Below are 226571 nucleotides of genomic sequence, written 5' to 3' on the forward strand. Positions count from 1 at the left end.
GCAGGCCGAAGCGCTGGGCGATGCCCTCGAACTCGGCCTCGGTGGGCTCGTGCAGGCCGATCCAGCTGAACGGTCCGGCATCCGTCTCGCGGGCAGCGCGGACCCGGCGGGCGGCCTCCCGGGGGCTGCACCGCTCGCCGTGCCGCTTGCCGTCCTGGTACACCGCGCAGTCCACCACGGCGGACGGGGTCTGGCTCTCGTGCGCCGGGTCGAAGCCGTTCAGCTCCGCCCGGCGGGGACGTGGACGGACGGCGGCACGCAGGTTGTTGATCATCGACATGACGGGACTCCTCGGGCAGGAGGCGTCGCAGGGCGGCACGTGACAGACGGACCGTGGTGCGACGGCGGGGCGGCACGTTCAAGGCCGGCGTGGCCGGTTGTTCCGGAGCCGTGCAGAAAAGTCCAGGTGCCTTGCTGGGGCGCGGTTTGGACGATGCGACTCCGGGGAATGTGCTCTCCCGGCCGGACGTGACGCTGCCTCAGGAACTCCGTCGAGGAGTGGGGCCGCCGCTCAGACGAGGGCGGGGTGAAGGCGACGCGGCCGGGCAGAGCTGCCGGTACTGCATGGTCGGCTGGTATCCACCGCGAACCACCTCCTTCACTTCGTGGCCGTGTGGCGGAGATTCTCCAGTGGCCAGCTCCATACCCTAACAGTTGACAGGGCGCCAGCGCTGGGGTCTGCACGGGCCGGACGTCAGCGGGGCGTTAGGGTCTGGCCATGGCGCACGACTTCCACGACCCCGCCGAGCTCTCCCGCGCGTCCGTGCTGGCCGCGGTCGAGGCCCGCCTGCTGGCAACTTTCGGCGAACCGAGCGGCCGGGCCGCCGTCACCTTCCTCGGCGCGGACCGGATCGAGGTGCTCCGCTTCGGGCCGGACTCCGACGGCCTGGTGAGGTATGTCACGCTCGGGATGTCCGCCGCACCGATGGCCGACCCCACCTCGGTGGTGGCCGACCCGGTCCGCGGGCCCCGGGCCGAGCTGGTGCTGACGGTCCGTGGGGGCCACGACGACGTGCTCCGGACGCTGGCCACCTTCGCCGCCACCCCGCAGGTCGAGGGCCTGGTGCTGGCGCCGGGGGGTTCGCTCGACCTTGGTGCGCCGCTCTGGGCGGGCGCCCCGTTCACCTCGGTGCTGGCCGCCGAACCCGGCGGCCTGGTCCCGGACCTGGAGCTGGCCGAGCCCGCCGAGCCGGTCCGCTTCCTGCCGCTGCTGCCGATGACCCCGAACGAGGCCGGCTACAAGCGGGTGCACGGCGCGGCCGTGCTGGAGGAGCGCTGGCTCCGGTACGGCAGCGACCTGCGCGACCCGCTGCGCCGGGGCGTCCCGCTGGACTGACGTCCGGTCAGGCCCCGGGTCACGGCTGGTAGTCCTTGATGAAGCCGTAGACGCCGCTGGCCACCAGCTGGACCGCGATCGCCGAGAGCAGCAGCCCGGAGAGCCGGGTGATCAGCACCACGCCGCCCTCCTTGATCAGCCGGATGATCACCAGCGAGAACCGCATGGTCAGCCACATCACCACGTGCATGGCCAGGATCGCGGTCCACACCGCCAGGTCCTGGGCCGCCCCGTGGGCGCCCTGGACCGCCAGGATCACCGCGACGATCGCGCCGGGCCCGGCCAGCAGCGGGGTGCCGAGCGGGACCAGGGCGACGTTCACGTCCTTGGTCTGGGTCGGCTCCTCGATCTTGCCGGTCAGCAGGTCGAGCGCGATCAGCAGCAGCAGGATGCCGCCGGAGACCTGGAGCGCCGGGATCGAGACGTGCAGGTAGTCCAGGATCTGACGGCCGAACAGGCCGAAGCAGGTGATCACCCCGAGTGCGACGGCGGCGGCCTGCCAGGCCATCCGGCGCTGCACCTTGGCCGCCCGGCCGGAGGTGAGCGCCAGGAAGATCGGGATGGTGCCCGGTGGATCCATGATCACGAAGAGGGTGACGAAGAGCGACCCGAAGGTCGTGACGTCGAAGAAGCTCATGGGAGCGGATCGTTCTGGGGGATGGCACGGCTCATGTGACGAATTGTCCGATCCGCCTACCGCTGACGCGCGCTCAGCGCGCCGGGCTTCACCCGGCGATCGGCTGCACTCCGGTCGCCTGTGCCACCAGCGCCTCGTACACGGCGGGGTCGGTGGTGTACTCGCCGAGCCGGACGGTCTTGCGGTGGCCGTGGTAGTCGCTCGACCCGGTGGCCAGCAGCCCCAGGTCGGCCGCCAGCCCGCGCAGCCGGGCCCGGGTCTCCTCGTCGTGGTCCAGGTGGTCCACCTCCAGGCCGCCCAGACCGGCCGCCGCCAGGTCGGCGATCACCTGGTCGGACACGGTCCGGCCGCGCTTCACCGCGCCCGGGTGGGCGAACACCGGCACCCCGCCCGCCGCCCGGACCAGCCGGACGGCCGTCGCCGGGTCGGTCTCGTGCTTGGGCACGTCGGCCCGGCCGCCGTTCGCCAGCCAGTCGTGGGTGAAGGCGTCCGAGACGGTCGCCACCACGCCCGCCTCGACCAGCGCGCTGGCGATGTGCGGACGGCCCACCGAACCGGCGCCGGCGATCCGCTCGACCTGCTCCCAGCTGATCGGCGCCCCCAGCTCCCGGCAGCGCTCCACCACGGCCCGCCCCCGGCGGAACCGGTCGGTGCGGACCAGCTCCCGCTCGGCGGCGAAGGCCGGCTCGGCCGGGTCGAAGAGGTACGCCAGCAGGTGCAGGCTGACGCCGCCGACCCGGCAGGACAGCTCGGCCCCCGGCACCAGGGTCAGCCCGGTGCCCCGGACCGCCTCGGCCGCCTCGGCGTGGCCCGCCACCGTGTCGTGGTCGGTCAGCGCGACCACGTCCAGACCGGCGGCCACCGCGTTCGCGACCAGCTCGGCGGGCGAGTCGGTGCCGTCCGAGGCGTTGCTGTGGGCGTGCAGGTCGATGCGCACGGGTGACGGCTCCTCAGGGATCGGGGAGCCCCAATCTACGCGCCCGGCGCCCCGCTCAGCCGAGCAGCCGAGGGGACAGCGCCCCGCAGGGCAGCAGCCCGAGCTCGGCCCCCGCGTCCCGCAGGTCGGTGAGCACCAGCTCGTCGTACATCATCAACGCGGACTGCTCGGGCCAGGCGATCGCCCAGAGCCAGAGCCCGCGCGCTTCGCCGACGTAGACCGCCCGGTCGTCCGGCGCCTCGGGGACGTGCCACATCGGGGTCGGCCGGCCGGCGGCGGTCACCTTGGCGTCGGCCGGCTTGTAGAGCGAGACGCTGGGGCCGGGATCGGGGCCGGGCAGGCCCGCGTACCGGGCGCCGAGGCCGACGCCGAGCTCCTCGGCGACCAGCACCAGCTCGCCGAAACCGCCCAGCGGCCCGGGGCCCGAGCAGGCCACGGCGGTGGCGCGGGCGCCGGAGACGTCGTCTCCCGCGTGGGCGATGCCGGTGAACAGCCAGCCGACCGGCAGCGGCCACGGCAGCCAGACCGGCACCTGGGACCGGGCGACGGCGACCCCGAGCGCCTCGACGCTCGGTGGCAGCACCGGCTGCATCGGGTGCACGGCGCCGTGCTGGTCACACTGCCAGGTGTCGGAGAAGAGACCGGGCGCGCGGACCCGGCCGGCGCACCTCGGGCAGCTTGGCTCGCCCCTCATAACGGACAACGCTCCTCCCTCCGGAGCGCCGCGTCAAGGACGATCACCCGGATGGAGTGCGGTTCCGTCCGGGCCGGTGGCAGCCCCGTTGGGGGATGTCCCGTGGCGGGCGGCGGCAAACGTCGGGCAGCTCGGAGCGGGTCGCGCGGCGGAAGCACTGACGCCCCGTCACCGGTGTTGCCGGTGACGGGGCGTCAGTGCTGATCGGGGTCGCGGAACCGGCCGGAGCCGGCCCGGCACCCGTCACACCGTCTTGAACGGGCGGATGTACAGGCGCTCGCCGGTGCGGGCGGCCCGCTCCACGAACTCGCGGACGGTGTCCGCGTCGGCGATCAGGGTGTCGGTGGCGGTGCCCTGGACGTCGTCCAGGCGGAGGATCTCGAAACGCATGGGTCTCTCCCTTCCCTGCCTCACTGCATGACTGAGGCTTCAACTGACAGCTCGGTCTTCGTCGTCCGGGGTGCTGCTGTCGTACTGCTTCACCAAACGGCACCGGGCGGAAGCCGATCGAGCCTCATCACCACGGTGTCGTACTGCTGCTTCGGGGTGGTTGCCCACCCGTAAAGTCCCGGTTTCGGCGCACGGGTGCGCCGTTGTTCCCAACAGCGCTCGGAGCGCGATGATTCCCGGACAGAATCAAATATTACCCGAACTAACGAGTTTCTGTCGGTGAAAACCCCGGCAGGGCGCTGACCTGCGGTTACTCCGCGCTGTTCCAGAACCCGGCGAGCACGGCGGCGGTCGCGGCGGGCTGCTCGGCGTTCGGCGAGTGCAGCGCCCCGGGCACCGTGGTGTGCCGGACCCCCAGCCGGTCGGCCATCGCGATCTGCTCCGGGACCGGCCAGGCGTAGTCCTGCTCGCCGGAGACCACCTGCTTGGGCAGCTCGACCGCGGCCAGCTCGGCCACCAGGTCGGGCGCGGAGATCAGGTGCCCGCCCATCACGACCAGCGCCTCGGGACGGTTGGCCACCCAGCGGCGGTGCAGGAACTCGCCGATCTCGGGGCGGGGCCTGGGCTTGTCCTGCTCCAGCTGCTGGAGCAGCTGCCAGATCTCCTCCAGGCTCATCCCGCCCAGCGCGTCGATCAGCAGCTTGGTGCGGGCGGCCTCGTTCGGGTCGATCGCGGCCGGGCCGGTGGAGAGCAGGGTGAGCGACCGCCACGGCAGCGGCCCGCCCCGGCGGTCCGCCGTCAGCACCGCCTGCCGGCTGACCTGACCGCCGAAGGAGTGCCCCAGCAGGTGCAGCGGAGTGGTGGTGCCGAGCGCCGCCGTCAGCGCCAGCAGGTCGAGCGCCAGCTCCTCGATCGCGTACGCGGCGGGGTCGGTGTCGCCGCCGGTCTCGTACTGGCCGCGCTGGTCGACCGCCACCGTGCGGTAGCCCTGCTCGGCGAGCGGCTCCAGGAGGGCGATGAAGTCCTCCTTGCTGCCGGTGAACCCGGGCACCAGCAGCGCCGTCCCGCGCACCGGCCCGGCCGGCTCGGCGACGAACGACGCGAAACTCCCCCGCGAGGTCGCCAGCCGGACGGCACTGGCACAGACGGGCAGCTTCAGAAACGGCGGAGTACTCACACCGCCGAGCCTAGTGGGCCCGTTCCCGGTATCCGGTCGGCTTCGCCGCGTGGGCGACGCCCGCCTTTTGGCAGGTGCTTCGGAAGCGTCAGGGGCTCGGGGAACTGCGACGCCGGCCTCGGACGAGGTCACGCGTACGTAGGCGGTCAGGCACGGTGCGGTGTGACCCGCGCGTCAGACCTCCTCGCAGTTCCCCGAGCCCCTGGTGGTGCTGCCTCGGGTCCTGAAGAAATCAGCTCTCGTCGGTGGTGGTCCGACGGGTGCGGGTCCGGCGGCGCGGCGCCTCGGCGGTCTCGACCGCGGGGGCCGGAGCCGCCGCCGTCTCGGTGCCGGCGGCAGCCGAGCGCGGGCGACGCCGACGACGACGCGGTGCGTCGTCCTCGACCGCTGCGGCACCGTCGACCTGCGCGGCCTCGGTGACCACGGCCGCGGCCTCCGCGACGACCGCACCGTCGGCGGTGCTGCCGCCCCGGGTGCGACGCCGCTCGCGCGGGGCGCGGGCCGGCCGCTCGGCGGCCGGTGCCTCGACGGCCTCGGTACGGCGACCGCGGCCGGCGCCGGCCGCGCTGCGCGAACCACGCCCGCCGGTCTCGCCGAGGTCCTCGATCTCCTCCGCCTTCAGACCCGCCCGGGTCCGCTCGGAGCGCGGCAGGACACCGGTGGTGCCGGGCGCGATCTTGAGCAGCTCGTACAGGTGCGGCGAGGTGGAGTAGGTCTCCTCCGGGTCCGGGAACTTCAGGTCCAGCGCCTTGTTGATCAGCTGCCAGCGCGGGATGTCGTCCCAGTCGACCAGGGTGACGGCGGTGCCGAAGGCGCCGGCCCGGCCGGTGCGGCCGATCCGGTGCAGGTAGGTCTTCTCGTCCTCGGTGCACTGGTAGTTGATGACGTGCGTGACGCCCTCGACGTCGATGCCCCGGGCCGCGACGTCGGTGCAGACCAGCACGTCGACCTTGCCGGCCCGGAAGGCCCGCAGGGCCTGCTCGCGCGCGCCCTGGCCGAGGTCGCCGTGCACGGCGCCGGCCGCGAAGCCGCGCTGGGTCAGCTGGTCGGCCACGTCGGCGGCGGTGCGCTTGGTCCGGCAGAAGATCATCGCCAGGCCGCGGCCGTCGGCCTGCAGGATCCGCGCGACCATCTCTACCTTGTCGAGCGAGTGCGCCCGGAAGATGTGCTGGGTGGTGTTGGCCACGGTGTGGCCGGTGTCGTCCGGCGCGGCCGCCCGGATGTGGGTCGGCTGGCTCATGTACCGGCGGGCCAGCGAGATGACCTGGCCGGGCATGGTGGCCGAGAAGAGCAGGGTCTGCCGCTTGGCGGGCAGCATGGTGATGATCTTCTCGACGTCCGGCAGGAAGCCCAGGTCGAGCATCTCGTCGGCCTCGTCGAGCACCAGCGCCTTGACCTTGGAGAGGTCCAGCTTGCGCTGGCCGGCCAGGTCGAGCAGGCGGCCCGGGGTGCCGACGATGATGTCGACGCCCTTCTTGAGCGCCTCGACCTGCGGCTCGTACGCCCGGCCGCCGTAGATCGCGAGGACCCGGACGTCGCGGACCTTGCCCGCGGTCTGCAGGTCGTTGGTGACCTGGGTGCAGAGCTCACGGGTGGGCACCACGATGAGCGCCTGCGGGCCGTCGGAGAGCTGCTCCTCGGTGGCCCGGCCGGCGTCCACGTCGGCGCGGACCACGACGCGCTCGATCAGCGGGAGGCCGAAGCCGAGGGTCTTGCCGGTGCCGGTCTTGGCCTGGCCGATCACGTCGTGGCCGGTCAGGGCGACCGGCAGGGTCATCTCCTGGATCGGGAACGGGTGGAGAATGCCGACGGCCTCCAGGGCCTCGGCGGTCTCCGGGAGGATCCCGAGCTCCCGGAAGGTGGTCTTGGTGGGTTCAGCGGTGGTGGACAGGGTGCTGCCTCTTCCATGTGGTGGGGCCGAGAGCGAGAGGGCGGGCGGGCAGCCTCGTGAACGGCAACGGGCCGCAGAACAGCCCGACTCGTCGGATACGAGGTCGCACAACCGCGCCGGCCCCCGCGGCCTGCCGACTCGACCGGCCCGGTGACGGGCGCGTCGATCGGCGGCGTAAGGGAGGATTCCCGTGAGGGGCCAGGCGCGGGACCTGCGCCAGGGCGGCGTGGTCCGCGGCGGCCCTCGCTCGGCCACTGATGCGGTGCCAGGGCCCGAGGTCCGGGCCATGGTCGGAGCCGATCGGGTCTCCGACCGGGCATCCGCGTACGTGAACGCCCGGTGTCCGTACGCGGCACCAACACGTGCCACCGGGATACATCGAGCTTCCCTACCACCATACAGTCAGGCGACGACTCGAACACGTGACGTGCCCTACTCCGTACCGGGAGGCCCGCCGCGCGGGCGATAGGGTGACCGCAATGAGCACTCAGGCAGCCGACGACGGCACCCCGCTGGACGCATCCGTCACCTCCGTCGCTTCCGACCCGCCCGCCTCGATCGGCGGCTGGGCCGTCCGCTCGGCCGACCCGGACTACCGGGCCGCCGTGCTGGACCTGCTCGGCGCCCTGGCGTACGGCGAACTGAGCGCCTTCGAGCGGCTCGCCGAGGACGCCAAGTTCGCGCCCGGGCTGGTCGACAAGGCGATGCTGGCCAGGATGGCCTCCCACGAGTACCAGCACTACCAGCTGCTGCACGACCGGCTGGTGGAGGTCGGTGCCGACCCGACCGGCGTGATGACCCCGTTCGTCGAGCCGCTGGAGGCGTTCCACCGGATGACGGCGCCCGCCGACTGGCTGGAGGGCCTGGTCAAGGCGTACGTCGGGGACGCGATCGCGACCGACTTCTACCGTGAGGTGGCCGCCCGGCTGGACGACGACACCCGGGACCTGGTGCTCCGGGTCTCCGGTGACACCGGGCACGCCCAGTTCGCGGTGGACCGGATCAGGCAGGCGATCGAGGACGACCCCCGGGTCGGCGGCCGGCTGGCGCTCTGGGGCCGGCGGCTGATGGGCGAGGCGCTCAGCCAGTCCCAGCGGGTGGTGGCCGAACGGGACGCGCTCTCCAACCTGCTGGTCGGCGGCGCCGAGGTGCAGGGCTTCGACCTGGTCGAGGTCGGCAAGATGTTCAACCGGATCACCGAGGCGCACACCCGGCGGATGGCCGCCCTCGGGCTCGCCTCCTAGCGGTGACCTAGGCGTGCCGGTGCCGCCCCGTCCCGGGCAGCAGGTCGGGGCGGGCGAGCACCGAGACCAGCAGCACCGAGGTGACCGCCGAGAAGAGCAGCGCCAGTGCGGGCAGCTGGTCGCCCAGCGCGTAGTGGGAGATGACGCCGCCGAGCAGGGCGGCGACCACCGCGGTCGCCACGGTCAGCGATCTGGCGGCGGGGAAGTACTCGGGCAGCAGCATCAGCGCAGCGAAGCCGACGGCCAGGCCGATGAGCGCGAAGGCGATCGTTTCGAGGACCACGGGTTGCCTCCCAGGGGGTTCCCCATCGGATACCCCGCCGCCCCGGTCGGTACGCCCACCCAAGCCGAACGGCCGCCCCCTGTCCGGGGACGGCCGTTCGGGTACTGCCGGACTGCGTCAGCTGCCGAAGCCGACCTTGCGGACGCTCGGCTCGCCGATCTCCACGTACGCCAGGCGCTCGGCCGGGACGATCACGCGGCGGCCCTGCTCGTCGGTCAGCGTGAAGAGCTTCGAGGTGCCCTCCAGCGCCTTGGTGACCGCGCTCTCGACCTCATCGGCAGTCTGCGAGCTCTCGAGAACGATCTCTCGGGGCGCGTTCTGCACGCCGATCTTGACCTCCACGGCTTCCGTCCCTCCGGGTTGCAGCCATCCACACGCTCGAACCGCTGTTCGCGGGCTTCGCGCCGTACGGCTTCACCTTAGACCAGCCACCCCGCCGAACGGCGAAGGTCCGCTGATCGCCTATTCGGCGGAAGCGTCCGAGGACTCCTGGCCCGGGTGCATCGGGAAGCCCTTGAGGCCGCGCCAGGCGAGGCTGGCGACCAGCTTGACGGCCGCGTCGCGGGGGATCTCCAGGTCCTGCGAGAGCCAGTACCTGGCGGTGATCTGGGCCAGGCCGCAGACGCCCACGGCGAGCAGCTTGGACTCCGCCTCGGGCAGGTCGGTGTCCTCCGCGATGACCTGGCTGACCAGCGTCGCGCTGGCGTCGGCGGCCCGCTCGACCCGCTCGCGCACGGCGGGCTCGTTGGTCAGGTCGGACTCGAAGACCAGCCGGAAGGCGCCGGACTCGCTGGAGACGTAGTTGAAGTACGCCTCCATGGTCGCGGCCACCCGCAGCTTGTTGTCGGTGGTGGTGGTGAGCGCCTCGCGGGTGGACTCCACCAGGGCGTCGCAGTGCTTGTCGAGCAGGGCGAGGTAGAGCTCGAGCTTGCCGGGGAAGTGTTGGTAGAGCACCGGCTTGCTGACCCCGGCGCGGTCGGCGATGTCGTCCATGGCCGCGGCGTGGTAGCCCTGGGCGACGAACACCTCCTGCGCGGCACCGAGCAGTTGTTCACGGCGGGCGCTGCGCGGCAGGCGGGCACCACGCGGGCGCTCCTGCGCCTCCTGGACGGCCGTCACGGGCGCTCCTCACTTCACGGTCTGCGGCAGCGCCCACTGGGACGGGTGTGCCGGGCATTGCTGGCAAGGTGACTGATTCTACTTTTGGGTAACCCGATCCGCGCCGGGCGAGCGCGAGAAATGCACCCGGACCCCCTTGTCGGAAGCACACAATACGGGGCTCACCTGCGCTGTCCAGAGCTTGAGACGTCGTGGAGGCTGGGCCGACGCGGTCGGGCTCACTACGATCGTGCCTCATGAGCACTGAACAGCAGGTGGCGGCCGGGGACGCGGGGCCGGAGCGGACCGTCCGGGTCCCCGGGGCGGTCCTCGCGGTACGCGGTCCCGGGCCGGGCACCGAGGGCCTGCCGCCCGCACTCTTCGTGCACGGGCTCGGCGGCTCCGGGGACAACTGGACCGAGCTGATCGCCGAGCTCGGTGGTGAACTCGCGGCCGAGACGGTGGACCTGCCCGGGTTCGGCTGGTCGGCGCCGCCGCAGGACGGCAACCTGTCGGTCTCCGGGCACGTCCGGGCGGTGATCGGGTACCTGGAGGCGGCCGGCCGCGGCCCGGTGCACCTGTTCGGCAACTCGCTCGGCGGCGCGGTCGCGGTCCGGCTGGCCGCGCTCCGGCCCGACCTGGTGCGCAGCCTCACGCTGATCTCGCCCGCGCTGCCCGAGCTGCCGCCGCAGCGCACCGCCTGGCCGACCGGCCTGCTGGCGGTGCCCGGCGTCCCGGCGCTGCTGGGCCGGACCCGCAGCCCCGGCGGCGACGTCGAGCAGGCCACCCGGGAGCTGCTCGCGCTGGTCTACGGCGACCCGGCGGCGGTGCCGTCCGCCCAGTGGGACCGGGCGGTGGCGGAGTACCGGCGCCGGGCCGGGCTGCCGTACGCGCTGTCGGCGCTGGCCGGGTCGGCGCGCGGGATCGTCGCGGCGTACACCGAGCGCGGCGAGCAGTCGCTCTGGCGGCAGGCGGCGCAGGTGAAGGCGCCGGTGCTGCTGGTGTACGGGCTGCGCGACAAGCTGGTCTCGTACCGGTCCGCCCGGCGGGCCTGCGCGGAGTTCGCGGACGCCCGGCTGCTGGTGCTGCCGGACTCGGGGCACGTGGCGATGCTGGAGCACCCCGAGCTGGTGGCGCGCTCGGTGCGGGAGCTGCTGGCCGAGAGCTGACGGCCCGGAGCCGACGGGGCGGCGGACGGCCGGAGAACGGCGGACCCCGGCCGAGGTCACGCGGTTTCACTCGTTCAGGTGGCAGCCGGGTCGGTGGCCGATGGCCTGTCCGCGTTTCGTTCTACCTTCGTGCTGTCGGACCGAACAGGTGTGGGGGAGCAGCAGGCGTCCGCGGCTGCGCAGGGTGTCGAGCGGTGCGGCGCAGCCCGCCGGAGCCCGTTCCGAGTTACCGGTACGCCGGCTGAGGCCGCGGCGGTACCGCACCCGGTCAAGGGAACCGCTCTGCTCTGGAGGTCGTCGTGCGCATTGCTCTGCTCACCGAGGGTGCCAGCTCGTACGCACAGCGTGTCGACAGTTGGTGCGGGCGGCTGATCGAGGGCCTGCCGGAGCACGAGTTCCGGCTCTACCTGCTGGGTGGTGGCGGCGGGCCGGTCGAGGGGCCGGTGCCGGTCGCCGAGCTGTCGCTCTGGGGGCGGCGGCCGAAGGGGCGCGGGCCCGCGCTGCACCGGCGGCGGTCCTACCAGCAGGCGTACCGGACGCTGATCCGCTCGCTGGTGATACCCGGCGAGCGGGAGTCCTTCGGCCCCGCGCTGCACCGGCTGGCCGCGCTCGGCCGGGAGGACGGCGCGCTGCCGGCCTTCCTGGCCTCGGGCCCGGCCCAGCGGGTGCTGGAGCAGGTCTGGCGCTCGCCCGGTGCCGAGACGGCGGCGGGCCAGCCGCAGGTCAGAGACGTGCTGGTGGCGGCGGACCTGCTGGAGCAGTGCCTCCGGCCGCTCTCCGCACCCTGGTACGGCACCGGCCCCGGGGGGCTCGGCTCGGCCGACCTGTGCCACGTGGTGGGCGGCGGCCCGGCCGCGCTCCCCGCGCTGGTCGCCAAGGAGCTGCACGGGGTCCCGTTCGTGATCACCGAGCACGGGCTGCACCTGCGCGAGCAGTACCGCAGCTACCGCACCGCGCCGTACCGCTGGCCGGTCCGCGCGCTGCTGATCGCCTTCTTCCGGCTGCTGACCGAGGAGACCTACCAGCAGGCCGCGGTGCTCACCCCGGGCAGCGGTTACGACCGGCACTGGCAGGAGCGCTGCGGGGCCGACCCGGCCCGGATCAGGGTGGTGCACGAGGGCACCCCGGCGGTGGCCCGGGCGGCGGCCGGGCCGGAGCCGGAAGGCCCGGTGCTGGTCTGGGCCGGGGCGCTGGAGCCGGGCCGCGACCCGGCGCTGATGCTGCACGCCTTCGCCCGGATCAGGGCCGAGCTGCCCGCCGCCCGGCTGCGGATGTACGGCGAGGAGGGGGCACCGGGCTTCCTGGCGCACTGCCGGGGGATAGCCGAGCGGCTCGGGGTGGACGCGGCGGTCTCGTTCGAGGGCAGGCCCGAGGGCGGCCCGGCCGAGGTCTGGGCGGCGGGCAGCCTGGTGGTGTTCTCGGCGCTGGCCCAGCGCAGCCCGCGCCTGTTGGCGGACGCGATGCTGAGCGGCCGCGCGGTGGTGGCCACCGAGGTCGGGGTGGCCCGTGAGGTGGTCGGGCCGACCGGTCTGCTGGTCCCGCCGCGTGACCCCGCCGCGCTGGCCACCGCCTGCCTGGCCCTGCTCGGCGACGAGGAGCGGCGGGCCAGGCTCGGGCTGGCCGGGCGGCTGCGGGCGCAGGAGCGGTTCGCGGTGGAGCCGGTGGTGACCGCCTTCCGGGAGGTCTACCTGGAGCTGGTGTCCCGCTGGCCCGCCTTCCCGGCGGCGGCGAAGACGGCCGCCCGCCCGTTCGCCCGGCCCGCCGAGTACTGGGTGGCGGGGCCGGCCGACGCCGTGGCCGAGGCCGTCTGATGACCGGGCGGGAGGTGGATCCGGTGCGGGAGCTGATGGAGCGTCACCGCACCTCGTGCGAGCAGGCCGTGGACGCGCTGGAGATCGCCGCCGCCCTGGAGGACGCCGGGTTCGGCCCGGCCGAGGCGGCCCGCTGCCGGCACGCCGACGTGTTCTCGCTGGCCGAGGAGCTGTACGCCCGGGTCCCGCGCCGCCTGCCGACCGCCCCCGTGCCGGTGCCGCCGGTGCGCCGCGGGCAGCGGTCCTGGCAGGCGCTGCGCAGCGCCGTCCGGCACGGGCTGCCGGCGGCGGTGCTGGCCGGGGGTGCCGCACTGCTGCCGTCGGTGGCCCGGGGGCCGCTGGCCGTGCTCTGCGGCGGCTGGCTGGCCTGGGCGGCGGCCCGCCCGCCCGCGCGCTCCGACCACCCGTCGGCTGACGCCGGATCAGGCGGAACGGTCCTGCACCGGGCCGGCCACGGCGTCGGGGTGGCCCTGCTGGTGGTGCTGCCGGTGACGGCCGGCGGGCCGGCCGGGGCGGTGCTCGGCGTGGCCGCCGCGACCGCCGCCGGTGCGGTGGAGTGGGCCACCGGGTGGCTCCGGCAGGTGGCCTGGAGCCACCTCGGCGCGGCCCGCACGATGGCCGAATTCCGGGCCCGGATGTGGCCCGCGCTGCCGGTGGCCGCCGGCCTGCAACTGCTGGCGACGGCCGGGCTCGGCCTGGCCGGCCTGCTGCTGCTCGACGTGGTCGACCCGGGCCCGGGTGGCGGCCTGCTGTACCAGGCCGTGCAGCGGGCCGACGGTCCGCAGTGGGCCGGCCAGGCCGCGCTCGGCCTGCTGCTGCTCCCGGCCACGGTGCTGCTGCGCTGCGGCCGGGGCACCCCGGCGGTGGCCGCCCTGCTGGCGGCCGGCTCGGCCGGTCTGCTGCTGACGACGGTCGCCCGGTGGCGGCCGGAGACCGCCCAACTGTTCACCTGCGGCTCGGCCGCCGCCCTGCTGCTGCCGTACGCCTGGCTGGTGCTGGGCCGGCCGGGCGCGCACCGCCGCTCCCCAACCCCTGTCCGTATCTCGTGGAAGGACACCCCCTGATGAGGGTGCTGCTGCTGGGCGCCGACGGCTTCATCGGCCGTCGGGTCGCCGAACGACTGCTGGTCGAACCGGACCTCCAGGTCACCGTGCTCGGCCGACGCGATTCGGCCGACATCCGCTTCGACCTGACGGCGGGCAGTCCCGGCGCGCTGGCCCGGTTCCTGGACGCGGTGGCCCCGCAGGCGGTGATCAACTGCGCCGGGGCGACGTACGGCAGCTCACGGTCGCTGATCCGGTCCAACACGCTCGCGGTGGCCACCGTCTGCGAGGCGATCCGGCGCAGCCGGGAGCCGGCCAGGCTGGTGCACGTCGGCTCCGCCGCCGAGTACGGGCCGATGCCCAGCGGGGTGCCGGTCCCGGAGAGCGCGGAGCCCCGGCCGTCCGGCCCGTACGGGGTCTCCAAGCTGGCGGGGACGGAGCTGGTGCTGGCCTCCGGGTTGGACGCGGCGGTGCTCCGGGTCTTCGACGTGGTCGGCCCCGGGTCGCCCGCGGCCTCGCTGTTCGGACGGCTGGCGGAGGGGCTGCGCCGGGCGCTGGAGCAGGAGGAGCACCAGGTCCGAATGCCCGACCTGTCCGGATACCGGGATTTCGTCGACGTCCGGGACGTCGCCCGGGCGATCCAGTCGGCCGCCGTCTCGGCCGCCACCGGGGTGATCAACATCGGCAGCGGCCACGCCGTCCGGGCCCGGGACGCGGCGCAGCTGCTGGTGCGGGCGGCCGGCTTCGAGGGCTCGATCAGCGAGGACGCCCGGGTGGCGGTGCTGCCGGGGCAGCTCGGGGTGGGAGCACTCGGGACGGGGCACGACCACCCGCCGCACCGCCCGGGCGGTGAGCCGGTGCAGTGGCGGCAGGCCGACGTCCGGACCGCCAGGGACCGTCTCGGCTGGCGGACACAGGTGCCGCTGGAGGAGTCGCTCGGCGACATCTGGCTGGAGACGGCCTGCCGGGTCTGACCGCCGCCCACCAGGGGAGTTGGGCGTTCGGGGGGTGGTCCCAGCATCCGGCGCCGACCGTCTCACCCATCGGACCTGCTGTCTCGGAATACCCCGGCCGAGTGACACTGTTGGCGTAGCTGAGTCACCGGATGGTGCCTCCTGCCCAGCCCGAACTGACGACCATCGGAGTCCCCGTGTCGCTGCCACCCCTGGTCGAACCGGCCGCCGAGCTCACCGTTGACGAGGTCCGCCGGTACTCCCGCCACCTGATCATCCCGGATGTCGGGATGGCCGGGCAGAAGCGGCTGAAGAACGCCAAGGTGCTCTGTGTCGGCGCCGGCGGTCTCGGCTCGCCCGCCCTGATGTACCTGGCGGCGGCCGGTGTCGGCACGCTCGGCATCGTCGAGTTCGACGTCGTCGACGAGTCGAACCTGCAGCGGCAGATCATCCACGGCCAGTCCGACATCGGCCGCTCCAAGGGCGAGTCGGCGCGGGAGTCGGTCCAGGAGATCAACCCCTACGTCAACGTGATCCTGCACGAGGAGCGCCTCGACAACGACAACGTGATGGAGATCTTCTCCGGCTACGACCTGATCGTCGACGGCACCGACAACTTCGCCACCCGGTACCTGGTGAACGACGCCGCGGTGCTGCTCGGCAAGCCGTACGTGTGGGGCTCGATCTACCGCTTCGACGGCCAGGCCAGCGTGTTCTGGGCCGAGCACGGCCCCTGCTACCGCTGCCTCTACCCCGAGGCCCCGCCGGCCGGCATGGTGCCGTCCTGCGCCGAGGGCGGCGTGCTCGGCGTGCTCTGCGCCTCGATCGGCTCGATCCAGGTCACCGAGGCGATCAAGCTGCTGGCCGGGATCGGCGAGCCGCTGGTGGGCCGTCTGATGATCTACGACGCGCTGGAGATGAACTACCGTCAGGTCAAGATCCGCAAGGACCCGGACTGCGCGCTCTGCGGTGAGAACCCGACGGTCACCGAGCTGATCGACTACGAGGCCTTCTGCGGCGTCGTCTCGGAGGAGGCCCAGGCCGCGGCCGCGGGCTCGACCATCACCTCCAAGCAGCTCAAGGCCTGGCAGGACGAGGACGAGGACATCTTCCTGGTCGACGTCCGCGAGCCCGGCGAGTACGAGATCGTCAGCATCCCGGGCGCCGTGCTGATCCCGAAGAACGAGTTCCTGATGGGGAACGCGCTGGAGACGCTGCCGCAGGACAAGAAGATCGTGCTGCACTGCAAGTCGGGCGTCCGCTCGGCCGAGGTGCTGGCCGTCCTCAAGTCGGCGGGCTTCTCGGACGCGGTCCACCTCGGTGGCGGTGTGCTCGGCTGGGTGAACCAGATCGAGCCGCACAAGCCGGTCTACTAGACCTCGGGTACGACGAGGGGCGCGGGGCCACTGGCCCCGCGCCCCTTTCGGCGTGCTACAGCGCGCCCCGGCGTTGCAGGACGTTGTAGCAGAACCAGCCGGGGATCACCGGCAGCCAGAAGGTCAGCGCCCGGTACAGGAAGACCGCCGAGGTGGCGATCGGCGCGGCCACCCCGCTCAGGGTGAGCGCGGTGATCATGGCGAACTCGACCGCGCCGATGCCGCCCGGGGTGGGGATGGCCGAGCCGGCCGCGTTGGCGGTCAGGAAGACCACCGCGACGGCGGAGAAGCTCATCGAGTACCCGAAGGCCCGGATCGAGGCGTCCAGGCAGGCGGTGAAGCTCAGGGTGAGCAGCACGATGCCGCCGAACCCGGTGAGCAGCTTGGTCGGGCTCTGCATCAGGTCGAGCATCCGGGGCACCACGCCGAAGAACAGCGAGCGCACCCTGGTCACCACGAACCGCCGCAGCGGGCCGACCGCCGCGATCACCAGGGCCAGCACGGCCGCGGTCAGGATCGCGATGATCACGGCCTTGTCGGCGCCCTCGTTGCCCTGCTTCTGACTGCCCGTCACCAGGCCGAAGACGAACAGCAGCAGCAGGTGCCCGCCCAGCCCGGCCAGCTGGGAGGCACCGACGCTGGCCACCGCGGGGCCGGAACGGATGCCGGACTTCTGCAGGTACCTGGTGTTCAGCGCGATGCCGCCGACCGCGGCGGGCGCGACCAGCTTCACGAACGAGCCGGCCACCTGGGCCGCCACGGTCCGCTTGAACGGCAGCCGCTCGGGCACGAAACCGGTCAGGCTCATCGAGGCGGCCACGTAGGTCAGCGCGGCCGCCGCCAGGGCGGCGGCCGCCCAGGCCCAGTTCATCCGGTCCAGGTTGAACTGCTCGGGCTTGATGGTGGTCAGCGCGAAGTAGGCCGCGAAGGCCAGCGCCACCACGGTGATCACGGTCTTCGGCTTGAGCCGCTCGATCTTCTCCGGTGCCAGCGGGGCCTCCGGGACGACCTGGAGGATCTGACCGCGGAGCAGGCTGAGCAGGTCCTCGCTCGCCGCCGCGATGTCCTCCTCGGCCTGCTGCTGGGTCCGCTCGCCCGCCGTGACCTGCGCCAGCGCCAGTGCCTGGGCGGCGGACTTGCGTTCCTTGTTCAGCCGGGACAGGTCGATCCGGGTGGAGCGGCTCAGCCCGACCGGCTGGAGCAGCGGCAGCGCCGCGGCCACCCGGTCGGCGCCGAGCACCCCGTTGGCGACCGCCACCGAGCGCTCCGGGCCGATCCGCAGCGCGAAGGTGGTGAGCAGCTGGGCGACGTCGATCCGCAGGGTCAGGTCGCCGGCCGCGATGTCGCCGCCGGACAGGTTGACCAGGTAGCCGGTCTTCTCGTCCACCACCAGCAGCGATTCGCCGGTCAGCCGGCGGTGGGCGATCCGGCGCTCGTGCAGCGCGTCCACCGCCTCCCAGAGCGAGGCCATCACCTGGTCGGTGATCTCCTCGTCGGAGAGCTCGTCCAGCAGTCGGCCGGACAGCTTCTCGTACACCAGGATGGCGGCGTCCGGGCCGAGCTCGGAGGTGGCCACCAGCTGTGGGGCGCGGGCGCCGGAGGCGGTGGCCGCGTACGCGATCAGCGCCTCCTGCTCCAGCGCCTGGCGCAGCGACTGCGGGCTGCGGCGGACCGCGACCGAGCGCAGCCGCAGCCGCCGCCAGGCCCGGTAGAAGAAGCCGGAGGCCTGCTGCTCGCGGTCGATGATGTGCACGTCCAGCGGTGGCCCGGAGTGCTGTTCGACGTAGTACCGCCGGGTGCCGCCCGGGGCGTCCGGGGCACGGTGCGCACCGACGGGGGCGAAGCCGACCTTGCGCAGGCCGATCATCAGGTGCTGCCCGGTCGGACGGATGTTGGGCGAGCCGATCGCGTACAGCGTGGCGTAGGCGACCGACCAGCCGATCAGCACGGTCAGCATCAGCGAGAGCACCGTGGTGTACCCGCTGATCAGTTCGGTCAGCCCGCTGAGCACCACCACGGACCAGAGCGCCACCCGCCAGCGCGGGCGGCTCGACATGCCGACCGCCGTCATGTAGGCGATCACCGGGGCGAGGTAGCCGTGCACGGGGTCGGTCAGCACCGGCTCGCCGCCCGGGGGCAGTTGGGTGAGCGCGGTGCGGACGGTCTCCGGGGCGCCGGCGGCGACCCACCAGTCCACCCCGAGCGAGGTCCCGTACGCCAGCACCGAGGCGAGCACGCCGTCGGCCACCCGCAGGCCGTCCCGCTTGATCAGCCGCTCGACCGCGAAGGAGAGCGGGACGGCCAGCACCGCGATGCTGGACACCAGGCCCGCGACCGTGGTCAGCCAGCTGGGGATGCGGACCGCGTTGATCGCGATGTCGTGTTCCAGGCCGGAGGTGGTGGAGACCGCGAAGCGGGCCACCAGGAAGAGCGCCACTATGCCGATGAGCCCGGCCAGGAAGCGGATCAGGTCGGACGGGCGGTGCGCCCGGGCGGCGAGCAGCGGCTCGTCCACGGCGAGGTGGTCGCCGTTCGGTGGCTCCTCGGCCACTCCTTCGTCCCCCTTGGTCAACGACGGTGGGTGCGGGCCGGGAGATGCGGTGGCGGACCCGTCCGGGCCCTCGTCCACGTCCACTTCTACCGTCCCGGTCATCTGGTCTTGTCCTCGTATCACCACTCACCGCCCCGAAGATGGTGGCACGCCGGGTCGCCCCTTGCCGGACAGGGGCCACATCGGGCGCGCCGAATCCCTCCCTGGGAGTGCCCGGATCGACCGGATGGTGCCGGAACCGGTCCGGTTTTGGCAGGATGCCGGAGGTGACCAACCTTGAGCCGGCCGACGAGCTGCCGCCGTACGCCGAGTCGGTGCTCGACCTGACCGAACGCATCCCGCCCGGCCTGGTGATGACCTACGGGGACGTCGCCGAGTACCTCGGCCGGGGCGGTCCCCGGCAGGTCGGCCGGGTGATGGCGCTGTACGGCTCGGGCGTCCCCTGGTGGCGGGTGGTCCGGGCGGACGGCCGCCCGCTGCCCGGGCACGAGCACCGGGCGCTGCCCGAGTACCGGACCGAGGGCACCCCGCTCCGGCTGGTCGGCGGCGAGCCCCGGGTGGATCTCCGGGTGGCCCGCTGGGACGGGCGCTAGCCTCCGGAGCGCGGCGGTAGGCTCGTCCGGGTGTCCTCCCCGTTCCGTCTGGTCCGCAGTCCGCTCGCGCAGCCGGCCCCGCCCGTGCTGGACGAGTACCAGCGGGCCGTGGCCGAGCACACCGACGGGCCGCTGCTGGTGCTCGCGGGGCCGGGGACTGGCAAGACCACCACGCTGGTGGAGTCGGTGGTCCGGCGGATCGAACGCGGCACCGACCCGGAACGCATCCTGGTGCTCACCTTCAGCCGCAAGGCCGCGATGGAGCTGCGGGACCGGACCACCACCCGGCTCGGCACCGGCTCGGCCACCCCGCAGGCCACCACCTTCCACTCGTTCTGCTACGCCCTGCTGCGGGCCCACCAGGAGCCCGCCGCGTACGCCGAGCCGCTCCGGCTGCTGTCCGGCCCCGAGCAGGACGTGATGGTCCGTGAGCTGCTGGCCGGTCACGCCGAGGACGTCCGGCTGGGGGAGGGCGGCATCGCCTGGCCACTGGACCTGCGGGCCTGCCTGACCACCCGGGGGTTCGCCGACGAGGTCCGGGCGGTGCTCGCCCGCAGCCGGGAGCTGGGCCTCGGCGAGGCCGAGCTGAGCCGGTTCGCGGCCGGCGTGCAGCGCCCCGACTGGGCCGCCGCCGCGCACTTCCTGGCCGACTACCTGGACGTGCTCGACCTGCGCGGGGTGCTCGACTACGCCGAACTGGTGCACCGGGCCGTGCTGCTGGCCGAACGGCCGGAGGTGGGCGACGCGCTGCGGGCCCGGTACGACGTGGTCTTCGTGGACGAGTACCAGGACACCGACCCGTCCCAGGTCCGGCTGCTGCGCCAACTCGCGGGCGGCGGGAGGGACCTGGTCGCGGTCGGCGACCCGGACCAGTCGGTCTACGCCTTCCGGGGCGCCGACATCAACGGCATCCTCGACTTCCCCGACACCTTCCCGAAGGCCGACGGCAGCCCCGGCGACGTCAAGGTGCTCCGGGTCTCCCGCCGCTCCGGCGCGGTCCTGCTGGCCGCCGCCCGGGAGCTCACCCGGCGGATGCCGATGGGCCGGCTGCCCGCCGAGAAGCTGGCGGCGCACCGCGCCCTGCTGCCCTCCCGCGAGGGCGGCCGGGTCGAGGTGTACACCTACCCGACCCCCGGTGCCGAGCTGGACTCGGTGGCCGACCTGCTGCGCCGGGCGCACCTGGAGGACGGCGTGCCGTGGGGCGAGATGGCGGTGCTGGTCCGGGCCGGCGGCCGGTCCATCCCCGGCGTCCGGCGGGCGCTCGGCGCGGCCGGGGTGCCGCTGGAGATCGACGGCGACGACCTGCCGCTCCGGGAGGAACCCGCCGTCACCCCGCTGCTGACGGCCCTTCGGGTCTGCGCCCACCCCGCCGCGCAGTGCACCGCCGAGCAGGCGCACACCCTGCTGACCGGCCCGCTCGGCGGGCTGGACGGCTCCGACCTGCGGCGGCTCGGCCGGGCCCTGCGCGAGGAGGAACGGCAGGCGCTGCGGGACACCGAGGCGCCCGCCGTGGTCCGCCCGGCCGAGGAGCTGATCCGGGAGGCGCTGGCCGAGCCGGACCGGCTGGTCGCGATGGAGCCCGGCTACGCCCGCCGGGCCCGCGAACTCGGCGTGCTGCTGCGCAAGGTCCGCGAACAGCTCGCGGGCGGCGGCGGGGCCGAGGCCGCGCTCTGGGAGCTCTGGGACGGCAGCCGCCGCTGGCGCGAACGGCTGGAGCGGGCCGCGCTGCGCGGCGGCGCGGCCGGCCGCAACGCCGACCGGGACCTGGACGCGCTGTGCGCGCTGTTCGAGACCGCCGCCCGCGCCGAGGAGCAGGTGGCCGGGCACCGGGGCGCCCAGGAACTGCTGGCCGAGCTGGAGGCGCAGGACATCGCCGCCGACACCCTGGCCGTACGGACCGTCAGGCCGGAGGCGGTGCGGCTGATGACCGCGCACCGGTCCAAGGGGCTGGAGTGGCGGGTGGTCGTGGTGGCCGGCGTGCAGGACGGCCTCTGGCCCGACCTGCGCCGCCGCGGCTCGCTGCTGGAGGCCGACCGGATCGGCCGGGACGGCCTGGCCGAGCCGCTCTCCCCGGCCGCGCTGCTGGGGGAGGAGCGCCGCCTCTTCTACACCGCCGTCACCCGGGCCAAGGACCGGCTGATCGTCACGGCGGTGAAGGCCCCCGCCGAGGACGGCGACGAGCCGTCCCGGTTCCTGCGCGAGCTGTACCGCGAGGAGCTCGACCCCAGGACCGGCCGGGTGCTGCGGCGCACCCCGCAGGTGACGGTCGAGGACGTGACGCACCGTCCGAAGCGGCCGCTGGCGGTCTCCGCCCTGGTCGCCGAGCTGCGGGCGGTGACGGTGGACCCGGCGCGTCCGCCCGAGCTGCGCCGGGCCGCCGCCGAGCGGCTGGCCGTGCTGGCGGCGGCCACCGACGAGGACGGCGCCCCGCTGGTGCCGGTCGCCCACCCCGACCGCTGGTGGGGCCTGGTGGACCGGACCGAGTCGGCCGAACCGCTGCGGGACGCCGAGCTGCCGGTGCGGCTCTCCGGCAGCGGCCTGGAGCAGCTGGAGAGCTGCTCGCTGCAGTGGTTCCTGGAGAAGGACGTCAAGGCAGGCAGCACCACCACCGCCGCCCAGGGCTTCGGCAACGTGGTGCACGCGCTGGCCGACGAGGTCGGTTCCGGGCGGACCCCGGCCGACCTGGCGGTGCTGATGGAGCGGCTCGACACGGTCTGGGACGCGCTGGCCTTCGACGCGCCCTGGAAGTCCCAGCAGGAGAAGGAGCAGGCCCGGGCGGCGCTGGAGCGGTTCCTGCACTGGCACGTGCTGGAACGCGGCCGGAGCACCGTCGCCACCGAGCACGACTTCGACCTCACCCTGCCGGTCGGCGAGGTCAGCGTCCGGATCCGCGGCTCGATGGACCGGGTCGAACAGGACGAGGCCGGCCGGGCGTACGTGGTCGACTTCAAGACCGGCAAGCAGCTGCCGACCGACAAGTCGCTGCCCGAGCACAAGCAGCTGGCGGTCTACCAGCTCGCCGCCCGGGCCGGGGCACTGGACGAGTTCTTCGAGCAGCGCCCCGAGGTCGGCGGCGCCGAACTGGTCCACCTCCGGGCGGAAACCTCCAAGGCGGAGCCGGAAGCCCCGAAGGTCCAGCACCAGGGCCCGCCGGAGGAACCGTGGATCGAGAACCTGCTCGCCGACACGGCCGGCCGGGTCTTGGCGGAACGGTTCGTCCCCCGGACCAGCGAGTCCTGCGCCCGCTGCAACTTCCGCGGCAGCTGCACCGCCCAGCGGGACGGGCGCCAACTGCTCGACTGACACCTCCCGGCAGCCGCTCAGCCCGCTACGGTCAGCGGCTCGGGGCTCTGCTGTCGGCAGGTGCTCAGCCCGCTACGGAGTCAGGGGCTCGGGGAACGGCGACGCCGACCGCGTTCAAGGTGATCGTCGCGTAAATGGTCAGGCACTTTCGCAGTGACCCGAACGCCAGATCTCCTCGCAGTTCCCCGAGCCCCTGGACAGTCGACCGCTGAGCGCCTGCCTACAGTGCAGCCGCGAGCCCTTGACCGCAGATGCCCGAGCGCCTGCGAAAGCGCAGCTCCGGCTCGTGGGTGCCCGCCGTTAGGGTTGGTGGATGCGATCCCTGCTCAGTGACCCGGTCCAGCTCAAGGAGCTGTTGGGGGTCCCGTTCAACCGGGAGCAGATGGCGGCGATCGGGGCGCCGCTGGAGCCCGCGGTGATCGTGGCGGGGGCCGGGTCGGGGAAGACCACGGTGATGGCCGCCCGGGTGGTGTGGCTGGTCGGGTCGGGGGCGGTGCGGCCGGAGCAGGTGCTCGGGCTGACGTTCACCAACAAGGCGGCGGGCGAGCTGGCCGAGCGGGTCAGGACGGCGTTGCTGCGGGCCGGTGTGCTGGACGCGGACGAGGACTCGCTCGGCGAACCGGAGATCTCCACCTACCACGCGTTCGCCGGCCGGCTGCTGAAGGAGCACGGCCTGCGGCTGGGCATCGAGCCGGACGTCCGGCTGCTCGCCGACGCCACCCGGTTCCAGCTGGCCGCGCGGGTGCTGCGGCACTCGCGCGGCCCGTACCCGGCGCTGACCGGTGCGTTCTCCGGCCTGGTCGCCGAGCTGATCGCGCTGGACTCGGAGCTGGCCGAGCACCTGGTGGAGCCCGCCCGGCTGCGGGACTTCGACCGGGAGCTGCTGGACCACGCGGCCACCGTGAAGCTGGGCAACGACGACCTGCGGGCGATCCCGGTGACGTCCCGGGCCCGGCTGGAGCTGCTGGAGCTGGTGGAGGAGTACCGGCGTCGCAAGCAGTCCGCCAACCTGATGGACTTCGGCGACCAGATCGCCGCCTCGGCCCGGCTGGCCCAGCAGCGTCCCGAGGTCGGGGTGTTGCTGCGGGAGCAGTTCCAGGTGGTGCTGCTGGACGAGTACCAGGACACCTCGGTGGCCCAACGTCTCATGCTGGCAGGGCTGTTCGGGTCGGGCAGCGGGCACCCGGTGACGGCGGTCGGTGACCCGTGCCAGGCGATCTACGGCTGGCGGGGTGCCTCGGTGGCCAACCTGGACGACTTCCCGCGGCACTTCCCGCGCCGCAACACCACGCCCGCGCACCGCTACTCGCTCAGTGAGAACCGTCGCAGCGGCGGCCGTCTGCTCGCCTTCGCCAACCAACTGGCCGTCCCGCTGCGGGAGATGCACGCGGGCGTGGAGGCGCTCCGGCCCGCGCCGGGCGCCGAGCTGGACGGCTTCGTGCGCTGTGCGCTGCTGCCCACCCACGCCGAGGAGGTGGAGTGGCTGGCCGACCGGATCGCCCACCTGACCGCCACCGGCACCGCGCCGGGCCGGATCGCGGTGCTCTGCCGCGGCGGTTCGGCGTTCCCGGACATCCACGCCGCGCTGGTCGCCCGGGAGGTGCCGGTCGAGGTGGTCGGGCTCGGCGGGTTGCTCCAACTGCCCGAGGTGGCCGACCTGGTGGCGGTCTGCGAGGTGCTGCAGGACCCGACCGCGAACGCCTCGCTGGTCCGGCTGCTGATCGGCCCGCGCTGGCGGATCGGTCCGCGCGACCTGGCGCTGCTCGGCCGCCGGGCCGCCGCGCTGGTGCGGACCGGGGTGGCCGGCGGTGCCGATCCGCTGGCGGCCGCGGTGGCGGAGACCGATCCGACCGAAGTGGTCTCGCTGGCCGACGCGTTGGAGAGCTTCCTGGACAAGGAGCAGCCCGACGAACTGCCGTTCTCGCCGGAGGCCCGGGTCCGGTTCGCCCATCTGGCCCGGGAGACCAGGGAGTTGCGCCGCTCGCTGGCCGAGCCGCTGATGGACGTGCTGCACCGGGTGCTGGCGGTCACCGGCCTGGAGGTCGAACTCTCCGCCTCCCCGACCGCGTTGGCCGCCCGCCGCCGGGAGACCCTGCACTCCTTCCTGGACGTGGCCGCCGGTTTCGCCGACCTGGACGGCGACCCGGGCCTGTCCGCCTTCCTGGCGTTCCTGCGGGCGGCACAGGAGTACGAGCGCGGCCTGGACAGCAGCCTGCCCGGCGGCGAGGACACCGTGAAGGTGCTCACCGCGCACAAGTCCAAGGGCCTGGAGTGGGACGTGGTGGCCGTGCCCGGGCTGGTCCGGGAGGCGTTCCCGAGCGCCAAGGGCCGGGAGCGCTGGACCAGTACCAAGAAGGTGCTCCCGCACGAGCTGCGCGGGGACGCCGCCACCCTGCCGGTGCTCGGCGACCTGACGCCCAAGGAGATGAAGCTCTTCAAGGCCGAGATGGCCGGGCACTCGGCCACCGAGGAGCTCCGGCTCGGCTACGTCGCCTTCACCCGCCCCCGGGAGCTGCTGCTCGCCTCCGGCCACTGGTGGGGCCCGAGCCAGAAGCGGCGGCGCGGCCCGTCGGCCTTCCTCACCGCGCTGTCCGAGCACGCCGCGCAGCCCGGCAACGGCGAGGTCGAGGTCTGGGCCGAGCCGCCACTGCCGGACGCCGTGAACCCGGCGCTGGACACCTCGGTGGAGACCCCCTGGCCGCTGCCGCTCGACCCCGCCGCCCAGCTGGCCCGGCGCCGGGTGGCCGAGGTGGTGCACCGCCGGCTGGCCGGCGAACCCGCGCCCGGTCCCGAGCGGATGAGCCCGGAGTCGGAGCGGCAGGTCGCCTCCTGGGACCGCGACCTGACGGCCCTGCTCGGTGAGCTGGAACGTTCCCGCCGGGCAGTGCGGGAGGTGCCGCTGCCCGCCTCGCTCTCCGCCACCCAGCTGCTCCGGCTCTCCGCCGACCCGGACGGCTTCGCCCGGGAGCTGGCCCGCCCGATGCCACGCCCGCCGCAGGCCGCCGCCCGCCGGGGCACCCGCTTCCACGCCTGGGTGCAGGCCCGGATCGAACCGCTGCTGCTGGTCGATCCGGACGCGCTCCCCGGCGTGGACGACGACGGCATCGAGGACGAGCACGACCTGGACCGGCTGAAGGAGGCGTTCCTGCGCAGCCCGTACGCGAACCGGCGGCCGTACCGGGTGGAGGCGCCGTTCCAGCTGGTGCTGGGCGGGCGGGTGGTGCGCGGCCGGATCGACGCGGTCTACCAGGAGAGTGACGGTGGCTCAGGGTCACCAGCAGCCCCCCGCTGGGAGGTGGTGGACTGGAAGACCCAGCGGGAGGAGACCGCCGACCCGCTCCAGCTGGCGATCTACCGGCTGGCCTGGGCCGAGCTGACGGGCGTCGAGCCGGAGCAGGTCACCGCCTCGTTCCTCTACGTCCGCAGCGGCCGGATCGAAAGACCGGCCGAACTTCCCAGCCGAAAAGAGTTGACCCGGCTCCTGATCGGGAATGACACAAGTTGAGTCACGCAGCGCATCCATTTCGTCACAGCATCGTGCGAAACCTGTGCGCTGTGCACTATTCGCGCCTATTGTGGGGTCGGTAACCGGTCACCCCCGAACTCCGGCCATCGGTCAGGGCTCCACGACCTGACCCTCTGTCATCACCGCAGGTGTCCCAGGCACCGGCCACCTTCTGCTGGAGAGACCGAAGTTGAGCGCGACCGGATGGATCAGAGACCGGCTCGCGGGGCCGACCCCGGGGGCTGTCCCGGGCACGGTCACCGGGACCTGGCCGAAAACTTCGATGGCACTGCCGTTCATCGGCATGCTGCTGGTGATCGCACTCGACTGGTTCAGCAACTCCGCGGTCACCGTCGAGCCCGCCCTCACCGCCGTCCCCGCGCTGGCCGCGGTGGTCAGCCGACGCACCTGGTACCCCCTGCTGATCGGACTGTTCACCGAGATCGCCGCCTTCGCGCTGGCCGGCTACCACGACGTGCTCGGCCAGTCCGTGCACAGCGCCACCGTGTTCGCGATCGCGCTGGTCGCCGGGATCGGCTGGGTCAGCGCCACCCTGCGGGTCCGCCAGGAGCAGGCCCTCGCCGACGCCCAACTGGTCGCCGAGGTCGCCCGCCGGGTCCTGCTGCGCTCCGTCCCGGACCGGGTCGGCAGCGTCCGGGCCGCCGTGCACTACGCCGCCGCCGCCGAGCACGCCTCGATCGGCGGCGACCTGTACGAGGTGGTGAACACCCGGCACGGCGTCCGCGCGGTGATCGGCGACGTCCGGGGCAAGGGCCTGGCCGCCGTCGAGACCGCCGCCGCCGTGCTCGGCGCGTTCCGCGAGGCCGCCCACCAGGAGCCCGCCCTGGACCGGGTGGCGGCTTGGCTGGCCGTCAGCCTGGACCGGGCCCTGCACGAGAACGACCACCCCGGCGTGGAGGAGGAGTTCGTCACCCTCCTGCTGATCAGCGTCTGCGCCGACGGCACCGCCGAGATCGTCAACTGCGGCCACCCCGCCCCGCTGCTGCTCCGCCCCGGCCAGGCCCCGCAGCCGCTCGAACTGCCCGAGACGGTGCCGCCGCTCGGTGTGCTCGACCCGGCGGACGTCCGGCCGCCGGTCCAACGCGTCCCGGTCCGCCCGGGCGACCGGGTCCTGCTCTTCACCGACGGCGTCATCGAGGCCCGCGACCACCGGGGCGTCTTCTACCCCCTCGCCGAACGCCTCCCCTACTGCGCGGTCGGCGGCCCGGTCGAGGTCCTCCGCCGCCTCCACGACGACGTGGTCCGCCACGTCGGGCGCAAGCTCGGGGACGACGCCGCGATGCTCCTCCTCCAGTACGAGCCGATCCTGCCCCAACTCCCGCACCAGAGCGCCCAGGCCAACCGGGCAGCACCGTCGGGGGCCCGGGGCTCCGCCGACCTTTAGGCAGGTGCTCAGCCGTCTACGGCGCCAGGGGCTCGGGGAACTGCGACGCCGGCCTCGTTCACGGTGATCCGTTCAGGGGGGTCAGGCACTTTCGCAGTGACCCGAGCGCCAGATCTCCTCGCAGTTCCCCGAGCCCCTGGGTAGTAGACGGCTGAGCGCCTGCCTACAGCGCAGTCCCCGAGCCCCTGGGTAGTAGACGGCTGAGCGCCTGCCTACGGCGCAGTCCCCGAGCCCCTGGGTAGTCGACCGCTGAGCGCCTGCCTGCGGCGCAGCCCCGAGCCCCTGACCGTAGATGCCCGAGCGCCTGCCGAAGGCGCAGCTCCCGAGCCCCTGGGTGATAGCACCGGAGTGCCTGCCAGGCGCTGTCCCGGGCTCTGGCTGGTTACAGGTCCACCTCGACCAGGAGCGGGCGGTGGTCGGAGATCCCGGTCCGGGGTGCGGCGGTGGTGCCGACGGCGGAGCGGGGGACGCCGGTGGCGAGTACGTGGTCGAACTGGACCGCCGGCCGGTGGGACGGGTAGGTCGGGGTCTTGGCGAGGTCGTGCCAGCCCTGGAGACGGGGGCGGGGCCCCCGGCCACTGCGGCGGCGGGGCAGTTGCCGCTGCGGCCGGCGGCCTAGTGCGGTGGCGCCGCCCAGCACCGTCCGGGGCACCGCCCCGATCAGGTTGAAGTCACCGAGCACCAGGTGCGGCTTCGGCAGGTCCGCGATCCAGCGCCGGATCGCCGCGAGCTGGGCCATGTTCCAGCCGGGTACGAAGGACAGGTGGGTGGCGACCACGGTGAACTCGCCCCGCTCGCCCTGGAGCACGGCGGCCAGCGCGGCCCGCGGTTCGTCCGGCACGGGGGTGAGCCCGCGCCGGCCGGCCACCCGGAGCGGCAGGCCGAACGGCGCCGGGGCGAACCGCCGGGCCCGCCACTGGCTGACGGGCAGTCGGGTGAGCAGGGCGGTGCCGTAGGACGGGGCGGCGGAGTCGCCGACCTCGTCGGGGCCGTAGACCTGGAGGCCCGGTACGGCGGGGTCGAGGATCCAGCCGGTGGACGCCGCCGGGCGGCCGTGCAGGGCGGCGGCGAACCGCCAGTCCGTCGCGCCCATCGCCTTGGCGGCCACCGCGGTCTGGTCGGCGAAGCCGGAGCGTTCCTGGTGGCGGTCCACCTCCTGGAGCGCGAGCACGTCCGGGGCCAGCCCGGCGACCGCGTCGGCCAGGGGGTCACCCGGGTCGGTGGGGTAGGGCAGCGGACTGCCGTCGGCGGCCAGCGGCTGGCCGTGCAACAGGTTGAAGGTGGCGATGCGCAGCGGGCTCACACCACGTGACGGTACCGGGAGAGCTTGAGGCCGTGGACCATACCGGGTATACATACTCGGTATGTCCATCCGTCACGGTCTGCTCGCCCTGCTCGATCAGGGCCCGCGCTACGGCTACCAGCTGAGAACCGAGTTCGAGGCTCGTACCGGTGCCACCTGGCCGCTCAACGTCGGTCAGGTCTACACCACGCTCGGCCGACTGGAGCGGGACGGCCTGGTCGCCCCGCACGGTGAGGACGCCGAGGGGCACGTCTACTACGCCGCCACCGACCAGGGACGCGAGGAACTGCGGCACTGGTTCGACACCCCGGTGCCCCGGACCAACCCGCCCCGGGACGAGCTGGCGATAAAGCTGGCGATGGCGGTCACCGTACCCGGGGTGGACGTCGAGGCGGTGGTCCAGGGTCAGCGCCGGCACAGCATGAAGGCGCTGCAGGACTACACCCGGCTCAAGGGCCAGGCGTTGACGGCCGAGGGGGAAGGCCGCTCCGACCTGGCCTGGCTGCTGGTGCTGGAGCAGCTGATCTTCCAGACCGAGGCCGAGATCCGCTGGCTGGACCACTGCGAGGTCCGGATCGCGCAGTACCGGCCGACACCCGAACCGGCCCCGCCACCTGCCCCGCCGGCCCCGGCCGCTCCGGCCGCAGAGACGCCCCGCGCCCGTAGGCGCGTCCGTTTCTGACCCACCCTCATCCGATCGAACGTCACAGCAGGGGGAGAGTTGACCACTCAGCAAGCCCGGTCCGGTACCGAAGCGGTGCTGCACCTGGAGAACGTCACCCGAGTCCACGGCCACGGCGCGGCCGAGGTGCACGCCCTGCGCGGCGTCGACCTCAAGGTGCACCCCGGCGAACTGGTCGCCGTGATGGGCCCGTCCGGCTCCGGCAAGTCCACCCTGCTGACCCTGGCCGGCGGGCTGGACACCCCGACCACCGGCCGGGTGCTGGTCGAGGGGCAGAGCCTCGGCGACCTCTCCCGCAAGCAGCAGGCGCAGACCCGGCGCCGGGCGATCGGCTACGTGTTCCAGGACTACAACCTGATACCCGCGCTGACCGCCGCCGAGAACATCGCGCTGCCCCGGGAGCTGGACGGCGTGTCGACCCGGGCCGCCCGGCGCGAGGCGCTCGCGGCCCTCGCCGAGCTGGGCATCGAGGAGCTGGCCGACCGTTTCCCCGACGACATGTCGGGCGGCCAGCAGCAGCGGGTGGCGATCGCCCGGGCACTGATCGGCGAACGCCGTCTGGTGCTCGCCGACGAACCGACCGGTGCGCTGGACTCCACCACGGGCGAGGCGGTGCTCGCCGTCCTGCGGGCCCGCTGCGACGCCGGAGCGGCGGCCATGCTGGTGACCCACGAGGCCCGGCACGCCGCCTGGGCGGACCGGGTGGTGTTCATCCGGGACGGCCGGGTGGTGGACGAGAGCGTCAGCCGGGACGCCGCCAGCCTGCTGGTGTCGGCCGCCACCAACAGCAACGGGCCGGGGGCGGAGTGAAGCTCGGCGCGTGGCGGGTGGCCCTGCGGATCGCCCGCCGGGACGCCCTGCAGGCCAAGGGCCGCAGCGCGCTGGTGATCGCGATGATCGCCCTTCCGGTGCTCGGGGTGGCCGGTGCCGACGTGGTTTTCCGCAGTGCCCAGCTCGAGCCGGAGCAGAAGATCGCCCGGATCATGGGCGAGGCCGACGCGATGGTGTCCGCGTACGGGCAGGGCATGATCGTGGTCCAGTCGCCGACACCGGGCGAGGGCATGTCGACGGACGGCCTGAGGGAGGGTCAGAAGCCCACCCCCGAGCAGCAGAGGAGCCTGGACGTCGAGCCGGGGGCGCTGGCCAAGGAGCTGCTGCCGGCCGGGGCCGAGCTGATCCGGGTGGTCCGGAGCGAGGGCACCACGGCGACCACCAAGGCCGGCCAGCTGAGGGTCGGGACCAGCGAGGCGGACCTCACGGACCCGATCTGGCGCGGCCGGATCGACCTGATCGACGGCCGGGCGCCGACCGCCGCCCAGGAGCTGGCTGTCACCGGTGAGTTCCTGAAGCTGTCCGGTCTCAAGATCGGTGACAGCACCACGCTGCGCGGCGTGGACCGGCCCTTCACCATCACCGCCGCGGTGGAGTTCCCCGGCGAGCTGGGCGAGAGCCAACTGATCGGCCGCCCGGACGTGCTGACCCGGGCACTGGCCAAGGCCAACGGGGCCAACGGGAGCAGGGGCGGCCCGTCCGGGTCCGGCGAGTGGCTGGTCCGACTGCCCGCCGGGCAGCAGCTGGGCTGGCCCAAGGTGCTGGAGCTGAACAAGTACGGCTTCCAGGTCACCTCGCGCGCCGTGCTGCTCGACCCGCCGCCGCGCTCCGAGGTCCCGTACTACAACCAGCAGAACCAGTACGGCGGCGATCTGATCGACAAGACCGCGCTGGCGGTGCTCGCCACGGTGGCCGGGATGGCGTTGCTGGAGATCGTGCTGCTGGCCGGCCCGGCCTTCGCCGTCGGTGCGCGTCGGTCCCGGCGCCAGCTCGGCCTGCTGGCCGCCGGCGGCGGTGACCGTTCGCACGTCCGCTCGGTGGTGCTCGGCGGCGGCATGGTGCTCGGGCTGACCGGCTCGGTGGTCGGGGTGGCGCTCGCGGCGGTCACCGTCGCGGTGGCCAGGCCGTGGCTGGAGGAGCTGGCCGGTCGCCGGTTCGGCAGCTTCGACCTGGTCCCGCTGGACCTGCTCGGCGTCGCCCTGATCGGGCTGGCCACCGGCCTGCTCGCGGCGGTCGTCCCGGCCGTCCAGGCGTCCCGGCAGGACGTGGTGGAGGCGCTCACCGGTCGGGGGTCGGTCAAGCCGCCCAGCCGCAAGCTGGCGCTGCTCGGCCTGCTGATGCTCGGTGGCGGCGCGGCGATCGCGCTGCTCGGCCCGCAGGTGGGCGACCGGGCGCTGGCGGTGCTCGGCGGATCGGTGATCGCCGAGCTCGGCATGGTGGCCTGTACGCCGATGCTGGTCGGCCTGTTCGGGAAGCTCGGCCGCTGGCTGCCGCTCAGCCCCCGGCTCGCGCTGCGCGACTCGGTCCGGCACCGGGGGCGGACCGCTCCGGCGGTGGCGGCCGTGATGGCGGCGGTGGCCGGTGCGGTCGCGGTCGGCATCTACGCCACCAGCTCCGACCAGGAGCAGCGGCAGGACTACCGGGCCACGCTGCCCAGCGGCGCGGTGAAGATCAGCCTGGGCTACGGCCCGGACGCCGAGCCCGGCCTGCTGGCGGCCGAGCGCGCCGCCCTGGAGCAGCAGATGTCCGGGCTGGGCCCGCGCGGCGACATCTTCGAGGCCGGGGTCGGTTCCACCCGGCGTCCCGGCAGCGGCTACCTCGAACTGAAGGTCCCGAAGGAGATCCGCTGCCCGCTGTACGACGACAACGGCCCGCTCCCCGACGAGGAGTACCAGCGGCTCCGCAAGGACCCGCGCTGCGTCCACCCGGTCGGGAACTACGCCTCGGTCTTCAACAGTCCCGTGCTGGCCGGTGACGCCACCGCGCTGGCCAACCTGACCGGGGTCCGCGACCCGGCGGCCGCGCAGGCGCTGGCCCAGGGCAAGGTGGTGGTCCTCGACCCGGACTTCGTCAAGGACGGCAGCATCACGCTGACCCTGGTGGAGCCGCTGCCCGAGGGGCAGAACAGCACCACGGGCCTGGTCCCCGGCAGCGACGGCAAGCTGACCAGGGCCGAGCCGAAGCGGCACGAGGTCAAGGCGGAGGCGGTGGTGTTCCCGTCGGCGCTGCACAACCTCGGCGCCTTCGCCAGCCCGGAGACCGCCCGCAGGCTGGGTCTGACGGTCACGGAGGGCGGCTCGGTCTGGCAGCCGGCCGAGATGCCGGGCAGTGCCGACGAGCAGAAGGCGGAGGCCGCACTGGCCAAGGTCGTGAGCGATGCCCAGTTCACCGTCGAGCGTGGCTACCAGGGCAGGAACGACCTGGTCCTGCTCGCGCTGACCGGCTTCGCCTCGATCGTCGCGCTGGGCGCGGCGGGGATCGCCACCGGGCTGGCCTCGGCCGACTCGCAGGGCGACCTCACCACCTTGGCGGCGGTCGGCGCGACCGGCGGGATCCGGCGCCGGCTGTCCGGCTTCCAGTGCGGGGTGATCGCCGCGATGGGCGCGCTGCTCGGCACCGTCAGCGGTGTGGTGCCCGCCGTCGCCCTGCGCAAGATCCAGGCCATTCCGATGGACCCGGACGGACCGGTCAAGGAAGCCGTGATCGCCTTCCCGTGGCTGAACATCGGGCTGACCCTGCTGGTGCTGCCCGCCGTGGCGGTGTTGCTGGCGATGCTGTTCACCCGGTCGAGGCTGACGCTGCTGCGCCGCTCGGCCTGAGGCTCCGTCACCTGCGTCACCTCCGACCCGGGGGTGACGCAGGTAACGAGTCCACACCTCGGGAGCACGGCGCATCGGGTCCGGGCGGCGAACTAAAGTCGTCCGTATGACGAAAACCCCGGACAGCGTCGTCCGCTCCTTCATCGACCTGCACCAGGACGAGTTCCTGCGCGATCTCGCCGACTGGCTGCGTATCCCCTCCGTCTCCGCCGACCCGGCCCGGGCCGGCGAGGTCCGCCGGTCCGCCGAGTGGCTGGCGGAGCAGCTGCGGGCCACCGGCTTCCCGGTGGTCGAGGTCTGGGAGACGGACGGGCTGCCCGCGGTGTTCGCCGAGTGGCCGTCCGGGGACCCGGCCGCGCCCACCGCGCTGGTCTACGGGCACCACGACGTGCAGCCCGCCGCGAAGGAGGACGGCTGGGCGACCGAGCCGTTCGAGCCGACCGTGGTCGGCCGCCGGCTGTACGCCCGGGGCGCGGCCGACGACAAGGGGCAGGTCTTCTTCCACACCCTGGGCCTGCGGGCCCACCTGGCCGCGACCGGCCGGACGGCGCCCGCGGTCAACCTCAAGCTGCTGGTGGAGGGCGAGGAGGAGTCCGGCTCGCCGAACTTCGAGGCGCTGATCCGCCGGGAGGCTGACCGGCTGGCCGCCGACGTGGTCTTCGTCTCCGACACCGGGATGTGGTCCGAGACCACCCCGACCGTCTGCACCGGCATGCGTGGCCTGGCCGACGCGCAGCTCGACCTGTACGGCCCGGACACCGACATCCACTCCGGTTCCTTCGGCGGCGCGGTACCCAACCCCGCCGAGGTGGCCGCCGAGCTGGTCGCCGGGCTGCACGACGCGGACCGCCGGGTCGCCGTGCCGGGCTTCTACGACGGCGTGGTGGAGCTGACGGACCGTGAGCGCGAACTGTTCGCCGCGCTGCCCTTCGACGAGGCGCAGTGGCTGCGGGTCGCCAAGTCGTCCGGCACCCGGGGCGAGGCCGGCTACTCCACCCTGGAGCGGGTCTGGGCCCGGCCGACCGCCGAGGTGAACGGCATCTGGGGCGGCTACACCGGCCCGGGCGGCAAGACCATCGTGCCCGCCGAGGCGCACCTCAAGCTGTCCTTCCGGCTGGTCGCCGGGCAGGAGATCGAGAAGGTCAGGGGGGCCGTCCGCAGTTGGGTGGCCGAGCAGGTGCCCGAGGGCATCCGGTACGAGCTGACCTTCCCCGGGGCCACCCGCCCCTGCCTGACCCCGCTGGACCACCCGGCGCTGAAGGCCACCGTCCGGGCGATGGGCCGGGCCTTCGAGCAGGAGATCCTGTTCACCCGCGAGGGCGGCTCGGGCCCGGCCGCCGACCTGCAGGACGTGCTCGGCGCCCCGGTGCTCTTCCTGGGGATCTCGGTGCCCTCGGACGGCTGGCACTCGGTGAACGAGAAGGTCGAGCTGGACCTGCTCGCCAAGGGCGTGGAGGCCGCCGCCCACCTGTGGAGCGAGCTGGCCGAGAGCTGGCCGCAGGCATGAACCTCCTGACAGCCACCGACCGTACGTCCGAACGAACGTCCGACCGAACGGAGAGGGACCGAGTTGAGCACCGCGCCTGACACCAAGCCGCTCGCGCTGGCCAGGGTCGGCGTCGACCGGGCCGCCCAGCACCGCTTCGACGAGCCGTGGCTGGCCGCGGCCTGGAGCCACCCGACCACCAAGGTGCTGCCGATCGCGGGCGGCGAGGTCTTCGTGGTCGACACCGAGCAGGGCACCGAGCTGGTGCTGCTGCCCTCGTTCGAGGCGCCGCAGACCGGTGACCGCTACTTCCTCGGCACCGACGAGGACGGCACCTCGTACTTCGCGATGGCGGGTTCCAGCCTGCCGGGGCGGCTGGACGGCGACGCCCGTCCGGCCGGGCTGCGCGAGGTCGGCGCGCTGCTCTCGGACCGGGACGCCGGGCTGCTGGTGCACGCCGTCGCGCTGGAGCACTGGCACCGGCTGCACAGCTTCTGCTCGCGCTGCGGCCAGCCGACCGAGAAGGCCGGGGCCGGGCACGTCCGGCGCTGCACCTCGTGCGCGGCCGAGCACTACCCGCGGACCGACCCGGCGGTGATCATGCTGATCACCGACGAGCACGACCGCTGCCTGCTGGGCCGGCAGGCGATCTGGCCGGAGGGCCGCTGGTCCACGCTGGCCGGGTTCGTCGAGCCGGGGGAGTCGATCGAGCAGGCGGTGGCCCGCGAGGTGCTGGAGGAGGCCGGGGTCAAGGTCGCCGAGGTCGGCTACGTGGCCAGCCAGCCCTGGCCGTTCCCGTCCAGCCTGATGCTCGGCTTCCTGGGCAAGGCCGACCCGGGCGGCACCGCGATCACGGTGGACGGCGAGGAGCTGGCGGAGGCGCGCTGGTTCTCCCGGGACGAGCTGCGGGCCGGGATGGAGGCGGGGGAGATCCTGCCGCCGTCGGGTATTTCGATCGCCCGTCATCTGGTCGAACTCTGGTACGGGGAACCGCTGCCGAGTGCGGCGCGCTGGTAGTCCGTCAGTAGGAGTGGAAAGGGGCGTGCGGCTGATTGCCGTACGCCCCTTTCAGTCATCGTGATTCCGTTGTCCGGCTATTTTCGACCGAATTCGAAATTACCTGCTCAGTCGTTCTTCCGGTCGACATCAAGCCAGCAGCTGACGGTCTTCCCGGTCAGCCGGGTGGTGACCGTCCAGTCGCTGCACAGCGCCCCGACGATGGCCAGCCCGCGGCCGTGGGCGTCCTCGTCGGCCGCCTCCCTGGCCTCCGGCAGGCTGCGGCCGAAGTCGGCCACCGAGATCTGCAGCGTGCGGTCGGTCAGCGCCAGCGTGATCGAGACCGCGCCCCGGCCGTGCCGCAGCGCGTTGGTGACCAGCTCGGACATCAGCAGCTCGGCGCTGTCGGTGAGTTCGGCGGCACCCCAGGCGGCCAGTGCCGTCCGGGTCAGCTGCCGGGCCCTGGCCACGTTGTGCGGCTGCGGCGGGAAGCTCGCGGTGGCGGACCAGGCGCCCCGGTCGGCCGCCTCCAGGGCCCGCCCCGGGCGATGGTCGGCACCGGCGGCCCCGGTGTGTGGAAGATTGATCGGCCGCGCCTTGAAGTGGCGCGCGGTACTGGTCACGGGCATGGCTCCGCCCCCGGGTGTACGTGGCTGGATGCGACCCTTCCGGGCAGACTTTCGTCAGAACCGGAGAGCCGCCGGGCGACTGCGAACGACCTGGTCGGGGTCAATACCGAGTTCCCCGATCTCGGCCAATATTGGCCGGTTTCGCTGAAATGGCGCAAGCCGGATCGCTACATTCACTCGGGTGACAATCCCACGGGGCAGTACCCAATCACCGAAGTACCAACGACTCGCCGCCGACCTGCGTCGCCGGATCGCCGCCGGGGAGTGGCGGGGCGACGCGCCACTGCCGGTCGAGACCGAGCTCGAGCAGCAGTACGGCGTCGCCCGGAACACCGTCCGGCTCGCGGTCGACGTGCTGGTCAACGAGGGCCGGCTGGTCCGGCTGCAGGGCAAGGGCACCTATCTGAAGGAGCATCCGGTGCTGGACCACCGGGTGTACGGCCCGGCCCTGCTGCCGGGCCAGCTGCCCGGGCAGCGGGACTGCCTGGCCGCGCCGACCGAGGTCTACGCCCGGGAGGCCAGGGCGGCCGGGCGCCGGCTCACGGTCGACTTCGAGATGCTGATCGTGCGGGCCCGGGTGGACATCGCCGAGCGGCTCGGGCTGCGGCCCGGCGAGGCGGTGGTGGTGCGCCGGCAGCTCCGGCTGCTGGACCGCGAGCCCTACTCGATCGAGGAGAGCCACTACCGGGCGGGCCTGGCGGCCGGCACCCCGCTGATGGAGCCGGACCCGGTGCCCGGCGGCGACGAGGCGGTGCTCGCCGCGCTCGGCCGGACCGAGATCGGTGCGGTGGACCACCTGGTCTCCCGGATGCCGGGCCCGGAGGAGGCGGCCTGGTTCCAGGGCGGCCCGGGCGCCCCGCTGCTGGTGCAGACCCGGGTCGGCTACGACGCGCGCGGCCCGGTCCGGGTGATCGAGACCAGGTACTCGGCGGACCGCTGCCGACTGGTCTACGGGCTCGGCGAGCTGAGTGCCAGGCCGGTGCCGGAGACACCGGTGGCCCCGCCCCGGGAGGAGCGGAGCCACGGGTTCTGACGCGCCGTCGGCGCGCTCGTGAGGCTCGGTCAGCCGGCCAGCGCGGCCTGCACCTGACGGAGGCTCGGGTTGGTCATCACGACCTGCTCGCCGCCGTTGACCGGCTTGACGATCACGGTCGGCACCACCTGGTTGCCGTTGTTGACCGACTCGACGTAGGAGGCCGAGGCCGGGTCCTCCTCGATGTTGATCACGTCGTAGCCGATGCCCTCGCGGTCCAGCTGGCTCTTCAGCCGGTTGCAGTACCCGCACCAGGTCGTGCTGTACATCGTGACGCTGCCGGACATGGCGGTGAACTCCTTCGGGAGGGGGCGTGCGGACAAGGCCGACAACGTCCGGCGGACGACGGAACATTCCGTGCGCCCGGCCGGTGTGCGGCGTACCACGCGCGCCGGTCGGCGAGCTGATTATCCGTTGAGCGGGCGGGGCCTGTGGACAACCCGGGCGGGAACGTCGGTCCGCCCTGCGAGGATGGACGGCATGCAGGAAGAGCTCTCAGGTCTCCCCGGCCGGTACGACACCCCCTACGGCACCGCCTACGGCGACCCGGCGCCCAGCGGCGCCGACGCGGTGCTGGCCGGGCTCGACCCGGAGCAGCGGGCCGTCGCGACGGCCCTGCACGGCCCGGTGTGCGTGCTCGCGGGCGCCGGCACCGGCAAGACCAGGGCGATCACCCACCGGATCGCGTACGGCGTGCGCAGCGGCGTCTACCAGCCGCAGCAGGTGCTCGCGGTGACCTTCACCGCCCGCGCCGCCGGGGAGATGCGCGGCCGGCTGCGCCAGCTCGGCGCCGAGGGCGTGCAGGCGCGGACGTTCCACTCCGCCGCGCTCCGTCAGCTCCAGTACTTCTGGCCGCGCGCGATCGGCGGCGAGGTCCCCCGGCTGCTGGAGCGCAAGGTCCAGCTGGTCGCCGAGGCGGCCGGGCGCAGCGGCCTGCGGGTCCAGCGCACCGAGCTGCGCGACCTGACCAGCGAGATCGAATGGGCCAAGGTCACCCAGATCGTGCCCGACGACTACCCGGCCGCCGTGCTCAAGACCGGCCGCGAGGCCCCGCGCGACCCGGCCGAGATCGCCCGGGTCTACGCCACCTACGAGCAGTCCAAGCGCGACCGCGGCGTGATCGACTTCGAGGACGTGCTGCTGCTCACCGCCGCGATCCTGGAGGACCGGCCGGAGATCGCCGGCCAGGTCCGGGCCCAGTACCGGCACTTCACGGTGGACGAGTACCAGGACGTCTCCCCGCTCCAGCAGCGCCTGCTGGACCAGTGGACGGGCGGCGGCGCCAGCCTCTGCGTGGTCGGCGACGCCAGTCAGACGATCTACTCGTTCACCGGCGCCACCCCCGACTACCTGCTCAACTTCCGGGCCCGGCACCCCGAGGCCACCGTGGTCAAGCTGGTCCGGGACTACCGCTCCACCCCCCAGGTGGTGCACCTGGCCAACGGCCTGCTGGCGAAGGCGAGCGGCCAGGCCGCCCAGCACCGGCTGGAGCTGATCTCGCAGCGCGAGGCGGGCCCGGAGCCGGTCTACGCCGAGTACGTCGACGAGCCGACCGAGGCCGAGACCACCGCCCGGGAGATCAAGGCGCTGCTCGCCAAGGGCGTCCGGGCCAGCGAGATCGCGGTGCTGTTCCGGATCAACAGCCAGTCCGAGGTCTACGAGCAGGCCCTCGCCGACCTCGGCATCTCGTACCAGCTCAAGGGCGCCGAGCGGTTCTTCGAGCGCCCCGAGGTGCGGGACGCGGTGATGCTGCTGCGCGGCGCGGCCCGGGCCGGCTCCGACCCGCTGACCGCCGACGCGCCGGACTTGGCGGGCCAGGTCCGCGCGGTGCTGGCGAGCCGGGGCTTCACCCCCGCGCCGCCCGCCGGTTCGGGCACCGTGCGGGAGCGCTGGGAGTCGCTGTCCGCGCTGGTCCGGCTCGCCGAGGAGTTCGAGGCGGCCCGGCTGACGGCCGGTCAGATCGCTGACCTGGGGGCGTACGTGGGCGAACTCGACGCGCGCGCGGCCGCCCAGCACGCCCCCGCGGTGGAGGGCGTCACGCTCGCCTCGCTGCACGCCGCCAAGGGCCTGGAGTGGGACGCGGTCTTCCTGGTCGGCCTGACCGAGGGCACCCTGCCGATCATCTACGCGAAGACCGACGAGCAGGTCGAGGAGGAGCGCCGGCTGCTCTACGTCGGCGTCACCCGGGCCCGGCTGCACCTGTCGCTGTCCTGGGCGCTGTCCCGCTCTCCGGGCGGCCGGGCCAGCCGCAAGCCCACCCGCTTTCTGGACGGCCTGCGGCCGGGCTCCAGCGCCTCCGGGCCGCGTGGCAAGGGCGGCCGCGGCGGGGTCGAGTTCGGTGCCGAGCGGTCCGCCGCCCGCAAGGTGCGCGGCCCGGTCAAGTGCCGGGTCTGCGACCGCACGCTGACCGACGCGGTCGAGCGCAAGCTCCGCCGCTGCGAGAGCTGCCCGTCGAACATGGACGAGGCGCTGTACGAGCGGCTGCGCGAGTGGCGCTCGGTGCAGGCCAAGAAGCAGGGCGCCCCGGCCTACGTGGTCTTCACCGACGCGACCCTGATGGCGATCGCCGAGGACGTCCCGGCCGGCGAGCGCGAGCTGGCCGTGATCTCGGGCGTGGGTGCGATGAAGCTGGACAAATACGGGGCCGCCGTGTTGTCGTTGTGTGCCGGGGAGGAGCCCGTGGACGAGTCCACGGACGAACCCCTCGACGAGACTCAGGGGGAGTCTGAGGAGTCGGCCTGAGCCGCTCCCGAGAGCCGCCCGGGGCGCTCTTCGAAACTCGCCGGAAAAATAGTTTGCGCGCCGTACATGCGGCGCAATAGCCTGCCGGAGCGGTCAAGGGGACGAGATCGCGAGGCCGTGAGGGTCTCGCTTTCGCGCGCCTGCCGGTACTACCGCACCATCTGCACGACCCGCACCACCCGCATCACCAGCACGACCGACCATCATCCGAATATCGGGGCCCGGGAGACCAGGCACCGCGAGCGCCGAGAGGAGGCGAAGACAGTGGAAACCAAGACGATCACCAACCTGACTGGCCAGACCGTCATCGCCATGCCTTCGTGCGCCCTCTCGCAGGTCGGCATGCTGAGCGGTCCGGGTCTCAACGGCACCGGTGTCTCCGGCGTTGTCAGTGGTCTCGGCCTTAATGGCCTGGGCAACGGCAGCTTCGGCACCTCCGTCGAGACGGGTCTGTCCCTCACCGGGGCGACGTTCGGCGGCGGTCGCGGCATTCCCAGCGTCCGACCGCTCATGGCATCGAAGGCAGCAGCTGCGGCCGCCAAGCATGGCGACTATGCGCAGCAGGCCGACGGTGCCGGAGCCGCCGATCAGCAGGACGAGAAGCAGAAGAAGGCCATGGCCGCCCTGGTGGCTGCCGAGGCCGTCCGGATGTGGGCCTTCCGCGGCCCTGAACCCTGGAGAGATCAAACCTGAGTCAGCCTCAGGTCGAGCCTCCAGGGCCGCGGAACCCGTCTACACCGGGATTCGCGGCCCTCTTGTTTTGTCCGGTACGTCAGATCCACCCAGGTCCTCCGGGACCTCCGGCCAGCCCCACCAGTCAGCTGGCCGGATCCACAGCAGAAGACGAGGAAGACGCCAGTGTCCACGGTCATCACACCGCCACTCCCGTCCGTACCGACAGACATCACCAAGGCCGACCAGGCCGATCCACCGGAGGTTTCTCTCATGCAGCTCACCCCGCTTGACCAGGCCGAGGTCAACGGCCAGCCCATCCCGTGTCGCGCCTTCGACCCGGAGGTCTTCTTCGCCGAGACCCCGGCGGACGTCGAGTACGCGAAGTCGCTGTGCGGCACCTGCCCGGTCAAGGACGCGTGCCTGACCGGTGCGCTGGAGCGGCGTGAGCCGTGGGGCGTCTGGGGTGGCGAGCTCTTCGTGCAGGGCGTCGTGGTGGCCCGGAAGCGGCCGCGTGGCCGTCCGCGCAAGACCGAGGTCGTGGCGTGACCGCCGCGTCCGGTGCGGTGACCGTCCGTCGGGGTGAGCAGCCCCCGCTGGACAGTGCACTGCGCAACTCGGTCCGCATCGCGGCCGCCAAGGCCGATGCCGCCCACTCCCGTCCGTTCCCGAGCACGCACCACGAGCAGGACCACCACATGACCGCCACCGCCGCCAAGCAGACCGTCCGCCTCGAGCAGACCAACGAACTTCTGATCCAGAACAGGACCCGCGAGATGCAACTCATGCAAGAAACCCTGGCCCGCGCCCATATGCAAGAACGCCTCCAGGAGGCGGAGCACCAACGGGTGGGCGAGCGAGTCGCCCGGGCCGCCCGACTGGTGCGGCGGGCCGAACGTGCTTCGCTGCGAGCCCGCAAGGCGCTCGCCGTCGCCCTGATGTGAGACCTGACGGAGTAACAGCTCGACCCCCGTGACGACGATGGCCGCCCCACCGCAGTGGGGCGGCCATCGTCGCGTCGTCGCGGGGTCTGCCGGGGCGTCAGCTGCCGGTGGGCTCGTCCACCGGGTGGGCGAAGCCGGGCAGCCACTCCAGCATCTCGGCCCGGAACGGCGCGTTGGCGCCGAGCTGGCAGAGCACGCCGATGGTGCTCAGGGTGACCCGGTGGATCAGCAGGTAGGCCGGCGGCAGGTTGAGCTGCTTGCCGAGGTTGTACGCGGGGGACCGCGGGTCGGCGATCCGGGCCGCCTGGGCCCGCATCCAGGCCCGGGTGAAGTGGAAGGTCTCCACGGTGGCCGGCTCGATGATCGGCAGCAGGTAGTCGAGCACGGCGGCCGGGTCGAGCTGGATCGCGGGCTTGACGAAGCCCTCCTCGCGGAGCATGTCCAGCACGCCGTCGGCGTCGCCGGCCAGTGCCATCCGGAGCGAGTCGCCGATCGGCGCGGGCAGGCCCTCGGGCAGCCGGTCGACGGTGCCGAAGTCCAGCACGCCGAGCCGCCAGCCCTCGACCGGGCCCTCGTCCTTGATCAGCCGGAAGTTGCCCGGGTGCGGGTCGGCGTGCAGCAGGCCCGTCCGGGACGGCCCGGCGAACAGGAAGCGGGCGAGCAGCTGCCCGGCCCGGTCGCGCTCCTGCTGGGTGCCGCCGGTGATCACCTCGGACAGCGGCGTGCCGTCCAGCCACTCGCTGATCAGGATCTGGTCGGCCTGGGCCACCACGCCGGGCACGGTGATGTCCGGGTCGTCGGCGAACTCCTCGGCGTGCCGCTGCTGGGCCGCCGCCTCCAGGGCGTAGTCCAGCTCCTCGGCCACCCGCGAGCGCAGCTCGGTGATCAGCGGCTTGATGTCGAGGCCCGGGATCAGCGGGCCGAGCAGCCAGGCCACCCGGCTGAGCTGGGCCAGGTCGGAGAGCAGCGCGTCACCCGCTCCCGGGTACTGGAGCTTGACGGCGACCACCCGGCCGTCGTGCCAGACCGCGCGGTGCACCTGCCCGATCGAGGCGGCGGCAGCCGGGCGGTTCTCGAAGCTGCGGAACTTCTTCCGCCAGTTCGGGCCGAGCCGCTCGGCCAGCAGCGAGTGCACCTTGCCGGCGGGCATCGGCGGGGCCGCGTCCTGAAGCTTCGTCAGGGCGGCCCGGTAGGGGCCGGCCACCTCCTCGGGCAGCGCGGCCTCGAAGACCGACAGCACCTGCCCGAACTTCATCGCCCCGCCCTTGAGCTTCCCCAGGGTGGCGAAGAGCTGGTCGGCGGTCTGCTGCTGCAGCTCCGCCGTGACCTCGTCGGCCGGCCGGCCGCCGAGGCGTTTGCCCAGGCCGAGCGTCGCCCGGCCGGCGAAGCTCAGCGGGAGCGCGGCGAGCCGGGCGGTGCGGGAGACGGCCTTGCGCGGAATCTCAGACATGAGCTGCCCCCCGAGCGGTCCGGTCGGTGTTTCCGCCGCCCGGAGCCCGTGTCGTGGTTTGAGTAGCGGTGGCCTGCTGGTGCAACGCCGTGGGCGGTCCCGTCCGGGCGGCCGCCTGACGCGGAAGATCGCTCACCTCAGGGCCTCCCAGCTCCGAGTCCCACCGCGGGACGTGTCACTGGCCATTGTGCCCGCTCCCCGATCCGGCTCCGCCGGGGTTGCCCGGACCTTGGCACCGGCTACACCTCCGGCCGCTGCTCGGGCGGCCCGGAGGGCCAGGTGCAGCCGCAGGCCGGGTGGGTGGGCAGGCGCAGACGGCGGGTCATCCCGTCGGCGGCGGAGATCTCGCACCAGCCGTCCACGCTCGGTGGCCGGACACCGTCCAGGTAGAGCTCGACGTGCAGGGCGGCCAGCCCGGCGACGGCGGTGGCCAGGGCGCTGTCGCAGGCGGGGGTGCGCGGTCGGCCGGGGCCGTCGGCGCCGAGCTGGGCGAGCAGCCGGGGCCAGGCCTCGTCCTCGTCGCGGCGGGTCAGGGTGGCGCAGGAGCCGCAGGCCGAGGCGCCGGGCAGCACCAGGGGCCCGACGATGCCCAGGTGCTCCAGCACGCCGACGTACAGGTGCGGCACCCCGGCCCGCATCAGCCGGTGGGTCTCGGCGGCGATCCCGGTGAAGGCACCGGCGCCGTCCCGGGGCGCGAGCACCACCAGGGCGGGCGGTGCGGCCTCCTCGGGCCGGCGGGGGCGCTGCCGCTCGCCGACGGCGCCGGAGGCGCGGTGCACCACCTCCCGGGCCGCGGTGGCCCGGAGCCGCCCGATGTCGGTCGGTGGATAGCCGGCGGGGGAGCAGTCCCGGGCGGTCACCCGGCCCTGGTCGGCCAGGGTGACGCCGCCGACGCCCCCGGCGGCCAGCACCGCCCCGAGGGCGGCGCCGACCCGCCCGGCGCCGTGGATCTCCACCCGGGCGGTGGCCCGGCCGCGGAGCACGGCCGGGGCCTCGCCGGGATCCGGATGCACCAGGGAGAGTGACGCCAGGTCAGGCCCGAGCAGCTCCTGCCGGGCCTTCGGGAGGCTGTCCAGCAGCGCCCGGCCGGCCTCGGCGTCGTCCAGCAGGCCGCCCTCGGCCAGCGAACCGAGCAGCTGCTCGGTGACCTCCCGGCCGAGCCCGAGCCGCTCGCCCGCCTCCAGCAGGGCGGGCCGCTCCCGGCTCCCGTCCAGCAGCTCCAGGAAGGCGGCGACCGGTTGACTGACCTGTTCCACCACCCGGGCGTGCTGGCGGACGGTGCCGAACTGCAGGGTGTCGTGGTCGCGCCACAGACGCGAGAGAGCGGGCTTCACCATCGGGCGCACGACGGCCTCCGGTCGGAGCGGGTACGGCGGGCTGGTGGAAGCATGCCCGATCCGGGCACCACCGCGCTGGGCGCTGTCCACAGGCGGGGAGTGCTTGTCGGACGATCGTTCTGCACAGCCTGTGGACAACTTTCCGGACCCGAGGGCCGGGACGGCTGTCAGGGGCAGCGGGTAACGTCACCTGCCATGGCGGCCGATCGGGATTCCCTTCCTCCGGCGTCGCCGCGCCGTGCCCGGGCAGCGTCCGGGCCGGGAGCCGCGACGCCCACCACGCGTACCCGGGCGGACGGGGCGGCCGAGCTGCCGGCCGTGCCGGCGCCGGGCGGGGGCGCGGTCGAGGTCCGGCGCAGCGCGCGCCGCAGCCGGACGGTCTCCGCCTACCGCGAGGGCGATCGGACGGTGGTGCTGATCCCGGCCCGGATGTCGGGGGCCGACGAGCAACGCTGGGTGGCCCGGATGCTCGACCGGCTGGCCGCCCAGGAGAGCCGCAAGGTGCTCGGCGACGACGCGCTGGCCCGGCGCGCCGCCGAGCTGTCGGCCGAGTACCTCGGCGGCCGGGCCCGGCCCGAGGTGGTCCGCTGGGTGACCAACCAGAACTCCCGCTGGGGCTCCTGCACCCCGGCCGAGCGCAGCATCCGGCTCTCCCACCGCCTGCAGGGCATGCCCGAGTACGTGGTCGACTACGTGCTGCTGCACGAGCTGGCGCACCTGCTGGAGGCGAGCCACGGCCCGCGGTTCTGGGCGCTGCTGGCGGCCTACCCGCGCACCGAGCGGGCCCGCGGCTACCTGGAGGGCGTGGCCGCCGCAGCGCAGCTGCCGCACGCCCGGGGCGCCGGCTGAGCACTCCGGCGGTGGCCGGGGCTCGCGACGGCCGCCGCCGGGGTCACCGACCCTCGGTCAGTTTCCGGGCCAGCGCGACGAGTTCGCGCACCGACCCGTCGGTCAGCTCCGGCAGCTGGTCGTAGTCGAACCAGCGCAGGTCGAGCGACTCCTCGCTGATCAGCTCCCGCGCCCCGGCCGGGGCCAGCGCGACGTACTGGACGTCCAGGTGGGTGTTCTCCGGCCGGTCCTTGCCGGTGCAGCGGACCTGGTGCCGGTCCAGCTTCACCGGGACGGCCGCGCCGTCGAGGGTGAGCAGCTCCAGGCCGGTGATGCCGGACTCCTCGGTGGCCTCGCGCAGGGCGGCGGCGGCCAGCGTGGCGTCGCCGGGCTCGCAGTGGCCGCCCATCTGCAGCCAGCGGCCGACCTTCGGATGGAGCGTCAGCAGCACCCGGTCGGCCGACGGGTCCACCACCACCGCGCTGGCGGTGATGTGGGCGGGCAGGCAGGCCCGCCACATCCCGTCCGGGCGGTCGGCCAGGTGGTCGAGGTAGTCGAGCCGGAGCCGGTCCTGCCCCGGGTCGGACCCCGACCAGGAGCGCAGCGTCCGGACGGCGTCGGCGTGCAGCTCGGTCACTTGCCGGGCTCCTCGTCCTTGCCCGGGGTGCCCTCGGCGCCGGGAGCGGTGCCCGGCTCGGGGTCCTTGGTGCCCTTGGCGGCCTCGCCGAGCAGCTTGTCCAGCTCGGTGAAGTCGATGCCGCCCTCGGCACCGTCGCCGGAGCCGCGGTGCACGAAGCCGTCCGGGTCGTCCAGGTCGGCGGCGGTGGGCAGCATGTCGGGGTGCTCCCAGAGCGCGTCCCGGCCGTCGACGCCCCGGGCGTCGGCCAGTGAGGCCCAGAGCCGGGAGGCGTCCCGCAGCCGGCGCGGGCGGAGCTCCAGGCCGACCAGGGTGGCGAAGGTCTGCTCGGCCGGTCCACCGGCCGCCCGGCGGCGGCGGACCGTCTCGCGGAGCGCACCGGCCTGCGGCAGGTGCGGTTCGGCGGCGGCGTGCACGACCGCGTCGACCCAGCCCTCGACCAGCGCGAGCGCGGTCTCCAGGCGGGCCAGCGCGGCCTTCTGGGCGGGGGTGTCCTCGGGCTGGAGCAGGCCGTTCGCCAGGGCCTCCTGGAGCGCCTCGGGGTTGCTCGGGTCGAGCTGGCCGACCAGCTCCTCCATCCGGGTGGTGTCCACCTTGATGCCCCGCGCGTACGCCTCGACGGCGCCGAACAGGTGCGCCCGCAGCCACGGCACGTGGGCGAACAGCCGCTGGTGGGCCGCCTCGCGCAGAGCCAGGTAGAGCCGGACCTCGTCGACCGGGATGCTCAGGCCCTCGCCGAACTCGGCGACGTTCTGCGGCAGCAGGGCGGCCTTGCCGGCCGGGGCGAGCGGCAGGCCGACGTCGGTGGAGCCGACCACCTCGGCGGCCAGCGCGCCCAGCGCCTGGCCGATCTGGGTGCCGAACATCGCGCCGCCCATCGAGCGCATCATGCCCATCAGCGGGCCGGCCATCGCCTGCATCTCCTCGGGCAGCACGCCGCCCATGGCGTTGCCGACCCGCTCGGCGACCGGGTCGACCAGGTCCTTCCAGACCGGCAGGGTGGCCTCGATCCACTCCGCCCGGCTCCACGCCACGGCGGTGCCCGCACCGGACGGGAACTCGGTGGCGGAGTCCAGCCAGAGGTCGGCCAGCCGGACCGCCTCGGCCACGGCCGAGCGCTCGGTGGCGCTCACCGAGCGGTCCTTGGTCTTCCCCTCGGGCTGCTCGGCGACCACGGTCTGCCGGGCGATGTCGCGGGCGAGGTCCCAGTTGACCGGGCCGCCGTCGAACGAGAGCATCTGGCCGAGCTGCTGGAACGCCGCGCCGAGGTCGTTGGGATTCAGACCGCCCAGCATCGCCCCGAACGGATTGTCGCCCGAGGCCCCGCCGGGAGCGCCGGGACCGCCCATCCCGAACAGCGCGCCGAACGGGTTGGCCCCGCCGAAACCGAACGGCTGCGGCGGCGTGGGCTCCGCGCTCTCGTCCTTGTTCTCCTTGTCGCGCTTGGCCTTGCCGTCCTCGGGCTCCTCGGGAGGAACGCCGAATCCGAAGGGGAGGTCGCTCACGGGGTCCTCGATCTGATCGGCCGTCACGCGCGTGGTGTGGCGGGGGTCTGCGCGCCCGGGAAGGGCGTCGGCCGCGCGGCCCGATCGCGCCGGGTGCACCGCCGGGGCCGCGCCTCGGGCAGGATGGTCGGTACGTGACACTCGTACGTACGCACATAAGCTAACCGTGGAGGATGGCCGGTGAGTTCCCCGCCTTCGGACGTTCGCTCTGGGCTGACCGGAGGTGAGGACGCCCCAGCTGCCGCGGGTTCGCCGTCTCCAGCCTACGGCGGCAAGCCGCTCACCGTGGCCGTCACGGGCGCCGCGGGGGTGCTCGGTGAACGGGTCGCCGCGCGCCTGGTCGGCTCCCCCGGAGTGCGCAAGGTGCTCGCGCTGGACGACCGGCGCGGTGACGTGCCCGGGGTGCAGTGGCGGGTGCTGGACATCCGCGATCCGGCCGTGGCCGAACGGCTGACCGGCGTGGACGTGGTGGTGCACCTGGCGATGGACCTCGGGATGGAGACCGACGCCCGGGCGCGCAGCGCGTACAACGTGCGGGGGGCGCAGACCGTGCTGACGGCCGCCGCGGCGGCCGGGGTGGGCCGGGTGGTGCTGTGCACCTCGGCGATGGTCTACGGCGCGCTGGCGGACAACGAGGTGCCGCTGGCCGAGTCGGCCGAGCTGCGGGCCACCGAGGAGGCCTCGCTGGTCGGCGACCTGCTGGAGATCGAGCGGCTGGCCCGCCGCGCGCCCCGGGCGCACCCGGGGTTGCAGGTCACCGTGCTGCGCCCGGCCGTGGTGGTGGGTCCCGGCATCGACACCGTGCTGACGAGGCACTTCGAGGCGCCCCGGCTGCTGGTGGTGGCGGGCTCCAGGCCGTGCTGGCAGTTCTGCCACGTGGACGACCTGGCGGCGGCGTTGGAGTACGCGACGCTCGGCCTGGTCGAGGGCGAGGTGACGGTCGGCTGCGACGGCTGGCTGGAGCAGGAGGACGTCGAGCAGCTGTCCGGCATCCGCCGGATGGAGCTGCCGGCCGCGCTGGCGCTCGGTACGGCGGCCCGGCTGCACCGGCTCGGCCTGACCCCGGCCCCGGCGGGTGACCTCGCCTACACGATGTACCCGTGGGTGGTCTCCGGGAGCCGGTTGTACGAGGCGGGCTGGCGGCCCGCGTACACCAACGAGCAGGTGCTGGGCGAGCTGCTGGCGCAGGTGGCCGGCAAGCACGCGGTGGCCGGGCGCCGACTGGGCGGCAAGGAGGCCGCGACCAGTCTGGGGGCGGCGGGTGCCACGGTGGCGCTGATCGGGACGGCGGCGCTGGTCCGGCGGGCCCGGAAGAGCCGCCGGATCTGACCGGTAAGGGGGCGTGCGGCTGGGGCCGTGCGCCTGTTGCTCGGCGCCCTCCGCACCCGGGGTGGAGCCGCCTGTTCCGCCTGGCGGAATGGCCCAATCGTGATGCGGAAACCCCTTGTCGCGGACCCCGGGGGATGAGGAATCATGGTGACCATGTCCGAGAACCACGACCCGATCCGTCTGCTGGCCATCCGCGAGACCCCGCTCTCGCTGGACGAGGTGTACGAGGCGGTGGGCGACGACGCGGCCGGCGGCACCACGGTCTTCGTCGGCACGGTGCGCGACCACGACGGCGGCAAGTCGGTCGCGGCGCTGGAGTACAGCGCCCACCCGACGGCCGAGCAGGAGATGCGGCGGATCGCCGAGAAGATCGTCGCCGAGTTCCCGGTCCGGGCGCTGGCGGCGGTGCACCGGATCGGCCGGCTGGACATCACCGACAAGGCGGTGATCGTCGCGGTCTCCTGTCCGCACCGGGGCGAGGCGTTCGCGGCCGCCCGTCGGCTGATCGACGACCTCAAGCACGAGGTGCCGATCTGGAAGCACCAGGTCTTCACCGACGGCGAGGAGGAATGGGTCGGCGCGGGCTCCTGCTGACCCGCCCCGGGACCCGTTCGGTCGCATCCGGTCATACGAATACTTCTCAGTGGTGAGCGAAATCGTCGTGCCGTAACCCGAATGGCGCTGCTGCCGTTGGGTAGCCGGGTGGTTAATCTGCTCATACGAACGACGAGCTGGGAGTACGGACATGGCTGCGCTCGCCTGGTTGATCATTCCTGTGGTGGCGGCACTGGCCGCCATGCTCTGGGCCGGCTGGGCCGCCCGCACCCCGAGGGCCACCGGAGACCCCGCCTCACTGGCCGAACACCAGCGGTTCAGGGCCGCGATGGAGCGCAGCACGGGCTCCCCGGCGGAGCCCGGGAAGCGGTGACCCGAGCGGCGCGGTGACGGCCCCGTCCCGTACTGTCGGTCCCATGCCACGCCGCTCCGCGACGATGCTCGCCGCCACCCTGCTGCTCATAGCACTGCTCTGTGCGTCGGTCCTGATGAAGGTGCCCTACACGGAGATGAGCCCGGGTCCGACGTACAACACGCTCGGGACGCAGGAGGACGACGGGAAGCCGGTGATCCAGATCACCGGGCACGAGACCTACCCGACCTCCGGGCACCTCAACATGACGACCGTCCAGGTGACCGGGGCGAAGTACGAGCCGAGCCTGGTGTCGGCGGTGATCGGCTGGCTGCGCGGGGACGTGCTGGTGGTCCCGCACGAGAACGTCTACCCCGAGGGGCAGACCGACCAGGAGGCGCAGCAGCAGAACGCGGAGGAGTTCGCCTCCTCCGAGGACAGCGCCAAGACCGCCGCGCTCAACCAGCTCGGCATCCCGGTCGGCACCCAGGTGGTGGTCAAGTCCGTGGTGGCTGGCGGCCCGTCCGAGGGCAAGTTGCACGCGGGGGACCGGATCGTCGCGGTGGACGGCACCAAGGTGACCACGGCCGAGCAGGTGGCCGAGCAGGTCACCAAGCACCAGCCGGGCGAGACCACGGTCTTCACGATCGTCCCGAAGGACCGCGGCGGGGCCGCCGCGACGGCGGCCGACGAGGTCCAGGTGCCGTTGGTGACCGGGAAGGCGACGGACGTGAACCGCGCCGTGGTCGGTATCCGGCCGGACGTCGAGCACACCTACCCGTTCAAGATCGACATCGGGCTGCAGGACGTCGGCGGCCCGAGCGCGGGCCTGATGTTCTCGCTCGGCATCGTGGACAAGCTGACCCCGACCGACCTGACGGCCGGCAAGTTCGTCGCGGGCACCGGGACGATCAGCGACGACGGCAAGGTCGGCCCGATCGGCGGCATCTCGATGAAGCTGATCGCGGCCCGGGACAAGGGCGCCGAGTACTTCTTCACCCCGGCCGACAACTGCGCCGAGGCCGCGAAGAGCACGCCGAAGGGCCTCCGCCTGGTGAAGACGGAGACCCTGGACGGTGCGCTCAAGTCGCTGGAGCAGATCCGGGCCGGGCAGGGCGCGGCGCTGCCCGGCTGCGCCGTCGGCTGACGGTCGGTCAGCGAATCAGTCGGTCGGCGGGTCAGCGGGCCGGCGGGCCGGCGGGTCAGTCGGTCAGGAGAAGGTGGCGAGCAGCGCCTCGGTGAGGCCGGGCACCAGGTCGGGGCCGGTCAGCACCTCGCGGGCGACGTCCTTGGAGCGCAGCCGGAGCGCGATCTCCTTCTTGCCGTCGCGCAGCACCGCCGCGGTGATCCGGACCTCCTCGCGGGCCGGGTGGTTGGCCGCCCAGTCGGCGAGCTGGGCCTCGGTGGCGTTCTTCGGGCGGCTGTGCTCGGCGCCCGGCGGCAGCATCTGACGCTCCACCACCAGCGCGCAGCCGACCACCTGGTCGGGCCAGGCGATGGTGCCGAGGAACTTGTCCAGCTCCATCCCGGCGGGCAGCTCGTCCTGCTCGATCACGGTGAGGTCGCCGGGCTTCTCGTCGGTCAGGCCCAGCTGCTTGGCCAGCTTCGGGTCCTGCTTGCGCAGCGCGGCGCTGTCCACCAGGGCGAACAGCCGGGTCGGCAGGTCCCAGCCGAGGGTGGCGGCGTACTCGTCGATCTCCAGCGCGGCGCGGGTGAGCGGGGTGGCGGCGGGCGGCTTGCCGCCGGCCAGGGCATCAAGTGCATCGGACATGCCCCAATCCTCACACGTGCGGCGCCGACACCCGGTTCGGCCCACCCGGGCCGCGAACTCGTGGTGAACCGTGGGAACTCAGGTAAAGACCGATTAAGTTGCACAGGAGACCGGACCCAGACCGACCCACACACGACACAGCAGAGGTGCCACCTTGGTATTCCAGATGCCGGACCGCCCGGGAGGCCCGGGCTTCCGCGCCAGAGTCGGCCCGCCCTCCCGGCGCACCCGAGTGCTCCTGCTGACCGCAGGGGTGCTGGCGGTGCTCTTCCTGCTGTTCGTGATGTTCGCGGGCCTGTGGACGGACTGGCTCTGGTTCAAGTCGGTCCGCTACTCCTCCGTCTTCACCGCCCAGCTCTGGACCAAGGTCGGCCTGTTCGCCGTCTTCGGCCTGGCGATGGCGGTGGTGGTCGGCCTCAACACCTGGCTGGCGTACCGTCTCCGGCCGCCCCTGGCCGCGATGTCGGTCGAGCAGCAGAGCCTGGACCGCTACCGGATGGGCATCGCCCCGTACAAGAAGTGGCTGCTGATCGCGGTCTCGCTGCTGGTCGGCCTGGTGGCCGGGGCGGCGGCGTCCGGGCAGTGGCGGACCTGGATGCTCTGGACCAACCAGACCTCCTTCGGGGTGAAGGACAGTCAGTTCCACCTGGACGTCTCGTTCTACGCCTTCGAGCTGCCCTGGTACGAGTTCCTGCTCGGCTTCGCGTTCAGCGCGGTGATCGTCTCGCTGCTGGCCTCGGTGGTCGTGCACTACCTGTACGGCGGCCTGCGGTTGCAGGGCCCGGGCCGGAAGGCGAGCACCGGTGCACAGGGCCATCTGGCCGTGCTGCTGGGCCTGTTCGTGCTGCTGAAGGCGGCCGCGTACTGGCTGGACCGGTACGCGCTGGCGGTCAAGTCCGGCGCGTACAAGGGCGTGGACGGCTGGACCGGCCTGCGCTACGTGGACGCCAACGCGTTCCTGCCGGCCAAGACCATCCTGTTCTTCGTCGCGATCATCTGTGCGGCGCTGTTCTTCCTCACCCCGATCCGGAAGACCTGGGCCCCGGCCCTGATCGGCTTCGGGCTGATGGCGCTCTCGGCGGTGCTGATCGGCGGGCTCTACCCGGCGATCGTGCAGCAGTTCCAGGTCAAGCCGAACGAGCAGGCCAAGGAGACGCCGTACATCCAGAAGAACATCGACGCCACCCGGCAGGCGTACGGCATCGCGGACAGTCAGACCCAGGCCTACGCGCCGAAGGCGTCGACCAACAGCGACGCGCTGAAGGCGGACGCGCAGACCATCTCGGACATCCGCCTGCTGGACCCGAACGTGGTCTCGCCGACCTTCCAGCAGATCGAGCAGCAGCGCTCGTACTACAAGTTCCCGAAGACGCTGGACGTGGACCGGTACGGGAACGGCCAGGTCGGCGGCCAGGACACCGTGATCGGCCTGCGCGAGCTGAACCTCGCCGGGGTGCAGCAGCGGAACTGGATCAACGACCACTTCAAGTACACCCACGGCTACGGCGTCGTCTCGGCCAAGGGCAACCAGGTCAACGACAAGGGCCAGCCGGTCTTCACCGAGTCGGGTCTGCCGTCCACCGGTTCGCTGGGCGACTACCAGCAGCGGATCTACTACGGCGAGGAGACCAAGACCTACTCGATCGTCGGCGGCACCAACGAGGAGATCGACTACTCCACCGACGCCGGTGACAAGCAGTACAAGTACACCGGGGACAGCGGCGTCTCGCTGAACAACCCGTTCACCCGGGCCGCCTACGCGGTGCGGTTCGCCGAGCCGCAGATCCTGTACGCGGGCGCCATCACCGACGGCGCCAAGGTGATCTACGACCGGACGCCCAAGGAGCGGGTGGAGAAGGTCGCCCCCTGGCTCTCCATCGACGCCGACCCGTACCCCGTGGTGCAGGACGGCAAGCTGGTCTGGGTGCTGGACGGCTACACCACCTCGGACGGCTACCCGTTCGCCTCCAAGACCACCCTCGGCGACGTCACCAAGGACTCGCTGACCGACCAGCGCGGGCGCACGCTCACCTCGGTCAACAAGGTCAACTACATCCGGAACTCGGTGAAGGCGACCGTGGACGCCTACACCGGTGAGGTGACGCTCTACCAGTGGGACGACGCCGACCCGGTGTTGAAGACCTGGATGAAGGCGTTCCCCGGCACGGTCAAGGCCAAGGCGGACATCCCGAGCACCCTGGTGCCGCACCTGCGGTACCCGCAGGACATGTTCAAGGTGCAGCGCGACCTGCTCGGCCAGTACCACATGACGGACGCCAACTCCTTCTTCAACGGCACCGACATCTGGCAGGTCCCGGTCGACCCGACCACCAACACCGGTGCGGTGCAGCCGCCGTACTACATGACGGTCCGGATGCCCGACCCGGCGGTGACCCAGGCGAGCTTCTCGCTGACCACCACCTTCGTGCCCAGCAAGCGGGACAACCTGGCGGCCTTCATGGCGGTCAGCGCCGACCCGGGGCCGGAGTACGGGAAGATCCGCATCCTCAAGGTGCCCGGGGACAGCAACACGCTCGGGCCCAAGCTGGTGCAGTCGCAGTTCAACTCGAACACCGACGTGGCCAACAAGCTCAACACGCTGAAGATCGGCGGTGACTCCGACATCGAGTACGGCAACCTGCTGACCCTCCCGGTCGGCGGCGGCCTGCTCAACGTCGAGCCGGTCTACGTGCGCGGGCGCGGCGCCGACTACCCGGTGCTGCAGAAGGTGCTGGCGGTGTACGGCAACGACAACGTGGCCTTCGAGAACACCCTGGAGGAGGCGCTGAAGAAGGTGCTCGGCAACGCCACCACGGTGACGCCGACCACCCCGACGGCGCCGACCACCCCCGGCACCACGCCGACCACGCCCACCACCCCGACCACGCCGGGGACGGTCAACGCCGAGCAAGCCAAGGCCATCGCGGACGCCCAGAAGGCGTTCAACGACGGCGAGGCGGCGCAGAAGGCCGGCGACTGGGCCAAGTACGGCGAGGCCCAGAAGGCACTGAAGGCCGCGCTGGACGCCGCCGCCGCGGCGAGCCAGCAGAAGACCGGCTGAGCTACGGCGGTTAACGAGCTGCTCCACCCCCGTGTTATGGTTGGGACACAACGACGCGGGGTGGAGCAGCTCGGTAGCTCGCTGGGCTCATAACCCAGAGGTCGCAGGTTCAAATCCTGTCCCCGCTACTCTGAACCGAAGGCCCGGAGATTCTTCTCCGGGCCTTCGGTGCTTCCTTATTGAGGGCGCTCACCCGTGGTCCGCTCCGGTACGATGCGTGCCCGGGGTTTGTGGGGGTCAAGTGTCGGGAAATCGACAAAGCGCTGAAGCAATCTCGCCGGGCTTCGGCCCGCCCCGCCAAAACCTGGCCGGGGCAGGTGTACGCGGGTTGCGGGTGATGCGACGATGGACCACATGGGGGATGCCGTAGGGCAGTTGACTCCCTTGGCCATGGGGAGTCGGCACCGACTGATCCGACACGTCCCCGGCGGGTGCCGCAGCACTCGGGGGGAGCAGGAGTCGGCATGAAGCTGATCGGCAGGAACGATCCGGGCAGTGGGGGCAAGGCCGCGGGGGCGGCCGACACCGAGGCGTGGGCGCAGAGCGAGGACACCGGCACGGCCCTGCCCGCGCAGCGGACCGGCGGACTGACCGTCACCCGCGCGGACGCCGGGTACGGCCCCGACAGCCTGGTCCGGGTCTCCGCCGGCGAGTTCGCGCCCGCCGCCGGCAGCTACGCGCCGCAGTCCGCCGATCCCGCGCCCGACCGGGACAGCTTCGAGACCGCGCTGGCCGCCCGCGAGCAGGCCGCGCTGGAGTCGAGGCACCGTCAGGCCGCCGACCAGGGCGACCCGAACGCCGCCAGCCAGCTCGGCGCGCTGCTGCTCCGCCGGGGCGACCTGGCCGACGCCGAACCGTACCTGCGCACCGCCGCCGCCGCCGGGCTGCGGGCCGCCGCCAACAACCTGGGCGTGCTGCTGCACCAGCGCGGCCACCGGGCCGAGGCCGCCCAGTGGTGGCGGCACGCCGCGGTGGCCGGCTCCGCCCCGGCCGCGCACGCGCTCGGTCTGCAGCTGCGCGACCAGGGCGAGGAGGAGGCGGCCGAGTACTGGCTGCACTTCGCCGCGGAGCACGGCCACCCGCTCGGGGCGTACGCCCTGGGCGATCTGATGGAGCATCGGCGCGACGTGCGCGCCGAGCGCTGGTTCAAGGTGTCTGCCGACGCCGGCCACCGGGAGGCCGCGTACCGGCTGGCCCGGATGCGCGAGGCGGCGGGCGACAAGGACACCGCGGAGACCTGGTACCGGACCGCCGCCGCGCGCAGCCACGCCCGTGCGGCGCTGCGGCTCGGGGTGCTGCTGGAGGAGCGGGGCGACCTCGACGAGGCGGCGCGCTGGTACCGGCAGGCGGCGCAGAACGGTGAGCCGCGCGCGGCCTGCGCGCTCGGCTTCCTGCTCCGCGACGCGGGCGACCTGGCCGCCGCCGCCGAGTGGTGGCAGGAGGCCGCCGAGGCGGGCGACGGCAACGCCGCCAACGCGCTCGGCGCGCTGCACGCCGGGCGGGGGGAGGCCTTCGACGCCGAGCGCTGGTACCGCGCCGCCCTGGAGGCCGGCGACCAGAACGGCGCGTTCAACCTCGGCCTGCTCTGCGCGAGTGCCGGGCGCGAGGCCCAGGCCGAGCAGTGGTACCGGCGCGCGGCGTACGCCGGGCACCGGGAGGCGTGCAACGCGCTGGCCGTCGTGCTGCTCCAGCGCGGCGACGAGTCGGGCGCCGAGCCGTGGTTCTCCAAGGCCGCCGAGGCCGGCAGCGTGGACGGCGCCTTCAACCTCGGGGTGCTGCACGCCGGGCGCGGCGAGCAGCAGCAGGCGCACGAGTGGTACGCGCGCGCTGCCGCCGAGGGGCACGGCGAGGCCGCGCTGCAGCTGGCGGTCGCCCTGGAGCAGCGCGGGCAGCTGACGGGCGCGCTGGAGCGCTACCGGCAGGCGGCGGCGGGTTCGTCGGCGGAGGGCGCGTTCCGGCTCGCCTCGCTGCTGGACCGGCGCGGTGACGCGGACGCCGAGGCCGAGCACTGGTACGCGGTGGCGGCCGACGCCGGGCACCGCCGGGCCCAGGTCCGGATGGGCGTGCGGGCCGCCGAGCGGGGCGCCCTGGAGATCGCCGAGAGCTGGTACCGACGCGCGGCCGAGGCCGGCAGCCGGAGCGCCGCGTTCAACCTCGGGCTGCTGCTGGCCCGTCAGGACGAGGAGGCGGAGGCGATGGTCTGGTACACCCGCGCCGCCGACGCCGGCCACGGCCGGGCGGCCCTGCGCCTCGCCCTCCTCGCCCTCCGGCGGGGGGAGCCGGTGCAGGCGGAGAACTGGTGCCGCCGCGCCGCCGACCACGGCCCCGCCGAGGTCACCGAACGCGCCTCACGCCTGCTGGGCGCCCTGCACTCCGAACTCAGCGCCTGACACCGACTTTTGGCAGGTGCCTCGGACCTACGGTCAGGGGCTCGGGGCTGTGCTGTTGTGCGGCTCCGCCGCGCGGGCGCACGTGGTGCACCACCAGGGGCTCGGGGCTGTGCTGTTGTGCGGCTCCGCCGCGCGGGTGCACCTGGTGCACCACCAGGGGCTCGGGGAACTGCGACGCCGGCTTCGGGAATGGTGATCCGTTCAGGGGTGGGCAGGCACCTTCGCGGTGACCCCGGCGCCAGATCTCCTCGCAGTTCCCCGAGCCCCTGGACAGTGCAACCGAGCGCCCGGCGAAAAGCTGGGCGCCTGCCTAGGTGCAGTCCGGACAGAGGCCCCGGTAGGTGACCTCCGCGCCGGAGATGACAAAGCCGAAGCGTTCCCCTGCCGGGAGGGCGGCGATCAGGTCACCCTGGGGGTGGACGTCGCGGATGGAGCCGCAGCCGGAGCAGATGAGGTGCTGGTGGGCGTGCCGGGCGTTGGGGTCGTAGCGCTTGGCGCGGCCGTCCGTGGCGACCTCCATCACCTCGCCCAGGGAGACCATCTCGCCGAGCGTGTTGTAGACGGTGGCGCGGCTGATCTCGGGCAGCACCGAGACCGCCCGGGCGTGCACCTCGTCGGCGGTGAGGTGGACGTGGTCGCCGTCGAGGACCTCGGCCACGACACGACGCTGCGAGGTGAGACGCCAGCCGCGTCCGCGAAGTCGTTCCAGCAGGTCACTCATGGGGACAGGGTAAGCCACGTTCTCGACTTGGTTCCAGTGTTGACTTAGACAAAGTCCAAGCTAGGATCGAGCCAATACTTAGGCACGGTACGACCGGATGCGCGGAGGCATACCCGACATGACCACCCAGGACGAGCTGCGGCCCACGTTGACGACGGAGGCCGGTGCCCCGGTCGCCGACAACCAGAACACCGAAACCGCGGGCATCGGCGGTCCGGCCCTGATCCAGGACCAGCTGCTGTTCGAGAAGCTCGCCCACTTCAACCGGGAGCGCATCCCGGAGCGCGTGGTGCACGCCCGCGGCGCCGCCGCCTACGGCACCTTCACGCTGACGGCGGACGTCTCCGCGTACACCCGGGCCGCGTTCCTGTCCGAGGTCGGCAAGCAGACCGAGACCTTCCTGCGGTTCTCCACCGTGGCGGGCAACCTCGGTTCGGCCGACGCGGTGCGCGACCCGCGCGGCTTCGCGCTGAAGTTCTACACCGAGGAGGGGAACTACGACCTCGTCGGCAACAACACCCCGGTGTTCTTCATCAAGGACGCCATCAAGTTCCCGGACTTCATCCACACCCAGAAGCGCGACCCGTACACCGGCTCGCAGGAGGCGGACAACGTCTGGGACTTCTGGGGCCTCTCGCCCGAGTCGACCCACCAGGTGACCTGGCTGTTCGGCGACCGCGGCATCCCGGCCTCCTACCGGCACCTGGACGGCTTCGGCTCGCACACCTACCAGTGGCAGAACGAGGCCGGCGAGTACTTCTGGGTGAAGTACCACTTCAAGACCGACCAGGGCATCAAGAACCTGACCGCCGAAGAGGCCGCCAAGCTCGCCGGTGAGGACCCGGACAGCCACCAGCGCGACCTGCGCGAGGCGATCGAGCGCGGCGAGTTCCCGAGCTGGACGGTCAGCGTGCAGATCATGCCCGCGTCCGAGGCGGCGAACTACCGCTTCAACCCGTTCGACCTGACCAAGGTCTGGCCGCACGCGGACTACCCGCTGGTCGAGTTCGGCAAGCTGGAGCTCAACCGGAACCCCGACAACGTCTTCGCCGAGGTCGAGCAGTCGATCTTCTCCCCGGGTCACTTCGTGCCGGGCATCGGCCCGTCGCCGGACAAGATGCTCCAGGGCCGCCTGTTCGCCTACGCGGACGCGCACCGCTACCGGGTCGGCATCAACGCCGACCACCTGCCGGTGAACCGCCCGCACGCCACCGAGGCGCGCACCAACGCCCGGGACGGCCACCTGTACGACGGCCGCCACGGCCGCGCTAAGAACTACGAGCCGAACAGCTTCGGCGGTCCGGTCGAGACCGGCCGTCCGCTCTGGGCCGCCGTGCCCGTGACCGGTACGACCGGCAACACCGAGGCGCCCTCGCACGCCGAGGACAACGACTTCGTCCAGGCGGGCAACCTCTACCGCCTGATCACGGAGGAGGAGAAGCAGCGCCTGATCGCCAACCTCTCCGGCTTCATCGCCAAGGTCTCGGCCGACCGCGAGGACATCGTCGAGCGCGCGATCAACAACTTCCGCCAGGCGGACGCCGACTACGGTCAGCGCCTGGAGGACGCCGTCCGCGAGCTGCGCAAGCAGAAGTAACGGCACCTCAGACCGCGGGCCCCGGAGACGTCAGTCGTCTCCGGGGCCCGCAACCATGGGTCAGAGGCTGAGCTTGCGCAGGGTCTCCTCGTGCAGCAGGCCGTTGGAGGCCACCGCGTCGGCGCCGTTCGGGCCGTCGATGCCGTCCAGACCGGTGAACCGGCCGCCCGCCTCCTGCACCACGATGCACGGCGCGGCCATGTCCCACAGGCTCAGCTCCGGCTCGGCGGCGATGTCCACCGCGCCCTCGGCGAGCATCATGTACGACCAGAAGTCGCCGTACGCGCGGGTGCGCCAGCAGGACCGGGAGAGGTCCAGGAAGGCGTCCAGCCGGGCCCGCTCCTCCCAGCCGGTGAGCGAGGAGTAGGAGAGCGAGGCGTCCTCCAGCCGGGAGACCGAGGAGACGTGGATCCGGCTCGCCTTCGCCAGGCTGCGGCCGGCGTACGCGCCCAGGCCCTTGGCGGCCCACCAGCGGCGGTGCAGGGCCGGGGCCGAGACGATGCCGACCACCGGGTGCTGCTCGCCGTCCGGGCCGACCTCCAGCAGCGAGATCAGGGTGGCCCAGACCGGCACGCCCCGGACGTAGTTCTTGGTCCCGTCGATCGGGTCGACCACCCAGCGGCGCGGGCCCGAACCCTGCAGGCCGAACTCCTCGCCGAGCACCGCGTCCCGCGGGCGGGCCCGCTGGAGCACGCTGCGCACCAGCTCCTCGGCGGCCTTGTCCGCGTCGCTGACCGGGGTCAGGTCGGGCTTGGTCTCGACCTTGAGGTCCAGCGCCCTGAAGCGTTCCATGGTGATCGAGTCGGCCGAGTCGGCGAGGACGTGGGCGAGTCGGAGATCGTCGTGGTAGTCGGCCATGCCCGAACCCTAACGAGCGTCCACGGATCCGGACAGTTCGGCTCGCGAATTGGACGGGCCGTCAGTGCCCGGAGCCGCTCAGCTGGAGCCCGATCACGCCCGCGATCACCAGGCTGATCGAGACCAGCTTGAGGGTGGAGGTGGTCTCGTCCATGAAGACCATCCCGTAGACGGCCGTCCCGGCGGCGCCCAGGCCGGTCCACACCGCGTAGGCGGGGCCGACCGGCAGGGTCTTGAGCGAGAGGGTGAGCAGACCGAAGCTGCTCAGGGCGAAGACGCAGAAACTGACGGTGGGCCAGAGCTTGGTGAAGCCGTCGCTGAGTTTCAGGTTGATCGCGAAACCGGTCTCCAACAGTCCGGCGATGATCACCAGGGCCCATGCCATCGGAGCCGACTCCTGTCCCCTCGGAGGGCCGGACCGACTGGTCCGACCTTCCTATGATCACCGCGCGGGGGCCATCCGACACTTCTGACGGGCCGAAAGACTCCGGTCAGTCACCTTCCCGCGCCTCCTTCGAGGAGAGCAGCCGGCGGAGCGAGTACAGCCTGGCCTGCTCGGCGTGGCCGTCGGCGACCCAGGCGTCCAGGGCGCAGTCCGGCTCGTCGTGGCTGCACGCGCGGGGGCAGCCCTCGGTGCCGGGCTCCAGGTCGGGGAAGGCCAGGATGACCCGGGACGGGTCGATGTGGGAGAGGCCGAACGAGCGGAAGCCGGGCGTGTCGATCACCCAGCCCGGGTCGAGCGCCTTCTTGGAGCCGGGCTTCGCCCCGGGTGGCGGCGGCAGCCGCAGCGCCAGCGCCGAGACGGTGGTGTGCCGCCCCCGGCCGGTGACCGAGTTGACCACGCCGGTGGACCGCTGGTGCAGCGGCACCAGCGCGTTCACCAGGGTGGTCTTGCCGACACCGGAGTGCCCGATGAAGACGGTGGCGAGCCCGCGCAGGCGCTCCCGGACCGCCTCCGCCCCCGCGGTCTCCAGCTCGTCCCGCCGGGTCACCACGTAGTCGATGCCGAGCGGCGCGTACGCCTCCAGCAACGGCGCCGCCGAGGCCAGGTCGGACTTGGTGAGCACCAGCAGCGGCCGCATCCCGGCGTCGTACGCCGCCACCAGGCAGCGGTCGATCAGCCGGGGCCGGGGCTCCGGGTCGGCCAGCGCCGTGACGATGGCCAGCTGCTGCGCGTTGGCCACCACGATCCGCTCGTACGGGTCGTCGTCGTCGGCGGTGCGGCGCAGCACCGAGCTGCGCTCCTCGACCCGGACGATCCGGGCCAGCGTGTCCACGTCGCCGGAGAGGTCGCCGATCACGTGCACGATGTCGCCGACCACCACGCCCTTGCGGCCCAGCTCGCGCGACTTCATCGCGATCACCTGGCGCTCCTGCTTGGTGCCCGCCTCGACCAGGCAGGTCAGCCGGCCGCGGTCGACGGTCAGGATCATCGCCTCGGCGGCGTCCTCGTGCTTGGGCCTGATCCTGGTCCGCGGCTTGGAGCCCTTGCGGCCCGGGCGGTTGCGGATGTCGTCCTCGTCGGCGTCCTTGCCGTAACGGCGCATGTCCCCGACTCCCCGTCAGCCCTGGCCCAGCAGTTCGGCCCACATCTGCGGGAAGTCCGGGAGGGTCTTGGCGGTGGTCGCCACGTTCTCCACCTCGACCCCGGAGACGGCCAGGCCGATCACCGCGGCGGCGGTGGCCAGCCGGTGGTCCTCGTAGGTGTGGAAGACGCCGCCGTGCAGCGGGCGGGGGCGGATCCGGAGGCCGTCCGCGGTCTCGCTGACGTCGCCGCCGAGCTCGTTGATCTCCTTGGCCAGCGCGGCCAGCCGGTCGGTCTCGTGCAGCCGCAGGTGGGCGATGCCGTACAGGTGCGACTCGGAGTCGGCCAGGGCGGCCACCGCGGCGATCACCGGGGTCAGCTCGCCCACGTCGTGCAGGTCGGCCTCGATCCCGTGGATCTTGCCGGTGCCGGTGAACTCCAGCCCCTCGTCGGTCAGTCGGCAGCTGCCGCCCATCCGGGTGTACAGGTCGCGGAGCTGGTCGCCCGGCTGGTAGGTGTGCCTGGGCCAGTCCCGCACGGTGACCCGGCCGCCGGTGACCAGCGCGGCGGCGAAGAACGGCGCGGCGTTGGAGAGGTCCGGCTCGACCACCAGGTCCCGGCCGAGCAGCGCGCCCGGGGTGACCCGCCAGACGTCCTTCTCGCCGCCGTCCTCCGGCGCGTCCACCTGGACGCCGGCCTTGCGGAGCATGTCGACCGTCATCCGGATGTGCGGGAGGGAGGGGACGGAGCCGCCGACGTTCCGGATCTCCACCCCGTTGTTGTAGCGGGCGCCGGAGAGCAGCAGTGCGCTGACGAACTGTGAGGAGGAGGACGCGTCCAGCTCGACCGGGCCGCCGTCCAGGGCGCCGGTGCCGTGCACGGTGAGCGGGAAGCCGCCGCGACCGCCGTCGTCGATCCGGGCGCCGAGGGCGCGCAGGGCGTCGATCACGCCGTGCTGGGGCCGCTCGTGGCTGCGCGGGTCGCCGTCGAAGTGCACCGGGCCGTCGGCGAGGGCGGCCAGCGGGGGGAGGAAGCGCATCACGGTGCCCGCGTTGCCGACGTCCACCTGGGCCGGGCCGCGGAGCTGGCCGGCCGGGATGACCCGCCACGCCTCGCCGCCGCCGGTGCCGCCGCTGGCGTTGTTGACGGTCTCCTCGATGCCGACGCCCAGCGCCCGCAGGCCGTCGGCCATCAGCTGGGAGTCCCGGCTGCGGAGTGGCCGGCGGACCCAGCCCGGGCCGTCGGCCAGTGCGGCCAGCACCAGCGCACGGTTGGTCGCCGACTTCGATCCGGGGATGGTGACGGTGGCGTCGACGGCGCCGGTCGCAACGGGGGCGGGCCACAGGGCTTCGGTCATGGCCTCAGTCTAGGGGCCCTCGCTGTACGCACCGCTGGACGGCACTTGCCGCGCTCTTGGCAGGCGCTCAGCGGTCGACTGCCCAGGGGCCCGGGGAACCGCGAGGAGATCTGGCGCCGGGGTCGCGTACGAAACCCCCTGACCACTCCTGAAAGGATCACCTGTTCCGAGGCCGGCGTCGCAGTTCCCCGAGCCCCTGACCGTAGATGCCGAGCCATCTGCCGGAGGGTTCAGGCGAGGAGCCAGGTGCCGCCGAGGGCGAGGGAGGCGAGGGCGACCAGGAGGAAGAGGCCGACCCAGAAGAGGGGGCCGATCCGGGTGAGGCGGGCGAGCTGGTCGGCGTCGGTGCTGCGGGCACCCTCGCGGCGCCGCTTGCCCTGCAGCTCCAGCACCGGCCGGACGCCCGCGAGCAGCAGGAACCAGACGCCCACGTACGCGAAGCCGGCCTGGAGCTGGCTGCTGCCGTACCAGGAGATGAGGAAGAACGCGGCGCCGGTGACCACCACGGAGAGCAGGCCGAAGGCGTTCCGGATCATCACCAGCAGTCCGGCCAGCAGCACGATGGCGATCCAGAGCAACTGGGTGACGTGCTGCCCGGCCAGCAGGGCGGCCCCGCCGAGGCCGAGCAGGGACGGGGCGGTGTACCCGGCCGCCGCGGTGAGGATCATGCCGGGGCCGGTGGGCGGTCCGGAGGAGATGGTCAGGCCGGAGGTGTCGGAGTGCAGGCGGATGCCGGAGAGCCGACGGTTGGTCAGCAGCGCGACCAGTCCGTGGCCGCCCTCGTGGGCGATGGTCACCACGTTGCGGCTGAGCCGCCAGACCGGGTGCGGCAGGATCGCCACCAGGGCGACCGCCGCACTGCCGAGCACCAGCCAGTGCGGTGGCCCCGGCTGGGTGGCGGTGACGGTGTCCCACAGTCCCGCGAAGTCCATTCCGTACCTCCTCGCCGCGTTCGAACCAGCACCCTCCCATGCCAGGACGGCGGGAGGGAACCGCCCGGTTCTCCGGACCGGTCGGGAGGGCCGTGGCAAGCTGATCACCATGTGCGGACGTTTCGCCTCCACCACCGCGCCCCAGGACCTGGTCGAGGTCTTCGGGGTCGAGCAGTGGGACCCGACCGAGACCCTGGCGCCGAGCTGGAACGTGGCGCCGACCGACCCGGCCTTCGTGGTGCTCGACCGGGTGCCGAAGGGCGGCGGGGCGCCGGTCCGGCAGCTGCGGGTGCTGCGCTGGGGGCTGGTGCCGGCCTGGTCGAAGTCGCCGGAGAGCGCGGTGAAGATGATCAACGCCCGGGCGGACACCGTGCACGAGAAGCCCTCCTACCGACAGGCGTTCGCGTCCCGGCGCTGCCTGCTGCCGGTGGACGGCTACTACGAGTGGGAGACCATACCCGGGGAGAAGGGCAAGCCGCGCAAGCAGCCGTACTTCGTGCACCGGGCCGACGGCACCGCCCTGGCCCTGGCCGGGCTGTACGAGTTCTGGCGGGACCGCCGCCTCCCGGCCGAGCACCCCGACGCGTGGCTGGTCACCTGCACGGTGGTCACCACCGACGCCGAGCCCGCGCTGGCCCCGATCCACCACCGGATGCCGCTGTTCCTCGACCCGTCGGCCTTCGACGCCTGGCTCGACCCGGCGGCGGCCGACCCGGACGAGCTGCGCGGCCTGCTGGTCCCGCCGCCGCCCGGTGCGCTGCTGGCCCGGCCGATCGGCCCGGCGGTCGGCAACATCCGCAACAACAGCCCTGCCCTGCTGCGCCCGCTCAGCGAGATCGAGCCGGACGACAGCACCCTCTTCTGACGGAGCGCCATGCTTGTCCCCACCCCGGTCGGCGACGCCCGGATCACCCGTTTTCCCGCCGACGGAGCGGCCCGGGCCCTGCTGGCGCTCGGTCACGGCGCGGGCGGCGGGGTCGACGCCCGCGACCTGCAGGCGCTGGCCGCCGTGCTGCCCGCGCGCGGGATCACCGTGGCGCTGGTCGAGCAGCCCTGGCGGGTGGCCGGGAAGAAGATCGGTCCGGCCCCGAAGACGCTGGACGCGGCCTGGCTGCCGGTGCTGGCCGAACTGGCCCGTCCGGGGCTCCCGTTGGTGGCCGGCGGCCGCAGTGCGGGGGCCCGGGTGGCCTGCCGGACGGCCGGGCAGGTCGGCGCCGTCGGCGTGCTCGCGCTCGCCTTCCCGCTGCACCCGCCGGGCCGGCCGGAGCGCAGCCGGGCGGAGGAACTGCTCGGCACCGGTTGCCCGACCCTGGTGGTGCAGGCCGGGCAGGACACGTTCGGCACCCCCGAGGAGTTCCCCGAACTCCCGGCCGGCCACCGCCTGGTGGCGGTCCCGTACGGCAACCACGGCTTCGCGGTGCCCAAGCGGGCCCCGCTGGACCAGGACGCGGCGCTGGAGCTGATCACCACGGCGGTCGGTGACTGGGTCCTCGGGCTCTGACCGGACCTTCCACCCACCGGAGGGTCCCGCCCGGGAATGCCTCGCCGCCCGGCCAGGTTTACACCTGACGTCAGCAAGGTGACCGGTAGGAAGGCAGGGCAGATGGGTTCGATCGCGTGCCCCGAACGGCCGGACGAGCGGGCGGCGGCCAACGCCGCGGTGCCCGACTGGTCCGAGTGGCTGGTCGCGGGCGAGAAGCCCGTCAGCCCGATATCCTCGCTGTCGGGTCGGCCCACTCAGGTGCCGGCTCGTGAAGCCGAGGAGGTGGGTCCGGTCGTCGGAGCGGAGCACGAGGCCGAGCCGGTCGAGACGGAGCCGGGCAGCAGCGAGATGCTGACCGGCGACGAGCTGGCCGAGGCGATCGGTGAGGACACCTTCCGGGTGTCGGCCGACGAGACCGAGGACGCCAGGCGCGACCGCTTCGAGCGGGACGCCCTGGGCTACCTGGACCAGATGTACTCGGCCGCACTGCGGATGACCCGCAATCCGGCCGATGCCGAGGACCTGCTCCAGGAGGCCTTCGCCAAGGCGTACGCCTCGTTCCACCAGTTCCGCGAGGGCACCAACCTCAAGGCCTGGCTGTACCGGATTCTGACCAACACCTTCATCAACTCGTACCGGAAGAAGCAGCGGGAGCCCCAGCGCACCGCCGCCGAGGAGATCGAGGACTGGCAGCTGGCCCGCGCCGAGTCGCACATGTCGACCGGCCTGCGGTCGGCCGAGACCCAGGCGCTCGACCACCTGCCGGACAGCGACGTGAAGGACGCCCTGCAGGCGATCCCGGAGGAGTTCCGCATCGCGGTCTATCTGGCGGACGTCGAGGGCTTTGCGTACAAGGAGATCGCGGACATCATGGGTACTCCCATCGGCACGGTGATGTCCCGACTGCACCGTGGCCGCCGTCAGCTGCGCGGCATGCTGGAGGACTACGCCCGTGAGCGCGGGCTCGTCCCGGCCGGCAGCGGGGCAGGGCAGGAAGCGAAGGGCTCGGGCTCATGAGCTGCGGCGATCCGCACGACACCGACTGTGGAGAGGTGCTCGACCACCTCTACGAGCTGCTCGACAACGAGATGGCCGAGGGTGACTGCGCCAAGCTGAAGGTGCACTTCGAGGAGTGCTCCCCGTGCCTGGCGGAGTACGGCCTGGAGCAGGCGATCAAGGCGCTGGTGAAGCGCTCCTGCAGCAGCGAGCACTCCCCGGCCGACCTGCGCGGCAAGGTGCTGGCCCGGATCGACTCGATCCGGGCGGGGCAGCGGGCCGGCGAGTCGCTGACGGTGGCCGAGGCCGCCGAGTAGGTCCCTCCGGCGGTCGGCGGGGCCGGCCTCCGGGCTGGTTCGTCGTCCGCCGGTCCTCACTCGTTCGGGTGAGTTGACACTGCGCCGACCGGGGCATTCCGTGATCGGGCGTCCGCTTCGCCGGGCCGGGCCCTATTCTCCTGACGAGCACTCAGCCCTTGGGTGCCCGAGGGGAACTGCGGCCGTGGCGGGGAGGCGGAGATCGCTGACGAGGACCAGGGCCCGGCGCTGCCGGGAGCGGCGCTGCGGTACGGCGCCGTGGTGCTGCTGGGCGCGCTCGGCGCCCTGTTGCCGCTGGTGCTGCCCGGCCCCGACTGGCTGACCGGTCCGGTGGACTGGCCCCGGGTCGGGCTGCTGGCCGTGCTGAACGTCTGCTGGGGCGCGCTGGCCCAGGGCGGTCCGACCCCGTGCCTGCGGCTGCTGCGGGCGGCGCTGGGCGGTCGGCAGCGGCCGGCCGCGCCGCCACCGGCCCCGGAGCGGGCCGGGCCCGCGTTCCTGCCGGTGCTGTTCGCCGGGGTGCTGATGCTGCCGCCCGCCGCCGCCGCACTGGTCGCGCTGCCCGCCGCGCTGACCGCTCCGGCCGTCGCGCACCGGGCCGCCCGCCGGGTTTGGAACGCCGCCCAGCTCGCGCTGTCCGCGTTCGCCGCCGCCGTGCTGTTCCGGCTGCTGCCCGGGCCCGAGCTGCTGCTCGGCTCGCGCTTCCCGGTCGCCGTGCTGCCCGCGCTGGCGGCGGTGCTGGCGTTCTGCCTGGTCAACTCCGCCCTGGTGGGCGCGATGCGGCGGCTGGCCGACCCCGGCCGGCCGGGCGTCCCGCTGGCCGGTGCGGTGCTGCCCGCCCTGCTGCACGGGGCCGGCGGGCTGATGGTCGCGGTGCTCTGGCAGGGCCCGTACGGCGCCTTCGCCGCGGTGCTGGCGCTGCTGCCGTTCTCCATCTCGGCCTGGGTCTCCGCGCAGGGGCACCGGGAGCGGACGGCCCATCAGGCCACCGTCCAGGCGCTGGTCCAGGCGGTGGAGATCAAGGACGCGTACACCCGGGGGCACAGCGAGCGGGTCGGCCGGGCCGCCGTACTGATCGCCCGTCAGCTCGGCATGGCGGAGGACCGGCTGCGCACCCTGCACTTCGCGGGCACCCTGCACGACGTGGGCAAACTCGGGGTGGCCACTGAGCTGCTGCGGCGGAACGGGCCGCTGACCGAGGCCGAGCGGCGGGCGGTCGAGGTGCACCCGGTGTTCGGGTTCGAGCTGGTCCGTGGCATCGACTTCCTCGGCGAGGCCAGGGACGGCATCCTGCACCACCACGAGCGGCTGGACGGGCGCGGCTACCCGAAGGGGCTGGCGGGGGAGCGGATCCCGGAGTTCGCCCGGATCATCTCGGTCGCGGACGCCTTCGACTCGATGACCTCCACCCGGTCCTACCGGCGGGGCCGACCGGTGGCCGAGGCGGTGACCGAGCTGCAGCGGTGCGCGGGCAGCCAGTTCGACCCGGCGATGGTCCGGGCGCTGGTCGAGGCGGTCCGGCTGCACGGCTGGGAGCCCGCGCTGCCGCCGCCCGGCGGCTGGGCCGGCGAGGTCCCGGACATCCCGCTCGGGGTGCCCGAACCGGCCCGGCGACCGGCCGGCGACCTGCTGCCGGGTGCGCCGTGACCACGGCGCTCCGGGCCACCGCAGCCCTGCTCCTGCTGCTGGCCTGCGCCGACGCGCTCTCGCACGGCATCTCCGCCCCGCTGGTGGCGGCCGCCTTCGCGGCGGTGATCGCGGTCGGCGAGCGGGTCCGGGTCACCCTCCCGGGCGACCGCGAGCAGGCCCCGATCGGCACCGCCGTCGCGCTGGCGTACGCGCTGCTCGGCCCGTTGCACGGGCTGCCCACCACGCACGGGGTCGCGCAGGTGGTGGCGGTGGCCGGGATCGGCACGCTGGCCGGGCTGGCACCGCTGCGCGGGCAGCGCAGGCACCGGCACCGGCGGTGCGGGCCGGAGCCGGGGCGGCTGGACGGAGCGGTCCGGCGGCTGCTCACGGTGGGCTTCGCGGCGCTGCTGTTCCAGCCGCTCTACAACAGCGGCGCGCTGGACCTGCTGCCGCCGGCCGGGCCGATGTACGGGGCCTTCCTGACCGGGGTGGCGGCGTTGGCGGCGCTCTGCGACGCGACCCTGGCGGCGGTCCAGCGGCGGGCCAGGACGGGCCTGCGGTTCGCCGCCGCGCTGGAGGACGAACTGCGCTCGCTGCTCGGGATCGGCTCGGCGATCGTCGCCACCGGGATGCTGATCAGCCTGCTGGCGGGGGAGGTGGGGCTGTGGGCGCTACCGCTGTTCTGCGCCCCGCTGCTGCTGGCGCAGGCCGCGTTCCGGCGGGCGGCGGCGGTCCGGGCCACCACCGGGCAGACCATCGAGACGCTGGCCAGGGCCACCGAGGTGGCCGGCTACACCCCGCCGGGCCACGCCCGCCGGGTGGCCGACACCGCCTGCGCGCTCGGCCGCGAGCTGGGGCTCGGCAGCCGGGATCTCGCCCTGCTGGAGTACGCCGCGCTGATGCACGACATCGGCCAGCTCTCGCTGGTGGAGCCGGTGCCGGACGGGGCCACCGCCCTGTTGCCCCAGCCGGAGCAGCAGCGGATCGCCCGGCTCGGCAGCGAGGTGATCAGCCGGACCGGGGTGCCCCGGCAGGTGGCCGGACAGGTGGCCAGACTGGCCGATCCCTGCCAGGGTCCGGACGGCGGCGCCGACCGGACCCTGCCACTGGCGGCCCGGATCATCCGGGTGGCGAACGCTTTTGACGACCTGTCGGCCGCCGCCCGCCGCCGGGGCCTGACCGAACCGGCCGGGCGGCAGGAGGTGTTCGAACTGCTCCGGGCCGAGCGCGGCCGGCTCTACGACGCCCGGGTGGTCGACGCACTGGCCCGATCCGCCACGGTCGTCGGCCGGCCCGACTGAACCCGGTCGGTCCCGGGTGCGAGGAGCGCGGCCGACGGGCGGCGTGGTTGGATGCCGTCATAGCGTGGAAAAGCCGGGGAAGAGGCCCCCGGCGGACCGGGTAGGGCACACCGGCGGACGACTACGGCAGGGACGGAACGTGAGGATCTTCCACCGCACACGACACCGCCCGTCGGCGACCTGGCGGCAGACCACCGACCGGGCGTTCACCCTGATCGGTGACGGCCGCTACGAGGACGCCGGGCCGCTGCTGGTGATGGCCGCCGACCTGGAGCCCTGGCTGTCCGACTCCTGGTTCAACCTCGCCCTGCTGCACAAGTTCCGCCGGGACTGGGACCAGGCCAGAGCCGCCGGTCTGCGGGCGGTCGCGCTGCTGGACCGCGAGCAGGGCGCGCCGGACTGGTGGAACCTCGGCATCACCGCGACGGCCCTGCAGGACTGGCCGCTGGCCCGGCGGGCCTGGCAGGCGTACGGCCTGCGGCTGCCCGGTGGGGCCCAGGACGGCACCGTCCAGCTCGACCTGGGCACCACGCCGGTGCGGCTCTCCCCGGAGGGCGAGGCCGAGGTGGTCTGGGGCCGGCGGCTGGACCCGGCCCGGATCGAGGTGCTGTCCATCCCGCTGCCCTCCTCGGGCCGCCGCTGGGGCGAGGTGGTGCTGCACGACGGCGCCCCGCACGGCGAGCGGGTCGCGGACGGGGTGGCGTACCCGGTCTTCGACGAGATCGAGCTCTGGGCGCCCTCCCCGGTGCCGACCTACGTGGTGCTGCTGCAGGCGGCCACCGCCGCCGACCGCGACGCGCTGGAGCGGCTGGTGGCCGACGCGGGGTACGCGGCCGAGGACTGGACCTCCTCGGTCCGGCTGCTCTGCCGGGCCTGCTCCGAGAGCCGGATGGCGGCGGACGACGGCCGGACGGTGCACCACGACCCGCACGACGACGGTGACGCCGCCCACCCGGGCCACCTCAGCCACCTGAGCCAGGCGGGCTCCGGGCTGTCCTGGCTGGCCGAGCGGGAGTGCGGGATCGCCGCCCCGGCCCGGCTGGTCGGCTCGCTGCTGGACCGCTGGGTGGCCGCCTCGCCCGCCACCCGGGCCTACCGGGACCTCGAAGAGGTCTGCTGAGTAAGGGCCGGTGCGCCACCGGGCGCCGTACTCTTTACCCGGTAGATCTCCGGCAGACCCAGAAAGCGGAAGCAACGATGGCGGATCAGCACGACCACGCGCACGACCACGACCACCCGCACGACCACGCGCACGAGGAGTCCGCGGAGCCGAAGGTGGTCGGTGAGCTGCCCGACCTCGACAAGGGCACCGCCCGCCCGATCACCGTGGTCGGCAACCCCGTGCTGCACCGGGAGAACCGGACGGTCACCGCGTTCGACGCCGAGCTGGCCGCGCTGATCGACGACATGTTCGTCTCGATGTACGCGGCCGAGGGCGTCGGTCTGGCGGCCAACCAGATCGGCGTGGACGCCAAGGTGTTCGTCTACGACTGCCCGGACGACGACGGTGTCCGGCACGTCGGCCACGTGGTCAACCCGGTGCTGGTGGACCTGCCGGCCGGGCAGCGGCAGCTGGACGACTCCCCGGAGGGCTGCCTCTCGGTGCCCACCGCCTACATGGAGCTGGCCCGCCCGGACTACGCGATCGTCACCGGCCAGGACAAGGACGGCAACCCGATCCGGGTCGAGGGCAACGGCTTCTTCGCGCGCTGCCTCCAGCACGAGACCGACCACCTGTACGGGTACCTGTACATCGACCGGCTCTCCAAGCGGGACCGCAAGGACGCGCTGCGGCAGATGGCCGAGGGCACGCCCAAGTACGCCACGGTCGCCAACGACTGATCGACCGTCAGGGTCGGCCCCGGGCTCCCGCCCGGAGCCGGCCCTTTCGCGTTCTCCCGGTGCGGCCGACCTGACTGGGTCGGAGTCCGATGCTGGCGGCTCGGGGCGCCGTTCTGCTGGACTCGGTCGGCGCAGGCTCGGCGACCGTGCGCGCGCCAAGAACCGAGGGGATTTCACACCGATGAACATCATCAGCTGGAACGGCACCGAACCGGAGAACCCGCTGGTGCCCGGCGACGCGACCGAGCGCGACAGCGTGAAGGTCGTCAACGCGCTGTTCACCGGTCTGGTCGAGTACGACCCGAACACGGCCGAACCCCGCAGGGCGGTGGCGAGGTCGATCGACTCGGCCGACTCCCGGGTCTACCGGATCACCCTGCACCCGGGGTGGACCTTCCACGACGGGAGCCCGGTGACCGCCGGCAGCTTCGTCGACGCCTGGAACCACACCACCTACGGCCCGAACCGGCTACAGGGCGCCGAGTACCTCTCCCACATCCAGGGCTACGAGGCGAACCAGAGCGGGGAGACGACGGAGCTGGCGGGGCTGAAGGTGATCGGCGACAGCACCTTCGAGGTGACCCTGTCGGCCCCGTTCTCGGCCTTCGTCACCCAGCTCGGCTACACGGCGTTCTTCCCGCTGCCGCGCAGCTTCTTCGCCGACCCGAAGGCGTTCGAGGCGCACCCGATCGGCAACGGCCCGTTCCGCTTCGAGTCGCACGCGCCCGGCGAGCACATCCTGCTGAGCCGCTACGACGCCTACGCCGGGGACCGCAAGCCTCGGGTGGACGGGGTGGAGTTCCGGTTCTACCGCCGGCTGGAGGACGCCTACGCGGACGTGGTGGCGAACAGGCTCGACTACCTCGACTTCGTCCCGGCGGACGCGCTCGACGGCGGCCGGTACAAGGTGGAGCTGGCCGGGCGCTACGTGGCCAAGCCGTACATGGGCGTGCAGTCGATCTCGTTCCCGATGTGGGACCCGCGGTTCGCCGACCCGCGGCTGCGGCAGGCGCTCTCGATGGCCATCGACCGGCAGTACGTGATCGACACCGCCTTCGACGGCGACAAGATGCTCCCGGACGGCCTGGTGCCGCCGATCGTGCCCGGGTACGGCGGCGGTGCCGGTGGCGACCTGTGCAGCTACCAGCCGGAGAAGGCGAAGGCGCTGTTCGAGACCACCGGTTTCGAGGGGCCGATCGAGCTGACCTCCAACGACGACTCGGCCAACCAGGTGTGGATCGACGCGGCCTGCCGCACCATCACGGCGGCGCTGGGCGTCGAGGCCAGGTACGCACCGGTGCCGACGTTCGGTGAGTTCCGCAAGCTGATCAACGAGCAGAAGGTCAGCACCGTCTTCCGGTCCGGCTGGGTCGCCGACTACCCGTCGATCGAGAACTTCCTCAACCCGATCTTCCGCACCGGTGCGGCGGTGAACGGGTCCGGCTACTCCAACCCGGCGGTGGACGCGCTGCTGGCCGAGGCGGACGCGGCGCCCTCGGAGCAGGAGGGCTGGGAGCTCTACCGGCAGGCGGAGAAGATGATCATCCAGGACATGCCCGCCATCCCGCTCTGGTACCAGAAGGTGGAGTCGGGCTGGTCCACCCGGACCGGGAACGTCACCGTCACCCCGCTGCTCCAGCTGGACCTGTTCGACGTGACGCTGGAGAGCTGACGGCGGAGCCCTCCCCGGCCGGCCGGCGAGAGCGCCACCACACCGACGCCACACCGGAGTTGCCTAGATTCGGTAGTGCCCCGTCAGCTGAGTGGAAGGAGACGCCATGCCGTCCCAGACCGTGGAACTGCCGAACATCCGGGTGACCGCCGAGTCGGTGCCGAGCATCACCACCGACGCGCCGTACGAGCGCGAGTGGCTCCCGTCGCTCATCGCACCGATGAAGTAGCAACCGACGGCGGGCCGTTCACCGGAGAGCCCGGTGGACGGCCCGTCGTCGCTCCCGATCCACCGACCCAGCCCTGGGGTGAACCTTGTCGCCGTCCTACTCGCAGATCGACCGACTGCTCGGCACCGACCCGCAGTTCGGGGATCCCGGGGCCATCGAGGCCCGGAACATCGCCCGCTACCGGCTGGGTCTGACGGTGCTGGCCCGGGACTTCCCCGAGGCGGCCGAACGGTTCGAGCGGCTGGCGAAGGAGGAGGACGCGGGGCTCCGCCCGTTCCTCTACGACCCGGTGCTGCGGAACGCCTTCGAGAACGACCTGGTCGCGCTGGAGCGGCACCGGCCGGGCCCGAGCGAGTTCGCCCGGCAGCTGACCCAGGCGGACCTGGACGCCGGTGACGGGCTCGGCCCGACCGAGCGGCTGATGGACCCGCGCCACCGGCCGTGGGCCGGCCGAGGGGTCGGCTGGGTGTGGACCGAGGTCCGCCCCGAGCTGGCCGAACTGCCGCTCGCGGTACGGCTGGAGGAGCTCAAGCAGGGCAGCTTCACCGACCTGCGCGGCGCCCGCCGGATCGCTCCGGGGCAGGCCCAGCTGGCCGGGCTGGCCCGGGGCGCGGAGCTGCTGGCCGAGCTGCTGCCGTACGCGGGGGCCGGGGTCTTCCCGCACGTCTCGCTGGTCGGTCTGGCCCAAGGGGCTGCCGACGACGGCGAGTTGCACTCGTTCTCGGGCGGCGACCCGCTGCCCTCGGCGCTGTTCGTCGCGCCGGAGCACCTCGACGACCCGTGGATGACCGCCGAGATCCTGCTGCACGAGGGGCTGCACCTCAAGCAGTTCGACCTGCTGCGGACCGGCGCGATGGTCGCCGACCCCGGCCACCTGGTGGAGATCCCCTGGCGGTCCGCCCCGTGGACGCTGACCCGGGTGCTGGCCGGCCTGCACGTCTACAGCCACCTGGTGCTGTTCTTCGCGGCCGCCGCCGAGGCCCCCGCCGAGCTGGTGGAGCGCTTCGGCGCGCCGCCGGCCACCGAGGGCGTGGGGGCGCCCACGCCGGGCAGCCGGGCCGACCGGGAGGGCGGGTACGACACCAGTGCCGAGCGGGCCGGCTACCTCGGCCGGCAGGCCCTGGAGGTGCACGGCGAGGCGCTCACCCCGGCCGGCCGGCGGTTCGTCCGCTGGCTGCTGGACGCGGTGGCGCCGCTCGCCCCGGCCGTCCGGGTGACCGTCCCCGAGCCGGCCGCCGCCGCCGCGCCCGGCGCGGTGCAGCGACCCGCGCTCGACCCGCGCGGCTACCGGAAGGCCGAGCCGGTGACCGTCTGCCCGCTGCCGGACCAGCACCAACTGCTGGCCTACTCCCCGGAGGCGGCGCGGTTCCACTGGCTGAACGAGCACGCCTGGCTGATCTACGCGCTGTGCGACGGCGGTACGCCCGAGGAGATCGAGGCGGCCTACACCCGGCGGGGCGGCGGCGGTCCGGACGACGCCCGGTTCGCGCTCGGGATCGCCGGGCTGACCGCTGCCGGACTGGTGGAGCCGGTCACCGACTGAGCCGGTCGGCCGGCCGGAGTGTCCGGGCGTTGAGGCGCCCAGGCGCCGAGGTGACACACCGGACGCGGGCGGGCCCGGTGGCCGGGCATGCTGGGCGGAGCGTGCCAGGGAGTCCAGACCTCCCGGCCCGGTATCGCTGCCTTCCGGTGGAGGTTCGCTGAATGTCCGTCATGTCCCCGCCCTCGCCCCGGCTCCTCGCCCCGCCCGGGCCGACCGGCGCCGAGCCGTCCGGCGGCACCCGGTTCGGTCTGCTCGGACCGCTCCAACTCCGCTGCGACGAACGGGAGATCGAGCTGTCGGCGGCCAAGCAGCGGGCGCTGCTGGCGCTGCTGGCGATCAACGTCAACCGGCCGGTCCAGGTGGACCGGATCATCGCCGAGCTGTGGCAGGCCGACGAGCCCGAGAGCGCCCGGAAGACCCTGCAGGGGTACGTCTGGCGGCTGCGCGGCCTGCTCGGCAAGGGGGCGGTGCGGACCACCGGCAGCGCGTACACCCTGCTGACCGAGGCCGGTTCGATCGACGCGGTGCGGTTCGAGACGCTGGCGGAGTCCGGCCGGGCGGCGCTCCGTACCGGCGACCACGGGCAGGCCGGCCGGCTGCTGCGCGGTGCGCTGGAGCTCTGGCGCGGTCCGGCGCTGGTCGACGTGCCGCTCGGGCCGAGCGTGTTCGGGTACGTGAGCCGGCTGGAGGAGGCCAGGGTGCTGGCCGCCGAGGGCCTGGTCGACGCGGAGCTGGCGCTGGGCCGGCACGCCGAGGTGCTGCCCGGGCTGCGCGGGCTGGTGGCGGAGCACCCGCTCCGGGAGCGGCTGCGGGCGCAGCTGATGCTGGCGCTGCTGCGCGACGGGCGGCAGGCCGAGGCGCTGGCCGCGTACGGCGAGCTGCGGGACCTGCTGATCGAGGACCAGGGGCTGGACCCGGGCCGGGCGGTGACCGAGCTGCACCGGCGGATCCTGGCGGGGGACCCGACGCTGCACCTCGGCTGAGGCCGGTCCGCCCGGGGACACGCCGGAGGGGCGCGGGGTTCTCCCCGCGCCCCTCCGGTGGTTTCGCGGCCTAGAAGTCGTCGTCGAAGGCGACCGAGCCCTCGACGGCGGTCTGGTAGGCGCTGACCCGGCGCTCGAAGAAGTTGGTCAGCTCCTGCACGTTCTGCAGCTCCATGAAGCCGAACGGGTTGCTGGAGCCGTACCGGATCGGCAGGCCGAGGCGGGCCAGCCGCTGGTCGGCGACCGCCTGCAGGTACTCCCGCATCGAGGCGGTGTTCATCCCCGGCAGGCCCTCGCCGCAGAGGTCCTCGGCGAACTGGAGCTCGGCCTCGACGGCCTCCTCCAGCATCGCGGTGACCTGCTTGGCCATCTCCTCGTCGAACAGGTCGGGCTCCTCGGCCCGGACGGTGTCCACCACCGAGAAGGCGAAGTCCATGTGCATGGACTCGTCCCGGAACACCCAGTTGGTGCCGGTGGCCAGACCGTGCAGCAGGCCCCGGGACCGGAACCAGTACACGTACGCGAAGGCGCCGTAGAAGAACAGGCCCTCGACGCAGGCCGCGAAGCAGATCAGGTTGAGCAGGAAGGCCCGCCGGTCGTCCTTGCTCCGCAGCGAGTCGAGGTGATCGACCGCGTTCATGTACTTGAAGCAGAACTGCGCCTTCTGGTGGATGGAGGGGATGTTCTCCACCGCGTCGAAGGCCGCCGCCCGGTCCTCGGGATCGGGCAGGTAGGTGTCGAGCAGCGTCAGGTAGAACTGGACGTGCACGGCCTCCTCGAACAGCTGCCGGGACAGGTAGAGCCTGGCCTCGGGCGAGTTGATGTGCTTGTAGAGGCTCAGCACCACGTTGTTCGAGACGATCGAGTCACCGGTGGCGAAGAAGGCGACCAGGCGGCCGATCATGTGCCGCTCGCCCTCGCTGAGCTTGGCGAGGTCGGCGACGTCGGAGTGCAGGTCCACCTCCTCGACGGTCCAGGTGTTCTTGATCGCGTCGCGGTACTTGTCGTAGAACGACGGGTACCGCATCGGACGGAGCGTCAGCTCGAAGCCCGGGTCGAGCAGCATCTTCTCGCGGTCGGTGGTGCTCACTGGCAGGCCTCGCAGGACTCGGGGTTCTCCAGGGAGCAGGCGAGCGCCGCCTCCTCCTCCGGAGTGAGGGTGGTCGGGGCCGCCACGACGACCGGCGCGGACGGCGCCGGGACGACGGCCTTCGCCCCGGAGGAGGAGGCGGCCTGGGCGATCCGGGTGGCCGGGCGCGAGCGCAGGTAGTAGGTGGTCTTCAGACCGACCTTCCAGGCGTACGCGTACATCGAGCTCAGCTTGCCGATGGTCGGCGCGGCCATGAAGAGGTTCAGCGACTGGCTCTGGTCGATGTACGGCTGCCGGGCGGCGGCCAGGTCGATCAGCGCCCGCTGCGGCAGCTCCCACGCCGTGCGGTAGAGCGAACGGACCTCGGTGGGCAGCCAGTTGAGGTCCTGCACCGAACCGTTCGACTCGCGCAGCGCGTCCCGGGTCTGCGCGTCCCAGACGCCCAGCTCCTTGAGCTCGCGGACCAGGTACGGGTTGACCTGGAGGAACTCGCCGGAGAGGGTCTCGCGCTTGAACAGGTTGGACACCTGCGGCTCGATGCACTCGTAGACACCGGCGATCGAGGCGATGGTCGCGGTCGGCGCGATCGCCAGCAGCAGCGAGTTGCGCAGGCCGGTCTCGGCGATGGTGGCGCGCAGCGCGTCCCAGCGCTCGGTCCACTGCGGGGCCGTCTCGAAGTGGTCGATGTGCAGCTGGCCCCGGGCGGCGCGGGTCTCCGCGTACGCCTCGTGCCGGCCGAGCTGCACGGCCAGCTCGCTGGAGCGCTCGTAGGCGACCAGCATGATCCGCTCGGCGATCAGGGTGGAGAGCTGCTTGGCCTCGGCCGAGTCGAAGTCCAGCCGGAGCTGGAAGAAGACGTCCTGCAGGCCCATCACGCCCAGGCCGACCGGGCGCCAGCGGGAGTTGGAGGTGCCGGCCTCGGTGGTCGGGTAGAAGTTGATGTCGATGACCCGGTCCAGGAAGGTCACGGCGGTGCGCACGGTGGCGTCCAGCCGGTCCCAGTCCATCGCGTTCAGCAGGTCGGCCGCGGAGGCGCCGATCGCCACGTGGGCACCGAGGTTGACCGAGCCGAGGTTGCAGACCGCGGTCTCGGAGTCGTCGGTGACCTCGATGATCTCGGTGCAGAGGTTGGAGGAGTGCACGGTGCGGCCGGGCACGGCGGTCTGGTTGGCGGCGCGGTTGGAGGCGTCCTTGAAGGTCATCCAGCCGTTGCCGGTGGTGGCCAGGGTGCGCATCATCCGGGCGTACAGGGTCTGCGCCGGGATGGTGCGGATCGCCTTGCCCTCGGCCTCGGCCTTCAGGTACGCGGCGTCGAAGTCGGCGCCCCAGAGGTCGACCAGCTCGGGCACGTCGACCGGGGAGAACAGCGACCAGTCGGCGTTGGCGTTCACCCGGCGCATGAACTCGTCCGGGATCCAGTGCGCCAGGTTCAGGTTGTGGGTCCGGCGGGCCTCCTCGCCGGTGTTGTCGCGGAGCTCCAGGAACTCCTCGATGTCGGCGTGCCAGGTCTCCAGGTACACGCAGGCGGCGCCCTTGCGGCGGCCGCCCTGGTTCACCGCGGCGACCGAGGAGTCCAGGGTGCGCAGGAACGGGACGATGCCGTTGGACTGGCCGTTGGTGCCACGGATCAGGCTGCCGCGCGAACGGATCCGGCTGTAGGAGAGGCCGATGCCGCCGGCGTGCTTGGAGAGCCGGGCGATCTGCGCGTAGCGGCTGTAGATCGAGTCCAGGTTGTCCAGCGGCGAGTCCAGCAGGTAGCAGGAGGACATCTGCGGGTGCTTGGTGCCGGAGTTGAAGAGGGTCGGCGAGGAGGTCAGGTACTCCAGCCGGCTCATCAGGGTGTAGAGCTCGGCCACCTCGGCCACCGACTGCTCGGTGTCGCCGACCGCGAGACCGGCGGCGACCCGGAGCAGGAAGTGCTGCGGGGTCTCGATCACCTTGCGGGTGATCGGGTGGCGCAGCAGGTACCGGGACTGCACGGTGCGCAGGCCGAAGTACTCGAAGCGGTCGTCACCGCGCTGGTCGATCAGCGCGTCGAAGGCGTCGGCGTGCTTGGCCACCAGGGCGGCCGTGACGTCGCCGATCAGGCCCTCGGTGTGGCCGACCACGATCGAGGCGGAGAAGGAGAGCGCGCCCTGGCCGATCGCCTCGTCCTGGATCTCCAGCGCGAGCAGGCGGGCGGCGAGCTTCGAGTACTGCGGGTCCTCGGCGATCATCGAGGCGGCAGCCTCCACGGCCAGTCCGCGCAGCTCGGCGAAGTCCGAGTTGGCGTTCCGGCCGCGCAGCGCAGCGGCCGCGACGTGGCCGGGGTCCACCTGGGGCAGGTCGATGCTGCGGTCGGTGAGCAGCCGAAGCAGCGCAGCACCTGGATCGGTCTGGGCGGAGTCGGCAGAACCCTGGGAGGGCAGGGCAACTGAGGCAGCGATGGTCAAGGCGCTTCTCTCCTGGCGGCGGCGGTCGGCGAGGGGCACCGGACCCGTCAGGGCGCAGGGGAAGGCAGCGCGGAACACCTCACGGCGCGCGCGAACCACCCCCCGGCCCACCCGCGAGGCCCGGACGATACTGCTGTGCTGCATGGCGACTGCGGGGAAGCCCTGTGGCACACGGTCGGCAGGTCATCGGACTTGCGGGAACCTGCTGGAGGAGCCCGCTCACCGCTGCGGGGCAGTCCCGGAATCACACCGGGTTCCCCTGCGTCGACAGCGAAAGCGAGCATACATGTAGTGGCACCCTGCCGACGTGACCCCACATCTTGTGCGCGCAGTGTGTCGGGCTGACTCCGGCTCTGTTTCGGGAACGCTGCCGGGAGCGCGGTCGGCGCACACCGCCGGGGCACGAAACAGTCACCGAACGACCCTGCGTCGGCGGTTTGGTTTACTATCTCGCCTCATGAGCGAGGGAACGGGTACGCCGGCCGACCAGCAGCCCGAACAGCCGATACCCGGCCAGGGTCCGATTCCGGGTCAGCCGGTTCCGCAGCCGCCGTACCCCCAGCCGGGGCCCGGCCTGCCGGACGGCTCGTACCTGCCCCAGCAGGCGCCGTGGCCGCAGCAGTACGCCGCGCCGGCCGAGCCCGACTGGGTCGGTCTGGCGGACCGTCACGAGCGGGAGTCCCGCAGCAGGCGCCGCCGGCTCGTGATCGGCGGTGTCCTCGCCGTCCTGGTGGTCGGCGCGCTGACCGTCACCGGCGTGGTGATCGCCGGCAAGCGCGACAAGACCGAGGCCGATCCGACGCCCGTGCCGTCCCCGCCGGCCAGCTCCCCCGCGAAGCCGACCGCCTCGCCGAAGCCCGCCGAGCTGCTGGCCAGTGCGGCCACCGACAAGGGCCCGACCGACGCCGCCGCGCTCTTCCCGGCCCAGACCAGGACGGTCGACGGCCGGGCGTGGACGCGGCTGGTCACCGATGACGACCCCGCCTGCGGCACGACCACCGGCGGCCTCGGCAAGGTCCTGGTCGCCTCCTCCTGCCGGAGCCTGGTGCGCGCCAGCTACGTCTCCGAAGGCAGCGTGGTGACGGTCGGCATCGCGGTGTTCGACAAGAAGGAGAGCGCCGACGCCGTGCTGGCCAAGCACGCCGGGGCGATCCAGGGGCTGGCCGAGAAGAACGCCAACTTCTGCACCTCGGGCGGCTGCCCGGAGACCCACGCCACGCTCGGCCGGTACGCGTACTACACGGTGTCCGGCTCGCTCAAGCCCGAGGTCAAGGACGACCCGGTCTCGGCGGCCGCCGCCAAGTCCTTCGCGGACCTCACCAAGCAGACCCTGACCGACCGGGTGGTCAAGAAGAGCACGCCGACCCCGGCCGGCTGACGCCCGCCGGTCCGGCCGAGGGCCGGACGACCCGTCAGAGGTCCATGCCGTAGGTCAGCAGCAGGACGCCCGGGCGGACCTCCCAGTCGCGTTCGGGGGTCCGCCGGAAGCCCAGGCGCTCGTAGAGCCGGTGGGCCGAGGTCATCGACGGGCGGGTGGAGAAGGCCATCGCGGTCAGGCCGAGCTCCCGGCTGCGCGCGATCGAGGCGCGGACCAGGGCCTCGCCCGCGCCCCGGCCGCGGGCCGCGCCGCTGACCGCCAGCATCCGGATCTCGCCTTCGTGCGGTTCGGCTATGTCGGCGAAGTCGGTGCCGCCGACCGCGAAGGTCACGCAGCCGAGTACTCGTCCGTCCGCCGGATCGACCGCGACGAGGAGTTCCGCCTGCTCGAACCGGGGGCGGGCGTCGAGAAGTTTGGCGGCGTAAGGGCCGTCGGCCGGGCTGTGGCCGTCACCGACGAAGGCTTCGTGGGTGACGGCTCCGACTGCTTCGAGATCGCCTTCGACGGCGCGGCGGATGACGAGGTCCATGCCGCCAGTGTGCCCGAACGCGGGTCGGAGGCGGCGGGGAGGGTGCCGAGCAACCGGTCGCCGGGGGCGGGGTCGCGCGGATAGCCGCCGGGGCGCTGCCAGTTGTCGCGTCCGTGCCGGGAGGTGCGTTCGACGTCCCGGCCGACCAGCACGCCCAGCAGGGCGAACGAGCCGACGATGCCGATCAGGGCCAGTGTGCTTGCGAGGGTGGAGGAGGTCATGTCCCCACTCTCCTCGGGGCTCGGCGGCCGGACGAGTGGCAGAAAAGCCCTGTTGCGTCGATATCCTGCCATCGGGCATCCTGGGGGCATGCTGCAGAACGTCGTGACCGTGGTACTGGAAGAGGTCCACCCCTTCGAACTCGGCCTGGCCTGCGAGGTGTTCGGCCTCGACCGGAGCGACAACGGCCTGCCGGTGTACGACTTCGCGGTGGCCTCCGACCGGCCCGGGAAGCTGCGCACCCACGCGGGCTACAGCATCGACGTCGAGCACGGCGCCGAGCGGCTGGCCCAGGCGGACCTGGTGATCGCCGCCGCCACCACGATCCGGGACGAGTACCCGGCGCCGCTGATCGAGGGGCTGCGGGCGGCGGCGGAGCGCGGCGCCCGGGTGCTGTCGATCTGCAGCGGCGCCTTCCTGCTGGGCGCCGCCGGCCTGTTGGACGGCCGCCGCTCGACCACCCACTGGCGGCACACCGACCGGCTGGCCGCCCGCTTCCCGCTCACCCGGGTCGAGCCGGACGTGCTCTACGTGGACGAGGACCCGGTGATCACCTCGGCCGGCACCGCCGCCGGGATCGACGCCTGCCTGCACCTGGTCCGTAAGTTCCAGGGCGCCGAGGTGGCCCGGGGGATCGCCCGGCGGATGGTGGTCGCGCCGCACCGGGACGGCGGGCAGGCCCAGTTCATCGCCCGCCCGCTGCCGGAGGCCGACGAGGACTCGCTCGGGGGCCTGCTGGATTGGCTGCGCCGGCACCTCCACCAGGAGCTGACGGTGGAACAACTCGCCGTCCGGGCCCACATGTCGCCGCGCACCTTCGCCCGCCGGTTCCAGCAGGAGACCGGCACCACCCCGCACCGCTGGCTCACCAACCAGCGGCTGCTGCAGGCCCAGCGCCTGCTGGAGGGCACCAACGAGCCGGTCGAGACGGTGGCGGCCTCCTGCGGCTTCGGCAACGCGGCCACCCTGCGCCACCACTTCACCCGCTGGCTGGGCACCACCCCGCAGGCGTACCGCCGCAACTTCGGCTGACGCCTGGCCTTTTGGCAGGTGCTCAGCGGTCGACTCCCCAGGGGCTCGGGGCTGGGCCGCAGGCAGGTGCTCAACCGGCTACGGTCCAGGGGCTCGGGGAACTGCGAGGAGATCTGGCGTTCGGGTCACTGCGAAAGTCCCTGACCACCCACGCGACGGTGACCTTTTCCGAGGCCGGCGTCGCAGTTCCCCGAGCCCCTGGTGGTGCACCTCGTGCCGGAAGGTCGGCGGAGCCGCACATCAGCAGTTCCCCGAGCCCCTGGTGGTGCACCTCGTGCCGAAAGGCCGGCGGAGCCGCACATCAGCAGGGCCCCGAGCCCCTGGTGGTGCACCTCGTGCCGAAAGGTCGGCGGAGCCGCACATCAGCAGGGCCCCGAGCCCCTGGCTGCCGCAGTGTCTGCCTAGAGGTGGTCGGTGCGGTTCCAGCCGTCGGGGGTGAGGCGGCCGGTGTGGTTGCGCCAGGTGCTGGTGGAGCAGTTGGCGACCGGGGGGAGGTCGAGGAGCTGGGATTCGGTCAGGCGGTCGAGGACGTAACGGAGCATCAGGACCGGGCAGTCGTGCGCGACCACCAGCACCGGCCGGCCGTCCTCCTCCTCCCGGAGGTCACGGAGCAGGCTCCGGACCCGGAGGGCGACGTCCAGAAACGATTCGCCCCCCGGCGGCCGGTAGTAGAGCTCGCCCATCTTGCGGCGGCGGGCCGCCTCGCCGGGGTGCTCCTTCTCGATCGCGGCCTTGGTGAGCATCTCCAGCACGCCCAGCTCCCGGTCCCGCAGCCGGTCGTCGTGGCGGACGGGCAGACCGACCGGCACCGCGCCGAGCCCGCTCGCCTGGGCGATCGCGATCCGGGCGGTCTCGGTGGTGCGGACGTACGGGGAGCACCAGACCGAGCGCGGCCGGTCGGCCGGGGGGAGGGCGGCCCACCAGCGGCCGAGGGCCTGGGCCTGGGCCTGGCCGTGCAGCGAGAGCGGGATGTCGGCGTCCCGGCAGGTGATCGGGACGGTCAGGGCACCGGTCTCGGCGGCGAGCTGGAACTCGACGTTGGCGATGCTCTCGCCGTGTCTGGTGGCGATCAGCACCGAGGGTTGGGGCGTCGCGGTGCCGACGGTGCTGCGGTGGCCGTTGAGGACGTTGCTGCTGGGTTCCGCCATGTTCTTCTCCCCGTGTCCGGTCATACGAATGATCGCGCCGTCCTTCCAGTGTTGACCGGAAGGACGGCGCGATCACAGGGCGCGCGCGCTCCGGGCCGGTGCGCCCGGACGCATCAGTGCGCCGCGACGGGCTCCGGAGCCTCCGGGGCGTCGGTCGCCTTCGACCGGGGCGGAGCCTCGGCCGTGTAGTCGGACGGGCTGGTCTCGTCGGTGCCCTCGGCCACCTTGGCGGCCCGCAGCACCAGCGTGAGCACCACGGTGACCAGCACGTTGAGCACGAAGGCGGTCAGGCCGATGTAGCCGATCTCGCCGACGCCGGGGATCTCGGCCGAGCTGCCGCCGAAGTGCTTGGTGGCGGCCGAGGAGACCCCGTAGGCCTTCCAGGTGCCGTAGGCCATGCCGACCGCCCAGCCGGCCAGCAGGGCGCCGCGGTGGAACCACCGGGTGAACAGGCCGCCGACGATGGAGACGAAGGTCTGCAGGATCCAGATCCCGCCGAGCAGCTGGAGGTTGATCGCGAACTGCTTGTCCATCAGCAGGACGAAGGCCAGCGCGCCGACCTTGACCAGCAGCGAGGCGAGCTTGGCGACCTTGGTCTCGTCCGCCGGGGTGGCGGTCGGCTTCAGGTACTCCTTGTAGATGTTGCGGGTGAACAGGTTGGCCGCGGCGATCGACATGATCGCGGCGGGCACCAGCGCGCCGATCCCGATCGCGGCGAAGGCCACCCCGGTGAACCAGTCCGGGAACATGTTCTCGAACAGCTGCGGCACCGAGAGCTGCGGGTTGAAGCCCTTCACGCCCTTGCCGACGCCGGCCGCGATGGCCATGAAGCCGAGCAGCGCGAGCAGCCCGAGCATCAGCGAGTACGCGGGCATGATGGCCATGTTCCGGCGCACCGTGTTCCGGGACTTGGAGGCCAGCACCCCGGTGACCGAGTGCGGGTACATGAAGAGGGCCAGCGCCGAGCCGAACGCCAGCGTGGCGTACGTCCACTGCGCCTTGGGCCCGGTGACCAGCGAGCCGACCGGCTTGCCGGTGGCCGGGTTGACCGCGCTGAACTTCTGGGCGGCCGAGTCGAAGATCGCCCCGTAGCCGCCGAGCCGCATCGGGATGTAGATCACCGCGACGATGATCACCAGGTACACCAGGGTGTCCTTGACGAACGCGATCAGCGCCGGGGCGCGCAGCCCGGAGGAGTAGGTGTAGGCGGCCAGCACCGCGAAGGCCAGGAACAGCGGCAGGTCCTTGACGAACCAGTTGCTGTCCGCGCTGCCGCCGACCCCGAGCACGTCCAGCACGGCCTGGATGCCGACCAGTTGGAGCGCGATGTACGGCATGGTGGCCAGGATGCCGGTGAGCGCGACCACCAGCGAGAGCGGCTTGGAGCCGTACCGGCCGCGGACGAAGTCGGCCGGGGTGACGTAGCCGTGCACCCGGGAGACCGACCACAGGCGCGGCAGGAAGAGGAAGACCAGCGGGTACGCGATGATCGTGTACGGCACCGCGAAGAAGCCCGCCGCGCCCGCCCCGTAGACCAGGGCCGGGACGGCGACGAAGGTGTACGCCGTGTAGAGGTCGCCGCCGAGCAGGAACCAGGTGACCCAGGTGCCGAAGCTCCGGCCGCCGAGGCCCCACTCGTCCAGGTGCTGGGCGTTGTCCGCCCGGCGCCAGCGCGAGGCCAGGAAGCCCATCACGGTGACCAGGACGAAGAAGACCAGGAAGACCGTCAGCGCGGTCCAGTTGACGCCGGTGTGGTTCATGCGGACGCTCCGTCCGCGGCTGCCTTGCGGGCCTGCTCGTCCCGGCGCAGCAGCAGGTACGCGGTCACCGTGAAGATGGCCGAGGCCGGCACCCAGGCCAGCTGGTACCAGTAGAAGAACGGCAGTCCGCCGAGTTCGGGGGTCTCCTTGGCGTACGAGGAGACCCAGAGCATCGCGACGACCGGGAGCAGCAGGCTCAGTCCGGCGAGCACCCGCGCGGGGGTGACCACCGGGAGCCGCGCTCCGGCCGGGGTTTCTGACGACATGTGAACGGCTCCGCTGGTGAGGGCTCACCTCACGCGCCGCAACGCACCGATCGTGCGTCCGCCGAGCAGCACCCGTGGTGATCGACTTGTCACTACGGCAGCGAAATCTAGGTCACCGGGTGACCCGTGTCACTACTCCGTGCAGAACTTCCCGGATAGCGGACTGCTCCCCGTCAGGAGGCGGGCCGCTGCAGGCGGGTGATGAACTTGTAGCGGTCGCCCCGGTAGATCGAGCGGACCCACTCGACCGGCGCGCCGTCGGCGTCGAAGGAGTGCCGGGAGAGCTGGAGCATCGGCAGCCCGAGGTCGGAGCCGAGCAGGCCGGCCTCGCGCGGGTTGGCCAGCGTGGTCTCGATGGTCTCCTCGGCCTCCGCCACGGTCACCCCGTACACCTCGCGCAGCGCGGTGTAGAGGGAGTTGTGCTTGACCAGGTTGCGGCGCAGCGCGGGGAAGCGCTTGGCCGAGAGGTGGGCCACCTCGATCGCCATCGGGTCGCCGTTGGCGAGCCGGAGCCGCTCGATCCGGAGCACCCGGCCGCCGGGCTTGATGTCCAGCAGCGGGGCCAGCCGGTCATCGGCGGTGATGTAGCCGACCTCGATCAGCCGGGAGGTGGGCTCCAGGCCCTGCGCCCGCATGTCCTCGGTGTAGGAGGTGAGTTGGAGCGCCTGGGCGACCTTCGGCTTGGCCACGAAGGTGCCCTTGCCCTGGATCCGCTCCAGCCGCCCCTCGACCACCAGCTCCTGCAACGCCTGCCGGACAGTGGTCCGGGAGGTGTCGAACTGTGCCGCCAGCGCCCGCTCCGGCGGCACCGGGGTGCCGGCCGGCTGGGTCTCGGTGAGCTGCAGCAGATGGCGCTTCAGTCCGTAGTACTTAGGGACGCGCGCGGTCGGGTCGGCGACGCCCTGCGTCGGCAGGCCCTTGGCCTGGGGGTGGTTCACCTGGGCAGTGGTGCCCCCGTCGCTGCTCATCCGCCGCATCTCCCGGTGCTCGCGAAGCCTTCCCAGGCCACGCTTCCTCGTCATCGGCACACATCGTTGCACGTATGGGCTGTGAACGGGGCCCTCATCACGCGATGAACGATGAGCGGTGTCGGCTTGATAACGGGTGGTCCTGATTGGTTCTGGAGCCGTTGACACGCCCATTGGTCTAGGCCAAGCTCCTGGCATCTGGTCTACACCACTGCAGACCAAACATGAATTCCCCAACCCCGTTCCAAGGGTTCGCGACAGGCTTTCCACCGATATATGTCGGTACGTCGCTCCCAGGTGGGGGCAACCCGGGCATCCCTCAGGAGGATGGCGTGAAGCGTCAGCTCATCGCGGCGGTCGGCGTCGCAGCAATGGTCGTCGGTCTTGCCGCTTGTGGTTCGGACGCGAAGAGCGGCGGTGACGCGAAGGAGGCCGCCCCCACCGCCCTCACCGTGTGGCTGACCGTGGACGCCCAGCAGAACTGGCCGGACCTGGTGAAGTCGGCGGACGACGCCATCACCGCCAAGTACCCGGGCATCAAGATCAACCACGAGTACTACGGCTGGAAGGACAAGAACACCAAGCTCGACTCCGTTCTTGCCACCGACGCCGTGCCGGACGTGGTCGAGATGGGCAACACGGAGATGCTGCCCTACATGATCAAGGGCGCGCTGGCCCCGCTGGACGCCTCGAAGTTCGAGAACAGCGGTGCCTGGCTGGACGGCCTCAAGGCCTCCGCCACCTACAACGGCAAGACCTACGGTGTCCCCTACTACGCCGGTGCCCGTGTGGCCACCTGGCGCAAGGACATCGCCGCGGCCGCCGGCGTCACCGCCGTCCCGACCACCTACGCCGACCTGACCGCGGCCCTGGACAAGATCCAGGCCAAGCAGGGCGACAAGTTCTCCGCCTGGTACCAGCCGTCGCGTGACTGGTACACCGCCGCCTCCTTCATCACCGACGCCGGTGGCGCGATCGCCAAGCAGGACGGCGACAAGTGGAAGGCCACCCTGTCCAGCCCGGAGGCCATCAAGGGCCTGACCGCCTGGAAGGACGCCCTCGGCAAGTACATGAAGGGTGACCTGACCAAGGACGACGCGGACCGCTACATCGTCTACGGCCTGGGCCAGTCCGGCATGATCTACGGTGCCGGCTGGGAGGGTGGCTCCGCCGCCGACCCGAAGTTCGACAAGACCGGTGGCACCCTGAAGGACAACCTGGTCTCCTTCGTGCTGCCTGGCCCGTCGGGCAAGAACCTCTCCACCTTCCTCGGTGGTTCGGACCTCGCCGTGCCGGTGAAGTCGAAGGCCAAGACCGCCGCTTCCGAGTGGATCAACGCCTTCACCAACGGCAAGGCGCAGGAGACCCTGATCGCCAAGGGCAACCTGCCGAACAACAAGACCCAGCTGGCCCCGCTCAAGGCCGACCCGAAGACCGCGGCCTCCGCGACCGCGGCCGAGATCAGCTGGTTCGTCCCGACCGCGCCGGGCTGGCTGCAGGTCGAGAAGGCGAACATCCTGCAGAACGCCCTGCAGGACATCGCCCAGGGCAAGAAGACGGTCGAGGCTGCCGCCAAGGACGCCGACACCGCCATCGACGCCGTGATCAACAAGGCCTGATCAACCGTCAGCCCGCCGGCCCCCTCGCAGTGAGAGGGGGCCGGCGGGCCCCGGTCGTGGGGCCCCTGAAGTATGCAAGCGCCAGGCGTAGCTGAGGAGCACGTGATGAGTGCCGACACATCCACCGCGAAGGTGCCGCCGCAGCGGCCCTCATCATCTGCGGCCGCGCCCGCCCCCGGGAGAACCGGGCGTTCGCTGGGCAGCCGCCTGTCCGGCACCGCCACCCCGTGGCTGCTGCTGGCCCCGACCATGCTCGTGCTGGCCGTCGTCCTCGGCTACCCGCTGGTCCGCCTGCTCACCCTGTCGTTCCAGAACTTCGGCCAGTCCCAGCTGTGGGGTTTCCAGCCCACCGAGTGGCTCGGCTTCGACAACTTCGCCACCGTGCTGAGCGACAGCGTCTTCTGGGACGTGGTCGTCCGCACCATCGTCTTCACCGTCGGCGCGGTGGGCTTCACCATGGTGTTCGGCCTGCTGATCGCGATGCTGCTGGTCCGGGTGTCCGGCTGGGTGAAGACCCTGATGAACATCGCCCTGGTGGCGAGCTGGGCGATGCCGATCGTGGTCGCCGTCACCGTCTTCAAGTGGATGTTCGACACCGACTACGGCGTCGTCAACTGGCTGCTGACCAAGGTCGGTCTGGACTTCGACCGGCACAACTGGTTCATCAACTCCACCCAGGGCTTCGCCATCATCATGGCGCTGGTGGTCTGGGGTGCGGTCCCGTTCGTGGCGATCACCCTGCACGCCGGTCTGACCCAGGTCCCGAAGGAGCTGGAGGAGGCCGCCCGGATGGACGGGGCCGGCGCCTTCAAGGTCTTCCGCTACGTCACCATCCCGGTGCTGAAGCCGATCATCGTCATGCTGGCCACCCTCTCCGTGATCTGGGACATGGGCGTCTTCGCCCAGGTCTTCCTGATGCGCGGCGGCCACCCCGAGCCCGAGTACCAGTTGCTCACCACGTACTCGTACGACAAGGCGTTCGTGGTGAACGACTACTCCATGGGTTCGGCCATCGCCCTGCTGACCGTTCTGCTGCTGCTCGGCGTGATCGCCGTCTACATGCGCCAGATGCTGAAGATTGGAGAGGTGGAGTGACGATGACCGACTCGGCCGCCCCGCGCGAGACCGCCGTGACCGAACTGCCGGCGAAGGCCGCTCCCGCTCCGAAGATCCGGTCCAAGGCGCCGCGCCCGAAGGGCCGCAGCCTCTACAACCTGATCGGTGTCGCGGTCGCCGCGGTCCTCGGCTTCCCGGTGTACTGGATGGTCAACACCGCGCTGAAGCCCGACAAGTACGCGATCTCGAACGACCCGAAGTTCCTGCCGTTCCCGATCACGCTGGACAACTTCAAGCGCGCGCTCGACGTCTCCGACTTCTGGGGCCCGGTCACCCGCAGCCTGATCATCGCGGGCACCACCGTGGCGATCGGCCTGGTGGTCGGCCTGCTGGCGGCGCTGGCGATCTCCCGGTTCGCGTTCCGCGGCCGCAAGGTGGTCATCGTCGGCATCCTGACGGTGCAGATGGTCCCGCTGGTCGCGATGATCATCCCGGTCTTCCTGCTGCTGAACGACCTGGGCCAGTACAACAAGCTCTCCGGCATCATCCTGACCTACCTCACCTTCGTGCTGCCGTTCACGGTCTGGACGCTGCGCGGCTTCATCGTGAACATCCCGAAGGAGCTCGAGGAGTCGGCCATGGTCGACGGCTGCACCAGGACCGGGGCGTTCGTCCGGGTGGTCTTCCCGCTGCTCGCGCCCGGCATGGTGGCCACCGCGATCTACGGCTTCATCCAGGCCTGGAACGAGTACCTGTACGCGCTGCAGCTGCTCAGCCAGACCAACACCACGGCGACCGTGTGGCTCGGCAACTTCACCACCACGCGCGGTACCGAGTACGCCCCGATGATGGCCGGCTCCACCATGATGGCCATCCCCGTGGTGATCTTCTTCCTGCTCGTCCAGCGCCGTATCGCCTCCGGTCTCACCGCCGGTGCCGTGAAGGGATGACCCGATCATGAGCATCCTCACCCCCGCCGTGACCGACAGCGACCAGCTGCACCGGGATGCACTGACGGTCCTCCAGCCCGGCTTCGTCGGCACCACCATGCCGGAGTGGGTCCGCCGGCACCTGGCCGCCGGGCTCGGCTCGGTCGCGCTGTTCGCCCGCAACGTGGTGGACCCGGAGCAGCTCGCGGCGCTCACCGCCGAGCTGCGTTCGGTGAACCCGGACCTGCTGATCGCGATCGACGAGGAGGGCGGCGACGTCACCCGCCTGGAGGTCGGCTCCGGCTCCTCCTGGCCGGGCAACCTGGCGCTCGGCGCGGTGGACGACACCGCGCTCACCCGGGACGTCGCCCGTGAGCTCGGCCGGGCGCTGGCCAACTGCGGCGTCAACTACAACTGGGCCCCCGCGGCGGACGTCAACTCCAACCCGCGCAACCCGGTGATCGGCGTCCGCTCGTTCGGCGCCGACCCCGAGCTGTGCGCCCGGCACACCGCCGCCTGGGTGGAGGGCCTCCAGCAGGTCGGCGTGGCCGCCTGCGCCAAGCACTTCCCCGGCCACGGCGACACCGCGGTCGACTCGCACCTCGGCCTGCCGATGGTGGACGTGGACGTCGACCTGCTGCGCTCGCGCGACCTGGTGCCGTTCCTGGCGGCCATCGAGGCCGGCGCCAAGGCCGTGATGACCGCTCACATCATGGTCCCGGCGCTGGACCCGAAGCTGCCCGCGACGCTCAGCCGTGCGGTGCTCACCGACCTGCTCCGGGGTCAGCTGGGCTACCAGGGCCTGATCGTCACCGACGGCATCGAGATGGGTGCCATCGCGGACACCTACGGCATGGGCCCGGGCACCGTGATGGCGCTGGCCGCCGGTGCCGACGCGATCTGCGTCGGCGGTGGCTGCACCGAGGAGGAGACCGTCCTGGAGCTCCGGGACGCCATCGTCGAGGGCGTCCGCTCCGGCGCGCTGACGGCGGAGCGGCTGGCCGACGCGGCCCAGCGGGTCCGCACCCTCGGCAGCTGGGCCCGGATCGAGGCGCAGACCCAGCCGGGCGAGCCCGACCTGGCGATCGGCCTGCGGGCCGCCCGCCGCGCGCTGCGCGTGGTCCGCGCCCCGGGTCGGGCCTTCGCGCCGGTGACCGAGCGCCCGTACGTGGTCTCGCTCTCCGACCAGCCCAACTTCGCGGTCGGCGACGACACCCCCTGGGGTCTCTCCGGCCTGCTGGCGGACCGCTTCCCGGGCACCCGGAAGGCCACCGTCGCGTCGGCGGACGCCACCGCCGAGGCGATCGACGCCACGGTGGCCCGGCTGCTAGCCGGGGCCGAGGGCCGCAGCCTGGTCCTGGTGGTCCGGGACGCGCACCGCTACGAGTGGATGACGGCGGTGCTGGAGCGGGTCCTGACGGCCCGTCCGGACGGTGCCGTGGTCGAGATGGGGGTCCCGCAGGCCGCGCCCGCCGGAGCCCTGTACATCGCCACCCACGGGGCCGCCCGGGTCCTCGGGCTCGCCGCGGTCGAGGTGCTCACCGGCCAGTAGCCCGAGCAGCGCCGAAGCCACCCGGAAACCCACCTACGCCGGTAGGTGGGTTTCCGGGCTTTTCGGGGTTCGCCGGAAGCCTCGGAATCGGTCCCGTCGCAGCTGGGTGACGGTGCGTCAGTTCTGTCATGTCCGGGCATTTCCGGGGCGTTCCGGAATATCGGACGGGAATGACCGTGCTCTCTCAAGGTGGCCTTAAGAGAGCCTTAACGGAACCCTAGGTGTCGGAACGGCGACAGGGCGCACACAACTCACAACAGGTCTACAACGTCCGACACTTGGGCCCCACTAATCGTTGACACCAGCTTTGGTCTAGGCCAGTCTCCAGCAATCCGGTCTAAACCACAGTTCGACCGGACCAAGCAACCGGGAGGATGGCGTGAACCGTCGGCTCATGGCGACGCTCGGCGTCGCGGCACTGCTCGCCAGCACAGCGGCCTGCGGGGGCAGCGCCGGCTCGGGCGCCAAGGGCGGCGGTCCGGGCACCACCGACCCGAAGACGCTCACCGGCTCGGTCACCATCTGGCTGATGAACGAGGCGCAGCAGAACTGGCCCGAACTGGTCCAGCAGGTGAATGACGAGTTCGCCGCGAAGTACCCGAAGGTCGATCTCAAGCTCAGTTACCAGACCTGGGCCGACAAGATCGCCAAACTGGACGCGGCACTGGCCGGCGGCTCGGCACCGGACGTGGTCGAACTCGGTAACACCGAGACCATGAAGTACATCCTGAACGGCTCGCTGGCGACGGTCGACAAGGCCGGATTCGAGAACTCGGACACCTGGATCCAGGGCCTGGAGAACACCTGCAAGTACCAGGAGAAGCTCTACTGCGTGCCGTACTACGCGGGCGCCCGGGTCGGTATCTACAACGCCGCGGCCTTCCAGGAGGCCACCGGCAGCGCCGAGTTCCCGAAGACCGAGGACGAGCTGCGCGCCGCGCTCGACAAGGTGGCGGTCAAGCACAAGGCCGACAAGAGCTACTCCGCGCTCTACCTGCCCGGCCCGTACTGGTACGCCGCGATGTCCTACGTGGCCGCGTACGGCGGCACCGTCGCCCGCTTCGACAGCACCGGCAAGTGGCACGGCGCGCTGCACGACGCCAAGTCCCAGCAGGGCATCCAGCACTTCGTCGACCTGGTGAAGACCTACAACAAGGGCGACCTGGCGGTGAACGAGCTCAACCAGGCCACCGTGCTGGGCCGTTCGAAGACCGCGATGCTCTACGGCAACGGCTGGGAGATCGGCACCGCCACCGCGCCGGTCGGCGGTGACCCCAAGCTCAAGGACTCGCTCAAGGTGGTCGGCATGCCCGGCCCGAACGGGAAGCCGCTGCCGTCCTTCATCGGCGGCTCGGACCTCGCGGTGACCGCCAAGTCGCAGTCCCAGGAGGCGGCCAAGGACTGGATCCGGATGTTCACCAGCGCCAAGTCCCAGCAGGTGCTGGTCGACAAGGACACCCTGCCGAACAACCTGACCCAGCTCAGCCCGCTCAAGTCCAAGCCCGCCACCGCCGCCGCCGCCAACGCGGTGCCGGACGCCTGGTTCACCCCGATCGCCCCCGGCTGGGGCGCGATCGAGAAGCAGAACCTGCTGGTGAACATGCTCAACGACATCCTCAAGGGCAAGACCGTCGACCAGGCCACCCAGGAGACCGACGCCAAGATCGACGAGTTGATCAACAACCCGTCCTGACGCCCCGTCGCGTCCCGCCGGTGCGCCGTCCGCTGCCCGGACGGCGCACCGCGGCGTGCCGTGGGGGACCCGCGCTCGTAGCATCACGGATGGAGAGCGACCGTCCCGAGCGGAGGCACCGTCAGATGACCGACCCGCAGAACCAGCCCGCCCCCGGCCGGATCATGGCGGCGGAGATGGCCGAGCAGCCCGCCGTCCTGCGGCGGATCCTCGACCAGGGCGGCCCGAAGATCCGCGAGGTCGCCGCCGGCATCGCCGCCCGCCGCCCGCGCTTCGTGCTGCTGACCGCGCGCGGCACCTCGGACAACGCGGCGCTCTACGCCAAGTACCTGATCGAGATCCTGCTCGGCAAGCCGGCCGGGCTCACCTCGATGTCCACCACCACCGCGTACGGCGCCCGGCCGGACCTCACCGACGTGCTGGTGGTCACGGTCAGCCAGTCCGGCGGTTCGCCCGACCTGGTGGCCTCCACCAAGGCCGCCCGGGAGGCCGGCGCGATCACCCTGGCGGTCACCAACAACGCCGACTCGCCGCTGGCCGACGTCTCCGAGTTCCACGTCGACCTGCTGGCCGGGCCGGAGAAGGCGCTGCCCGCCACCAAGACCTACACCGCCGAACTGCTGGCCCTCTACCTGCTGGTCGAGGGCCTGCGCGGCGGGGACGGTTCGGCCGCCGAGGTGCTGCCCGAGCTGGCCGAGCAGGTGCTCGGGCGGCAGGCCGAGGTGAAGGCGCTGGCGGAGCGGTACCGGTTCGCCCAGCGGCTGGTGCTCACCTCGCGCGGCTACGGGTACCCGACCGCCCGGGAGGCCGCGCTCAAGCTGATGGAGACCACCTACATCCCGGCCTCGCCGTTCTCCGGCGCGGACCTGCTGCACGGGCCGCTGGCGATGGTGGACAACGTCTCGCCGGTGATCGCGGTGGTGCCGGACGGCAAGGGCGGCGAAGCGCTCCAGCCGGTGCTGGACCGGCTGCGGGGGCGGGGCGCGGACCTGGTGGTGATCGGGCAGCAGGACCAGGTGGACGCGGCCTCCGCGGGCTTCGCGCTGCCGCCCGGGGTCCCCGAGGAGATCCAGCCCGTCCTGGAGATCCTGCCGCTCCAGCAACTCGCCTACGAGGTCGCCATCGCCCGCGGCCAGGACCCGGACGCACCCCGCGCCCTCGCCAAGATCACCGAGACCCACTAGGCAGGTGCTCAGCCCGCTACGGAGTCAGGGGCTCGGGGCTGTGCTGTTGTGCGGCTCCGCCGCGTGGGCGACTCCGACTTTTTGCAGGTGGCTCGGCATCTACGGTCAGGGGCTCGGGGAACTGCGACGCCGACCTTTGCAAGGTGATCGTCGCGTAGGTGGTCAGGGACTTTCGCGGTGACCCGAGCGCCAGATCTCCTCGCAGTTCCCCGAGCCCCTGGGTAGTCGACCGCTGAGCGCCTGCAAACAGCGCAGCCCCGAGCCCCTGGGTAGTGGACCGTTGAGCGCCTGCCTACAGCGCAGCCCCGAGCCCCTGGGTAGTCGACCGCTGGGCGCCTGCCTGGCAGCGCAGCCCGGAGCCCCTGGGTAGTCGACCGCTGGGCGCCTGCCTGGCAGTGCGACCTCGGGAGCTGCGGAGAGCTGAGCGCGGCGGGAAAGCACTACGGGCCACGGCGCCGACACAGGACCCTCAACCTGTGCGGCACCGCAGCCCGGAGCTGTCGTCGGGCGCCTCTACCGGCCGTCGGCTGTGCGGGGCCAACGGGGTGTGGGGCGTCCGACCGAGGAGCTGCCTCGCGCGGTCAGGGCAGTTGCGCGGGGGGCGGCTCCTTGGTGCTCCTTCATTGTGGACTAGACCAATCCGGCTTGTCCAGAGAGCTCCCGCGATTGGTCTGGTCCACAGTGGAGAAGCCGCCCGGGGCCCGCTGCGGATACCCTCGCCCTGTGCCCTCGCTGAACGAACTCGTCCGCCGCCACACCACCCTGACCGGTGCCGATGTGGAGTGGCTGCACATGCTGGTCTCGGAGTGGCAGCTGCTCTCCGACCTGTCCTTCGCCGACCTGGTGCTGTGGATTCCCACCTGGGACGGCATCCGGTACGTGTCGGTGGCCCAGATGCGGCCCAATACGGGGCCCACGTCGTACCAGGACGACATGGTGGGCCATCTGGTGCCCCGGGGTCGCCGGCCGCTGCTGGACGCCGCCTACGACGAGGGGAGGATCGTCCGGGAGGGCGATCCGGAGTGGCGGGAGGAGGTGCCGGTCCGGGTCGAGTCGATCCCGGTCCGGCGGGAGGGCAAGGTGCTCGGGGTGATCGCCCGGAACACCAATCTGCTCACCGTGCGGACCCCGAGCCGGCTGGAGCTCACGTACCTGCAGAGCGCCTCCGACCTGGCCCAGATGATCGCCGCGGGGACGTTCCCGTACCACGGGGTCGAGCAGACCGACATGGACGCGGCGCCCCGGGTCGGCGACGGCCTGATCAGGCTGGACGCGGAGGGCGTGGTCACCTACGCCAGTCCGAACGCGCTGTCCGCGTACCATCGGATCGGGCTGACCACGGACCTGGTGGGCAGTCACCTGGGGCGCACCACGGCCGAGTTGGCGCCCCCGGCGCGGGCCGCGGTGCACGAGGCGCTGGTCAAGCTGGCCAGTGGCTGGGCGCCCCGGCAGACCGAGGTGGAGGCGCAGGGCGGGGTGGTGACCCTGCGGGCGATCCCGCTGAAGCCCAAGGGGACCTTGACCGGTTCGCTGGTGCTGGCCCGGGACGTCACCGAACTGCGCCGCCGGGACCGCGAGTTGATGACCAAGGACGCGACCATCCGGGAGATCCACCACCGGGTGAAGAACAACCTGCAGACGGTGGCCGCGCTGCTCCGGCTGCAGGCCCGCCGGATGGACTCGGCGGCCGGCCGGGCCGCGCTGGACGAGGCGGTCCGCCGGGTCGGCTCGATCGCGATCGTGCACGAGACGCTCTCGCAGACCCTGGACGAGCAGGTCGCCTTCGACGAGATCGCCGACCGGGTGCTGGCGATGGTGATGGAGCTCTCCCAGGACGGCAAGGTCGCCACCCGGCGGACCGGCAGCTTCGGCATCCTGTCGGCCGAGGTGGCCACCCCGCTGGCGATGGTGCTGACCGAGGTGCTGCAGAACGCCCTGGAGCACGCGTTCGACCCGAAGGACGGCGGCAGCGTCGAGGTCAGCGCCCTGCGCGGGCGGGCGCCCGCGACCGGGACCGGCTGGTCCGAGAGCTGGAACGGTGGCGCCAAGCCGGAGGAGTACCTGCTGATCACGGTGCAGGACGACGGCCGGGGCATGCCCGAGGGCTTCGACCCGCAGACGGCGGGCAACCTGGGGCTGCAGATCGTCCGGACCCTGGCCACCAACGAGCTCGGCGGCAGCTTCGACATGGTGGCCAACCCGGAGGGCGGCACCAAGGTGGTCCTGGAGATCCCCGTCCCGTAGGCGCGGGAGGAAAGCAACGAGGCCCTGTCGACCGGGGGGGTGGGTCGACAGGGCCTCTCAACCCGTTCCGGCCGTCGGGGGGAGTCGGCCGGAACGGGGGCTCTATGGTGTCGCTCGACGCTCGCCCCACGTGCTTGCACACGGTGAGCGTCACAGCTCCACGGTATTGCTCTCAGTGAACACTAGCAAGTGTCCGTGCCGTGGAAGGCTCGGCCGAAGGTGCGGCCAAGCCCTTGATCATGTGTTGATCAGGCGGTGCTGACGGAATGTCAGGCGGTGCGGGCCCGGTTGCGGGCGGCGCGGCGCTTCATCGCACGACGCTCGTCCTCGCTCATGCCGCCCCAGACGCCGGCGTCCTGGCCGGTCTCCAGTGCCCATTGCAGGCACTGCTCCATGACGGGGCAGCGGCGGCACACGGCCTTGGCTTCCTCGATCTGCAGCAGAGCAGGACCGGTGTTCCCGATCGGGAAGAACAGCTCCGGGTCCTCTTCGCGACAGACAGCGCGGTGGCGCCAGTCCATGTTCGTCCAACTCCTCCGGTCGGCGGGCTGTGGCCCGGTCGACGCAATCGTGGTGGCTTGTGAATGTGAACGCTTTCACGAATCCCGCAACAGCAAAAGGGACCAAAGGCCCATGAGGCCCGGGTGGTCTGTGCAGAAGTGGGGTTCGGGCGGATCAAGGGAACTGTCGCGGTATGTCCCGCTGCGACGTGTCCCGATCGCCATGTAGAGGTTCGCAAACCTCGGGCTCGGATACAACCCCCTTCGGCGAGGAATTTTTGATTCTTCGGTGTCGCCTAGCTCACAGCCCGTACTTCTATGGGGTGAAGGGGGCTTGTGCGTTCGAGAAGAAGGGCGGGGGGCCCTTCTGGTCACACAATCACACGCAGTGCCCGCCGAACGCCTGTGAAACTGACGCGACTCCTGTCTCCAAGGTGGTCCCCGTCGACCTGAAACGGGGCCGGTTCCTGTGAAACCAAGGTGAAGTGTCGGACGTCGTGATAGGAGACGAGGTGTTTGCCCGTAGGGCCGACCGGCCCTGTGGCGCCGTCCGCAGGCGTGTGCGAGCGCAGAATCTGACGCACCGTTCGAGCCGTGCCGAACGCGGTCATTCGAGTGATGCCGAAGATGTCGAGGTCGCTGTCGAAGGATGCGGATGGGGACGGAAAGACCGGCCGGTTGCCCAGAAAGGTCCACGGCGAGGTGTTGGAGACTATCGCCAGCACCAAGCCCGGCACGGATTCCTGGCCGTTCAGCTCCAGCCTGATGGGGCCGTTTCTGCGGTGCTCACGCTCTGTAACGTAGTGCCGCAGGGCCTGGCCGACGTAGAGCCCGTGGGTGGACTTCCGTCCGGCCCGCCGTTGGGCCTCCACCCGGCCGACCACGCCCGCGTCGAAGCCCAGGCCGGCCGTGAAGGTGAACCAGCGGTCCGGCAGGCCCTCGGTCATCGCCTTGCCCAGGCTGACCGCCCGCTCACGCCGGTGCTCCAGGGCGTCCAGGAGTGCGCCGGTCGCCTCCACCGGGTCGTTCGGCAGGCCGAGCGTGCGGGCGAACACGTTGGTCGAGCCGCCGGGGACGATGGCCAGCCGGGGCACCCGGTCGGACGGGCCGTGTGTGAGCAGCCCGTTGACGATCTCGTTCACCGTGCCGTCGCCGCCGAGCGAGACCACCAGGTCGAGCCCGCGCTCGGCCGCCTCCCGGGCCAGGTCACGGGCGTGGCCGCGGTACTCGGTGTGCGCGACCTCCAGCGCCAGGTCGCTGCGCAGGGCGTGGGTCAGCACGTCGCGGGTGCGTCCACTCGTGGTGGTCGCCTTCGGGTTCACGACCAGGAGAGCGCGCATGGCGCTCAGCCTACGGGTCGGTGATCCAAGCGCGGCGGCTACCCTGCTGGAGTGACCGCTGAATCCATCACCCCAAGCCCCGCCCGGCCCACCGCGCTGCTCGTCGGCGCCGCGATCACCGCGCTGCAGGGCGCGGCGCTGGCCGGCTGGGGGCTCTACGACATCGTGGCCGGCTTCCTCTGGGACGCACCGGCGCAGGGCCGCAGCGAGCTCGGCGGCGTCATTCTGCTGCTGATGGGGGCGCTTCCGATCCTGGCGGGGCGCGCGCTGCTGAAAGGGCGCCGGTGGGGGCGCAGCCCGGCGGTGCTGACCAACTCGATCTGCCTGCCGGTGGCCTACTACATGTGGCAGAACGGCGGCGCGATGCAGGTCGCCGGGGTGGCCGTCGGGCTGCTCGGCCTGGTCGGGATCGGCTCGCTGCTGAACCCGAAGGTGACCGAGGTGCTCTACGCGCCGACCGCCGACTGACGCACGACACAGCACGGCCCGGCACCCCGTCTCGACGGGGTGCCGGGCCGTGGTCGTTCCTACTCCTCGACCAGCAGCTTCTCGCGGAGCTGGGCCAGCGTCCTGGCCAGCAGCCGGGAGACGTGCATCTGGGAGATCCCCACCTCGGCCGCGATCTGCGACTGGGTCATGTTCCGGAAGAACCGCAGCACCAGGATCTTCTGCTCCCGGGGCGGGAGTTGGGCCAGCAGCGGCTTGAGCGACTCCCGGTACTCGACGCCCTCCAGGGCCTCGTCGGTGGCGCCCAGGGTGTCCGCCACGGCGGGCGACTCGTCGTCGCTGTCCGGGACGTCCAGCGAGAGGGTGGAGTAGGCGTTGGCCGACTCCAGACCCTCCAGCACGTCCTCCTCGGAGATCCCGAGGTGCTCGGCCAGCTCGTGCACGGTGGGGGAGCGGCCGTGCCGCTGGGACAGCTCGCTGGTCGCCGTGGTGAGCGAGAGCCGCAGCTCCTGGAGGCGGCGGGGCACCCGGACCGCCCAGCCCTTGTCCCGGAAGTGGCGCTTGATCTCGCCGACGATGGTCGGGGTGGCGTAGGTGGAGAACTCCACCCCGCGCTCGTGGTCGAAGCGGTCCACCGACTTGATCAGGCCGATGGTGGCGACCTGGGTCAGGTCGTCCAGCGGCTCACCGCGGTTGCGGAACCGCCGGGCCAGGTGCTCGACCAGCGGGATGTGCATCCGGACCAGCTGGTTGCGCAGCTCGAACCGCTCCGGCGAACCCTCCGGCAGCCCGGCCAGATTGACGAACAGCGCCCGGGCGGCCTCCCGGTCCGGCGCGCCGGAGCGGTGCACCTGGACGGGGACCGCCGGGCGCACCTCCTCGGCACCGGCCGCAGCGGGTGGCTGCTCCGGCGTCGGCGACGGATCGGTCGGCGGATCGGTCGGCTGGCTCATCCGATGGGTGTCCTTCGGGTGCACGTCGGCGGTGGCGGTTCGGGCGGGCTGCGGGGGGACGCCACTCACCTGGGGCGGCAGCGTCACGTCGGCGGTGGCGATGGCCGGGCTTCCGGCAAGGCCTGTGCGGTCGAGATCACTCACGGCGGTCACCCGTTCCGTTCCGGGAGCACTTCACATGGGGTGTACCGCGGTGCGGTACGGGGGAGCCGTACGCGCGGCACGTGGGGTGCCGGGCGTACGGCTTCGCGGGTGGGCCTCACACCGGCGGCTGTCACACCGCTGCCGGTGCTCCGCCGCGCTTCTTGTGCAGACTGATGCTCACCGTCTTGTCGGCGGCCACCGAGGACTCCACCTCGCCGGCCAGCGCGGAGAGCACCGTCCAGGCGAAGGTGTCCCGCTCGGGGGCCCGGCCGTCCGTGGTGGGGGCCGCGACGGTGACCCGCAGCGAGTCGCCCACCAGCCGGAATTCGCAGCTCAGCACGGAGCCCGGGACCGCCTGCTGGAGCAGGATGGCGCAGGCCTCGTCCACCGCGATCCGAAGGTCCTCGATCTCGTCCAGGGTGAAGTCCAACCGGGCCGCGAGACCGGCGGTCGCCGTCCGCAGCACCGAGAGGTACGCCCCTGCCGCGGGCAGCCGGACTTCGACGAAGTCCTTCACTCCGGGATCGCCGTCGATCTGGGACACCCTCACCTCCTGCGTGACGCAAGGTGCTTGCGGCTCGGGAGCCGCGGCACTTCCTGTTGCTCGGTTCAACTGCTTCGCCCCAACTGTCCAGAGGGGTGGTGCGGTACGTACCGGTCATACCCACACCGGAGAGGTCGGAACGCCGCGCATCCGCCCGTGACGTTACCGCTATCCACCGACGCTTGTCGCGATCCGGGACCGTCGTCACGGGAACGAGCTAACCTGTTCGAACTCCGGCGGGCGGTGCGGCTACTCGGAGCCGAGCGCGGCCAGTGCCCCGTCGGTCAGCCGGTAGACCGACCAGCCGTCCATCGGGACGGCGCCGAGCGAGCGGTAGAAGCCGATCGAGGGCTCGTTCCAGTCCAGCACGGACCACTCCAGCCGGGAGTAGCCGTTGCGCACGCAGATCCTGGCCAGCTCGGTCAGCAGGGCCTTGCCGTGGCCACCGCCGCGCGCGCTCGGGCGGACGTAGAGGTCCTCCAGGTACACCCCGTGGGTGCCGCGCCAGGTGGAGAAGTTCCGGAACCAGAGCGCGAAGCCGACCGCCTCGCCGCTCTCGTCGTCCTCGGCGATCAGGCCGAAGACGGCCGGGGCGGCCCCGAACAGCGCCTCGGTCAACTGTTCCGTGGTGGCGACGGCCTCCTGCGGGGCCTTCTCGTAGTCGGCCAGCTCGCGGATCAGGTCGAGGATCAGGGGGACGTCGGTGGCTGCGGCGGTGCGGATCATACGGGCGAGCCTACTCGGGGCCCGACCGGGAGCGGAAAGGCGATTTCTCACACGCGTGCCCGGCCGCTCGGGGAGCGGCCGGGCACAGGAGCGTGGGCTCCGGGATCAGGCAGCGGCCTTCTTGGTCTCCCAGAAGATGCTGTCGATCTCGGCGATCAGGTCCAGCAGGGCCTGGCCGGTGGCCGGGTCGGTGGACGCCTTGGCGGCCGAGGCCGCCTTGCCCGCGTTGTTGAACAGCTCGTGCAGCTGCGGGTACTTCTCGAAGTGCGGGGCCTTGAAGTAGTCGGTGTGCAGCACCGAGAGGTGGTGCTTGACCAGCTCGGCCCGCTCCTCCTTGATGACGATGGCCCGGGCCCGGAAGACCGGGTCCTCGTTGGCCTGGTACTTCTCCTGAGTGGCCTTCACCGACTCGGCCTCGATGCGGGCCTGGGCCGGGTCGTACACGCCGCAGGGCAGGTCGCAGTGGGCGTGCGCGGTGACGCGCGAAGCAAACAGACGCATGGGAGTCCTTCCTTAGATCGTCTTCCCGCGCCTGAGATTACCCTCAGAGGGTTGGTTTGGGTGTGCGGAGGGGGGAGTCGGGGTGACGGGGCGACAGCAGGGCGGTGGCCTGGTCCCGTTCGGGGTGGTCGCGGTGGCCGGACCCTCGATGCGGCCGCGGCTGCGCGACGGCGACCTGGTACTGGTCCGGTACGGGGCCCGGCTGCGGCCGGAGGCGGTGGCGCTGTTCCGGCACCCCCGCCGGCCGGAGCTGCTGGTGCTCAAACGGGCGGCGGAGCGGCGGCCGGACGGGTGGTGGATGCTCTCCGACAACCAGGGCGTGCGCAGCGACAGCCGCGAGTACGGGCCGGTGGCCGAGGAGTTGGTGCTCGGGCGGGTGGTCGCCCGGCTGTGGCCCCGGCCGGGCCGGCCCGGCCGGTACCGGCCGGTCGATCTGGACCTCTGACGCCCGGTCAGGCCGCGGTGCCCGCCCGGCGGGCCTCCTCGCGCTTGCGGGCGCGGTACGCCGCCACGTTGGCGCGGGTGGCGCAGCGGTCGGAGCAGTACCGGCGGGAGCGGTTGGTGGAGGTGTCCAGGTAGGCGTTCCGGCAGGGCGCGGCCTGGCAGATGCCGAGCCGGTCGGCGCCCAGCTCGGTGAGGTGGATGGCCAGGCCCATGCAGGCCACCGCGGTGAAGTTGGCGGCGGCGGTGGGGGCGTTGTCGGCCAGGTGCAGGTGCCAGCGCGGCCGCCCGGCGTCGTCCAGGTAGTCGTGCCCGGAGACCAGCGGGCTGACCGGGTACTCGATCATCAGGCTGTTCAGCAGGTCGACCCCGCGCACCTCGTCGCCCTCGGCGGCGGCCTCGAAGACCCCGCGCAGCCTGGTCCTGACCGCCCGCAGCCGGGGCAGGTCGGCCTCGTCGGCCAGCCCGGCGGCCCGCGACGAGGGCCCGAACAGCGCCCGCACCGCCTCGACCGAGGTGAGCGCGTCGGTGCCCCGCTCGGGCTCCTCGCTGTTCACCAGCCGAACGGCGAAGTTGGCGTACGCGGCGAGCTCCACGAGGGGTCCTTCCAGGGGCGGTAACGGCTGAGCTGCCCCCAGGGTATTACCTCCGGCGGGAACGCGGCAGGCGCCCGGCGATCCGGGGATCGCACGGGCGCCTGGGCGCGGTCCGGCTCAGAGCACCTTGGAGAGGAAGGCCCTGGTCCGCTCGTGCTGCGGGTTGGTGAGCACCTCGCGCGGGTGGCCGGACTCGACCACCACGCCGCCGTCCATGAAGACCAGCGCGTCGCCGACCTCGCGGGCGAAGCCCATCTCGTGGGTCACCACGATCATGGTCATGCCCTCCCTGGCCAGGTCGCGCATGACGTCGAGGACGTCGCCGACCAGCTCCGGGTCGAGCGCCGAGGTGGGCTCGTCGAAGAGCATCAGCTTGGGCTTCATGGCGAGCGCCCGGGCGATCGCCACCCGCTGCTGCTGGCCGCCGGAGAGCTGGGACGGGTAGTTGTCGGCCTTGTCGGCCAGGCCCACCCGCTCCAGCAGGGTCATCGCCCGCTGCTTCGCCTCGTTCCTGCCCTCGCCCTTGACCTGGACCGGTGCCTCGATGATGTTCTGCAGCGCCGTCATGTGCGGGAAGAGGTTGAAGCGCTGGAACACCATGCCGATGTCCTGGCGCTTGACCGCGACCTCGCGGTCCTTCAGCTCGTAGAGCCGGTCGCCCTTCTGGCGGTAGCCGACGAGCTCGCCGTCCACCGACAGGAAGCCACCGTTGATCTTCTCCAGGTGGTTGATGCAGCGCAGGAAGGTGGACTTGCCGGAGCCGGACGGACCGATCAGGCAGAACACCTCGCCCTGCCTGACCTCCAGGTCGATGCCCTTGAGCACCTCGACCTGCCCGTACGACTTCCGGACGCCCTCGGCCTTGACCATCGGGTGCCCGGGCCGGTCCTGCTTGGTCAGCTCGGTCATGAGAAGTTACCTCCGCCGTGCACCCCGGGGTTGACCACCGGCGCGGCCGGCGGGGTGTGTCGGCCCTGGAACAGTGCCCTTATCCGCTGCAGCGGGGTCGGTGGCAGGGCCCGGTTGCTGCCCCGCGCGTAGTACCGCTCCACGTAGTACTGACCGATGGTCAGCACCGAGGTCAGGAAGAGGTACCAGAGGCTGACGGTGATCAGCAGCGGGATGGTCTCGAAGGTCCGCGAGTAGATGTTCTGGCCGGCCCGGAAGAGCTCCTCCAGCGCGATCACCGAGACCAGCGAGGTGGTCTTGAGCATCGAGATGGTCTCGTTGCCGGTCGGCGGGATGATCACCCGCATCGCCTGCGGCAGCACGATCCGGCGCATGGTGGTGAACCGGCTCATGCCCAGCGCGTGCGAGGCCTCGGACTGGCCCTCGTCCACCGACTGGATGCCGCCGCGGACGATCTCCGCCATGTAGGCGGCCTCGTTCAGGCCGAGCCCGAGCAGGGCGGCGGTGAAGACCGGGATCAGCGTGTTGGTCGACTCGGACCAGAACTCGGGGCCGAACGGGATGCCGATCGACAGGGTCGGCCAGAGCGCGCCGAGGAAGTTCCAGAACACCAGCTGGACCAGCACCGGGGTGCCCCGGAAGATCCAGATGTAGAGCCAGGCGACGCCGGAGAGCAGCGGGTTCGGCGAGAGCCGCATGACGGCCAGCAGCACGCCGCCGACCAGGCCCATCAGCATGGAGAGCGCGGTCAGCTCCAGGGTCACGACCAGGCCGTGCAGGATGCTGGAGTCGAACAGGTACTTGCCGACGACAGTCCATTGGAAAGCAGGGTTGAATTTCAGGGCGTGGAGCAGCATCGCCAGGAGTACCAGGATGACGACTGCTCCGGCCCAGCGTCCGGGGTGGCGGACCGGCACGGCCTTGATGTTCTCGGGCCGTGCCGGCTGCTTCGCCACCCCCTGGTCGGGAGAGTTCACAGGGGACCTTCGGGGAGTGAGGTCTGACGACAGGTCAGCTGGTGGCGCCGTTGATCACGGACTTGTCGACCGCACCGGCGTCGACGCCCCACTTCGACAGGATCGACTTGTAGGTGCCGTCCGCGATCAGGGCCTGGATCGCGCCCTGCACGGCCTTGGTGAGGTCCGAGCCCTTCGCCACCACGACGCCGTACGGCGCGCTGTCGGTGGTGCCGCCGAGCTTCTCCAGCTGGCCGTTGGTCTGCTTGATCGCGTAGTCGATGACCGGCGAGTCGGCCATCATGACCTGGTCGCGGCCGGAGACCAGCGCGGTGGTCACGTCGGTCTGCAGGTCGAACTTGTCGCCGTCGTTCGGGACGGTGGCCTTGCCCGCCTTGCTGCAGGCCGGGTTGATGGTGTCCTTGATCGCGTCGGCCTGGGTGGTGCCGGTCTGGACGGCGATCTTCTTGCCGCACAGGTCGTCGGCGCTGACCTTCTCCGGGTTGCCCTTCTTCACGGCGGACGAGGTGCCCGCGGTGAAGTAGGTGACCATGTCGACGGTCTGCTCGCGCTCCTTGGTGTCCGTGAACGAGCTCATGCCGAGCTGGAACTTCTTCGCGGAGATGCCCGGGATGATCGCGGTGAACGGGGAGTTCTCCACGGTCGCGGTCAGGCCGAGCTTCTGCGCGATGGCGTTGGCCAGGTCGACGTCCATGCCGACGATGTTGCCCTTGTCGTCCTTGAACTCGTTCGGCGCGTAGGACGCGTCGACCGCGACCACCAGCTTGCCGGAGGACTTCACGTCGGCCGGGACGAGCGCGGCCAGGGCGGCGTCGGCGGTGACGGCCTTGACGGATCCACTCGGGCTCGCGGCGCCGCTCGGCGAGGAGCTGCCACTGCTGCCACAGGCGGTGAGCAGCAGCGAACCGGTCGCGAGGACGGCGCCGGCGGCGAAGAGGCGGGTGCGCGGGTTACGGACGGTCATGGGGGGAGTCTCCTCCTGTGGGAGAGGCTGGGCGGAGCGCGCCGCGGGGGCGGCGTACGGGTGCCGGGGCTTGTCGCCACCCTCCGCCGAGGTGGGCTGAAGCGATCCGAGTTGGTGGGAATCCTGCCATCAGGGGTCAGGGATCGGGTCACTATTCAGATCAAAATCGGATAACGAGGGGTCAGAGTGTCCGCTATCCGGACCAATCCCGTGCCCCTGTCACTCCGTGTATAAGTATGCAGACCAATCGACCGCAACCGGTCAGAACCCGCCGTTGGCGACGGCGTTCTGCACCGCTCCGTCCGAGACGTTCCACTGGGCCAGGATCCGGTCGTACTCGCCGCTGCGGATCACCCGGTTGAGCGCCTTCAGCAGGGCCTCGCGCAGCTCGGTGCTGTCCTTGGTCAGTGCGATCCCGTACGGGCTCGGCTGCAACTGGGCACCGACCACCTGGAAGGTCTTGCCGCCGTCCCGCTGCTGCGCCACGTAGGCGGCCACCGGGTAGTCGTTCAGGTCGGCGTCCGCCCGGCCGGCCGCCAGCTCGGCCAGCGCCAGGTCGTCGTTCTCGAACAGCTTCACCTTGAGCGGCTTGCCCGCCTTGGTGCAGGCGGCGTTCTGCCGGTCGATCACGCCCGCCTGGGTGGTGCCGCGCTGCAGGGCGACGGTGTGCCCGCACAGGTCGTCCAGGCCGGAGATCGCCTTGGGGTTGCCCTTGCGGACCAGGATCGAGGTCCCGGCGATGAAGTAGTCGGCGAAGTCCAGCCCGGGGCCGCCCGGGCCGCCCGCGTCGTCGGTGCCCTCGCGGCGCTGGCGGTTGTCGCTCATCGCGGACATCACCACGTCGTACTGCTTCGCGTGCAGACCGGGGATCAGCTTGTCGAAGGCGGTGTCCACGTACTCGACCCGCAGGCCGAGCTCCCGGCCGACCGCCTCGGCGAGGTCCGGGTCGATACCGGTCGCCTGCTGGTCGGTCCCCTTGAAGTCGACCGGGGCGTAGTTCAGGTCGATGCCGATCCGGAGCACACCGGCGGCCTTGATCCCGGCCGGGACCATCGAGCGCGGGTCGTCGGTGGGCTTCTGCCGGTTCTGCTCGCCGCCGCACGCGGTGAGCAGGAGGGCCCCCGCCGCCACGGCCGCTCCGCAGCGGCCGATCTGACGAGGTATGAGGGTGGTTCGCTGCATGGTCGAGCTCCTCCTGTGGGAGAGGGGTTCCACCCGGACCGCCGAGCCGGGCGCGGGTGTGCGCCGGACCGGAGGGACCGCGCCGACGTGGGCGTGGACGGCCCTGGTCGGTGGCCGGAACAGGGATCCTGCCATCCCGCCCTGCCGGATCGGGTCTCGGATGTGTCAGAATCGGGTATCGGGTGACCCCCGATCAGAACCCAGACCGCCAGGTCGCGACAGACCTGGGGCGCGCAGAACCGGAAGTCGAAGACGCCGACTCCGGATTCGAGGCGCCACCTCCCCTCCGAGTCTGGTGTTCACTCCTGCGGGTGTGCGCGCATGCTCGCCGTTGTCGGTGCAGGGCCCCCGGAACTTCCGATTTCAGGGGTCGTCGAGTGCCCCTACCGGCGAATGACATGCGCGTTAAAAGGACAAGAAGGCATAGGTGCGATGCCTCAGTCCGACCTAGGCTCATGCTCCGGTACCGACCGGACGATGCCTCGGCAGACCGGAAGCACAGCGCAGAGACACCCAAAAACCCTCATTCGAGGGCGTTGCCCGACGGCAGTGCCCCGACCCCGTTCCGGGCCCGCTTCGGCGGGGTCCGGGATTTTTCGGTATCCGAACGGGTCGGTCGTCCGTCGGCCCGCCCTCGCTGATCATGACGAAGAGGTCATCGTGGCAGCGGAGATCATCCACAGCAGCACTCAGGACACCTACGACCCGGTCGACGCCGTGTTCGCGCTCCACCGCGGCGGCAAGATGGAGATCCGGGCGACGGTGCCGGTGCGCGACGCGGACGACCTGTCCCTCGCCTACACCCCCGGTGTCGCCAAGGTCTGCACCGCCATCGCCGAGCGGCCCGAGCTGGTCAACGACTACACCTGGAAGTCCAACGTGGTCGCGGTCGTCACCGACGGCACCGCGGTGCTCGGCCTCGGCGACATCGGCCCGGAGGCCTCGCTGCCCGTCATGGAGGGCAAGGCGATCCTGTTCAAGCAGTTCGGCGGCGTGGACGCGGTGCCGATCGCGCTGGCCTGCACCGGCGTCGACGAGATCGTCGAGACCGTGGTCCGGCTGGCGCCCTCGTTCGGCGGCGTCAACCTGGAGGACATCTCCGCCCCGCGCTGCTTCGAGATCGAGCGCCGGCTCCAGGAGGCCCTGGACATCCCGATCTTCCACGACGACCAGCACGGCACCGCGATCGTCTCCACCGCCGCGCTGTGGAACGCCGCCAAGGTGACCGGCCGGGAGATCGGTTCGCTCCGCGCGGTCATCTCCGGCGCCGGCGCGGCCGGCATCGCGATCGCCAAGATGCTGGTCGCGGCCGGCATCGGCGACGTGGCCGTCTGCGACCGGCGCGGCGTGGTGTACGAGGGCCGGGGCGACCTGACCGACGTCAAGGCGGAGATCGCCGCCGGCACCAACCGGACCGGGCTGAAGGGTTCGCTGGCCGACGCGCTGGCCGGGGCGGACGTCTTCATCGGCGTCTCCGGCGGCACCGTCCCCGAGGACGTGGTGGCCACCATGGCCGAGGGCTGCTTCATCTTCGCGATGGCCAACCCCAACCCGGAGATCCACCCCGAGGTCGCGCACCGCTACGCGGCGGTGGTCGCCACCGGGCGTTCGGACTTCCCGAACCAGATCAACAACGTGCTGGCCTTCCCGGGGATCTTCGCGGGTGCGCTCCAGGTCCGGGCGACCCGGATCACCGAGGGGATGAAGCTGGCTGCGGCGAAGGCGCTGGCCGCGGTGGTCGCGGACGAGCTGACGCCGCAGAAGGTGATCCCCTCGCCGTTCGACGAGCGGGTCGCGCCGGCGGTCACCAAGGCGGTCGCGGAGGCTGCCCGCCGTGAGGGCGTCGCGCGGCTGTAGCTTTTCGGCAGGGCGCTCGGTTGCACTGTCCGGGGGCTCGGGGCTCTGCTGTTGTGCGGCGCCGCCGCGTGGGCGAGGAGATCTGGCGTTCGGGTCACTGCGAAAGTGCCTGACCATCTACGCGACGATCACCTTTTCTGAGGCCGGCGTCGCAGTTCCCCGAGCCCCTGACTCCGTAGCGGGCTGAGCAGTTGCGGAAGGTTGTGGGAGTCACACCGGTGGCCGGTTCCGGTTAGTGGGCGTTCACCGCTATCGTCCGGGGCATGTTCGCCGCCTATGCAGCCCGAATCGATGCCGATGACCCGCTCGGTGCGCTGGAGTTGGGGGAGTTGCCGGAGCCCGTGGCCCGGCCGGGGTGGAGTGTGGTGACGGTGAAGGCCGCCACCCTGAACCACCATGACCTGTGGTCGCTGCGGGGGGTGGGGCTGCCCGCCGAGCGGCTGCCGATGATCCTGGGCTGCGATGCGGCCGGTGTCGACGAGGACGGCAACGAGGTGGTCATCCACTCGGTGATCGGGCAGAGCGGGCACGGGGTCGGCCCGGACGAGCCGCGGTCGATCCTGACCGAGCGCTACCAGGGGACCTTCGCCGAGCGGGTCGCCGTACCGACCTGGAACCTGCTGCCGAAGCCGGCCGAGCTGTCCTTCGCCGAGGCGGCCTGCCTGCCCACCGCGTGGCTGACGGCCTATCGGATGCTGTTCACCAAGGCGGCCGCCCGGCCGGGCCAGACCGTGCTGGTCCAGGGGGCCGGCGGCGGGGTGGCGACCGCGCTGATCGTGCTGGGCAAGGCGGCCGGCCTGCGGGTCTGGGTGACCGGCCGGGACGAGGCCAAGCGGGCCCGGGCCCTCGGGCTCGGCGCCGACGCCGCCTTCGAGAGCGGTGCCCGGTTGCCCGAGCGGGTGGACGCGGTCATGGAGACGGTCGGCGCCGCCACCTGGTCGCACTCGGTGAAGGCGCTGAAGCCCGGCGGCACCATCGTGATCTCCGGCGCCACCTCGGGCCCGAGCCCGAAGGCCGCCGAGCTGAACCGGATCTTCTTCCTGGAGCTCAACGTCCAGGGCTCCACCATGGGCACCAAGGACGAGCTCGCCGCGCTGCTCGCGCTCTGCGCCCACTCGGGGGTGCGCCCGGTGGTCGACACCGTGCTGCCGCTCACCGAGGCCCGGGACGCGTTCGCCAGGCTGGCCGGGGGAGACGTCTTCGGCAAGCTGGTCCTGACACCGTGACCTGACGAAGGGGCGGTACCCGGCTCCGGGTAACGCCCCTTCGTCGTCCGGCTAGCGGTTCAGCGCGCGGCGCAGCTGCTCGGCGGCCGCCGCCAGCACGTGCTGGGCGGAGCCGAGCTGAGCGGGCGTCACCCCGGTGTCCCGGGCGGTGTCGCGGACCTGGTCGCGGAGGCGGTCCAGCAGGCGCTCCAGCTCGCGGGCCGCGTCGGCGGCGGGGTCGACGGCGGCCCAGGCGGGGAGGTCGGCTCGGGGCTTGCCGAGGTCGACCCGGTCCTGGTCGAGCTTCTCCAGGTCCATCGCGTCCAGGTCGATCCGGTCCAGCCGGGTCTCCTCGGCCGGGGCGTCGGGCGCGTGGCCCCACTTGGCGGCGTCGGCCAGGCCGGCCAGCGAGCGGGTGAGTTCGGAGATCCCCTCGGCGATCCCGGCGGTCCAGTCGCCGCCGGCCGCCGCGTCCTTGACCTGCTGCTCGATCCGGCGCTTGATCCGCAGCGCCTCCTGCTGGGCGGCCGTCCGGGAGGCCTTGGCCTCCGCGCGCAGCCGGCGGGCCTCGTCCTCGGCGGCCTTGGCCTTCTGCTTGGCCGCCCGCTCCTGCTCCTTGGCCCGCTTGGCCTGCTCCTTGGCCTGCGCCTTGAACTGGACGAACTCGTCCTTGGCGCGCTGCCAGGACTCCTTGTCGCCCCACGGGCCGGCCCACGGGTCGCCGCCGTCCTCGAACTTCGGGCGCGGAGCGTCCTTGGCGGCGCCCCAGAGCTCGGCCCGCAGGTCCTTGGCGCTGTCCCGGACGTCCTCCCGGATCGCCCCGGCGAGCTGGGCCACCGACTCCCGGATCTCCACCTCCAGCTCGGCCAGCTCGCCCTGCCGGGCCGCCAGTTCGGTCCGGCCGGCGTCGGTCAGCCGGTAGACCTTGCGCCCGCCCTCGGTGCTGTGCGCGACCAGGCCCTCCTGCTCCAGCTTGGCCAGCCGGGGGTACACGGTGCCGGCCGAGGGGGCGTACAGGCCCTGGAAGCGCTCCTCCAGCAGGCGGATCACCTCGTAGCCGTGCCGGGGGGACTCGTCCAGCAGCTTGAGCAGGTACAGGCGGAGTCGGCCGTGGCCGAAGACGGGGGTCATGTCAGCTCTCCTGGGTGGTGGTGTCGGCGGGGGCGGCGGGAAGCTCCTTGACCAGGTCGATCCGCTCGGCCTCGGCCTCCGGGCGGCGCTGGACGGTGACGGCGCCGGAGACGGTGGTGACCTGGAGCCGACCGGTGCCGGAGCCCAGCTGGCCGGAGAGCTTCCGGGTGCCCCAGCTGCCGCTGACCGTCAACTCCTCGAAGGTGCTGGAGAGTTCGCCGCCGGTGCTGCCCAGCTCGACCTGGGTGTCGGCCTGCGAGGGCAGTCGGACGGCGACCGGGCCGCTGACCGTGTTCACGTGCAGCTCGGTGGGGGTGGTGGTGTCCACGTCCAGGGTGACCGAGCCGCTGACCGACTTGGCGACCAGCTTGTCGCCCGACCCGGCGACCACGGTGAGGTGACCGGAGACCGTGTTGACCCGGAGCTCGCCGGCCACCGACTGGGCGTTCACGTCGCCGGAGACGGTCTTCACGTCGGTGCGGCCGGTCAGGCCGACCAGGGTGGTCTCGCCGCTCGCGCCGTGCACGGTGACCGGGCCGGTGACCCCGGAGACGGTGGTGTCGGCGGAGACCGAGCCGAGCTTGACCTCGGAGCCGGCCGGCACGGTCAGCGAGACCACCGCCACCGCCTCGCGCTTGCGGCGCAGCCCGCTGAAGAAGCTCTTCACGGTCTCCAGCGACTTGATGGAGTCGGTGAGCTCGCTCCAGGCGAGGTCCGGGTAGGTCACGGTCAGGACCCCGGCTTCCAGGGTGACCTGGAGCGGGTCGCCCTTGAGCTCGGTGATCTCCAGGCGGGCCGGCCCCTCGGCGGTGACCACGTTGACCGCGCCCGCCACCACTCGTACGTTGAGGGTGCCGACCGGCTCGTCGAAGGTGATGCTGTCAGGCTCGCTGACCGTCCACTTGCCCATGATCTGTCCCGCCTCCCGTTCGTCGGACGCGATGTATCGCGTCTCCCTGAACAACACGATATATCGCGTGACGGCGAAGTCAAGGGGCCCTCGGGGGAACCTCAGGGTCGTCTCGGGGGCAGCTCGGGGAAGGCCGAGGGCCCGCCGGCTGCCGGCGGGCCCTCGGTCGGGCTGTGCTCAGTCCTCGTCCTCGTCGTCGAGCCTGGCCAGCCAGGTGGCCAGCCGCTCGACCGGGATCTCGAAGTCCGGGTTCAGGTCGACGAACTCGCGCAGGCGCTCGGCCAGCCACTCGAAGGTGACCTCCTCGTCGCCGCGCCGGCTCGTCAGCTCCTCGATGCCGCGGTCGGTGAAGTACACGGTGTGCTCCGGTCGGTTGGGGTGTGACCGGCCCAGGATAGTCCGGGCCGCCGGTCAGCCCTGGAACCGGTAGTAGCTCAGCGAGCAGGTCGCCCGGCCGTCGCTGTCGCCGAGCTTCACCACCCGCAGCACCGCCACCGAGCCGGTGTCCCGGGACCGGACGCAGAACGAGCGTCCCGGCGGCACCTGGTCGAACTTGAGCGAGCCGGCGGCCGGTTCGCTCTCCACCCCGAGGGCGCAGTCCGCCGGTCCGAGCCGGCCGGTGCCCCGGCCGACGAAGACGTCCGAGTCGCCGTGCACCCGGAACTCCGGGCCCAGGGTGGTGACGTTCCAGGACGACTGGCCGCTCGGCACCACCTTGCCGTCGTCCAGGTCGAACTCGTAGTCCCCGGCGGGCGGGATGGTCAGCTGCCGGTCGCGGTAGACCGCGGCGTACGGGCCGTCGTCCCCGGACTCCGGCCAGAGCGTGAGGCCGGCCGTGACCACGACGGCCAGGGCCAGACCGCCGACGAGCAGCGGCCGGTTCCACCGCCGGGCGGCGGGCCGGGCGGGCGGCGGCCCGTACCCACCGGGCGGCGGGGGTACGAGCGGTCTCGGCGGGGCGGCGACGGGCGCGGTGGCCGGGGCGGTCGGCGTCGGGGTGCGCGGGGGCGGCGGGACGGGCGCGGTCCGCGGCCGGGGCGGGGCGGTCGGCGGTGGCGGCCGCAGCAGCGCCGAGCGCCGGGCGATCTCCAGGGTCACCGGATCCGGCAGCCAGTTCTCGGTGAACCTCAACTCCCCGCCCATCAAAGGGTGTTCGCGAGCGGCCCGGATCAGCTCGGCCGGCGTGGGCCGGCCGTCCGGCTGCTTGGCCAGGCAGGCGGCCAGCAACGGCCGCAGGCTGTCCGGCAGTTCGCCGAGCTCGGGCTCCTCGTGCACCACCCGGTAGAGCACCGCGGTGTCCGGTCCGTCGCCGAACGGCAGCGCGCCGCTCAGCACGTACGCGGCCAGCGCGCCCAGCGCGAAGACGTCGGCGGCCGGTGTCACCGGCAGGCCGCGGACCTGCTCCGGCGCCATGAACGGCGGCGAGCCGATCATCGACCCGGAGTCGGTCAGCACGGTGGAGTCGGCGGCCCTGGCGATCCCGAAGTCGATCACCCGCGGCCCGTCCGAGGCCATCAGCACATTGGCCGGCTTGAGGTCCCGGTGCACCACCTCGACCCCGTGGATCGCCTGCAGCGCCTCGGCGATCCCGCCGATCAGCAGCAGCACGGTGTGCACCGGCAGCGGCCCGTGCTCCCGGGCCACCTGCTGGAGCGAGGGCCCCGGCACGTACGTGGTGGCCAGCCAGGGGGTCGGGTCGTCCGGTCCCGCGTCGATCACCAGCGCGGTGTAGAGGCCGTGGATCCGCCGGGCGTTGGCCACCTCGTGCCGGAACCGGCGGCGGAACTCCGGGTCGGCGGCGAACTTCCGCCGGACCACCTTCACCGCCACCGGCCGCCCGCCCGGCGTGTACGACAGGTAGACCCGCCCCATCCCGCCGGCCCCGAGCCGGGCCGCCAGCCGGTACCCGCCGACCTCGCGCGGGTCGTCCGCGGAGAGCGGCTGGAACACCGAGTCCGTGGTCATGCGAAGGCTCCCCCGAAGAAGTCCGCCCAGTAGGTGCCACGAACATACGGCAGCGGCAGCGGACTTGGGCCGCTCTTTCGGGATGAGAACGACCATGGGCCCCGCCCCGCCGCCGAAGCGGGGGACGGGGCCCATGGCCACCGACGGATCGTCAGATGGTGAAGATCTCGTCCAGCAGGCCCTGCTGCTCGGCGGCGTGCCGCTTGGCCGAGCCGACCGCCGGGGCGGACGAGGCGTTGCGGGCGACCCGACGCAGGCGGGCGGCGCCGGCGCTGCGGCCGATCACGACCTGGAGGTGGTCCACCAGGTTCATCGCGATGAACGGCCAGGCACCCTGGTTGGCCGGCTCCTCCTGCGCCCAGACGAACTGGACGTCGTCGCCGTACTTGGCCAGCTCCTCCTGGAGCTCGGCCACCGGCAGCGGGTAGAGCCGCTCGACCCGGACGATCGCGGTGTCGGTGACCCCGCGCTCGGTACGGGCCGCCTCGACGTCGTAGTAGAACTTGCCCGCGGTGATGACCACCTTGCGGACGTTCGCCGGGTCGACGGTGGTGTCACCGATGACCGGGCGGAACGAGCCGGAGGTGAACTCTGCCGCCGCACTCGCCGCCGCCTTCAGACGCAGCATCGACTTCGGGGTGAAGACGATCAGCGGCTTGTGGTGCGGGTTGTGCGCCTGCCAGCGCAGCAGGTGGAAGTAGTTCGACGGCAGGGTCGGCATCGCGACCGTCATGTTGTCCTGCGCGCACATCTGCAGGAAACGCTCCGGACGCGCGGACGAGTGGTCCGGGCCCTGGCCCTCGTAGCCGTGCGGCAGCAGCAGGGTGACGCCGGAGTGCTGGCCCCACTTCTGCTCGGCGGAGGCGATGTACTCGTCCACCATGGTCTGCGCGCCGTTGACGAAGTCGCCGAACTGCGCCTCCCACATGACCAGCGCGTTCGGGCGGGTCAGCGAGTAGCCGTACTCGAAGCCCATCGCCGCGTACTCGCTGAGCAGCGAGTCGTAGACGGTGTAGCGGGCCTGGTCCTCGGTCAGGTACAGCAGCGGGGTGTAGTCCTCGCCGGTGACCCGGTCGATCAGCACCGCGTGGCGCTGGCCGAAGGTGCCGCGACGGCTGTCCTGGCCGGCCAGCCGGACCGGGTGACCCTCCATCAGCAGCGAGCCGATGGCGAGCGTCTCGCCCATCGCCCAGTCGATGGTGTTGTCCTCGACCGAGGCGGTGCGGCGCTGCAGCTGCGGCAGCAGGCGCGGGTGCACCGTCAGCCACTCCGGCAGGTTGCTCTGCGAGGCGGCGATCCGCTTGACCATCTCCGCGGAGATGCCGGTCTGGATGTTGACCGGGAAGTCCGCCTGCGGCTTGCCGCTGGCGGCCGGGGTCTGCGCCGAAGCGGCGTCCCGGACCTCGGAGAAGACCTTCTCCAGCTGGCCCTGGAAGTCCTGGAGCGCCTGCTCCGCCTCTTCCATGGTGATGTCGCCGCGACCGATCAGACCCTCGGTGTAGAGCTTGCGCACCGAGCGCTTCTTGTCGATCAGGTCGTACATCAGCGGCTGGGTGAACGACGGGTTGTCGGCCTCGTTGTGACCGCGACGGCGGTAGCAGATGAGGTCGATCACGACGTCCTTGTGGAACTCCTGACGGAACTCGAAGGCCAGCCGCGCGACGCGGACCACGGCCTCCGGGTCGTCGCCGTTCACGTGGAAGATCGGCGCCTCGATCATCCGCGCCACGTCGGTGCAGTACATCGACGAGCGGCTGCTGGCCGGGGCGGCGGTGAAGCCGACCTGGTTGTTGACCACCAGGTGGATGGTGCCACCGGTGCGGTAGCCGCGCAGCTGCGACATGTTCAGGGTCTCCGCGACGACGCCCTGGCCGGCGAAGGCCGCGTCACCGTGGATCTGGATCGGCAGCACCGGGAAGGTGGTGCCGCCCTGGTCCAGCACGTCCTGCTTGGCGCGGACGATGCCCTCGACCACCGGGTCGACGGCCTCCAGGTGCGAGGGGTTGGCGGCCAGCGAGACCTTGATGGTCTCCCCGTCCAGACCGGTGAAGGTCCCCTCGGAGCCCAGGTGGTACTTGACGTCGCCGGAGCCGTGCATCGACTTCGGGTCGAGGTTGCCCTCGAACTCGCCGAAGATCTTGCCGTACGGCTTGCCGACGATGTTCGCCAGCACGTTCAGCCGGCCGCGGTGGGCCATGCCGATCACGGCCTCGTCGAGACGGTGCTCGGCCGCCGCGTCGATGGTCGCGTCCAGCAGCGGGATGAGCGACTCGCCGCCCTCCAGCGAGAAGCGCTTCTGGCCGACGTACTTGGTCTGCAGGAAGGTCTCGAACGCCTCGGCCGAGTTCAGCCGGCGCAGGATGCGCAGCTGCTCCTCGCGCTCCGGCTTCGCGTACGGCTTCTCCAGGCGCTCCTGGATCCACTTCCGCTGCTTCGGGTCCTGGATGTGCATGTACTCGATGCCGACGGTGCGGCAGTACGAGTTGCGCAGCAGGCCGAGGATGTCGCGGAGCTTCATCATCTTCTGGCCGCCGAAGCCGCCGACCGCGAACTCGCGCTCCAGGTCCCACAGCGTCAGCCCGTGCTGGACCACGTCCAGGTCGGGGTGCTTGCGCTGCTTGTACTCCAGCGGGTCGGTGTCGGCCATCAGGTGACCGCGGACCCGGTAGGAGTGGATCAGCTCCATGACGCGCGCGGTCTTGTTGACCTCGTCGTCGTGGGTGGTGGCGACGTCGGTGGCCCAGCGGACGGGCTCGTACGGGATCCGCAGCGACTCGAAGACGTCGTCGTAGAAGTTGTGCTCGCCGAGCAGCAGCTGGTGGATCGTCCGCAGGAACTCGCCCGAGGCCGCGCCCTGGATGACCCGGTGGTCGTAGGTCGAGGTCAGGGTCATGATCTTGGAGATGCCCAGCTTGGCCAGGGTGTCCGGGGACGAGCCCTGGAACTCGGCCGGGTACTCCATCGCGCCGACGCCGACGATGGTGCCCTGGTTCTGCATCAGGCGCGGCACGGAGTGCACGGTGCCGATGCCGCCCGGGTTGGTCAGCGAGACGGTGACGCCGGTGAAGTCGTCCATCGTCAGCTTGTTGGCGCGGGCCCGGCGGACGATGTCCTCGTAGGCCTGCCAGAAACCGAGGAAGTCGAGCGTCTCGGCCTTCTTGATCGCCGCGACGACCAGTTGGCGGTCGCCGTTCGGCTTCACCAGGTCGATGGCGAGGCCGAGGTTCACGTGCGCGGGCTTGACCAGGTAGGACTTGCCGTCCTCCACCTTGTAGCTGTGGTTCATGCCCGGGCTGGCCTTGATGGCCTGGACCAGGGCGTAACCGATCAGGTGGGTGAAGGAGACCTTGCCGCCACGGGCGCGCTGCAGGTGGTTGTTGATGACGATGCGGTTGTCGATCAACAGCTTGGCCGGCACGGCACGCACCGACGTCGCCGTCGGGACCTCCAGGGAGGCGTCCATGTTGGTGGCCACGGCCTTGGAGGGGCCGCGCAGCGGGATCAGCTCAGGGCCCGACCCTGCGGCCGGCGCGGCAGCGGGGGCCGCCTTCGGCGCGGGCGGCGCGGCCGGGGCTGCTGCCAGTGGCGCAGGCGCCGGCTGGACCGGCGCGGCCACGGGGGCGGCGGCCGGTGCAGCGGGGGCGGGCGCCGCCTGAACAGCAGCAGGGGCAGGGGCGGCAACGGCGGTCGGCGTGGGGCCGACCTGGGTCGCGGCCTGGGTCACTGGAGTCACCTCGGTACCGGGCTTGTAGTCGGCGAAAAAGTCCCACCAGGCTCGGTCGACCGAGTTCGGATCCTGGAGGTACTGCTGGTAGATCTCGTCGACGAGCCACTCGTTGGGGCCGAAGCCAGTGGAGCTTGCCGAGCTGACGGGGGTTTCAGGGTGTGGCGACACGGGGCAAACCGCCCTCTTCCGCTTCCTTTTGGGATGGTGGACAGCGGGGATTAAGGCTACGCCTACGATCACTGATCGCGCAGTCCCCCAGGGCCAGGCGTCGCCCAGATCACAGTGCCGACCGGTATTTTGGCCGAAACTGTGCGTTAGAAAGTTCCAACGACGGGGAAGCGATCGCCTCCCGAAGCGGTGGAAATCCCCTCAAGTACGGACATTACCGCAGGTCAGTGCAGGCGCGCCGGATCTGCTGCAGTCCCCGCCGCGGGAATGTCCCAGTTCGGTGACAACTCCTGCTCGGACGGTACCCCGCCGGGGAGCGCGACCACGATCCGGCAGCCCCGGGCGGTCTCCGCGACCCCGATCCGGCCGCCGTGCAGATCCACCGCCCAGCGGGCGATGGCCAGGCCGAGACCGGTGCCGCCGTCGCTGCCCGGGCCGAGCGCGGTGGCGGTGCCGCTGCGGCCGAACCGCTCGAAGACCCGCCCCCGGTCCTGCTCGGGGATGCCGGGGCCCTGGTCCTCCACCTCCAGCAGCAGCGCGCCGGGCCCCTCGCCGGCCGTCGCCCGGACGGTCACCGTGCCGCCGGCGGGGGAGTGCTTGCAGGCGTTGTCGACCAGGTTGGCCACCACCTGGTGCAGCCGCTCGGGGTCGGCCACCGCGGCCAGCTCCGGCGGGCGGACCTCCAGCGCCAGCCGGACGTCCTCCCGGCGGCCGTACGCGCCGCCGGCCGTCGCGCCGTCCACGGTGAGCCCGCGCAGCACGCCGCCCAGGAACGGCCGGACCTCGAACCGGCGGGCGTCCAGCGGCACCACGCCGTCGTCCAGCTTGGACAGGTCGAGCAGGTGGCTGACCAGGCGGCCGAGCCGCTCGGTCTGCTCCAGCGCGGCGCCGAGGGTCTTCGGGTCGGCCTGGACCACGCCGTCGACCACGTTCTCCAGCACGGCGCGGAGCGCGGCGATCGGCGTCCGCAGTTCGTGCGAGACGTTGGCGATCAGCTCCCGGCGGTGCCGGTCGGCGGCCTCCAGGTCGCCGGCCATCTTGTTGAAGGTGGCGGCCAGCTCGCCGATCTCGTCGCGGGAGTTGACCTCCACCCGGCTGCTGTAGTCGCCCTCGGCCATCGCCCGGGCGGCGGCGGTCATGTCGCGCAGTGGCGCGGTCAGGCCGTGGGCGAGGAACTGCATGAAGAGCAGGGAGGCGATCATCGAGAAGATCATGATGATCCGGATCTGGGTCTCGGACCGGATCGCGACCACCACCATCAGGCTGGCCAGGAAGACCGAGACGATCACCAGCAGGGTCAGTTTGCCCTTGATCGACCGGACCGGGTCCAGCGGTCTGATGTCGGCCCAGAGCCGACTGCCGGCCCGGCTGAGCAGGCCGCGGCGGGCCGGATCGCCGGCGCCGCGCGAGGTGCCGTTGCGTTGCTGTGGAAAGGTCATGTCGCCTCTGCGTCGTCCCCCCGCGAGACTCGCCGGCCGAGCTGACGAAGCGTGGGCCCCCCGGTGGCCCGGCTTCGCACCCCGACTAGGAGAGCGGTGCTTCCAGGGCGTACCCGACGCCGTGGACGGTACGGATCCAGCTGGCGCCGATCTTCCGGCGCAGCGCCTTCACATGGCTGTCCACGGTGCGGGTGCCCGAGGCGTCGGTCCAGTCCCAGACCTCGGCGAGCAGCTGCTCACGGGTGAGCACCGCACGCGGCTGGGCGGCCAGGCAGGCCAGCAGGTCGAACTCGGTCGGCGTCAGGTGGACGTCACCGCTGCCGATCCGGACCCGGCGCTGCACGTGGTCGATCTCCAGCTCGCCGAACCGCAGGCTGCCCAGCGCGGGCGTCCGGGCGGCCTGCTGGGCCCGCTCGACCCGGCGGAGCAGCACGTTCACCCTGGCCGCGAGCTCGCGCATCGAGAACGGCTTGGTCATGTAGTCGTCGGCACCGACCCCGAGGCCGACCAGCAGGTCGGTCTCGTCGTCCCGGGCCGTCAGCATCAGTACCGGCACCGGGCGCTGGGCCTGGATCCGACGGCAGACCTCCAGGCCGTCGAAGCCGGGCAGCATCACGTCCAGCACCACCAGGTCGGGCTGCCAGGTGTGGAAGCCGTCGACCGCGCCGGGGCCGTCGTGCGCCACCGCCACCTTGAAGCCCTCGGCACCGAGCCGGGCCGCGATGGACTCCGCGATGGTGGGCTCGTCCTCGACGACGAGTACTCGTCGCTGCGTGCTCACCGCTGCGCTGCTGTTGATCGTCTCTTGCTGAATGTCAGTCACGGTCACGCCACCGCCCCCAGGGCTGCGGCCCGGCTGCCTGTGGGGACAGCGGGGTCCGCTCGTAGTCGTCTTGGTTCCGTCGTGACGGACCTGGGTCAGGCCCGTCGAGGTCACCCGGACCGTCCGCCGAGGTCTCGGGTTCCGAAGGGGTGCACGGGTGTGGTCCGTGTACCGCTCGGCTCTGTTCGCAGCGTACGGACACCGCGAGCATCCCGGCAGGTGAACCGGACACAACCGGCCGGTGGGCCGGTGCCGACCCTGCCGGGGATGAGGCACGGGGCGATACCCTACCGGGCGAAAATACCGCCCGTAACGGTGCGTATGCCGTCGAAGGGATGGCAGACTCCTCAGCACAACGGCTACTTGTCCGTAAACAAAGGGATGGTCCGGACCAAGGGGTGTCCTGGTTCGAACGAAGTTCACAGGGGATTCACAGCGGGCTCCCAGAACCGCGAAGTACCGTGAGCACGACAAGTGACATGGTGGCACGAGTCAGGTGGTGGGTGGAATGGCAGATCTTCGGTCGCGGTTGCGGAGTTCCGTGCCCACGCCCCGCCGCAACCCCCTCGCACTCGGGTATCTCGCCGTGCTGCTGGCCACCACGCTGTTCGCCCGGTTCGGCGACGCCGGCCTGGTGGACCGCCTGCAGGCGTTCTCCAGCTCGGACGCGCACAACCTGCTGGACCATCCCGTCCGCGCGCTGCTGCTGAGCGGGCTCTGGGTGGCCGGGCCGGTCTGGATGCCGTACTTCTGGGCCTTCGCCCTCACCGTCGCGCCGCTGGAGCGCCGGATCGGCGCCCGGCGCACGATCGGCGTGCTGGCCGCCGGGCACGTGCTGGCCACCCTGCTCTCGCAGGCCGCCGTCGGCCTCGCGGTCACCTCCGGCCGGCTCGCCCCCGACGCGCTGGACAGCGTGGACATCGGCGTCAGCTACGCGGTGCTGGCCAGCCTGGGTGCGCTGGCGGCGCTGCTCCCCGGGCGGGCCCGGCCGGTGGTGCTGACCGGTGCGGTCGCGATGACGGGCTATCAGTTCCTCTCCGAGTCCGAGCTCGTCAGCCGGGTCGGCCACCCGTCCGCCCTGCTGATCGGGGTGGCCGTCGGCCACTGGCTGCGCGGCGGCTCCGACCGGGGTCTGCCGGTGCGGCGCCTGGTCCGCCGGCTCGCCCCCTCGCGGGCCTGACTCCCCGGTTCCGCAGGTCGACGCCCCGGGCCGAACAGCCCCGATGGTGATCGCTCAGGGCGAACAGCGGCCGGGGAACAATCGGCTCGCGCCAAACCTTAGTCAGGTCAACTCAACTTCGCTGACTGGGGAGAGATCATGGCATCGACGTCCACACCGCTCACCCTGCCCGTGCTGCCGCTCGACGACGAGGTGGTGCTGCCCGGCATGGTGGTCCCGCTGGACCTGTCGGACACCGAGGTGCGGGCCGCCGTCGAGGCGGCCCGGGCCGGTGTCGGCGCCGGGGCCAAGCCCCAGGTCCTGCTGGTGCCGAGGCTGGACGGCTCGTACGCCGCCGTCGGCACGCTGGCCACCGTCGAGCAGGTCGGCCGGCTGGCCGACGGCGACCCGGCCGCGCTGGTCCGGGCGGTCCGCCGGGTGCGGATCGGCGCCGGGACGACCGGCCCCGGCGCGGCGCTCTGGGTGGAGACCAGCACCTTCCGCGAGTCCGACCCCGGGCTGCCGGTGGCCGGGCGCGCCGCCGAGCTGGTCAAGGAGTACAAGGCGCTCTCCACCCAGTGGCTGCGCAAGCGCGGCGCCTGGCAGATCGTCGACCGGGTGGCCCAGATCGAGGGCGTCGGCGAGCTGGCCGACAACATCGGCTACGCGCCGTTCGCCACCGCCGAGCAGAAGCTCAAGGTGCTGCTGGAGGCCGACCAGCTGGCCCGGCTGGAGTACGCGCTCACCCTGCTCCGGGACCACCTCGCCGAGGAGGAGGTCAACGACACCATCCGCAAGGACGTCGAGGAGGGCGTGGCCAAGCAGCAGAAGGAGTTCCTGCTGCGCCGTCAGCTGGACGCCGTCCGCAAGGAACTGGCCGAGCTGAACGGCGACCCGGCCGACGAGGAGGGCGACTACCGGGCCCGGGTCGAGGCGGCCGAGCTGCCCGAGAAGGTCCGGGAGGCCGCGCTCAAGGAGGTCGACAAGCTGGAGCGGTCCTCCGACCAGTCGCCGGAGGGCTCCTGGATCCGCACCTGGCTGGACACCGTCCTCGAACTCCCGTGGAACGAGCGGAGCGAGGACGCCTACGACATCGCGGGCGCCCGGGCGGTGCTGGACGCCGACCACGCGGGTCTGGGCGACGTGAAGGACCGGATCGTCGAGTACCTGGCGGTCCGCAAGCGCCGGGCCGACCAGGGGCTCGGTTCGGTCGGCGGGCGTCGCGGTGGCGCGGTGCTGGCGCTGGTCGGGCCGCCCGGGGTGGGCAAGACCTCGCTCGGCGAGTCGGTGGCGCGGGCGATGGGGCGCGAGTTCGTCCGGGTCGCGCTCGGCGGCGTCCGGGACGAGGCCGAGATCCGCGGTCACCGGCGCACCTACGTCGGTGCGCTGCCCGGGCGGATCGTCCGGGCGATCAAGGAAGCCGGTTCGATGAACCCGGTGGTCCTGCTGGACGAGATCGACAAGGTCGGTTCCGACTACCGGGGCGACCCGGCGGCCGCCCTGCTCGAGGTGCTCGACCCGGCGCAGAACCACACCTTCCGGGACCACTACCTGGAGGTCGAGCTCGACCTCTCCGACGTGGTCTTCCTGGCCACCGCCAACGTGCTGGAGTCCATCCCCGAGCCGCTGCTCGACCGGATGGAGCTGGTCCGGCTGGACGGCTACACCGAGGACGAGAAGGTCGTCATCGCCCGGGACCACCTGCTGCCGCGTCAGCTGGAGCGGGCCGGTCTGACGGTCGGTGAGGTGACGGTCGACGAGACCGCGCTGCGCCGGCTGGCGGGTGAGTACACCCGGGAGGCCGGGGTCCGGAACCTGGAGCGGTCGATCGCCCGGGTGCTGCGGAAGGTCGCGGCGCAGAGCGAACTCGGCGAGCGCGAGCTGCCCGTCGCGATCGGTCCGGACGAGCTGCGCGCGCTGATCGGACGCCCGCACCACACCCCCGAGGCGGCCCAGGAGCCCGGCGAGCGGCGCACCGCGGTGCCCGGCGTGGCGACCGGTCTCGCCGTCACCGGAGCCGGCGGGGACGTGCTCTACATCGAAGCCTCGCTGGCGGACGCGGAGACCGGTGCCACCGGGCTGACGCTGACCGGGCAGCTGGGTGACGTGATGAAGGAGTCGGCGCACATCGCGCTCTCCTACCTGCGGTCGCGCGGTGCGGAGCTGGAGCTGCCGGTGACCGGGTTGCGGGAACGCGGCATCCACTTGCACGTCCCGGCCGGGGCCGTCCCCAAGGACGGGCCGAGCGCGGGCATCACGATGACCACCGCACTGGCCTCGCTGCTCTCCGGGCGGAAGGTGCGGACGGACGTCGCGATGACCGGGGAGGTGTCGCTGACCGGGCGGGTGCTGCCGATCGGTGGCGTGAAGCAGAAGCTGCTCGCGGCCGACCGGGCCGGGGTCACCACGGTGATCATCCCCAAGCGCAACGAGCCCGACCTGGACGACGTCCCGGCGGAGGTGCTGGCGCGGCTCACCGTCCACCCGGTCGCGGACGTCCGGGAGGTGCTGCGGCTGGCGCTGGAGCCGGCGGAGGTGCTGGTGGCCGCCTAGGCCGACCCCGGCCAGGGGTTCGGCGCTGCGCTCTAGGCAGGCGCTCCAGTTGCACCACCCAGGGGCTCGGGGAACTGCGAGGAGATCTGGCGTTCGGGTCACTGCGAAAGTGCCTGACCATTTACGCGACGATCACCTTGCACGAGGTCGGCGTCGCAGTTCCCCGAGCCCCTGACTCCGTAGCGGGCTGACCACCTGCCAAAGGCCGGCGTCGCCCGCGCGGCGGAGCCGCACAACAGCAGGGCCCCGAGCCCCTGACTGCCGCAGCGTCTGGCGGAAGGCCGGGGTTGCCCACGGGTGCCTGCCAGTGGGTGAGACGGTGGTTGTGTGACGGGGTGTCATGGCGGGAGCATGGGGCCATGACCCGTCACGCACACCTGAGCCGTCGACTTGATGTCGATCTGGCCCATGCGTGTTCGGCGATCTGTTGCCGCGCCTGTTGAGCGCGGTGCCTCCTGCCCGGCTGACGCCGGGCTGTCTCTCGTCCTGCCGGGCGGAGTGCACCCCTGTGTCCACTCTCCTCCGACGGGAATCCCATGCGTCTGCGCACTCGCGCCGCCGTGCTCGCCACGGCTGCCCTCCTGCTGACCGGCCTCACCCCGGCGCATGCCGCCGAACCGTACGGCCCGCTGCCGCCCGCCAACCCGTTCGCGGGGCCGGCCGGCACGGCCACCATGCACGGGGACACCGGTTCGTCCGACGCCACCCCGCTGCCGGGGCCGGGTGCGGGCGGCATCCGGTCCAGCCGGACGGCGTTGCAGTCCGCCTGCCCGACCGTGCTGGTCGGGTCGGACGGCTACCCGGTCGCGCTCTGCACGGAGATCTTCGGGCTGGCCCCGACGGTCCACCTGCTGGACCCGGCGACCAGCGGGTCGGTGGCCGAACTGACGCTGGCCAAGGGCTCGTTGCTCGGCGGCGTGTACGCCTACCTGGACCACCGGGACCGGCTGGTCGCGGTGGACGGCAACCAGGACCTGCTGCGGATCGGCCACCGCAGGACCGCGAACGGCGGCTGGGAGCTGTACGTCGACTCCCGGCTGCCGCTCGCGGGGGCGGTCCCGGCCGGGGACGCCGTCACCGGGCTGTCGCCGGACTGGCAGGGCCGGGTCTGGTTCGCCACCGGTGCCGGGGTGGTCGGCACCGCCGACGACCGGACCGGCGCGGTCCGCACCCTCGCCCTGCCGGCCGGTGAGCGGGTGGCCAACTCGATCTCCACCGCCCCGTCCGGGACGGCCGTGGCCACCACCCACGCCACCTACCTGCTGACCGCGTCCGCCGACGGCACGCCGCAGGTGAGCTGGCGTCAGCCGTACGACCGGGGGCCGGGGCGCAAGCCCGGGCAGCTCAGCTGGGGGACCGGCTCCACCCCGACCTTCTTCGGGCCCACCACCGGCACCGACTACCTGACCGTGGTGGACAACGCCGCGCCCACGGTGAACCTGCTGGTCTACCGGGCCGGCTCCGGGGAGCAGGTCTGCTCGGTGCCGGTGCTCAGGGCGGGCGGCAGCGGCAGCGAGAACTCGCCGGTGGCGGTCGGCAACGCAGTCTTCGTGGCGAGCACCTACGGCTACCCGTACCCGAAGCTGCCGGAGGACGCCGGGCCGAGCGTGCCGTCCTCGGACAGCTACCGGGGCGGGCTGAGCCGGGTGGACGTCCGGGCGGACGGGTCGGGCTGCGACCTGGTGTGGGACAACCGGACCAGGTCGGCCGCCGTGCCGAGGCTGTCCACCGCCGACGGGCTGCTCCGTACGGTGCTGCGCAACCCGGTGATCCCCGGCACCGACGCCACCTCGGTGCTGGACCCGTATGCGTACGCCGAGATCGACCCGGCCACCGGCCGGACGGTGCGGACGGCCTTCCTCGGGGCGGGCTTCATCTTCGACACGCTGCAGATGGTGGGCAGCATCGCGCCCGGAAGGGTGGTGCTGCAGGGCACCACCACGGGCGTGCTGCGGATCACCGCCGGCTGACGCGCGGGGCGGTCGCGGGCGGAACCGGACAGGGCCGTGCGAAACTGCCGAAATGCCGTCACCTACGCAACGGGTGCTGTCCCGGGTCCCGCTGCGGCTCCGGCCGTTCCTGGTCCGGCACCGCAAGCCGGTGAAGTTCTTGCTGGTGGGCGGGACGTGCTTCCTGCTCACGATGGTCCTCAACTTCGGGTTGCGGCACACCCTGTTCCAGGAGAAGCCGGTGGTCGCGCTGACCGTCGCGACCGTGGTCGCGACGGTCGTCTCCTACGTGCTGAACCGGCAGTGGTCGTTCCGGGCGCACGGACGGCAGCGCGAGGCGGTGCTGTACCTGGTGGTCAGCGGGCTGGCGGTGCTGGTGAACGACGCGCCGCTGGTGGTCTCCCGGTACCTGCTCGACCTGCGGGAGCCGCACGTCACCGCGCTCACCGAGGAGGTCGCCGACTTCGTTAGCGGGATGATCGTCGGGACCTTCCTGGCGATGCTCTTCCGGTACTGGGCGATGAACCGGTGGGTGTTCACCCACCGGGCCGACCTGCGGCCCGCCGAGCGGTCCCCGGCGGAGGCCGGCCGGTGACGGTGGGTCAGCCGCCGCCGGGGGCCGTTCAGGGTGTGGACGTACGGACCGTTACGCTGCGGATCGTGACCTGGCAGGACCAGCACGGACAGGGGGTGGGCCGGTGCGGGCCGGACCGGCGAGTCAGCAGGGGATGCGATGGGCCAACCTGGCCCTGGTGCTCGGGGAGATCGCGGCCGGGCCGTGCTCCCGGGCGGCGGTGGCCGGGGCGACCGGGCTGACCAGGGCGGCGGTCTCCTCGTTGGTCGAGGAGCTGTTGGCGGCCGGGCTGCTGACCGAGGCCGGGCCCACCGCGCCGAACGGCCGGGTCGGACGGCCCGGCAGCGAGTTGACGCTCAATCCGGACGGGCCGGCCGGGATCGGCGGCGAGATCGGGGTCGAGCACCTGGCCGCGTGCGTGGTCGACCTCCGGGGCGAGGTGCGGAGCTGGCACCGGTTGGAGATCGCCAACCGGGGCCGCAGCCCGGCCGCCGTCCTGGCCGACCTGGCCGAACTGCTCTGCCGGGCGGCCGAGCAGGCCGGGCTGCGGCCCGCCGGCCTGACGCTGGCCGTGCCCGGACTGGTCGGCGCGTCGAGCGGGGTGGTCGTGGGTGCGGCCAACCTGGGGTGGAGCGAGGTGCCCGTCGCAGCCGAGCTGCGGTCCGCCCTGCGGGCCGCCGGGGCCGCCGAGCTGGCGGCGCTGCCGATCGAGGTCGACAACGAGGCCAACCTGGGCGGCCTGGCCGAACTCTGGCTGGCGGGGCGCCCGGACGACTTCTGCCACCTCTCGGCCGAGGCCGGGATCGGTGCGGCGATCGTGATCGGCGGCCGGCTGCTGCGCGGCGCCCGGGGCTTCGCGGGCGAACTGGGCCACCTCACGGTCTGGCCGGACGGCCCGCCCTGTCCCTGCGGCGCCCGGGGCTGCCTGGAGCAGTACGCGGGCGAGACCGCCGTCCTGCGGGCGGCCGGCCTGGAGGGCGTCCGGGGCGACTGGGTCGCGCTGCTCGCGGAGCAGGCGGCCGCCGGGGATCCGGAGGTGCTGGCCGCCCTGGCGGGCGCCGGCTCGGCGCTCGGGATCGCGGCGGCCGGGGCGGTCAACCTGCTCGACCCGCAGGCCGTGGTGCTCGGCGGTGGCTACGCGGAGCTGGGCGACTGGCTGCTCCCCACCATGCGGGCCGAACTCACCGCCCGGGTCACCGTCCGCCCCTGGAACGAGAACTGGCTCTCCGTCTCCCCCCTCGGCCGCCGGGGCCCCCTGCTCGGCGCCGCGGTCGGCGTCGTCCGCCGCATCATCGCCAACCCCGGCGCCCACGCCGGCCCCTGACGTCGACCCTTTTGGCAGGTGCTTCAGCTCTACGGTCAGGGGCTCGGGGAACTGCGACGCCAGCCTCGTTCAAGGTGATCGTCGCGTAGGTGGTCAGGCACTTTCGCAGTGACCCGCACGCCAGATCTCCTCGCAGTTCCCCGAGCCCCTGGGTAGTCGACGGCTGGGCGCCTGCCTACGGCGCAGCCCCGAGCTCTTGGGTAGTTGACGGCTGGGCGCCTGCCTACGGCGCAGTCCCGAGCTCTTGGGTAGTTGACGGCTGGGCGCCTGCCTACGGCGCAGCCCCCGAGTCCGTGGGTAGTTGACGGCTGGGCGCCTGCCGAAAGCGCAGCCCCCGGGTGCTAGGCCGTCATCTGTTCGCGGCCGTAGCGGGGGCGCCGGATCACAGCTGCCATGGTGACGGCGACGCCGACCACGGCCCAGGCGGCGAGGACGAGCAGGGGGACGAGGATGTTGGTGCCGCCGAAGTAGGCGATGGAGCGGGCCACGTCGGTGCCGGCCCCGTTCGGGATCCAGGCACCGATCGCGCGCCAGAACGCGGGCATCATCGGCGGCGGGAACACCCCACCCGCACTCGGGTTGCCGAGCACCACGAAGATCAGCACCGCCAGCCCGATCCCGACCACGTCGAAGAGGCACTCCAGGGCCATGGTGATCGCCCCGACCGCGAACACCACCAGCGTGCCCAGCCCGAGCAGCCCCCAGCTGGAACCGGGCAGTGCGCCCAGCACCGGGCCGATGATGACCGCTCCGCCGATGCCCGCCGCGACGGAGTAGAGCGCCAGTGAGGCGAGCCGGATCACCGCGCGGCTGGGGTTGGCGGGCCGGGAGCCCGCGCTGATGCCGAGGATGGAGGCGACCAGGTAGCCGCCGACGCACCAGCCGACCACCAGGTAGAAGGAGGAGAGGCCCTCCGCGTCGCCCTTGGCGAGCGGCAGCACGTCCTCGACCACGACCGTCCGCCCCTGGCTCTTGTCGACGGCGGTGACGATGGTCTCCGCGGCCGTGGCGGCGGCCGGGCCGCGGGCGTCGGCGACCAGCAGGGTGTCCTGGGTGCCGGCCGGGTCGACGAGCCAGGCGGCGTAGATCTTCTGGTCCTTGATCCGGGCGATCGCGTCCGCCCGGTCGGTCGCGGTGGTGGCGCGGACCGCGTTGTCCGGGACCGACTCCAGGGCGCCGACCAGCTCTGGGCTCACCTGGGGCGGGGCGACCACGGCGATCGACAGCTCGTGCGGGGTCGGGTGGTGCAGGGCACCGACGTACGAGGTGATGAACCCGAGCTGCAGCAGCAGCACCGCGATCACCAACAGGGCGGCGCGCGGGGTGACCGCGTCCTTGACTTCCGCGAGGAATCCCTGGCGGCCCGGGTCGGCCATCGAAGCTCTCCTTAGAACGCAAGCAAGGGCAAAACGGATACTTCATATCATGAAACAGTTGCCGATCAACGGAGGCTCGACTGCGGGATACTGACGCCATGACTGAGCGGGCAGCTGACCACCGGACCGCCGAGCAGGCGTTGACCGCCGTGGAGCGCGAGGTGGCCGTGCTGTTCCGGCGCGGCCGGGCCAGGGCGGCCGAGATGTCCCGGCAGGTGCACCCGGCGCTGGAGGGCGTGGCGTACAGCATGCTGGGCTTCATCCAGGAGCGCGGTCAGGTCCGGCTGACCGACATCGGCCTGCACTTCGGGGTGGGCAAGGCCACCATCAGCCGGCAGGTCAAGGTGCTGGAGGAGCTGGAGCTGGTCGCCCGGGAGACCGACCCGCTGGACCGGCGCTCCTCGCTGGTGTCGCTCACCCCCGACGGCGAGGCCCGCTACCTGGCCGCCCGGAGCGGCCGGCTGGGCCGGTTCCGGGACATGCTGGGCAGCTGGGACAGTGCCGACGTGGCCCAACTCGCCGATCTTCTCCAGCGGTTCAACGACGCGATCGGCGAGCCCAAGCCGAGCTGAGCCCACCGCCTGATTGTTGCCTTTGTCAACCATCTCGTCTTATGGTTGCCAAAGGCAACAAAAATCCAGGCCGAAGGACCCGCATGACCACAACTTCAGACCCCGCCCCGATGACCCACCGTCAGGTCCTCGAAGCCCTCTCCGGGCTGCTGCTCGGCCTCTTCGTGGCGGTGCTCTCGTCGACCGTCGTCGCGAACGCGCTGCCGCACATCCTCACCGACCTGCACGGCGGCCAGACCGCCTACACCTGGGTGGTCACCGCCGCACTGCTCTCGCTCACCGCCGCCACCCCGATCTGGGGCAAGCTCTCCGACCTGGTCAGCCGGAAACTGCTGGTCCAGATCGCGCTGGTGATCTACATCGTCTCCTCCGCGCTGGCCGGTCTGTCGCAGAACGCCGGCCAGCTGATCGCCTGCCGGGTGCTCCAGGGCATCGGGGCCGGCGGGGTCACCGCGCTGGCGCAGATCTGCCTGGCCGCCATGGTGCCGCCGCGCGAACGGGGCCGCTACAGCGGCTACTTCGGGGCGGTCTTCGCCCTGGCCACCATCGGCGGGCCGCTGATCGGCGGCGTGGTGGTGGACACCAGCTGGCTGGGCTGGCGGTGGTGCTTCTACCTGGGCATCCCGTTCTCGCTGATCGCCATCGTGGTGCTGCAGCGGACCCTGCGGCTGCCGGTGGTGCAGCGCAAGGTGAAGATCGACTACCTCGGCGCGGTACTGATCACCGCCTCGGTCAGCCTGCTGATGATCTGGATCTCGCTGGCCGGCGACAGCTACCCCTGGCTCTCCTGGCAGACCCTGGTGATGGTCGGCGGCGGGCTCGGGCTGGCCGTCCTGTTCGTGCCGGCCGAGCGCCGGGCGGCCGAGCCGATCGTCCCGATGGACCTGTTCCGCCACCGCACGGTGACGCTGGCCGCGATCGCCAGCGTGCTGGTCGGGGTCGGGATGTACGGCTCGACCACCTTCCTCAGCCAGTACTTCCAGCTGGCCCGGCAGGAGTCGCCGACCATGGCCGGGCTGCTCACCCTGCCGATGATCCTCGGCCTGGCGGTCTCCTCCACCGTGGCGGGCCGGCTGATCACCCGGTACGGCCGCTGGAAGGCGTACCTGGTGGCCGGGACCGGACTGCTCGCGGTCGGCTTCGCGCTGCTCGGCACCGTCCGGGACGACACCCCGTACGCGGTGCTGGCGGTGGCCATGGCGGTCACCGGGATCGGCCTCGGGCTGACCATGCAGAACCTGGTGCTGGCCGTGCAGAACACCGTGCCCCGGCACGAGCTCGGCACCGCCAGCTCGACGGTGACCTTCTTCCGGACGATGGGCGGGGCGATGGGCGTCTCGGCGCTCGGCGCGCTGCTCTCGCACCAGGTCACCCGGCACCTGACGGAGGGTCTGACCGCCGCCAACCTGCCGACCGCCGCGGCCGGCGGCGGCATCCCGGATCTGAAGACGCTGCCCGCGCAGGTGGTCCCGCTGGTCACCGACGCGTTCGGGCGCGGGGTCGCCACGGTCTTCCTGATCGCCGCGCCGCTCGCGCTGCTCGCGTTCCTGGTGGTGCTGCTGATCCGCGAGGTGCCGCTGCGCACCGCCCGGGACGAGGCCCCGGCCGGGCAGCCGCGCGAGCTCGCGCTCGACTGACCCCGGACGTGCCGCTGCCCTCCCCGTTGGCGGACGGGGAGGGCAGCGGTGTGTCCGGGTCCTAGCCGGCGATCAGGTAGAGGCCGTAGCCGACCACCGAGGCGCAGGCGGCGAAGCAGACCGAGGCCCCGGCCAGGGCCAGGTTGGCGGTCCCCGCTCCGGCGGTGCCGCCCTCCTGGGCCGCCTCGCGGCGGGACAGCGCCATGATGCCGAGGGCGAAGACCGCGACGGTGGCGACGGTGACCACGAAGCTGACACCGGCGGTCTCGGCCAGGGCGGCCCACTTGATGCTCATGCTCATGGGAGGAAGCCTTCCGGGCTCAGGCCGCGACGGTGGTCGACGCGGGGGTGGGGGCCGGGGTCTGCGGGAGCTCGACCGGGGTGACGTCGGTGTCGTTGACGTTGTCGGCGTGCACCGGCCGGCGGCGGGAGAGCATCCACATCGCGCCGGAACCGATCACCAGGGCGGCGCCGACCAGCAGGACGCCCCAGGTGCCCTTGTCCGCGACGAAGGCGGCCAGGCCGGCCACGGTGGCGGCGGCGGGCAGGGTCAGGCCCCAGGTGTAGAGCATCCGGCGGGCCATGCTCCAGTGCACCTCGGCCTTCGGGCCGCCGAGACCGGCGCCCATGATGCCGCCCGAGACGACCTGGGTGGTGGAGAGGCCGTAGCCCATGTGCGACGAGGTCAGGATCACCGTGGTGGCGGCCGCCTCGGCGGCGAAGCCCTGCGGCGCCTGGATGTCGGTGAGGCCCTTGCCCATCGAGCGGATGATCCGCCAGCCGCCCATGTAGGTGCCGATCGCGATCGCCGCACCGGCGCTGACGATGACCCAGGTGGGGGGCAGCGCGCCCTTCGGCAGCGCCCCGACCGAGACCAGCGCCAGGGTGATGATGCCCATGGTCTTCTGCGCGTCGTTGGTGCCGTGCGCCAGCGAGACCAGCGAGGCCGAGGCGATCTGACCCGCCTTGAAGCCCTTGTTGGTGGTGGCCTCACGGCCGTTCCGGGTGATCCGGTACGCCAGCTTGGTGGCGCCCCAGGCGGCCAGGCCGGCCACGATCGGGGAGGCCACGGCGGGGATCAGGATCTTGGAGACGACGACGCCGAAGTTCACGCCGTTCAGCCCGACCCCGACCACGGTGGCGCCGATCAGGCCGCCGTACAGCGCGTGCGAGGAGCTGGAGGGGAGGCCCTTCAACCAGGTCAGCAGGTTCCACAGGATCGCGCCGACCAGGGCGGCGAAGATGATCGCCGGTTGCAGACCGGTCTTCTCGTTGACGATGCCGCCGGAGATCGTGGTGGCGACCTTCACGGAGAGGAAGGCGCCGGCGAAGTTGAGGACCGCAGCGATGGTGACCGCGACCTTCGGGCGGAGGGCTCCCGTGGCGATGGAGGTGGCCATCGCGTTGGCGGTGTCGTGGAAGCCGTTGGTGAAGTCGAAGGCGAGCGCCGTGATGATCACAACGGCCACCAGGAACGTGATGTGTTCCATAACCCAAACAATCGTCGTAGTTGTCGGACTGACGCTGGTGTCACCGGCGACGGTAGGGAGGGTTGGTGAACGGAAGGTGAACTGGGCCGGGAGTTGAGGTTCCGATGGTGTCGCCGAGGTTGCCGGAACCCTTCCGAAGTGTGGAGCCGTGGCCACTGACCAGCCGATTTGAGAGGCAAGGTCCGGTTTGGTGACGGTTTGTTGAGAGCTGTCTCACATCCAATCTGAAGTTGAGCTGAGAATTCATCGGGTGGCCGGGTAACCCCCTGTCTCGAGCCGGGTGGTGCGTGGCAGGATCAAGCCCGAATTGCCTGGCCGCACGGCGGGCCGGGCTCGGGGACGACGGGGAGGGCGAGCAGATGCGCGCTGGGGTGCGGACGACGGAGAACGGCGTGCGGCCCTGGGTGCGAGCCGCCCTGCGCTGCGGGGCGGTGCTGGCCCTGGCCGCGCTCGCGTTCGGCACGGCGGGGACGGCGTTCGCCGCTCCCCAGCCCCCGGTCTCGGTCGCCCCCGGCGCCGACCCGCTGGCCCAGGCCAAGGCCACCCTCGGCCCGATGCTGGACCGGCTGCACGAGCTGTACCGGGAGGCCGAGGCGGCCACCGAGCAGTACAACGGGACGGTCGCCAAGCTCGCCACCCAGCAGACCACCGTCGCCGACCTGAAGGTCCGGCTGGAGCACCAGCAGGCCGCGGTGGACGCCGGCGGCGACCTGGCGTCCCAGCTGGCCGCCGCCCAGTACCGGAACGGCAACGCGTCCGACCTGGCCGAGCTGCTGCTCACCGACTCGCCGTACGAGGCGGCGGTGGTGGCCGAGCTGCTGAACACCGCCTCGCGCTCGCAGAGCGAGTTCCTGGACCGGCTGAAGGCCGACCGGGCCACCCTGACGGTGCTTCAGCAGCTGGCCGAGGCGACCCTTGCCCAGGCCCAGGCGCTGGCCGTCCAGCAGGAGGCCGGCAAGGCCGACGTGGCCAAGCGGCTGGCCGAGGTCGAGCAGATGGTCAGCTCGCTGACCGGGGCGCAGCGCAGCGAGCTGGAGCAGTTGGAGACGAACCGGGCGGACGAGGCGCAGCTGGCCTTCCTCGCCTCGGGCGCGCTGGGCAAGGGGGAGCGCACGCCCTCGCAGGCCGGGCGCAAGGCGGTCGCCTTCGCGCTGGCCCAGCTCGGCAAGGACTACCTCTGGGGCGGTACCGGGCCGGACAAGTTCGACTGCTCCGGACTCACCTCGCAGGCCTGGCTGGCCGCCGGGCTGAACATCCCCCGGGTCAGCCAGGACCAGTGGTCCGAGCTGACCAAGGTGCCGCTGAACCAGCTCCGCCCCGGTGACCTGGTGGTCTACTACGCCGGTGCGACCCACATCGCGATGTACATCGGCGGCGGCCTGGTGGTGCAGGCGCCGCGCACCGGCTCGGTGATCAAGGTCTCGCCGATCGGGGCGATGCCGATCCTCGGCGCGGTCCGGCCGGACCCGCAGGCGGTCTCGGACGACCCGGGCGGCAGCTGGAAAGTGCCCGAACTGCCCAAGGGGGCGGACGCGGTGACCCCGATCCAGCCGGCCAAGCCGGAGAACCTGCCCACGCCCCCGGTGACCGCACCGCCGACCACCCCGACCACCCCGACCGCACCGGTCACGCCGCCGGTCACCACCTCGCCGACCGGCACGCCGCCGGTCACGCCCCCCGTCACCACCTCGCCGACCGGTACGCCGTCCGGCGGCACGTCCTCGCCGGGCACCGGGACGGGCACGCCGACGGGCTCCGGCACGCCGACCGGCTCGGAGTCGGGCTCCGCGTCCGCCTCGGTCTCCGGTTCGACGAACCCGAAGGAGAACGAGGGCTCGCCGGGCACGACCGGCTGACGCGCGTCCGGCGTTACGCCGGTACGGCCCCGGGCTCGGGCTCGTCGCTCGCGAGCAGCAGCTCGGGGCGGCCGGTGACGATCAGCCAGGCCGGCAGTGCCGCGACGCAGAGCAGCGGGAGCAGCGCCAGGTCGGGCACGATGGCCCCGGCGGTGAACAGGCTGAGCCAGCCCTGCCGGGTGACCGCGAACAGCACGCCGAGGACGGCGCAGGACACCGCGAGGGCGGGCGGCACCGAGGGGATCAGCGCGCTGACGGCGAAGCCGAGCGCGACCGCGGCGAAGACGGCGGGGAAGATCCGGCCGCCCCGGAAGCCCGAGCCCGAGGCCACCACCAGCGCGAGCAGCTTCAGCACGGCCATCCCGAGCAGGTTCCAGAAGCCGTGGTGCGAGTAGTCGAGGGCCAGCTCCTTGACCTGGTCCAGCCCCTTGAACAGGGTGAGCTCGCCACCGAGCGCGCCCAGGGCGCCGAGCGTCAGCCCGCCGACGGTGAGCATCGCGACCGGGTGCGGGATCTGCCGGAACGCCCGGTGCACCAGCGGGAAGACGTAGACCGCGGTCATCCCGAACGCCGCCGCGACCGCGCCGACCAGCAGGGCCCAGAGCACGTCGACCACGCGGGTGCCGGGATAGCCGGGGACCTTGATCACGAAGTCGTTGCCGACCAGCAGCAGGGTGGTCATCGACCCGGTGACGGCGGCGATCAGCGGGGCGAACAGCCGGTCCCAGAGCGCCCCGGGCCCCGGCATCTCGGAGAGGATCAGCGCCGCCGCGAGCGGGGTGCCGAAGAGCGCGCCGACGGTGCCGGCGGCGGCCAGGGCGACCCACAGGGCCGGCCCGGCCGAGGGCATGAAACGCCGTCCGAGCCAGTACGCCAACGCGATGTTGACCATGGTGATCGGATTCTCCGGCCCCAGGCTGACACCCCCGGCGAGGGCCAGGACGGTGGCCACGATCAGCCCGGGCAGCACGTACGGCGGCACCGGCGGGTCGACCAGGCCGGTGGTGGCCGGGTCCGGTCCGGCGTGACCGGGCGCCCGCCACACGGTCAGGCCGACGGCGGCACCGGTCACGGTGAGGACCAGCAGGATCCACCACGGGCCGAAGCCGTCGATGTCGAGGCCGTCCGGGATGATCTCCCAGAGCAGGTTCTCCAGCCGCCCGGCGACCTTGCTGATCGCGATCAGCGTGAGGCCGGCGCCGATGCCGGTGAGGATGGCCGGGAGGATCAGCGGGAGCAGCCGGGCGGCCGGGGTGGGCGGCCCCTGGGTGAGGTCGCGGGGGTCGGCACTGCCGGGCTGCGGGACGGTGTCGGCCATGGCGCGGGTACCTCCGGCGGTGGGGGTGAGCTGGTGTCAGATTAGGTGCAGATCAGACAAATCAGTCACTCGCGGGCCGGAGTGTCGGCCGACGGACCTGACGGTCGGTCGGCCGGCGGGATCAGCCGGTGCTGTCGGGCTCGAACCGGATCACCACGGCCTTGGAGGTCGGGGTGTTGCTGATCTCGGCGGTGGAGTCCAGCGGGACCAGCACGTTGGTCTCCGGGTAGTACGCGGCGGCGCCGCCCCGGGCCACCGGGTAGTGCACCACCTGGAAGTGCGGGGCCCGGCGCTCGGTGCCGTCCACCCACTCGCTGACCAGGTCGACGTACCCGCCCGCGGTCAGGCCCAGCTCGGCGGCGTCGGCCGGGTTGACCATGACCACCCGGCGGCCGCCGGTGATGCCCCGGTAGCGGTCGTCCAGGCCGTAGACGGTGGTGTTGTACTGGTCGTGCGAACGCAGCGTCTGGAGCAGCAGCCGCCCGGCGGGTACCTCGGGGGCGGTCAGTCGGTTGACCGTGAAGTTGGCCTTGCCGGTGGCGGTCGGGAAGGTCCGGCTGTCGCGCGGGCCGTGCGGCAGGGCGAAGCCGCCCGGGCGGCGGACCTTGGCGTTGAAGTCGTCGAAGCCGGGTACCACCCGGGAGATCCGGTCCCGGATGCTGTCGTAGTCCTCGGCGAACCGCTCCCACGGCACGTCGTTCGCCTCGCCGAGCGCCGCCCGGGCCAGCCGGCAGACGATGGCCACCTCGGACAGCAGCTGCTCGGACGGGGGCTGGAGGCCGCCGCGCGAGGAGTGCACCATGCCCATCGAGTCCTCGACGGTGACGAACTGGGGCCCGACGGCGGTCCGGTCCCGGTCGGTCCGCCCCAGGGTGGGCAGGATCAGTGCCCGGGCACCGGTGATCACGTGCGAGCGGTTCAGCTTGGTGGAGACGTGCACGGTCAGCGCGCAGCGCCGCATCGCGGCCTCGGTCACCTCGGTGTCCGGGGTGGCCGCGACGAAGTTGCCGCCCATCGCGAAGAAGACCTGCACCTTGCCGTCGCGCATGGCCCGGATGGTGTCGACCGAGTCCAGCCCGTGCTCGCGCGGCGGCTCGAAGCCGAACTCCCTGCCCAGGGCGTCCAGGAAGGCGGGGGCGGGGCGCTCGAAGATGCCCATCGTGCGGTCGCCCTGCACGTTGCTGTGCCCGCGCACCGGGCAGACCCCGGCGCCGGGGCGGCCGACGTTGCCGCGCAGCAGCAGGAAGTTGACCACCTCACGGATGGTCGGCACCGAGTGCTTGTGCTGGGTCAGGCCCATCGCCCAACAGACGATCACCTTCCGCGAGGTGAGGGTGAGCTCGGCGAGCTGCTCGATCTGCTCCCAGGGCAGGCCGGTGGCGGCGAGCACCTCGGCGCGGTCGGTGGTGGCCGCCTCGGCGGCGAACTCCTCGTAGCCCAGGCAGTGTTCGGCGACGAAGTCGTGGTCGACTCCGTCCTTCGCGGCCAGGATCAGCTGGTTCAGTGCGCGGAACAGGGCGAGGTCGCCGCCGAGCCGGATCTGCAGGAACAGGTCGGTCAGCTTGGTGCCCGTACCGGCCAGGCCACGGGCGTTCTGCGGGTTCTTGAAGCGCTCGAGCCCGGCCTCCGGCAGCGGGTTGACGCTGACGATCTTCGCGCCGGCCCGCTTGGCCCGCTCCAGCGCGGACAGCATCCGGGGGTGGTTGGTGCCCGGGTTCTGCCCGGCCACGATGATCAGGTCGGCCTGGTACAGGTCCTTCAGGCTGACGCTGCCCTTGCCCACCCCGAGGGTCTCCACCAGCGCCGAACCGGAGGACTCGTGGCACATGTTGGAGCAGTCCGGCAGGTTGTTGGTGCCGAGCTGACGGGCGAACAGCTGGTAGGCGAAGGCGGCCTCGTTGCTGGTCCGGCCCGAGGTGTAGAAGGCGGCGGCGTCGGGGGAGGGCAGCTTCGTGAGCTCCTCGGCGACGATCGCGAAGGCCCGCTCCCAGGAGACCGGGGTGTAGTGCGTCGCACCCGCGTCGAGCAGCATCGGCTCGGTCAGCCGGCCCTGCTGGCCGAGCCAGTAGCCGGACCGATCGGCCAGTTCGGCGACCGGGTGCTCGGCGAAGAACGCGGTGGTGATCCGCCGTTCGGTGGCCTCCTCGGCGACGGCCTTGGCGCCGTTCTCGCAGAACTCGGCGGTATGCGTCCGGCCCGGCTCGGGCCAGGCGCAGCCGGGGCAGTCGAACCCGTCCGGCTGGTTCACCTTCCGCAGGGTGGCCAGGGTCCGCTGGGGGCTCATCTGGTCGTTCGCCATCCGCAGGCTGTGGGCCACGGCTGTGAGACCGGCCGCCGCGTGCTTCGGATCGGTGACCTCGGCCCGGTCCTGCGCCGGGTCGCTCTGCGGCGCCTGCTTCGCCATGACAGCCCTACTTCCTTGTACGGGGTGTGCCTCACCTTACGCAGGACACCAGGCTGCCCTGTCCAAGGGCTCGGAGCTCGCTCTGGGCAGGCGCTCGGGCATCTACGGTCAGGGGTTCGGGGCTGCACTGTTGGCAGGTGCTCAGCGGTCTACTACCCAGGGGCTCGGGGAACTGCGAGGAGATCTGGCGTTCGGGTCACTGCGAAAGTGCCTGACCGCCTACCCACGTGTGACCTTTTCCGAGGCCGGCGTCGCAGTTCCCCGAGCCCCTGGCGCCGTGGGCGGCTGAGCAGTTCCCCGAGCCCCTGACTCTTCTGAGGCGTCTGCCAGGAGGTCGGGGTCGCCCACGCGGCGGAGCCGCACATCAGCGGGGTCGTCCGCCAGGAGGGTGAGGAGGTTGCGGGCGGCGGTGTCGTTCTGGCGGAAGCCCGGGGCGTTGGTGCGGGGGCGGGCGAAGGCGGTGTAGGCGCGGCCGTTGGTGTGCGGGCCGAGGGCGGTGCGGCGGGGGTGCGGGGCGTTGCCGAGGGTGGGGTCGAGCACGCGGCCGTCGGTCAGCGAGACGGTCAGCAGGCCGGACTCCTCCAGGAGTTCGCCGTTGCGGGCGAGGGCGCGCAGGACCGGGTCCTCGGTGCGGGAGAGCACGTGCTTGGGCAGGTAGCCCTCGATCAGGGCGGTGGCGTGGACCCGGTGGCCGGGGGTGGTGGGGCTGGTGGCGACGAAGGTGCCGGTGGACTCGTCCGGTTCGACCCGCAGGTCGGCGCCGAGGAAGCGGACGACGCCGGCCTCGGAGAGGGCGAGCAGCTGGCGGAGCCGGAAGCCCGGCGGCCCGGAGGCGAGGAAGCTGAAGAAGCCGAACCACCAGCCGTCGAGTTCGGTGGCGACCGAGTCGGCGGTGAGCCGGCCGGTGGCCATGATCCGGGGGAGCTGGCCGTAGAGCGAGAGCAGGGCGAGGAAGGCCCCCAGGTCGGCGCTGTGCGCGGGGTCGGCCCGGCGGTCGGCGTCGGCGGTGATGTGGTCGCGCAGGTGCTGCTGGAGGGCGTCGGGGGTGAGGCGGAGGCCGGTGAGCGGGTGGTCGAGCGCCTCGAAGTCGAGCCGGTCGGCCGGATCGGGGACGGACCGCGCCACCAGGGCGGCCAGCTCGGGTGTGTACCAGTCCAGCCGGTCGTAGTCGTCCAGGAAGTCGGCCCAGGGCAGCTCGACCCGCTCCGGATGGGCGTGGAACAGCTCGTGGTAGTGCCCGAAGCCGATCTCCTTGGCCATCAACGGCCAGAAGTCCCGACGCAGTTCGAGCGGTCCGGGGTTGGCCAGCACCCGGTCGACGGCGGCGGCGTCGAAGTACCGGGGCAGCGGGGCGGGCGGGCCCTGGAGCCGGTAGCCGGTCTTGGAGTGGTAGGGCACGCCGCGCCGGGAGCCGACGTGGATCACCGGTTCGCGGCCGGACGGGAGGTAGCGCAGGGCGAGCCCGTCCGGCGCCGGGACGAACCGGCCGCCCCGGCCCTCGGTGAGCATCGCGACCAGGTCGACGAAGGCCAGCCCGAAGCCGCGCAGCACCAGCTGCTCGCCGGGGGCGAGGCCGGAGAGGTCGACGTCCGAGGAGAAGGCGGGCGGCAGGTGGAACCGGCCGTGCCGGGCGGCGAACGCGGCCAGGTCGTGGTGCCGGGGGTCGGGGGCGGCGCCGAGGTGACCGAGAGTCAGCACCACCTGGTCGGCGACCAGCACGCCGTCGGAGAGCTGGACCAGCTGCGCCCCGTGCGGCGGGCCGCTGACCGACCGGGCGGTGTCCCGGTGCACGGTGACCGTGACGTGCGGGGGCAGCTCGGCCACCGCACGCCGGAACACCCAGTCCAGGTAGGCGCTCTGGGCCCGCCGGGTGGGGAAGTCGGTCGGCGCCAGCGAGCGCAGTTCGGCCCGGACGGCCGGGTCGGCGACGGGTTGGTACGGGGCGAACTCCTCGGGCCGGGCCGCCCATTCGGCCAGCGAGGGGCCGGGGCGGACCGGGCCCTCGACGGTGGCGGACTCGTCGGTGAACATCGTGACGTCCTCCGCCATCGAGTTCATCCGCAGCAGCGGGGACTGGTCGTACCGCCAGATCCGGCCGCCGCCGGGCGGGTACGGGTCGACCAAGTGGATCTCCAACGGCCTTTCGGGCGGCAGCAGTTCGGCCGCACTGGCGGCGATCCGCTCCAGCAGACCGGTGCCGCGCGGCCCCGCCCCGATGATCGCCAGGGTGCTCAACGGGCCACCCCCGTACGGGCGAAGAGGGCCCGGGCGCGCTGCAGCGGGGTCGGCGGCAGCGGGCCTCGGGTGGCGCCCCTGGCGTAGTACCGCTCCAGGTAGTACTGGCCGACCGAGAGCACGCTGGTCACCGCGACGTACCAGACGGTGGCGACCAGCAGCAGCGGGATCACCTGATAGGTCTGGTTGTAGATCAACTGGGCCGAGTGGAGCAGGTCCTGGACCGCCAGCACGCTGACGATGCTGGTGCCCTTGAGGGTGCCGATCAGCATGTTCCCTGCGGTCGGCACGATCGAGCGCATCGCCTGCGGGACCACGATCCGGCGCAGCACCCGGGCCCGGCGGAGGCCGAGCGACTGGGCCGCCTCCAACTGGCCCTGGTCCACCGAGAGGATGCCGCCGCGCACCACCTCGGCGGCGTACGCGGCCTCGTGCAGGGTCAGGCCGATCACGGCGGTCAGGGTCGGGCCGAACAGGTCGACCGTCTTCACGGTGAGGAACTCCGGGCCGAACGGCAGGCCCAGGCCGAGGGTCGGGTAGAGCGCGCCGATGTTGAACCAGAACAGCAGCTGGACCAGCAGCGGGGTGGACCGGAAGATCCAGACGAAACCCCAGCTGATGCTCCGCAGCACCGGGTTGTCGGAGAGCCGGAACACCGCGAACACGGTGCCGAGGGCGAAGCCGAGCACCATCACGGCGGCGGTCAGCCAGAGCGTGAGCAGCAGGCCCTGCACGATCGCGGTGGTGGTGAAGTACTGCGCGACCACGTCCCACCCGAACGCCCGGTTGCGCAGGACGGAGTTCAGCACCATCGCCAGGGCCAGCAGGGCGAGCACCGAGGCGACCGTCCGGCCGGGCCGGCGGCGGGCCACGATCGGTGCCTCGTCGGTCTGTTGGCGGGTGGGGGTGGACAGGACTGTGGCCATGGGCCGGCTCCAGACGTGGCTGGGCCGTCACACCGGGCGGCGCCCCTCAACGCGCCCGACCCCCGATCGTAGGCGTGGACGAACGGCAACTGTCAAGAGTGGTCCGTTCCTACTGATAACAGAACATGAAGGAATCGCGGAGAGGTTGACGCCCCGTGAGATCCACTGTTCAACTTCCTCCATGGACCCCGAGCAGCAGCGCCTGGTGACGCGCGGCCACATCGACTTCGGTCGAGTGTGGTCGGCCGCGTGTTGCGCCTGACCCGGTAGTCGCGGCCGTTCCACCGGCCCCTGTCCCACGTCTCTCCCCTTCGCGCCGTCACGCGCCCAGCGCCCCTCGCGCTCCCCTTCCCACCCCAGCGCCCAGCCGCACCGTCGGCCTGCCCGGGCGCCGCTGCCCCCTGCTCGCCGCACGACCGAAAGGCCCTTCGCCATGCCCGTCGAATTCCTCGGCATCGCCGCCACCGGTGACGGCTCGGAGACCACCACCCGCACCACCGCCGCCTTCGACCGCGAGTACACCCTGCGGCTGGCCCGGGCGCACGAGGAGTACGGCTGGGACCGGGTGCTGTTCGCCTACGGCTCCGGCTCGCCCGACCCGGCCCCGGCCGCCGCGTTCCTGGCGAGCAAGCTGGACACGCTGCAGATCCTGCTGGCGCACCGGCCGAACGTGTCCTACCCGACCTACGCCGCCAAGACCTTCGCCACCCTGGACCAGATCAGCGACGGCCGGCTGACGGTGCACTTCATCACCGGCGGCAGCGACCGCGAGCAGGGGCGGGAGGGCGACTTCCTGACCAAGGACCAGCGCTACGCCCGCACCCGGGAGTACATCGCGCTGGTGAAGAAGATCTGGACCACCCGGGAGCGGTTCGACCACGAGGGCGAGTTCTACCGGTTCGAGGACTTCGTCTCGGACGTCTTCCCGGTTCAAGAGCCGCGCCCGGACGTCTCGTTCGGCGGCTCCTCGCCCGCCGCCTACGCGGCCGGCGGTGCCGAGGCGGACATCTACTGCCTCTGGGGCGAGCCGCTGGCCCGGACCGCCGAGCAGATCGAGCGGGTCCGGCAGGCGGCCAAGGACGCCGGGCGGACCGACACCCCGAGGATCCAGGTGGCGTTCCGGCCGATCATCGCGCCGACCGAGGAACTGGCCTGGGAGAAGGCGCACCGCACCGTCGACCTGATCAAATCCCGGGTCGGGGGCGGCGAGCTGCTGCCCCGGGCGAAGGGCGCGGACGGCGGCTGGGCGCCGGAGAACACCGGCTCGCAGCGACTGCTGGAGATCGCCGCCGCCGGGGAGCGCTACGACCGCGCGCTGTGGACCCCGACCGCCGCCGCGACCGGCGGCGCGGGCAACTCCAACGCGCTGGTCGGCACGCCGGAGACGGTCGCCCAGGCGCTGCTGGACTACTACGACCTCGGCGTGGACATCCTGTCGGCCCGGGGCTACCACCTGCTGGACGACGCCATCGACTTCGGCCGGTACGTGATCCCGATCGTCCGCGAGGAGGTCGCCAAGCGGGACGCCGCCAAGGCGGCAGCCCGGGAGCGGGACCGGCACCAGCTGATCGCCCTGCAGGCATGAGCGGCGCGCTGCTGGAGGTCCGCCGGGTCACCCTGGCCGACCCGCTCACCGAGCCGCTGGTCCGCGAGCTCACCCACGAGTACGTCACCCGGTACGGCCCCGGCGGCCACCAGGAGATGAGCCGGTTCCCGGACAGCGAGTTCGAGGCCCCGGACGGCGCGCTGCTGCTCCTGCTGGCGGACGGCGAACCGGTGGCGGGCGGCGCGTACCGCCGCTACGACGAGCGGACCGCCGAGCTCAAGCGGATGTGGACGCACTCGGCGCACCGTCGGCGCGGCCTGGCCCGCCGGGTGCTGGCCGAGCTGGAACTCGCCGCCGAGGCGGCCGGCTACCGCCGGATCCACCTCACCACCGGCCCGCGCCAGCCCGAGGCCAAGGGCCTCTACCTGGCCACGGGTTACACCCCGCTGTTCGACCTGGACCGCGACCCGGCGATCTTCGCCCCGCTGCCCTTCGAGAAGCACCTCCCGTTCCGGCACCTCCCCCGAAAGGCCCCGACCCCGTGAGACGCGCACCCGCACTGCTGACCGCCGCCGCCCTGCTGGTGCTCACCGCCGCCTGCGGCTCGGGTACCGGCAAGTCGCCCGGCCCGGCCGGGAGTTCCGCGCTGGCGGCGGCGGCCCAGGACGTGGTCTCGACCGTACCGAAGTCGGACAAGGCGGCCGCGCTGCTCCCCGAGGAGACCCGGAAGGCCGGGCGGCTGAAGCTCGGCGGCTCCTCCGGCACCCCGCCGAGCGCGTTCTACCCGGACCCGGCGGTGAAGAAGGCGGCCGGGATCGACGTGGACTTCACCGACGCGGTGGCCAAGGTGCTCGGCCTCACCATCGAGCGCGAGGAGGCGGCCTTCGAGACCATCCTGCCCGCGCTGGACAGCGGCAAGTACGACCTCGGCACCGGCAACTTCGGTGTCACCACGGCCCGGTTGAAGACGATCGACTTCGTCACCTACATCAACGACGGCCAGGGCTTCGCGGTGAAGAAGGACAACACCGCCCAGCAACCGGTCAAGGAGATCGCCCAGCTCTGCGGCCTGACCATCGGCACCGGCGTCGGCACCACCTTCGAGACCACGCTGAACTCGAAGAAGAACGTCTGCACCGACGCCGGGAAGAAGGCGTACGAGGTGCGGGCCTACTCCGACACCGGTGCCACCCTGACCAGCCTCCAGCAGGGCAAGGTCGACCTGGTGATGTCCACCATCAACGGCCTACGCTACCAGGAGTCGCAGCCGGCCTCCGGCACCCGGTTCCTGAGCGAGTTCCGCCGGCTCGACGTGGGCTTCGCGTTCAAGAAGGGCTCACCGCTCACCCCGGCCTTCCAGGCGGCGGTCAACCAGCTGATCCAGGACGGCACCTACCGGAAGATCCTGGAGAAGTGGGGCACCACCGGCTCCGCCCTGACCAAGTCCGAGATCAGCCCGCCCGAGCTTCCGTGAGGTCCGTCATGACCACTGTCACCTCCGAGAGACCCGTGGCCGCCGCCGGGCCGGACGAACTGGCCGAGCTGCCGGTGGTCCCGGCCCGGCACCCCTGGCGCTGGCTGGCCGGGGCCGCCGCCGTCGTCGTGGTGGCCCAGTTCGTCCACGGGCTGGCCACCAACCCGGGCTGGGACTGGCCCACCTTCCGGGCCTTCCTGACCACCGACACCATCCTGCGCTCGGTCGGGGTCACCCTCCAACTGACGCTGTACGGAACGGTGCTGGGCTTCCTGGTGGGCGCCGTGGTGGCCTTCCTCCGGCTGTCCAGGAGTCCGATCCTGCAGACCATCGCCTGGGTCTACGTCTGGGCCTTCCGGTCGATCCCGCTGATCGTCCAGCTGGTCTTCTGGTTCAACCTCTCCTACCTCTACAAGCGGTTCGGCATCGGTATCCCGTTCGGCCCGACGGTGCTCAGCTTTGAGACCATGGACCTGCTCGGCGCGCTCGGCGCCGCCGTGCTCGGCCTGGCGCTGCACCAGGCCGCGTACGCCGCCGAGATCATCCGGGCCGGGGTGATCTCGGTGGACGCCGGCCAGCTGGAGGCGGCCGCCGCCCTGGGCATCCCGCGGTTCCGGCAGATCCGCCGGATCGTGCTGCCGCAGGCGATGCGCTCGATCCTGCCGAACGCGGGCAACGAGGTGATCTCGCTGTTCAAGGGCTCCTCGATCGTCTACGTGATGGCGATCGGCGAACTCTTCTACCAGGTCCAGGTGGTCTACGGCCGGACCGGCCGGGTGGTGCCGCTGCTGATGGTGGCCACCGTCTGGTACGTGGTGCTGACCACGCTGCTCTCGTTCGGCCAGTACTACCTGGAGCGGTACTTCGCGCGCGGCTCGCAGCGCACCCCGCCGCCCACCCCGCTGCAACGGGCCCGCGCACTGGTCCGGCAGATCCAGGCCACCCGACTCACCGCGCCCACAGGAGGCACCAGTTGACCGGCACGACGATGGTGGACGTCCGGGGCCTGCACAAGAGCTTCGGCCAGCTGGAGGTGCTGCGCGGAGTGGACCTCCAGGTCGCCGCCGGTTCGGTGACCGTGGTGCTCGGCCCGTCCGGCTCCGGCAAGTCCACGCTGCTGCGGGCCATCAACCACCTGGAGAAGCTGAACCGGGGCTACGTCTCGATCGACGGCGAGCTGATCGGCTACCGCCGTTTCGGCGGCAAGCTGTACGAGCTGAAGGAGCGTGAGGTGCTGCGCCAGCGCACCCACATCGGCTTCGTCTTCCAGAACTTCAACCTGTTCCCGCACCTCACCGTGCTGGAGAACGTCACCGAGGCCCCGATCAGCGCGCTGCGCCGGCCGAAGGCCCAGGCCCGGAAGCAGGCGCTGGAGCTGCTGGCCCGGGTGGGCCTGGCCGACAAGGCGGACGCCTACCCGAGGCAGCTCTCCGGTGGCCAGCAGCAGCGGGTGGCGATCGCCCGGGCGCTGGCCCTGGAGCCCAAGGTGCTGCTCTTCGACGAGCCGACCTCGGCCCTCGACCCGGAGCTGGTCGGCGAGGTGCTGGACGTGATCAAGGACCTGGCCCGCTCCGGCACCACGATGATCGTGGTCACCCACGAGATCGGCTTCGCCCGCGAGGTGGCCGACACGGTGGTCTTCATGGACGGCGGCGTGGTGGTCGAACAGGGCCCGCCGGCCGCCGTGCTGGACGCACCGCAGCACGAGCGCACCCGCGCCTTCCTCTCCAAGGTCCTCTGACCCTCTTTTCCCTTCACCCCTCTGGAGCAACGCCATGTCCCTACCCCGTCGTGCCCTGGTCGCCGCTGCCGCCGGTCTGACCGCCACCCTGCTGCTCACCGCCTGCGGCGGCGAGGCCGCCGCCGACCTGAACGCGGGGAAGGGCAACACCGCGCCGGACGGGACCAAGGTGAACCTGACGGCCGACCAGAAGCGGGTCACCACCGGCAAGGTGGACGCGATCGCCGCACTGGTCCCGGAGGAGATCCGGAAGCGGGGCACCCTGCGGGTGGTCGACTCGCTCGGCACCACCCCGCCGCTGGACTTCTACGCCGACGACAACAAGACGGTGATCGGCGCCGAGCCGGACATCGCCTACCTGGTCGGCGACGTGCTCGGGCTCAAGGTCGAGCTCAACCCGGTCTCCTGGGAGAACATCTTCGTCGGCCTGGACGCCGGCAAGTACGACGCGGGCTTCTCCAACATCACCGTGACGGAGGCCCGGAAGGAGAAGTACGACTTCGCCACCTACCGGCTGGACATCCTCGGCTTCGAGGCGAAGAAGGGGGCCGGCTGGAAGGTCACCGGGCCCAAGGACGTGGCCGGGCACACCATCGCGGTGGCCTCCGGCACCAACCAGGAGAAGCTGCTGATCGGCTGGAACGAGGAGAACCTGCGGAACGGTCTGAAGCCGGTCGACATCAAGTACTTCCAGAACTCCGCCGACTACTACCTGGCGCTCGGCTCGGGCCGGATCGACGCCTACCTCGGCCCCAACCCGACCGCCGCCTTCCACGTCGCGCAGACCGGTGAGACCGAGATCATCGGCACCTACTCGGGCGCAGGCGCGGACGTCCTCGGCAAGATCGCCGCCACCACCAAGAAGGACAACGGCCTGGTCAAGGCCCTGCACGAGGCCATCGGGGAGATCGTCAAGAACGGCACGTACGGCCAGGTGCTCAAGCGCTGGGGGCTGGAGAACGAGGCCGTGCAGACTCCCGAGCTGAACCCGCCCGGCCTGCCGAAGCCCAAGGCGTAGCCCGTCGTTCCCCTCCCGGTCGCCGTCGTGTGGTGGACTCTCCCCGACACGGCGCCACGCGGGGGGAGCGGACACATGCGGGCCGGGGACGTACTGGACGGCAAGTACCGGCTGGTCGAGGAGATCGGCCGGGGCGGCTTCGGCGTGGTCTGGCGATCCGTCGACACCCGGCTCGGCCGGGAGATCGCGGTCAAGGTGATCTCCGACTCGGCCGAGCTGGGGGCGGCGGACATCGCCCGGTTCCGCCACGAGGCGCGGGCGGTGGCCAAGTTGAACCACCCGCACATCGTCACCCTGCACGACATCGGCGAGACCGCGACCGGCAGCCCGTACCTGGTGATGGAGCTGGTGCAGGGCCACTCGCTGGCGGCGGTGGTGAAGCAGGCCAGGCCCGGGCTGCCGCAGGTGCTGGACTGGCTCGGCCAGGTCTGCGTGGCGTTGGCCGCCGCCCACCGGGCCGACGTGGTGCACCGGGACATCAAGCCCGAGAACATCATGATCACCGAGGCCGGTCACGCGAAGGTGCTGGACTTCGGCATCGCCCGGCTGGACGGCCACCCGGGCGGCCTGACCACGATCGGCACGGTGATCGGCAGCCCGATCTACCTGGCGCCCGAGCGCTGGGCGGACGGGCCGGTGGACGGCCGGGTCGACCTGTACGCGGTCGGCTGCATGCTGTACGAACTGTCGGTCGGGCAGCGGCCGTTCAACGCCGGGACGGTGGTCGGCCTGATGCGTCAGCACGTGGACGTCGATCCGCCCCGGCCCCGGCAGGTCGCGCCCGAGCTGCCACTGGCACTGGAGCGGCTGATCCTCGACCTGCTGGCCAAGGACCCGGCGGACCGCCCGGCCGACGGCCTGGAGGTGGCCCGCCGGCTGGCCGAGATCCAGCCGGGCCGGGCCGCCGAGCTCCGGGCCCGGGCCGACGCCGCCTGGGCGCTCGGCGCGGCCGGCTCGCCCACCGAGGCGGCCCGTCGGCTCTGGCCGCTGATCGGCGAGTTCGCCCGCGAGTGCGGTGCCCACGACCCGCGCACCCTGCGGACCTGCCACGACCTGGCGCTCTGGCTGGCCGCCGACGGCCGGGTGCCGGAGGCGGTCGGCCTGCTCGGTGAGCTGCTGGCCACCGGGGTCGGGGGCCAGCAGGCCGAGGACGCCGCCCGCGACCTGGCCCGGCTGACCGCTCAACTGCCGCCCAGGGCCGCCCCGGTCACCGGGCAGCTGGCGCTGCTGGTCGGCTGAGCCGGTACGCGTCGAGCCCGTACGGGATGCGCTCCAGCACGCCGTCGGTGAAGACCTCGTACAGCGGCAGCGGCTCCAGGTGCACGTAGCCGATGTGGCAGTCGCAGACCGGCAGCGGGCAGGGCCGTTCGGCCAGGGCGGCCCGGTAGGAGCCGTCGTAGATGTTGCCGAGCGGGGCCCGGACGAAGTGGCAGCGCTGGACCGAGCCGTCGCCGAAGACCGAGATCACCGAGGAGCCCGTCCGGCAGGGACGGCCCTCGCTCGGGTGCGGCTCCCGGCTCCAGCCGAACAGCGGGTCCAGTGCCGTCCAGTCGGCGGCTTCCGCATCGGTGTAGCGTCGGCCGTCGGCGGCGTTCACCCAGAGGTAGACCTCGGGGCGCAGGGCGGCCCGGAACTCCCGTGCGGCCGGCAGGTGTTCGGGCTGGCCGACCACGCCGACGCTGTACCGGACACCGAGCGCGTCCAGCTCCCGGCACTTGGTCAGCAGGCGGTCCCGGGCCACCTGGCCCGGGTGGTACGTCACCCAGAGCGCCAGGCTCGCCGGGTCGCCCTCGGCCAGCCAGTCGGTGCGGCAGCTCAGGTTGGTCTGGATCGCCACCCGGCGGACGTTCGGCAGCAGGCTGAGCCGCACCATCGCCCGGCGGTACCAGGACCGCACCAGGCCCTCGCCCCAGGGGGTGAACAGCACCGAGACGGCGGGCTGTTTGGCCACCCAGTCGCAGAACCGCTCCAGCGCCGCCCGGTCCTCCCGCAGGGTGGCCGGGCTGTCCTGGCGCTTGGCGAACGGGCAGTACGGGCAGTCGTAGTCGCAGGAGGCCAGCGGGCCCCGGTAGAGGACGGTCAACTCCGGGACTCCGGCGCCGGGGAGGCCGAGAAAGGTGGTCACCGGGCCTGGTGTCCGGCCATCCGGTCCCGCACGGCGGGGGAGAACAGCGCCGGACCGACCGCGTCCGAGTGCGCCAGCCCCTCGGCCGACAGGGTCAGCCGGTCGGGGTCGTCGGCCAGCCAGCCGCGCTCGGCGAAGGCGGCCAGTTCGACCGGGAAGTCCTCGGCCGGGGTGCTGCCGAACCGGCCTCGGTAGTCGGCGAGTTCGAGCCCGTCGGCCTGGAGCAGCGACTGCAGCAGATGCCGTCGGCGGGCCTCGTCGGGGTCCATCGGCCAGCCCCGCTCGGCGTGCCCGAAGTCGGTGGTGGCCACGTAGTCGTCGATGATGCCGCGCACCTCGGTGGCGTTCACCGCGTAGTCGAAGGAGTAGTGCAGCCCGGCGGTGTAGGAGCGGGCGCCGCAGCCCAGGCCGACCATGCCGTCGGTCTGGCAGCTGTACTCGCCCGCTACCTCGGCGGCCGCGTCGGCCCGGCGGAACATCCGCATCGACACCTGCCGGTACCCGTGGGCCAGCAGGTGGTCCCGGCCGGCGCGGTAGAGCGCCAGCCGCTGGACGTCCCAGTCCTGCGGGGTGGACCGTCGGGCCAGCCCGGTCAGCGGCCGGACGTACAGCGGGTAGAGGTAGAGCTCTTCCGGCCGCCAGGCGAGCGCCGCGTCGAGCGAGCGCAGCCAGCTCGCCCCGGTCTGCCCGTCGATGCCGTAGATCAGGTCGATGTTCAGGACCGGGAAGCCGGCTGCCCTGATCCGGCCGAGCGCCGCCTCCACCGCCGCCCGCCTCTGCGGCCGGACGGCCGACCTGGCCTCCTCGTCCAGGAAGGACTGCACGCCGAGGCTGAGCCGGGTGGTGCCGCGCTCCGCCAGCACCGCTAGCCGGTCGGCGGTGGCGGTGTCCGGCGAGGCCTCGACCGAGAGCGGCACGGCCCGCAGGTCCACCCCCATCCGCCGCTCGGTCAGGTCGCAGAGCCGCTCCAGCTCACCCGCCGTCAGATAGGTGGGCGTGCCGCCGCCGAAGGCCGCCACCGCGAACCTGGCCCCCTCGTCCAGCGCGGCCCGGACGGCGACCGCCTGCCGCTCCAGCGCGTCCAGGTAGGCGGTGGTCAGCCCGTCCGGACCGCCGATCCGGGTGAACAGGTTGCAGAAGCCGCAGCGCACCTCGCAGAACGGGATGTGCAGGTAGAGCGAGAGCGCGTCCTGCGGCTCGCCGGCCCAGAGCTCGCCCAGCGGCGGCCTGGGCTCCAGCGGCCGGTACGCGGTCTTGTGCGGGTAGGCGTAGACGTAGGACTGATAGGGCCTCATGCGGGGTTCCCGTGGCTTCCGGTCGGCAGGGTGAAGTGCGCGTACGGGACCGTCCAGACCACCTCGTGGCCGATCCGGTGCCCGGTGAAACCGTCCTCGCCGTAGGCGGTGCCGTGATCGGAGCAGACGATCGCGAAGCACGGGCGGCGGCGGCTCATCGCGGCGAACAGCCGCCCGATGTGCGCGTCCACGTACTCCAGGGCGGCGGCGTGGCTGGCCCGGGTGTCGCCGTCGGCCCGGGTGGCGCCCGGCAGGTGGAACCAGTTCGGCTGGTGCAGGGCGGAGACGTTCAGCAGCAGGAACAGCGGCTGCCCGGGCGGCTGTTCGGCCGTCAGCTGCTCGACCCTGGCCAGCTGGGCCTCGAAGGAGGTGGGTGACGGCACGCCGAACTCCGGCTCCCAGTGGCTCTCCTGGAACATCCCCGGGAGCACCGAGCCGAGCGGGCCCTGCCGGTTGAAGAAGCCGACCCCGCCGACGCAGACCGTCCGGTACCCGACGGCGGCCAGCGCGGAGGGCAGGTCCGGGGTGTCGAAGACCCAGGTCCGCGCCTCGGTGGTCTCCGAGCCGCCGAACCGGGCCGCGAACAGCCGGGGGTGCGGCCCGTCCGGCGTGGCCGGGGTGGGCAGGAACCCGGCCAGGATCGCCTGGTGGGCGGCGTACGTGAAGCTGCCGGGGGAGTGCCGGCGCTCCCAGCGGCCGCCCGGCAGGACGGCGGCCAGGTTGGGCAGCCGGCCGGCGGCGGCCAACTCCTCGGCCACGTCGAAGCGGAGCGTGTCCAGGGTGACCAGCAGCAGGTCGTGGCTGCCGATGATCCGGTGCATGTCGGGGATGGTGGTCATCGTTCCGTTCCGAGCAGGGCCCGGACCTGGGCGCCGTAGGTGTCGAGGCCGGCCGCCGGGCCCTCGGGCAGGCCGGGGAGGTTGGGGAGCAGGTCGCCGAAGGCGTTCACCTCGCCGACGTACCAGCGGCGCCAGCCGGCCCCGGGCAGCACGTCGATGCCCACCGTCGGCGAGCCGGGGAAGCAGGCGGCCACCCGCTCGCCCAGCTCCAGCAGCTCGGCCCAGCGCGGGCCGGCCGCGGCCCGGACCAGCGCCAACTCGCCCCGGGAACCGCCCAGATGGAGATTGGTCAGCGGGCCCGCGCTGGTGCGGACCACCGCGTGGGTGACCCTGCCGTGCACCGTGACCACCCGCAGGTCGGCCGAGCGGCCGTGCTGGGACGCCTTCGGTATCCACTGCTCCACGTGCAGCCCGTCGGCGGCCAGCGTGTCCACGATCGTGGCGACCTCCGGTTCGGTGGTGTAGCTGCGGACCCGGAGCGAGTTGTGCAGGCCGGTGGGGGTCAGCTCGACCGAGGTGGTCGCCCGGAGCCGGCCGTTCGGGCCGAACTCCAGGGCCAACACCCCGGAGGCCGAGGAGGCGTGCACGGGCTTCACGAACACCCGCCGCAGGCCGGCCGTGGCCAGCAGGGTGCGCAACTCCGCCCAGCTGCCCACGGGTTGGCCGAGAGCGCGGGGCACGGGCAGGCCGGCGGCGGTGAGCCGGGCGTGGGTGCGGCGCTTGTCGAACAGCACGGCGGTCTCCGCCGGATCGGCCAACAACCGGGCGCCGGGGGCCCGTTCGACCGCCGCCGCCAGGGTGGTGAGCCCGCCGAGCAGTCCGGCGTACCAGGCCGCCGAGCCCTCCACCCGGGTCGGCCGGCTGCCGGGCCCGCGCAGCAGCGCGTCCACGGCCGGGTCCTCACCGGGGGAGTCCACCCGGACCAGGGCACCGGCCGGGACGGTGACCCGGCCGCGCAGCACCTCGGCCCAGGGCAGCACGGCCGGCTCCGGCAGACCGAACGACCGCACCGCCGCCGCGAACAGCTCGACCCGGCGGTGGCCCGGGTGGCCGACAACGGCGATCACTCGCCGTTCGCCACGTAACGCCAGTCGTCGTCGGGCTCTTCCTGCTCGGAGAGGTCCAGCTCCACCCCGGCCGCGCCCAGGGTGTCGCGCAGGCGCTGCTGCATCCCCTCGGTGAGGTAGTGGTGGTGCAGGTCGAGACGGCGCAGGTGGGTCAGGCCGAGCAGGGCCTCCGCCCCGGCATCGGTGAGGGTGCCGAGGGCCAGGCTGACGCTCTCCAGCTGCCGGACCACGGCCGATCCGGCCACCGCTGCGGCCAGCTCGTCCTGCAGCGCGCTGTTCTCCAGGCCGAGCCGGCGCAGCGCGGGCAGCCGCTCGCCGGTCAGCACCGGCGCCAGGTCGGCCACCCCGGCGTCGCCGCCGTACTCGTCCACCCCGAGCCAGAGCTCCAGGCTCTCCAGGGCCGGGAAGTCGGACCCGCCGACCGCCCGGACCACCGCGACCGGCAGGCCGCCGGCCTCGAACCGGAGCGCGCGCAGGCTCTCGTGCCGCAGGGACCGCAGGGCGAGCCCGCCCTTGCCGTCGTAGTCGGCGGAGGCACCGCGCACCACCAGCTCCTCCAGCGCGGGGAAGGACTCCAGCAGCGGGGTCACGTCGCCGAGCTGGAGCCAGGAGATCTCGCACTCCTCGAAGGTGACCTCGCCGAGGAACAGCGCCCGCAGCCCGCCGAGCCGGGCGGCAGAGCCGGTCAGCGCGGTGATCACCGGCTCGACCAGCTCGTACTCGTCCTCCCACCACGGCCCGATCACCAGCGCCCGGACCCGCTCGACCTCGACGGCCGCCAGGAACGCCGCCCAGGCCGCGGCGAAGTCGCTGCCGCCGTCGTACTCGACCTGGACCCGCCAGGCCACCGACTCCGGGGCGGGCAGCGCACCGCCCTCCGGGCCCGGGAAGTCGAAGACGGGGAGGCCGTGGAAATCCTCGATGTGCTTGCTGATCGCCATGGCGGACTGTCTATCAGTCCGGCCGGACAACAGCTGACAGCCGGGGTGTCAACAGTGCGGGACGCTGATTCGGGCCTCCGGCGACTTGGAGGAATTGATAGGAACTGGCCGAGCCGTCCCCCCTGGTTCGCAGGACCGAGCCGTTGATATACCTCGGATGCGTAGGACGGGAGAGGTGTGCGGCCTCCTCGATGGCATGCGACGAACCAGGTGGTGATGGGCAGTGAAGCTCCTCCGTGTCGGCCCCCAGGGCGCCGAACGCCCCGTGGTGCTGGGTCAGGACGGCACCGCTTTCGACCTTTCCGGCCGGACGCCGGACATCGACGGGGCCTTCCTGGCCGGCCTCGACCCGGCCGGACTGGCCGAGCTGGCCCGGGCGGTGGCGGCCGGTGAACTCCCGGAGACCGACCTGACCGGGCAGCGGATCGGCGCACCGGTGGTGCGGCCGGGCAAGGTGGTCGGGATCGGCCTCAACTACCGGGACCACGCGGCGGAGGCGGGCGCGGCGATCCCGGCCGAGCCGGTGGTCTTCCTGAAGCCGAGCAACACCGTGGTCGGGCCGGACGACGAGGTGCTGATCCCGCGCGGCGGCGAGAAGACCGACTACGAGGTCGAGCTGGCCATCGTGATCGGGCGGACCGGCCGCTACCTGGAGAGCGAGGCCGAGGCGGCCGCGGTGATCGCGGGGTACGCCACGGTCAACGACGTGACCGAGCGGGCCTTCCAGTTCGAGCGCGGCGGGCAGTGGGACAAGGGCAAGTCGGCGGAGACCTTCACGCCGCTCGGGCCCTGGCTGGTCACGGCGGACGAGGTCGGCGACCCGCAGCGGCTCGGCCTCCGGCTCTGGGTCAACGGCGAGCTCCGGCAGGACGGCAACACCGCGGCGATGATCTTCCCGGTGTACGAACTGGTCCGCTACGTCAGCCAGTTCATGGTCCTCGAACCGGGCGACGTGATCGTCACCGGCACCCCCGCCGGCGTCACCCTCGGCCGCCCCGGCACCCCTTTCCTCCGGCCCAACGACATCGTCGAACTGGAGGTCGACGGCCTCGGCCGCCAGCGCCAGGTCCTCGGCAAGGCCTGACCTCAGGGGCTCGGGGCTGTGTTCTGGGCAGGTGCTCCAGGTCTACGGTCCAGGGGCTCGGGGCTGCGCTCTAGGTAGGCGCTTCAGGTCTACGGTCCAGGGGCTCGGGGAACTGCGAGGAGATCTGGCGTTCGGGTCACTGCGAAAGTGCCTGACCACCTACGCGACGATCACCTTGCACGAGGCCGGCGTCGCAGTTCCCCGAGCCCCTGACCGTAGATGCCGAGCCACCTGCCAAAAAGTCGGAGCCGCACGTCAGCAGTTCCCCGAGCCCCTGACCGTAGATGCCGAGCCACCTGCCAAAAAGTCGGAGCCGCACGTCAGCAGGGCCCCGAGCCCCTGGCCCGTAGCCGGTGAGCACCTGCCGATAGATCAGGCGAGCAGTTGCCGCAGGCGCGCCGCCAGGCGAGGGGCGCGGCCGTCGGGGCCCTCCTGGGCGAGGAGGCGGGTGAGGACCTCGGCGGTCTGGGGGTCGTGGAGGGCGGTGGCGGCGGTCATCACGACGAACTCGTCGAGCAGCCAGTCGCGGAGGGACTCGGGCGGGATCTGCCGCCCCTCGTCGAGCCAGCTGAGGGCGGAGGCTTCGACCACCGAGATCCAGGACCGGACCAGCAGGGTGAGCCGGGGCCCGGCGGCCTCCCGGACGCCCAGGTGACGGACCGTCCGGCGGAGGGCGGCGCGGCGGACCTCGTCGACGATGGCGCCGGTCCTGGCGGTCTCGACCACCGAGCCGCCGCGGAGCAGGGCGCCGTAGCCGGTGTGGTGCTCGGCGACGAAGTCGAAGTAGCGGTCCAGGACGGCCGAGAGCTGTTCGGTGGGGGTGCCGTCCGGCGGGACGGTGAACCGGCCGGCGAGCTCCTCGGCGGCGCTGCGCAGGGCGGCCTCGTAGAGCTGCTGCTTGCCGGCGAAGTAGCGGTAGACCAGCGGACGGGAGGCACCGGCCGCTTCGGCCACGTCGTCCAGGCTCACCTCCTCCGGCGGCCGGGCGGCGAACAGCTCCAGGGCGACGGCGATCAGCTGCTCGCGTCGTTGCTGCACCGGGAGCCGCCGGTAGCCGGGCCGTCGGGCGGCCGGATCGGTCGAGGACGTTGCGCTGACTGCCATGGCGGCCAGGGTAGCCGTACGGTCCCGGTTTGCCGCCGTACCCGGCGGGTCCGGCCGGTGAAACGGGCATACCGGACCATCATGTGACCAGATGTCAGCGGCATTCGGGAGCACAGATGCAGGAGATCGTGCGGGAGCCGGTGGGCGGCAGCCCTGCGGTCAGGGCGCTGCGGGCGGTCGGGCGGTACGTCCGGGCGGCGCCGGGCACGTACTGCTGGTTGCTGCTGCTGGCCGTCACCAGCTTCGTCGTGGCCAGGATGGACCCGGCCAACCTGGAGTGGTTCCTGGGCAAGCGCAGCACCAACATCGAGCAGCTGCGGGCGCACCCCGTGCACGCGCTGCTGGCCAGCGCGATCTGGACCGAGCAGGCGGCGTTCCCGTTCTACTTCGTGATCTTCAACGTCTTCCACGTGCCGGTCGAACGCTGGCTGGGGACCAGGCGCTGGCTCACGGTCGCGCTCACCGCCCACGTGCTGGCCACCCTGATCAGCGAGGGCATCGTGGCCTGGGGCGTGGACGCGGGACGGCTGCCGGCGAACCTGGCGACCACCGTGGACGTCGGCGTCTCGTACGCGCTGGCCGGGGTCGAGGGGGTGCTGACCTACCGGTTCGCCGGGCGCTGGCGTTGGCTGTACGGCGGTGGGCTGCTGTTCTTCTACCTGCTGCCGCTGATCACCTCGCACACCTTCACCGATCTCGGGCACTTCTGCTCGGTGCTGATCGGCCTGAGCTTCTACCGGTTCGCCCGGGGGCGTCCGACCTGGGACCCGGTGGCGGCCTGGCACGGCAGGCCGCGGCGGCGGGTCGGCTGACGGTACATCGGCACAAGCCTCGGCAAAGGGGCTTGCAAACCCGGCCGCCTGCGGAAGGATGGCCGAATGGTTGAAGCACTGATCAACTCCCCTGCCGACGGCACCACCCCTCGCCGTATCGCCGATGCTTACGTCCACGCGCTGGCCGAGCTCGACCCGCTGACCGCGGTCTACCTGGGGCTCGGCCCGGCGGACGACGACCGCCTGCCCGACCTCTCGCCGGCCGGCCAGGAGGCGGTGGCCGAGCTGGCCCGCCGCACCCTGGCCGAGCTGGACGCGGCGGAGGCCGCCGGGGCCGCGAAGGACGACGCCGAGCAGCGCTGCGCCCGGCTGCTCCGGGAGCGGCTGACCTCGGAACTCGCCGTGCACGAGGCGGGTGAGAACTTCCGGGCGGTCCGCAACCTCGGCTCGGCGCTGCACGGTGTGCGCGAGGTCTTCACCATGCTGCCCACCGAGACCCCGGAGCACTGGACCCTGATCGGCCGCCGGATGGACCGGCTGCCGGTCGCGGTGGCCCAGTACCGCGAGCTGCTGACCGAGGGCGTCGCCCGCGGCCTGCTCTCCGGCCCGCGCCAGGTGGTCACCGTGGTCGGGCAGATCGAGGAGTGGCTGGCGGGGGATCAGCCCGGCGGCTGGTTCGGCGAGTTCGTGCAGGGGGCGCCGGAGCCGCAGCGCGCGGAGCTGACCGCGATCGCGGTCACGGCGGCCGAGGCGTTCGCCGAGCTGCGGGTCTGGCTGCGGGACGTCTACGGTGCGGCGGCGGCCGGCGCCCCGGACACCACGGGCCGGGAGCGCTACGCCCGCTGGGTGCGCTACTGGACCGGGTCCGACCTGGACCTGGACGAGGCGTACGGGTGGGCGTGGGAGCAGTTCCACGACCTGGACGCGCAGATGCGGGCCGAGGCCGAGAAGGTGCTCCCGGGCAGCACGCCGATGGCGGCGATGGCCTGGCTGGAGACCGAAGGGCCGGCGATCCAGGGCGAGGAGAACGTCCGGAGCTATCTGCAGGGCCTGATGGACACCGCGATCGCCGACCTGCAGGGCGTGCACTTCGACCTGGCCGAGCCGCTGCTCAAGGTGGAGTCCAGGATCGCCCCGAGCGGCAGCGCCGCGGCCCCTTACTACACGGCCCCCTCGCTGGACTTCTCCCGCCCGGGCCGGACCTGGCTGCCGCTGCTCGGCCGGGACAGCTTCCCGGTCTGGGACCTGGTCTCCACCTGGTACCACGAGGGCGTCCCCGGTCACCACCTCCAGCTGGCCCAGTGGACGTACGTGGCCGACAAGCTCTCCACCTACCAGGTCACCCTCGGCGGGGTGAGCGCCAACCTGGAGGGCTGGGCGCTCTACGCCGAGCGGCTGATGGACGAGCTCGGCTACCTGACCGACCCCGGGCACCGGCTCGGCTACCTGAACGCCCAGATGATGCGGGCGCTGCGGGTGATCGTGGACATCGGCATGCACGTCGGCCTGGAGTTCCCGGCCGACTCCCCGTTCAAGCCCGGCGAGGCGATGCTGCCGGACGACGCCCGGGAGTTCTTCGGGCGGTACTGCGGGCTCTCGGTCGAGTTCCTGGACAGCGAGCTGATCCGCTACCTCGGGCTGCCGGGCCAGGCGATCGGCTACAAGCTCGGCGAGCGGGCCTGGCTGCGCGGCCGGGCGGCGGCCCGGGCGGCGGCCGAGGCCAGGGGCGAGGTGTTCGACCAGAAGGCGTGGCACATGGCGGCGCTGTCCCAGGGTTCGCTGGGACTGGACGACCTGGTCGAGGTGCTGGCCACGCTCTGATTCGTCCAAATCTGGACATAAACCCCTAAATCGCCTTGCTTGTCGTCCTTCCGAGGGATCTCCTGGAGAGAGCGTTGGCCCCACAGCTCTCCCGGAGTCTCTCGGAAGGCGGCAAAACGGTGTCCCAACAACCTGCTCCCGCAGACCAGGCGGTCGATCCACGGCGCTGGTGGGCGCTGGCCGTGATCGCCATCGCCCAGCTGATGATCGTGCTGGATGCGACCATCGTGAACATCGCCCTCCCGTCCGCCCAGCAGGCGCTGGGGATCACGGACGCCAACCGGCAGTGGGTGATCACCGCCTACACCCTGGCGTTCGGCGGCCTGCTGCTGCTCGGCGGCCGGATCGGTGACCTGTTCGGCCGCAAGCGCACCTTCACCGTCGGCCTGCTCGGCTTCGCGGTCGCCTCGGCGATCGGCGGCTTCGCGACCGAGCCCTGGATGCTGTTCGGCGCCCGGGCGCTGCAGGGCGCGTTCGGCGCGGTGCTGGCACCCTCGGCGCTGTCGCTGCTCTCCAACACCTTCACCGACCCCAAGGAACGGTCCACCGCCTTCGGCATCTTCGGTGCCATCGCGGGCGGTGGCGCCGCGATCGGCCTGATCTCCGGCGGCCTGCTCACCGAGTACCTGAACTGGCGCTGGTGCCTGTTCGTCAACATCCCGATCGCCCTCGGCGCCGCGACCGGCGCGTTCTACCTGCTCAAGCACGACCACATCGACAAGAGCCGGCGGGTCAAGCTCGACCTGCCGGGCGCGGTGCTCGGCTGCGGTGGTCTGCTGGCCATCGTGTACGGGACCTCGGAGGCGACCGGCCGGGGCTGGGGCGACTGGCTGGTGCTCGGCTGCCTGCTGCTCGGGGCCGTCCTGCTGGCGGTCTTCGTCCTGTTCGAACGGCGGACCACGCACCCGCTGCTGCCGACGCACATCATCGGCGACCGGAACCGGGGCGGGGCCGCGATCGCGGTCGGCATGGCGATGATCGGGATGTTCGGCCTGTTCCTGTTCCTCACCTACTACCTCCAGGTGATCAAGGGCTACTCGCCGGTGATGGCCGGCGTCGCGTTCCTGCCGATGACCGCAGCGATCGTGCTGAGCTCGACCGGTCTCGCGGCCCGGCTGATGACCCGGCTGCCGTCCCGGAACCTCGTGGTGCCAGGTCTGCTGCTGGCCGCGGCCGCGATGGCCTGGCTGACCCAGATGAAGGTGGGCAGCTCGTACGTGACGATGGTGCTGCCGGCCGAGATCCTGCTCGGCATCGGGATGGGCCTGATCTTCATGCCGACCATGAGCCTGGCCACCCTCGGGGTCGCGCCGAACGAGACCGGTGCCGCCTCCGCCATCATCAACACCGCCCAGCAGGTGGGCGGTTCGATCGGCACCGCGCTGCTCAACACGATCGCGGCCAGCGTCACCACCGGCTGGCTGGCGACCCGGAACGCGGGCGACCCGGCGGTCCGGGCGGCCGGATCCGTGCACGGCTACGCGGTGGCGACCACGGTGGCCATGGGCATCCTGCTGGCGGCGGCGCTGATCGCCTTCCTGATGATCGACCACCGGCCGAAGCCGGGCGAGGCGGAGGCCGCCGAGTCCACCGCGCACGCGCTGGCCTGAATCGGACCGCAATCCTTTGCGGAATCTTTCCGCAAGGGATTGCCGGTGTCCCGGGAACCCTGGTTGACTCCGGCCCATGACCGAACACGACCTGCTGGTGGTCGGCGGCGCCGGCGTGGACACCATCGTCCGGCTGGACCGCATCGAACTCCCGGACGCCGACTCCCGGTCCGTCCCGCCGATCCGCGACTACGTGGCGCACACCGGCAACGGCGTCGCTCTCGGGGCGCACCTGCTGGGCCTGCGCACCCACTTCCTGGACTTCCTCGGCGAGGATCCGCAGGCCGAGCTGATCCTGGCGGAGTACCGGCGCCGGGGCCTGGCGTTCAGCCACCTGGTCTCGCCCGATGGCACCCCGCGTTCGGTCAACCTGGTGGACGCGGGGGGCCGCCGGTTCTCCTTCTACGACGGCCGCCACCCGGCCGGGCTCCGGCTGCCCGCCGCCTTCTACCTGCCGCACCTGGAGCGCAGCCGCCACGTGCACCTCTCGATCACCGGCGTGAACCGGGACATGTACCCCGACATCCGGCGACTCGGCCTGACCAGCTCCACCGACCTGCACGACTGGGACGGCGTCAACCCGCACCACCGGCACTACGCGGTCAACTCCGACCTGGTCTTCCTGTCGGTGGCGGGCTGCCGGGGCCGGCACGAGCAGGTGATGCGGCAGATCCTCGCCGAGGGCCGGGCCGCGCTGGTCTCCGCCACCGACGGCGCGGACGGCAGCTACCTGCTCACCCGGGACCGGCCGGACACCGTGCACCACCTGCCCGCGGTGGACCCGGGCGGGCCGGTCGTGGACACCAACGGTGCGGGGGACGCCTACGTGACCGGCTTCCTGTACGGCTGGCTGGCCGGCCGGCCCGCGCTGGACTGCGCCCGGGCCGGATCGGTCGCCGGGGCGTACGCCTGCACCTCGGAGGGCACCCACACCGACTTCGTCACGCCCGAGCGGCTGGCGGCGGTGCTCGGCTGATCAGTCAGTGGTGTCGTCCGGGCTCAGCTCGATGTGACCGACCGCCAGGTCGGCCGCCACCCGGTGCTCCATGCCCAGGGCGGCCAGGAACTTGGCGGGCAGCTGAACCCGGCCGGTGCGGTCCAGCATCACGTACTCGCGCTCGCTGACCGTCTCCTGGCCGTGCTCGTCGGTCACCGTGCGGCGGAGTACCTCGCTGCTGGTGCGGCCGTCCCGGATCGCCACCGTACGGCGGACCTCGCCGGCCACCAGCGGGTCGTGGGTCACCACCACCACGGTGGTGCCGAGTTCGCGGTTGACGGTGCGGAACGCCTCGAAGATCCCGGTGGCCGTCTCCGAGTCCAGCTCGCCGGTGGGTTCGTCGGCGAGCAGCACCGCCGGGTCGTTGGCCAGCGCGACCGCGATCGCCACCCGCTGCTGCTGGCCGCCGGACAGCTCGGAGGGGCGCCGCTGGCCCAACTCGCCGATGTCCAGGGCCTCCAGGAGCTCGGCCACCCTGGCTCGCTGCCGGGTCGCGGCCCGGTGGCCCGAGCGCAGCTGCATCGGCAGCGCGACGTTCTGCGCGGCCGTCAGGAACGGCAGCAGGTTGCGGGCGGTCTGCTGCCAGATGAAGCCGACCACCTCGCGCCGGTAGCGCAGCCGGTCCTTGCCGGTCATGGTCAGCAGGTCGCAGCCCGCCACGGTGGCGCTGCCGGCGGTGGGGGTGTCCAGCCCGGCCAGCACGTTCAGCAGGGTGGACTTGCCGCTGCCGGAGGCGCCGACCAGGGCCACCAGGTCGCCCTGGGCCACCGTCAGGTCGAGTCCCTGGAGCGCCTGGACCTCGATCCCGTCCGTGCTGAAGATCCGGACCAGCCGTTCGCAGCTGATCGCCACGTCGGCCCGGACGGTCCGGGGGGCGGCGGCCAGCGCCTTGCGCTGGAGTTCGGCCAGGCTAGGGGGCGGTGTGGTCATCGGGTGTCTCCCGCTCGTAGCTCGGTGGTGATCTGCCGACGGGCGGTGACGGCGGCTTCGGCCAGCACCGCGAGGGAGGCCAGCAGTGCCAGCCCGAGGGTCTGTTCGAGGATGGGTGCGGCGGTGAGCCGGAGTCCGGTGGGGACTTCGGCGCCGACCAGGGGGGAGAGGTCGACGGCCGGGCCGAGCAGCAGGATGCAGCCGACCGAGGTCAGGGCTCCGCCGAGGGCGGCGAACAGTGCCTGGGGCAGTGCCTCGGCGAGGATCAGTGCCAGGCCCTGCCGGGGGCGCAGGCCCATGGTGCGCAGGCGGGCCAGCATCGCGGCGCGTTCGGGCCCGGCCCGGAACAGGGTGAGCAGGACGCAGAGCAGGGCGAACAGCGCCGTGGCGCCGACCGTGACCCAGAACAGCCGCTCGGCCGAGTTCTGCAGCGGGTCGTCGCCGAGGACCGCGACGGCTCCGGCGCTGGTCCGCACCAGGTGGCCCGGCCGGCCGCCGGCGTCGGGCTGGCCGAGGAACTCCTCGGCCAGCGCGCGCAGTCGGGTGTCGCTGAAGGTCCCGGTGGCCAGCCACCTGTTCGGGCCGCCGAGCCGGGGCAGCAGTTCGGTGGCCGGACCGGCCGGCAGCACCACGGTGGTGGCGGCCGTCCCGCTCAGGGCGGGGGTGCCGTCGGCGATGCCGACGGTGCGGATCGGCAGCGTCTCGCCCGTTCCCACCCGGACGTCGAACTCGCCCTCCGGCAGGTCACTGCTGATCAGGGCGGGCAGCCGCCGGCCCGGTGCCGTGGCGAGCAGGGCGGGGTCGAACCGGCCCCGCCCGGCGACCTCGGCCAGCTCGGCGTAGCCGACCGGGTCGGCCAGGACCACGCTGACCCGGACCGAACCGCCGCCGGCGATCGACAGGTTGGCGTCGTCCTCGATCCAGACCGGCACCGCGGTCCGCACCCCGGGCAGCCGACCGGCGGCCGTCACGAAGCCCGCCGACAGCGTGCCGTTCAGCTGGGCGTTGACCATCGCGTCGCCGCCGATGGAGTACCTGGCCACCGAGGTCCGGTTGGCGGCGACGGAGCTCAGGACGGTGGAGCCGACCGCGCCGCAGGTCACCGCGAGCACCAGGGCGAGCAGGGGCAGCACCGAGGGCCGCGAGCGCGGGCCGCTGCCCCGGGCGGCCCTGGCCAGGCCGAGGAAGGCGATCGCGCCGGGCCTGGGCCGGGCCCGCCGGGCCAGCAGCCCGATCAAGACGGGCTGGAGCCGGGCCAGCAGCAGCGCACCGGTCAGCGCGAGCAGCAGCGGGGCGGCGACCAGCAGCGGGTCGACCCCTTCGCCGAGCGGGGCCACCCCGCGTCGGGCGACCTGGGTGCAGGCGGTCACGGTGGCGGCCAGGACGGCGAGTTCGGCCATCAGGCGGCGGCGTCCGGCCTTGGCCTCGCCGGCCGGGCTGCGGAGCAGCAGGGCGGTGCGGACCGGGAAGGCCAGCAGGGGGAGCAGGGTGACCGAACCGGCCGCGACGGCGGCGGTCAGCCAGCGGGGGGTGGGCAGCAGGGTGAAGGCGAGCAGTGCGCCGAGTGCGGCGGCGGGGAGCACGGTCAGTGCCCCTTCGCCGAGCAGTCGTCGGCAGATCCCGCCGGTCCTTGCACCGCGGGCGCGGAGCAGCCGCAGCTCGGCCGTCCGCCGTTCGGCGGTCAGCGCCGCCGCGAGGCAGAGCAGCACGGCGGCCACCCCGGCGGCGCCGGCCGGGCCGATCGCGGTGACCGAGTCGATCGCGGACTGGCGCTCCCGGGCGGAGTCGATCGGGCTCCGCAGGTCGGAGGTGAGCCGCAGGCCGGGCCGCGCGGTCACGTAGGTCATCCGGGCGCCGATCGGTCCTGCGGTGACCGAGGCGAGGGCGAAGGAGGTCTTCCGCAGCTGGTCCGCCCGCAGCGCGTCCACGTCCACCGGCAGGCGCCAGAAGTCCTCGTCCCCGTTGCCCCAGCCGGCCAGGCGGGGCAGCGCCTCCGGGCCGGTCAGCCCGACGGTGAACCAGTACGCCTGCGGGGGGTTCCCCCGGCCCATGTCGCGCATGTTCTTGCACGCCTTGAGGGCACACCCGTCCCCGGCCCAGAACGCCTCGGACGGGTCGGCGGCCGTGTACACGCCGGTCAGCCGGGCCTGCTGCGGGCCCAGCCCCACGGCGTCGCCGTCGATCACCGAGCCGAGCTTGATCCCGATGGTCTCGGCGGCGCCCGCCGCCATGGCGATCTGGATCGGTTCCCCGGCGGCGGCGCCGCCCGGCCACTGACCGGCCGTCAGCCGGAGGTGGTCCCACGCCCCGCGCAGGTGCAGCAGGGCGAGCTCCGGCGGGATGGCCTCCGGCCGGGCCAGCGCGGGATCGGGCAGCACTCTCGGCTTGACGCCCCGGCGTCCGTACACCGGACCGCTCGGGTCGAGCGGGAGCACCGCGCCGACGGCGCCGGTGAGTTCGGCCAGGGTGGTGTCCAGCATCTTCGCCGGGTCCTCGCCCGGCGCCGGGCCCGAGGTGGCCCGCACGCTGGTGGTGAGCGGACCGTGCGAGTTCAGGAAGCCGTGCAGCGCGTCGTCCGCACTCCGGTCCAGCACCCGGGGCAGTGCGGCGGCCAGGAAGACCAGGGTCAGGGCCAGGGTGGCGGTGAGCAGGGCGGCCAGCGGCGCGGTGCGCAGCCGGGTACGGACCCAGGGGGCCGGGGTGCTCATTTCTCCTCCACGAACCGGAGCCGGGCAGCCACGTTCCGGCGGCGGCCGCCGACCAGGAAGGCGGACAGCAGCGGCAGGGCGGCGGTCCCGGCCGCCAGGGCCAGTACCTGACCGAGCGGCAGCCCGACCAGGACCTCGGGAATCGGCGGGTGGGCCGCCGGGGTGAGCACCAGCAAGGGGACCACCAGGTGCACCAGGACGGCTCCGAGCAGCAACCCGACCGCGGTGCCGATCGCGACCAGGACCACCAGCTCGGCGGCGGCGGTCCGGTTCAGCAGCCGTCGGGACGCGCCCAGCGCGAGCAGCACGGCCGACTCGCCGGCCCGTTCGGCCGCCGAGGCGGCCGAGGCGGCGGTGAAGCCGATGGCGGCCAGCACGGCGGCGGCCAGCGCCAGCGCGGCCAGCGCGCTCTGCGGGGCGGCGCTCAGCGGGTCACCGATCCGGGCGGCGGCGTCCTCCTCACGGAGCGTCAGCTGCTGGGCGGTCGGTCCGGACCGCAGCGCGGCGGCGGCCTCGGCCGGGGTGCGGTCACCGGGACCGGAGGCGGGCAGCCACCACTCGTTGACGGGCGGGGTTTCGGAGCCCCGGTCGCTCAGCCACCGGTCGGTGCGGGGCAGGTCGAGCAGCAGGGCGGTGGTGCCGTACACCGGCAGTGCCTCGACCGCGCCGGTGATCCGGACCGGCAGGTTGGCGCTGCCGACCTGGATCTTGATCAGGTCGCCGACCTTGGCGCCGATGGCCGTCAGGTAGCCGTGGGTGGCCAGGCCGTTGACGTCCGGGCCCGACCGGGTGCTGCCGGGGGCGAGCACCAGGCTGCGGCGGTTGTCGAACGGCGAGTAGGAGAGGGCCAGCATCGAGTCGGCGGTGGCCCCGCTGAGCACCTTCAGCGGGGGTTCGCCCTCGGCCGTCGCGGTCCAGGTGCCGGCGGGCGCCGGGACGGCGGTGGCGGGTCCGGTCGCGGTGTCGGAGACGGCGAGGCGACGGATCGTCAGCTCGCCGCCGCCCTCCCGCGAGCCGGTGGGGTGGACCAGCTCGAAGCCGGTCACGGTCAGCGGCGCGGCGACCGAGCCGAGCGGCGCGGCGGTCAGCGATCCCAGGTCCAGCGAGACGGTCTGCTCGCCCCGGGTCGGCAGCTGGGTGACCAGGATGCGGTGCGCCGCCCCGAAGCCGTCCCGCAGTTGGAGCCAGAGGTCGGGCGCCTGCAACGGCTCCGGCGGTGCGTCGGGGAAGAACACGTCCGCGTCCCTGGTGGGGCGGTCGGCGACCTGGACCGCCACGGTCAGGTCGATCCGGGCCGGCTTCCCGGGCAGCCGGAGCCCGGCCGGCTGCGGCTCGGAGAGCGGCGTGAACAGGTCCTTGGCCGACCGGTCGTCGAGCAGGTCGGACCGGACGGTCAGCTCGGTGGCCGCGCGAGCGGTGTCGGTCAGCAGCAGCCGGCCCGGCACGTCGCCCGGCAGGGACTGGTCGACCCGGGCCACCGGCAGCAGCCGGTCGCCGCCGGGCAGCTCCGCGTACCGGCCGCCCTGGCCCAGCGAGGGCAGTGCCGAGCCCCAGATCCGCAGCCCGCCCGCCGTGGCGAAGTCGGCCTGGTCGTGCTGCGAGTCGCGCCAGGCGGCGTGCTGGCCGAGGGCCAGGACACCGGTGGCGACCGCCAGCACCAGCAGCAGCACCGGACCGTTCGCCCGGCCCGGGCGGCGGGCCAGCTGCCAGCCGCCCAGCGCCGGGCCGAGGCCACGGCCCCGGGCGGCCAGCCCGGCCCCGATCCGGGCCACGAACGGCAGCAGCCGGAGCACCAGCAGGGTGCCGGCGCAGAGCGCCAGGGTGGGGGCCGCGACCAGCACCGGGTCGATGCCCAACTGGCCGTCGGCGTCCACCGAGAGGCCGCCGGTGCGGGCGCCGAGCTGCTGGTACGCGACCACGGCCAGGGCGAGCAGCGCCAGGTCTGCGCCGGAGCGGGCGACGGTGCTGACCACGGCCTGCCGACGGGACACCACCCGGCCGCCGTCGCCCCGGAGCACGGTGGGCAGCGCGGTGAGCGCGACGCAGACCAGCGCGCAGGCTCCGGCCACCGGCCAGCGGACGGCGGTGTCGGCGTGGTCCAGCGGCATCCCGGTCAGCGGGCCGTAGCTGGTCAGCAGCCGCAGCAGCGGTCCGGTCAGCAGCGGGGCGAACAGGGCGGCGGGCAGCGCGAGCAGCAGCGCCTCGACGGCCGTCCAGGCCGCCAGCCTGCGCCGGGTCGCGCCCCGGGCGGTGAGCAGGGCGTTCTCCCGGGCCTGACGCTCCGACACCAGGTGCACCACCAGCAGCAGGGCGGCCCCGGCCAGCACGGCCAGTTGGAGCGCCCCGATCAGCAGGGTGGACCTGGTGACCAGCGTCGCCGAATGCAACTCCGCCAGCAGGACGGGCAGTTCGGTCTGCAGCTGGGCGCCGGGGGCATGCTGCTTGACCAGCTCGGGCAGTTGTCCGGCCCGGGTCCTGAGCCGGTCGACCCGTTCCGGGTCGGCGGTGCCGAAGTCGGCGGTCAGCAGCGAGGTCCGGCTGTCCTGCGGCAGCAGGCCGGTGGTGAAGACGCTGTCGTCCACCAGCATCGGCCCGTAGGTGGTGAAACCCCTGACCTGGATCTCGCGGCCACCGAGCGGGTCGAGCCGCCAGTAGGGCGCGTCCCGGTCGGCGGCTCGGTAGACGCCGGTGACCTGGACGGTGAGCGGGCGGCCGCCGTACCGGTCGGAGACGGTGACCTGGGCCGGCAGCGCGTTCGCGGTCAGGCCGAGCCGGGCCAGCGCGCTCTGCGGTACGGCGGTCTGGACCGTCCCGGTGGTCCCCGCGTTCGCGGCGGTGCCGGTGGCGGAGGGCCACTGACCGGCCGTCAGCCTCAGGTGGCTCCGGTCCAGCGCGGCCAGCACGGTCAGGTCCACCTCGCGGGTGGGGCTCGGCAGGCCGGGCAGCCCGTACGGGCGGCTGCGGGCGAGGGTCTGCAGGGTGACCGGCAGACCCTCGAACAGCGCCCCGCCGAGGGCGGTCGCCCCGGCGTCGTCCGCGGCCCTGGCGTCCAGCCCGTGGTTGGCGCTCAGCAGGAGGTCGACGCGGCTGCCGCCGTCCAGATTTCGCCGTAGTCCGGCCTCGGCCACGGTGCGGTTGAACGCCACCAGCGTGGTCAGCACCGTGGTGGCGATCAGCACCGTGAACAGCACCGCAGCCGCCAGCGGCAGTCGGCCGCGCAGTCGTCGCAGGACAAAGCCGAACATGTGTATTTCCCCCCGTTCCGGCCGCCCTGTACCGGATAGCGGACGACTCTGTCAGATTCGAACAAGAAGTGGAAGGGCCTTGCGCGAACCATGTCCGAGGTGAGCAGAATCGGGCATCGTCATACTGCAACGCGCGCTCGGGGGACAGCACTGATGACCGAAACACCTTCGCCCATGGTCGTGGTCGAGGATCTGCGGCGCAGTTTCGGCGCCGAGCCACGTACGGTGCACGCGCTGCGCGGGGTCTCCTTCACCGCCGCGCGGGGTGAACTCACCGCGCTCAAGGGCCGATCGGGCTCCGGCAAGACCACCCTGCTCAACCTGGTCGGCGGTCTCGACACCCCGACCAGCGGCCGGATCTCGCTCGACGGCAGCGACCTCTCCGGCCTCGACGAGGCGGGCCGGCTGGCGCTGCGCCGGGACCGGATCGGCTTCGTCTTCCAGTCCTTCGGCCTGCTGCCGGTGCTCACCGCCGCCGAGAACGTCGGTGTCCCGATGCGGCTGCGCAAGCTCCCGGCGGCCGAACGCGAGGAGCGGGTCCGCACCCTGCTCGCCTTGGTCGGGCTGGCCGACCAGGCCGACCAGCGGCCGGCCGAACTCTCCGGTGGTCAGCAGCAGCGGGTGGCGATCGCCCGCGCCCTGGCCAACGACCCGGCCCTGATCATCGCGGACGAGCCCACCGGCCAACTCGACTCCGAGACCGGCCTCGCGGTGATGGAGCTGCTCCGCGCGGTGGTGCACTCCCAGGGCGTCACCGCCCTGGTCGCCACCCACGACCCGACCCTGATGGCACAGGCCGACCGGGTGGTCTCGCTGCACGACGGGCGGATCGTGGACTGAGGCGACCGGCGTTCCGCGGCGGGGCCGTCGGGTGGCGGTCGCAGAATTCTCACCGCACTCCCAGCGAAAGATCACCCGATCTCCAGCTCGGCAGCCCATAGTCGAACCGAACCTCATCGACTGAACCGACTGGCCGGGCCGGCCGTGACGCTGGGAGCGCCTCCATGACCACCGCGCACCGACTCGCGGTCGGCACACTGATCGCCGCCCTGGTGGCCGTCTCGCCGGCCGCCGCCCGGTCCACCACGCCGTCCTCCGCCCGGCGGGCCGGGCCCAGCGCTGCCCCGGCTCCGGTCGTCCCGCCGGTCGCGGAGAGCCCGGTCGCTCCGCCGCCCGCGGCCGCTCCCGTCCCCACGGCCGATCCGGCTCCCGCCGCCGTCGTCCCGCCGGACGCCCCGGTGCCGGTCGACGGCGATGACGACGCCGACGAGGACACCGCCGACGACCCCGCGCCGGCCGCAGCGCCGGTCGCCGCCGCCCCGTCACCCAGCCGGAAGCCCTCGGCCCCCGCTCCGTCGTCCGCCCCGGTCCCGTCGGCCACGCCCACCCCGTCGGCCACCCTGCCCTCGGGCCTCGGCACCACCGCCACCGCCCCGGCCACCACCGAATCCGCCCGCGTCGGCGCCCTGTTCACCGACGGCCACCACTTCTGCACGGCGAGCGTGGTGGACAGCCCGAGCGGCACCTTCGCCCTCACCGCCGCCCACTGCCTGTCCTCGGCCACCGGCGTCACCTTCGCCCCCGGCTACCGCAACGGAAGTGCCCCGTACGGGACCTGGCAGGTCACCGCGGTCCACACCAGCGAGGGCTGGCAGCAGGACCGGGACCCCGACGAGGACTACGCCCTGCTGGAGATCGCCCCCGATGCCGGCGGCCGCACCGTCCAGGCCACGGTCGGCGGCAACCCGATCGGCTTCGGTGCCTCGCCCACCGCCACCGCCCGGCTGTACGGCTACCCCAGCCGCAGCGACGCCCCCATCCTCTGCACCGCCCCCACCACCGCCCAGTCCGCCCACCAACGCCGGATCGACTGCCCCGACTTCCCGGGCGGCACCAGCGGCGGCCCGTTCGTCGAAGCCGGCACCGGCCACGTGATCGGCGTCATCGGCGGCTACCAGGAGGGCGGCGACACCGAGGACATCTCCTACGCCGCCACCTTCGGCGACACCCTGGCCGCCCTCTTCACCAAGGCCACCACCGGCTGACCCGCACCACCCCACGGCCCGGCACCATCCTGGACATGACGAAGGCCCAAGCTGACCGATGGTCAACTTGGGCCTTTGCAGCACCTCTTGCGAAGTGCCCCCGGCAGGATTCGAACCTGCGCACCCGCCTCCGGAGGGCGGTGCTCTATCCCCTGAGCTACGGGGGCCTGCTTGGTGTCCCGCGGTGGCGACGTGGAGAACATTACCAGGCCGGGGGAGTGGTCCGTGCACGGGTTTCGGGGGTGGGTCGGCCGGGTGCGGACGGAAGTCGGGAAAGGCCGGACGGGTGGGTGGGTGCGCGGCTACCCTCGGTGAGGTGTCCGGAGCGCCCGGGCGGGTCCTCGTGGTGGACGACAGCGAGGTGATCCGCCAGCTGATCAGAGTCAACCTGGAGCTCGAGGGCTTCGAGGTGGTGACGGCTGCCGATGGCGCGGAGTGCCTGGAGGTGGTCCGCCGGGTGGCGCCCGACGTGGTGACGCTCGACGTGATGATGCCGAGGCTGGACGGGCTCAGGACGGCGGCCCGGCTGCGGGCGGCGCCGGCGACCAGACGGCTGCCGATCGCGATCGTGAGCGCCTGCGCGCCGGCCGAGCTGCGACAGGGCGAGTCGGTGGGCGTGGACGGGTACCTCGGGAAGCCGTTCGACCCGGCCGACCTGGTGGCGCTGGTCCGGCGGCTGATGCTGCTGAGCCGGCGGGACGCCCCGCGGCAGCGGTTCGCCTACGGGTTCGGCGGCGGCTTCGATCCGGGCATGGAGCTGGGTGAGAGCGGCTAACGTTCGCCCAGAGCGAACATCGGCACCCGAAAGCCGCAGCACGCCCGTCTCAACGGGTAAACCGGGTGCGGTCGCCCACCGCCTCTCGCCTAGGCTGGGGCGCGTGACACCCGCAGAGCTTTCCCAGGCAGTCCAGGCCGCAGTGAGCGCCGCCGTCGAGGCGGGCGAGCTGACCGTCGCCGTGCCCGAGCACGTGACGATCGAGCGCCCCAAGAACAGGGACCACGGCGACTACGCCACCAACGTGGCCCTCCAGCTCGCGAAGGCGGCCGGCAAGCCGCCGCGAGCCATTGCGGAGATCCTGTCCGCGCGCCTGCGAGAGATCGCCGGGGTGTCGAAGGTGGACATCGCCGGTCCGGGCTTCCTCAACATCACGCTGGACGCCGCCACCCAGGGTGAGCTGGCCCGCACCATCGTCGAGGCGGGCCCGGCGTACGGCCGGAACGAGGCGCTCAAGGGCCTCAAGATCAACCTTGAGTTCGTCTCCGCCAACCCGACCGGCCCGATCCACATCGGCGGCGTCCGCTGGGCCGCCGTCGGCGACTCGCTGGCCCGGGTGCTCCGGGCCACCGGCGCCGAGGTCACCACCGAGTACTACCTGAACGACGCCGGCGTGCAGATCGGCAAGTTCGCCGCCTCGCTGCAGGCCGCCGCGAACGGCCGGCCCGCGCCGGAGGACGGCTACGTGGGCGAGTACATCGTCGACATCGCCAAGGCCCTGGTGGCCGGCGTGCCGGGTGTCCTCGACCTGCCCGAGGACGAGCAGCTCAAGGTCTTCCGGGCCGAGGGCCTCAAGCTGATGGTCGCCGAGATCAAGCGCTCGATGGACGAGTTCGGCACCCACTTCGACGTCTGGTTCTCCGAGAAGTCGCTGCACGACTCGGGCGCCGTCGAGAAGGCGATCGAGCGGCTGCGCGAGCAGGGCCACGTCTTCGACCAGGAGGGCGCGATCTGGCTGCGCACCACCGACTTCGGGGACGACAAGGACCGGGTGCTGGTCAAGGCCGACGGCGAGACCACCTACTTCGCCGCCGACGCCGCCTACTACCTGAGCAAGCGGGACCGGGGCAGCGAGGTCTCGGTCTACATGCTCGGCGCGGACCACCACGGCTACGTCAACCGGCTGAAGGCCATCGCGGCCTGCGCGGGCGACGACATGGACCGCAACATCGAGGTCAAGATCGGCCAGTTCGTCAAGATGGTCCGGGATGGTGAGGAGGTCCGGATGTCGAAGCGGGCCGGCAACATCATCACCATCGACGACGTGATCGACTGGATCGGCGTGGACGCGGCCCGGTACACCCTGGCCCGGTCGTCCACCGACTCCACCATCACGCTCGACATCAACCTGCTGACCCGCCAGGCCAACGAGAACCCGGTCTTCTACGTGCAGTACGCACACACCCGGATGTGCGGCGTGCAGCGCAAGGCGGCCGAGCGGGGCATCGCCAAGTCCGCCGACTTCAAGCCGGAGTTGCTGAGCACCGAGTGGGAGTCCACCCTGCTCGGCCAGCTCGGCGAGTTCCCCCGGGTGCTGGCCAAGGCCGGCGAGCACCGCGAGCCCCACCACGTGGCCCGCTACCTGGAGGATCTGGCCGGCGACTACCACCGGTTCTACGACCACTGCCAGATCCTGCCCAAGGGCGACGAGCCCGTCACCGACCTGACGCACGCCCGGCTCTGGCTGGCCGACGCCACGCGCACGGTCATCGCCAACGGGCTCACGCTGCTGGGCGTATCGACGCCCGAGCGGATGTAGTCGCCAACCCCCAAGCGCCCCGGGGGCGGTGACGGTCCGTCAGGACACGTCACCGCCCCTACTCGTAAGGACACCACGATGAGCCGCTCCGCCCACCCCGCCGGCCCCCGTCACGGCGACGTACTGCCCGAGGGCCACTACCTCGCCCCGCCGAGCGACCTGAACGCGCTCGACCCCAAGGTCTGGTCCCACACGGTCACCCGCGATGCCGAGGGCGTCGTCACGGTCGGTGGCCTCGACGTCAAGGCGCTGGCCGCCGAGTTCGGCACCCCGGCGTACGTCATGGACGAGGCCGACTTCCGGGCCAGGGCCCGCGCCTGGCGGGACGCGTTCGGCGAGGGCGCCGACGTCTACTACGCGGGCAAGGCGTTCCTCTCCAAGGCGATCGTCCGCTGGTTGCACGAGGAGGGGCTCAACCTCGACGTGTGCAGCGCGGGCGAGTTGGCGGTCGCGCTGGCCGCCGGTATGCCGGGCGAGCGGATCGCGCTGCACGGCAACAACAAGTCGCCGGACGAGCTGGAGCAGGCGGTCAAGGCGGGCGTCGGCCACATCGTGGTCGACTCGTACCAGGAGATCGACCGGCTGGCCGCGATCGCGGCGGCCCAGGGTGTCCGGCAGCCGGTGCTGATCCGAGTGACGGTCGGCGTCGAGGCGCACACCCACGAGTTCATCGCCACCGCGCACGAGGACCAGAAGTTCGGCCTGTCGCTGAGCGGCGGAAGGGCGGCCGAGGCGGTCCGCCGCACCCTCGCGCACCCCAGCCTCGAACTGCGCGGCATCCACTCGCACATCGGCTCGCAGATCTTCGACACGGCCGGCTTCGAGGTGGCCGCCCGCCGGGTGGTCGGACTGCTGGTGCAGGTCAGGGACGAGCACGGGGTGGAGCTGCCGGAGATCGACCTCGGCGGCGGCCTGGGCATCGCGTACACCAGCGAGGACGACCCGCGCGAGCCCGCCGAGATCGCCGCCTCGCTGGCCGAGATCGTCCGCCGGGAGTGCGCCGCCGCCAGCCTGAACGCACCGAGGCTGAGCGTCGAGCCGGGCCGGGCGATCGTCGGCCCGACCGCGTTCACGCTGTACGAGGTCGGTACGATCAAGCCGCTCGACGGACTGCGCACCTATGTCAGCGTGGACGGCGGTATGTCGGACAACATCCGCACCGCGCTCTACGACGCCGAGTACTCCGTCGCCCTCGTCTCGCGCACCAGCGAGGCCGAGCCGATGCTGGTCCGGGTGGTCGGCAAGCACTGCGAGTCCGGCGACATCGTGGTCCGGGACGCCTTCCTGCCCGCCGACCTGACGCCGGGCGACCTGATCGCGGTCCCCGCGACCGGGGCGTACTGCCGCTCGATGGCGAGCAACTACAACCACGCCCTCAAGCCCCCGGTGCTCGCCGTCCTGGACGGTGCGGCCCGGGTGATCGTCCGCCGCGAGACGGAGGAGGATCTCCTGCGGCTCGATATCGGATGAGGAAATTCTCGTCTCAGATGATGGACCGGCCGTAGATTCGTGCGGCTGGTCCCGGAGACTGGTACGGACCGAATACCCTGCGGGCGGCGAATACCGCCAACGAATGAGCCCGCCGGAAAACCCGAGAAAGCAGAGCGGAGTCGGATGATGCGTACGCGCCCGCTGAAGGTGGCGTTGCTGGGCTGTGGTGTGGTGGGCTCCGAGGTGGCGCGCATCATGACGACGGACGCCGCCGACCTCGCCGCGCGGATCGGCGCTCCGGTCGAGCTCGTCGGGGTCGCGGTCCGCCGGGCCGGCCGGGCCCGCGCCGGGGTCCCCGAGCACCTGATCACCACCGACGCCGAGGCCCTGGTGAACCGCGGCGACATCGACGTGGTGATCGAGGTGGTGGGCGGCATCGAGCCGTCCAAGCACCTGATCCTGAGCGCCTTCGCGAACGGCGCCTCGGTGGTCTCCGCCAACAAGGCGCTGCTGGCCAAGGACGGCGCCGAGCTGCACGCCGCCGCTGCCGCCGCGGGCGTGGACCTCTACTACGAGGCCGCCGTCGCCGGGGCCATCCCGCTGCTCCGCCCGCTCCGCGAGTCGCTCGCCGGGGACAAGGTGAACCGGGTGCTCGGCATCGTCAACGGCACCACCAACTTCATCATGGACAAGATGGACTCCACCGGCGCCGGGTACTCCGAGGCGCTGGAGGAGGCCACCGCGCTCGGTTACGCCGAGGCCGACCCGACCGCCGACGTGGAGGGCTTCGACGCCGCCGCGAAGGCCGCCATCCTGGCCGGGATCGCCTTCCACACCAAGGTGACCGCCGCCGACGTCTACCGCGAGGGCATCACCGAGGTGACCGCCGCCGACATCGCCTCCGCCAAGGAGATGGGCTGCGTGGTCAAGCTGCTGGCGATCTGCGAGCGGGCCGCCGACGGCGAGTCGGTCACCGCCCGGGTGCACCCGGCGATGCTGCCGCTGACCCACCCGCTGGCCTCCGTCCGCGAGGCGTACAACGCGGTCTTCGTGGAGGCCGAGGCGGCCGGCCGGCTGATGTTCTACGGCCCCGGTGCCGGTGGCGCGCCGACCGCCTCCGCGGTGCTCGGCGACCTGGTCGCGGTCTGCCGCAACAAGGTCAACGGCACCACCGGCCCCGGCGACTCGGTGTACACCCAGCTCCCGGCCAAGCCGATGGACCAGGTGATCACCCGGTACCACGTCAGCCTGGACGTGGACGACCGCGCGGGCGTGCTGGCCCAGGTGGCCTCCGTCTTCGCCGAGCACGGGGTCTCCATCGACACCGTGCGCCAGCAGGGCCGAAGTGTAGGCAGCGGCGACGAAGTCGCCTCGGTCGAGGGTGGTGGCGGGCGACGGGCGGGCGACGCCTCGCTCGTCGTGGTCACCCACCGCGCCACCGACGCCGCGCTGTCGGCGACGGTCGACAAGCTCCGCGCGCTCGACAGCGTGCGGGACGTGGCCAGCATCATGCGGGTTGAAGGGGAGTAGGTAGCACCATGAACGCCGTCATCCAGAGCGGTCGTACCCACCAGTGGCGCGGCCTCATCGAGGAGTACCGCGACCGCCTGCCGGTCTCCGCCGCCACCCCCGTGGTCACCCTGCTCGAGGGCGGTACGCCGCTCGTGCCCGCGCAGGTGCTCTCCGAGCGCACCGGCTGCGAGGTCTACCTCAAGGTCGAGGGCGCCAACCCGACCGGGTCCTTCAAGGACCGCGGCATGACGATGGCGATCTCCAAGGCCAAGGAGGACGGCGCCCAGGCCGTCATCTGCGCCTCCACCGGCAACACCTCGGCCTCCGCCGCGGCGTACGCGGTGCGGGCCGGCATGGTCTCCGCCGTGCTGGTGCCGCAGGGCAAGATCGCGCTGGGCAAGATGGGCCAGGCCCTGGTGCACGGCGCGAAGATCCTCCAGGTGGACGGAAACTTCGACGACTGCCTCACCCTTGCGCGTGAACTCTCCGAGAAGTACCCGGTGGCGCTGGTCAACTCGGTGAACCCGGTCCGGATCGAGGGCCAGAAGACCGCCGCCTTCGAGATCGTCGACATGCTCGGCGACGCCCCCGACATCCACGTCCTCCCGGTCGGCAACGCGGGCAACATCACCGCCTACTGGAAGGGCTACACCGAGTACGCGAAGGACGGTCTGGCCGACCGCACGCCGCGGATGTGGGGCTTCCAGGCCTCCGGCTCGGCCCCGATCGTGGACGGTGCGCCGGTGCTCAAGCCGCAGACCATCGCCACCGCGATCCGGATCGGCAACCCGGCGTCCTGGGACTACGCGATCGCCGCGCGGGACGACTCGGGCGGCCTGATCGACAAGGTGACGGATCGTCAGATCCTGTCCGCCTACCGGCTGCTGGCCGCGCAGGAGGGTGTCTTCGTGGAGCCCGCCTCGGCCGCCTCGGTGGCCGGCCTGCTGGCCAAGGCGGAGGCCGGCCTGGTCGACCCGGGCCAGCGGATCGTCTGCACCGTGACCGGCAACGGCCTCAAGGACCCGGACTGGGCGGTGGCCGGCGCGCCGCAGCCGCAGATCGTGCCGATCGACCCGGAGACGGCCGCCCGCCGCCTCGGGCTGTTGGACTGACGAGTTGTCAACAAGCGGGCCGACTCTTTCGGGGGTCGGCCCGACTTGTTTGCCGAGGGGGGCTTTTCTGCCCGACCGCGCCGACTTCCGGGTGGAATCGCTGCCCGATTTCGCGCAATTTCCGGCCAGAATCGGCAACACGGCAGATCGGAGGGGTGCGGGGTGTACCGCTGTGGAACCTCTCTTCGATAGTCTGGTCAGCAGTGGGCCGCGCCGTGCGCCGCGCCCGCCCCGCCGGGGCAGCTGTCGCGAAAACCCCGCACACGTACCACCGCAGGCCCGACCCCAACCGGGCCGTCACCTCCCAGGAGAGTCCCACCACCATGGCTGGTCCCGCGTTCCGTGCTGCCGCCGTCCGGGTCCGGGTTCCCGCGACCAGTGCCAACCTCGGCCCCGGCTTCGACGCCTTCGGACTCGCCCTGGGCCTGTACGACGACGTGGTGGTCCGGGTCGCCGAATCCGGTCTCTCGGTGGACATCGCCGGTGAGGGTGCGGCCACCCTGCCGCGCGACGAACGGCATCTGATGATCCGTTCGATGCGGGCCGCCTTCGACCGCCTCGGCGGACAGCCGCGCGGCCTGGAGGTGGTCTGTGCCAACCGGATACCGCACGGCCGGGGCCTGGGCTCCTCCTCCGCCGCGATCTGCGCCGGCATCGTCGCCGCCCGCGCCGTCACCATCGGCGGCCCGAGCGCGCTGGACGACGCCGCCCTGCTGGCCCTCGCCTCCGAGCTGGAGGGCCATCCCGACAACGTCGCCGCCTGCCTGCTGGGCGGGTTCACCATCGCCTGGACGGACGAGGACTCCGCCAAGGCGGTCCGGCTGGAGCCGTCCGAGCTGGTCGTGCCGGTGGTCTTCATCCCGTCCACCGAGGTGCTCACCGAGACCGCCCGGGGCCTGCTGCCGAAGACCGTCCCGCTCTCCGACGCCGCCGTCAACGCCGGTCGGGCCGCCCTGCTGGTGGAGGCTCTGACCAACCGTCCGGAACTCCTCCTGCCCGCCACCGAGGACCGCCTGCACCAGGACTACCGGGCCTCCGCGATGCCGGAGAGCGCCGGTCTGGTGGGCGCCCTGCGAGCCGAGGGCGTCCCGGCCGTGATCTCCGGCGCCGGCCCCACCGTGCTGGCCCTCGCGGACGAGGCGAACGCCGAGAAACTGCTCTCCTTCGCAGGTGACGGCTTTGCCGCCCACCGGCTCCGGCTCGACGGCACCGGTGCCTCGGTGCTCCCGCTGGACGGCTGAGCAAGACGGTCGCACCGACACGATTGACGAGAACGGGGCCGGGGAATGTCTCAGGGGGTCGGTAGTGTTAACCTCATTGCTGCACCAGGTGCCCTCCGGGGTGCCGTGCGCCACGTCCCGATCCCGAGCCTCCGCTGTTGCGGCCAGTCCGCACGAGTGGGGCCGTGGACGAACGGGACCACGATTCTCCGGGAGCCCTCCGCAGCGCGTACGCAGCCTGCCTGCGCAATGGCGGCCGTTTCCCGAAGCCGTGACGGCACCTGACTCCCTCCCGCGGCCTCCCACATAGAGGCACGCCCGGATGGGGCCCGGCCACCGTCACGCGACGGGGGCCCGGGTATCGCAGGCAGCGGGGCCGGCACGAGACCGATCCGCGCCACTCCGCACCACCGTGCACATCGCAGCTCTTCCCCGACTGGCAGCGCCATTCGGGGGATCACCGCCTCGGACCGACGCAGTCAAGCGTTGGTCAGGACAGCACAACCGGTCGCCGAGCCAGACAGGCCGACGTCCGCTCCAGGGAAGGACCCTTAGTGAGCGACTCCACCGATCTGATGGGCGCGCGCCCCGACGCCGACGCGTCAGACACCGCCGCCCCGGCGGCTCCGGCCAAGCGCCGCCGTACCGCTGCCGCGGGCCTCGACGGCCTGGTCCTGGCCGAGCTGCAGAAGCTCGCCTCGACCCTCGGGATCAGCGGTACCGGCCGTCTCCGCAAGAGCCAGCTGATTGACGCCATCAAGGAGAAGAGCGGGGGCGACCCGCTGCTGGCAGGCGCCGCCGCCCCGGCCGCTCCCGCCAAGCGGGCCGCCAAGGCCGCCGCTCCGGCCGCCGTCGAGGCCCCCGTGGCCGAGCCGAAGGCCGACGCGCAGGCCGAGGAGGCCGCTCCGCCGCGGGCCGCCCGCCGGACCAAGGCCGCCGCGGCCGCCCCGGCCGCCGAGCCGCAGGCCCAGATCGAGATCCCGGTCCAGGCCGCCGCCGAGACCGCCGCCCCGGCCCGCGCCGAGCGGACCCGCCGCCGGGCCACCTCGGCCGCCGGTGCGCCGACCGCCGAGGCCGCCGCCGCGGCCACCGCCGAGTCGACCGCCACCGCGGTCGCCGACACCCGTACCGACGCCCGGACGCTCGACGCCGAGGGCCGGACCGAGACCCGTCGGGACCGCCGCGACCGCCGCGACCGCCGGGAGGGCGGCGAGCGCACCGAGACCACCGAGGGCCAGCCGGCCCAGGCCGGTCAGGACGGCGACAGCCGCGAGTCGCGCCGGGACCGCCGCAACCGCCGGGACCGCACCGACCGTCCGGAGCGCGGTGAGCGCCAGCAGGGTCAGCAGACCCAGCAGGGTGGCGGCCAGGACAGCGCCCCGCAGCAGAACCGTCAGCAGAGCAGCAGCCAGCAGCAGCAGCCGGTCGGCGGCTACGACGACGACGAGTTCGGCGACGGCCGTCGCGGCCGTCGGGGTCGCTACCGCGACCGTCGGGGACGTGGCACCCGGGGCGAGCGCTTCGAGGCCGGTCCGGCCGAGGTGCAGGTCAACGACGACGACGTGCTGATCCCGGTCGCGGGCATCCTGGACATCCTCGACAACTACGCCTTCGTCCGGACCTCCGGCTACCTGCCCGGTTCGAACGACGTCTACGTCTCGCTGGCCCAGGTCCGCAAGAACGGCCTGCGCAAGGGCGACGCGATCACCGGTGCGGTGCGCCAGCCCAAGGACGGCGAGCGCCGCGAGAAGTTCAACGCCATGGTGCGGCTGGACTCGGTCAACGGCATGGACCCGGAGAGCGGCCGCAACCGCCCCGAGTTCGGCAAGCTGACCCCGCTCTACCCGCAGGAGCGGCTGCGGCTTGAGACCGACCCGGGCATCCTGACCACCCGCATCATCGACCTCGTGTCGCCGATCGGTAAGGGCCAGCGCGGTCTGATCGTCGCCCCGCCGAAGACCGGCAAGACGATGATCATGCAGGCGATCGCCAACGCGATCACCCACAACAACCCCGAGTGCCACCTGATGGTCGTCCTGGTCGACGAGCGTCCGGAAGAGGTCACCGACATGCAGCGGTCGGTCAAGGGCGAGGTCATCTCCTCGACCTTCGACCGCCCGGCCGAGGACCACACGGTCGTCGCCGAGCTGGCCATCGAGCGCGCCAAGCGCCTGGTCGAGCTGGGTCACGACGTGGTCATCCTGCTGGACTCGATCACCCGTCTGGGCCGCGCCTACAACCTGGCGGCGCCGGCCTCCGGCCGCATCCTGTCCGGTGGTGTCGACTCGACCGCGCTCTACCCGCCGAAGAAGTTCTTCGGCGCGGCGCGCAACATCGAGAACGGCGGCTCGCTGACCATCCTCGCCACCGCGCTGGTGGAGACCGGCTCGCGGGCCGACGAGGTGGTCTTCGAGGAGTTCAAGGGCACCGGCAACATGGAGCTCAAGCTCGACCGCAAGCTCTCGGACAAGCGGATCTTCCCGGCCGTCGACGTCGACGCGTCGAGCACCCGTAAGGAGGAGATCCTGCTGGGCAGCGAGGAGTTGGCCATCACCTGGAAGCTCCGCCGGGTGCTGCACGCGCTGGACTCGCAGCAGGCGATCGAGCTGCTGCTGGACAAGATGAAGCAGACCAAGAGCAACGCCGAGTTCCTGATGGTGATCGCCAAGAACACCCCCGGCCAGGACTGACCTCCCGGCAGGAACAGAGAGCCCCGGACCGCAACCGCGGTCCGGGGCTCTCGCGTCTCCCTGGGCGACCCGTGAAACGGACTTATCGGTATCCGACTCCCTTATGCTCAGAATGAAGGTCATACCGACCAAGCCCCAGAGAACTGAGGACGAGACGCTATGGCCGAGCACCGACGCAAGACCCTGAGCCGGCGGATACGCCTGCGCAGGACCATCGCGTGCACGGTGGCCGGGCTGCTGGTGCTCGGCGGCGGGGCGGCCGGGTACGCGTACTGGAAGCTCAACGGGAACATCAAGAGCATCGACATCGACGCCCAGCTCGGCACCGCCCGGCCGCCGGCCTCGACCAACGGCTCGTTCAACGTCCTGGTGCTCGGCTCGGACTCGCGGAACGGCAAGAACGGCGACCTGGCCGGCGGCGACACCGACGGCACCGCCCGTTCGGACACCGCGATGGTGGTGCACGTCAACCAGGCGCACACCCAGGCCGAGGTGGTCTCGATCCCCCGCGACACCCTGGTCGCCCGGCCCTCCTGCACCGCCGTCGGCAGCGCCGCCGCGGTGCCCGCCGCGAAGAGCGTGATGTTCAACACCGCGTACGAGGTGGGCGGCCCCGCCTGTGCGGTGAAGACCACCGAGCAGCTCACCGGGCTGCGGATGGACCACTTCGTCGAGATCGACTTCGCCGGCTTCGCATCCTTCGTGGACGCCATCGGCGGGGCCACCGTGACCACCACGGTGCCCATCGACGACCAGGACAGCGGCCTGCACCTGGCGGCCGGCACGCACCTGCTCAACGGCGACCAGGCCCTGGCCTTCGTCCGGACCAGGCACGGCGTCGGCGACGGCAGCGACCTGGGCCGGATCGAGCTGCAGAAGCAGATGGTCAAGTCGCTCCTGACCCAGGTCAAGGGCATGGGGCTGTTCGGCAACCCGGCCAAGCTCTGGTCGGTGGGGGACAAGCTCACCAAGAGCATCACCACCGACTCCGACCTGGCCTCGGTGAGCGCCCTGGTCGGCCTGGCCGACACCCTCAAGCCGATCGGCCCGGAGAACCTCAGCATGGTCACCCTGCCGGTGGTGACCGCCCCGAGCGACCCGAACCGGGTGATCCCGGCCGAACCCCGGGCCGCCGAGCTGTGGCGGGCGCTGGCGGCCGACCGGGCGGTGCCGGAGTCGGTGCTGAGCAGCCAGCCGGCCAATCCGGCCGAGGCGACCCCCTCGGCCCCAGCCGGGGCCGCCCGGAGCGGGGCCTCGGCCTCTCCCCGCAGGTAGCCGGAATACCCGCGGCCCGCACTCGGTTTGGGAAGATGCGGTCAGTCCTGGCAGACTGGTCCGTCGGTCCCGGTTCACGTGCGGCTGTCAGCTGCCGACCCGGTGCCCTCCCGAACACTAGGAGAACCCCTTGAAGCCCAACGTTCACCCCGAGTACGTGGTCACCAACGTGACCTGCACCTGCGGCGCCGAGTTCACCACCCGCTCGACCGAGACCAGCGGCGTCATTCGCGCCGAGGTCTGCTCGCAGTGCCACCCGTTCTACACCGGCAAGCAGAAGATCCTGGACACCGGTGGCCGCGTCGCCCGCTTCGAGGCCCGCTTCGGCAAGAAGCTCTCCGCGAAGCAGGACTAGCGTCCGTACGGCGCCGGTCCGGGCGTACCCAGCTACTCATGGGTGCGCTCGGACCGGCGCCGTTCGCGTCTCCCCCCACTCGCCACCCTGTCCATGCAGCTTCAGCGGAAGTAGGCCCACCCGATGTTCGAGGCAGTCGAAGAGCTCCTCACCGAGCACGCCGCCCTCGAGACGAGGCTGGCCGACCCCTCGGTCCACGCCGACCAGGCGAACGCTCGCAAGCTCTCCAAGCGGTACGCCGAGCTGACCCCGATCACCCGTACCTACCGGGCCTGGAAGCAGGCCGGGGAGGACATCGAGGCCGCTCGTGAACTCGCGCTCGAGGACTCGGACTTCATCGCCGAGATGAAGTCCTCGGAGGCCCGGCGCGACGAGCTGACCGAAGAGCTGCGGGTGCTGCTGGTGCCGCGCGACCCCAACGACGAGAAGGACGTCATCCTGGAGGTCAAGGCGGGTGAGGGCGGCGAGGAGTCCGCGCTGTTCGCCGGCGACCTGCTCCGGATGTACCTGCGGTTCGCCGAGCGGGTGGGCTGGAAGACCGAGATCATCGACGCCAACGAGTCCGACCTCGGCGGCTACAAGGACGTCTCGGTCGCCGTGAAGACCAAGGGCACCCCCGAGCCCGGCCTCGGGGTCTGGGCCCGGCTCAAGTACGAGGGCGGCGTGCACCGCGTGCAGCGTGTGCCGGCCACCGAGTCGCAGGGCCGGATCCACACCTCGGCGGCCGGCGTGCTGGTCACCCCGGAGGCGGAGGAGGTCGAGGTCGAGATCATCGCCAACGAGCTGCGGATCGACGTCTACCGCTCCTCGGGCCCGGGCGGGCAGTCCGTCAACACCACCGACTCGGCGGTCCGGATCACCCACCTGCCGACCGGTATCGTGGCGTCCTGCCAGAACGAGAAGAGCCAGCTGCAGAACAAGGAGCAGGCCATGCGCATCCTGCGTTCGCGGCTGCTGGCCGCCGCGCAGGAGGCGGCCGACCTGGAGGCGTCGGACGCCCGGCGCAGCCAGGTCCGCACCGTGGACCGCTCCGAGCGGATCCGGACGTACAACTTCCCGGAGAACCGCATCTCGGACCACCGCACCGGGTTCAAGTCGTACAACCTGGACCAGGTCCTGGACGGCGAGCTCAACGCGGTGATCCAGTCCTGCGTGGACGCCGACGCGGCGGCCAAGCTGGCCGCCGCCGCCCAGGAGAACTGACCCGGACAAGGGGTGTACGGATGAACCTGCTGCTCGCCGAGGTGGCCCAGGCCACCCAGCGGTTGGCCGCGGCCGGGGTGCCGTCGCCGCGCTTCGACGCGGAGGAACTCGCCGCTCACGTCCACAGCGTCAAGCGCAGTCAGCTGCACACGGTGAAGGACAGCGAGTTCGACGCCCGGTACTGGGAGGCCATCTCCCGCCGGGAGGCGCGCGAACCGCTCCAGCACATCACCGGCCGGGCCTTCTTCCGCTACCTGGAGCTGGAGGTCGGCCCCGGCGTCTTCGTGCCCCGGCCCGAGACCGAGTCGGTGGTCGAGTGGGCCATAGACGCCGTCCGCGACATGGACGTGGCCGAGCCGCTGGTGGTCGACCTGTGCACCGGCTCCGGCGCGATCGCGCTGGCGCTGGCCCAGGAGCTGCCGCGCTCCACCGTGCACGCCTTCGAGCTGGACGAGGGCGCGATGAAGTACACCCGGCGCAACATCGCCGCCAGCACCGACCGGGCCCGGGTCACCCTGCACGCGGGCGACGCGACCCGGGCGTTCGAGGACGACCGCTCCTGGGACGGCCGGTTCGACCTGGTGATCAGCAACCCGCCGTACATCCCGCTCACCGAGTGGGAGTACGTGGCGCCCGAGGCCCGCGACCACGACCCGCAGATGTCGCTGTTCTCCGGCGAGGACGGCCTGGACGCGATCCGCGGCATCGAGCGGGTCGCCGCCCGGCTGCTGCGCCCCGGCGGCGTGGTGGTGATCGAGCACGCCGACACCCAGGGCGGGCAGGTGCCGTGGGTGTTCCGCGAGGAGAGCGGCTGGACGGACGCCGCCGACCACCGGGACCTGAACAACCGGCCGCGCTTCACGACCGCACGCAAGGCGTCGCTGTGAACCGGCTCCTGACGACAAGCCAGTTTTCCGAGAGGGGACCGCACCGATGAGCCGCCGCTACGACTGCGCCGACGCAGGCGACCGTGAGACTGGGCTGCGCGAGGCCGCTTCGGCGATCCGCCGGGGCGAGCTGGTCGTGCTGCCGACCGACACCCTGTACGGGATCGGTGCGGACGCGTTCAGCCCGGAGGCGGTCGGCGCCCTGCTGGACGCCAAGGGACGCGGCCGGAACATGCCCTCCCCGGTGCTGGTCGGCTCGCCGACCACGCTGCACGGGCTGGTCACCGACTTCTCCGAGCAGGCCTGGGAACTGGTGGACGCGTTCTGGCCGGGCGGGCTGACCCTGGTCGCCAAGCACCAGCCGTCACTGCGCTGGGACCTCGGCGACACCCGGGGCACCGTCGCGGTCCGGATGCCGCTGCACCCGGTCGCGCTCGAACTGCTCAACAACGTCGGCCCGATGGCGGTCTCCAGCGCCAACCGGACCGGCGGCCCCTCGCCGTCCACCTGCGACGACGCCTTCTCCCAGCTCGGTGACTCGGTCGCGGTCTACCTGGACGGCGGCAACGCCGACTTCGGGGTGGCCTCGTCCATCGTCGACGTCACGGGCAAGGTCCCGGTCCTGCTGCGGGCCGGCGCGATCAGCGCCGAGCAGCTGAGGGAGGTCGTACCGGACCTGGAGGCCGGCAGTTGACAGCGGCCTCGCTGCACGGCGCCTCCGCCGGCCTCGGCATACCCGGGTACGTCACGGTCTCGCCGCGGCCCCTCGACTCCTTCCGCATCCTCTTCGTCTGTACCGGCAACGTCTGCCGGTCGCCGATCGCGGAACGGCTGACCCGGCACGAGCTGGACACCCGGCTCGCGGACTTCGCCGGCCGGATCGTGGTGGAGAGCGCCGGCACCTGGGGGCACGAGGGTGCCCCGATGGAGGCGCACGCGGCCACCGTGCTCGGTGAGTACGGGGTCGGCGCCGACGGCTTCGCCGGGCGCGAGCTGCTGGACGAGCACGTGATCGACGCCGACCTGGTGCTCACCGCGACCCTCGACCACCGGGCGCAGGTGATCTCGATGGGTCACGCGGCCGGTCTGCGGACCTTCACCCTCAAGGAGTTCACCCGGCTGGTCCGGCGGATCGACCCCTCCACCCTCCCCGATCCCCGGGGCGGCGCCGAGGTCACCGAGCGGGCCCGCGCCCTGGTCCGGGCGGCCGCCGCCCTGCGCGGCTGGCTGCTCGCCGCGACCCCCGAGTCCGACGAGGTGGACGACCCCTACGGCGCCCCGATCGGCATGTTCCGCAACTGCGGCGAGGAGATATTCGACGCCCTCGACCCGGTCGTGACCGCACTCACCGGCGTACACAGCAACGCGACCCGCTAGGCAGGCGCTCGCCGTCTTCGGTCCAGGGGCTCGGGGCGGTGTTGTTGTACGGCTCCGCTGCGTGGGCGACGCCGATCTTCTGCACGAGGTGCACCACCAGGGGCTCGGGGAACGGCGATGCCGGCCCTTGCAAGGTGATCGTTGCGTGGGGGGCCAGGGACTTTCGTAGGTGACCCGAGCGCCAGATCTCCTCGCAGTTCCCCGAGCCCCTGGGTAGTAGTCGGCTGGGCGCCCGCCGAAGGCGCAGCCCCGAGCCCCTGGGTAGTCGACCGCTGAGTGCCCCGCGAAAGCGACGCGCCAACGGGGGCAGCTCTACTGGGTGTATGGGCGGGCCGTCGGGGGAGGCCCGGCCTACGCTGGGTGATGCCGCCCGAATTGTCCGCTGCCCGGGAGCTTTGCCATGACCGTCACCCCTGATGTGCAGCTCTCCTGGACCGCCCCCGCCGCGCTGCGGGAGGCCGATCCGCAACTCGCCGACCTGCTCGCCGCCGAGGCGGGCCGCCGGGCCGAGAGCCTGCAGCTGCTGGCGGGGGAGAACCTCGCCACCCCGGCCGTGCTCGCGGCCCTGAGCGGCCCGCTGGTGGACAAGTACGCCGAGGGCTATCCCGGCCACCGGCACCACAGCGGCTGCGCCCTCGCGGATGCCGCCGAGCTGCTCGCGATCGACCGGGCGAAGCGGCTGTTCGCCGCCGAGCACGCCAACGTCCAGCCCCGGTCCGGGACTTCGGCGATGCTGGCGGCGTACGCGGCGCTGCTGCGGCCGGGCGACCTGGTGCTGGCGATGTCGCTGGAGCACGGCGGGCACCTGAGCTGCGGCTCGCGGGCGAACTTCTCCGGCCGGTGGTTCGAGTTCATCGGGTACGGGGTGCGCGAGCAGGACCAGCTGCTCGACTACGACCAGGTCCGCGAGCTGGCCCGGCTGCACCGGCCGAAGGCGATCGTGGCAGGTGGGATCTCCTACCCCCGGCACCTGGACTGGGCCGCCTTCCGGGAGATCGCGGACGAGGTGGACGCCTACCTGATCGCCGACACGGCGCAGACCACGGGCCTGGTCGCGGCGGGTCTGGCACCGAGCCCGGTGCCGTACGCGGACGTCACGGTGGCCGCCACCCACAAGCTGCTGCGCGGGCCGCGCGGCGGGTTGCTGCTGTGTTCGGAGCAGCTGGCCGGGCGGGTGGACCGGGCGGTGTTCCCGTTCAGTCAGGGCGGGGCGGCGATGAACGAGGTGGCGGCCAAGGCGGTGGCGTTCGCGCAGGCGGGTACGCCGGAGTTCGGCGCGTACCTGCGGCGTGCGGTGGACGGTGCACGCTCCCTGGCCGGGGCGCTCGGCGCGGCCGGTGCGCCCCCGCTGACCGGCGGCACCGACACCCAGCTGGTGACGGCGGACGTCGGGGCGCTCGGTCTGACCGGCGTCGAGGCCGAGCGGCGCTGCGCGGCGGCCGGACTGATGCTCGGCAAGTGCGCGCTCCCGTTCGATCCGGCCCCGCCCGCCGAGACCTCGGGTATCCGTCTGGGCACGGGTGCGGTGGCCGCCCAGGGGATGACCGTCGAGGGCATGGCCGAGGCCGGGGAACTGATCGGACGCCTGCTCAGAGGCGGTGCGACGGCCGATATCGGGGCCCGGGTCAGGGAGCTGGCGGCCGCGCTCGGCGAAAACTGACGGGCCGGAACACCCGGGAAGGCGAACCGCGATGCACACGCGGCGCGTCCGACTCAATAAGGTGTGCTCCGTGGCGACGCACCTCGAACCCCGGGCAAGCACGGGGGTACCTTCGGTACCCACCGGTCGGACCGTCGCGCAGGAGGTCAGTGGTGCGTGAGTATCTGCTGGTCCTGTTCGTGACCGCGGCGGTCACCTACCTGCTGACCGGTCCGGTCCGGAAGTTCGCGATCGTGGCCGGCGCGATGCCGCCGGTCCGGGCCCGCGACGTACACCGGGAGCCGACCCCCCGGTTGGGCGGGATCGCGATGTTCGGCGGTCTGTGCGCCGGTCTCGCGGTCGCCTCGCAGCTGACCCACCTGGGCAACCTGTTCATCCAGAGCGCGGACATCCGGGCCCTGCTGGCCGGGGCCGGGATCATGTGGCTGCTCGGCGTGCTGGACGACAAGTGGGGCGTGGACGCCTTGGTGAAGCTGGGCGGTCAGATGATCGCCGCCGGTGTGATGGTCTGGCAGGGCGTCACGGTGATCTCGATCCCGGTCCCCGGCGTCGGCCCGGTCTCGGTCACCCCCACGATGGGCATGGTCATCTCGGTCACCCTGGTGGTCGTGATGGTCAACGCGGTGAACTTCATCGACGGCCTGGACGGCCTGGCCGGCGGCATGGTCTGCATCGCCGCGATGGCGTTCTTCCTCTACTCCTACCGGCTCTGGTACGGCTACGGCATCAACGACGCGGCCCCCGCCGTGCTGTTCAGCGCGGTGCTGATCGGGATGTGCCTGGGCTTCCTGCCGCACAACCTGCACCCGGCCCGGATCTTCATGGGCGACTCGGGTTCGATGATGCTCGGCCTGATGCTCGCGGTCGCCGCGATCTCCATCACCGGCCGGGTCGACCCGGACCTGATCACCGATCAGACCGGGTCGCAGACCGCCACGGTGCACGAGCTGGTGCCGATCTACATCCCGCTGCTGCTGCCGCTGACCGTGATCGCGCTGCCGCTGGCCGACCTGCTGCTCGCGGTGGTCCGCCGGACCTGGGCGGGCAAGTCCCCGTTCGCCGCGGACAAGCAGCACCTGCACCACCGGCTGCTGGAGGTCGGGCACTCGCACAGCCGGGCCGTGCTGATCATGTACTTCTGGGCCGCGCTGATCGCCTTCGGCACGGTGGCCTTCTCGGTCCCGGGCCGGGGCCGGACGCTGGTGCTCGGTCTGGCCGGGCTCTGCCTGCTCGGCATCGTGGTGCTGATGATGCCCCGGTTCCGCCCGCGCGCCCCCCGGGTGGTGCAGGCCTTCGTGCCGCCGCGCTACCGCAAGGGCCCGGCCGCCGAGGCCGGGACCGAGGTCCGGGACGAGGTGACCCCGTCCGGGACGCCGGCGATGGCGGAGCTGTCGGCCGACGACAAGGAGCTGCTCGTCCGGCTCGGCACCGGCGCCACCGCGGTCGGCGGCCGGAGCGAGAAGCAGGGCTGACTGGCCGTCAACTGCCTTCACCCGTACGGCGGCACTGTTGGGCCGTCGGTGTGACAGGTGCCACACCTACATGGTAAAGCTCTAATCAAATAGTTTGTGATACCGTTCACGAGTACCGAGAACACGCCGAAAGACCTGACAGGTGGATGACTTCCGTCCCTGGTCGGTCTCCCTCGACGGGCTCGCCGTCGAGCGGCCTGCCCATGGCGGATGTCCTCGGTGCGGTGTCACCACCGCGTCCCAAAGCGCCGTCCCCCCGTTTCTCGACATGCCGCCGGAGCTGCCGACATGCCGTCCCACGACGCCCGGATCCCGTTCCGCGGCGCCGCAATTTCCACTGCGGCCGCCGGAGTTGTCGCCACCGCGATCTCCACTGCGGTGGTGGGTACCAAGGGCCTGATCGGCGCTCTCGCTGCGACGCTGCTGGTGCTGGCCTTCTTCATCTTCGGTCAGATCGCGCTCGACCGGCTGACCAGGAACAATCCGCACATGCTGATGGCCGGCGCCCTGCTGGTCTACACCACCCAGATCCTGCTGGTGGGCATCGTGCTCGCGGTGTTCAAGGACACCTCACTGTTCAACACCAAGGCGTTCGCCTTCACGCTGCTCGGCTGCGTTCTGACCTTCACCGGGTTCCAGGTCCGCGCAGGCATGAAGGCCAAGCTGTACTACGTGCAGAACGACCCCTCGGACCAGAAGGACAGCAAGCCGTGAGCGGCTCCGGCTGTCCCTCGCACGAGGGGGGCGGTGTTTATGCCGTCCTGACGGACTGCTATCGTCCGTCGCGACGAACGAGTACGGGACGTGGCCAGGTCTCTCCGCACGGCGGACGGATCGCCCCCCGCACTCACCGAGTCTTCAACGATCCCGCGGCATCGGACGACGCCGTGCAGGGTCGGCGAGATACCCAACAAGTTCCAGTGCCGCACCGTGGCCGCAGGCCGCGCCGACACACCGAGGTTGCCGTAACCATGCGTCATGACGAAGGAGTCTGTGGTGGGTGCTGACGTAACGCAGCTCGCCTCTGAGGCCGGGTGCCACCTGTTCTCCGGTTGCGGCTTCCCCGCCCCTGGCCTCAACGAGTTCCAGTTCGAGCCGATCTTCACCATCGGCAGCATCGAGTTCAACAAGCCGATGCTGCTGGCGTTCCTCTGCGCCTTCCTGGTGATGGCCTTCTTCTGGGCCGCTTTCGCCAAGCCGAAGCTGCTCCCGGGGAAGCTCCAGCTGGTCGGTGAGATCGGCTACGACTTCGTCAAGCGATCCATCGTGATGGAGACGATCGGCAAAAAGGGCGAGAAGTACGTCCCGATGCTGGTCTCGATGTTCTTCTTCATCTGGATCATGAACATCATGTCGATCATCCCGTTCGCACAGTTCCCTGTGATGGCGGCGATCGCGTTCCCGGCCGGCCTTGCGGCCGTGGTCTGGTTCACCTACATGTTCCTGACCTTCAAGACGCACGGCTTCGTCGGCGGCTTCAAGAACCTGTGCTGGCCGTCCGGTATCCCCGGCTGGGTCATGTTCATCCTGGTGCCGATCGAGTTCTTCTCGAACATCTTCGTTCGCCCGTTCACGCTCGCGGTCCGAGCCTTCGCGAACATGTTCGCGGGCCACCTGCTGATCGTGATGTTCTCCATCGCCTCCTGGTACCTGCTCAGCCCGAGCATCGGCGCGCTGTACGGCTCGGTCTCCTTCGTGGTGACCATCGGCCTGACCGCCTTCGAGCTGCTGGTCCAGTTCCTGCAGGCCTACATCTTCGTGATGCTGGCCAGCAGCTACATCGCCGGTGCCCTCGAAGAGGCGCACTGAGCTCTGCGGCCGCTTGGCTGCACACTTCCCCCAGTACGCCCGGTGGCCAACCACCACCGGCTCACCACCCCGCAAAGGACATGAAATGTCGCAGCTCGCTGAGGTCTACGGTTCCGTCGCCTCCATCGGTTACGGCCTCGCGGCGATCGGCCCCGGCATCGGCGTCGGTCTCATCTTCGGTAACGGTGTGCAGGCCATGGCTCGTCAGCCCGAGGCTGCCGGTCTGATCCGTTCCAACATGTTCATCGGCTTCGCGCTGACCGAGGCGCTCGCCCTCATCGGCATCGTCATGCCGTTCGTCTTCGGCGCCGGCAAGTAATTCACCGTAATTACCTGTCGTAGCCCCATTCGACGAAAGGTTCAGATATGAGCGCCTCCGTGGCACTCCTCCTCGCGGAGGAGGGGGAGAAGATGAACCCCCTTCTGCCCGCGTGGCCCGAGATCGTCATCGGCCTGCTCTGCTTCTTCATCGTCTTCGGCATCCTCGGCAAGAAGCTCCTGCCCAGCATCGAAAAGGTGCTGGCGGACCGCCGGGACGCGATCGAGGGCGGCATGGAGCGTGCGGACGCTGCTCAGGCCGAGGCCCAGGCCCTGCTCGAGCAGTACCGTGCCGAGCTCTCCGAGGCGCGTCACGAGGCCGCTCGTATCAACGAGCAGGCTCGTGAGCAGGGCGCTGCCCTGATCGCCGAGATGCGCGAGGAGGGCCAGCGTCAGCGCGAGGCCATCGTCGCCGCCGGCCACGCGCAGATCGAGGCCGACAAGAAGCAGGCGACTGCCGTCCTGCGTCAGGACGTCGGTTCGCTCGCCTCGCAGCTCGCCTCCCGCATTGTTGGCGAGTCCCTCGAGGACTCCGCCCGGCAGAGCGGCGTGATCGACCGCTTCCTGGACGACCTGGAGGCCAAGGCCTCTGCGGCCCAGGGTGCGTCCAAGTGATCGGCGCCAGCCGTGAGGCCCTGGCCGCCGGCCGGGAGAACCTCGAGAGCCTGACCGACAACACCTCGGTGGACGCGGCCAAGCTCGCCCAGGAACTCACCGCCGTGACGGCGCTGCTGGACCGCGAGGTCTCGCTGCGCCGGGTGCTGACCGACCCCTCGCGGTCCGGTCAGGACAAGGCCCAGCTGGTCGGCTCGCTGCTGGCCGGTCAGGTCTCCGGCGAGGCCGTCGACCTGGTCTCCGGCCTGGTCCGGTCGCGCTGGTCGGGTGGCCGTGACTTCGCGGACGCGGTCGAGGAACTCGCCGCCTACGCCGAGGTCATCGCGGCCGACCAGGCCGGTCAGCTGGACGACGTCGAGGACGAGCTGTTCCGTTTCGGACGGATCGTCAGCGGCTCGCACGAGCTGCGCAGCGCCCTCACCGAGCCGAAGGCCGGCCCCGCCGCCAAGGCGGAGCTGGTCAAGAAGCTGCTCGGTGGCCGGGTGAACGCGGGCACCGCCCGTCTGGTCAGCACGCTGGTCACCGACCCGCGTGGCCGTAGCCTGGAGAGCGGACTGGAGTCCTACTCCAAGCTCGCAGCTGCCCGGCGTGGCCGCGTGGTGGCCCTGGTCACCAGCGCCGTTCCGCTGTCGGACGATCAGAAGGACCGCCTGGGCAGTGCGCTCGGCCGGCTCTACGGCCGCCAGGTGCACCTGAACATCGACGTGGACCCCACGGTCCAGGGCGGCGTCCGGGTGCAGATCGGTGACGAGATCATCGACGGCACCGTGTCGAGCCGTCTCGAAGGCGCTCGCCAGGCCCTCGAAGGCTGACGACCCACCAGCATCATCCGACCCTCGGTCGGGAACCGGCTCCGCCGGGAGTCGGCACAGCCGGCCCCCCGGGGTCGGCAAATCGTACGGCCGGTTCGGATGACCCGGCCGAGAGTCGAATACTTGCGGCCCTCAATGGCGGGCCGAGGATCGCAAACTAGGAGAGCAGGGAAGCCTGATGGCGGAGCTTACGATCCGTCCGGAGGAGATCCGGGACGCGCTGGCCGACTTTGTCCAGTCGTACCAGCCGGACGCCGCCTCGCGTGAAGAGGTCGGTACGGTCACCGAGGCCATGGACGGTATTGCCAAGGTCGAGGGCCTGCCCTCGGTCATGGCCAACGAGCTGCTGAAGTTCGAGGACGGCACCCTCGGCCTCGCGCTGAACCTCGACACCCGCGAGATCGGTGTCGTCGTCCTCGGTGAGTTCAGCGGCATCGAGGAGGGTCAGACGGTGCACCGCACCGGCGAGGTCCTCTCCGTTCCGGTCGGCGAGGGCTACCTCGGCCGTGTCGTGGACCCGCTGGGCAACCCGATCGACGGTCTGGGCGACATCGCCTCCAGCGGCCGCCGCGCCCTGGAGCTGCAGGCCCCGGGCGTCATGGTCCGCAAGTCGGTGCACGAGCCGATGCAGACCGGCATCAAGGCCATCGACGCGATGACCCCGATCGGCCGTGGCCAGCGTCAGCTGATCATCGGCGACCGCCAGACCGGCAAGACCGCGGTGGCGATCGACACGATCATCAACCAGCGTGACAACTGGCAGTCGGGCGACCCGAAGAAGCAGGTTCGCTGCATCTACGTCGCCATCGGCCAGAAGGGCTCCACCATCGCGTCCGTGCGCGGTGCCCTGGAGGAGGCCGGCGCGCTGGAGTACACCACCATCGTGGCTGCTCCCGCCTCCGACCCGGCCGGCTTCAAGTACCTCGCCCCGTACACCGGTTCGGCCATCGGCCAGGAGTGGATGTACGACGGCAAGCACGTCCTCATCATCTTCGACGACCTGTCGAAGCAGGCCGAGGCGTACCGTTCCGTCTCGCTGCTGCTCCGTCGTCCGCCGGGCCGCGAGGCCTACCCGGGTGACGTCTTCTACCTGCACTCCCGTCTGCTGGAGCGTTGCGCGAAGCTCGGCGACGCGCTGGGCGCGGGCTCGATGACCGGCCTGCCGATCATCGAGACCAAGGCCAACGACGTGTCGGCGTACATCCCGACCAACGTCATCTCCATCACCGACGGCCAGATCTTCCTGGAGTCCGACCTGTTCAACGCCGGCATCCGCCCGGCCGTGAACGTCGGTATCTCGGTCTCCCGCGTCGGTGGCTCGGCCCAGATCAAGGCGATGAAGTCGGTCGCCGGCCGGCTGCGCCTGGACCTGGCCCAGTACCGCGAGCTGGAGGCGTTCGCCGCCTTCGGTTCCGACCTGGACCCGGCCTCCAAGGCCCAGCTGGAGCGCGGTGCGCGCATGATCGAGCTGCTGAAGCAGGGTCAGTACCAGCCGTTCCCGGTCGAGGAGCAGGTCGTCTCGATCTGGGCCGGCACCACGGGCAAGCTGGACGACGTCCCGGTCGCGGACATCCGTCGCTTCGAGCGCGAGTTCCTCGACCACCTGCGGACCTCGAAGAAGGACCTGCTCGCGGGCATCGTCGAGACCAGCAAGCTCGAGGACGGCACGATCGACGCGCTCACCGAGGCGATCGCGGCGTTCAAGCTCGGTTTCACCACCGCCGACGGCAAGCTCCTCGGCGAGCAGGCCTGAGTCCGGTAGCGAGGGAAAGGACGTAACGACCCATGGGAGCACAGCTTCGGGTCTACAAGCGCCGGATCCGCTCTGTCACCGCGACGAAGAAGATCACCAAGGCGATGGAGATGATCTCCGCGTCGCGCATCGTCAAGGCGCAGCGCGCGGTGGCCGCCTCCACTCCGTACGCCGATGAGCTCACCCGCGCGGTGACGGCGGTGGCCACCCGGTCCAACGCCAAGCACCCGCTGACCACCGAGAACCCCGGCGCCTCGCGCGCCGCGGTGCTGGTGATCGCGGCGGACCGTGGTCTCGCCGGTGGTTACTCGACCAACGCCATCAAGCAGGGCGTGGCGCTCAGCGCCAAGCTCCGCGCCGAGGGCAAGGACGTGGTGACCTACCTGGTCGGCCGGAAGAGCGTCTCGTACTACAACTTCCGCAACCTTGAGGTCGCGGGATCGTGGACGGGCTTCTCCGACAAGCCGACCTACGGGGACGCCAAGCGGGTCGCGGCCGATCTGATCGAGGCGTTCACCGCCGAGACCGGTGGGGTGGACGAGCTCCACCTGGTGTCCACCAAGTTCGAGTCCATGCTGACTCAGACCGCCGTGGACGTCCGGCTGCTGCCGCTGAAGCTGGACGAGGTCCAGCTCAGCGACAACAAGCCGGCCAAGTCGGAGATCTTCCCGCTGTACGACTTCGAGCCGTCGGCCGAGGGCGTCCTCGACGCCCTGCTGCCGCGGTACGTCGAGAGCCGGATCTACAACGCGCTGCTGCAGTCGGCCGCTTCGGAGCACGCCGCTCGCCGGCGCGCGATGAAGTCCGCGACCGACAATGCGGGAGAGCTCATCAAGTCGCTCACGCGGCTTGCCAACTCGGCCCGTCAGGCCGAGATCACCCAGGAAATCAGCGAGATCGTCGGCGGTGCCAACGCCCTCGCCGACGCTAGCCGCGGGAGCGAATGAGAATGACCACCACAGTTGAGCCGACCACGGCGACGGGCCGCGTCGCGCGGGTCATCGGCCCGGTCGTCGACGTGGAGTTCCCCGTCGACGCGATTCCGAGCATGTACAACGCCCTGCACGTCGAGGTGGAGAACCCCGACGGCACCGGCACCAAGGTGCTGACCCTCGAGGTCGCGCAGCACCTCGGCGACGGCCTGATCCGCGGCATCTCGATGCAGCCGACCGACGGCCTGGTCCGTGGCGCGACCGTCACCGACACCGGTTCGGCGATCTCCGTCCCGGTCGGCCAGATCACCAAGGGCAAGGTCTTCAACGCCCTCGGCGAGGTGCTGAACGTCGACAAGGCCGAGTTCGAGAAGCAGGTCGAGGTCCGGTGGCCCATCCACCGCACCGCCCCGAACTTCTCCGAGCTCGAGTCGAAGACCGAGATGTTCGAGACCGGCATCAAGGTCATCGACCTGCTCACCCCGTACGTGACCGGTGGCAAGATCGGTCTGTTCGGTGGTGCCGGTGTCGGCAAGACCGTCCTCATCCAGGAGATGATCTACCGCGTCGCCGAGAACTTCGGTGGTGTGTCGGTCTTCGCCGGTGTCGGCGAGCGCACCCGTGAGGGCAACGACCTCATCCACGAGATGGTCGACTCGGGCGTTCTGGACAAGACCGCGCTGGTCTTCGGCCAGATGGACGAGCCGCCGGGCACCCGTCTGCGGGTCGCGCTCTCCGCGCTGACCATGGCGGAGTACTTCCGTGACGTCGAGAAGCAGGACGTGCTCCTCTTCATCGACAACATCTTCCGGTTCACCCAGGCCGGTTCCGAGGTGTCGACCCTGCTCGGCCGGATGCCCTCCGCGGTGGGTTACCAGCCGAACCTGGCCGACGAGATGGGTCTCCTCCAGGAGCGCATCACCTCGACCCGCGGTCACTCGATCACCTCGATGCAGGCGATCTACGTCCCCGCGGACGACCTGACCGACCCGGCGCCGGCCACCACCTTCGCCCACCTCGACGCGACGACGGTGCTCTCCCGTCCGATCTCCGAGAAGGGCATCTACCCGGCCGTCGACCCGCTGGACTCCACGTCCCGCATCCTGGACCCGCGCTACATCGCGCAGGACCACTACGACACCGCGATTCGCGTCAAGGGGATCCTGCAGAAGTACAAGGACCTCCAGGACATCATCGCGATCCTCGGTATCGACGAGCTGTCCGAGGACGACAAGATCACCGTGCACCGCGCACGTCGGATCGAGCGCTTCCTCTCGCAGAACACCTACGTCGCCAAGCAGTTCACCGGCGTCGACGGTTCGACCGTGCCGCTGTCCGAGACGATCGAGGCGTTCAACGCGATCGCGGACGGCAAGTACGACTCGACGCCGGAGCAGGCGTTCTTCATGTGCGGTGGCATCGAGGACCTCGAGCGCAACGCCGCCGAGCTGGCCAAGAAGTAGTTCCGGCCGGTTCGAGAGCCCGACTGACCGTGAGGGGTGGTCCCCGTCCCTGGGGGCCGCCCCTCACGGCTGGACCGGACGATTCGCTGTGATCCCGGTCATCTCCGTGTCCTTGGTTTCATGCCGGGGGTGCGGGCCCGTTATTCTTACCGCAATCGCCGAGGCACTCGGCGGTCGCCAGAGCCTAGGAGCCCACGTTGGCTGAGCTGCACGTCGAGCTGGTCGCAGCCGACCGCAAGGTGTGGTCCGGTGCGGCCACCATCGTTGTCGCCCGTACGGCCTCCGGTGACACCGGCATCATGCCGGGTCACACCCCGGTGCTGAGCGTGCTGGAGACCGGTCCGGTCACCATCCGCACCACCGACGGCGGCACCGTCGTGGCCGCCGTCCACGGTGGCTTCATCTCCTTCGCCGACAACAAGCTCTCTCTGCTCGCGGAGATCGCCGAGCTGGCGGACGAGATCGACGTCGCCCGGGCCGAGCGCGCGCTGGAGACCGCCAAGAGCGAGCTCGACGCGCACGCCGAGCGCCGCGCCGAGGTCCGCCTCACCGCGGCCGGTCGTCGCAAGGCCGCCTGAACGTACGTCAGCACGACCGACGGTCCCGGGGACGCGAGAGCGTGACCCCGGGACTGTCGTATCAGTTGGTAGGACAGTGCCGTCGTTGATACGACCGGCAACGGGGATGCGGGTAGCGAGGAGGTCGGTGAGCATGGTCCTCGCCCTTGTGGTGTGCGCGGCGGTCGTGGCGCTCTGCGTGCTGGGTCTGGTGGTCTTCGCGGTACGCCGCCGGGTGATCCAGCGAGTAGGCGGTACGTTCGACTGCAGTTACCGGCTCAAAATGCCGGCCGACGCCTCCACGCAGCCCGATCTCGACAGCAACGGCGAGCCCACCTCAGCCCCGGTCCCGGTGACCGACGGCAAGGGGTGGGTTTTTGGTATCGGCCGCTACAGCGGTGACTCGATCGAGTGGTTCCGGGTCTTCAGCTACGCCCCCCGCCCGCGCAGGGTGCTGCCGCGCCGGGAGATCGAGGTGCTCGGCCGCCGCTACCCCGAGGGCCAGGAGGAGCTCGCCCTGCTCTCCGGCTCGGTGGTGCTGCGCTGTCTGCACAACGGTGTCCCGCTCGAACTCGCGATGAGCGACGACGCCTTGACCGGCTTCCTGGCCTGGCTCGAGGCGGCTCCGCCCGGCCAGCGGGTGAACGTCGCCTAGCGGGCTGGGTGCAGCGCCACCCGCCCCGACACCGCTGCACCCCGCTCAGCCCGCGCCCGGCCCCCGATCGCGTCACACTGGATTCAGGGTCCTCTCGTCCGAGGGAGCTGGGACCATGTTGACGCAAGCGACCATTCACACCACCCTGCCGGTGACCGACCTGGGCCGGGCCGAGCAGTGGTACCGGGACAAGCTGGGGATGACTCCGGCCGAGGAGATGGACGGCGGGGCGCTGTACAAGACGCCCGGCGGCGAGTTCCTGCTGTTCCCGACGCCGATCACCGAGCGGGGCGGGCACACCCAGGTCAGCTTCGAGGTCTCCGACCTGAAGGCCGAGATGGCCGAGATGCGCGGGCACGGGGTGGTGTTCGAGGAGTACGACATGCCGGAGTTCAAGACCGTCGACGGCATGGTGTCCTGGGACGGCGGAGCGGCGGCGTACTGCAAGGACAGCGAGGGCAACCTGCTCTGCGTGGCGGAGATGCACCACCACTGAGCCGAAGCGCCCCGTTAACGCGCTCTAACCGAGGCGCTAGGCTGCGGCCCATGGTCAACCTCACGCGCATCTACACCCGTACCGGCGATGACGGCACCACCGCGCTCGGTGACATGAGCCGCACCAGCAAGACCGATCCCCGGCTGGTCGCCTACGCCGACACCAACGAGGCCAACGCCGCGATCGGCGTGGCGCTGGCCGCCGGTGCGCTGGCCGAGGACGTCGTGACGGTGCTGGTGCGGATCCAGAACGACCTGTTCGACGTCGGCGCCGATCTGGCCACCCCGGTGGTGGAGGACCCGAAGTACCCGCCGCTGCGGGTGCTGCAGTCCTACGTGGACCGGCTGGAGAGCGACTGCGACCACTACCTGGAGCAGTTGGAGAAGCTGCGCAGCTTCATCCTCCCGGGCGGCACCGTCGGCGCCGCCCACCTGCACCTGGCCTGCACCGTGGTGCGCCGGGCCGAGCGGGCCACCTGGGCGGCGATCGAGGAGCACGGCGACAGCGTCAACCCGCTCACCGCCAAGTACCTCAACCGGCTCTCCGACCTGCTCTTCATCCTGGCCCGGGCCGCCAACAAGGAGCGCGGCGACGTGCTCTGGGTGCCGGGCGAGAACCGCTGACGGACGGTCAGCGGCCGGCCGGGTCCTTCTTCGGGAAGAGCGTGTAGCTGCCCGCGATCACCAGGCTGATCGCCAGCACCCAGCCCATCCGCTGGTACCAGCCGCCGAGCGCCCCGGTCCGGTCCGGAGCGTCGGTCAGCCAGGTCATCGCGGCGATCAGGACGACGGTGAGGCCGGCCGCCAGGGTGGTGCGGGCGAAGATCAGCCATTCGTGCCGGGCCCGGGCGGCGCCGTACCTGGGGGCTCCGGCCGGCTTCGGGCCACCGGCGAAGCGGTGGTGGACGTGCCCGTCGGCCCAGCGGACCAGGTAGTGCCCGTACGCCACCGAGAAGCCGACGTACGCGGCGGCCAGGCCGTGCGCCAGGGTGGCCACGGTGCCGTGCCGCAGGTCGAGCACGGTGAGGACCAGGATCGCCAGGTCGATCAGCGGCAGGCCGAGCAGCAGGACGGAGCTGACGGTGCGCCACCGGAGCAGGTAGCGGGCGGTCAGGGCGAGGGCGAGCACCACCCAGAAGCCGATCTCGCCGGCCAGGACGAGTGTGACGATCAAGGGATTTCCTCCGGCTCGGTGATGTCCTCCAGCCTTCCGCACCCGGTGGCCGGGGGCGTCGTCGGTACTGCCGAACCGTCCGTGCACCTTTCGATGTAGCCCCCTCCTCCGTACGGTCGGCACCCGGACCGGCCGCGGGGTGATGAGATGGGGCGTGCTCTCCTTCGATCTCGGCCCGCGCCAGGAGGACCGGGCGATCGCGGCCCTCGGTCTGCTCGGCGGCCTGCTGCTGATCGCCTTCGGTGCGTACGACCGCGCCGACACCATCCCCGGCTGGGTGGTGGCGCTGCCGTTGCTGGCGACCGCGGTGCTGGAGCTGTTCCGCCGGACCAAGCCGGTCTGGACCGTGAGCCTGGGCGGGCTGATCCTGGTCGGCACGGTGTTCGCGGGCTCGCTGATCGCCTCGATGCTGATGTACACCGACCTGCTGTACGCGGCGGTGCTCTACGGCTCGCCCCGGATGTCCCGGATCCTGCACCTGACCGGGATCTTCTCCACCGTGGTGCTCAGCTCGCTGGCCGTGGTGTACGGCTCGGTGCCCGGGGGGCTGCTGGCGGCGGTGCTGTGCGCGCTGGTCTTCCTGGGCCCGGTGTGGACCGCCGACCTGGTGCGCAAGCACCGGGACCAGGCCGAGACCGAGCGGCTGCGGGCCGAGCAGACCGCCCTGCTGGCCGAGTTGGACCGGCGGGCCGCAGTGGTCGCGGAGCGGGCCAGGATGGCCCGGGAGCTGCACGACGTGGTGGCCAACCACCTGTCCGCGATCGCGATCCACGCCACCGGCGCGCAGTCCCTGGCGCGGCGTCAGGACCGCGCGCCGGACGATCCGCTGCTGGTCGCGATGGCGGTGATCCGGGAGAACAGCGTGCAGGGGCTGACCGAGATGCGGCGGATGATCGGGCTGCTCAGGGCCGGGGACGAGGAGACCTTCGCGGCGCCCCGGCTGGAGGCGCTGGACAGCCTGCTGGCCACTGCGGCGGAGAGCGGCCGGGCGGCCGGGCTGGCCTTCGAGCTGACCGAACAGGGCGAGCGCGGGGAACTGTCCGCGCCGGTGGAGCTGGCGGCCTACCGGATCGTCCAGGAGTCGCTGACCAACGCGCTCAAGCACGCCGCCCCGGGCCCGGTGCGGGTCCGGCTGACGTACGGGGAGCAGGAGTTGGCGATCGCGGTGGACAGCCCGTACCGGCCGGGGGAGGGCCGCTCGCTGCCCGGCGCCGGGGCCGGGACGGTCGGGATGGCGGAGCGGGCCGGCCTGCTCGGCGGCAGCTTCACGGCCGGGCCCGAGGACGCTTGCTGGCGGGTGCGGGCGCTGCTGCCGCGCGAGCCGAGGACGAAGGGGACGGCATGATCCGGGTAGTGGTGGCGGAGGACCAGGCGGCGGTCCGGGCCGCGTTGGTGCTGATCCTGCGCTCCGACCCGGGGCTGGTGGTGGTCGGTGAGGCGGGTGACGGCGAGCAGGCCGTCCGGCTGGCGCTGGAGCTGCGGCCGGACGTGGTGCTGATGGACGTTCAGATGCCCCGGCTGGACGGGGTGGCGGCGGCCCGGCAGGTGGTCGAGGCGGGCGCCGGGCAGGTGCTCATGCTGACCACCTTCGACCTGGACGAGTACGTCTACGGCGCGCTGCGGGCCGGGGCGGCCGGCTTCCTGCTCAAGGACGTGGAGGCGGACGCCCTGATCGAGGGCGTCCACACGGTGGCCCAGGGCGACGGGATACTGGCGCCCTCGGTGACCCGTCGGCTGATCGGCACCTTCGCCCGGCCCGGGCGCCCGGACCAGCCGAAGGCCCGGGCCGCGGTGGAGGCGCTCACCCCGCGCGAGCGGGAGGTGCTGGCCTGCCTGGGCGGCGGGCTGTCGAACGGGGAGATCGCCGAACGGCTGGCGATGGCGGAGGCGACCACCAAGACCCACGTCAGCCGGATCCTGGCCAAGCTGGAGCTGCGCAGCCGGGTCCAGGCGGCGATCCTGGCACAGGACTTGGGACTAGTAGCGCAGTGACGGCCGGGGCCGGTCCGGGCACGTCAGCAGCGTCACACCCGTCGATCGCACCACGGGCCCCCCGCTGGCACTAGAGTCCGGCGCGTGAGCGGCGCGGCTCCGGCGGGTGATCCCTGCCCTGAGCCGCCTTCAGGAGCCTAGGGGTAGCCATGAGCAACGTAGCCAGCCAGCGGATCGCCGTGATCGGTGCCGGGCTGATGGGCGCGGGTATCGCGCAGGTCTCCGCGCAGGCCGGGCACCAGGTGGTGCTGCGGGACGTCACCGAGGCCGCGCTGCAGCGCGGGGTGGACGGCATCCGGGCCTCGTACGAGAAGTTCGTCTCCAAGGGCAAGCTGACGGCCGACCAGGCCGAGGCGGCGCTCGGCCGGATCACCACCACCACCGACCTGGGTGCGGTGGCCGACGCGGACATCGTGGTCGAGGCGGTCTTCGAGCAGCTCGACGTCAAGGAAGCGGTCTTTCGCGAGCTGGACAAGCTGGCCAAGGACGGTGCGGTGCTGGCCTCCAACACCTCGGCCATCCCGATCACCCGGATCGCCGCCGCCACCGGGCGGCCGGAGTCCGTGGTCGGCGTGCACTTCTTCTCGCCGGTGCCGCTGATGAAGCTGGTCGAGCTGGTCCGCGGCTACAAGACCAGCGACGCCACGCTGGCCACCGCCCGGGCCTTCGCCGAGGGTGTCGGCAAGGAGGTCGTGGTGGTCAACCGCGACGTGGCCGGCTTCGTGACCACCCGTCTGATCACCGCGCTGGTGGTGGAGGCGGCCAAGCTCTACGAGTCGGGCGTGGCCAGCGCCGAGGACATCGACACCGCCTGCCGGCTGGGCTTCGGGCACCCGATGGGCCCGCTGCAGACCGCCGACCTGACCGGGGTCGACATCCTGCTGCACGCGGCCCGCAACATCTACGCCGAGACCCAGGACGAGAAGTTCGCGGCGCCCGAGATCATGGCCCGGATGGTGACCGCCGGCGACCTGGGCCGCAAGAGCGGTCAGGGCTTCTACCCGTACGGCAAGTAGCGGTCGGCGGCGGGGTCGTGGGTGAGCTTGCTCACGACTCCGCCCCGGACGGGTGATTTGGGTGGGAATCGAGCGTACGTGTGGAGTCCGACTGCGTATATTCCCTCTATTCCATCGGACGAGTGAAGTTACCTCGGATCTGGTGGCGGCCAGCAACCTGACCGGCTGATCCACCGTCAGATGATGGAGGGGAGTCCGGTTCCGGCCGTACCGACACGACCGGCGAAGGAGGAGAGCATGCGCATCATCGGCGACCACCGCGGCATGGCCATTCAGGGCCGCCTCGACGTGCGCAGCGCCGCCGACGCCCGTGCCCTGCTGCACCAGGCGGTCGACGGCGGCCAGGGCGATCTGGTGCTCGACCTCGGCGGTCTGGAGTTCTGGGACGCCACCGGGCTCGGCGTCATCATGGGCACCCACCGCCGGGCCGGCCGGCTCGGCCGCCGGCTGGTGCTGCGCTCCGTTCCGGCCCAGCTCCAGCGCCTGCTGGTGGCCACCCGGCTGCACCGCATCCTGGCGGTCGAGGGCGCCGTACCGGATCCGTTCGGCAGCACCCTCCCGCTCGGTGCCACCAGCTGAGCGGTCGTCGGCAGGGCCCTGGATAGTGCAACGGGGCAGTGCTGCTCTAGTCTCCGGTCAGACAATCGGCCGAATGAGGGCGGAGCGAGATCGTGGGACAGCCACCCGGTGAGCTCGGGCAGGAGCCGCTGCGGCTCCGGACCGGGGACCTGGTCAGCGGTGAACTGCTGCTCTCCGTCGGCAGTCCGGACGGATCCGAGGCACTGCGCTGCCCGGACGACTGGCGGCCCGAGCCGCGCCGGATCTCGGTCGCCCCGGGCGGCCGTACGGCGGCCGCGCTCGGACCCAGCCCGGCCGTCGGCCCGCTGGCGCTGGGCAGTGCGGCGGCCGACCTGCCGCTGCTCGACCGCGAGGCGGACGTCGCCCAACTGCTCGGCCTGCTCGCCGAGGGCCGGTCGATCCGGCTGGTCGGCCAGGCCGGGGCCGGCCGCAGCGCACTGCTGGCCGCGGTGGCCGACGCGGCCGGTGAGCTCGCCCCGGACGGCGTGGTCCGGCTCAGCGGCCACCGCAGGACCGCCCAGGACCTCCTGCAGGAGCTGTACGCGGCCACCCACCAGGCCCCGCCGTTCCACCCCGACCAGCACCAACTGCGCCGGCTGCTGGCCCGGTTGGGCGCCGTGGTGGCGATCGACGACGTCGAGCTGGACGGCTCCGAGCTGGAGCAGCTGCTGGCCACCGCGCCGGACTGCGCGTTCCTGGTCTCGGTGGCCCCCGGCAGCCCGCAGCTGAAGCCGGGCTCCCGGCTGGAGGACCACCTGGTGGCCGGGCTGTCCCGGCCAGCCAGCCTGGCGCTGATCGGCCGGCTGGCCGGTCGTCAGCTGGACGAGACCGAGCGGGCCTGGGCGGTCGACCTCTGGTTCGAGTCGGAGGGCCTGCCGCTGCGTTTCGTCCAGGCGGCCGCGCTGCTCCGGCAGCGGGACGCGCAGGTGGACACCCTGGTGGCCGCGCACGAGGACCGCGGCCGGGTCTTCGGACTGGTCAAGGAGATCGCCGAGCCGGAGGACCCGGCCGTGCTGGAGGCCGAGCTGCGCCGCTCGGTGCCGCTGCCCTCGGTGGCGGAGACCGCCGCGCCGGCGGTCCGGCTGGCGGCCGGGCTGTCCGAACCGGCCCGGGCGGTGCTGCGCCTGGCCCTGGCGCTCGGCGGCGAGTGCCCGACCGCGCCGCACCTGCCGGCGCTGATCGACGTCGGCCTGGGCGAGAGCGCCCTGCACGAGCTGACGGACTGTGGGTTGGCGATCTCGATCGGCGGCCACCACCGGCTGACCGACGGAGTGCTGGACGCGCTCGGCGAGCACTGGCCGCCCGGCGAGATCGCGTACGGCGCCGCCCAGCACTTCTCCTGGTGGGTCGGGCACGGCTCGGTCAGCCCGGCGCAGATCGCCGCCGAGGCCGAGGTGGTGATCGGCGCCCTGCTGGCCGACCGGGCCGCCGACCGGCCCGAGCAGGTGCTGCAGCTGGCCACGGCCGCCGCGCCCGCGCTGGCGCTCTCGCTGCGCTGGGGTGCCTGGGAGCAGGTGCTGCGGATCGGCCTGGAGGCCGCCCGGGCGGTCGGGGCGTCGGCCGAGGAGGCCTGGTTCCACCACGAGTTGGGGGTGTTCGCGCTCTGCACCGGTTCGGCGCCGCAGGCCGCCGCCGCGCTGGAGGCGGCGATCGCGCTGCGGGCCGCGCTCGGCCAGCCGCGCGGCACCGCGGCCGCCCGCCGGATGCTGGAGCTGCTGCGTGCCGACACCGGCCGGGCCCTGGCGGGGGCCGAGCCGGCCCCGGCCGGGCGACGCCCCGTGATCCGGGCGATCGCGGCCCAGGTGCCGTTCCGGTTCCGGACCACCCCCGGGGCCGGCGGCGGCACCCGCCGGACCGTACTGGCGGCCTCGGCCGCCGTGCTGGCGCTCGGGGTGCTCGGTACGGCGGTCGGCTTCAGCCTGGCCAGGACGGACTCCGGCACGCCCGGCCACAGCGGCCCGGCGAACGAGGGCGGCTACGCCGGGGACCTCAACCTCGGGACGGACAGCGCCTCGCCCAGCCCGTCCGCCACCCCGACCCCGTCGGCCGAGCCGTCGGAGTCGCCGAGCCCGACCCCGAGCAGCTCGCGCACCTCGCGCAAGCCCTCGGCCAGCCGGTCCGAGAGCGGGCCGGCCAGCTCTCGGCCGCCGGTCCAGCCGCCGGCCACCCAGCCGGGCACCCCGCCCGCCCCGCCGACCAGCACGCCGCCCCCGCCCACGACCTCCAGCGCGCCCCCGAGCCCGTCGCCGAGCCCGTCCGCCTCGCCGAGCCCGTCCCCCTAGCGGTTCAGAACAGCTTGAGCTTGTCGTCGTCGATGCCGCGCAGCTCGTCGTAGTCGAGCACCACGCAGCCGATGCCGCGGTCGGTGGCCAGCACGCGGGCCTGCGGCTTGATCTCCTGGGCGGCGAAGACGCCCTTCACCGGGGCCAGCAGCGGGTCGCGGTTGAGCAGCTCCAGGTAGCGGGTGAGCTGCTCGACGCCGTCGATCTCGCCGCGCCGCTTGATCTCGATCGCCACGGTGGCGCCGTCGGCGTCCCGGCACAGGATGTCCACCGGGCCGATCGCGGTGGGGTACTCGCGGCGGACCAGCGTCCAGCCGGCGCCGAGCACCTCCATCCGGTCCGCCAGCAGTTCCTGCAGGTGGGCCTCCACGCCGTCCTTCACCAGACCGGGGTCGACCCCGAGCTCGTGCGAGGAGTCGTGCAGCACCTCCTCCAGCGTGATGATCAGCTTCTCGCCGGCCTTGTTGGTCACCGTCCAGGTGCCGTCGGCCTGCTTCAGCGAGCAGGGCGGCGACATCCAGTTCAGGGGCTTGTAGGCGCGGTCGTCGGCGTGAACGCTGACGCTGCCGTCGGCCTTCACCAGGATCAGACGGGTGGCGGAGGGCAGGTGGGCGGAGAGCCGACCGGCATAGTCGACCGAGCAACGGGCAATGACAAGACGCATGGTCGACCACGCTAGCCCAGCGGGGCCAGTTGATGCGAAACCGCGACAGCCGGGTGATGAACCCGCGGAGACGGCGAACCATGGAGTCGGAGCTCCTCGCCTTTGCCACTACGGCAGTTGACTGTCCGGGCGGCGGGTTCCACTCAACGGGGACGGAGAACTTCGATGAACGATCCGACGGGATCCGGCCAATCTGGCCGACCAGCCGGTGAATGCCGAACAAAACGGCGGATTCGCCAGCCGCACTGAACCCGGACTGTCACGCTGTGGTGAGCGGTCGTCGCTCCACCCGCGTCACCGTCACGGCACCGGTGTGCCGCGCCTCGTGCTGCCCGCAGCCGGGCGCGAGGGCATCAGGCGTGCCCTGAGCCGGCGTCAGCCCGGCCCGAATCCACGGCCACCCACGGCACCGTACCGCCACGTTCACGGCGAGCACGACCCAGGAAGCGCGGCACCACCGGAACCACGCAGGAACCGCACAGAACGGAACCACCCGCACCACGGACACGGCACGACCACCCGGCGGTCCACGCCAGGGTGGACCGCGAGAGGAGAACCCATGTCGCTCGACGTCTCACCAGCCCTGCTGGAGAAGGCCGAGAGAGGGGAGGTCGACGAGAGGGAGTTCGTCGACTGCGTCCGCACCTCCCTCCCGTACGCCTGGGAGCTGATCAGCTCCCTGGTTGCCCAGGTCAAGGTCGACGGCACCGACTTCGCCGACAACCAGGTACCGCCGCCCAGCGAGCAGGCCCGCGGCCAGCTGCTGCGCGCGATGGCCAGCGACGCGATCCGGGGCGCCCTGCAGCGGCACTTCGGGGTCCGGTTGGCGTTCCAGAACTGTCACCGGGTCGCGGTCTTCGCGCCCGCCGAGTCGACCGAGGAGCGGTACGCCCGCTTCACCTCGGTCCGGGCCCAGCTGCTCAACCAGTCGGACGAGCTGCGCGACTGCTGAGCAGGCCGAAGGGCCGCCCCCGGAGTGCCCGGGGGCGGCCCTTTGATCTGCTCAGCCCAGGTGCGGGAGCACCTCGGAGCCGAGCCGGGCGATGTTGTCCATGGTCGCGGCGTGCTCGCCCGACCCCTCGGCGAGCAGCGCGAACCTCCGCAGCCCGGTCCGCTCGGCGGTGGCCAGCAACCGGTCCGCGCACTGCCGGGGGGTGCCCACCGCGTGCAGGTCGCAGAGCAGCTCGGTGTACTCGCGCGGGTCGCGCATCCGGCGCTCCCGGCCGTCCACCGTGCGGTGCGCGCCGAGCCCGTACTCGAACCAGCCCGGCATCGCGCCGAGCAGCCTGGCCCTGGCCTCCGAGGTCCGGTCGGCGACCTGCACCACCCCGGCCGCCAGGTGCTCCCGCTCGACCCGGGCGAGCTGCTCCTCGCCCCGGCCGCAGGCCCGCCAGGCGGCCCGGTAGGCGGCCAGCATCTGCACCTTGTCCTCGTCGCCCGAGTGCATCCCGAGCAGCATCGGCCGGCCGCGCTCGGCGGCGGTGCGGACCCCGCCGGGCGAGGTGCAGGCGACCACCACCGGCGGCCCGGCCGCCTCGGCCGAGGGCGCACCGGCCGGCCGCTGCCGGGGGAACCGGTGCAGCGTGCCACGCCCCTCCAGCCAGCCCGCCAGCTCCGGCCTGGGCGGCTCCGGCCGGCTGTCGGCCCGGGGCACCACCGCCACCTCGGGGAAGCTGAACTGCGGCCCGTCCGCGCCCACCCGGGAGCCGCGCAGCCAGCGCAGCAGCAGGTCGAGCCGCTCGGTGAAGCCCTCCTCGAAGGCGGCCACCCCGGTGCCGAAGACGTCCAGGTCGATCCACGGGCCGCCGCGCCCCACCCCGAGGGTGAACCGCCCGCCCGAGGTCAGGTGCAGCAGCGCGGCCTGCTCGCCGAGCGCGACCGGGTGGGTGGTGGAGAGCACGCTGACGGCGGTGCCGATGCCGATCCGCCTGGTCCGGCCGAGCAGCAGGGCCGCCAGGGTGGCCGCGTTCGGGCAGACCCCGTACGGGACGAAGTGGTGCTCGGCGAGCCAGACCGAGTCCAGGCCGGCCCGTTCGGCCGCGACGGCGGCGCTGACGGTCCGGTCGAGCGCCTCGGCGTGGGTCTGGCCGGGGAACTGGGCGGACAGCATGAAGGCACCGACCCGGATCGAGTCGGTGGCCGGGGGTTGCCGGGCGCTCGGCAGTGGCACGTTTCTGCGGACCGGGGCAGTGGGCGAGCTGTCGACCTGACTGCCGGTCAGCGGACTGGTCTTGGTCATCGGGTGGCCTCCTCGGGTGCCGCAGGGTCTGCGAGCCCCGCCTTGTCACCTCGTTGAGTAACCGATGTCATGTGCCAATGGCACGCGGAACGGCCCAATTGACCGAAGATCGGGTGGAACTCCGGGGAAACCGGCCGCCCCCGCCGGCTCCCGTGGTAGTGCCCGGCTACGCCGCCGGGCACCCTTACCCTGGAACGACCAGTCAGAGCCCACCGAGAGGTGCAGCCGTGTCGCCCCGTCGTAACCAGCAGCGGAAGTGGACCACCAGCGCCTCCGCCGACGAGCCCGTCACCACCCCGCTCGGCGGCTCGCTCCGCCGGACCGAGGAGTACGACGGCGAGGACTGGGTGGTGCAGACCGTGGCGGGCACCGCCGGGCGGCACTACCGCTGCCCGGGCTGCGACCAGGAGATCCCCCCGGGCGTCGGCCACGTGGTCGCCTGGCCCGCCCACCGGGGCGGCGTCGACGACCGCAGGCACTGGCACCGGGCCTGCTGGACGGCCCGCGAGCGCCGCACCTCCAACCTGCAACGGGGCCGGGGCGCACCGCGTTACTAGGGCCTGTCCGGCCCTCACAGTGCGCCCCGGCCCGGTGCGCGGTCTCAGGCGTCGCGCTTCTTGAGCACCAGGATGCCGCCGAGGATGGCGGCCACCGTCCAGGCCAGGCAGATGAAGAAGCCGGCCCAGGGGCCGTACGGCTGGCCGCTCTGCTCGTAGACCAGCATCATCCGGGAGCCCGCGTAGTCGGGGAAGTAGTGGGCCAGCGTCTTCACCTTCGGCACCGCCGAGAGGATCGGCGAGAGCAGGAAGAAGAACGGCACCAGGACCCCGAGCGCCAGGGTCTGGTTGTGCAGCATGGCGGTCACCCCTGCCGAGAACAGGCAGAGCATGGTCAGGTAGAGCGCCGCCCCGAAGACGGCCCGGAGCACGTTCGGCGAGCCGATCGTGGTGGAGTGGTCGCCGAGCAGGGACTGGCCGACGAAGAACGTCACGAAGGCGGTGACCAGCGAGACCGCCAGGGCCAGCGCGCCGAGCACGGAGGCCTTGCCGAGCAGCAGGGTGGCCCGCTGCGGGACGGCGGCCAGCGAGACCCGGATCATGCCGCTGCTGTACTCGTTGCCGACCGCCAGCACCCCGAAGACGATGATCGCCAGCTCGCCCAGCAGGATGCCGGAGAAGGCCGTCCCGGTGGCGTCGAACGGGGTGTCACCGTCGCCGGCGAACTCGGAGAAGTTGTTCTTGGTGAGCAGCGAGAGCAGCGCGCCGATGCCGAGCGTGATGACGAAGGTGAGGGCCAGGGTCCAGACCGTGGAGCGGACGCTGCGGATCTTGGTCCACTCGGACTGCAGGACGGCGGGGAATGACGCCATCTCAGTTCTCCTTTCCGGCGGTCCGGTCGGCGGCGGCCGCGTCCCGGGGCTGCCAGCCGGCGCCCCAGGCACCGGCGGCGTCCTGCCCGGGCACCGGGCCCGCTCCGGAGCCCGCGTGGTACTGCACGGAGTCCGCCGTCATCTGCATGAACGCCTCCTCCAGGGACGCCTGCTGCGGGCTCAGCTCGTGCAGGGTCACCCCGTGGGCGGCGGCCAGCTCACCGATGTGCGCCAGGTCGCCGTCCTCGATCTCGTACGAGCCCTCGGGGCCGGCCTCGGCGTTCAGCCCGGCTCCGTGCAGGGCGGTCAGCAGCTGCTCGACGTGCGGGGTGCGGATCCGGACCGCCGAGCGGGAGTTCTGCTTGATGAAGTCCGCCATCGAGAGGTCGGCCAGCAGCTTGCCCTGCCCGATCACCACCAGGTGCTCGGCGGTCAGCGCCATCTCGCTCATCAGGTGCGAGGAGACGAAGACCGTGCGCCCCTCGGCGGCCAGACCCTTCATCAGGTTGCGGATCCACAGGATGCCCTCGGGGTCGAGCCCGTTCACCGGCTCGTCGAACATCAGGATCTCGGGGTCGCCGAGCAGCGCGGAGGCGATGCCCAGCCGCTGGCCCATGCCGAGCGAGAACCCCCGGGAGCGCTTCTTCGCCACCGAGCTCAGCCCGACCAGGGCGAGCACCTCGTCCACCCGCTTGCGCGGGATCCGGTTGCTCTGGGCCAGCCAGAGCAGGTGGTCGTAGGCGGTCCGGCCGGGGTGCACCGCCTTCGCCTCCAGCAGGGCGCCGATGTACTTGAGCGGTTCGCTCAGCTGCCCGTACCGTCTGCCGTCGATGGTGACCCGGCCGCTGGTCGGCCGGTCCAGGTCGAGGATCATCCGCATGGTGGTGGACTTGCCCGCGCCGTTCGGGCCGAGGAATCCGGTGACCATGCCCTGCGGCACCTGAAAGCTCAGGCTGTCCACCGCCAGGGTGTCGCCGTAACGTTTCGTCAGTTCGTGCAGCTCGATCATCTGCGCTCCTTACTCTCTGTCAGATTAGGACAATTCGGACAGGCCAGCGCGCTGCCTCGGCCGATCGGCGAGCCGCTCTACGGTGGAGGCATGACACTCCCCGCCTTCACCGCGCATGGCACAGGTACCCCACTGGTGCTGCTGCACGCCTTCCCGCTGGCCGCCCGGATGTGGCAGGCCCAGACCGAGTCGCTCGCGGACGTCGCCCTGGTGATCACGCCCGACCAGCGCGGCTTCGGCGGCTCGGCCCCGGCCGAGGGCGCACCCTCGCTCGAACTGGTCGCGGACGACGTCGCGGCGGTGCTGGACGAACTCGGCATCGAACAGGCGGTGATCGGCGGCCTGTCGATGGGCGGGTACGTGGCGATGGCCTTCGCCCGCCGGCACGCCGAACGGATCGCCGGGCTGCTGCTCGCCGACACCAAGGCGGTGGTGGACGGCGACGCCGCCCGGGCCAACCGGGAGCGGATCGCCGGGGCGGTGCTGGCCAGGAACAGCGTCCGGATCCTGGCCGAGGAGAAGATCGAGGACGGCCTGCTCGGCCCGGCCGTCGACCCCGAACTGGCCGACCGGGTCCGGGCGATGATCGCCGAAGCCTCCCCGCAGGCGGTCGCCTGGGCACAGCGGGCGATGGCCGCCCGGCCCGACTCGCTGGCCACCCTGGCCACCCTCGCGGTGCCGGCGGCGGTGGTGGTGGGCGAGCACGACGCACTCACGCCGCTGGCGGAGGCCAGGCTGATGGCCGAGACCCTCCCCGACGCCGAACTGACCGTCATCCCCGGCGTCGGCCACCTGAGTTCACTGGAGGCCCCGGAGAGCTTCACGGCGGTCGTCAGGGGGCTGCTGCGGCGCTGCTAGGCGCTGCGCGCTGTGCAGGTGCTCAGCCGGCTCCTACCCAGGGGCTCGGGGAACGGCGACGGTTCGTGGCCGGCGGGTATCACTGCGAAAGCGCCTGACCACCCCTGAACGGATCACCTGGCAAGGGCCGGCGTCGCAGTTCCCCGAGCCCCTGACTCCGTAGCGGGCTGAGCACCTGCCAACGGGCCGCCGTCGCCCGCGCGGCGGAGCCGCACAACAGCACAGCCCCGAGCCCCTGGCTCCGTAGCGGGCTGAGCACCTGCCAAAGGTCGGCGTCGCCCGCGCGGCGGAGCCGCACAACAGCACAGCCCCGAGCCCCTGGCTCCGTAGCGGGCTGAGCATCTGCCAAAAGGTCGGCGTCGCCCTCGCGGCGGAGCCGCACAACAGCACAGCCCCGAGCCCCTGGCTCCGTAGTGGGCTGAGCATCTGCCAAAAGGTCGGCGTCGCCCGCGCGGCGGAGCCGCACATCAGCAGTTCCCCGAGCACCTGCCGAAAGGAACGGGCCCGTACCCCCGGAGGGGGACGGGCCCGTTCCGGGCTGGGGTCAGCGGGACTGCTGGGCGGGGACGCCGAGGGCGTCGTCCGTGGGCAGGGTGGCGGCGGCCACGGCTGCGCCGGTCAGCGTGGCGAGCATCTCGCGCACGTTGGTGAGCTGGGCGTTGATCGAGTCGCGGCGGTTGGTGAGCGCCGCCAGCTCGCGCTCGGACTCGCTGCGGATCCGGTCGGCCTTGGCGTTCGCGTCGGCCACGATGTCCTCGGACTGGCGCTGGGCCGTCTCCACCGTCTGGCGGGCGCGGCGCTCGGCGTCGGTGCGGAGCTTCTCGGCCTCCAGGCGGAGCTGCTCGGCCCGGTGCTCGATCTCGGCCAGGCGCTTCTCGGCCTTGGCCTGACGGGCCGCCAGGTCGCGCTCGGACTGCTCGCGGCGCTTGGCCAGGTTGGTCTCGAACTCCAGCGCGGCCTGGGCGGCCTTGGTGCGGGTCTCCTCGAAGAGGGCGTCCGCCTCCTCACGCTTGTTCTGCGCGTCCTTGTTGGCCTCGGCACGCAGCTGGGCGCTGTCGCTCTTGGCCTTGTCGACGATCCGCAGACCCTCGTCCTCGGCCTTCGCCTTGCGGTCCTTGGCGTAGTTCTCCGCCTCGGTGCGGACCTGCTGGGCGGCGGCCTCGGCCAGCTCGCGGTGCTGCTCGGCGGCGCGGTGCGCCTCGTCGCGCAGGTCCTTCGCCTCCTCCTCGGCCAGGCGGAGGATCTTCTCGACCCGGGCACCGAGCCCGGCGTACGACGGCTCGGCATCGCTGACCGCGGCCTGGGCGCTCTGGGTCTCCAGGTGGAGCTCCTCGATGCGCTTCTCCAGCGCACCGATCCTGGTCAGCGCGGAGTCGCGGTCGGCCACCAGCTTGGTGATCCGCTCGTCGACCTGGGCGCGCTCGTACCCACGGCGCACCAGGTCGAAGCCGTGAGGGGAGTGACTGTCGCTCATGGGGTTCTGGGCTTCCTGTCGTTAACCGCTGAGGTGGTTGAGGGAATCCTGACACGTTATCGGAGTGTCGAAGGCGAAACGCCGTTGCTGCACGGACAATGTCCGCTCAATCGGGTGGTGCGCCGCCGGAGCGATTGCCACCCGAACGAGGAGCGCCCACGCCGGCACCGGCCTTCGGCGCCCCGTCCTTCTTGCCACTGCTTCCCCCGTTGCCCTGCGCGACCGGTGACGGTGCCTCAAAGGCCTCCAGCGCGGAGAGCACGTCCTGGACCCGAGAGATCTCGGTGTTGATGTCCTTGCGCCGACGCACCAGCTCGTCCAACTCCCGGCGGCCCTCGTCGGTCACGCGCTGCGCCTCGGCCCGTGCCTCGGACAGCAGCCGCTCGACCTCCTCCGCCGCCTCCGCGAGCTGCCGCTCCGCCCCCTCGTCGGCCCGCCGCAGTCGCTTCTCGGCCTGCTCGGAGGCGGTCTCGAGCTGCTGCTCGGCCTCCTCCTGGGCGGCCTGCAGCCGCTCCTCCGCCTCGGTGCGCAGCCGGTCGGCGCGCGCCGTGGAGTCGGCGAGCTTCTGGTCCGCCTCCTTGAGCAGCCCCTCGGCCTTGCGGACGGCCGAGATCCGGACCTTGCCGGCCTCGGCGGAGGCCTCCGAGGTGAGCTCGGCGGCCTTCTGCTCGGCCTCGGCGACCAGCTTCGCCGCCTTCTGCTCGGCGTCGGCCACGGCCTTGGCGGCCTGCTCCTCGGCCTCGGTGAGTTGCTCCTGAGCCGCCGTCACCAGGGTGTCCACGCGCTCGCCGGCCGACTTCATGGCCTGCGCGTTCTCCTTGCGGGCCCGCTCGTGCAGCGCCTCGATCTCGGCGTCGGTGCGCTCGCGCAGCTCCTCCGCCCGCTCGCGGACCGCGGTGGCGTCCCGGCGGGCCTCGGAGAGCAGGGCGTCCGCGTCGGCCCTGGCGCGCTCCACCTCGGTCTGCCCGGCCGCCTCGCCGGCGGCGGTGATCCGCTCGGCCTCCTTGCGGGCGGCCGCCACCATCGCGTCGGCCTGCTCCTCGGCGGCGGCGGTGGTGGCCAGTGCGGTGGCCTGGGCGTCCTCGCCCAGCGACTCGGCGTCCGCGAACGCCTTCTCCAGCACCGACTTGGCCTGCTCCCGGGTGGCCCGGTCGAACTGCTCGGCGGCCTCCCTGGTCTCCCGGTCGTACGCGTCGGCCCGGGACCGGGTGGCGGTCTCGTAGTCCTCCGCCAGGGTGCGGGTGGCCAGCGCGTACTCCTCGGCCTCGGCCCGCAGCGCGGCGGCGAACTCCTCGGCCTCGGCGACGGCGGCCGCGGCCCGCTCGTCCGCGTCCTGGGTGGTCTGCCTGGCCTGCGCCTCGGCCTCGGCCCGGCGCTGCTCGGCGAAGCCCAGCGCGTCCGCCCGCTCGGCGTCCGCCTCGGCCCGCAGCTGCCGGTCGTACGCCTGCGCCTCGGCCCGCTGCCGCCCGATCTCGGCGTCGGCGGCCTCCCGGTCGGCGGTCAGCTCGGCGGCCGTCCGCTCGTGCAGGGCGGTGGCCTCCGCCTCGGCGGCGGCGCGCAGTTCGGCGGTCTCCCGCTCGGCGGTCTCGCGCAGCTCGGCCGCTTCCAGCTCGGCCAGCTCGCGGGTCTCGGTGCTCTCCCGGTCGGCGGTGGCGCGCAGTTCGGCGATCTGCTGGGAGGCGGTCTCGTACAGACCGGCCACCGACTGCCGGGTCTCGGCGGCCTCGTCCTCGGCGGCGGAGACCAGCTCGGCAGCCTTGCGCTCGGCCGCGGACCGCAGCTCGGCGATCTCGGCGGTGGCCTCGGCGCGCAGCTCGCCGACCTCGGCGACGGCGGTGGCGGCGCGCTCCTGCGCCTCGGCCAGCTCCCGGGCGCCCTCGGCCCGCAGCCGGTCGGCCTCGGCCTCGGCGGCGGCGCGCAGTTCGGCCGCCTCGGCAGCCGTGCGCTCGGCCAGCTCGGTGGTCTCGGCGGTGACCCGGGCGCGCAGCTCCGCGGTCTCGGCCTCGGCGGCGGCCCGGAGCCCGGCGGTCTCGGCGGCCGTCCGCTCGGTCAGCTCGGCGCTGTCCCGCTCGGCGGCGGCGCGCGCTGCGGAGCTCGCGGCCTCGGCGGCGGCCCGCAGCTCGGCGGCCTCCCGCTCGGCGGTCGCGCGCAGCTCGGCCGCGGCGGCGCCGGCCTCGGTGCGCTCGGCCCGGGCGGCGGCCAGCAGTTCGGTGGCCTCGCGCTGCTCGCGCTCCAGCGCGGCACTCGCCTCGGCCCGCTCGCGGCGGCTCTCCTCGCGCAGCGCGGTGGCCTCGGCCTCCGCCTCGCCGCGTTGCCGGAGAGCCCAACTCTCGGCTCCGGAACGGTGGTTGTCGGCCCACTCGGCCGCTTCGGCCCGGGCCGCCTCGGCGGCGGCCCGGCTCTCGGCGGCCAGCTGCTCGGCGGCCGCCTGTGCCTCGGCCCGCACCCGCTGGTCGAACTCGGCCGCCTCGCGGCGGAGTTCGGCGGTCTCCCGCTCGGCGGCACCCCGGTTCTCGGCGGCGGCGGCCTTGGCCGCGGTGATCGCGTCCTGACCCTGCTGCTCGGCTCCGGCGACCAGCTTCTCGGCCTCGGCCCGGGCCCGGGCGAGGGTCTGCTCGGCCCGGCCCTGGGTCTCCACCGCCTGCGCCTCGGTCTGCTCGCGCAGCCGGTCCACCTCGGCGGCCGCACCCGCGCGCAGCTCGTCCGCGTCGGCCTTGGCCTTGGTCAGCAGCTCCTCGGCGGTCTTCGCGGACTCCTCGATCCGGAGCACCGCCTGCCGCCGGGCCTCGCTCTCCACCCGGTCCGCCTCGGCGGCCGCCTGGGTGCGCAACTCCTCGGCCTCGGCCCGGAGTTGGGCAGCCTCGTCGTGGGCCTGGCGGATCTGCTCGCGGAGTGCGGCGGCGTCCTCCAGGGCGGCGTTCTGGGCCTGCTCCATCGCGGCCCTGGCCTGCTCGCGGAGCCGCTCGGCCTCTGCGGTGGCCTCGGCCAGCAGTCGGTCCGCCTCGGTGCCGGCCGCCGTCACGGTGGCCTCGGCCTCGGCCCTGGCCCTGGCCACCGCCTCGTCGGCCTGCTTGGCCGCCTTGGCCAGGTGCACGGTGGCGTCCTTGGCCCCCTCGGCCCGGCCGGCCTCGCGGGCCTCGGCGGCCAGCTGTTCGGCGGCGGCCTGGGCCTCGGCCCGCAGGGCGGCGGCCTCCCGCTCGGCCTCGGCGCGCAGCTCGGCGACGGCCGCCTCGGCCTCCGCCCGGAGCTGGGCCGTGACGCTCTCGGCCGCGCCCCGCAGCCGTTCGCTCTCCTCGGCGGCGGCGGCCCGGGCAGCCTCCGCCTCGGCCTTGGCGTTGGCCGCCTCGCCCTTGATCCGGTCGGTCTCCTTGGTGGCGGTGGCCACCATCCGGGCGATCTCGGCCTTGGCGGTCTGCGAGCGCTGGTCGCTGGCGGCCTCGCCGTCGGCGACCAGCCGCTGCACCGCGGCCTCCGCCTCGATCTGCAACTGCTCGGCGGCGGCCTCGGCGCGGGCCCGCAGCTCGGCGGCCTCCTGCCGGGCGCGCTCGGCCTCGGCCAGCGCCTCGGTCCGCAGCCGCTCTATCTCCGCCTGGGCCTGGTCCAGCGCCTCGGTGGCCCGCCGCTGGTCCTCGGCCGCCTGCTCCTTGAGCTGGGTGATCTCGGCCCGGGCCACCGCGAGCTGCTGCTCGGCGGCGGCCTGCGCCCCGGCCAGCTGCTGCTGGGCCTCGCCGGTGACCGCCTCGGCCTGCGCGTTGGCCTGCTGGGCCTGCTCGGAGGCGGCCCTGAGCAGGCGCTCGGCGTCGTTCTGGGCGCGGACCAGCGCGGCTTCCACGGCGGCCTGCGCCTCGCCCCGGGCGGCGTCCACGTCGGCGGCGGTCTGCGCGCGGGCGTGGTCGGCCAGCGCGGCGGCCTCGGCCCGGGCGGCGGCGATCATCCGCTCGGCCTCGGCCTGGGCCTCCTGGAGGACCCGCTGGGACTCCTGCTCGGTGCCCACCCTGGTCTGCTCGGCCCAGGAGACGTTCTCGTTGACGTGCCGCTCGGCGCTGCGACGCAGCTCGGTGAGCTCCTCGTCCAGCTGGCGCCGGCGGGCGGCCAGCTCGGCCTCCAGGCGCGCGGTGCGCTCGGCGGCCTCGGCCATCAGCCGCTGGGTGGCCGCCTGGGACTCCCGGAGCTGCCGCTCGGCGTCCGCGCGCAGCTGCTGGGCCTGCATCTCGGCGTTGTGGAGAAGCTGCTCGGCCTGCCCGGAGACGGAGTCGAAGGCACGCGGCTGGGCGAGCTGCCGACGGGATTCGTGCAGCTTGGCCCGGAGCACCTCCACCTGGTAGGCGAGGTCCTCGGCATGCTGGACGGTCTTGTCCCGCTCCTTGCGAGTCCGATCCATCTCGGCCTCGAACTGGGAGAGGTGATCGTCAGCCTCGTAGCGGTCGTTGCCCCGCACTCCGCGGTCCCATCCATCTCCTGGTCGCGTCCTCGACCCGGCCGGCCGGTAACCCCACCGTGGGGCCGGATCAGCTGGTCCTTGCAGCCGTGGCGGGTGCCACGGTCGGAGCCGTCGGGCACCGGCGCGCGACGATGTCGCGCTCCGCCGTCCGGGTGGACTCCTGAGCGAACTCTTGCCTGTGGAGAATGGTGACAGATCCGAACGGCGGTCTCGTCGCCGCGCCCGGTTGGTGGACTCCCCTTGAGACGGGACCAGCCATCGAAGCTCCGGCTGCTCCCACCATCGGCCGTGCCCGCCGGACCGGTCCTCCCCGGAGCTTTGCGCACTTCGGCATTGTAGTGTGCGCGGCCCGTAGGGGAATGGGCGAGTGGGGGTTTTCCAAGGTTACCGACGGGTCGCGGGCGGGGCCGCAGGACGGCGGCCCCGCCCGGCGGCGTCAGTGGCCGGTGGTCGCCGAGGTGACCAGTTCGGTCAGCACACCGCCGCAGTCCTTCGGGTGCAGGAAGGTGATCCGGGACCCCATCGAGCCGATCCGGGGCTCCTCGTACAGCACCCGGACGCCCTTGGCCTTGATGTCGGCGGCGTCGCCGTCCACGTCCGCGGTGCCGAACGCGATGTGGTGCACGCCCTCGCCGTTCTTCGCCAGCCACTTGGCGACCGTGGAGTCCTCCCGGGTCGGCTCCAGCAGTTGGAGGTACGAGGCGCCGCCGTCGCCGGTGTCGTTGATCTTCAGCATCGCCTCCCGGACGCCCTGCTCCTCGTTCACCTCGCTGTGGAAGACCTCGAAGCCGTAGGTGGCGCGGTAGAACTCGACGGTCTTGTCCAGGTCGAAGCAGGCGATCCCGATGTGGTCGATGCGGGTCAGCACGGCTGGCCTCCGGAAGGAGTGAGGGGTTTGAAGGGCGGGTACCAGTGCAGCGCACGGAGTTGAGGCAGCGCCAGCACGTCGCGTGCGAGCCTGCTCACAATTCACCCAAGCTGTGCTGACACGCTGTTGACCAGGCAGTGACACGTGCCGCTGATCACACCTCGGCTGCGATGACGCACGGGTTACGGGTCAGTACATTGAGGCCGCATCCCCACACCCTCATGGCCTTGACGCGCGAAGGGGCTCGTCTCATGACTACTTCAGTGATCGTCGCTGGTGCCCGAACCCCGATGGGCCGGCTGCTCGGCTCGCTCAAGGGCTTCTCCGGCGCCGAGCTCGGCGGCTTCGCGATCAAGGCCGCGGTCGAGCGGGCCGGTCTGACCCCCGATCAGGTCCAGTACGTGATCATGGGCCAGGTGCTCCAGGCCGGGGCCGGCCAGATCCCCGCCCGCCAAGCCGCGGTCAAGGCCGGCATCCCGCTGAACGTGCCGGCGCTGACCATCAACAAGGTCTGCCTCTCCGGCCTGGACGCGATCGCGCTGGCCGACCAGCTGATCCGCGCGGGCGAGTTCGACATCGTGGTCGCGGGCGGCCAGGAGTCGATGACCAACGCCCCGCACCTGCTGCCGAAGTCCCGCGAGGGTTACAAGTACGGCGCCATCGAACTGCTCGACTCGATGGCCCACGACGGCCTGACCGACGCCTACGAGTCCATCCCGATGGGCGAGTCGACCGAGAAGCACAACGCCCGGCTCGGCATCGGCCGCGAGATCCAGGACCACCTGGCCGCGCTCTCGCACCAGCGCGCCGCCGCCGCGCAGAAGAACGGCGTCTTCGACGCCGAGATCGTCCCGGTCGAGATCCCGCAGCGCAAGGGCGACCCGGTCGTCTTCAGCCAGGACGAGGGCATCCGCGGCGAGACCACCGTGGAGACGCTGGCCAAGCTGCGCCCGGCCTTCACCAAGGACGGCACCATCACGGCCGGCACCGCCTCGCAGATCTCCGACGGCGCCGCCGCGGTGATCGTGATGAGCAAGGCCAAGGCCGAGGAGCTGGGCCTGAGCTGGATCGCCGAGATCGGCGCGCACGGCAACGTCGCGGGCCCGGACAACTCGCTCCAGTCGCAGCCGTCCAACGCCATCAAGCACGCGCTCTCCAAGGAGGGCATCGGCGTCGAGGACCTCGACCTGATCGAGATCAACGAGGCCTTCGCGGCCGTCTCGCACCAGTCGATGAAGGACCTAGGCGTGACCGAGGACAAGGTCAACGTGAACGGCGGCGCGATCGCGCTCGGCCACCCGATCGGGATGTCCGGCGCCCGCGTGGTGCTGCACCTGGCGCTGGAGCTCCAGCGCCGTGGCGGCGGGGTCGGCGCGGCCGCGCTCTGCGGCGGTGGCGGCCAGGGCGACGCCCTGATCGTCCGGGTGCCCAGGGCCTGACCGGCTGACGTACTTTCGGGGCCGCCGGACGTCCGCGTCCGGCGGCCCTTCCTTCGTTTGCCTAGTGACCGAGGAGCACGCGCATGATCGACGTCCCCACGCTGGTCGAGCAGGCCCGGGAGGGGCGGCCGCGCGCCGTGGCACGGCTGATCTCGCTGGTGGAGAACGCCGCCCCGCAACTGCGGGAGGCGATGGCCGCGTTGGCGCCGTACACCGGGCAGGCGTACACGGTCGGGCTGACCGGTTCGCCCGGGGTCGGCAAGTCGACCTCGACCTCCGCGCTGGTCTCCGCGTACCGGCGGCTCGGCAAGCGGGTCGGCGTGCTGGCGGTCGACCCCTCCTCGCCGTTCTCCGGCGGGGCGCTGCTCGGTGACCGGGTCCGGATGCAGGAGCACGCCACCGACCCGGAGGTGTTCATCCGCTCGATGGCCACCCGGGGGCACCTGGGCGGGCTGTCCTGGACGGCGCCGCAGGCCCTGCGGGTGCTGGACGGGGCCGGCTGCGAGGTGATCCTGGTGGAGACCGTCGGGGTCGGCCAGTCCGAGGTGGAGGTGGCGGCCCAGGCCGACACCACCGTGGTGCTGCTCGCCCCCGGCATGGGGGACGGCATCCAGGCGGCCAAGGCGGGCATCCTGGAGATCGGCGACGTCTTCGTGGTCAACAAGGCCGACCGGGACGGGGCCGACGCCACCGCCCGCGAGCTCAACCACATGCTGGGGCTCGGGGAGTCGCGGGGTGCGGGGGACTGGCGGCCGCCGATCGTGAAGACCGTGGCCGCCCGGGGCGAGGGCATCGACGAGGTGGTCGAGGCCCTGGAGAAGCACCGCGCCTGGCTGGCCGAGACCGGTGAACTCGCGGTCCGCCGGCGCCGTCGGGCGGCGGACGAGATCGAGGCGATCGCCCTCGCCACCCTCCGGGCCCGGATCGGCGACCTGCACGGCGACCGGCAGCTCTCCGCCCTCGCGGAACGCGTCGCCGACGGCACGCTGGACCCGTACGGAGCGGCGGACACCCTGGTCGCGGGGCTGACCCGGGGCTGACCCTTTTCGCAGCCGCTCAGCGGTCCACCACCCAGGGGCTCGGGGAACGGCGACGGTTCGTGGCCGGCGGGTATCACTGCGAAAGTGCCTGGCCACCCCTGAACGGATCCCCTTGCAAGGGTCGGCGTCGCCCGCGCGGCGGAGCCGCAGATCAGCAGGGCCCCGAGCCCCTGACCGTAGATCCGAAGCACCTGCCAAAAGGTCGGCGTCGCCCGCGCGGCGGAGCCGCAGATCAGCGGAGCCCCGAGCCCCTGGCCGTAGCTGCTCAGCCACCTGCAAAAGGTCGGCGTCGCCCGCACGGCGGAGCCGCGGATCAGCGGAGCCCCGAGCCCCTGCTCGATCGCGTGCCGATGGGTCAGCTGCGGCCACGCAGGCTGCGGAGGTGTTCGGCGACCGGGGCGAGGGCGGCGTAGAGGGTGTCGATCTGCTCGGGGGTGAAGCGGTCGATGAAGTGGTGGCGCACCGAGCGGACGTGGTCGGGGGCGACCTTCTGGAGGATGTCCCAGCCGTGTTCGGTGAGGTGGGCGAAGAGGCCGCGGCGGTCGCCCGGACACTCCTGACGGAGCACCAGGCCGGCGTTCTCCATCCGGGTGATCTGGTGCGAGAGGCGGCTCTTCGACTGGAGGGTGGCGGTGGCCAGGTCGGTCATCCGCATCCGCCGGTCGGGGGATTCGGAGAGCACGACCAGGATCTCGTAGTCGTTGTTGGCGAGACCGTGCGGCTGGAGCTCCCGGCCGAGCTGGTAGTCCAGCAGGTGGCTGACCTCCAGGTGGGCACGCCAGAACTGCTGCTCCTTGGCGGAGAGCCAGGGGGTCTCCTCCGCCGCCGAGGACGACGGGGAGGAGACCGCTGCGGGGGTGTCGGCGGGGGAGTCCATACCAGCCACTATAGCCGAGGTTGTTCAAAGTTATACAATTAGACCAGCCGCAATACCTACAGGCCGAAGCGCCGTCCGAGGTCCCCGAGATTCCCCACGCCGGGGATGTTCACGTTCGGCAGCTGGCTCTGGCCGTGCCCGGGCTGCTGCTGCGGCACGCCGTACCCACCGCCGGGGACGCCGGCCTCCTGGTGGACCACGCCGACCGAGCGCTCGGCCATCAGGGTCTCACTGGACTGGAGCAGCACCGTGCCCGCCCCGATGAACTCGAACTGGTGCTCCTCGCCGGAGGCGCCGCCGAGCCCGGTGAGCTGGCGCAGTCCGCCGAGCACGCCGTGCATGTAGCCGTGGTCGTAGTGGTGACAGGGGGCGGGGCAGTCGGCCCAGCCGACCAGGGCCTGCGGGTCGACCCGGATCGGCGGCTCGACGAAGTGCACCGGACCGTTCGAGGCGGCCACGAACTTGCCGGTGCCGATCAGGGTGAGGAAGCCCGGGATGATCGACTGCTTGAGCGCCAGGGTCGGCTCGAAGGCCAGCAGGTTCCCCGAACGGACCGTCAGGTTGCCGTTCTCCAGGTCGTACGAGTTGAGGTCGAAGGCCCGGTCGGCGAGCAGCAGCTTGCCCCGGCCCTCGGCCACCACCCAGTCGGTGGCGTGCAGCGGGGAGTTGAAGTTGCGGCCGAGCGCGCGGTCGATCGAGCCGTGGCCGATCCCGGAGAAGCGGACGTCGCCGTAGTAGGCGATCATCTTCCCCTTCTGCAGGTAGTACGGGCCGTTCAGGTCGACCGAGAAGGCGTACGGGTTGACGTTGTCGTTGACGGGCAGGCTGTTCGCGTCGTGCACCTGCGGGCCCTCGGGGACGCCGTAGCCGGGCTGCGGCGGCTGCGCCGGGTACTGCTGGGGGGCGCCGTATCCCGGCTGCTGCGGATAGCCGGGCTGCTGCGGCGGGTACTGCGGCGGGTAGGACATCAGAGCTTCTCCTCGCTCGCCTGGACGTACACCACACCGTTGCCGGACAGCTCCAGCTGGAACGCCTCGCCGGAGCCGCGTCCGACCATGTCGCGCCAGCCCACCGACGTGGACAGCTTGTTCTGCACCTGGCCGCGGTGCGCGACGTACGCCTGCGGGTCGACGTGCACCGGCTGGTTCGGGGTGATCGGCAGCTCGACGAAGCCGCCGTGCGCCATCACCGCGACCGAACCCTGGCCGGCCAGCTGGGTGGTGAACAGGCCCTGGCCGCTGACCTGGCCGCGCACCATGCCCATCACGCCGCCCTGCGAGCCGAGGAAGACGGTGGTCTGCCGGAGCGTGCCGTCGAAGGCGAGCAGCCGGTCGGCCTCGACGTTCAGGGTGTCGCCGGTGAGCTCGATGATCTGGACGTGGTGGCCGCCGTGGCCGAAGAGCACGCTGCCCTGGCCCTCGACGGTCATCAGCGGGACGTCCTCGTTGGCCACCCGGCGGCCGATCATGCCCATCACGCCGCCCTGACCGCCGGTCAGGTTGGGGGTGAAGGCGACCTCGCCGGTGTAGGCGATCATCGAGCCGCGCTGGCTGAAGATCCGCTGGCCGGGGAAGACCTTGGCCTCGATCAGCTTGCTGTTGATCTTGGTGAACGGCATCAGACGTCGCCCCCGAAGGTGAGCCGCTCGGACGGCTGGACGTAGACCAGGCCCTCGCCGGTGAACTCCACCTGCATCGCCTCGCCACCGCCCTCGCCGATCAGCGTGGTCCAGCCGCCGCCCGACTTGAGCGCGCGGTTGAGGTTCCCGGTGTGCGCGACGTACGCGCCCGGGTCCACCCGCAGCGGCTGCCCCTGGGAGACCCGGAGGATGATCGCCGGGCCCTTGGAGGTGAGCGCGGCCCAGCCGTGTCCGTCCACCTTGGTGGTGAACAGGCCGGTGCCGGAGGCCATCCCGTTCAGGCCGGTGAAGCTGGTGCCGGTGTGCAGGCTGCCCTCGGTGCAGAGCAGGTTGTCCGCCTCGACGAACAGCGTCTCGCCGTTCAGCCGGACGAGGTTGACCTCGGTGGCCCGGTCGGCGAAGAAGCAGGTGCCCTGCCCCTGGACCTCCATGACCTCCATCTGCTCACCCGTCAGCCGACGGGTGACCATGCCGCGCAGGCCGTTGCCACCACCGCTCAGCTTCTTGAAGTTCATCTGGCCCGTGTAGGCAACCATGCAGCCGTTGCGGGCCTTGACCGCGTCGCCCGTCATGTCGACGGCGAGCACCTTTGATCCCTGGAGTCGAAACTGTGCCACGCGGTGACCATAGCGGCCGTCGCCGGGCGACCGGGAGGGGGTGCGGGCCACTGGTACACATCCGGTACACACCCCCGGCCGCCGGTGATCGGTGAAGGACCGGTCATAATGAACGGTCGGCTTGTGCGTCCGTTCACAAGCCCGTGCAGCACAAGCCCGCCGATCCCGTAGTGAGGTACCCGCCGTGAAGAGCAGCGCCGTCCACCGTCTGCGCCTCGTGTCCGCCCCCGAGGGTCTGTCCTTCCTGCTGCTGCTGGTCTGCTCGGGGCTCAAGCGCACCACCGACTTCAACGCCGTGCCGGTGATGGGCATGGTGCACGGTGTCCTCTTCGTGCTCTACGTGGTCTTCCTCGCGCTGGCCTGGCAGAAGCAGCGCTGGGACGCCAAGCGCGGCGCGGTCCTGTTCGTGCTCTCGGTGCTGCCGTTCGGCGGCTTCGTGGCCGAGCGGATGCTGGCCAAGGAGGAGCGCGGCGAGTACCCGGCCGCCGGGCAGCCCGCCACCGCCTGACGCACCCGGCACGAAAGCCCGGGCCTCCCCTCCGAGGGGCCCGGGCTTTCGCGTGTCAGGTGGCGGGGTGTCAGTTGACGTTGACCCCGGACCAGGCGGCCGCGACCGCGCTGTACTCGGCGCTGCCGGCGCCGTACAGGTCCGCCGCCGCCTTCAGGGTGCCGGTGCGGGCGCCCGCGTAGTTGGTGGTCGAGGTCCAGTACACGGTCAGCGCGCGGTACCAGATGGCCGCGGCCTTGTCCCGGCCGATGCCGGTCAGGGTCGAGCCGTTGGAGGTCGGGCTGTTGTAGCTGACGCCGTTGACGGTCTTGGCGCCGCTGCCCTCCGAGAGCAGGTAGAAGAAGTGGTTGGCCGGGCCCGAGGAGTAGTGCACGTCGAGCGAGCCGAGGGTGGAGGACCAGGAGTCCTTCGAGCCGCCGTCCTTGGAGGGCTTGTCCATGTAACGGAGCGGCGTGCCGTCCCCGTTGATGTTGATCAGCTCGCCGATCAGGTAGTCGCCCTTGTCGGCCGCGAGGTTCGCGGAGAACTCGACCATGGTGCCGAAGATGTCCGAGGTGGCCTCGTTGAGGCCGCCGGACTCGCCCGAGTAGTTCAGGCCGGCGGTGTTGGAGGTGACGCCGTGCGTCATCTCGTGGCCCGCCACGTCCAGCTCGGTCAGCGGGTGGGTGTTGGAGGCGCCGTCGCCGTACGTCATGCAGAAGCAGGAGTCGGACCAGAACGCGTTGACGTAGTTCCGGCCGTAGTGGACGCGGCTGTAGGCGCCGACACCGTCGTTGCGGATGCCGAGGCGGCCGAACGAGTTCTTGTAGTAGTCCCAGGTGGCCGCGGCGCCGAACTGGGCGTCCACGGCGGCGGACTGGGTGCTGGAGACCAGGCCGGTGCCCCAGACGTTGTCGGTGTCGGTCAGCAGGGTGCCGTTGCCGGACGTCTTGTTGGCCAGCGTGGTGGTGTACATGTTGCCCCGGCTGGGGTCCTTCAGCTGGTACGTGCTGCCCGAGGAGTTGGTGGTCAGCGGGACCGAGCCGACGAACACGCCCTTGCCGCTGCCGGTGGCGGCCGCCGCGAGGTACTGCTCGTGGGTGGAGAGCACCTCGCCGGTGGCGGCGTCGGTGACGAGCTTCTGGGCGCTGGGTATGCCGCTCTCGCGGACGCCCTCGACCACGGTCTCGTAGGCCAGGCGGGGGGTGCCGGAGGTGGCCCAGATCACCAGCTTCGGCGCGGAGGAGCCGGTGACCTCCTTGATCGGGCTCTGGTCCTCGTCGATGGTCACGCCGACGGTGGCCTGCACGGCGCCGGTGGCCTGCTTGGCGGCCTTCTCGGCCGGCACGGCCGGGGTCAGACTGGGCAGCGCGAGCTGCGCCTCGGCGGCCTTGTCCACGGACGTGACCTTGCCGTTCGGCGCCAGGTGCGCGACCAGGTCGCCACCGACCACCGGCAGACCGGCGTAGGTGCGCTCGAAGCGCAGGTGCTTGGCGCCGGAGGCGTCGATCACGGCGTCCTTGGCGACCAGCGCCTCGGAGGCGCCGAGGCCGGCGGCCTTGGCCACGGACGGGGCGTATGACTGGGCCAGCACCTTGAGTTCGGCGCGCTGCGGCACCGAGCCCTTGCTGCTCGCGGGAAGGGGGGCGGCCTGCGCCGCCGAACCGACGCCGACCTGGACGGCGGAGGCGAGGATCACAGTGGCCGAGAGGGCGGCGCCGACAGTCAGCTTTCGCTTCACGTGCGGGGTTCCTTCCGAAGTTCAACCGCGTGTGCGCGGTCGCATCTCACTCCGGGGCGCCATGGGTGGTGCCGTCGGGGCGGAGCGGATGCTGACGTGCTGCTCCGTGCGGTCAAGCGGCATCGGCCGGATACGGGTGGGGCGGCCGGTGCCTACAGGGCTGGCCAGAAGCATGACAATGCACCTGATGAAATGACAGGTCTCGGCTGACAATTGGCAAGCTCCCGCCAGCTCGGCACGCTGCGTGATGGCCTGATCGACTGCATGGCATTACCGACGAAACGGGTCAATTCCGGCAGTGGGGCGGAGTTTTGACGCGAACGGAACCTGAACAACCGTCGAAAATCGGTAACTGTCCAGACCAATGCGAAGATTGCGGCCGTGTTTCGCCAGGTTGCTGTCCAGGTATGTACCAGAAAAGGTGCTGGCGGGACTTCGCCAGACCGCCCCCTTGATCGCCCGGCCGGGCACCTGGTAGCAACGCCGCGGGCGGGGCGCCCCCGGGGGGGGGGCCCCCCCCCCCGGGCCCGGGGGGGGGGGGGGGGGGGGGGGTCCCCCCCCCCCCCCCCGCCGCCCCCCGCATTTATAGCGGGGTGGGGGGGGCGCCCGACCGGT

At 72.3% G+C, this 226571-nt stretch carries 193 protein-coding genes, 2 tRNA genes and 1 riboswitch (1 of these 196 only partly in view); of the genes, 115 read left to right on the forward strand and 80 right to left on the reverse strand.

Annotated elements, in window-relative coordinates:
• A protein-coding gene (locus ACIRPK_RS08035) for a magnesium and cobalt transport protein CorA (RefSeq protein WP_403034622.1) crosses the window boundary here: on the reverse strand, positions 1-280 show its 5' portion. 842 nt of this gene lie to the left of the window's left edge; the window shows 280 of its 1122 coding nt (coding positions 1-280); the start codon lies at positions 278-280; the stop codon falls past the left edge of the window.
• Positions 281-718: 438 nt separating this feature from the next.
• On the opposite strand from ACIRPK_RS08035, the gene ACIRPK_RS08040 reads away from it, so the two are divergent.
• Positions 719-1336, forward strand: a complete 618-nt coding sequence (locus ACIRPK_RS08040) for a suppressor of fused domain protein (protein ID WP_403034625.1) — start codon at positions 719-721, stop codon at positions 1334-1336.
• 19 nt (positions 1337-1355) lie between these two features.
• On the opposite strand, the gene ACIRPK_RS08045 is transcribed toward ACIRPK_RS08040, so the two are convergent.
• The 6 genes from ACIRPK_RS08045 to ACIRPK_RS08070 all read right to left on the reverse strand — a co-directional run bounded on the left by ACIRPK_RS08045 (position 1356) and on the right by ACIRPK_RS08070 (position 6948).
• The gene (locus ACIRPK_RS08045; RefSeq protein WP_403034628.1) at positions 1356-1973 is read right to left on the reverse strand and encodes a MarC family protein; all 618 of its coding nucleotides are present in this window, start codon (positions 1971-1973) and stop codon (positions 1356-1358) included.
• An 88-nt stretch (positions 1974-2061) separates the two neighbouring features.
• Positions 2062-2910: a PHP domain-containing protein gene (locus tag ACIRPK_RS08050; RefSeq protein WP_403034631.1), complete on the reverse strand. Its 849-nt coding sequence runs from the start codon at positions 2908-2910 to the stop codon at positions 2062-2064.
• A gap of 55 nt (positions 2911-2965) precedes the next feature.
• Positions 2966-3604 carry a DUF6758 family protein gene (locus tag ACIRPK_RS08055; protein WP_403034633.1) on the reverse strand — a complete coding sequence of 213 codons (639 nt, stop codon included), beginning with the start codon at positions 3602-3604 and terminating at the stop codon, positions 2966-2968.
• 243 nt (positions 3605-3847) lie between these two features.
• On the reverse strand, positions 3848-3994 hold the full coding sequence (locus tag ACIRPK_RS08060) for a hypothetical protein (protein WP_184914594.1): 147 nt from the start codon (positions 3992-3994) through the stop codon (positions 3848-3850).
• Positions 3995-4304: 310 nt separating this feature from the next.
• Positions 4305-5171, reverse strand: coding sequence for an alpha/beta fold hydrolase (locus ACIRPK_RS08065; protein ID WP_403034636.1), 867 nt, complete (start codon positions 5169-5171; stop codon positions 4305-4307).
• A gap of 232 nt (positions 5172-5403) precedes the next feature.
• On the reverse strand, positions 5404-6948 hold the full coding sequence (locus tag ACIRPK_RS08070; RefSeq protein WP_403035128.1) for a DEAD/DEAH box helicase: 1545 nt from the start codon (positions 6946-6948) through the stop codon (positions 5404-5406).
• 593 nt (positions 6949-7541) lie between these two features.
• Between ACIRPK_RS08070 and ACIRPK_RS08075 the strand changes: the two genes are divergently transcribed.
• Positions 7542-8306, forward strand: coding sequence for a ferritin-like fold-containing protein (locus ACIRPK_RS08075; protein WP_403034638.1), 765 nt, complete (start codon positions 7542-7544; stop codon positions 8304-8306).
• 7 nt (positions 8307-8313) lie between these two features.
• Here the strand turns inward: ACIRPK_RS08075 and ACIRPK_RS08080 are convergent, their stop codons facing one another.
• The 3 genes from ACIRPK_RS08080 to ACIRPK_RS08090 all read right to left on the reverse strand — a co-directional run bounded on the left by ACIRPK_RS08080 (position 8314) and on the right by ACIRPK_RS08090 (position 9708).
• Positions 8314-8589: a hypothetical protein gene (locus ACIRPK_RS08080; protein WP_403034641.1), complete on the reverse strand. Its 276-nt coding sequence runs from the start codon at positions 8587-8589 to the stop codon at positions 8314-8316.
• 117 nt (positions 8590-8706) lie between these two features.
• Complete coding sequence (locus tag ACIRPK_RS08085) at positions 8707-8931, reverse strand: DUF3107 domain-containing protein (RefSeq protein WP_403034644.1); 225 nt, start codon at positions 8929-8931, stop codon at positions 8707-8709.
• A 120-nt stretch (positions 8932-9051) separates the two neighbouring features.
• Positions 9052-9708 carry a TetR/AcrR family transcriptional regulator gene (locus tag ACIRPK_RS08090; RefSeq protein WP_184914576.1) on the reverse strand — a complete coding sequence of 219 codons (657 nt, stop codon included), beginning with the start codon at positions 9706-9708 and terminating at the stop codon, positions 9052-9054.
• Between the two features lie 236 nt (positions 9709-9944).
• On the opposite strand from ACIRPK_RS08090, the gene ACIRPK_RS08095 reads away from it, so the two are divergent.
• The 5 genes from ACIRPK_RS08095 to moeZ all read left to right on the forward strand — a co-directional run bounded on the left by ACIRPK_RS08095 (position 9945) and on the right by moeZ (position 16039).
• On the forward strand, positions 9945-10856 hold the full coding sequence (locus ACIRPK_RS08095) for an alpha/beta fold hydrolase (RefSeq protein ID WP_403034647.1): 912 nt from the start codon (positions 9945-9947) through the stop codon (positions 10854-10856).
• Between the two features lie 299 nt (positions 10857-11155).
• Positions 11156-12667, forward strand: coding sequence for a DUF3492 domain-containing protein (locus ACIRPK_RS08100; RefSeq protein ID WP_403034650.1), 1512 nt, complete (start codon positions 11156-11158; stop codon positions 12665-12667).
• A 23-nt stretch (positions 12668-12690) separates the two neighbouring features.
• Entirely contained in the window at positions 12691-13731 is a 1041-nt protein-coding gene (locus ACIRPK_RS08105; RefSeq protein ID WP_403034653.1) for a hypothetical protein, read from the forward strand.
• Positions 13731-14684, forward strand: a complete 954-nt coding sequence (locus ACIRPK_RS08110) for an NAD-dependent epimerase/dehydratase family protein (RefSeq protein ID WP_403034656.1) — start codon at positions 13731-13733, stop codon at positions 14682-14684. Before ACIRPK_RS08105 ends, ACIRPK_RS08110 begins: the two co-directional genes overlap by 1 nt.
• A gap of 176 nt (positions 14685-14860) precedes the next feature.
• On the forward strand, positions 14861-16039 hold the full coding sequence (gene moeZ, locus ACIRPK_RS08115; protein WP_403034659.1) for an adenylyltransferase/sulfurtransferase MoeZ: 1179 nt from the start codon (positions 14861-14863) through the stop codon (positions 16037-16039).
• A 55-nt stretch (positions 16040-16094) separates the two neighbouring features.
• On the opposite strand, the gene ACIRPK_RS08120 is transcribed toward moeZ, so the two are convergent.
• The gene (locus ACIRPK_RS08120) at positions 16095-18692 is read right to left on the reverse strand and encodes a flippase-like domain-containing protein (protein WP_403034661.1); all 2598 of its coding nucleotides are present in this window, start codon (positions 18690-18692) and stop codon (positions 16095-16097) included.
• A gap of 155 nt (positions 18693-18847) precedes the next feature.
• Here ACIRPK_RS08120 and ACIRPK_RS08125 point away from each other — a divergent pair, with 155 nt between their 5' ends.
• The 4 genes from ACIRPK_RS08125 (at position 18848) to ACIRPK_RS08140 (ending at position 27396) form a co-directional block, all read left to right on the forward strand.
• Positions 18848-19183, forward strand: a complete 336-nt coding sequence (locus tag ACIRPK_RS08125) for an MGMT family protein (protein ID WP_403034664.1) — start codon at positions 18848-18850, stop codon at positions 19181-19183.
• A 30-nt stretch (positions 19184-19213) separates the two neighbouring features.
• Positions 19214-22486, forward strand: a complete 3273-nt coding sequence (locus ACIRPK_RS08130; RefSeq protein WP_403034667.1) for an ATP-dependent helicase — start codon at positions 19214-19216, stop codon at positions 22484-22486.
• Positions 22487-22799: 313 nt separating this feature from the next.
• Entirely contained in the window at positions 22800-25991 is a 3192-nt protein-coding gene (locus tag ACIRPK_RS08135; RefSeq protein WP_403034669.1) for a UvrD-helicase domain-containing protein, read from the forward strand.
• Positions 25992-26274: 283 nt separating this feature from the next.
• Positions 26275-27396, forward strand: a complete 1122-nt coding sequence (locus tag ACIRPK_RS08140; RefSeq protein ID WP_403034672.1) for a PP2C family protein-serine/threonine phosphatase — start codon at positions 26275-26277, stop codon at positions 27394-27396.
• A 382-nt stretch (positions 27397-27778) separates the two neighbouring features.
• On the opposite strand, the gene ACIRPK_RS08145 is transcribed toward ACIRPK_RS08140, so the two are convergent.
• Entirely contained in the window at positions 27779-28699 is a 921-nt protein-coding gene (locus ACIRPK_RS08145; RefSeq protein ID WP_403034675.1) for an endonuclease/exonuclease/phosphatase family protein, read from the reverse strand.
• A 61-nt stretch (positions 28700-28760) separates the two neighbouring features.
• Between ACIRPK_RS08145 and ACIRPK_RS08150 the strand changes: the two genes are divergently transcribed.
• The 5 genes from ACIRPK_RS08150 to nudC all read left to right on the forward strand — a co-directional run bounded on the left by ACIRPK_RS08150 (position 28761) and on the right by nudC (position 35534).
• Positions 28761-29381, forward strand: a complete 621-nt coding sequence (locus ACIRPK_RS08150) for a PadR family transcriptional regulator (RefSeq protein ID WP_403034677.1) — start codon at positions 28761-28763, stop codon at positions 29379-29381.
• 39 nt (positions 29382-29420) lie between these two features.
• Positions 29421-30191: an ABC transporter ATP-binding protein gene (locus ACIRPK_RS08155; RefSeq protein ID WP_403034679.1), complete on the forward strand. Its 771-nt coding sequence runs from the start codon at positions 29421-29423 to the stop codon at positions 30189-30191.
• Entirely contained in the window at positions 30188-33031 is a 2844-nt protein-coding gene (locus tag ACIRPK_RS08160; protein WP_403034682.1) for an FtsX-like permease family protein, read from the forward strand. Before ACIRPK_RS08155 ends, ACIRPK_RS08160 begins: the two co-directional genes overlap by 4 nt.
• Before the next feature lie 106 nt (positions 33032-33137).
• Positions 33138-34538 carry a dipeptidase gene (locus tag ACIRPK_RS08165; RefSeq protein ID WP_403034685.1) on the forward strand — a complete coding sequence of 467 codons (1401 nt, stop codon included), beginning with the start codon at positions 33138-33140 and terminating at the stop codon, positions 34536-34538.
• Positions 34539-34601: 63 nt separating this feature from the next.
• Complete coding sequence (gene nudC / locus ACIRPK_RS08170; protein WP_403034687.1) at positions 34602-35534, forward strand: NAD(+) diphosphatase; 933 nt, start codon at positions 34602-34604, stop codon at positions 35532-35534.
• Between the two features lie 107 nt (positions 35535-35641).
• Here the strand turns inward: nudC and ACIRPK_RS08175 are convergent, their stop codons facing one another.
• On the reverse strand, positions 35642-36136 hold the full coding sequence (locus ACIRPK_RS08175; RefSeq protein WP_403034690.1) for an ATP-binding protein: 495 nt from the start codon (positions 36134-36136) through the stop codon (positions 35642-35644).
• 187 nt (positions 36137-36323) lie between these two features.
• On the opposite strand from ACIRPK_RS08175, the gene ACIRPK_RS08180 reads away from it, so the two are divergent.
• Positions 36324-37175: a GntR family transcriptional regulator gene (locus ACIRPK_RS08180; RefSeq protein WP_403034693.1), complete on the forward strand. Its 852-nt coding sequence runs from the start codon at positions 36324-36326 to the stop codon at positions 37173-37175.
• A 29-nt stretch (positions 37176-37204) separates the two neighbouring features.
• On the opposite strand, the gene ACIRPK_RS08185 is transcribed toward ACIRPK_RS08180, so the two are convergent.
• The gene (locus tag ACIRPK_RS08185) at positions 37205-37462 is read right to left on the reverse strand and encodes a mycoredoxin (protein ID WP_350661091.1); all 258 of its coding nucleotides are present in this window, start codon (positions 37460-37462) and stop codon (positions 37205-37207) included.
• 283 nt (positions 37463-37745) lie between these two features.
• On the opposite strand from ACIRPK_RS08185, the gene ACIRPK_RS08190 reads away from it, so the two are divergent.
• From ACIRPK_RS08190 to ACIRPK_RS08205, 4 genes are all read left to right on the forward strand, one after another.
• Positions 37746-39917, forward strand: coding sequence for an ATP-dependent DNA helicase UvrD2 (locus ACIRPK_RS08190; RefSeq protein WP_403035131.1), 2172 nt, complete (start codon positions 37746-37748; stop codon positions 39915-39917).
• Between the two features lie 117 nt (positions 39918-40034).
• The gene (locus tag ACIRPK_RS08195; RefSeq protein ID WP_403034696.1) at positions 40035-40610 is read left to right on the forward strand and encodes a hypothetical protein; all 576 of its coding nucleotides are present in this window, start codon (positions 40035-40037) and stop codon (positions 40608-40610) included.
• Positions 40611-40775: 165 nt separating this feature from the next.
• Positions 40776-41138 (forward strand): WhiB family transcriptional regulator, encoded by a 363-nt coding sequence (locus ACIRPK_RS08200; RefSeq protein ID WP_403034699.1) that lies wholly within the window; start codon positions 40776-40778, stop codon positions 41136-41138.
• 149 nt (positions 41139-41287) lie between these two features.
• Positions 41288-41533 carry a hypothetical protein gene (locus ACIRPK_RS08205; protein ID WP_403035134.1) on the forward strand — a complete coding sequence of 82 codons (246 nt, stop codon included), beginning with the start codon at positions 41288-41290 and terminating at the stop codon, positions 41531-41533.
• A 97-nt stretch (positions 41534-41630) separates the two neighbouring features.
• On the opposite strand, the gene ACIRPK_RS08210 is transcribed toward ACIRPK_RS08205, so the two are convergent.
• Both ACIRPK_RS08210 and ACIRPK_RS08215 read right to left on the reverse strand, forming a co-directional pair.
• Positions 41631-42983, reverse strand: a complete 1353-nt coding sequence (locus ACIRPK_RS08210) for an ABC1 kinase family protein (protein ID WP_403034702.1) — start codon at positions 42981-42983, stop codon at positions 41631-41633.
• 239 nt (positions 42984-43222) lie between these two features.
• Positions 43223-44320, reverse strand: a complete 1098-nt coding sequence (locus ACIRPK_RS08215; RefSeq protein ID WP_403034704.1) for a ThiF family adenylyltransferase — start codon at positions 44318-44320, stop codon at positions 43223-43225.
• 195 nt (positions 44321-44515) lie between these two features.
• Here ACIRPK_RS08215 and ACIRPK_RS08220 point away from each other — a divergent pair, with 195 nt between their 5' ends.
• Positions 44516-45169: a M48 family metallopeptidase gene (locus ACIRPK_RS08220; protein WP_403034706.1), complete on the forward strand. Its 654-nt coding sequence runs from the start codon at positions 44516-44518 to the stop codon at positions 45167-45169.
• Between the two features lie 43 nt (positions 45170-45212).
• Here the strand turns inward: ACIRPK_RS08220 and ACIRPK_RS08225 are convergent, their stop codons facing one another.
• Together ACIRPK_RS08225 and ACIRPK_RS08230 are read right to left on the reverse strand one after the other, a co-directional pair.
• Complete coding sequence (locus ACIRPK_RS08225; protein WP_403034709.1) at positions 45213-45785, reverse strand: NUDIX hydrolase; 573 nt, start codon at positions 45783-45785, stop codon at positions 45213-45215.
• The gene (locus tag ACIRPK_RS08230; RefSeq protein ID WP_403035136.1) at positions 45782-47290 is read right to left on the reverse strand and encodes a zinc-dependent metalloprotease; all 1509 of its coding nucleotides are present in this window, start codon (positions 47288-47290) and stop codon (positions 45782-45784) included. Before ACIRPK_RS08230 ends, ACIRPK_RS08225 begins: the two co-directional genes overlap by 4 nt.
• 180 nt (positions 47291-47470) lie before the next feature.
• On the opposite strand from ACIRPK_RS08230, the gene ACIRPK_RS08235 reads away from it, so the two are divergent.
• The 4 genes from ACIRPK_RS08235 (at position 47471) to ACIRPK_RS08250 (ending at position 50673) form a co-directional block, all read left to right on the forward strand.
• Positions 47471-48619: an NAD-dependent epimerase/dehydratase family protein gene (locus tag ACIRPK_RS08235; RefSeq protein ID WP_403034712.1), complete on the forward strand. Its 1149-nt coding sequence runs from the start codon at positions 47471-47473 to the stop codon at positions 48617-48619.
• A 153-nt stretch (positions 48620-48772) separates the two neighbouring features.
• Positions 48773-49213 (forward strand): molybdenum cofactor biosynthesis protein MoaE, encoded by a 441-nt coding sequence (locus ACIRPK_RS08240; protein ID WP_403034715.1) that lies wholly within the window; start codon positions 48773-48775, stop codon positions 49211-49213.
• 151 nt (positions 49214-49364) lie between these two features.
• The gene (locus ACIRPK_RS08245; protein ID WP_403034718.1) at positions 49365-49547 is read left to right on the forward strand and encodes a hypothetical protein; all 183 of its coding nucleotides are present in this window, start codon (positions 49365-49367) and stop codon (positions 49545-49547) included.
• A 43-nt stretch (positions 49548-49590) separates the two neighbouring features.
• Positions 49591-50673 (forward strand): PDZ domain-containing protein, encoded by a 1083-nt coding sequence (locus ACIRPK_RS08250; protein WP_403034721.1) that lies wholly within the window; start codon positions 49591-49593, stop codon positions 50671-50673.
• A 63-nt stretch (positions 50674-50736) separates the two neighbouring features.
• Here ACIRPK_RS08250 and ACIRPK_RS08255 read toward each other — a convergent pair whose 3' ends face one another.
• Complete coding sequence (locus ACIRPK_RS08255) at positions 50737-51297, reverse strand: PPA1309 family protein (protein ID WP_403034723.1); 561 nt, start codon at positions 51295-51297, stop codon at positions 50737-50739.
• 166 nt (positions 51298-51463) lie between these two features.
• Here ACIRPK_RS08255 and ACIRPK_RS08260 point away from each other — a divergent pair, with 166 nt between their 5' ends.
• The 3 genes from ACIRPK_RS08260 (at position 51464) to ACIRPK_RS08270 (ending at position 56748) form a co-directional block, all read left to right on the forward strand.
• Complete coding sequence (locus tag ACIRPK_RS08260; RefSeq protein WP_403034725.1) at positions 51464-54358, forward strand: UPF0182 family protein; 2895 nt, start codon at positions 51464-51466, stop codon at positions 54356-54358.
• 54 nt (positions 54359-54412) lie between these two features.
• Positions 54413-54486: transfer RNA gene (locus tag ACIRPK_RS08265), tRNA-Met, on the forward strand.
• A 336-nt stretch (positions 54487-54822) separates the two neighbouring features.
• On the forward strand, positions 54823-56748 hold the full coding sequence (locus ACIRPK_RS08270; RefSeq protein ID WP_403034727.1) for a tetratricopeptide repeat protein: 1926 nt from the start codon (positions 54823-54825) through the stop codon (positions 56746-56748).
• A gap of 310 nt (positions 56749-57058) precedes the next feature.
• Here the strand turns inward: ACIRPK_RS08270 and ACIRPK_RS08275 are convergent, their stop codons facing one another.
• Positions 57059-57469 carry a Fur family transcriptional regulator gene (locus ACIRPK_RS08275; RefSeq protein ID WP_403034730.1) on the reverse strand — a complete coding sequence of 137 codons (411 nt, stop codon included), beginning with the start codon at positions 57467-57469 and terminating at the stop codon, positions 57059-57061.
• A 118-nt stretch (positions 57470-57587) separates the two neighbouring features.
• Between ACIRPK_RS08275 and ACIRPK_RS08280 the strand changes: the two genes are divergently transcribed.
• On the forward strand, positions 57588-59066 hold the full coding sequence (locus ACIRPK_RS08280) for a catalase (RefSeq protein ID WP_403034733.1): 1479 nt from the start codon (positions 57588-57590) through the stop codon (positions 59064-59066).
• A 60-nt stretch (positions 59067-59126) separates the two neighbouring features.
• Here the strand turns inward: ACIRPK_RS08280 and hisN are convergent, their stop codons facing one another.
• The 5 genes from hisN to ACIRPK_RS08305 form a co-directional block, all read right to left on the reverse strand.
• The gene (hisN, locus tag ACIRPK_RS08285) at positions 59127-59924 is read right to left on the reverse strand and encodes a histidinol-phosphatase (protein WP_403034735.1); all 798 of its coding nucleotides are present in this window, start codon (positions 59922-59924) and stop codon (positions 59127-59129) included.
• A gap of 61 nt (positions 59925-59985) precedes the next feature.
• Complete coding sequence (locus ACIRPK_RS08290) at positions 59986-60309, reverse strand: DMT family transporter (protein ID WP_403034738.1); 324 nt, start codon at positions 60307-60309, stop codon at positions 59986-59988.
• A gap of 106 nt (positions 60310-60415) precedes the next feature.
• A complete protein-coding gene (rsgA, locus tag ACIRPK_RS08295; protein ID WP_403034741.1) occupies positions 60416-61471 on the reverse strand; it encodes a ribosome small subunit-dependent GTPase A in 1056 nt (351 codons plus the stop codon).
• Positions 61472-61486: 15 nt separating this feature from the next.
• Positions 61487-62806: a 3-phosphoshikimate 1-carboxyvinyltransferase gene (gene aroA / locus ACIRPK_RS08300; RefSeq protein ID WP_403034744.1), complete on the reverse strand. Its 1320-nt coding sequence runs from the start codon at positions 62804-62806 to the stop codon at positions 61487-61489.
• Between the two features lie 230 nt (positions 62807-63036).
• Positions 63037-63738, reverse strand: a complete 702-nt coding sequence (locus ACIRPK_RS08305; protein ID WP_403034747.1) for a M50 family metallopeptidase — start codon at positions 63736-63738, stop codon at positions 63037-63039.
• Between the two features lie 109 nt (positions 63739-63847).
• Between ACIRPK_RS08305 and ACIRPK_RS08310 the strand changes: the two genes are divergently transcribed.
• The 12 genes from ACIRPK_RS08310 (at position 63848) to ACIRPK_RS08365 (ending at position 75730) form a co-directional block, all read left to right on the forward strand.
• Complete coding sequence (locus ACIRPK_RS08310) at positions 63848-64603, forward strand: SOS response-associated peptidase (RefSeq protein WP_403034750.1); 756 nt, start codon at positions 63848-63850, stop codon at positions 64601-64603.
• A 9-nt stretch (positions 64604-64612) separates the two neighbouring features.
• Positions 64613-65239, forward strand: coding sequence for an alpha/beta family hydrolase (locus tag ACIRPK_RS08315; protein ID WP_403034752.1), 627 nt, complete (start codon positions 64613-64615; stop codon positions 65237-65239).
• 264 nt (positions 65240-65503) lie between these two features.
• Positions 65504-66238 carry a sigma-70 family RNA polymerase sigma factor gene (locus ACIRPK_RS08320; protein ID WP_403035139.1) on the forward strand — a complete coding sequence of 245 codons (735 nt, stop codon included), beginning with the start codon at positions 65504-65506 and terminating at the stop codon, positions 66236-66238.
• Positions 66235-66534, forward strand: a complete 300-nt coding sequence (gene rsrA / locus ACIRPK_RS08325; RefSeq protein ID WP_057227022.1) for a mycothiol system anti-sigma-R factor — start codon at positions 66235-66237, stop codon at positions 66532-66534. Before ACIRPK_RS08320 ends, rsrA begins: the two co-directional genes overlap by 4 nt.
• Before the next feature lie 162 nt (positions 66535-66696).
• A complete protein-coding gene (locus tag ACIRPK_RS08330; RefSeq protein WP_403034755.1) occupies positions 66697-68178 on the forward strand; it encodes an HD-GYP domain-containing protein in 1482 nt (493 codons plus the stop codon).
• On the forward strand, positions 68175-69461 hold the full coding sequence (locus ACIRPK_RS08335) for an HD-GYP domain-containing protein (RefSeq protein ID WP_403034757.1): 1287 nt from the start codon (positions 68175-68177) through the stop codon (positions 69459-69461). Before ACIRPK_RS08330 ends, ACIRPK_RS08335 begins: the two co-directional genes overlap by 4 nt.
• Positions 69462-69600: 139 nt before the next feature.
• Positions 69601-70581 (forward strand): tetratricopeptide repeat protein, encoded by a 981-nt coding sequence (locus ACIRPK_RS08340; protein ID WP_403034760.1) that lies wholly within the window; start codon positions 69601-69603, stop codon positions 70579-70581.
• A 77-nt stretch (positions 70582-70658) separates the two neighbouring features.
• The gene (def, locus tag ACIRPK_RS08345) at positions 70659-71303 is read left to right on the forward strand and encodes a peptide deformylase (RefSeq protein ID WP_403034763.1); all 645 of its coding nucleotides are present in this window, start codon (positions 70659-70661) and stop codon (positions 71301-71303) included.
• Between the two features lie 181 nt (positions 71304-71484).
• Positions 71485-72975 carry an ABC transporter substrate-binding protein gene (locus tag ACIRPK_RS08350; protein ID WP_403034766.1) on the forward strand — a complete coding sequence of 497 codons (1491 nt, stop codon included), beginning with the start codon at positions 71485-71487 and terminating at the stop codon, positions 72973-72975.
• 106 nt (positions 72976-73081) lie between these two features.
• Positions 73082-73204 (forward strand): hypothetical protein, encoded by a 123-nt coding sequence (locus ACIRPK_RS08355; RefSeq protein WP_403034768.1) that lies wholly within the window; start codon positions 73082-73084, stop codon positions 73202-73204.
• Positions 73205-73289: 85 nt separating this feature from the next.
• Positions 73290-74747, forward strand: coding sequence for an aKG-HExxH-type peptide beta-hydroxylase (locus ACIRPK_RS08360; protein ID WP_403034770.1), 1458 nt, complete (start codon positions 73290-73292; stop codon positions 74745-74747).
• Positions 74748-74908: 161 nt separating this feature from the next.
• Complete coding sequence (locus ACIRPK_RS08365) at positions 74909-75730, forward strand: BTAD domain-containing putative transcriptional regulator (RefSeq protein ID WP_403034772.1); 822 nt, start codon at positions 74909-74911, stop codon at positions 75728-75730.
• A gap of 70 nt (positions 75731-75800) precedes the next feature.
• Here the strand turns inward: ACIRPK_RS08365 and ACIRPK_RS08370 are convergent, their stop codons facing one another.
• Both ACIRPK_RS08370 and ACIRPK_RS08375 read right to left on the reverse strand, forming a co-directional pair.
• Complete coding sequence (locus ACIRPK_RS08370) at positions 75801-76796, reverse strand: ribonucleotide-diphosphate reductase subunit beta (RefSeq protein WP_403035142.1); 996 nt, start codon at positions 76794-76796, stop codon at positions 75801-75803.
• Between the two features lie 20 nt (positions 76797-76816).
• A complete protein-coding gene (locus ACIRPK_RS08375; RefSeq protein ID WP_403034773.1) occupies positions 76817-79252 on the reverse strand; it encodes a ribonucleoside-diphosphate reductase subunit alpha in 2436 nt (811 codons plus the stop codon).
• A gap of 159 nt (positions 79253-79411) precedes the next feature.
• Positions 79412-79553: riboswitch (cobalamin riboswitch) on the reverse strand.
• A gap of 156 nt (positions 79554-79709) precedes the next feature.
• Here ACIRPK_RS08375 and ACIRPK_RS08380 point away from each other — a divergent pair.
• Entirely contained in the window at positions 79710-80630 is a 921-nt protein-coding gene (locus tag ACIRPK_RS08380; RefSeq protein ID WP_403034775.1) for a hypothetical protein, read from the forward strand.
• Between the two features lie 34 nt (positions 80631-80664).
• On the opposite strand, the gene ACIRPK_RS08385 is transcribed toward ACIRPK_RS08380, so the two are convergent.
• A complete protein-coding gene (locus ACIRPK_RS08385) occupies positions 80665-81159 on the reverse strand; it encodes a GNAT family N-acetyltransferase (RefSeq protein WP_403034778.1) in 495 nt (164 codons plus the stop codon).
• A gap of 309 nt (positions 81160-81468) precedes the next feature.
• On the opposite strand from ACIRPK_RS08385, the gene ACIRPK_RS08390 reads away from it, so the two are divergent.
• Positions 81469-82410, forward strand: a complete 942-nt coding sequence (locus tag ACIRPK_RS08390; RefSeq protein WP_403034780.1) for a helix-turn-helix domain-containing protein — start codon at positions 81469-81471, stop codon at positions 82408-82410.
• Between the two features lie 401 nt (positions 82411-82811).
• On the opposite strand, the gene ACIRPK_RS08395 is transcribed toward ACIRPK_RS08390, so the two are convergent.
• The 4 genes from ACIRPK_RS08395 to ACIRPK_RS08410 form a co-directional block, all read right to left on the reverse strand.
• A complete protein-coding gene (locus ACIRPK_RS08395) occupies positions 82812-83558 on the reverse strand; it encodes a histidine phosphatase family protein (protein ID WP_403034783.1) in 747 nt (248 codons plus the stop codon).
• 113 nt (positions 83559-83671) lie between these two features.
• Positions 83672-85318: a monocarboxylate uptake permease MctP gene (gene mctP, locus ACIRPK_RS08400; protein WP_403034786.1), complete on the reverse strand. Its 1647-nt coding sequence runs from the start codon at positions 85316-85318 to the stop codon at positions 83672-83674.
• Entirely contained in the window at positions 85315-85584 is a 270-nt protein-coding gene (locus tag ACIRPK_RS08405; protein ID WP_403034788.1) for a DUF3311 domain-containing protein, read from the reverse strand. The genes mctP and ACIRPK_RS08405 overlap by 4 nt, the downstream gene beginning before the upstream one ends.
• Positions 85585-85757: 173 nt before the next feature.
• Entirely contained in the window at positions 85758-86552 is a 795-nt protein-coding gene (locus ACIRPK_RS08410) for a GntR family transcriptional regulator (RefSeq protein WP_403034790.1), read from the reverse strand.
• 332 nt (positions 86553-86884) lie between these two features.
• On the opposite strand from ACIRPK_RS08410, the gene ACIRPK_RS08415 reads away from it, so the two are divergent.
• From ACIRPK_RS08415 to ACIRPK_RS08445, 7 genes are all read left to right on the forward strand, one after another.
• Positions 86885-88171, forward strand: coding sequence for an extracellular solute-binding protein (locus ACIRPK_RS08415; protein WP_403034793.1), 1287 nt, complete (start codon positions 86885-86887; stop codon positions 88169-88171).
• 102 nt (positions 88172-88273) lie between these two features.
• Entirely contained in the window at positions 88274-89266 is a 993-nt protein-coding gene (locus tag ACIRPK_RS08420; protein ID WP_403034796.1) for a carbohydrate ABC transporter permease, read from the forward strand.
• 2 nt (positions 89267-89268) lie between these two features.
• Positions 89269-90177 (forward strand): carbohydrate ABC transporter permease, encoded by a 909-nt coding sequence (locus ACIRPK_RS08425; protein WP_403034797.1) that lies wholly within the window; start codon positions 89269-89271, stop codon positions 90175-90177.
• 7 nt (positions 90178-90184) lie between these two features.
• Positions 90185-91708 carry a glycoside hydrolase family 3 protein gene (locus ACIRPK_RS08430; protein ID WP_403034800.1) on the forward strand — a complete coding sequence of 508 codons (1524 nt, stop codon included), beginning with the start codon at positions 90185-90187 and terminating at the stop codon, positions 91706-91708.
• A gap of 379 nt (positions 91709-92087) precedes the next feature.
• Positions 92088-93401, forward strand: a complete 1314-nt coding sequence (locus ACIRPK_RS08435) for an extracellular solute-binding protein (RefSeq protein ID WP_403034803.1) — start codon at positions 92088-92090, stop codon at positions 93399-93401.
• 125 nt (positions 93402-93526) lie between these two features.
• Positions 93527-94585: an SIS domain-containing protein gene (locus ACIRPK_RS08440; protein WP_403034805.1), complete on the forward strand. Its 1059-nt coding sequence runs from the start codon at positions 93527-93529 to the stop codon at positions 94583-94585.
• 723 nt (positions 94586-95308) lie between these two features.
• Positions 95309-96829, forward strand: a complete 1521-nt coding sequence (locus ACIRPK_RS08445) for a sensor histidine kinase (RefSeq protein ID WP_403034808.1) — start codon at positions 95309-95311, stop codon at positions 96827-96829.
• A gap of 269 nt (positions 96830-97098) precedes the next feature.
• Here the strand turns inward: ACIRPK_RS08445 and ACIRPK_RS08450 are convergent, their stop codons facing one another.
• Entirely contained in the window at positions 97099-97350 is a 252-nt protein-coding gene (locus tag ACIRPK_RS08450; RefSeq protein WP_014138019.1) for a WhiB family transcriptional regulator, read from the reverse strand.
• Positions 97351-97700: 350 nt separating this feature from the next.
• Positions 97701-98669: a diacylglycerol/lipid kinase family protein gene (locus ACIRPK_RS08455; RefSeq protein WP_403034810.1), complete on the reverse strand. Its 969-nt coding sequence runs from the start codon at positions 98667-98669 to the stop codon at positions 97701-97703.
• 51 nt (positions 98670-98720) lie between these two features.
• Here ACIRPK_RS08455 and ACIRPK_RS08460 point away from each other — a divergent pair, with 51 nt between their 5' ends.
• Positions 98721-99137 (forward strand): hypothetical protein, encoded by a 417-nt coding sequence (locus tag ACIRPK_RS08460; protein ID WP_403034813.1) that lies wholly within the window; start codon positions 98721-98723, stop codon positions 99135-99137.
• Positions 99138-99196: 59 nt separating this feature from the next.
• Here ACIRPK_RS08460 and ACIRPK_RS08465 read toward each other — a convergent pair whose 3' ends face one another.
• The 4 genes from ACIRPK_RS08465 to sodN form a co-directional block, all read right to left on the reverse strand.
• On the reverse strand, positions 99197-100069 hold the full coding sequence (locus tag ACIRPK_RS08465; RefSeq protein WP_403035145.1) for an RNA polymerase sigma factor SigF: 873 nt from the start codon (positions 100067-100069) through the stop codon (positions 99197-99199).
• A 274-nt stretch (positions 100070-100343) separates the two neighbouring features.
• Positions 100344-100757, reverse strand: coding sequence for an anti-sigma regulatory factor (locus ACIRPK_RS08470; protein WP_403034815.1), 414 nt, complete (start codon positions 100755-100757; stop codon positions 100344-100346).
• A 249-nt stretch (positions 100758-101006) separates the two neighbouring features.
• Positions 101007-101483, reverse strand: coding sequence for a GNAT family N-acetyltransferase (locus ACIRPK_RS08475; protein ID WP_403034817.1), 477 nt, complete (start codon positions 101481-101483; stop codon positions 101007-101009).
• Positions 101484-101588: 105 nt separating this feature from the next.
• Complete coding sequence (gene sodN / locus ACIRPK_RS08480; protein ID WP_403034819.1) at positions 101589-101984, reverse strand: superoxide dismutase, Ni; 396 nt, start codon at positions 101982-101984, stop codon at positions 101589-101591.
• A gap of 82 nt (positions 101985-102066) precedes the next feature.
• On the opposite strand from sodN, the gene sodX reads away from it, so the two are divergent.
• A complete protein-coding gene (gene sodX, locus ACIRPK_RS08485; protein ID WP_403034822.1) occupies positions 102067-102429 on the forward strand; it encodes a nickel-type superoxide dismutase maturation protease in 363 nt (120 codons plus the stop codon).
• A gap of 7 nt (positions 102430-102436) precedes the next feature.
• On the opposite strand, the gene ACIRPK_RS08490 is transcribed toward sodX, so the two are convergent.
• The 5 genes from ACIRPK_RS08490 to ACIRPK_RS08510 form a co-directional block, all read right to left on the reverse strand.
• Entirely contained in the window at positions 102437-103021 is a 585-nt protein-coding gene (locus ACIRPK_RS08490; protein ID WP_403034824.1) for a CGNR zinc finger domain-containing protein, read from the reverse strand.
• A 117-nt stretch (positions 103022-103138) separates the two neighbouring features.
• Entirely contained in the window at positions 103139-103891 is a 753-nt protein-coding gene (locus tag ACIRPK_RS08495) for an amino acid ABC transporter ATP-binding protein (RefSeq protein ID WP_403035148.1), read from the reverse strand.
• A 35-nt stretch (positions 103892-103926) separates the two neighbouring features.
• Positions 103927-104907 (reverse strand): amino acid ABC transporter permease, encoded by a 981-nt coding sequence (locus ACIRPK_RS08500; RefSeq protein WP_403034827.1) that lies wholly within the window; start codon positions 104905-104907, stop codon positions 103927-103929.
• Between the two features lie 34 nt (positions 104908-104941).
• On the reverse strand, positions 104942-105871 hold the full coding sequence (locus ACIRPK_RS08505) for an ABC transporter substrate-binding protein (RefSeq protein ID WP_403034829.1): 930 nt from the start codon (positions 105869-105871) through the stop codon (positions 104942-104944).
• A gap of 261 nt (positions 105872-106132) precedes the next feature.
• Positions 106133-107053: an ABC transporter substrate-binding protein gene (locus ACIRPK_RS08510; protein ID WP_403034831.1), complete on the reverse strand. Its 921-nt coding sequence runs from the start codon at positions 107051-107053 to the stop codon at positions 106133-106135.
• 660 nt (positions 107054-107713) lie between these two features.
• On the opposite strand from ACIRPK_RS08510, the gene ACIRPK_RS08515 reads away from it, so the two are divergent.
• A complete protein-coding gene (locus ACIRPK_RS08515; protein ID WP_403034834.1) occupies positions 107714-108910 on the forward strand; it encodes an NADP-dependent malic enzyme in 1197 nt (398 codons plus the stop codon).
• A 263-nt stretch (positions 108911-109173) separates the two neighbouring features.
• Complete coding sequence (locus ACIRPK_RS08520) at positions 109174-110136, forward strand: zinc-binding dehydrogenase (RefSeq protein WP_403034836.1); 963 nt, start codon at positions 109174-109176, stop codon at positions 110134-110136.
• Between the two features lie 51 nt (positions 110137-110187).
• On the opposite strand, the gene ACIRPK_RS08525 is transcribed toward ACIRPK_RS08520, so the two are convergent.
• From ACIRPK_RS08525 to ACIRPK_RS08555, 7 genes are all read right to left on the reverse strand, one after another.
• On the reverse strand, positions 110188-111246 hold the full coding sequence (locus tag ACIRPK_RS08525) for a PadR family transcriptional regulator (RefSeq protein WP_403034838.1): 1059 nt from the start codon (positions 111244-111246) through the stop codon (positions 110188-110190).
• Between the two features lies 1 nt (position 111247).
• On the reverse strand, positions 111248-112156 hold the full coding sequence (locus ACIRPK_RS08530; protein ID WP_403034841.1) for a DUF4097 family beta strand repeat-containing protein: 909 nt from the start codon (positions 112154-112156) through the stop codon (positions 111248-111250).
• Positions 112157-112333: 177 nt separating this feature from the next.
• The gene (locus ACIRPK_RS08535) at positions 112334-112513 is read right to left on the reverse strand and encodes a DUF6104 family protein (protein ID WP_350662506.1); all 180 of its coding nucleotides are present in this window, start codon (positions 112511-112513) and stop codon (positions 112334-112336) included.
• A 54-nt stretch (positions 112514-112567) separates the two neighbouring features.
• A complete protein-coding gene (locus ACIRPK_RS08540) occupies positions 112568-114121 on the reverse strand; it encodes a serine/threonine-protein kinase (RefSeq protein ID WP_403034844.1) in 1554 nt (517 codons plus the stop codon).
• A 151-nt stretch (positions 114122-114272) separates the two neighbouring features.
• On the reverse strand, positions 114273-118016 hold the full coding sequence (locus ACIRPK_RS08545) for a multifunctional oxoglutarate decarboxylase/oxoglutarate dehydrogenase thiamine pyrophosphate-binding subunit/dihydrolipoyllysine-residue succinyltransferase subunit (RefSeq protein ID WP_403034847.1): 3744 nt from the start codon (positions 118014-118016) through the stop codon (positions 114273-114275).
• A gap of 224 nt (positions 118017-118240) precedes the next feature.
• Complete coding sequence (locus tag ACIRPK_RS08550) at positions 118241-119455, reverse strand: sensor histidine kinase (RefSeq protein WP_403034850.1); 1215 nt, start codon at positions 119453-119455, stop codon at positions 118241-118243.
• 85 nt (positions 119456-119540) lie between these two features.
• On the reverse strand, positions 119541-120278 hold the full coding sequence (locus ACIRPK_RS08555; RefSeq protein ID WP_403034853.1) for a response regulator transcription factor: 738 nt from the start codon (positions 120276-120278) through the stop codon (positions 119541-119543).
• Positions 120279-120819: 541 nt separating this feature from the next.
• Between ACIRPK_RS08555 and ACIRPK_RS08560 the strand changes: the two genes are divergently transcribed.
• The 5 genes from ACIRPK_RS08560 to ACIRPK_RS08580 all read left to right on the forward strand — a co-directional run bounded on the left by ACIRPK_RS08560 (position 120820) and on the right by ACIRPK_RS08580 (position 127837).
• Entirely contained in the window at positions 120820-121458 is a 639-nt protein-coding gene (locus ACIRPK_RS08560; RefSeq protein WP_403034855.1) for a rhomboid-like protein, read from the forward strand.
• A gap of 138 nt (positions 121459-121596) precedes the next feature.
• The gene (gene lon, locus ACIRPK_RS08565; RefSeq protein ID WP_403034858.1) at positions 121597-123990 is read left to right on the forward strand and encodes an endopeptidase La; all 2394 of its coding nucleotides are present in this window, start codon (positions 121597-121599) and stop codon (positions 123988-123990) included.
• Between the two features lie 536 nt (positions 123991-124526).
• The gene (locus ACIRPK_RS08570) at positions 124527-125960 is read left to right on the forward strand and encodes a hypothetical protein (protein ID WP_403034861.1); all 1434 of its coding nucleotides are present in this window, start codon (positions 124527-124529) and stop codon (positions 125958-125960) included.
• A gap of 52 nt (positions 125961-126012) precedes the next feature.
• Complete coding sequence (locus ACIRPK_RS08575) at positions 126013-126534, forward strand: GtrA family protein (protein ID WP_403034864.1); 522 nt, start codon at positions 126013-126015, stop codon at positions 126532-126534.
• 133 nt (positions 126535-126667) lie between these two features.
• Positions 126668-127837, forward strand: a complete 1170-nt coding sequence (locus tag ACIRPK_RS08580; RefSeq protein WP_403034867.1) for an ROK family protein — start codon at positions 126668-126670, stop codon at positions 127835-127837.
• Positions 127838-128178: 341 nt separating this feature from the next.
• Here ACIRPK_RS08580 and ACIRPK_RS08585 read toward each other — a convergent pair whose 3' ends face one another.
• Entirely contained in the window at positions 128179-129213 is a 1035-nt protein-coding gene (locus tag ACIRPK_RS08585) for a DUF3533 domain-containing protein (protein ID WP_403034869.1), read from the reverse strand.
• A 98-nt stretch (positions 129214-129311) separates the two neighbouring features.
• Here ACIRPK_RS08585 and ACIRPK_RS08590 point away from each other — a divergent pair, with 98 nt between their 5' ends.
• Positions 129312-129785, forward strand: a complete 474-nt coding sequence (locus ACIRPK_RS08590) for a MarR family winged helix-turn-helix transcriptional regulator (protein WP_403034872.1) — start codon at positions 129312-129314, stop codon at positions 129783-129785.
• Between the two features lie 83 nt (positions 129786-129868).
• Positions 129869-131422: an MDR family MFS transporter gene (locus ACIRPK_RS08595; protein ID WP_403034874.1), complete on the forward strand. Its 1554-nt coding sequence runs from the start codon at positions 129869-129871 to the stop codon at positions 131420-131422.
• 61 nt (positions 131423-131483) lie between these two features.
• On the opposite strand, the gene ACIRPK_RS08600 is transcribed toward ACIRPK_RS08595, so the two are convergent.
• Positions 131484-131723 carry a hypothetical protein gene (locus ACIRPK_RS08600; RefSeq protein ID WP_403034877.1) on the reverse strand — a complete coding sequence of 80 codons (240 nt, stop codon included), beginning with the start codon at positions 131721-131723 and terminating at the stop codon, positions 131484-131486.
• A 19-nt stretch (positions 131724-131742) separates the two neighbouring features.
• Positions 131743-132912 carry an anion permease gene (locus ACIRPK_RS08605; protein ID WP_403034880.1) on the reverse strand — a complete coding sequence of 390 codons (1170 nt, stop codon included), beginning with the start codon at positions 132910-132912 and terminating at the stop codon, positions 131743-131745.
• 359 nt (positions 132913-133271) lie between these two features.
• Between ACIRPK_RS08605 and ACIRPK_RS08610 the strand changes: the two genes are divergently transcribed.
• Positions 133272-134768 carry an NlpC/P60 family protein gene (locus ACIRPK_RS08610; protein ID WP_403034883.1) on the forward strand — a complete coding sequence of 499 codons (1497 nt, stop codon included), beginning with the start codon at positions 133272-133274 and terminating at the stop codon, positions 134766-134768.
• Between the two features lie 13 nt (positions 134769-134781).
• Here ACIRPK_RS08610 and ACIRPK_RS08615 read toward each other — a convergent pair whose 3' ends face one another.
• The 4 genes from ACIRPK_RS08615 to ACIRPK_RS08630 all read right to left on the reverse strand — a co-directional run bounded on the left by ACIRPK_RS08615 (position 134782) and on the right by ACIRPK_RS08630 (position 141651).
• Positions 134782-136086: an ion channel protein gene (locus ACIRPK_RS08615; protein ID WP_403034886.1), complete on the reverse strand. Its 1305-nt coding sequence runs from the start codon at positions 136084-136086 to the stop codon at positions 134782-134784.
• A gap of 121 nt (positions 136087-136207) precedes the next feature.
• Positions 136208-138490, reverse strand: a complete 2283-nt coding sequence (locus tag ACIRPK_RS08620; protein ID WP_403034888.1) for an FdhF/YdeP family oxidoreductase — start codon at positions 138488-138490, stop codon at positions 136208-136210.
• 219 nt (positions 138491-138709) lie between these two features.
• The gene (locus ACIRPK_RS08625) at positions 138710-140725 is read right to left on the reverse strand and encodes an FAD/NAD(P)-binding protein (protein ID WP_403034891.1); all 2016 of its coding nucleotides are present in this window, start codon (positions 140723-140725) and stop codon (positions 138710-138712) included.
• Entirely contained in the window at positions 140722-141651 is a 930-nt protein-coding gene (locus ACIRPK_RS08630) for an amino acid ABC transporter permease (RefSeq protein WP_403034894.1), read from the reverse strand. Before ACIRPK_RS08630 ends, ACIRPK_RS08625 begins: the two co-directional genes overlap by 4 nt.
• A 433-nt stretch (positions 141652-142084) precedes the next feature.
• On the opposite strand from ACIRPK_RS08630, the gene ACIRPK_RS08635 reads away from it, so the two are divergent.
• The 7 genes from ACIRPK_RS08635 (at position 142085) to ACIRPK_RS08665 (ending at position 148669) form a co-directional block, all read left to right on the forward strand.
• A complete protein-coding gene (locus ACIRPK_RS08635; RefSeq protein ID WP_403034897.1) occupies positions 142085-143236 on the forward strand; it encodes an LLM class flavin-dependent oxidoreductase in 1152 nt (383 codons plus the stop codon).
• Entirely contained in the window at positions 143233-143742 is a 510-nt protein-coding gene (locus ACIRPK_RS08640) for a GNAT family N-acetyltransferase (protein ID WP_403034900.1), read from the forward strand. Before ACIRPK_RS08635 ends, ACIRPK_RS08640 begins: the two co-directional genes overlap by 4 nt.
• Entirely contained in the window at positions 143739-144671 is a 933-nt protein-coding gene (locus ACIRPK_RS08645; RefSeq protein WP_403034903.1) for an ABC transporter substrate-binding protein, read from the forward strand. Before ACIRPK_RS08640 ends, ACIRPK_RS08645 begins: the two co-directional genes overlap by 4 nt.
• Positions 144672-144679: 8 nt before the next feature.
• Positions 144680-145648 (forward strand): amino acid ABC transporter permease, encoded by a 969-nt coding sequence (locus ACIRPK_RS08650; protein WP_403034906.1) that lies wholly within the window; start codon positions 144680-144682, stop codon positions 145646-145648.
• Positions 145649-145659: 11 nt separating this feature from the next.
• The gene (locus ACIRPK_RS08655) at positions 145660-146412 is read left to right on the forward strand and encodes an amino acid ABC transporter ATP-binding protein (RefSeq protein WP_403035150.1); all 753 of its coding nucleotides are present in this window, start codon (positions 145660-145662) and stop codon (positions 146410-146412) included.
• Between the two features lie 34 nt (positions 146413-146446).
• Positions 146447-147430 carry an ABC transporter substrate-binding protein gene (locus tag ACIRPK_RS08660; protein ID WP_403034909.1) on the forward strand — a complete coding sequence of 328 codons (984 nt, stop codon included), beginning with the start codon at positions 146447-146449 and terminating at the stop codon, positions 147428-147430.
• A gap of 75 nt (positions 147431-147505) precedes the next feature.
• Positions 147506-148669 carry a serine/threonine-protein kinase gene (locus ACIRPK_RS08665; RefSeq protein WP_403034912.1) on the forward strand — a complete coding sequence of 388 codons (1164 nt, stop codon included), beginning with the start codon at positions 147506-147508 and terminating at the stop codon, positions 148667-148669.
• Here the strand turns inward: ACIRPK_RS08665 and ACIRPK_RS08670 are convergent.
• The 5 genes from ACIRPK_RS08670 to ACIRPK_RS08690 are packed head-to-tail and all read right to left on the reverse strand — an operon-like array spanning position 148638 to position 153697.
• Positions 148638-149555, reverse strand: a complete 918-nt coding sequence (locus ACIRPK_RS08670) for an STM4011 family radical SAM protein (RefSeq protein WP_403034915.1) — start codon at positions 149553-149555, stop codon at positions 148638-148640. The two genes, ACIRPK_RS08665 and ACIRPK_RS08670, sit on opposite strands and share 32 nt — an antisense overlap.
• Entirely contained in the window at positions 149552-150850 is a 1299-nt protein-coding gene (locus tag ACIRPK_RS08675) for an STM4012 family radical SAM protein (RefSeq protein WP_403034918.1), read from the reverse strand. The genes ACIRPK_RS08670 and ACIRPK_RS08675 overlap by 4 nt, the downstream gene beginning before the upstream one ends.
• Positions 150847-151671 carry an STM4013/SEN3800 family hydrolase gene (locus ACIRPK_RS08680; RefSeq protein ID WP_403035153.1) on the reverse strand — a complete coding sequence of 275 codons (825 nt, stop codon included), beginning with the start codon at positions 151669-151671 and terminating at the stop codon, positions 150847-150849. Before ACIRPK_RS08680 ends, ACIRPK_RS08675 begins: the two co-directional genes overlap by 4 nt.
• Positions 151672-151685: 14 nt before the next feature.
• Positions 151686-152756 carry an STM4014 family protein gene (locus ACIRPK_RS08685; RefSeq protein WP_403034921.1) on the reverse strand — a complete coding sequence of 357 codons (1071 nt, stop codon included), beginning with the start codon at positions 152754-152756 and terminating at the stop codon, positions 151686-151688.
• On the reverse strand, positions 152753-153697 hold the full coding sequence (locus tag ACIRPK_RS08690) for an STM4015 family protein (RefSeq protein WP_403034923.1): 945 nt from the start codon (positions 153695-153697) through the stop codon (positions 152753-152755). The genes ACIRPK_RS08685 and ACIRPK_RS08690 overlap by 4 nt, the downstream gene beginning before the upstream one ends.
• A 223-nt stretch (positions 153698-153920) precedes the next feature.
• Between ACIRPK_RS08690 and ACIRPK_RS08695 the strand changes: the two genes are divergently transcribed.
• The gene (locus tag ACIRPK_RS08695) at positions 153921-154781 is read left to right on the forward strand and encodes a fumarylacetoacetate hydrolase family protein (protein ID WP_403034926.1); all 861 of its coding nucleotides are present in this window, start codon (positions 153921-153923) and stop codon (positions 154779-154781) included.
• Positions 154782-155153: 372 nt separating this feature from the next.
• On the opposite strand, the gene ACIRPK_RS08700 is transcribed toward ACIRPK_RS08695, so the two are convergent.
• Positions 155154-155885: a TetR/AcrR family transcriptional regulator gene (locus ACIRPK_RS08700; protein ID WP_403034928.1), complete on the reverse strand. Its 732-nt coding sequence runs from the start codon at positions 155883-155885 to the stop codon at positions 155154-155156.
• A gap of 116 nt (positions 155886-156001) precedes the next feature.
• Here ACIRPK_RS08700 and ACIRPK_RS08705 point away from each other — a divergent pair, with 116 nt between their 5' ends.
• From ACIRPK_RS08705 to ACIRPK_RS08720, 4 genes are all read left to right on the forward strand, one after another.
• Positions 156002-156697 carry a rhomboid-like protein gene (locus tag ACIRPK_RS08705; protein ID WP_403034931.1) on the forward strand — a complete coding sequence of 232 codons (696 nt, stop codon included), beginning with the start codon at positions 156002-156004 and terminating at the stop codon, positions 156695-156697.
• A gap of 66 nt (positions 156698-156763) precedes the next feature.
• On the forward strand, positions 156764-158479 hold the full coding sequence (locus ACIRPK_RS08710) for a DUF885 domain-containing protein (protein ID WP_403034933.1): 1716 nt from the start codon (positions 156764-156766) through the stop codon (positions 158477-158479).
• 119 nt (positions 158480-158598) lie between these two features.
• Positions 158599-160089 (forward strand): MFS transporter, encoded by a 1491-nt coding sequence (locus tag ACIRPK_RS08715; protein ID WP_403034935.1) that lies wholly within the window; start codon positions 158599-158601, stop codon positions 160087-160089.
• 76 nt (positions 160090-160165) lie between these two features.
• A complete protein-coding gene (locus tag ACIRPK_RS08720) occupies positions 160166-161065 on the forward strand; it encodes a carbohydrate kinase family protein (protein WP_403034938.1) in 900 nt (299 codons plus the stop codon).
• Here the strand turns inward: ACIRPK_RS08720 and ACIRPK_RS08725 are convergent, their stop codons facing one another.
• The 3 genes from ACIRPK_RS08725 to ACIRPK_RS08735 are packed head-to-tail and all read right to left on the reverse strand — an operon-like array spanning position 161066 to position 167969.
• A complete protein-coding gene (locus ACIRPK_RS08725) occupies positions 161066-162016 on the reverse strand; it encodes an ABC transporter ATP-binding protein (protein ID WP_403034940.1) in 951 nt (316 codons plus the stop codon).
• Entirely contained in the window at positions 162013-164724 is a 2712-nt protein-coding gene (locus ACIRPK_RS08730; protein WP_403034943.1) for a hypothetical protein, read from the reverse strand. Before ACIRPK_RS08730 ends, ACIRPK_RS08725 begins: the two co-directional genes overlap by 4 nt.
• Positions 164721-167969 (reverse strand): FtsX-like permease family protein, encoded by a 3249-nt coding sequence (locus tag ACIRPK_RS08735; RefSeq protein WP_403034946.1) that lies wholly within the window; start codon positions 167967-167969, stop codon positions 164721-164723. Before ACIRPK_RS08735 ends, ACIRPK_RS08730 begins: the two co-directional genes overlap by 4 nt.
• A 153-nt stretch (positions 167970-168122) precedes the next feature.
• Between ACIRPK_RS08735 and ACIRPK_RS08740 the strand changes: the two genes are divergently transcribed.
• Complete coding sequence (locus ACIRPK_RS08740; RefSeq protein WP_403034949.1) at positions 168123-168809, forward strand: ABC transporter ATP-binding protein; 687 nt, start codon at positions 168123-168125, stop codon at positions 168807-168809.
• A 164-nt stretch (positions 168810-168973) separates the two neighbouring features.
• On the forward strand, positions 168974-170014 hold the full coding sequence (locus ACIRPK_RS08745) for a trypsin-like serine peptidase (protein WP_403034952.1): 1041 nt from the start codon (positions 168974-168976) through the stop codon (positions 170012-170014).
• A 95-nt stretch (positions 170015-170109) separates the two neighbouring features.
• Here the strand turns inward: ACIRPK_RS08745 and ACIRPK_RS08750 are convergent.
• Positions 170110-170181 (reverse strand) — tRNA-Arg (locus ACIRPK_RS08750).
• Positions 170182-170330: 149 nt separating this feature from the next.
• Between ACIRPK_RS08750 and ACIRPK_RS08755 the strand changes: the two genes are divergently transcribed.
• From ACIRPK_RS08755 to ACIRPK_RS08885, 27 genes are all read left to right on the forward strand, one after another.
• Positions 170331-170789: a response regulator gene (locus ACIRPK_RS08755; protein ID WP_403034955.1), complete on the forward strand. Its 459-nt coding sequence runs from the start codon at positions 170331-170333 to the stop codon at positions 170787-170789.
• Between the two features lie 103 nt (positions 170790-170892).
• Positions 170893-172548: an arginine--tRNA ligase gene (gene argS / locus ACIRPK_RS08760; RefSeq protein ID WP_403034958.1), complete on the forward strand. Its 1656-nt coding sequence runs from the start codon at positions 170893-170895 to the stop codon at positions 172546-172548.
• 78 nt (positions 172549-172626) lie between these two features.
• Positions 172627-174018 (forward strand): diaminopimelate decarboxylase, encoded by a 1392-nt coding sequence (lysA, locus tag ACIRPK_RS08765; RefSeq protein ID WP_403034960.1) that lies wholly within the window; start codon positions 172627-172629, stop codon positions 174016-174018.
• 144 nt (positions 174019-174162) lie between these two features.
• Positions 174163-175509 carry a homoserine dehydrogenase gene (locus ACIRPK_RS08770; RefSeq protein ID WP_403034962.1) on the forward strand — a complete coding sequence of 449 codons (1347 nt, stop codon included), beginning with the start codon at positions 174163-174165 and terminating at the stop codon, positions 175507-175509.
• Between the two features lie 8 nt (positions 175510-175517).
• Positions 175518-176603 carry a threonine synthase gene (gene thrC / locus ACIRPK_RS08775; RefSeq protein ID WP_403034963.1) on the forward strand — a complete coding sequence of 362 codons (1086 nt, stop codon included), beginning with the start codon at positions 175518-175520 and terminating at the stop codon, positions 176601-176603.
• Between the two features lie 323 nt (positions 176604-176926).
• Positions 176927-177844, forward strand: coding sequence for a homoserine kinase (gene thrB / locus ACIRPK_RS08780; protein WP_403034965.1), 918 nt, complete (start codon positions 176927-176929; stop codon positions 177842-177844).
• A gap of 533 nt (positions 177845-178377) precedes the next feature.
• The gene (gene rho, locus ACIRPK_RS08785; RefSeq protein ID WP_403034967.1) at positions 178378-180513 is read left to right on the forward strand and encodes a transcription termination factor Rho; all 2136 of its coding nucleotides are present in this window, start codon (positions 178378-178380) and stop codon (positions 180511-180513) included.
• Positions 180514-180672: 159 nt separating this feature from the next.
• Positions 180673-181788, forward strand: coding sequence for an LCP family protein (locus ACIRPK_RS08790; protein WP_403034969.1), 1116 nt, complete (start codon positions 180673-180675; stop codon positions 181786-181788).
• 130 nt (positions 181789-181918) lie between these two features.
• On the forward strand, positions 181919-182143 hold the full coding sequence (rpmE, locus tag ACIRPK_RS08795; RefSeq protein ID WP_350663492.1) for a 50S ribosomal protein L31: 225 nt from the start codon (positions 181919-181921) through the stop codon (positions 182141-182143).
• Positions 182144-182266: 123 nt separating this feature from the next.
• The gene (gene prfA, locus ACIRPK_RS08800) at positions 182267-183346 is read left to right on the forward strand and encodes a peptide chain release factor 1 (protein ID WP_403034972.1); all 1080 of its coding nucleotides are present in this window, start codon (positions 182267-182269) and stop codon (positions 183344-183346) included.
• 20 nt (positions 183347-183366) lie between these two features.
• The gene (prmC, locus tag ACIRPK_RS08805; RefSeq protein ID WP_403034975.1) at positions 183367-184233 is read left to right on the forward strand and encodes a peptide chain release factor N(5)-glutamine methyltransferase; all 867 of its coding nucleotides are present in this window, start codon (positions 183367-183369) and stop codon (positions 184231-184233) included.
• A 46-nt stretch (positions 184234-184279) separates the two neighbouring features.
• The gene (locus ACIRPK_RS08810; protein ID WP_403034978.1) at positions 184280-184927 is read left to right on the forward strand and encodes an L-threonylcarbamoyladenylate synthase; all 648 of its coding nucleotides are present in this window, start codon (positions 184280-184282) and stop codon (positions 184925-184927) included.
• Between the two features lie 38 nt (positions 184928-184965).
• Positions 184966-185610 (forward strand): protein-tyrosine-phosphatase, encoded by a 645-nt coding sequence (locus tag ACIRPK_RS08815; RefSeq protein WP_403035155.1) that lies wholly within the window; start codon positions 184966-184968, stop codon positions 185608-185610.
• 400 nt (positions 185611-186010) lie between these two features.
• Complete coding sequence (glyA, locus tag ACIRPK_RS08820) at positions 186011-187270, forward strand: serine hydroxymethyltransferase (protein WP_403034981.1); 1260 nt, start codon at positions 186011-186013, stop codon at positions 187268-187270.
• 152 nt (positions 187271-187422) lie between these two features.
• Positions 187423-188742, forward strand: coding sequence for an MraY family glycosyltransferase (locus ACIRPK_RS08825; protein ID WP_403034984.1), 1320 nt, complete (start codon positions 187423-187425; stop codon positions 188740-188742).
• A 288-nt stretch (positions 188743-189030) separates the two neighbouring features.
• Positions 189031-189456, forward strand: coding sequence for a hypothetical protein (locus ACIRPK_RS08830; RefSeq protein ID WP_403034986.1), 426 nt, complete (start codon positions 189031-189033; stop codon positions 189454-189456).
• A gap of 264 nt (positions 189457-189720) precedes the next feature.
• A complete protein-coding gene (gene atpB / locus ACIRPK_RS08835; RefSeq protein ID WP_403034989.1) occupies positions 189721-190551 on the forward strand; it encodes a F0F1 ATP synthase subunit A in 831 nt (276 codons plus the stop codon).
• Positions 190552-190636: 85 nt separating this feature from the next.
• A complete protein-coding gene (atpE, locus tag ACIRPK_RS08840; RefSeq protein WP_345290108.1) occupies positions 190637-190870 on the forward strand; it encodes an ATP synthase F0 subunit C in 234 nt (77 codons plus the stop codon).
• 47 nt (positions 190871-190917) lie between these two features.
• Entirely contained in the window at positions 190918-191484 is a 567-nt protein-coding gene (locus tag ACIRPK_RS08845; protein ID WP_403034993.1) for a F0F1 ATP synthase subunit B, read from the forward strand.
• Complete coding sequence (locus ACIRPK_RS08850; protein WP_403034996.1) at positions 191481-192296, forward strand: F0F1 ATP synthase subunit delta; 816 nt, start codon at positions 191481-191483, stop codon at positions 192294-192296. Before ACIRPK_RS08845 ends, ACIRPK_RS08850 begins: the two co-directional genes overlap by 4 nt.
• A 178-nt stretch (positions 192297-192474) precedes the next feature.
• Positions 192475-194049, forward strand: coding sequence for a F0F1 ATP synthase subunit alpha (atpA, locus tag ACIRPK_RS08855; RefSeq protein WP_403034999.1), 1575 nt, complete (start codon positions 192475-192477; stop codon positions 194047-194049).
• 32 nt (positions 194050-194081) lie between these two features.
• A complete protein-coding gene (locus ACIRPK_RS08860; RefSeq protein WP_403035002.1) occupies positions 194082-194996 on the forward strand; it encodes a F0F1 ATP synthase subunit gamma in 915 nt (304 codons plus the stop codon).
• Positions 194997-194998: 2 nt separating this feature from the next.
• The gene (gene atpD, locus ACIRPK_RS08865; protein WP_403035005.1) at positions 194999-196444 is read left to right on the forward strand and encodes a F0F1 ATP synthase subunit beta; all 1446 of its coding nucleotides are present in this window, start codon (positions 194999-195001) and stop codon (positions 196442-196444) included.
• 197 nt (positions 196445-196641) lie between these two features.
• Positions 196642-197022, forward strand: a complete 381-nt coding sequence (locus ACIRPK_RS08870; protein ID WP_403035008.1) for a F0F1 ATP synthase subunit epsilon — start codon at positions 196642-196644, stop codon at positions 197020-197022.
• A gap of 133 nt (positions 197023-197155) precedes the next feature.
• Positions 197156-197656 carry a DUF2550 domain-containing protein gene (locus ACIRPK_RS08875; RefSeq protein ID WP_403035011.1) on the forward strand — a complete coding sequence of 167 codons (501 nt, stop codon included), beginning with the start codon at positions 197156-197158 and terminating at the stop codon, positions 197654-197656.
• 115 nt (positions 197657-197771) lie between these two features.
• A complete protein-coding gene (locus ACIRPK_RS08880; RefSeq protein WP_403035014.1) occupies positions 197772-198152 on the forward strand; it encodes a VOC family protein in 381 nt (126 codons plus the stop codon).
• Between the two features lie 50 nt (positions 198153-198202).
• The gene (locus ACIRPK_RS08885) at positions 198203-198775 is read left to right on the forward strand and encodes a cob(I)yrinic acid a,c-diamide adenosyltransferase (RefSeq protein ID WP_403035017.1); all 573 of its coding nucleotides are present in this window, start codon (positions 198203-198205) and stop codon (positions 198773-198775) included.
• Between the two features lie 7 nt (positions 198776-198782).
• Here the strand turns inward: ACIRPK_RS08885 and ACIRPK_RS08890 are convergent, their stop codons facing one another.
• Positions 198783-199325, reverse strand: a complete 543-nt coding sequence (locus tag ACIRPK_RS08890) for a hypothetical protein (protein WP_403035020.1) — start codon at positions 199323-199325, stop codon at positions 198783-198785.
• A 154-nt stretch (positions 199326-199479) separates the two neighbouring features.
• Here ACIRPK_RS08890 and ACIRPK_RS08895 point away from each other — a divergent pair, with 154 nt between their 5' ends.
• The 5 genes from ACIRPK_RS08895 (at position 199480) to ACIRPK_RS08915 (ending at position 205194) form a co-directional block, all read left to right on the forward strand.
• Positions 199480-200670: a sensor histidine kinase gene (locus tag ACIRPK_RS08895; RefSeq protein WP_403035023.1), complete on the forward strand. Its 1191-nt coding sequence runs from the start codon at positions 199480-199482 to the stop codon at positions 200668-200670.
• Positions 200667-201317 (forward strand): response regulator, encoded by a 651-nt coding sequence (locus ACIRPK_RS08900; RefSeq protein WP_403035026.1) that lies wholly within the window; start codon positions 200667-200669, stop codon positions 201315-201317. The genes ACIRPK_RS08895 and ACIRPK_RS08900 overlap by 4 nt, the downstream gene beginning before the upstream one ends.
• 149 nt (positions 201318-201466) lie before the next feature.
• Entirely contained in the window at positions 201467-202333 is an 867-nt protein-coding gene (locus tag ACIRPK_RS08905; RefSeq protein WP_403035029.1) for a 3-hydroxyacyl-CoA dehydrogenase family protein, read from the forward strand.
• 237 nt (positions 202334-202570) lie between these two features.
• Complete coding sequence (locus tag ACIRPK_RS08910; protein WP_403035032.1) at positions 202571-202912, forward strand: STAS domain-containing protein; 342 nt, start codon at positions 202571-202573, stop codon at positions 202910-202912.
• A gap of 92 nt (positions 202913-203004) precedes the next feature.
• Positions 203005-205194, forward strand: a complete 2190-nt coding sequence (locus tag ACIRPK_RS08915) for an ATP-binding protein (RefSeq protein WP_403035035.1) — start codon at positions 203005-203007, stop codon at positions 205192-205194.
• 4 nt (positions 205195-205198) lie between these two features.
• On the opposite strand, the gene nucS is transcribed toward ACIRPK_RS08915, so the two are convergent.
• Positions 205199-205858 carry an endonuclease NucS gene (gene nucS, locus ACIRPK_RS08920; RefSeq protein ID WP_403035038.1) on the reverse strand — a complete coding sequence of 220 codons (660 nt, stop codon included), beginning with the start codon at positions 205856-205858 and terminating at the stop codon, positions 205199-205201.
• 559 nt (positions 205859-206417) lie between these two features.
• Between nucS and ACIRPK_RS08925 the strand changes: the two genes are divergently transcribed.
• A complete protein-coding gene (locus ACIRPK_RS08925; RefSeq protein ID WP_403035041.1) occupies positions 206418-206810 on the forward strand; it encodes an SCO5389 family protein in 393 nt (130 codons plus the stop codon).
• Positions 206811-206861: 51 nt separating this feature from the next.
• Here the strand turns inward: ACIRPK_RS08925 and ACIRPK_RS08930 are convergent, their stop codons facing one another.
• Positions 206862-207986 (reverse strand): LLM class flavin-dependent oxidoreductase, encoded by a 1125-nt coding sequence (locus tag ACIRPK_RS08930; RefSeq protein ID WP_403035158.1) that lies wholly within the window; start codon positions 207984-207986, stop codon positions 206862-206864.
• 338 nt (positions 207987-208324) lie between these two features.
• Between ACIRPK_RS08930 and ACIRPK_RS08935 the strand changes: the two genes are divergently transcribed.
• Positions 208325-208654, forward strand: a complete 330-nt coding sequence (locus tag ACIRPK_RS08935; RefSeq protein ID WP_403035044.1) for an ATP/GTP-binding protein — start codon at positions 208325-208327, stop codon at positions 208652-208654.
• Between the two features lie 44 nt (positions 208655-208698).
• Here ACIRPK_RS08935 and ACIRPK_RS08940 read toward each other — a convergent pair whose 3' ends face one another.
• Both ACIRPK_RS08940 and ACIRPK_RS08945 read right to left on the reverse strand, forming a co-directional pair.
• Positions 208699-209466, reverse strand: coding sequence for an ABC transporter permease subunit (locus ACIRPK_RS08940; protein WP_403035047.1), 768 nt, complete (start codon positions 209464-209466; stop codon positions 208699-208701).
• A gap of 1 nt (position 209467) precedes the next feature.
• Positions 209468-210475 (reverse strand): ABC transporter ATP-binding protein, encoded by a 1008-nt coding sequence (locus ACIRPK_RS08945; RefSeq protein ID WP_403035050.1) that lies wholly within the window; start codon positions 210473-210475, stop codon positions 209468-209470.
• Positions 210476-210565: 90 nt separating this feature from the next.
• Between ACIRPK_RS08945 and ACIRPK_RS08950 the strand changes: the two genes are divergently transcribed.
• The gene (locus tag ACIRPK_RS08950) at positions 210566-211333 is read left to right on the forward strand and encodes an alpha/beta fold hydrolase (RefSeq protein WP_403035053.1); all 768 of its coding nucleotides are present in this window, start codon (positions 210566-210568) and stop codon (positions 211331-211333) included.
• 544 nt (positions 211334-211877) lie between these two features.
• Here ACIRPK_RS08950 and ACIRPK_RS08955 read toward each other — a convergent pair.
• The 3 genes from ACIRPK_RS08955 to mce all read right to left on the reverse strand — a co-directional run bounded on the left by ACIRPK_RS08955 (position 211878) and on the right by mce (position 218116).
• A complete protein-coding gene (locus ACIRPK_RS08955) occupies positions 211878-212807 on the reverse strand; it encodes a cellulose-binding protein (RefSeq protein WP_350663884.1) in 930 nt (309 codons plus the stop codon).
• 106 nt (positions 212808-212913) lie between these two features.
• Positions 212914-217245 carry a hypothetical protein gene (locus ACIRPK_RS08960; RefSeq protein ID WP_403035056.1) on the reverse strand — a complete coding sequence of 1444 codons (4332 nt, stop codon included), beginning with the start codon at positions 217243-217245 and terminating at the stop codon, positions 212914-212916.
• Positions 217246-217684: 439 nt separating this feature from the next.
• Positions 217685-218116, reverse strand: a complete 432-nt coding sequence (mce, locus tag ACIRPK_RS08965; RefSeq protein ID WP_403035059.1) for a methylmalonyl-CoA epimerase — start codon at positions 218114-218116, stop codon at positions 217685-217687.
• A 251-nt stretch (positions 218117-218367) separates the two neighbouring features.
• Here mce and ACIRPK_RS08970 point away from each other — a divergent pair, with 251 nt between their 5' ends.
• Both ACIRPK_RS08970 and meaB read left to right on the forward strand, forming a co-directional pair.
• A complete protein-coding gene (locus tag ACIRPK_RS08970; RefSeq protein ID WP_403035062.1) occupies positions 218368-219555 on the forward strand; it encodes an acetyl-CoA C-acetyltransferase in 1188 nt (395 codons plus the stop codon).
• 83 nt (positions 219556-219638) lie between these two features.
• Complete coding sequence (gene meaB / locus ACIRPK_RS08975) at positions 219639-220595, forward strand: methylmalonyl Co-A mutase-associated GTPase MeaB (RefSeq protein WP_403035064.1); 957 nt, start codon at positions 219639-219641, stop codon at positions 220593-220595.
• A gap of 355 nt (positions 220596-220950) precedes the next feature.
• Here the strand turns inward: meaB and ACIRPK_RS08980 are convergent, their stop codons facing one another.
• From ACIRPK_RS08980 to ACIRPK_RS08995, 4 genes are read right to left on the reverse strand one after another with little or no spacing between them, the layout of a single operon-like run.
• On the reverse strand, positions 220951-221472 hold the full coding sequence (locus ACIRPK_RS08980; protein ID WP_403035065.1) for a MarR family winged helix-turn-helix transcriptional regulator: 522 nt from the start codon (positions 221470-221472) through the stop codon (positions 220951-220953).
• Positions 221473-221528: 56 nt separating this feature from the next.
• The gene (locus tag ACIRPK_RS08985; RefSeq protein ID WP_403035067.1) at positions 221529-222440 is read right to left on the reverse strand and encodes an AIM24 family protein; all 912 of its coding nucleotides are present in this window, start codon (positions 222438-222440) and stop codon (positions 221529-221531) included.
• Positions 222440-223090, reverse strand: a complete 651-nt coding sequence (locus ACIRPK_RS08990) for an AIM24 family protein (RefSeq protein ID WP_403035070.1) — start codon at positions 223088-223090, stop codon at positions 222440-222442. The genes ACIRPK_RS08985 and ACIRPK_RS08990 overlap by 1 nt, the downstream gene beginning before the upstream one ends.
• Positions 223090-223728, reverse strand: a complete 639-nt coding sequence (locus ACIRPK_RS08995; RefSeq protein ID WP_184914207.1) for an AIM24 family protein — start codon at positions 223726-223728, stop codon at positions 223090-223092. Before ACIRPK_RS08995 ends, ACIRPK_RS08990 begins: the two co-directional genes overlap by 1 nt.
• A 184-nt stretch (positions 223729-223912) precedes the next feature.
• On the opposite strand from ACIRPK_RS08995, the gene ACIRPK_RS09000 reads away from it, so the two are divergent.
• Positions 223913-224236, forward strand: a complete 324-nt coding sequence (locus ACIRPK_RS09000) for a DUF3817 domain-containing protein (protein ID WP_403035072.1) — start codon at positions 223913-223915, stop codon at positions 224234-224236.
• 70 nt (positions 224237-224306) lie between these two features.
• Here ACIRPK_RS09000 and ACIRPK_RS09005 read toward each other — a convergent pair whose 3' ends face one another.
• On the reverse strand, positions 224307-225956 hold the full coding sequence (locus ACIRPK_RS09005; RefSeq protein WP_403035075.1) for a M4 family metallopeptidase: 1650 nt from the start codon (positions 225954-225956) through the stop codon (positions 224307-224309).
• Between the last annotated feature and the right edge of the window lie 615 nt (positions 225957-226571).

Source organism: Kitasatospora sp. NPDC101801, from assembly GCF_044766665.1.
In the GTDB taxonomy this organism is placed as follows: domain Bacteria; phylum Actinomycetota; class Actinomycetes; order Streptomycetales; family Streptomycetaceae; genus Kitasatospora.

Bases quoted from the DNA above. Each gene is read 5' to 3' on its own strand.
- ACIRPK_RS08140 (WP_403034672.1), top strand. From the start codon at position 26,275: ATGGCACTGCCGTTCATCGGCATGCTGCTGGTGATCGCACTCGACTGG.
- def (WP_403034763.1), top strand. From the start codon at position 70,659: ATGGCGGATCAGCACGACCACGCGCACGACCACGACCACCCGCACGAC.
- ACIRPK_RS08885 (WP_403035017.1), top strand. From the start codon at position 198,203: ATGGTCAACCTCACGCGCATCTACACCCGTACCGGCGATGACGGCACC.
- ACIRPK_RS08810 (WP_403034978.1), top strand. From the start codon at position 184,280: ATGAGCCGCCGCTACGACTGCGCCGACGCAGGCGACCGTGAGACTGGG.
- ACIRPK_RS08770 (WP_403034962.1), top strand. From the start codon at position 174,163: ATGATGCGTACGCGCCCGCTGAAGGTGGCGTTGCTGGGCTGTGGTGTG.
- ACIRPK_RS08950 (WP_403035053.1), top strand. From the start codon at position 210,566: ATGACACTCCCCGCCTTCACCGCGCATGGCACAGGTACCCCACTGGTG.
- ACIRPK_RS08540 (WP_403034844.1), bottom strand. From the start codon at position 114,121: ATGACCACGGACTCGGTGTTCCAGCCGCTCTCCGCGGACGACCCGCGC.
- lon (WP_403034858.1), top strand. From the start codon at position 121,597: ATGGCATCGACGTCCACACCGCTCACCCTGCCCGTGCTGCCGCTCGAC.
- ACIRPK_RS08720 (WP_403034938.1), top strand. From the start codon at position 160,166: ATGACCGAACACGACCTGCTGGTGGTCGGCGGCGCCGGCGTGGACACC.
- ACIRPK_RS08185 (WP_350661091.1), bottom strand. From the start codon at position 37,462: ATGTCCGGCAGCGTCACGATGTACAGCACGACCTGGTGCGGGTACTGC.
- aroA (WP_403034744.1), bottom strand. From the start codon at position 62,806: ATGACCGAAGCCCTGTGGCCCGCCCCCGTTGCGACCGGCGCCGTCGAC.
- ACIRPK_RS08985 (WP_403035067.1), bottom strand. From the start codon at position 222,440: ATGTCCTACCCGCCGCAGTACCCGCCGCAGCAGCCCGGCTATCCGCAG.
- ACIRPK_RS08440 (WP_403034805.1), top strand. From the start codon at position 93,527: ATGACCGACCCGCAGAACCAGCCCGCCCCCGGCCGGATCATGGCGGCG.
- ACIRPK_RS08425 (WP_403034797.1), top strand. From the start codon at position 89,269: ATGACCGACTCGGCCGCCCCGCGCGAGACCGCCGTGACCGAACTGCCG.
- ACIRPK_RS08280 (WP_403034733.1), top strand. From the start codon at position 57,588: ATGACCACCCAGGACGAGCTGCGGCCCACGTTGACGACGGAGGCCGGT.
- ACIRPK_RS08350 (WP_403034766.1), top strand. From the start codon at position 71,485: ATGAACATCATCAGCTGGAACGGCACCGAACCGGAGAACCCGCTGGTG.
- prfA (WP_403034972.1), top strand. From the start codon at position 182,267: ATGTTCGAGGCAGTCGAAGAGCTCCTCACCGAGCACGCCGCCCTCGAG.
- ACIRPK_RS08455 (WP_403034810.1), bottom strand. From the start codon at position 98,669: ATGCGCGCTCTCCTGGTCGTGAACCCGAAGGCGACCACCACGAGTGGA.
- glyA (WP_403034981.1), top strand. From the start codon at position 186,011: ATGACCGTCACCCCTGATGTGCAGCTCTCCTGGACCGCCCCCGCCGCG.
- ACIRPK_RS08305 (WP_403034747.1), bottom strand. From the start codon at position 63,738: ATGGACTTCGCGGGACTGTGGGACACCGTCACCGCCACCCAGCCGGGG.
- ACIRPK_RS08125 (WP_403034664.1), top strand. From the start codon at position 18,848: ATGCCGGAGGTGACCAACCTTGAGCCGGCCGACGAGCTGCCGCCGTAC.
- mctP (WP_403034786.1), bottom strand. From the start codon at position 85,318: ATGAACCACACCGGCGTCAACTGGACCGCGCTGACGGTCTTCCTGGTC.
- ACIRPK_RS08450 (WP_014138019.1), bottom strand. From the start codon at position 97,350: ATGGACTGGCGCCACCGCGCTGTCTGTCGCGAAGAGGACCCGGAGCTG.
- ACIRPK_RS08220 (WP_403034706.1), top strand. From the start codon at position 44,516: ATGGCGGCCGATCGGGATTCCCTTCCTCCGGCGTCGCCGCGCCGTGCC.
- ACIRPK_RS08045 (WP_403034628.1), bottom strand. From the start codon at position 1,973: ATGAGCTTCTTCGACGTCACGACCTTCGGGTCGCTCTTCGTCACCCTC.
- ACIRPK_RS08060 (WP_184914594.1), bottom strand. From the start codon at position 3,994: ATGCGTTTCGAGATCCTCCGCCTGGACGACGTCCAGGGCACCGCCACC.
- ACIRPK_RS08495 (WP_403035148.1), bottom strand. From the start codon at position 103,891: ATGGTCAAGGCCGAGGGCGTCCGGAAGTCGTACGGGCAGGTCGAGGTG.
- ACIRPK_RS08410 (WP_403034790.1), bottom strand. From the start codon at position 86,552: ATGAGCAGCGACGGGGGCACCACTGCCCAGGTGAACCACCCCCAGGCC.
- ACIRPK_RS08525 (WP_403034838.1), bottom strand. From the start codon at position 111,246: ATGACCCCCGTCTTCGGCCACGGCCGACTCCGCCTGTACCTGCTCAAG.
- ACIRPK_RS08725 (WP_403034940.1), bottom strand. From the start codon at position 162,016: ATGACCACACCGCCCCCTAGCCTGGCCGAACTCCAGCGCAAGGCGCTG.
- ACIRPK_RS08710 (WP_403034933.1), top strand. From the start codon at position 156,764: ATGGTTGAAGCACTGATCAACTCCCCTGCCGACGGCACCACCCCTCGC.
- ACIRPK_RS08310 (WP_403034750.1), top strand. From the start codon at position 63,848: ATGTGCGGACGTTTCGCCTCCACCACCGCGCCCCAGGACCTGGTCGAG.
- ACIRPK_RS08205 (WP_403035134.1), top strand. From the start codon at position 41,288: ATGACCGCCACCGCCGCCAAGCAGACCGTCCGCCTCGAGCAGACCAAC.
- ACIRPK_RS08245 (WP_403034718.1), top strand. From the start codon at position 49,365: ATGGCTGCGCTCGCCTGGTTGATCATTCCTGTGGTGGCGGCACTGGCC.
- ACIRPK_RS08745 (WP_403034952.1), top strand. From the start codon at position 168,974: ATGACCACCGCGCACCGACTCGCGGTCGGCACACTGATCGCCGCCCTG.
- lysA (WP_403034960.1), top strand. From the start codon at position 172,627: ATGAGCCGCTCCGCCCACCCCGCCGGCCCCCGTCACGGCGACGTACTG.
- ACIRPK_RS08605 (WP_403034880.1), bottom strand. From the start codon at position 132,912: ATGGAACACATCACGTTCCTGGTGGCCGTTGTGATCATCACGGCGCTC.
- thrB (WP_403034965.1), top strand. From the start codon at position 176,927: ATGGCTGGTCCCGCGTTCCGTGCTGCCGCCGTCCGGGTCCGGGTTCCC.
- rsgA (WP_403034741.1), bottom strand. From the start codon at position 61,471: ATGCGCCGTTACGGCAAGGACGCCGACGAGGACGACATCCGCAACCGC.
- ACIRPK_RS08250 (WP_403034721.1), top strand. From the start codon at position 49,591: ATGCCACGCCGCTCCGCGACGATGCTCGCCGCCACCCTGCTGCTCATA.
- ACIRPK_RS08505 (WP_403034829.1), bottom strand. From the start codon at position 105,871: ATGACCGTCCGTAACCCGCGCACCCGCCTCTTCGCCGCCGGCGCCGTC.
- ACIRPK_RS08680 (WP_403035153.1), bottom strand. From the start codon at position 151,671: ATGCACCGGATCATCGGCAGCCACGACCTGCTGCTGGTCACCCTGGAC.
- ACIRPK_RS08110 (WP_403034656.1), top strand. From the start codon at position 13,731: ATGAGGGTGCTGCTGCTGGGCGCCGACGGCTTCATCGGCCGTCGGGTC.
- ACIRPK_RS08510 (WP_403034831.1), bottom strand. From the start codon at position 107,053: ATGCAGCGAACCACCCTCATACCTCGTCAGATCGGCCGCTGCGGAGCG.
- ACIRPK_RS08165 (WP_403034685.1), top strand. From the start codon at position 33,138: ATGACGAAAACCCCGGACAGCGTCGTCCGCTCCTTCATCGACCTGCAC.
- ACIRPK_RS08700 (WP_403034928.1), bottom strand. From the start codon at position 155,885: ATGGCAGTCAGCGCAACGTCCTCGACCGATCCGGCCGCCCGACGGCCC.
- atpB (WP_403034989.1), top strand. From the start codon at position 189,721: ATGACGAAGGAGTCTGTGGTGGGTGCTGACGTAACGCAGCTCGCCTCT.
- atpE (WP_345290108.1), top strand. From the start codon at position 190,637: ATGTCGCAGCTCGCTGAGGTCTACGGTTCCGTCGCCTCCATCGGTTAC.
- ACIRPK_RS08830 (WP_403034986.1), top strand. From the start codon at position 189,031: ATGCCGTCCCACGACGCCCGGATCCCGTTCCGCGGCGCCGCAATTTCC.
- ACIRPK_RS08385 (WP_403034778.1), bottom strand. From the start codon at position 81,159: ATGGACCTCGTCATCCGCCGCGCCGTCGAAGGCGATCTCGAAGCAGTC.
- ACIRPK_RS08210 (WP_403034702.1), bottom strand. From the start codon at position 42,983: ATGTCTGAGATTCCGCGCAAGGCCGTCTCCCGCACCGCCCGGCTCGCC.
- ACIRPK_RS08640 (WP_403034900.1), top strand. From the start codon at position 143,233: ATGAGCGGCGCGCTGCTGGAGGTCCGCCGGGTCACCCTGGCCGACCCG.
- ACIRPK_RS08530 (WP_403034841.1), bottom strand. From the start codon at position 112,156: ATGGGCAAGTGGACGGTCAGCGAGCCTGACAGCATCACCTTCGACGAG.
- ACIRPK_RS08940 (WP_403035047.1), bottom strand. From the start codon at position 209,466: ATGGCGTCATTCCCCGCCGTCCTGCAGTCCGAGTGGACCAAGATCCGC.
- ACIRPK_RS08055 (WP_403034633.1), bottom strand. From the start codon at position 3,604: ATGAGGGGCGAGCCAAGCTGCCCGAGGTGCGCCGGCCGGGTCCGCGCG.
- ACIRPK_RS08240 (WP_403034715.1), top strand. From the start codon at position 48,773: ATGTCCGAGAACCACGACCCGATCCGTCTGCTGGCCATCCGCGAGACC.
- ACIRPK_RS08070 (WP_403035128.1), bottom strand. From the start codon at position 6,948: ATGACCCTGCCGGTCGCCCTGACCGGCCACGACGTGATCGGCCAGGCC.
- ACIRPK_RS08875 (WP_403035011.1), top strand. From the start codon at position 197,156: ATGGTCCTCGCCCTTGTGGTGTGCGCGGCGGTCGTGGCGCTCTGCGTG.
- ACIRPK_RS08260 (WP_403034725.1), top strand. From the start codon at position 51,464: ATGCCGGACCGCCCGGGAGGCCCGGGCTTCCGCGCCAGAGTCGGCCCG.
- ACIRPK_RS08370 (WP_403035142.1), bottom strand. From the start codon at position 76,796: ATGCTGCTCGACCCGGGCTTCGAGCTGACGCTCCGTCCGATGCGGTAC.
- ACIRPK_RS08900 (WP_403035026.1), top strand. From the start codon at position 200,667: ATGATCCGGGTAGTGGTGGCGGAGGACCAGGCGGCGGTCCGGGCCGCG.
- ACIRPK_RS08405 (WP_403034788.1), bottom strand. From the start codon at position 85,584: ATGTCGTCAGAAACCCCGGCCGGAGCGCGGCTCCCGGTGGTCACCCCC.
- nucS (WP_403035038.1), bottom strand. From the start codon at position 205,858: ATGCGTCTTGTCATTGCCCGTTGCTCGGTCGACTATGCCGGTCGGCTC.
- ACIRPK_RS08475 (WP_403034817.1), bottom strand. From the start codon at position 101,483: ATGATCCGCACCGCCGCAGCCACCGACGTCCCCCTGATCCTCGACCTG.
- ACIRPK_RS08270 (WP_403034727.1), top strand. From the start codon at position 54,823: ATGAAGCTGATCGGCAGGAACGATCCGGGCAGTGGGGGCAAGGCCGCG.
- ACIRPK_RS08705 (WP_403034931.1), top strand. From the start codon at position 156,002: ATGCAGGAGATCGTGCGGGAGCCGGTGGGCGGCAGCCCTGCGGTCAGG.
- ACIRPK_RS08595 (WP_403034874.1), top strand. From the start codon at position 129,869: ATGACCACAACTTCAGACCCCGCCCCGATGACCCACCGTCAGGTCCTC.
- ACIRPK_RS08740 (WP_403034949.1), top strand. From the start codon at position 168,123: ATGACCGAAACACCTTCGCCCATGGTCGTGGTCGAGGATCTGCGGCGC.
- ACIRPK_RS08620 (WP_403034888.1), bottom strand. From the start codon at position 138,490: ATGGCGAAGCAGGCGCCGCAGAGCGACCCGGCGCAGGACCGGGCCGAG.
- ACIRPK_RS08880 (WP_403035014.1), top strand. From the start codon at position 197,772: ATGTTGACGCAAGCGACCATTCACACCACCCTGCCGGTGACCGACCTG.
- ACIRPK_RS08990 (WP_403035070.1), bottom strand. From the start codon at position 223,090: ATGCCGTTCACCAAGATCAACAGCAAGCTGATCGAGGCCAAGGTCTTC.
- meaB (WP_403035064.1), top strand. From the start codon at position 219,639: ATGATCGACGTCCCCACGCTGGTCGAGCAGGCCCGGGAGGGGCGGCCG.
- ACIRPK_RS08675 (WP_403034918.1), bottom strand. From the start codon at position 150,850: ATGAGGCCCTATCAGTCCTACGTCTACGCCTACCCGCACAAGACCGCG.
- ACIRPK_RS08580 (WP_403034867.1), top strand. From the start codon at position 126,668: ATGCGATGGGCCAACCTGGCCCTGGTGCTCGGGGAGATCGCGGCCGGG.
- ACIRPK_RS08380 (WP_403034775.1), top strand. From the start codon at position 79,710: ATGAGCGAGGGAACGGGTACGCCGGCCGACCAGCAGCCCGAACAGCCG.
- ACIRPK_RS08610 (WP_403034883.1), top strand. From the start codon at position 133,272: ATGCGCGCTGGGGTGCGGACGACGGAGAACGGCGTGCGGCCCTGGGTG.
- atpD (WP_403035005.1), top strand. From the start codon at position 194,999: ATGACCACCACAGTTGAGCCGACCACGGCGACGGGCCGCGTCGCGCGG.
- ACIRPK_RS08395 (WP_403034783.1), bottom strand. From the start codon at position 83,558: ATGGCGGAACCCAGCAGCAACGTCCTCAACGGCCACCGCAGCACCGTC.
- ACIRPK_RS08150 (WP_403034677.1), top strand. From the start codon at position 28,761: ATGTCCATCCGTCACGGTCTGCTCGCCCTGCTCGATCAGGGCCCGCGC.
- ACIRPK_RS08635 (WP_403034897.1), top strand. From the start codon at position 142,085: ATGCCCGTCGAATTCCTCGGCATCGCCGCCACCGGTGACGGCTCGGAG.
- thrC (WP_403034963.1), top strand. From the start codon at position 175,518: ATGAACGCCGTCATCCAGAGCGGTCGTACCCACCAGTGGCGCGGCCTC.
- ACIRPK_RS08905 (WP_403035029.1), top strand. From the start codon at position 201,467: ATGAGCAACGTAGCCAGCCAGCGGATCGCCGTGATCGGTGCCGGGCTG.
- ACIRPK_RS08600 (WP_403034877.1), bottom strand. From the start codon at position 131,723: ATGAGCATGAGCATCAAGTGGGCCGCCCTGGCCGAGACCGCCGGTGTC.
- ACIRPK_RS08660 (WP_403034909.1), top strand. From the start codon at position 146,447: ATGTCCCTACCCCGTCGTGCCCTGGTCGCCGCTGCCGCCGGTCTGACC.
- ACIRPK_RS08075 (WP_403034638.1), top strand. From the start codon at position 7,542: ATGAGCACTCAGGCAGCCGACGACGGCACCCCGCTGGACGCATCCGTC.
- ACIRPK_RS08650 (WP_403034906.1), top strand. From the start codon at position 144,680: ATGACCACTGTCACCTCCGAGAGACCCGTGGCCGCCGCCGGGCCGGAC.
- sodN (WP_403034819.1), bottom strand. From the start codon at position 101,984: ATGCGTCTGTTTGCTTCGCGCGTCACCGCGCACGCCCACTGCGACCTG.
- ACIRPK_RS08655 (WP_403035150.1), top strand. From the start codon at position 145,660: ATGGTGGACGTCCGGGGCCTGCACAAGAGCTTCGGCCAGCTGGAGGTG.
- ACIRPK_RS08135 (WP_403034669.1), top strand. From the start codon at position 22,800: ATGCGATCCCTGCTCAGTGACCCGGTCCAGCTCAAGGAGCTGTTGGGG.
- ACIRPK_RS08315 (WP_403034752.1), top strand. From the start codon at position 64,613: ATGCTTGTCCCCACCCCGGTCGGCGACGCCCGGATCACCCGTTTTCCC.
- ACIRPK_RS08970 (WP_403035062.1), top strand. From the start codon at position 218,368: ATGACTACTTCAGTGATCGTCGCTGGTGCCCGAACCCCGATGGGCCGG.
- atpA (WP_403034999.1), top strand. From the start codon at position 192,475: ATGGCGGAGCTTACGATCCGTCCGGAGGAGATCCGGGACGCGCTGGCC.
- ACIRPK_RS08735 (WP_403034946.1), bottom strand. From the start codon at position 167,969: ATGTTCGGCTTTGTCCTGCGACGACTGCGCGGCCGACTGCCGCTGGCG.
- ACIRPK_RS08945 (WP_403035050.1), bottom strand. From the start codon at position 210,475: ATGATCGAGCTGCACGAACTGACGAAACGTTACGGCGACACCCTGGCG.
- ACIRPK_RS08390 (WP_403034780.1), top strand. From the start codon at position 81,469: ATGCTGCAGAACGTCGTGACCGTGGTACTGGAAGAGGTCCACCCCTTC.
- ACIRPK_RS08690 (WP_403034923.1), bottom strand. From the start codon at position 153,697: ATGGCGATCAGCAAGCACATCGAGGATTTCCACGGCCTCCCCGTCTTC.
- ACIRPK_RS08570 (WP_403034861.1), top strand. From the start codon at position 124,527: ATGCGTCTGCGCACTCGCGCCGCCGTGCTCGCCACGGCTGCCCTCCTG.
- ACIRPK_RS08665 (WP_403034912.1), top strand. From the start codon at position 147,506: ATGCGGGCCGGGGACGTACTGGACGGCAAGTACCGGCTGGTCGAGGAG.
- ACIRPK_RS08040 (WP_403034625.1), top strand. From the start codon at position 719: ATGGCGCACGACTTCCACGACCCCGCCGAGCTCTCCCGCGCGTCCGTG.
- ACIRPK_RS08910 (WP_403035032.1), top strand. From the start codon at position 202,571: ATGCGCATCATCGGCGACCACCGCGGCATGGCCATTCAGGGCCGCCTC.
- ACIRPK_RS08630 (WP_403034894.1), bottom strand. From the start codon at position 141,651: ATGGCCACAGTCCTGTCCACCCCCACCCGCCAACAGACCGACGAGGCA.
- ACIRPK_RS08215 (WP_403034704.1), bottom strand. From the start codon at position 44,320: ATGGTGAAGCCCGCTCTCTCGCGTCTGTGGCGCGACCACGACACCCTG.
- ACIRPK_RS08575 (WP_403034864.1), top strand. From the start codon at position 126,013: ATGCCGTCACCTACGCAACGGGTGCTGTCCCGGGTCCCGCTGCGGCTC.
- rsrA (WP_057227022.1), top strand. From the start codon at position 66,235: ATGAGCTGCGGCGATCCGCACGACACCGACTGTGGAGAGGTGCTCGAC.
- hisN (WP_403034735.1), bottom strand. From the start codon at position 59,924: ATGGCCGACTACCACGACGATCTCCGACTCGCCCACGTCCTCGCCGAC.
- ACIRPK_RS08980 (WP_403035065.1), bottom strand. From the start codon at position 221,472: ATGGACTCCCCCGCCGACACCCCCGCAGCGGTCTCCTCCCCGTCGTCC.
- ACIRPK_RS08430 (WP_403034800.1), top strand. From the start codon at position 90,185: ATGAGCATCCTCACCCCCGCCGTGACCGACAGCGACCAGCTGCACCGG.
- ACIRPK_RS08290 (WP_403034738.1), bottom strand. From the start codon at position 60,309: ATGGCATGGGCCCTGGTGATCATCGCCGGACTGTTGGAGACCGGTTTC.
- ACIRPK_RS08955 (WP_350663884.1), bottom strand. From the start codon at position 212,807: ATGAGCGACAGTCACTCCCCTCACGGCTTCGACCTGGTGCGCCGTGGG.
- ACIRPK_RS08255 (WP_403034723.1), bottom strand. From the start codon at position 51,297: ATGTCCGATGCACTTGATGCCCTGGCCGGCGGCAAGCCGCCCGCCGCC.
- ACIRPK_RS08120 (WP_403034661.1), bottom strand. From the start codon at position 18,692: ATGACCGGGACGGTAGAAGTGGACGTGGACGAGGGCCCGGACGGGTCC.
- ACIRPK_RS08275 (WP_403034730.1), bottom strand. From the start codon at position 57,469: ATGAGTGACCTGCTGGAACGACTTCGCGGACGCGGCTGGCGTCTCACC.
- ACIRPK_RS08585 (WP_403034869.1), bottom strand. From the start codon at position 129,213: ATGGCCGACCCGGGCCGCCAGGGATTCCTCGCGGAAGTCAAGGACGCG.
- ACIRPK_RS08365 (WP_403034772.1), top strand. From the start codon at position 74,909: ATGTCCGTCATGTCCCCGCCCTCGCCCCGGCTCCTCGCCCCGCCCGGG.
- ACIRPK_RS08730 (WP_403034943.1), bottom strand. From the start codon at position 164,724: ATGAGCACCCCGGCCCCCTGGGTCCGTACCCGGCTGCGCACCGCGCCG.
- prmC (WP_403034975.1), top strand. From the start codon at position 183,367: ATGAACCTGCTGCTCGCCGAGGTGGCCCAGGCCACCCAGCGGTTGGCC.
- ACIRPK_RS08520 (WP_403034836.1), top strand. From the start codon at position 109,174: ATGTTCGCCGCCTATGCAGCCCGAATCGATGCCGATGACCCGCTCGGT.
- ACIRPK_RS08860 (WP_403035002.1), top strand. From the start codon at position 194,082: ATGGGAGCACAGCTTCGGGTCTACAAGCGCCGGATCCGCTCTGTCACC.
- ACIRPK_RS08355 (WP_403034768.1), top strand. From the start codon at position 73,082: ATGCCGTCCCAGACCGTGGAACTGCCGAACATCCGGGTGACCGCCGAG.
- ACIRPK_RS08925 (WP_403035041.1), top strand. From the start codon at position 206,418: ATGTCGCTCGACGTCTCACCAGCCCTGCTGGAGAAGGCCGAGAGAGGG.
- ACIRPK_RS08590 (WP_403034872.1), top strand. From the start codon at position 129,312: ATGACTGAGCGGGCAGCTGACCACCGGACCGCCGAGCAGGCGTTGACC.
- ACIRPK_RS08465 (WP_403035145.1), bottom strand. From the start codon at position 100,069: ATGAGCCAGCCGACCGATCCGCCGACCGATCCGTCGCCGACGCCGGAG.
- ACIRPK_RS08845 (WP_403034993.1), top strand. From the start codon at position 190,918: ATGAGCGCCTCCGTGGCACTCCTCCTCGCGGAGGAGGGGGAGAAGATG.
- ACIRPK_RS08615 (WP_403034886.1), bottom strand. From the start codon at position 136,086: ATGGCCGACACCGTCCCGCAGCCCGGCAGTGCCGACCCCCGCGACCTC.
- ACIRPK_RS08095 (WP_403034647.1), top strand. From the start codon at position 9,945: ATGAGCACTGAACAGCAGGTGGCGGCCGGGGACGCGGGGCCGGAGCGG.
- ACIRPK_RS08550 (WP_403034850.1), bottom strand. From the start codon at position 119,455: ATGACCTTTCCACAGCAACGCAACGGCACCTCGCGCGGCGCCGGCGAT.
- ACIRPK_RS08790 (WP_403034969.1), top strand. From the start codon at position 180,673: ATGGCCGAGCACCGACGCAAGACCCTGAGCCGGCGGATACGCCTGCGC.